Source organism: Pantoea sp. JV6 (assembly GCF_025910055.1).
Lineage (GTDB): Bacteria > Pseudomonadota > Gammaproteobacteria > Enterobacterales > Enterobacteriaceae > Pantoea > Pantoea agglomerans.
This window is the reverse complement of record NZ_JAPCIM010000002.1, coordinates 345,349-573,849: the sequence shown is the minus strand read 5'-3', so window position 1 is coordinate 573,849 and position 228,501 is coordinate 345,349. Positions and strand designations below refer to the sequence as shown.

The window sequence follows — 228,501 nt, the reverse complement described above, 5'->3', positions numbered from 1 at the left end:
TGCAGGTTATAGTCAGGTTTAACCTGATCAAGCTGCAGCCTGATTTCACCCTGTGTCAGGTTGTTGAGTACATCAGAAAAATGATGCTCCATCTGGACCAGCCAATCTTCTTCAGGGCTTACTCTTTCCGCGCCCAGCAGAAAGCTGGCAAGCGCGTAAAACCCTTCATCAAGATGAATGCCGCTGAATTTAATGATGTTAAGACACATCAGATTCAGCAGTTTCTTTTGCTGATCGAGATCTTTAGCTTTATTGCCATAAGGTTGTTGCCTGATGCTCTCCCCGAACAGCATCGCGTCAGGTGAGGCTAATAATTGCCGGGTCGCCTCCGGACAGGAGAGCGCCAACGTTTTTTGCTGTTCATATTTAAAGGTGTTCGCCGCTCGGGGATAGGTCGCACAGGTGTTGCTCAGTGCGGCAGCACCCAGCCGGGAATGCACTTTGCACAGGCGATTTTCATCCATAAATGCACAGTTGCCAGAAGCATTAAGCTTCATAGTTCCCCAACTGGCAAAGCTTTTGCGGGTGGTGGTGATGTTTTCAACTGCCAGCGTTTTGATTTCAATCAGCGAGGATTTTAAATAGCGATTGACCGTGGGCTTATCCAGGTGGATATCCCAGCCCTTACAGCAGTGATCGCGACACTCACTGCCAATACATTTGAAGGCGCTGACAAAGAGCGGTTCCACGACAGTAATATTTTTCATTATTTACCTGCTCAACAAAGGCATTTAAAAAAGAGTCTTACTGTGAGGATAAAGGAACGAGGGGAGATTGATTGGCAGAGAAACAGGGCAAAAACAGGCTAATCGCAGGCATAAAAAAACCCCGCCGAAGCGGGGTTTGTCTTTTAAAAGTTGGGTGATTAGCCCTGCAGCAGAGACAGAACCTGCTGTGGAACCTGGTTAGCTTTAGCCAACACTGAGTTACCAGCCTGCTGTACGATCTGCGCTTTAGACATGTTTGAAACTTCAGTTGCGTAGTCAGCATCCTGAATACGAGACTGTGCTGCAGACAGGTTAGTGGTGGTGTTGTTCAGGTTAGTCACGGCTGAGTTCAGACGGTTCTGAATCGCACCCAGTGAAGAACGGAACTTATCAACGCTGGCAATCGCTTCGTCCAGCTTTTTCAGTGGATCAGAAGTTGAACCCGAGGTCACGTTAGACAGGCTCATGTTAGCCGTATCCAGTGTGAACGCAGCGGTATCGCCACCAGCAGTCGTTACTGCAGCCTTCGCATCAACTGCAACGTAGAAGTCCTGGTTTGCACCGTTAGCAATGTCAAAACCGTTCGCTTTCAGGCTGTTGGTTTCTGCATCGCTGGCTGATTTCACGTTAACTTTAGCGAACAGGTTGCCGTTGTCATCTTTATACACTTTATCTGCAGTAACAGTGACGTTAGCGGCTGCAACACCCAGGCGAGTCGCCAGGCTATCAGCTGTGCCTTCAGCAACAGTGGCTTTAGATACGTTACTGGTAGAACCGTAAACGCTCTGGAAGTCAGCAGCTGCAGCAGCAGTAGGTGTACCCTGTGGACCATTCACGTTGAAAGTGTTCAGTTTCAGCGTAGAAGAGTCAATTTTCTTCAGGTCGATGGTGATAGTTTCGCCATCGTTAGCGCCAACCTGAATTTTCATTGAGCCATCTTTAGCCAGCACGTTCACGCCGTTGAACTGAGTCTGACCTGATACGCGGTCGATTTCGCTCAGACGGGATTTGATTTCGTCCTGAATTGAAGATTTGTCAGAAGCTGAGTTGGTACCGCTTGAAGCCTGTACAGTCAGTTCACGAACACGCTGTAAGTTGTTGTTGATTTCTGACAGTGCGCCTTCAGTAGTCTGCGCAGCAGAGATACCGTCGTTGGCGTTACGAGCAGCCTGAGTCAGGCCCTTGATGTTAGAGGTAAAACGGTTGGCAATTGCCTGACCAGCAGCGTCATCTTTCGCGCTGTTGATACGTAAACCAGAAGACAGACGCTCCATTGAAGTAGACAGAGCTGACTGGTTCTTGTTGATGTTGTTCTGAGTGATCAGCGAGAGGCTGTTGGTATTAATGACTTGGGCCATGATGAATTTTCCTGTTAATCAAGTCTTTCGGTTAAGGTGTGGGCTTCAACCCGCCGGCTTCAGCGCCGTCAAAGTTGTTATCGTCTGCCGTTTAACAACCTTTAGAATTTTTTTAGTACCAGGCGAATTTTTCTGCTTCAACCTGTCACGTTTTAAGTTATCGCCACCCGCCCGAACTTCTTTAGGCTTAATTCATTAATTTTCTAGCCGCTGAATTACCCTTCTCTATAGTGCTTATTTACCTCATTACCCTAAGGCAAATAACCTTAAACTTTCCTTATTCAAGGCCGATAACCCAGGTATCAATTTTCTGTCGACCTTATAAAGGAATTAATATGGCTAGTATAAGCAACCTCGGTGTGGGTTCCGGCCTGCCACTCAGTACCATGCTTGACAGTTTGACCACCGCTGAAAAAGCTTCACTCAAACCTATTTCTACTCAGCAGACAGCTTATACGGCCAAGCTCAGTGCTTACGCCACCCTGAAAAGTTCACTGACAACTTTCCAGGCTGCTAATACCAAGCTGAACAGTGCTGACCTGTTTACCGCTACGACTGCGGCCAGTAGCTCCACAGCGTTCAGCGCGACCACTTCTGGCAGCACCGTGGCCGGTAAATATGCCATTAACGTCACGCAGCTGGCACAGGCGCAGGTACTGACCTCAGGAGTACAGAGCAGCAACACCGCCGCGCTGGGCGACAGCTCCGTGGCCAGCCGCAGCATCGCAATTACCTTAAAAGATGGCACCAGCAAAAGCGTCACGCTCTCCAGCGATCAGACTTCGCTGACCGGCATGCGTGACGCCATCAACGGCGCCAATGCCGGCGTCACCGCCAGCATCATTAAGGTATCAGACGGCAGCTTCCGCCTCTCAATGAGCGCCAATAAAACCGGCAGCGACAATGCGGTGGCAACCATCGCCGTCACCGGTGACAGCACGCTACAGGGGATTGTGGGCTTTGACGCCAGCGCCAGCAGCAACGTGATGACCCAGAGCGTCGCTGCGCAGAATGCCAAACTGACGGTCAACAATGTTGCGATTGAAAACAGCAGCAATCAGATTAGCGATGCGCTGGAAGGGATTACCTTAAATCTGACCGCGCAGACGGTTGGCGATCAGACGCTGACGATTACCAAAGACACCTCAAAATCCTCCAGCGCCATCACTGCCTGGGTGGATGCCTACAATACGTTGCTGGATCAGTTTAATACCCTGACCAAATACACCAAAGTGGATACCAACAGCGATGCACAGGACTCCAGTAATGGTGCCCTGCTCGGTGACAGCACGTTACGGACGATTGAGACGCAGCTGAAAAGCATGCTCACCAATTCGCAGAGCACATCTACCTTTAAATCACTGAGTCAGATTGGTGTCACCACTGATCCCACCACCGGTTCATTAAAACTGGATTCAACCAAGCTGAGCAGCGCACTGGATAAAGATGCTGCGGGCGTGAAAGCGATGATCGTAGGTGACGGTAAAACCGGTATCGCCGCTAAAATCGACAGTAAACTGACTGACTGGCTGGCTACTAAAGGGATTATTCAGTCCGCCACCGATGGCGTGAGTAAAACACTGAATAGGTTAACCACCCTCTATAACACCACCAGCGATCGTATTGATGCCGATATCGCACGCTATAAAACGCAATTTACTCAGCTGGATATGGCCATCAGTAAACTCAACTCGACCAGCACCTATCTGACGCAGCAGTTCGACACGTCCGATTCGTCTAAAAAATAACAGGAGTGACCATGTACAGCGCTACAGGCACCAAAGCCTATGCAAAAATTGGCGTAGAAAGCGCCGTGATGAGCGCCAGCCAGCAGCAGCTGGTTGTGATGCTGTTCGACGGTGCACTGAGCGCGTTAATCCGCGCCCGCCTGTTTATGCAGGATGGCAATATTGCAGGCAAAGGCAACTCTATCTCCAAAGCGATCAATATTATCGAAGCCGGCCTGAAAGAGGGTCTGACTGAAAACCGTGGTGATGAGCTGGCCGATAATCTGCTGGATCTTTACAACTACATGACGCGTCGCCTGTTGCATGCCAACCTGAACAATGATGTTGCAGCGGTCGAGGAGGTCGAAGGCCTGCTGCGCAACATTGCTGACGCGTGGAAAGAAGTGGTTCAACCTAACCTGATTCAGGACGCCGTTTAATGACTACTGCACCGCATCTGATTACCGTTTACCAACAGTTACTCGATCTCAGCCAGGGAATGCTGCGTCATGCAGCACAAGGCGAATGGGATGAATTGATCAGCAGGGAGATGGAGTATGTCAGTGCGGTGCAGAACTTAGCCCAATCGACAGAAGCCGTGTCGCCGTCGGCACAGACTCAGGAGCAGTTACGTCCGGTGCTGCGACGTATTCTCGATAACGAATGTGAAGTGAAACGTCTGCTGCAGGCGCGGATGGATGAGCTGGCCTCACTGGTAGGTCAGAACAGTCGCCAGAAATCGGTGATGTCCGCTTATAGCAATCAAGGCGGCGTTGTTATGGTGCCGCACGAAACCCTCTCCTGATCCCCTGCTCTGTCACGCCGCCAGATTTATTTTTCTGCGCGGCGTCTCTTTTTTGCCGCTTACTCCATACTTGATTTTCATCATCCCCTGGAGTGTGGTACATGCAAAACCCAACGTTATTACAGTTTTTCCATTGGTATTACCCGGATGGCAGCAAACTGTGGCCGGAAGTCGCCGATCGTGCGGCCTGGCTCAGCGAAATAGGTATCACCATGGCGTGGTTGCCACCGTGCTACAAAGGGGATTCGGGGGGCTATTCTGTCGGTTACGACAGCTACGATCTGTTTGACGTGGGTGAATTTGATCAGAAAGGCAGCGTTGCCACCAAATATGGCGACAAACAGCAGTTACTGGCGGCAACAGAAGCCCTGCGTAGTCACAACGTTGGGGTGCTGCTGGATGTGGTGCTCAACCACAAAATGGGTGCCGACGAAAAAGAGGCGATCAGCGTTAACCGCGTCAATCCCGATAACCGCGATGAAATCTACGACGAAGTGGTCGAGTGCGAGGCCTGGACAAAATTCACTTTTCCGGCGCGCGCCGGGGAGTTTTCGAAGTTTGTCTGGGACCACAAATGCTTTAGCGGCGTAGACCACATCGAAAATCCGGACGAAAACGGCGTATTCAAAATCATCAATGACTACACCGCCGAAGGCTGGAACGACCAGGTTGATAACGAGCTGGGTAATTTCGACTATCTGATGGGCGCCAACATCGATTTCCGCAACAACGCGGTCAGGGAAGAGCTGAAATACTGGGCGCGCTGGGTGATGGAACAGGTGCCCTGCACCGGCTTTCGTCTGGATGCGGTAAAACATATCCCGGCCTGGTTCTACAAAGAGTGGATTGACCATATTCAGGAGGTTGCTGAGGAGCCGATGTTTATCGTCGCGGAATACTGGTCGTTTGAAACGGAGAAGCTGCAGGAGTATGTGCATCAGGTGGAAGGCAAAACCATGCTGTTTGATGCGCCACTGCACATGAACTTCCACCAGGCTTCAACCGCGGGCAGCGCCTACGACATGAGCCAGATCTTTGCTAACTCGCTGGTGGTTGCTGATCCGTGGCATGCCGTGACGATCGTGGCTAACCACGACACCCAACCGCTGCAGTCGCTGGAAGCGCCGGTAGAAGCCTGGTTTAAACCGCTGGCCTATGCGCTGATCCTGTTGCGTGAGCAGGGTGTGCCTACCATCTTCTATCCTGACCTGTTCGGCGCGACCTATGAAGATGAAGGCGGCGACGGCGAGAAGTACAAAATTGAGATGCCGGTGATCCCTGAACTGGAAGGATTAATCCGGGCGCGCCAGCAGTATGGCTGGGGTGTGCAGACCGACTATTTTGATCACCCAAACTGCGTGGCCTTCAGCCGCAGCGGCACCGAAACACAGCCAGGCTGTGTGGTGATCATGTCGAACGGCGATGCCGGTGAGAAAAGCGTGCCGATGGGTGAAGGTTTTGCCGGTAAGGTCTGGCGCGATCATCTGGGGAATCGGGAAGAGACCATTACTGCCGACGAGCACGGCACGGCGGTCTTTGTCTGTAACGGTGGCAGTGTCAGCGTCTGGGTGGTTGCAGAATAAGGTCGTTGCCGAAGAAATGACTCAAAACTAAACCCGCCCCGGCAGGCAGAAGCGTGAAGTGCGCTCTGCCCGTCGGGGCGGTTTTGTTATGGTCCGGCTGTTATGACTTCGCGTTGTTTTCTGTAATCGGTGTGCGCAGCAGTTGCGGTTCGATGTTCTGAATCACGGCGGCTTTCGGCTGTTTCGCCACCTCTTCCAGCGCCTGCTGACACTCAACGGTCGGACGCGCCACTTTACGCAGAGTCATCCTGTCATAGCTAAGCTCGCCATTCTCCACGACCAGCGGCATCACCCGCACCTGACGCGTGACGTTGACATAATCGCCGCTTAACCGGGTCAGTTTGCCCGGCTTCGCAATCACCCGCATCCACTGACGGCAGTCCAGCGTGCTGCCATCCGCATTGATGATCACACTGGCTATCGCCTTGTCGCTGATCAGGCTGCTCTGTGGACCGACGGTTTGCCAGGTTCCCTGCAGATCAGCGGGCGCCGGCGTTTGCACCGCATTTTCATAATCGTTGATTTGTGCACAGCCACTCAGTGCCAGCGCGGCAATCAGCATCCACTTTTTCATGTTTAATCCCTAAGATCCCATCAATGGCGGCTACGTTATAATTTTTCCACCGCGTTGCGCAAGGTATCTGGGTGTTCAAACACCACGCAGACCCTGATTGCGCCAGAATTTATCCCGCAGTGAGCTCCACGGTCAGGTTTTTGACCGGAAGTTCAGAGGCTGAACTGATGCAAACTCCGTCTTTTGTCACGCCTGACAAGCGGAAGACAACCCGCTACACTGACGCGCTGCAACAGACTTTCAGGAATATGAATATGAAAACGCCAGAAGCCTACTATGCCCAGGCGCGCGAGATGTTTTTTACCGCGCATCCCGACTTTCAGTCTGCACTTGATGAATTAACGGAGAGCGACGCCCGTGCAGCTAACCTGTCACTGCGACAGCTGCGCGAATGGCATGCCGAACGCATCTATGCGGCCTTTTTGCGGCAGAAGAATCTGGATGGAATGATCTTTTCTATTCAGCTCGCTGAGCCGGATAAAGCGGTGGCGGCTGAAGCTATCGAGACTTATCTCAAATCTCATGCTGAGTCGCTGGGGATGAGCTGGGAAGAGTTTTGCATCAAAAACGAGCTCTAATCAGGGCCGCGCTGAAGTTGTATATTGCAAACACCTCCAACCAGTTCCGGCACTGCAGATAAAATTGTACTAACCGGGGGAAAGTGTATAACTTCGGCGTGCGACTCAGGTCGTGATTGTCCTTTAACGAATAGTGCTGATGCACTGCCTCTGCAGGTGTTGTCTCAATTCCACCTCCAGAGGCGAATTTTTTTATCCGCCCCTACCCTTCACCTTCCGTCGCTTTACCCTTTACTTCAACATAACTCGCTACCGCCAGCAGACGATTAATATGCGTCAGCAGCAGATCCACATCAGACTGCAGAAACTCGGTCGAAGATTGCGAAGCGGTAACAATGGCATCCTGCACCGTTTCTGAAATAGTCAGCGAGTTGTCCTGTTTCGCCTGCACCAGCAGCGCCGCAACCAGCAGGGACTGCGCTTCAAGCTGCGCCGTCAACTCTTTTGCATCGACGTCCATCTTTGCCAGTTTTAGCAGAATATCAATTACCAGTTGTCGCATCGCGGACCTCCTAAAAGTAAGCCGCCATTATGTCGCGATGCGTGCGCATTTTGCTAGTCGAAGATTGAGGTTTATGCGAGATAAAAATTTACACGAAATCAGGCGCGCTGCCTTGCTACTGTTTTTATTTACAGTATTATATGTCAGCGATTTTGCCCTGAATGGATTGCCATCATGTTTGTTGAGTTGATTTATGACAAGCGCAACGTTGCCGGTTTACCGGGTGCTCGCGAGATGATTCGTGAGGAGCTGGAAAAGCGGGTGCATCGGGTGTTTCCTGACATTGAAGTTAAGGTCAAGCCGATGGAACGTAACGCGATTGATACTGATTTGAGTAAGAACGATAAAGCGACGGTTGCGCGAATTGTTGAAGAGATGTTCGACGAAGCGGAAATGTGGCTGGTGGCCGATTAATCCCTTAACGGCCACCACATAAGTTAGCGGGAGATGACTTAGCTCTCCTGCTCGCTGTGATTAACTTCAATCTCGATGTCCTGAATCGCGGCATCCAGATCTTCCAGCAGTTTACCCTGCTTATTAAGCAACGCATCGATTCGGTCGGCGTTGGTCTTGTCTTTATACTCACCGGCATCAAACGCTAACCATTGGCTGGAAAGGGTTTCGGTGTTGGTCTGAGCATAGTGACGCATCTCTTTTAGCTGAGAAGTCACGTCACGCAGATATTCAGTTTTGGTCTTGGTTTCTGTTGAATCGCTCATGCTAAATTTCCTTCTGGTCATTTATCCAAAGTGAGTAGGCTTAGCGGTTCATCAACCGGCCAATCAGCGGGCCTGCATTCAGGTACAAAATGTTGCCCGGATATTTAAAACTAGTCGATAATAGCGAAGCCGCATTAAGAATAATCGGAAGTTATGGTTTATGACCGGAATTCACGGCTGGCACCTCACTCTCAGTGACGACCTCTTTGACTTTTATGACCGTTTTGTCGGCTATGCGATCCGGTATTGCATCCAGCTTATGCTGTATTGCTGCAACCTGATCGGTCAGCAGCTCCACTCTGTCATCACGCCGCGCCGCAATTAAGCGGTAATCCGCCCGAATCTCCTCGACCCGCTTGTTTGCGGTGTTACTGACGTAGAGAAAAATGATCGTCATCAGGATGCAAATCATCGAACAGCTCAGCAATACGCAGCCGAGGATAACTTTGCGCCGGTAAGACATAGGTGCCTTAGTGCTATTAATCGTGGCCATCACTGCGATCCTCCAGAGTTGAGATAAGCCGATCAATCTCATTACGAAATTTATCGTTCTGATCGGTTTCGGTCATTGCCAGTAAAATCCCTACCGCATTCTTGATTAACCGAAGATCCGTTTCGAGTGTCGAGATACGCCGCAGATTCCTGTCGTGCCGTTCGCGTAATTCATCGTTCTCCTCCCGTATCAGCAGGTTGCTCTCTTTCAGCAACACCACCTGCTCTTTGTAGCTGGTAATAATTTCGCCGCCGGCTCGATTACTGGTTACGATTGACGCAATTCCCGCCAATAACGGTTTCCAGAACAGTGCTGCTGCCCCCCCACCCAGAACTAACGCACCCATACTGGTAATCAGACTACTTTCCATGCCACACCCCTTTGTACGGTAAGGTCTCTGGAACTTACTGCGTGCTGCTTAGCCACGTCCCCCGCATGAAATTTAAGATTGCTTAAATACCAGGCTTAAGTATACTTAAGTCACTCTCAACCAAAAAGTCAAGCTTATGAAAAACGAAACGCTGGGTGACCGCATCCGACTCCGACGTAAATCGCTGCAGTTAACGCAGAAGCAATTGGCGCAACAGGTAAAAGTGTCCCATGTGGCGATTTCGCAATGGGAAAAAGAGGAGACGCTGCCGCGCGGTGAGAACCTGCTGCGGCTCGCCGAAGCGCTGGGCTGCGCACCGGCTTTTCTGATAGATGGGGATGGTCCTGTTTTCAGCGAAAGCGCCTGGAGTGGTTTGCACCAGATCCCACTGCTTGCACAGCGCGACGTGCCGCGATGGCTGAGCGAGGCCGGTTCCGTCCGGCATGAACTGCTGATGCACAACGACATGGCGCTTTCACAGCAGAGCTTTGCCTTCCGGGTGGAAGAACAGGCGATGACGCCCGCGATTCTGCGGAATGATGTGGTGATCATCGATCCCACGCAGTCACCTCAGCCCGGCGATTGCGTGCTGGCATTGCAGCAACAGGTCGTGCTGCTACGCACCTGGCGTCAGCGCGGCAGTGAAAATGGCGTCATGCAGTTTGAACTGGCACCGGTCAATATCAATTTCCCTGAGCTGCAATCCAGCCGGGACAGCCTGAAGCTGATTGGTACGCTGGTGGAACTGCGACGCTATCGCCAGCCATAAAAAAACCCGCCGGGCGCGGGTTCACTTTTCATCGTACAACAGTGGCTGAGATTATCGCCGGGCAACTACAGGGCATCGGTCAGTTGATCTACCACCACTTTGCCCTGCAGATCGGTCTGCATAATGCGGTAATTGACGGGCCATGAGCGGCGGGTACTGAGTTTATCGAACAGGGTTACGCCGCCTTTTTTAACTCCCTGGCTATTTACAATAATCCATTCGGTGACCTCTTCCTGACCACGATTTTTCAGGCTCAGCGAGCGTTGTTCGATTAACTGATCTTCAGCTTCAATCTTTAAATAGTCTCTTAACATAATTTCTATCTCCTGGTAACGCAGGCCACTATATGCCTTTTGCTAATCCGTTCAATCGAATTTATTTATCGATCTGTTTATCGACGGGAATGTGACCTGCCGCAAGCGACATGACAGATTTGTCCATTACTGCATCAGGGATTCCCGGTTAGCATGAACCTGCTGTACACACCCAAACATCGAAAAATGACGTGTTCAGTATGAGAGAAACTCCGATTAGCCCGCCGCTGGCGGGCTTTTTTTTCTTCTTTAATCCGCTGCGCATGCGGGATGTCAGTGCTGGTCTAAACTTAAGAGACTGGAATAAAAGGAGAGAGTTATGTTTAAACACAATACGAATGAAGAACGTAAGAAAGAAGGTGATGTCAGCAAAAGCCTGCCCGAAGCCGCGCCAAACGCTGGTAATGCTTACGAGGAAGATGATCATCCCGCCACTGATGCGCCGAAAGATCATGGCGAAGTGCCGCGCAAAAATGATGACAGCCAGGATGACAAAAAAGATCCTTACAAGGCAAGCTGATGTGCGAGAGGCGCGCCCGCTGGGCGCGCTGCTAGCGTTAAGATTTAATGAGATCGGCAAGCTGGTGCTGATTTTCAACCAGCCAGGCTGGAAAATGTTCGGATGTTACCGGCACTATCTCCATCCTTCGCGGACGATTCCAGATATCAATATTGTTCTCAACGCAGCGCCGTATGTGATCCGGATTATTAAATTCGGGACAGTTACGTTCGGTATGAGAAATCGAAGACATTTTTTCACTGATGCGCTCATCGCTCATTACCCAGGAAAAATGCCATCCTGCGTTCTTAATGGTTTTCGTCCGGAAATTTAGCCACTTCCAGCGCAACCAGTTCTCGCGTATCGGTGTTCCACGACGCTTAACATTGCGAAGCAATTCCGGTTGTCCCATAAAAAAGTTTCGCAGCGTTTTACAGGTCACCATTTTTGCCAGGGTGGCACAGCGCGGTGTGCCGTCGTCATTTAAAACCCGGACATTAAATTTAAAATTGAAATATTGCTGATGCAGCGTCGTGCAAAGATGTTGATGACTGAATGCTTTTATCGCCTCGGGTCGGGGAATTTCATCGACGTCTGACACAATAACAATATCATCATCCTGCGCGCCGGCCAGCCCCTGCATAATCTGATTACGTGCAGTGGCTTCATTTTCCCAGGGATCTGTCTCTCCCGCATTAACCACAGAACTATTCGATTTAAAGGCTTCCTGATAAAATCTGGGCGCAATATCGTTAACAATATAAATAATTTTATCGCGGAAACGATCGAACTTCTCAATATCAAAATGAAGCTTTTCCCGGCGTTTTCCGGTAAAGGTATATCGCGATTCCACAATGACAAACCGGTCAACAACATGCTCAAGCGTGTTCAGACGCATCTCAAGCAAGATATCTTCATCGTAGTACAAAAAACAGTCATAAATCATAATATTCAGAGGCACTTAAGTAGTAAGGATTTTCATCAGGACACCTCAACATGCGTAACACAACAGAGGTATAACGCCTTTTGTTGAGGCCGATTTTTAATGAACCTGATGTGTGTGTAATGTACTGCGTAAAACTATCCATGTTTATAATAAACTGGCTAACAAAGGCTGCAGGCAATGATTTTCGGGCATCCACCTCAAAGCAGACTAACGATATGATGAGCAACCATTCAGAGTGATATTTACCTGACATTCACCTGACAACGGTTAACACCAGCAGACAGCATGAGTCACCTGATGCGGGCTACTGAGTTCCTGTCCGTTGCTTACATCATAATGCGTTGCGAAGAATGTTACATTTAGTCCGTAACGCCAGCAATATCAAGCGCAGATTTTTGATTAAAATGAGCGATACGATCAATATCCGGATATTATTGGTCAACAAAATAACTATGATGGTTTAGTTAATGAAGAAGATCATTATTGCCCTGAGCATAAGTCTGATGGGCGGATGCGTAGATATGGGACGGGTTGGATTACACCCGACAACAAAAACCGCTTATTTCAACGGTCATCCTTTTCAGGTTGAATCCTGCCTTAACGTAGCGGCACAGGATCAAAAACTCTATCTGGAGCAGGATGACCCCCTGCCGGATGGCACGAAGCGATATAACCTTGAACAGGATGATGAAACCGTGGCCTGGGTTGAAATTGCAAAGTTCAGCCATCATCAGACTAGTGCGACATTTTACTATGATCCAAAAGCATCAGATATCAGCACAGCAGTTTCAGGGATGATCGCGCGGTGCAAAACATCGAGTTAGAGGCATCGTCGCCATGTGCGTGATGCAGAATGGATGATCAGGAGTTGGCATACGTTGTCAGGCCAGCCAGAGCACAAGCGCTTGCCTGACAACCTTTCGCACTCTTCTACTCAAAGGCTTTTATCAGGCCCGCTTCCGGGCTATGCCATGTTCAGAAGTGGGCAGTCGAAGCTCAGCCTATTTAGCCGGTTCGCAATCATAGGCGCCTCGTATGCGGATCTGACTCTGGCTGGTGCGGACGATTTCAGCTCTTAACAGCCCTTTACCCTCACGGTTCGTCAGCTCCATATCCACCATCCCCGGCGCTTTGCTGTTTTTCACCAGCAGTTTGACCGTCGCGTTGTCGTAATCGCCCTTCTCTTTCGCAAAGGTGACTTTCTGCGTTTTAGCGCGTTCTCCATTCACCGAGAACCAGCCGCTCTTATCAGGTTTAAGAGAGAACGGCCCGCACTGCGTGGCAGCAAAAGCTGGAAGAGATAAGCTGATTAACGATGCGATAAGGATAAGTTTTTTTAGCATTGGGCTGGCGTCCTGCTGATAGGTGATGAGGGGTCGGGTCGTCTGCACCGAAGAGTGAGTTCCCTGCTGCACGGCTCGTAATAAAGAGCAGTATAGTCAATGACACCTGCATTATCGCCAACACAGGGTCATAGACTCAGCAAAGGGATCGGCCTTGATGCTGGCATCCCACTCCCTCATCGCCTCCACGCAGGCGTGCCTTGTTCAGCGGAATCAGCTCACTAAACCTGCATATTCATAATTTCACTTTGAATATTTAGCATAACAGGTTGATGTGCGTTGAGGCGTGGTTTTACAGAGACATACCGCAAGTCACAAACTGCCGTGGTGGTGGTATTGAGGTGATTTGCGGTATTTTTTTGTGCTACATGTGTGCTACGGCTAAATTATCGGCCTGCTTGGCTCATGCACGGACACGACCTCCGCCGTAACCTTCCCAAGCACGATAACCCCCTCAAGCCCTTCTCCGTCAATCGTCTCGCCGTCTGAGGTTATGATTCCCGTCCTGAACAGCCTGCCCAGCTGCGGGAACTCGCCTATCTGAAATGCAACCTTATCGCCATTTTCTGGCTTCACTGATTTGTCGGCCAGCACGAATCCGTCCGGCGTCTCGATCAGCATCATGTTGTTCCGGTACGGCATCAGGATGTCGTTCAGGTCGATGCGCTTTTCGATGTAGTCTGATGCTGGTGATGGAAAGCCCATAGCTACCTCACGTATCCCATGTTGCGGAGCGCCCAGGTCTTATTTTCGCTCTCCTCGGTAACCAGCTCGAAGAAGAAGTTCTGGTAACGCCGAATCTACCGGTTACACTCCTGCAGCGTCCACACGTAGTTTACGTCATCAAGACGCTTCTGGAACGCAGCAGTGGTGAGTATCTGCCTGCATCGGGGGTCCTTCGTTATCGCGCTCATGAACGCCGCCTGTATGTCACTCTCTCTCGCCATGATAAATCCTCCTTGATAAATACTGTATGAATAAGCAGTAATATCGATCGGTACTTTTGATCAAGGCGGACCAGTTCACAGATTTGTAAAGGGATTGAGGGGAAAGAAGTTTTTGATGGGCATCGGGCGCTGGCAGTGACTAATCTCAAATCAGACCCGCAGCCTGCTGAGACTGGCGCGGTACCATCCGCCCCGTCGCCGTGGCTTTTTTATGACTACCAGTCAGAGAGATTGGTTGGTACTATCTTGCCGCTTAACATTCACATCTGAGGCCAAATGGAAAAGCTGAGACCAAACAGCGATATTGAAATTCTGCGCGCTTTCGCAATCATCATGGTTCTGGTGCAGCATTACCCTTCGCTATATTTCTGGAGTGGTCACTCATTTTTTGCAAAGGTGAATACCTTTTTGCAATTCTGGTCTGGCGTAGATTTGTTTTTATGCATTTCAGGATTTGTTGTTAGTTGCTCACTAATCCCTTTAATTGATAAGTGCAAAGATCAGGGTATTAGCTCATCAGGAGTAATAAAGTCATTCTTTATTAAGCGGGCATTCCGTCTTTTTCCTACTTCTTTTTTATGGATAGCAATAATTCTATTCATGACATTCACCTATAATATATCTGGTGCATTCGGCTCCACAAAGTGGAATTTTTATCAGGCCCTAAGTATACTTACCTACACCTACAACTTGCTGAGCCATTACATGCTTGTTAATTCATTACCAACAAGCATGGGGCCATTTTGGTCACTTAATCTTGAAGAGCAATTTTACTTTATATTGCCATTTTTTATCATCTTCACCAAAAAAGAATTTAGAACACCATTATTGATTGTTATGATATCAATACAGTTTTTTATTCTTAGGCAGGATACTTACCTGATGAACTTCAGGATGGACTCTATTTCCTGGGGGGTTGTTCTTTCAATTTTTTACATGGATGGCAGGACATTGAGGTTTGAGCCTAAACTATTAAAGAGTAAAGCCTTTTCATTGTCTGTAACTGCGGTCGCGCTGTGCTATTTAATGTTTAGCATACCAGCACTTCACGAATGCCGATTTATGGTTGGAATGCTGGCTTTAGTAAGCGCTGTTCTTGTTTTTGTCGCTTCATTCAATAAAAAATATATCTATTGCCCTGAGCCACTAAGAAAGACACTTCTCTGGATTGGATCAAGATCATATGCAATATATGTAATACACATGCCTGTCATTTATTTTATCCAAGAAAGCACGATAAGATATTACATAGCAATTGGTCAGCCGCCCTCGAAGACATTATCATTGTGCTTCATTATGACCACTATGGCAATATTAATTACCGTGTTAGTCGTAGAGTTAAATTTTAGAATTATTGAAAAGCCACTTCGTAACTATGGAAGAAAAGTAGCTTCAAAATTTACAGACGAAAATAAAAACACTCTTAAGCCTTTTAGCTGATTATTTTAGTGAGAATTCAAATGCTAAAGTCAATACATTACACACGCGGATTTGCAGCTTTACTTGTGGTTCTGTTTCACTTTTCTTTTATGTATATTGGCAAGGCTGAGCCTTTTAATACGGCATTCCTGAACGGAGGCTTCGGCGTTGACCTTTTTTTTCTGATCAGCGGATTTATTATAACCTATGTCACTGCAAAGAAAGGTAACGTGGCTGGATTCTTTCTGAAGAGATTTTTTCGAATCTATCCGTTATTTCTCTTTATACTGGTAATCTCTTCAATATTCCTGATCCGATACAACGTCCACCCAATATGGACAATGATTAAGTCAGGCATATTTATTCTTCAGGACTATAACAGGCCAGCGCCAGAGTTCGATTTTAACTTTATCGGCCCAGCATGGACGCTTTCATACGAAATCTGGTTTTATTTTGTGTTCGGCATGGCAATGATGGCCAATCATAAGCATAGGGTTCTAGTAGCCTCAGCCATTTTGCTAGCTCAGGTGTTTCTGCTTCAGCTCACCTTCACTGGCTCAGTGTCGCTCAACTCTAGCTATGTTTCTTCCCTTGGGGATAGCTCCTATGCCGATCATGCCTTGAAGTTCTTTAGCACATCTCTTCATTTAGAGTTCCTGCTTGGCATGTGGCTTTGCGAAGCGTTCATGAGAGGATGGCTGAAATTAAGGTCAACCATATCCATTCCTATGATTATGCTATTGGCCTCCCTTTCTGGATGGCTTTACTTCTCAGAGGTGGTCTATGGATCTGGATTAACTAAATTCTATCTCATAGCGCTTCCATTATTTATTGCCATCATACTTTATGAATCTAACTTTATAATATTTAACTCAAGGGTTATATCTTTCTTCGGTGATATATCATTCTCAATATATATCACACACTTTTTTATAATGTATCTTCTTCTTGAGCATCCGCCGTTTTTTTGGGCGGAAGCTGGCAACCTGACCAAACTTATCACGTCTACGCTTTTAGCTATTGCATTTGCATACGTATTGCACAAGATGGTCGAGTTGCCGTTTATTAAAGTTGGAAGGAAGTTACAAGGAAATATGCTGCATTAAATTAAAATGCTGGCTTGTCTGGCCACGTAACATCGCTGGAGATATCAGCATTTATTCGACTCAGCAAGACGCGATACTTCTTCCATAATGGCAGCGCCTTTGTTTCATCATCGGTAGCCATCTCAAGGTCCACCGCATCCTGAAGGACGCTTATACGCTGACTTGCCTCGTTCATGAGAGTGGATTTCAGAGTAATGTTCATAGATGCAATTGCAGCGTCCTGGGCAGCCTTCTGTTCATCTGTAAGAGCAGGGGCTGTAAACTTCTTTGCATCATACGAATAGCCGATACTGACAGCCTCACCATCGGGAATCAGCACGGCTAAAACGTCATTTCCGAAGCTGACTTCTTCCTCGCCGTCCCACACAACCATATTGACCACTCTTTTATCTTGCACTAAAGCATAGTTAGCATTATGCGTACTCCTCAATAACAACGACGCCGACACCGCCTGCTCCGCCAGCACGGCCAATCTGTAAGTATCCCAGCTTTAGTTCCACACACTTTTTGAGATTTCCGGTTTCTCAGCCATCAGCCGGTATTCTTCCGGTGTCAGGTTATTCAGGGATTCATGGGGCCGCTCACTGTTGTATTCATTCAGCCAGCGCTCTGTGATTTCCCGTGCTTCGTTCAGCGTTCTGAACAGGTAAAAATCCAGTATTTCTGTCCGGTACGTCTTGTTAAACCTCTCAATAAACCCGTTCTGTGTCGGCTTACCCGGCTTGATAAATTCCAGCATCACACTATGGTCTTCAGCCCATTGCGCCAGAGCCAGTGATATCAGTTCGGGCCGTTATCCATCCGCATCTTCAGCGGATATCCGCGATTCGCCACTATCCTGTCCAGAACCCGCACCATTCGTTGCGCAGGAATATTCAGATCGATTTCTATCGCAAGGGCCTCGCGGTTAAAATCATCCACCACGTTGAAGGTCCGAAAACGCCGACCACAGAGCAGCGCGTCGTGCATAAAATCGATAGACCAGCCCTGATTGAGCGCTTCCGGCGTTGCCAGCGGAGCCGGATTGCGCACCGGAAGACGTTGCTTACCCTTGCGTCGAAAATTCAGTTTCAGCAGACAGTAAATCCGGTGTACGCGCTTGTGGTTCCAGACGTGCCCCTGCCTGCGCAGCAACTGAAACAGCTTCTTAAAGCCGTAGCGGGGATAGCGCTCTGCCAACCCGGTCAGCACCTGGATCACCGCTTCATCACGCCGGGTATCGGGCTGGTAACAATACACCGTCCTGCTCAGCGATAACGTCCTGCATGCCTGGCGTATGCTCATCGTAAACTGCGCGGTCAGATAGTTGACGAACTCACGCTTTATCGCTGGTTTTAAAGCTTTTTTTCGATGACATCTTTCAGTGCACGGCATTCAAGACTGAGATCGGCAAACATTTGTTTGAGACGGCGATTTTCGTCCTCAAGATCCTTCATCTTTTTGATATCAGAGGCTTCCATCCCGCCGTACTTTGCTTTCCAGTTGTAGTACGAGGCCTCAGATATTCCCGCTTCGCGGCAGACATCTTTGACGGTGCGTCAGGCTTCGACGGATTTCAGAACGGCGATGATTTGGTGCTCAGTGAATCGGGCTTTTCGCATGGTGATCTCCTCGAAGGATATAATCAGTATGTCGGAAGATCTCTAAAAGTGAATGGTCCGGTTAAGCGGGATACTTACAAATCGATGATGATTTGATTGATATAGCTCCAGAGCCACCGCCGCCATAGATTCCGTTTTCACCAGCAGTGGATGCCCCAGCCGCAACAGGATTTCCACCGCCACCAAGACTTGAAGCTCCACCTGCCCCAGAAACAATCGCGTTGCTACCGACAATACCCTGAAGGCCAGCAGATCCTCTTTGATTGAGGATATTCCCTGTAGTTGGTGCGGCGCTTGTACCACCGTTCGCGGTTACAGCGGTTAATGAGTCTGATGCTAGTGATCCGCCCCCGCCTCCAAATCCACCTGTCGCATTAATGTAGCTCCCAAATGTTGTAGTTCCGCCCTGACCGCCATTTCCACCCGCCCCCCCACCGGCAGCGCCCGCCGCCCCAGCGGTGCCGACATTAATTGATACCGGCAGAGTTAACGAAGAAATGTCTAGCATTGAGATGGCAGTATTACCCGCACCACCACCACCGCCGCATCTACGTGTGTTCGCGTCAGTTGCAGCAGAACCACCGCCGCCGCCGCCGCCGCCGCCAATTACTGTCACCTTAATTCTCTTTGTTCCTGCCGAAGGCGTATAAGTACCTGAAGCGGTAAAAACTCTGATTGCTGTTAACCTGCCCTGTGAAATTAAATTAAACGCAGTCTTAAGGTTAGCCAGAAGGGATGCTGTGTTGCCGTTGTCTAAAACGTCGACAGATGCGCTGCCCGCTGATAGCTGGCTGAACAGTGCAGGTGCAGGCGATTGGGTCAAAGGTCTGGATGATGCCAGGCATGGAAACGCGGATGGAGAAGATGGAATCTGACAAGGCTTTATACGCCTGCGATTCACCGCCAGCCTGTGATTGTTGTGAAACTGGCATATTTGCTCCAATAAAAAACCTGCCGAAGCGGGTTGATAAACAAGAGTTAGATTTACAATAAACCCATCTTTTCAGCTGCAACGATACTGTAAACATCGCCCCGCCCATTACAAGGAGCGGCAACACTAAGCATTCCGACATAGCCTTGACTACCTTGCTGCTGGCAAAGTTTGGTATGCATGATGGCCAGTTTCGCCGCATGCTCGAAATCAATAAAGTTTCCAAACGTCGCTTCGTCTAGAGCAACTGCTTTAGTTTTATTGGGTATGCGCCTATTTTTTAACACTGCTGAAAAATCATTGAGCGCTTTTGTTAAGTTTGAAATACATAAATTCGTATAGTCAGTGTTGTTATATGCGGACACTCGCCTGCATTCCTTTGCGTACTCTTCTAAAGCTATTTGAAAGCGTCTAAGGGTCAAATCATTGGATCCAACTTTTAAGTATACATTATCAGAGGTTTGCTTATTCGGATAACGGGTTACGAATCCTAAATTATTTAATGCAGTGCCAAATTTTCCTTGTACATTATTAAATTTTGAAATGTCCATATCCCCGATGGGAACCTCAGGATGAGACGCTTTGAATTGCGCTTCAATTTTATCTTCATTTGCCTCTCGAATGGCCTTTGTCTCTGCAGCCTTGCGCTTGTTATTTATTTGCTCTTCTTTTTTTTGAGCCAGCCATTTTTCCTGAGCCTTGAATCCACCAGGATCCCAAGCACATGCGGTTAGTAATAGTGGTAGCAGTACTGAAAAAAGTCTTATTGTTTTCACTTTTCATTCATCCTAAATATCTATTCATCGCAGTTGCAGCCAGGAGGTCAACTGCGCCACGCGCTTCGCACATCATGTCCATATACCACGCCTGTCCGCGTGTATCACCAGTGTACATAATGCCACGCACGATATAAACGCCATCGGTCGCAATACTTGCGGGCTGTTGCAGTGTTCCGTTGACGCTCAGATTCCCGTTATTTTCGGTCTCAAAAATCCGCCCACCCGACCGCTGTACTTCGTCGCTGGAGAGTGCTGATCGGTACACAGAAGCCTGGTCCAGCTCTATTAAACCACTCACCCGGATATTAGGGTTAATCAGGCATCGCACGTTAACGCCAGCGCCCATGGTCTGCTGTGGCATGCCGATATGTCCGGTGCGGCTGTTCAGTACGATCGCTTCATGGATGTACTTATCAGTGCTGACCATCTGCGCCTGACCATCAACAATCTGCCAGTTGGCATTGCACTGGTCAGCCACGTTATTCATCACGTCACGCGCCATGCCATACATCACACGCCCGCGAGGGAAAACGGTATCCGGCATCTGAGAGGTAATTCCCTGGGTGACGCTGAAGGGCTGGAAGCTCTGCATTGTGGCAGCGTGCAAATCTGCCACCGTCTAACCGGCTGCCAGCGTGGTGCTGACCTTCGCGGCAACAAATGCCTGATGACCGTCAATGGCCTGAATCAGGATATACGTGTCAGTGGGATTATCACGCCCGGTTATCCGACAGGAGTGGCTCCCAACAAGAACCACCTTCGAATCTGGTTCATGTATGAGGGGCAAAGACGGTGGGAGGCAATCGGCGTAGCCGATACACCCAAAAACAGGAAGATGGCTGGCGAGCTGCGTAGCGACATCGTTTACCGCATTAAGACAGGGACGTTTGATTACAGGAGTGAGTTTCCGGATTCACCACTATTTAAGAACCAGGCTGGCTCGTCAAAGGCGGTGCCTATCAGGGAAGTTGCGGATTTATGGCTGAAGCTCAAAAAGCCTGACTGGGCCAATAGCTCTTACATCACGACAGAGCGCCGCGTCAGGGTGACGCTGGATATCATCGGCAACGGAAAGGACATCCGGTCAGTCATGCAGAAAGATATTCTCAACCTGCGCATTGAGCTTCTGAATGGCAGTTACTTTACTGGCAGGAAGATGAATATAGAAAAGAAAGGGAGGACAGCGGCCACGGTTAACTCCAGCATGGCAGACCTGAAAGCTATCTTCGCCTTTGCTCATGGCAACGGGTATATAGAGGCAAACCCGATGACCGGCATCAAGCCGCTGAAGAAGTCAAATAAGCGGCCGGACCCGATAACGCGGGAAGAGTACCCTCGCCTCATCGCGGCATGCTCAACACGCCAGACGGCAAACATGTGGTCTCTTGCCATCCTGACAGGATTACGGCATGGCGAGATATGCGCGCTGGCCTGGGAGGATGTGGACCTTGAAGCGAAGAAGCTGACAGTCAGCCGTAACCTCACACCACAGGGCTTATTCACTCCACCGAAGACAGAAGCCGGAAACCGTGTCATATGCCTGATAGATGCAGCCGTTGATATTCTGCGTGACCAGCGAGAGTTGACGCGAATGTATCCACAGACCTCTTTCACTTTTCATACCAGGGAGTATGGCGAGCGAATTGAGGAGCAGAAAACTTTCGTGTTCAATCCCAGCGTGAACGCAGTGAATGGCCGATCGGGAGCATATTACTCAACAGAGTCACTCGGACAGATATGGACCGGCGCACTGAGGCGTGCAGGCCTGCGTCACCGGAAAGCATATCAGTCACGTCATACGTTCGCATGCTGGGCTCTTTCAGCAGGCGCAAACCCGAACTACGTTGCATCGCAAATGGGCCACTCCGATGCGCAGATGGTGTACCGGGTTTATGGCGCCTGGATGTCAGAGAACAATACTGACCAGCTATCACTCATCAACACGAAAATGAGCGATCCTGTTCTACATACGTGCTCCACTAAAGTGGCAGTACGATAAACCACAACCGCTTCAGACAGTTACCCGCCTAAACCTGCATATTCATAATTTCGCTATACGCCGACACCAGCTTGTTCCTGACCTGAATACCCATCTGCATTGAAATCGACGATTTCTGCAGATCGACCATCACATCATTAAGCGCAATACCGGGTTTCCCCATCTCAAAATCCTGCGCCTGGGTGCGGGCGGTGGTCTGCGTCTCGCTGATCTTATCCAGCGCCGCTTTCATAGTTGCACCGAAATCGATCTGATTAGGGGCTTCACTGCTGCGGTTGCTGGCCTGCAGTGAGGTCGCCTGTAGCTGCTGCAGTACGCCGTCTATTGCCTGAATGGACATGAACGATACCTTATTAAAGAGGATGACATTTTTGATGTGAGCAAAAGTTAGCACGTTGTCAATGAGACAAAGCCGCTAAATGACATCAAAAACCCTACCTTATCCAGCCATCGAATTTTGCTTATCACCTAATAATGCCTGGCATTGAAGTGGAAATTTTATCTACGCAGGTCAGGGAGTCTGTTTTGCCATCTCAACTTACCCGGTCAATTACGTCAGGCAGGAAACGGTCATGAATGCGAGTACAGCCGCCACAACAGAACAAGAAAAGAAAGGCTTCGGTGACCTGCTCGCTCGCCTGCGCGCAAATCCGCGTATTCCTTTAATCGTCGCTGCCGCCGCCGTTGTAGCGATAGTGATCGCGATGGTGCTCTGGGCAAAGCAGCCCAGCTATAGCGTCCTTTATAACAACCTTACAGATGAAGATGGCGGTGCCATCGTCACGCAGCTGACGCAGATGAACATCCCTTATCGCTTCGCCGAAAATGGCGGCGCGCTGATGGTGCCGGAAGCGAACGTGCATGAGCTGCGTCTGCGTCTGGCTCAGCAGGGTCTGCCGAAAGGCGGCTCGGTGGGTTTTGAGCTGCTGGATAAAGAGAAGTTCGGTATCAGCCAGTTCAGCGAGCAGGTTAACTACCAGCGCGCGCTGGAAGGCGAACTGGCTCGTACCATCGAATCACTCGGTCCGGTTAAAAGCGCCCGTGTTCATCTGGCGATGCCAAAACCCACCTTATTTGTGCGTGAGCAGAAAGCGCCATCCGCCTCTGTCACCTTAACCCTGCAGCCTGGCCGTGCGCTGGATGAAGGCCAGATTCAGGCCATCGCCCACATGGTCTCAAGCAGCGTCGCCGGTTTACCGCCGGGCAACGTCACCGTGGTCGATCAGACCGGTCGCCTGCTGACCCGCTCTGATTCCGCCGGTCGCGACCTGAATGATGCACAGCTCAAGTATGCCTCTGAAGTTGAAGCACGCTACCAGCAACGTATCGAAGCGATCCTGAATCCGATTCTCGGTCAGGGCAATGTGCATGCGCAGGTTACCGCGCAGATTAACTTCGACACCGCCGAGCAGACCGACGAGAAATATCAGCCTAACGCTAACCCGTCGAACTCAGCGATTCGTTCGCGTCAGACCAGCACAAGCGACCAGTCAGGCAGCCCTTATCCGGGCGGCGTGCCGGGCGCGCTCTCTAACCAGCCTGCGCCAGCAAACACTGCGCCGGTGACGACGCCGAACAACACTGCTGCCAATGGCCAGAACGCCAATGGTCAGAATGCTAACGGTCAGAACAACGCGGCGAATAACGCTAACCAGACCACCAGCACCGCAGCAGCCAGTGCCGGACCGACCAACTCGCGTCGTGACGACACGGTGAACTACGAGCTGGATCGCACCATTCGTCATACCAAGGTCAACGTTGGCGACGTACAGCGCCTGTCGGTTGCGGTCGTGGTGAACTTCCGTGCAGATGATAAAGGCAAAGCAGTTGCGCTGAACGAACAGCAGTTGAAGCAGATTGAAGATCTGACCCGCGAAGCGATGGGCTACTCCCAGAACCGTGGCGACAGCATCAACGTGGTGAACTCGCAGTTCAACACCACTGAACCGGTGACCACCGATCTGCCCTTCTGGCAACAGCAGTCGTTCTTTGATCAGCTGATGAACGCCGGTAAGTGGCTGTTGATTGCCCTGGTCGCTTTCATCCTCTACCGCAAACTGGTTCGTCCGCATCTGGTTCGCAAACAGGCTGCAGAGAAAGCCGCCGCAGAAGCCGTTGCTGCCCGTGCGACTGAGCAACCGGAAGAGGAAGCCTTTAATGTGCAGCTCAGCAAAGATGAGCTGGATCAGGAACGTAAGTCTAACAACCGCATGAGCGCAGAAGTGCTGAGTCAACGCATCCGCGACATGTCAGAAAACGATCCGCGCGTTGTAGCGCTGGTAATTCGCGAATGGATGAGTAAAGAGCTATGAGTCTGACCGGAACCGAAAAAAGCGCCATCCTGATGATGACTATTGGCGAAGAGCGCGCCGCGGAAGTTTTCAAACACCTGAACCAGCGTGAGGTCCAGCACCTGAGCGGCGCGATGGCCAACATGCGTCAGGTGTCACATAAGCAACTGACTGAAGTGCTGCGTGAGTTCGAAGCGGATGCTGAGCAGTTCGCGGCGCTGAGCCTGAACTCCAACGAATACCTGCGTTCGGTGCTGACCCGTGCGCTGGGCGAAGAGCGCGCCTCCAGCCTGCTGGAGGACATTCTCGAAACGCGCGAAACCACCAGCGGCATGGAAACGCTCAACTTTATGGAGCCGCAGGCCGCTGCCGACCTTATTCGCGACGAGCATCCACAGATCATCGCTACCATCCTGGTCCACCTCAAGCGTGCCCAGGCCGCCGATATTGTGGCGCTGTTCGACGAACGTCTGCGTCACGACGTGATGCTGCGTATCGCCACGTTCGGTGGTGTCCAGCCAGCCGCGCTGGCCGAACTGACCGAAGTGCTGAACGGCCTTCTGGATGGCACCAACCTCAAGCGTGCGAAGATGGGCGGCGTGAGAACCGCAGCCGAGATCATCAACCTGATGAAAACGCAGCAGGAAGAGGCGGTTATCGAAGCCGTACGCGACTTCGATGGCGAACTGGCGCAGAAAATTATCGACGAGATGTTCCTGTTCGAAAACCTGGTGGCAGTGGACGACCGCAGCATCCAGCGTCTGTTGCAGGAAGTGGAGTCCGAGCAGCTGCTGGTTGCACTGAAAGGTGCCGAACAGCCACTGCGCGAGAAGTTCCTCAAAAACATGTCAGCCCGTGCGGCCGACATCCTGCGCGACGATCTGGCCAACCGTGGTCCGGTGCGTATGTCCGCAGTGGAAAACGAACAGAAAGCGATCCTGCTGGTGGTACGCCGCCTGGCCGAGTCAGGCGAGATGGTGATTGGTGGTGGCGAGGAAACTTATGTCTGATGCATTTTCTGCGCGCCCCTGGCAGCTGTGGCAGCCCACGGATTTAGGCCGTTTCGATGAGCCTGCTGAACCGGAGCTGCAGCCAGAAATTTACGAAGCTGAAGATGGCGTTGATGAGCAGCAACAGCAGCTCGAACGCCTGCAGCAGCAGATGCGTAAAGAGGCACAGGGTCAGGGTTACAACGAAGGCTATCAGCAGGGTGTGACCGAAGGCCAGAAAGCCGGTTACGACGCTGGTTTTCAGCAGGGTCTGGCCGATGCCCAGCAGCAGCAGGCGCCACTTCAGGCGCGTATGCAGCAGCTGGTAACCGAGTTCCAGAACACGCTGGAATCGCTGGACAGCGTGATTGCGGCCCGTCTGATGCAGCTGGCGCTGGAAGCGGCACGTTCGGTGATTGGTCAGGCGACCACGGTGGATGGCACCGCCCTGCTGCGCCAGATTCAGGGTTTACTGCAGCAGGAACCGATGTTCAGCGGCAAACCGCAACTGCGTGTTCACCCGGATGACTTACAACGTATTGAGCAGACCCTTGGTCCGACGCTGGATCTGCACGGCTGGCGGCTGATCGCTGACAGCACCCTGCATCCTGGCGGCTGCAAACTCAGCGCCGAAGATGGCGACCTGGATGCCAGCGTCGCAACGCGCTGGCAGGAACTCTGCCGTCTTGCCGCACCGGGAGAACTGTAATGACCACTCGTCTGAATCGCTGGCTCGGCTCGCTCGACGCCTTTGAGAAACGCATCGCCCAGGTGCAGCCGGTGCGCCGTTATGGCCGTCTGACCCGCGCCACCGGCCTGGTGCTGGAAGCGACCGGCTTACAGCTGCCGCTGGGTGCGACCTGCGTAATCGAACGCAACGATGGCAAAACCATCAGTGAAATCGAAAGCGAAGTGGTGGGATTCAACGGTCAGAAGCTGCTGATGATGCCACTGGAAGAAGTGGACGGCATTTTACCGGGTGCGCGGGTCTATGCGCGCCAGAACGGAGAGAACCCGCAGGCGGGCAAACAGATGATGCTGGGCCCGGAACTGCTGGGCCGCGTACTTGATGGCAGCGGGCGACCGCTGGACGGCCTGCCGTCTCCGGATACCGGCTATCGCGCGCCGCTGAACACCCCGCCGTTTAACCCGCTGCAGCGTACGCCGATCACCGACGTGCTGGATACCGGCGTGCGAGCGATCAACGCCCTGCTGACGGTCGGTCGCGGACAGCGTATGGGCCTGTTCGCCGGTTCGGGCGTGGGTAAAAGCGTGCTGCTTGGCATGATGGCGCGTTACACCAAAGCGGACGTCATCGTAGTCGGTCTGATTGGCGAACGTGGCCGCGAAGTCAAAGATTTTATCGAGAACATTCTCGGCGCTGAAGGCCGCGCCCGTTCGGTGGTGATCGCCGCCCCGGCCGATGTTTCGCCGCTGCTGCGTATGCAGGGTGCCGCTTACGCCACTCGTATCGCAGAAGACTTTCGCGACCGCGGCCAGCATGTGTTGCTGATTATGGATTCCCTGACCCGCTACGCTATGGCGCAGCGTGAGATCGCGCTGGCGATTGGTGAGCCGCCGGCCACCAAAGGCTATCCGCCTTCCGTATTCGCCAAACTGCCTGCCCTGGTTGAGCGTGCCGGTAACGGCATCGACGGCGGTGGCTCGATCACCGCCTTCTATACCGTCCTGACCGAAGGCGACGATCAGCAGGACCCGATCGCCGACTCCGCGCGCGCCATTCTCGACGGCCACATTGTGCTGTCGCGTCGGCTGGGCGAAGCGGGTCACTATCCGGCCATTGATATAGAAGCCTCGATCAGCCGTGCGATGACCTCGCTGATCGATGAGAACCACTATGCGCGAGTGCGCCAGTTTAAGCAGTTGCTCTCCAGCTTCCAGCGTAACCGCGATCTGGTCAGCGTCGGTGCTTATGCCGCGGGCAGTGATCCGATGCTTGATAAAGCGATCACGCTCTATCCGCAGATGGAAGCCTTCCTGCAACAGGGCATCTTTGAGCGCAGTGATTACGACGACGCCAGCCTGCATCTGCATGCGCTGTTTGGCTAGTCACACGAATTAACGCGAGGTAACGGCAATGAAAACTGCAAATGCCATCGATACGCTGCGCGACTTAGCGGAGCAGGATCTCGAACGCGCTGCCATCTATTTAGGCGATATGCGTCGCGGCCAGCACGCCGCGAACGAGCAGCTGACGATGCTGCTCGACTATCAGGACGAATATCGCAACAAGCTCAACGATGACATGTCGTCGGGCATCGCCAGCACCCGCTGGACCAACTACCACCAGTTTATTCAGACGCTGGAAAAAGCGATTGAGCAGCACCGCAACCAGCTTAATAACTGGAATCAGCGGCTGGAACAGGCGCTGATCAACTGGCGTGACAAACAGCAACGGCTGAACGCCTATCAGACGCTGATTACGCGCGCAGCGGAAAATGCATTACGACAGGAAAACCGTCTCGATCAGAAACGGATGGACGAATTTGCCCAACGGGCCGCATCGAGGAGAGGTGAATGATTACGCTGCCAAACATTGCTATGAAAGCGACGGTAAAAACCGACGCAGAACCCTCAGTCTCAACTGACCTTGTTGCGGGTGCCGATGCCCTGCCGCAGGACTTTCTGACCGCACTGGGAAACCAGTTACTCGGCCTGGCTAAACAGCAGGGAAAAGCGGCGCAATCCGCTGACGTTAAAGCAGAAACTGCCGATGACGCCCGCCCGAAGGCCCCGCTGAATGCCCTGATGGCAGCACTGGAAAATCCTGCTGCGCTGACCGCTCTGTTTAAGCCGGAAAATATTAAAGGTGGGTCAAAATCAGCCGATGATAAAGACAAGCCGGACGTTGCACCCTTAAGCGTCAGCGATATGCAGAATATGCAGGCACTGTTCGCCATGTTACCGGGTGTAGCGGCTGTTACAGCCACCACGTCGACCCCGGTCAGCAGTGAAGCGGGCGAGATGATCGCCCAGACCGATACCGGCCGGAAAAGCCAGAGCTCGCTGACGCAACTGCTGAACAGCGCGCAGCAGAGCCACACACCGGGTGAAGATGAGAAGTCTGATGCCAGAAGCGACGTACAGAGCAAACCTGCCGTCACCACTGCCGCCAGCCAGAGTAACAACGCGGCGCAGGGTGCGACCAGCAGCGGCCTGACGCTCGACAGCAGTTTCCAGCAGGCGCTGAGCAACATGGTTAAGCAGGACGATCAGGCTGCGATTAAAGCCAGCGCCAGCGATAACGCGATCAATGCTACGCCAATCGCCACCGCCAGCAGCCTGCCTGCGCCGGTGACCGCCTCCGCGACCACCAGCACACCGTCAACGCCGATGCTGAACTCACAGCTGGGCAGCGACGAGTGGCAGCAGGCGCTGAGTCAGCAGATTGTGATGTTCAGTCGCAATGGCCAGCAGAACGCGGAGTTGCGTTTACATCCGGAAGACCTTGGCGCTATCCAGATCAGCCTGAAACTGGATAACGACCAGGCACAAATTAATCTGGTTTCCAGCCATAGCCACGTCAGAGCAGCACTGGAAGCCGCGATACCGCAGCTGCGCAGCGCGCTGGCAGAGAGCGGTATCAACCTGGGCGAGAGTCAGGTGAGCAGTGACAGTTCCGCGCAGGGCCAGCAATTCCAGCAGCAGCAGGAGGCGCGCCGCGATGGACAGCATGGCCGCTTCTCCCTCACCCAGGACAGTGACACCGACATTACGCCGATCGCCGTTCCCGCCGCCCTTCAGGCTCGCGTTAACGGCAACAGCGCCGTCGACACTTTCGCCTGACAGCGGCAAACGCTGAAGGTAAGCGTAAAACCCGCGTCTTTTCTACCCATTGGTTTGACTTAAGACGCGGATAATCTGTCTCGTGAGCCGAGAGGCTTGCCCATAATTCACAGGAAGTAACTGCACCATGTCTGATAACGCGAAAGCAAAAAAAGGCAGCAAACGTAAACTCTTAATACCAGTGCTGCTCATTTTGACGCTGGCCGCTTGCAGCGTGGCAGGCTATGCAGTCTGGCGAATGATGAATAAACATGAGGGCGATAAGCCTGAGGTGGCGAAAGTTGAACCGCCTCCCGCTCCGGTCTTTTTTGCACTTGATACATTTACGGTTAACCTGGTCAATCCCGACAACGATCCCGACCGCGTGCTTTACGTAGGCTTTACCCTGCGTCTGGCCGATGAGGATACCCGGCGTCGGATGAACGACTATCTGCCTGAGGTGCGCAGCCGTTTGCTGCTGCTGCTCTCGCGTCAGAGCGCTGCGGCGCTGGCGACAGAGCAAGGAAAGCAGGCGCTTGTTGAACAAGTCAAACAGGCGCTGACACCCCCGCTGGTAAAAGGTCAACCTCCGCAGGCTGTAAACGATGTGCTGTTTACTGCCTTCATTTTGAGGTGAATCAATGGGCGATAGCATTCTCTCCCAGGCTGAAATTGACGCCCTTTTAAACGGCGACAGCGGCAGTGCGGAAGAAGAAAAGAAACAAAACGGACCGGAAGGCGATATTCGTCCTTACGATCCGAACACCCAGCGCCGTGTGGTTCGCGAGCGTTTGCAGGCGCTGGAGATTATTAATGAGCGTTTTGCCCGTAGTTTCCGTATGGCGCTGTTTAACCTGCTGCGCCGTAGCCCGGATATCAGCGTCGGGGCGATCAAGATTCAGCCGTATCACGAGTTTGCCCGCAATCTGCCGGTGCCAACCAACCTGAACCTGATCCACCTGAAGCCGCTGCGCGGCACCGCGCTGGTGGTGTTCTCACCGAGCCTGGTGTTTATCGCTGTCGACAACCTGTTTGGTGGCGACGGACGTTTTCCGACCAAAGTCGAAGGCCGTGAGTTTACCCATACCGAGCAGCGCGTTATTCGCCGCATGCTGAAGCTGGCGCTGGATGGTTACAGCGACGCATGGAAGGCCATTTATCCACTGGACGTCGAGTATGTACGTTCAGAGATGCAGGTAAAGTTCACCAACATCACCACTTCACCGAACGACATCGTGGTTAACACGCCGTTCCAGGTGGAGATTGGTAACCTGGTGGGTGAGTTTAATATCTGTATCCCGTTTTCAATGATTGAACCGCTGCGCGAGCTGCTGGTGAATCCACCGCTCGAAAACTCACGTCAGGAAGATAACCACTGGCGCGACAACCTGGTCAAACAGGTGCAGCACTCTGAGCTGGAACTGATCGCTCACTTTGCCGAAACCTCACTGCGTCTGTCACGGATTTTGCAGTTGAAACCCGGTGATGTGCTGCCGATTGAGAAGCCGGAACGCATTATCGCCCATGTCGATAGCGTCCCGGTCTTAACCAGCCAATATGGCACGATGAATGGTCAGTACGCGCTCCGTGTCGAACACCTGATTAACCCGATTTTGAATTCGCTGAACGAGGAACAGCCCCATGACTGACAGTAATAAACCGTCTGACGATATCTCTGCGGACGATCTGTGGGCTGAAGCGATGAATGAGCAGGTCGGCAGCGCCAGTGCGCCGCAGACCGACGAAGTCTTTAAATCATTCGACAGCGGCAACGTCGCTGGATCGCTGCAGGATATCGATCTGATTATGGATATCCCGGTGAAACTCACCGTGGAACTGGGTCGCACCAAAATGACCATCAAAGAGCTGCTGCGTCTGGCGCAGGGTTCAGTGGTGGCACTGGATGGCCTGGCGGGTGAGCCGCTGGATATCCTGATCAACGGTTACCTGATTGCTCAGGGTGAAGTGGTGGTGGTGAACGACAAATATGGCGTGCGCATCACTGACATCATCACCCCATCTGAACGTATGCGTCGTCTGAGTCGCTAAAGAGTCACATTATGAATAGCCAGAATCAAACGCTGCAACCGGCTGCACCGCACGCTCAGGCGATCTCGACCGGCTCCATGCTGGCCCAGGTCAGCAGCGTGTTAGCCGTGATTATCTTATTGATTCTGGCCTGCGCCTGGCTGGCACGCCGTGTCGGCTTCGCGCCGAAAAAGGTCAGCGGCCAGGAGCTTAAACTTACAGCCAGCGTCTCAGTGGGCCAGCGCGAGCGGGTGGTGATTGTCGATACCGCTGATGCGCGTCTGGTGCTGGGCGTCACCGCACAGCAGATTACCCATCTGCATACTTTGCCGCCGGGTGAACCGGTCTCTGTGACGCCGGTTAACAGTGCGCCACAGGATTTTCGTCAGCTGTTACAGAACATGGTTAAACGTCCCGGAAAACCACAATGATGCGTCGACTGCTTCCTTTATTGCCACTGTTGTTACTGGCACCGGTTGCCCATGCCCAGTTGCCGGGTCTGGTGAGTCACTCGCTGCCGAATGGCGGTCAGAGCTGGTCACTGCCGGTACAGACGCTGGTCTTTATCACTGCGCTGACCTTTATTCCGGCCGTGCTGCTGATGATGACCAGCTTCACCCGTATCATCATTGTGTTTGGTTTGCTGCGTAACGCCCTGGGCACGCCCTCTGCGCCGCCTAACCAGGTGCTGCTCGGACTGTCGCTGTTTCTGACCTTCTTTATTATGGCGCCGACCTTCGACAAGATTTATCAGGATGCTTATCTGCCGTTCAGCCAGGACAAGATCAGCATGGAAGTGGCGATTGATAAAGGTGCCCAGCCGCTGCGCGAGTTTATGCTGCGTCAGACCCGTGAAGCGGATTTAGCCCTGTTTGCCCGTCTGGCGAATACCGCCCCGATTGCCGGTCCTGAAGCGGTGCCAATGCGTATTCTGCTGCCCGCCTATGTTACCAGCGAGCTGAAGACGGCTTTCCAGATTGGCTTTACCGTCTTTATCCCGTTCCTGATCATCGACCTGGTGGTTGCCAGCGTGCTGATGGCGCTGGGGATGATGATGGTCCCGCCAGCGTCCATCGCGCTGCCATTTAAACTGATGCTGTTTGTTCTGGTCGATGGCTGGCAACTGCTGGTCGGTTCACTGGCGCAAAGCTTCTACTCCTGATCCCCCTTTTCTTACCGGAGCAACACATGACACCCGAATCAGTAATGGTAATGGGACAGGAAGCGATGCGTGTCGCCCTGATGCTGGCCGCCCCGCTGCTGCTGGCCGCACTGGTCAGCGGTTTGCTGATCAGCCTGATCCAGGCCGCGACCCAGGTCAACGAACAGACCTTATCCTTTATTCCTAAGATTCTGGCGGTTGCCACCACCGGTATCATTGCCGGCCCGTGGATGCTGAATCTGCTGCTGGACTATATCCGCACCGTCTTTACCAACCTGCCTTACATCATCGGCTGATGATTACTCTCGACAGCAGCCAGCTGGTTCAATGGGTCAGCCAGTTCTTCTGGCCTCTGGTGCGCATCATGGCGCTATTCGCCACCGCACCGATCCTCAATGAACGATCCGTCAGCAAACGTGTCAAAATCGGTCTGGCGGTGATGATCACCTGGCTGCTGATGCCGCTGTTACCTGCGGTCAATGTCACCCTGTTTTCCCCTGAAGGCTTCCTGCTGCTGATTCAGCAGATGCTGATTGGTATTGCACTCGGCTTCACCATGCAGTTCGCTTTTGCTGCCGTGCGCCTTGCCGGGGAAGTGATTGGTCTGCAGATGGGCATCTCGTTCGCCACCTTTTTCGATCCTGGCAGCCGTCTTAACATGCCGGTGCTGGCCCGTTTTCTCGACATGCTGGCGATGTTGCTGTTCCTGACCTTTAACGGACACCTGTGGCTGATCTCGCTGCTGGCGGACAGTTTTCATACGCTGCCGATTGGCGGTCAGCCGCTAAATGCCAATGCGTTTATGGCGCTGGTGAAATCTGGCGGATTAATTTTCCTTAATGGCATGATGTTAGCGCTGCCCTTAATCGTTTTGTTACTCATGGTAAATCTGGTACTGGGTTTGTTAAACCGTGTTTCACCACAGTTATCAATCTTCGCAATTGGCTTCCCGATTACCTTATCAGTCGGAATTTTAACCATCAGCTTGCTGATGCCTCTGCTAGCCCCGTTCTGTGAGCATTTGTTCGGTGAAGTATTTGATTTACTCGCCGTGTTCCTGACAGAACTATCCCGTCCCTGAACATTAAGTTTCTAACTATCTTTGCATAACGATACTTAAGTATCGCAAAACCATCCGTGCATTTTCCGAACCATGTTTTCCAGAATGCAACTAAGGAAATTCTGATAAACGTGCGGAGAGTCTGAAAATAATTCTTATTAAACCGGGCTTCGCGTATTTTAGTGGGGTGGTTCACAGGAGCGGTCAGACTGTGAATGTGCAGGCAAAATCGACAAGACACTGAATTTACAAGAAAAAAATCTTTAAGTGATTTTTCTTGTTAAAAAATGTTTTTTCCGGCATTGTCAACGCACGCTGAGACATCACACTTTCGTAAAACAAATGTTTTTGAGAATTGTCCTATCAGAAAACTCCGCGTTTTCAAGGATAGTGACCTGGCTCCCAAAAAAATGAGTCTTACTTAACCTCCGACATTTCACTGGCATTCCCCGCCATGGCCGGAGAATGTGTGACGTCATGGCAGCACAAATTTTTTGCAGAACGGGTCAGGGATGAAGACTTTTACGGGCGTTTGCCTGTTGCCAAACTGCACGAGCAGAATAAAAAAGTACCTAAGAAATCTCTCTCGTACCGCAACGCGTATTCATCGTTGATTTAAACGGATAACAAATTGGTGAGGGTCGCTATTATGCCAACTATTATTATGGATTCCTGCAACTACACACGCCTGGGATTATCAGACTACATGTCTTTAAAAGGAGTTAAGAAGAAGAATATCTCTTCTGTCTCCGATATTGAGCAACTACAGCAAAAATGTGAGCAATTAAACCCTGGTGTCGTCTTTATTAATGAAGATTGCTTCATTCATGAATCCGATTCCAGTGAACGTATCCGCAGCATTATTACGCAGCATCCTGATACGCTGTTCTTTATATTCATGGCGATTAGCAACATCCATTTTGAGGAATACCTCTACGTTCGTAAGAACCTGATTATTACATCAAAATCGATGAAAACTTCTACCCTGGACTCCTTACTCAGCACCTATTTGCAGAAGAAGCTTAACCAGTCTGCGCGTATCTCTTCGGGCATGGATGTACATCCATTAACGCTGAGCCAGACTGAGTCAAACATGCTGAAGATGTGGATGTCAGGTCATGATACCATCCAGATCTCAGATAAAATGCAAATTAAGGCCAAAACGGTATCGTCACACAAAGGTAATATTAAACGCAAAATCAAAACCCATAATAAGCAGGTGATTTATCATGTGGTGCGTTTAACGGATAATGTGACTTCAGGTATTTACGTTAATATCCGCTGATCATAACAGCTGAAGAACCGGCCTCTCTGGCCGGTTTTTTTTTGCCCGGAATTGCGATCCAGGTCTCACTCTTACTGCTAAGCCTTTACGCTCTTTTGCCGATGTTATGCCTTATAACAACAGCCTCAAGAGAGCAAGGATATGAACACTGCACGAGATAATAATGGACAGAAAAGCGCAGGCATCTGGCAGAATCTCCGCCTGGTGCCGCTGTTTAGCCTGATCTTCGGCGGCATTTTGCTGCTGTTCGCACTCTGTATTGGTGTCGCCAGTTACTTTCTGATTTCCGGCAATCACTCCCTCGATGATGCCACGGACGAAATCCAGGTTCGTATGGGCCTCTCTAACAGTTCAAACCACCTGCGTACTGCGCGCCTGACCATTATTCAGGCCGGTGCCGCCGCGCGTATTGGTGAAATGGACGAGTTTCGCGCCAATATTGCCGCCGCCGAAAAACGGATCCAGCAGGCAAAAGCTGGCTTCGCGATTTATCAGGCACGTGAAGTTAAGACGCCCGCGGATATGGAACTGGATGCCACGCTGCAGGCTCGCTTCAACGATTACATTACCAAAGGCCTGATACCGATGATTGAATCCGGTAAACAGGGCAGCTTTGAGGGCATCATCGCTCAGGAGACCGATGTAACCCGCAAGCTGGATGACGACTATAACGCGGTGTTGCTGAAGGCGATCAAGATCCGAACTGATCGCGCCAATGCCATTACCGCCCAGGCCGATCAACAGTCGCGCATCGGCTTTATCTCCATGGCCGTGGCATTCAGTGCCGCCCTGGTGCTGGTGCTGTTGACCTTTGTCTTCCTGCGCCGCGTGGTAATTAGTCCGCTGCGTCAGTCGGTGCTGCGTATCGAACGCATTGCGCAGGGTGATCTGACCTCCGCTCCCCTGCCCCATGGCCGCAGCGAGATTGGTACGCTCATCCATAACCTGCAACTGATGCAGCAGGCGCTGGTGACCACCGTTGGTACGGTGCGTGAAGGCGCCGTCGCGATTTACCAGGGCTCCAGCGAAATCTCAGCCGGTAACACCGATCTCTCTTCACGCACCGAGCAGCAGGCTGCGGCACTGGAGCAGACCGCAGCCAGCATGGAACAGCTTACCGCTACGGTGAAGCAGAACGCCGAGAATGCGCATCACGCCAGCCAGCTGGCCGCGGATGCCTCGGGCAAAGCGCGCAGCGGTGGCGAGCTGGTGAACAGCGTCGTGAAAACCATGACCAATATTTCCGGCAGCTCGAAAAAAATCGCTGAGATCACCAACGTCATTAACAGTATTGCGTTTCAGACCAACATCCTGGCGCTGAATGCGGCGGTAGAAGCGGCGCGTGCCGGTGAGCAGGGTCGTGGCTTTGCGGTGGTGGCCAGCGAAGTGCGTAATCTGGCCCAGCGCAGTGCACAGGCGGCGAAAGAGATTGAATCGCTGATTGCTGAGTCCGTCACGCTGATCAATGACGGTTCGCATCAGGTTGGCGCAGCCGGTAGCACCATGGGTGAGATTGTCGAAGCCGTACGTCGCGTTACCGATATTATGTCGGAGATTGCGGCGGCGTCAGACGAGCAGAGCCGCGGTATTCAGCAGGTGAGCCAGGCGGTCACCGAAATGGATAACGTCACCCAGCAGAACGCCTCGCTGGTGGAAGAAGCCTCCGCTGCAGCGGCCTCGCTGGAAGATCAGGCGGGTAAACTGACGCAGGCGGTCGCGGCATTCCGCCTGCAGGACACGCCTGCAACCACAGGTGTGGCTGCACGCGTCTCTTCACCCTTAAAGACACCGGCTCTGGCACCCCGTCCGGCGCTGGCAGGCGGCAGCGATAACTGGGAAACCTTCTGAGGTTATAGCGGTTAACCGTCAGCGGCTGATGTCAGCCGCGTAATCTCCGACAGCAAAAAGCCGCCTTTCCGGCAAACGGAAAGGCGGCTTTTTTATTGCGCGTCAGGCTCAGGCTTCGTGGTAAGGCTCCACGAAAATGCCATCCGGCTGGTGGGTCTCGTTAAAAAACCAGATGCCCAGCGGATAATCTTCCAGCGCCACCAGGAACATGGTGCCTTCATTAAACGGCTCCATAGCCAGAATGGTGCCAACACGACGCGGGCCGCCATCGGTTTTGACGCTGACGCGGTCATTTACCTTCATTTCGGTTCTCCAGATTATTGACTGAGTACAGTCTAAACGAAGAACCGTGGTGATGCAGCGCGTTAGCGACGGGCAATGACCCAGACGGCGTGGATGATACCGGGGATATAACCACAGAGTGTCAGCAGGATATTCAGCCAGAAGGCGCCGCCAAAACCGACCTGCATAAACACGCCCAGTGGTGGCAGCAGAATAGCGATAATAATTCGTAAGATGTCCATAACCATTCCTTTAGGTATTGATAAAAATCAGCTTTATCGCTAACTATAGCTGATTCTGCTCTGTTTAGTCGAAAAGTCAGGTAAATCTGAGTAAGGAGAAACTTTTGCAATTCCTTAACATTTCACCGCAAGACTTCTTACGCGTCAGACCTTTAAACTCTTCTCACTGCACCACCCCATAGGTGCAGCCAACCTGAAAGTAACAAGGATTTTGCCCGCGCAGCGCGGGCTTTTTTTTTGCCTGCGATCTCTTCGCTCCCGCCTTTCTGCCCTGCGTTCTATACTGATTACTCTGTTTGCTCTCAGGAGTCAGAAAATGACAGACGAAAAACAGCACGGCGATGCTCAGCCATCCGATCTGCAGATTGATGTCGAAGGTTTACTGGCGGCGATTCAGGCCAGAACGTCGGGAGAGGTACGGGAGTATATGGAGCAGGATCAGACGCCACGGCTGGAAGTAGAAGGCCGGGTTTTCCACTCCTATAGCGAACTGGCGGAGGCGTTTGAAATTGATATTTGTGATTATCGCGCCTATGAAGCGAACCGCTGAAATCGATTTCAAAAAAAACCCGGCGGGAAGGCCGGGTAAAAATTCAATTCGTTACACCAGGGAATTCTTAACACCCCTGCAGATTACCCTTTCCCGACTCCGAAACAAGCATCAGATATGCACGTTTCTGCAACCGATCGGGTAATTATGGAGCGACTGTTACCAAAAACACCGCGCCCGCCAGTCACTTAGCCCTGCACACTTCTTGCATACCCACTTTTACTGCGGTTTCGTTTTAAGAATTATCCTGGATTTCCAGCCAGCGTGGCAGGAAAAAAAGTGTGAGCCATATTCAACTATAATATTGAAAAATCGCCGCTTTAGCCGCGAATGTGATGAAAGGAGCCTGTTAATGCCCGATCTCCACCAGCCGTTAATGATAATTACCGATCTGGATGGTTCGTTACTCGACCATCATACCTATCGCTGGGATGCGGCCACCGAATGGCTTACCACGCTAAAGCAGTACGCTGTTCCGCTGGTGATCTGTTCCAGTAAAACGGCAGCCGAGATTATTCCGCTGCAAAAAAGGCTTGGCATCAGCGGTTCACCGTTTATTGCTGAAAACGGTGCCGTGGTGCAAACGCATGATCAGCAGCGTATTCGCCTGCCCGATAACACCCTGACCTATGACGCTATCTGCCAGCGGCTGGCTTCCTTGAAAACAGCGTACCGTTTTACCGGCTTTCATGACTTCTCTGATCCGGAAGTGGCCGCAATGACCGGCCTGAGTGAGGCGGATGCAGAACTGTCGCGTCAGCGCGATGCGTCAGAAGTGATTGTCTGGCGCGACAGTGACGAGGCGTTTGACCAGTTCCATGACGCACTGCGTGCAGAGGGCCTGGCGCTGACCCAGGGCGGGCGTTTCTGGCATGTGATGCCTGCGGGCAGCGGCAAAGGCGAAGCCCTGCGCTGGCTGCTGGCGCATTCACCCGGTGAGGCACGCGTGACCATCGGACTGGGTGACGGCCCTAACGATGCGCCGATGCTGGATGCGGTTGATTATGCGGTCGTAATTAAGGGCTACAGTAAAACACCGGTGACACTCAGCCGATCCGATCAGCAGCAGATCTATCACACAGCTCACCATGGCCCTGAGGGCTGGCGTGAAGGACTGGACTATTTTTTGACTCAACCTCAATGAGCTGCCCACGGGCATTAAAAGGATGATGCGATGAGTGACTTTTATCAGAATGGCGTAATCACCAACTTTCACAACCTCACCCACCGTAGCGTGGAGTCGCTGGAAAAAGAGATGGTACGCTTTGCCCGCAAACGCAAAATGGGGCTGATCCTGCCATCGCTGTTTTCCGAACTTGAAGGCCCGGCGCTGACGAAAATCGTCGATGAGCTGGCTAAAGTGCCCTATCTGGATGAAATTGTGATTGGGCTGGATCGCGCCGACCGCGACCAGTTCCTGTTTGCCCGCGAGTTTTTCTCCCGTCTGCCGCAACGGCATCGCATTCTGTGGAACGATGGCCCGCGTCTGAAGGCGATTGATGCCGAGCTGGATAAAGAGGGTCTGTCACCCACTAATCCCGGCAAAGGTCGCAACGTCTGGTTCTGCACCGGCTATACGCTCGCGTCAGACCGTACCAGCTGTGTCGCGCTGCATGACTGCGATATCGTCACCTATGAGCGTGGAATGCTGGCACGCCTGCTCTACCCGGTGGCGAACCCGGCGTTTCAGTATGAATTCTGTAAGGGGTTCTACGCGCGCGTCGCGGATGGCAAGCTTAATGGCCGCGTGGGACGTCTGCTGGTGGGTCCGCTGCTGCGATCGCTGCAGAAAGTTTATGGCCATTCAGAATATCTGGAATATCTGTCGAGCTTCCGCTATCCGCTCTCCGGGGAGTTCGCCATGCGGACGCATGTGCTGAACGGGATTAAAATTCCCGGCGACTGGGGGCTGGAGATTGGCGTGCTGTCGGAGATTTACCGTAATTACACCACCCGCCAGTCGTGCCAGGTTGAGATCGCCGATAACTACGATCACAAGCATCAGCCGCTGGCTGAAGATGACGGCACCGGCGGCCTGAAGCGCATGAGCAGCGATATCGTCCAGTCACTGCTGCGTAAGCTCGCCACCATGGGTGTGCCGCTGACCAGCGACTCGTTCCGGGTGCTGAAGGCAACCTATTATCGTAATGCGCTGGATATGATGGAGACCTATAACCACGAGGCGGCGATGAACGGGCTGAAATTTGATCAGCATGTGGAAGAAGCAGCGGTAGAGATGTTTACCCAGTCGATTCTGGAAGCGGGTCAGGCGTTTATTGAGCGTCCTAACGATAAGCCGTTTATACCGAGCTGGAGTCGCGTCCAGTCAGCCTTCCCGAATGTGCTGCAGCGGATCTATCAGGCGGTTGAAGAAGATAACGACGGTAACGTCTGAAAACAGGGCGGCACAGGGAGTGTGCCGGGCCAGAAAAAGCAGAAACCGGGCCTGGCGGGTCGCAGAGCCCACAGGCCTGATGCTGTCAGCCCGCCAGTTGCTGCGCGGGATTCAGAGCGCAGAGTTCATCGCTGCGAAAGGCTTCGCTGCGCACGGCATAGCCATCATACCAGCGGCACTCAACCATGCCACTCGCGTAGCCGGTCACCACCATCGTCTGCCCCTCTTCCTTATGCTGCACTTCTTCACTGATTGCGAAAACCATGATGCGCTCCTTTTATTAACCTGAGTGTTATTAACCTGAGTGATTATTTTCTTTATAGCAGGCGAATAACGTTCCTGCCTGTTAAGGCACGCAAAAAAAGGGCAAATTCGGAATTAATCAGCTGGATATGCGGAAAATAAAAAAAGCGGATAAAAAAACTTATCCGCTTTGATGAAGTATTGACGCTGACGTCAGATTTTACAGCCTTCGCAATCGGCTTCGTCGCCGAGATCATCCGGCACTTCGCTGGCTTTTTTCTCTGCTTTCGCTTCAGCCTGCTCCAGTTGTGCGTCGATATCAAATTCAAACATGTCGTCGTTCATCGTCATTCTCCTGACCGTAAATCACAGTGCGCTTTATACCGATTTTCCGCGCACTCTGGCAATAAGGTTGACCACTAACAGCACGATCGACCCAATGATAAAGCCGAGCACCAGGTTGGCGCCGTTGCTGAGCAGCATGGCGATCCAGCCGCTGAAGCCACTGCTGACTTCCTCGATCAGATGATGCAGTGGTGCGATGCCGTGCACCACAATACCGCCGCCGACCAGGAACATGGCGATGGTACCGACCACCGAGAGGATCTTCATCAGCCAGGGCGCGGCAGTCAGCAGCACGCTACCCAAGCCCTGCGCAAGGCGTGACGGTTTTTCACGCAGCCAGAATCCAAAGTCATCAATTTTGACGATGGCCGCCACGATGCCGTAAACGCCCACCGTAACCAGAATAGCGATGCCCGCCAGGATAATTACCTGGTTGAGCAGCGGCGATTCCGACACGATGCCTAAGGTAATCGCAACAATTTCGGCTGACAGAATGAAATCGGTGCGCACCGCGCCTTTGATCTTCTTCTTCTCAAACTCTGCCGCATTCTGATTCGCCAGCGAATCGAGTCGCTGCTGACGCGCTTCCGGTGATTTGCTCTGCTTGTCATGCTGCAGACTGTGCATTACCTTCTCCACGCCTTCGTAGCAGAGATAGGCACCGCCAATCATCAGCAGCGGCGTAATCAGCCAGGGCGCAAACGCGGAGATAATCAGCGCCAGTGGCACCAGGATCAGTTTATTAAGAAACGATCCTTTGGCAACGCCCCATACTACCGGCAGCTCACGGTTGGCTTTCACGCCGCTGACCTGCTGAGCATTCAGCGACAGATCGTCGCCCAGTACGCCAGCGGTTTTTTTCGCCGCCACTTTCCCCATGACGGAAATATCGTCCAGAAGTGTTGCAATATCATCAAGTAAAGTCAGTAAACTGGTTCCCGCCAAAATCTTATCCTTAGTCTGGTTCGTTATGTTGACAACATGGGCAGCGCTCAATTTCCGTAACGGTCATCTCGGCGATGCCCTCACAATCCCACTCTACCCGCACCGTCTCGCCTGCTGCTCCTTCAGCATGCAGATATTTGCTGACCGGGCTTTCGGTCATGCCGGTGATCTCCTCCGTGGCGACAAGCCTGTCGCCGCAGTAAACCCGCGCGGTCGCTTTGGTATTCACCATCCGCTCGTCACGAATCTGGTAAAGGCGTTTTACCGTCAGTTTTATGCTGCTCATTTCAGGCTCCTGGCCACGGAGAAAGCGCAGATCTAACCAATTATGTCTGTGATTAGCAATCGGCGTTGTAATGATGAATGCCCTGATGGTCGACTTCGGCACTCTCCGGCATCGCCAGCAGCCACTCCTCCAGCCGTTCCAGCAGGTCCTGATCCGTCAGGCGCAGTTTGCCACGTAGCGCACACTCCCAGATGATCAGCACTTTCCAGCCGCTCTCCTGCAGCTGGCGCACATAACGCCGATCACGTTCAACGTTGCTGTTGATTTTGCCGGTCCAGAATTCTGTGCGCGTCGCTGGCAGTTTAAACAGATAGCAGTGATGACGATGCCAGAAGCAGCCATGAACAAAAATAATTGCCTGATGTTCTGTCAGAACGAAATCGGGCCGTCCCGGCAGGTTTTTATCCTGCACGCGAAAGCTGAACCCCCGATCTTTCAGCAGCAGCGCAATACGTTGCTCAATGGCCGTATCCTGAGCGCGAATGGCACGCATATTTTTGCTGCGTATTTCGCTGGAGTGAACATCAGCCATAACCTCTCCTTTTTTGCTGGTACTTCAACTTTAGCCTGCGCCACGAAAAGCGAAAGCCGCCGCCCGATGACTTCACACAGTGTGCCGCAAAAACAGAACATTCCGGGGGGCTGACACAGGGCACATCCAGGCAATTTCCTCACAGCGTCTGGAGTGATAGCATAGGCATCTTACTGTTAAGGAAAAACGCATGCATCCCGCCGCCCTCGCTGAACCACTCTCTGCTGCACTTTCATCTGCTGATGCGTCTGAACTCTTTCAGCAGGTGCTGGCAATCTATTCGGTTCGTGATCTCACGGCCCGCCTGCAGCAGGCAGGATTTTCCTGCTGGACGCCGGCACTCCTGAACCGGATTCGTCAGGGTAAAACCGCCCTGCCACCGCTGTGTGAGGCGGAACTGTCGCTGTTACAGGGGCTGCTGCCATCCCGTCCCGCCCATTATGATAATCCTGAATTTCGTTTTATCGATCTCTTTGCCGGTATTGGCGGCATTCGTAAGGGATTCGAGGCGATCGGCGGCAAGTGCGTGTTTACCAGTGAATGGAATAAAGAGGCGGTCCGCACTTACAAAGCCAACCACTACAGCGATCCGCTGGAGCATCACTTCAATACCGATATCCGTCAGGTCACCCAGCCGGAAGGTCTGACTGACGATGAAGCGATATACCGCGCGATTGATGCGGCAATCCCCGATCATCAGGTGCTGCTGGCCGGTTTTCCCTGCCAGCCCTTTTCGCTGGCGGGCGTCAGCAAGAAAAATGCGCTGGGTCGTGCACATGGCTTTGAGTGTCAGGTACAGGGCACGCTGTTTTTCGATGTGGCCCGTATCCTGGCTGCCAAGAAGCCGCCGTTCTTTGTGCTGGAGAATGTGAAAAACCTCAAGAGTCACGACAAGGGCCGCACCTTCGCCATTATCATGGAGACGCTGGATGAGCTGGGGTATGACGTTGCGGATGCGGGAGCCAGCAGCCCGGATGCCAAAGTGATCGATGCGCGTCACTTCCTGCCGCAGCATCGCGAACGCATTGTGCTGGTGGGTATTCGCCGTGATCTGAAAAAGCAGGATTTTACACTGCGCGATATCCGCCGTTTCTACCCGGCGCAGGTACCCAGCCTGCAGAGCCTGCTGGAGAGCGCGCCGGACGACAAATATATCCTGTCACCGGTCCTGTGGCGCTACCTCTACCAGTATGCGAAAAAACATAAAGCCAAAGGCAATGGCTTTGGCTTTGGCCTCAACGATCCGCGTAATCCTGACTGCTGCGTGCGTACGCTGTCAGCACGTTACTACAAAGATGGCTCAGAGATTCTGATCGATCGCGGCTGGGACAGTGCGCTGGGCGAAGCGGAGTTTCAGGATGCCGATAACATGGCGCGTCGGCCACGCCGCCTTTCCCCGCGCGAGTGCGCCCGTTTGATGGGCTTTGATGTGCCAGGACGCGAGCCGTTCCGCATTCCGGTTTCGGATACCCAGGCTTATAAGCAGTTTGGTAACTCGGTGGTAGTGCCGGTGTTTGCAGCGGTGGCTCAGCTGTTACTGCCACATATCCGTCAGCTGAAGTCGTAATCACCGTGAAATGAAAAAAAACGTCTGGCGACGGGTTTCAGGTTCCTGTAAAACCTGGCCAGATTAGCGGTGAGATCGAGCTTGCTCAGGGAACAGGGTCAGATCGGAAAGACGCAAAAACTGTCATCCATGACCGCTCGGCCCGCGTAATTACGCACCTCATCCCTGAGGTGCGCCCGTAGCCGGGCCAACGCTTTGCGTTGTTCAAAAACGCTCCCGGCGTTTTTGTCCCTGCCGCGGGACGCTTTCCTTATCTGACCCTGTTCCCTGCGCGCTGAGGTATTGAGTTGCGGCCAGATTTAGCCGGTTTCAGCAAACCCTGAAAAGTAAAAACCCGTCTGGCGACGGGTTTCTGTTTTATTTCTTCTTCTTGCTCTGCTTCTTCAGCAGCAGCCGAATCTGCTTCAGCTCTGTTGCACTTAGTGCATCGGTCTTCACGTCAGCGGCACTGGATCCCTCAGTCCCCTCTTCAGTGATGTCCTGATTATCAATCGCCGGATGTGGATGCGTTTCCAGACTGGCCTGCAAACGTTGCACAATCTCCTGGCTCATCGAAATCTGATTTTCCAGCGCCAGCTGTTTAATCGTTTCTTTCAGCTCAGGATCAATTTTAATTGTTAAATTAACAGTTTCAGTCATCGGGCAGCTCCTTTTTGTTATTGCTACAAGCTACCGGATGACCGTTTCGATTAACATACTGTCATAAAAATTTAATATTCGGTTTGCAAAGGTGTGAAGTCCCGCAGCACACCCTCATCCATTCCCACCAGATTGCCCTGCAGCTCGGCATAAAGCTTAGCCATATAGCGTACCAGGAAATCTGCGTTATGCTCAGCCAGCATGCGGCCGGTTTCAGTGTGCATGGTTTCCGGCAGACGCAGCAGCTTCTTCTGGAAATGATCCAGCGTCCACTTAACATCATTCAGCTCGCGATCTTTACCCAGCGGGTCCTGGCTGTCGAACAACGGCCGATTCAGCGCACCGGCGGTGTAGAAGACCCGCGCCAGCCCGATCGCGCCCAGCGACTCCAGCCGGTCAGCATCCTGTACAATTTTAGCTTCCAGCGTCTGAGGCGGTATGCCGGCGCTGAAACTGTGGGTTTTAACGGCATGCATCACGGCATCAATCTTTTCAGCCGGGAAATCGAGAAAGTCCTGCTGCAGAATGCGCTGGGTTTCCGTCGCGGCATAGGTAGAGGCGAGGTGACGTTCCGGATGGTTCTTCGGCAGGTTCACCACATCGTGAAAATAGCAGGCGGTCAGCACCACCAGCGGATCAGCGGGCGTGCCGTTCATGATTCGCTGTGCGCTCATCCAGACACGCCGCAGATGGGCGATATCGTGCGCGCCGTCGTCGTGGATCCAGTTCGCCTGAAACCAGCTTTCATAGCGAGATTGCCAGAGTGTGAGTGACATAATCTATCTCCCTGTAGTGATCGACAGCAGTTTTTCTGTCGCGATCAGTGCGCAAACGGCAAGCCATCATAGCGACTGGCTAATGACACTTTTTTTACAGTGCAGTTGAAAAGAGCAGCGCTGCCAGCGATTCCGGGCAGAAAAATGAGATCTGGATCATCTGTATAGCATCTCTGTTACACAATAACCGCAATTTCGGCTGTTTTCAGTCTTTCCTCAGTGAATTGCTGCTAAGAAAATTAGTTTAACAGGCGTAATGTTTGGTTCGATCTTAACCAACTTCCTGCCTCATGCTCAGCGTTTTTTTGTCACGCGATTAAGTGTAAAACTGCACGTTATGACAGGTGAAAAAGTCTGAAAAGGTTCCTATTTTTACGGTTATAACGTACTGTATCCGGGCTATTCGTCGCTTTTTGCCAGTTGCGTGATAAGCTTTGGTGCGCTTTTTGCATTTTGCTGGTTTTTAACTACTAAAGTGACAATTATACAGTGACAGTCAGCCGACAAATTATTAAGCAAAATGATTTAAAGCTTTTATGATAACTCTCAGATGTGAAGCAAATGGACTTTTACAGCAGTAACCGGGTTCTACTAATAAAAAGAGGTAATCCATGAAAGAACGGCCGATTCTTTTTTCCGAACAGCGTGTTCGTGCCCTGTTGGTTGGCCAGCAAACGCAAACCCGGCGCATTATGAAAACTCAGGCTTTCGGTCCGGGACAGGATCATCACGAGGGCGTACACGCTTTCGATGTGAGTGCTAATCATCTGCATGGTTATAAAATGATGTCGATGACGGACATCAGCTATCAGTGTCCTTACGGTAAACCGGGTGACGTGCTCTGGGTGCGTGAAACCTGGCGTGGCCCGATGGTACCCGAGCAGTATCTGGCCGATTATGAACGCGATCCGACGCCCTTCCGCCAGCCAGAATATTGCCAGTATCGTGCAGACAGCAACGAGCTGGGCCAGCATGCACTGAGCACGCCGGAAGCGGAACAGTTTGGCTGGCAAACCGCCATTCATATGCCGCGCTGGGCCAGCCGCATCAATCTGGAAATTACCGGCGTGCGCGCCGAGAAAATTCAGGACATCAGTGAAGATGACATTATGGCGGAAGGTGTGCAGACCGATTCGCACTTCCTCAACAACTTCTTCACCATGAACGTCAATTCTGAATCGCCCAAAGAGGCGTACCGTAAAGCCTGGGAAAAACAGTATGGTGCGACCAGCTGGGAAGTGAATCCCTGGGTGTGGGTGATTGAGTTTCATCGTATTGAGCGCAACTGACGCCCCGGCCCCACGCTTTGCGGGCTGAATCACAGACAACGACCGTGCTAACGGGTTGAATAGACGGCCCTTAGCCCTGTCGCCAGATGCACAGTGCCAGCATGGTGTTTTCGATGCTGGCATTTTTATGTCTGGCGCGTCAGGATAGCGAAATAGTCCGGTTCTGTGCGGGAGTTGCGATGTTTAAATGGCCCTGGAAAACGCATAACGACGCCACCCTGGCCGCGCTGCCATGGCAGCATGGGCTGGCGCAGCCGATATTCAGCCAGCTGGATGAGGCTGAACAGCAGGCGCTGGTTGAGCTGGCGCAGCGCTTTCTGCAGCAGAAAAAGCTGGTGCCGCTCGACGGTGTTCAGCTGGATGAATTGCGCAGTGTGCGGATCGCCCTGCTGTTCTGCCTGCCGGTGCTGAAACTGGGTCTGGAGTGGCTGGACGGTTTCCACGATGTGTTGATCTATCCCGAGCCGTTCGAGGTGGACGATCAGTGGCAGGATGACGATGGGCTGGTTCACAGCGCGCCTGCGGTTCACGCCGGACAGAGCTGGACGCAGGGGCCGGTCGTACTCAACTGGCTCGATATTCAGGACTCGTTCGATCTCTCCGGCTTTAATCTGGTGATCCACGAAGTTGCGCACAAGCTGGATGCCCGCGGCAGCGGTTACACCAGCGGTATTCCGGTCATGTCGCTGCGTGACGTCGCACTCTGGGAGAAGGATTTGCGTGCCGCGATGGCGGAGATTGAGAGTGAAGTTGAACTGGTGGGTGAACAGGCCGCCACGATAGATCCCTACGCCGCCAGCGATCCGGCTGAGTGCTTCGCCGTGCTCTCTGAATATTTCTTTACGGCTCCGGTTCTGCTGGCCGAACGCTTTCCCGCCATGTATCAGCATCTGCGCCAGTTTTACCAGCAGGATCCCCTGGCCAGAATCGCCGCTGACACTGCGCAAACTGCTTAAATCACGATCGCTTTGCGTTAAAGCTAGCCAGTTGAATGATAATGTATTTTTTGCTGTTGACACCTTCGGGCGACGCCGTTAATATTCGCCTCGTTCACACGATTCCTCTGTAGTTCAGTCGGTAGAACGGCGGACTGTTAATCCGTATGTCACTGGTTCGAGTCCAGTCAGAGGAGCCAGATTAGAAAAACCCGCTCAGGGAAACCTGAGCGGGTTTTTTGCTTTTCAGCGATCCCAGTTTTCTCTTCCTGTCTGACTGTTCATCTCAGCTCGTCTGCGGCTGCTATTACCGAGACCACCGTTAAGTCTGGATCAACGCATGCTGTATGGCGCAACCCTGTCATGGTGTTATGACGAGCTGGCTTTAAATAAAAAACCAGCCGGGCAATATTTGCGCCAGCTGGCTCATACTAATGACGAATTATCACTCAGGAATGGTCAGTACCTGACCCGGTGCAATTTTATCCGGGCTGCTGAGAAGGTTTTTATTCGCCTCAAAGATTTTCATGTATTGGGATGCATCATTGTAAAACTGCCTGGCGATGGCGCTGAGCGTGTCGCCTGATTTAACCGTATATGTACGATTACTCCCTGCGGCGGTGACAGACTTATCTTCAACATTTTTATCCACAGCATGTAACAACTCATCGCCTATATTTTTAATATTATCCAGAATGCTCATATTTACTCCCCTATCGTTTCTGATACGTTTAGTTTAATAAAGAAAACAGGATTGCCAGACAAACACTACGCGGCGTACGATACACCCGCTTTTAATTCATGGGTTAAACCACTGCTAAACGTTGCTGTAAATAATATAAAAACAGAGGATGTTAATGATGGGTATATTGTCATGGGTTGTATTTGGATTACTTGCCGGCATTATCGCCAGATGTATTATGCCAGGCAAAGAACATATGGGCATTTTCATGACCATTATTCTGGGTATTATCGGTGCGCTGATTGGCGGTGTCGTCAGTACCGCTCTGGGTTTTGGCAAGGTTGATGGCTTCAATATTTACAGCATTGCTATTGCCACCGTGGGTTCAATTATTGTGCTGTTTGTCATTCATAAAATCAGAGCGTGTAAACAGTCTTAATAGATTAAGTTAAAGGGGATAACAGAATGAGTTTACTGGAAACAGTACTGGCCATGTGCGGCCTGAATAATCAGACCAGTCAGGAAGTGAAAGGTGTGCTGGAGTGGGTTGAGCAGCAAGGCGGTTTACATACTATCGTGAGTCATCTGCAGAGCGGCGAGTACAGTGAGGTGGTTAACTCCTGGCTGGGTGATGAGCAGAACGTGGCGCTGAGCAGCGACCTGGTGCAGAAGATGATTAACTCTGAGGCGATTGAGCAGCTGGCTGCGCGGATGGGCATCAACACCAGCGATGCACTGAATCTGCTGGCGAAATATCTGCCGCAGCTGGTGGATAAAGCGTCAACGGCGGGCGTCGTGGATAAAAAAGCTGATCTTACCGGACTGGTGAGTCAGTTAATGCACTAAGCATGATGCTAGTGAAAGATAAAAGCCTGCTACTTAAGTATTGGGCTTTTATCTTTTGTGTTTGGGAGAATTGAATAAAGTTGTTAAACACATAGACTAAAAAAATTCCTGCCGTAATATGAAGCAAAATCCTAAGAATTAATTTTTTTTATAAACCTACGCTGTAAATGAATATCGCACGCGGCAAGCATTTGCAGGAAATGGGGGTGGATTGTATACTTAATAAAGACGAACTCATTATCAAAAGCAACTGGGTGTAAGGAGCAGTTATCATCCGCGCAGCATAATTAAAAGTTATGACTGTCTAGAAAACTGTAATTATAATAACAAGAGGAGAGCATTAGTGACTACAATTAAAAAATCCCGACGCAAGGGCCGGGATCTCTTGTGATGCGAAAAATTACCATTTACAACCTGTTTTTTAATCAATTTCACTAATTAACCTATTGAAAAATCTTACCCAGAGCGAGAAAGCATTATTGTAACACCTTATATTTTAGGCCTATATTTATACTCTTAAGCATATCAGAAACCTGCTTCAGGAAATAAAAAGCCTGTTCTGGAAGATCATATTTAAAATACACCTCAATTATTTTTACCGACTTTCCTTTTGATTCAGGAAAAGCATCATATAATTCACCACTCTCGATAAAGGCCACATAGGAATTTATTTTTTCCTGTAGTGTGTATAAATGCTCTTCAATTGGCTCACCCCATACAAGATGGTCTGAAATTGCCAAGCTTACGGTATCCTGGCTATCGTTCGGTATACCAATAGAGTCAATCGTTTTTACATCTTGTATAGACATATTTAATCCTGATTTTTTATCCGGTCTAATAATTTCAACTTTTGTAGGTGGTATTTGAGATCCACCTTCAAAACTGGACTTACCTGCTCATACCACGGTAATATTACTTAATGGCATAGCGACATTTTTTTTAGATTAGTCGTTGATGAAAAGTGGCGTTGATCAAGGTAAGTGCTTACAGGGAACATCCATTATGCTTTTAAATCGCCACCTGAGGTTTCTTTTCTCCATACAGATACAATAACCACCATTTCATACCCTGACTTTTCTTAACCTCTGGAGCACATAGCGCATTACTCTCAATATCAATAGGAAGAAGGTGGCGAAAATTTCCAATCGCGAGGCACATCACCAGTATTGCACCGAACTTCAAGCGTGATAACGGGCATTTAGCGAGATGACTGATACAAATTTCAAGCCCTTCAGATCGGAGCTCATTCCACATTAAGATAAATTAATCTCCTCACTTCATCTCTTAATTTATCTTCGCTAAACTCATAATCTTCACGATCATCATGTGGATTATACAAATCAGCCAAGCAAAATATACTCGATAAATTTTCACTTGTTTTAAATTCATAGTTAAGCATGTTTTTATTATCACGCTCTAAGCGCCAAAGCTCAATATAAGCTTCTGAAAACACATCCGCCGACAATCTTCCATCGACAAACGCCTTAGAAAAATCCATTAGCAAACAACTCATCGTAACACTCTGTTTTTCATGAAATCATCGTATTACGGCGTTCCCGACTACACTTTAAATCCTGTGATAAACTCACCGGATTTATCAATAATAACAGCATTGTTCGTTGTCGGATTAAATTACAATTTCGAATATTTCACAAAGCCATAAGTACCTTTTTCAAAAGTAGCTATATCATCCATATGATTTTTAATGGCTATTTCGAAATGTTTAATTGTTTCTGGATTTTTCTTCGCCGTAACAATGTCAAAATAAATGGCATGCTTGAAATTTTTATCTCACTGCTTTGCACTAAAAGTTACACTTTCAGAAATAATACCAGTGCTTACATGCGGTATTTTCTTACCCGGCAACATAGTTCCGGCAAGCATTCCGCCAGTGGCTTCCAGCGCCAGCTGGTTCCCCAGTGACACCTGCCTAAAAGTAGCAGCAACCGCAGACCCGGTATCTGCAAGTGCATTGATAATGCCGTTGGCGATAGAAGAGGTTATCCCTTCCCCCAGCTTTTCCCAAACTTTTCTCTTCAGACATTCAGCTGCCTGTTTCACTGTTGCGCGCGCCTGGTCACCCCTTCGCGCACTATTCTCAACTTACCTTCTTTTTAGACTAGATAAAAACAAAATACCAATACCTAAAACCAAACCAATAACGGCACCTCTTTGTATGGAATCGAATAAATTTTCTCGCCATTCAAAGGAAAAGCTTCCATTCCTTATCATAAAAACAGATGCCACACCTAACCTAACTAAAAATAAAGTTAATGTGGTTATAAGAAAGAAATAAAATATTAACTTTATGGCTAATGCTATATTTTTCATTATTTATTCTCCAACTGTTTTTGAAGTTCAGAGCCAGCGACCTCTGAAGCTCCGGAACCAATCACAGCTCCAGCCAAACCAGCTGCTTTTTCTGAAATTAAAGGTAGGTATTTATTTCCAACCTCTACTGCTTTGCCTCCTGCAGCCCCAACCCCCGTACCAAAAGCAGCGCCAGCTACAATTGGAAGTGCCTCTTTTCCTTGCAACTTAGCCCCTGCATAAGCACCTGTAATACCTGCTACTTCAGTGAACCAGAACCCCTTACCCTGAGTGAGTCCGCTGATACCTGTAGCAATAAGTGCATCAGTGGCACTGAAGGGGTCGCCGCTCTGTAGCTGATTCAAAATATTTGCAGAACCACCTATAGCACCTGCACCGATAATACTTCCGGCCGTTGCACCAGATGGTAACAGAACAGGTGCAACAACAGCAGTAGCTCCAGCTCCCCGCGCTGTTAATAAGCCTGTTGCCGGGTTCTGTCCGGCAGGTAAATCTCCCGAAACCAGTTTATCAGAGGCATACTTAATTTCTTCTGGTGTTGCCGGATTCAGGACCTTACCAGTCTCATCTGTAAGATTAGTGTTATTTTTCAGGGATCCTTGTGCTTGATTATTACTCCAGAAACCACTACCAAATCCACTTAAACCTGACAGCTCATTATTCTCAACCGCATTTTTACCCGCAATCCCGCCGCTCGTCGCCGCAGCACTGCTGTTGCCCGCCATTCCGCCCGCCAGTCCTGCCGCCAGCGTGCCGAGCAGGCTCAGCTGCTCGCGGTCTTCCTGCCCCAGAGCTGCTATCTTCTCCGGGGTATCTGCGCCCCAGTATTTCTCTGCGATATAGCGTGTGGCCAGCTCGCCGCTGAAGGCACCTGCCGCACCCGCTGCCGCACTGCCGCCCGACATCTGCGATGATACTGCACCCCACACGGCATGGGCCATGGCATTGGTTGCCACATCAACGTTGCCGGAAGCGTCGGTCGTTTCCTTCTTAATCAGCTGAGCTGCCCACGGATTAAGGCCGCCTGCGACCGCCTGGCCTGCATTGCCGGTCCCCGAAACCGCATGCGCCATGGTATTGGTCTGCTCTTTGCCGTCGACTAATATGCTGGTTGCGTCTTTAGTTTTATTGGCGTTATACGGCGCCATCCCACCCAGTGCACCAATTTATTTTCGCATAATATTATTGTCAGTTACGCGCAAACATACCGTTGGAAAGGAAATATCTAAAAAATTAAAAATTCCTAAAGTGGTTTGAGTTTAAATATACCTCACCCCATAAGAGGTATATTTAACCTGAAAAGAACATAGGATAATTTATATTTAAGAATATTTAATTTCGAAAAAAATTATAAACTGAGAGTAGTGCAAAAAAAATAAAATTTAATATACTTTCAATCAATAAATTTAACACATATTGAAATAATAAAAAGCCGGCATTATGCCGGCATTAAAGATAAGAAATGCTTAGTATAATAAAATTTTGCATTCTGACAGCGGGACTGATCGGCCATCAGAAATAACAAAATTATCGCCATCAATATTGGCCAATAGCAACCCAAGCCCTTTTGCACCTGCTTTAATATCCTTTTCCCACCCTTCAATATTACCATGGTATTCAATAGCATGAAAGAGCGGGCCTTCTACTGGAGTTATACTACAGCCAGCCTCGTTGACTCCACCCTCAGTTGCATTAGGAGGATCAGTAAAACAGGTGATATTCTTAAATTGCTTCCTAAATTTATTTTTTCCATCATCAGAGAAATAAACCGTTTTCCTGGTGGTTGCACCATCTGTTCCAGGAATGACCCGAGAGTCAGAAGCTTCTAACTTTGAGCCTAAAGCCTTCTCCAGTTCTTTTACAAATCTAGTCAACACACCACCTCATCATTTAACTGGAGTAATTATAAATTTAAATTTATTAACACCAGCATCAGCATCAGCAAACAATTTTGAATAATGGTCGGCTAACTCTGGGCTATTAGTATGATAAATAACTCCACCCTCGAAAGCAGCCGAATACTTCCTGGCTTGATCTAACATTTTAGTCTGCTCAGCAACTGACCAAGGCTTTGAACCCACTGAGCTTGTTGGGTTTCGAAGCGAGTTGCCCCAATCCTCTACAAACTTAGCTTCAACAGCATTCCGTTGCCCGTTGATAATAGTTACATTATCAGCCACACCGTTAACACGCTCCCACTGATAATAGTTGTGTACTGACGCTCTGTGTAAGGTACATTACCATATTTCTCTCTAAGGCCACTTTCGTAGCTTTGCGCTTTATCAATTGCTCTTGTGCCACTAACAGCTATAGGACTAGTTGTAATATAAGGCTCTACGACTTTTGCATCCTTACCTGACTCACTGGATGTTCCGGCCTTTCCTGTTGTTGCGGGCAAGTCTTTGATAGCAACAGGCAATATAACCTTACCCCCAACCGACCTGATACTGCCCTCATCATCTACAATTCCAGCTTGTACGGGTTTGATAGAAATTATTTTAGCCGGGCGATTACCATGTTCCCGCTGCAACTCCTCTTCATCATTTCCTAGTGTATTGTTCTCAACAGTATTCTTCCCGGCAACCGCGCCCTGAATCCCACCTTCAACAGAACCAGAAGTCACTCCCGCGGACAGTTGCGCAGCCAGCTGGCCGAGCGCGCTGACAACCTGCTTTTGTTCCTGCGTCAGTTCGCTGGCCTGCTTGCCGGGATACATTGAGCTGAGGATAGCTCTGGCCATCAGCTCGCCACCCGCAGCACCGGCTGCACCCGCTGTTGCGTTGTTGCCGGCCAGCTGCGCCAGTACGGCACCCGCGACCGCATGCGCCATGGTGTTAGCCAGGACGTTAGTCTGCTCCTGTCCGTCGACAACTTTGCTGGTAGCTTGCTTAATTTTATTGGCGATGTAAGGCGCCATTCCACCTGCTGCGGCTGCACTGAGGTTACTTGCGCCAAGGCCACCCAGCACACCCGTCACGGCTGCGATAGAATAGCTGCCGATTAGGCCTGATTTTTTTCCTCGCGCTGAAGCACTTCAGGAAGAAGGGATAAGTGAAATACTGCTCGGAAAAAATAATCCGTTTTACAGAGGTGCCTCGCAGTTTATTATCTCGCTTTCAGCGAGTTTATGCAGCAGAAGGTGTATATTTAAACAGGTTAAATCAGAACAGGAAGCGCTTAACGAGAAATTTTTAGCGCGACTGAAGCGGGCGGCAACCCGCAGCAGCCGCTGACCACAACTAACTATACGGGAGTTAATTATGGCTGACATGCATCATAAGTCAGGAACCCGCACGGTCACAACCGCCGCGCATTATTACAAAGTCGGATACCGGCCTAACAGGGGGCAGCCGAACCCCCTGCCCCAGCTCACCATCAAGGGCCGCTGGCTGGAGCCGTTGGGCTTTACCACCGGGCAGAAGATCGAGGTGATCCCGGAGGCGGGGCAGCTGATTATCCGGCTGGCTGGGAAGTGATCTGCTGGTAAAAAGATCCCGGTGCGAACCGGGATCTTGACCTAGCCTTTGCAGCGACTTAGGGCTAATCGCAGACCGGCACCGATTTCGTCTGGGGAACTGTCTACAGGAAGAACCACATAATCAGATTCGTTGATCCTGGCACCGCTCCAGGCTTCCAGCTTTTCATGGTAGCTGGGACGAATAGTAATCTGATTATTTACCAGATGAATACCACATTTTTTCATATTTTTAAACAATGCTCGTTTAGTTTTATAGCCATATTTTTCCATCAACTTAGCTATCCAGATTGCATATTTTTCTTTGCCTTTTTCAAGATCAAAAAATTCTACACGATCAGCAAGTTCGGTTAATGTTCGGCTATCAAACAATGCTTGTAAGATCTCCTCTCCCAAAGTTTTATCATCTATATCAAGTGGTAATAGACGAGATGGGAACAAGGGATCTCTTCTCGTCATACCTAATCCTGAGTAAGTCTCAATATTCAAAAACTCATTGGTAACAAAAGCATTAGCCCAATAATCTTGATCTTTATTAAATTCCATCATTTCACCTGAGTTACCGTCACTTTGACGCCCTGGGATTTACCATATTCGATGGCGCGGTTTATTTCTGTCCATTGGGTTTTAGTGGAATTTTGAATTGATAGATAAGCTGATGCTCTTTGGATCAGTTTGTGTCTCGCTACCCAGCAATGTTATTTTGAGAATATTCATCACTATTTACCTTTGATCAATTTATTGTATTCCGCCTTGCTTATATCGCCACGAGCAAAAAATTCGCGTAAAAGTTTTGGAGATGCTTCGGTACCGGGTATAGGATAACCGTGCCAACCTGACCTGCCTCCAGTATTATATACAACCGTCATTAGTAATGTCGGTTTGTTTACCTTCACATTTTCCATTTTGCTACCGTGCTGCAAACTCTGATGGTGTCTGATAATTCAGTGCTTAATGTGGACGGCACTCGTTATAGTGCTGCCGCCAGTCATTAATGATTTTCCTGGCGTGAACAATATCGCTGAACCAGTGCTCATTCAGACATTCATCGCGAAACCGTCCGTTAAAACTCTCAATAAATCCAATCTGCGTTGGCTTACCCGGCTGGATTAAGCGCAACTCAACACCATGCTCAAAGGCCCATTTATCCAGTGCGCGGCAGGTGAACTCCGGCCCCTGGTCAGTTCTTATCGTCGCCGGATAGCCGCGAAACAGCGCAATACTGTCCAGAATACGCGTGACCTGCACGCCTGAGATCCCAAAGGCAACAGTGACAGTCAGGCATTCCCTTGTGAAGTCATTGACGCAGGTAAGGCACTTGTTCTAGCGACCGGTGGCCAGTGCATCCATGACGAAATCCATTGACCAGGTCAGATTGGAGGCATCCGGGCGAAGCAGCGGAAGCCGCTCATTCGCCAACTCTTACGGCGTCGCCTGCGCTTTACACCCAGGCCGTTAAGGTGATAAATGCGGTATACCCGCTTGTAGTTGACGTGAAGGCCCTCCTGGCGCAATAACTGCCAGATGCGCCGGTAACCAAACCGCCTTCGTTCGGGCGCCAGTTCAGTGATACGCCCTGATAAATGGGCATCAGCCGCCGGACGCTGAGCGTCATAGCGGCAGGCCGACAGGGACGAACCTGTGAGTCTGCAGGCACGACGTTGCGACAGACCGGTCGCATCACACATCAACACCACGACTTCGCGCTTCTGGTCTGTCGTCAGTACTTTCGACCCAGAGCCACCTGAAGCGCCTCCTTATCCAGCATGGCCTCGGCGAGCAGCTTCCTGAGTCTGGCGTTCTCTTCCTCAAGTGACTTCAGGCGCTTAACCTCAGGCACCTCCATGCCGCCATACTTCTTACGTCAGGTGTAAAATGTGGCGTCGGAAATGGCGTGCTTACGGCAGAGCTCACGGGCAGAAACCCCGGCTTCGGCCTCGCGGAGAATACTGATGATCTGTTCCTCGGAAAAACGCGTCTTCATGGGGATGTACTCATGTGGCTTATGAATACATTACTAACATCGCGGTGTGTTAATCAACGGGGAGCAGGTCAGGCGTATTGAGCAGGTAAACCATAGGTCGTCAGGATGGGTGTAAAAGGGATGCAACTTAACTGCAGAAAGGATGCAAAAAGAGTGCAATCAGAGCGTCACAGAAACTGCAATACCGGCGCAAGAGTGCGCCGGATCTCAGCCAAAGCAAAACACCCGATGATTAAGACTCTGGCAAAATCGAATATACTGCTTTGAAAATATGGGCTCCATCATCAACGGCTGACGATGCTTCATATATTGCTTCGCTCGCTGTCATAAGCGAATTTTCTCCACCAGCTAAGGACAGCGCCGATACAGCACGAGCTTGACTAAACAACTGAAGACCTTCTAGATTTAAGCTTTGCCCTTCATCTAGGTTGTCTTGCAAGTCAAAATACTTCTCATCTAACTTTGCAGCTAAATCATCTAGCCCAGAAACCTGATCGGTTGTGAGTCTATTACCAGACAGTAGTTGCCTAAGAGACTCGACAACAATAGGCACATCTACTGGACAAGCCTGAAAAGCAAGTTCGCAAGCCACTTTTACAGCAACTCTTCGTTGCTCCTCACTGACCAACTTAAGTTTTTCTACAAGTCCTTTCTCAACCATTTCTAAACGCATAATCATTTTTTAGCCTTTGGCAGTGGTTTTAATGGCGTTGACACATTGGCCCCTGTCGGCTCAATTACGTTCTGACATGATGCACAGACAGGACGTGTCGCACCGATATCAACAACTTTCAATCCGTTAGCGTTGGCATAGCTGACTATATCCGCTTCTGCGTGGCCAGTTCCAACAACTACTTTTTCGCCTTCTTGCAAACTCACTCCAGGACGAAGATAGCCACGAGGTTCACTTGTACTAACCAGAACAGAGCGAACACCATTGGCATCCTCTACTACCGCAACACCCATAGTTATTCGGCCTTGAGAATTCGCAGGTATTTGTGACTGAATTTCACTTACACGGCTTTGGATAAGGTTAGATGGGTTATCGTAGGCAAGACCACGCCCCAGAGACGTACCTGCGCCTTTTGGACCTCCAGGAATAATACCGCCCATTCCCTTCACATTGCCATCATCATCCACCACTCCAATTCTTTTCGGAGTGAAAGAAATAATTTTTACAGGGCGATTGCCGTGTTCCAACTTGAATTCATCATCATCATCATCACTTCCCAGCGTATTATTCTCAACCGCATTCTTACCGGCAACCGCGCCCTGAATCCCACCTTCAACAGAACCAGAAGTCACTCCCGCGGACAGTTGCGCAGCCAGCTGGCCGAGCGCGCTGACAACCTGCTTTTGTTCCTGCGTCAGTTCGCTGGCCTGCTTGCCGGGATACATTGAGCTGAGGATAGCTCTGGCCATCAGCTCGCCACCCGCAGCACCGGCTGCACCCGCTGTTGCGTTGTTGCCCGCCAGCTGCGCCAGTACGGCACCCGCAACCGCGTGCGCCATGGTGTTAGCCAGGACGTTAGTCTGCTCCTGTCCGTCGACAACTTTGCTGGTAGCTTGCTTAATTTTATTGGCGATGTAAGGCGCCATTCCACCTGCTGCAGCAGCACCGAGGTTACTTGCGCCAAGGCCACCCAGCACACCAGTTACCGCTGCTGCTGCCATGGAATAGCTGCCACCAGTGCCCCACTTTTCTGCCACGGCCTTATAGCCCGCATCATTTACAATGAGATTGTTTAATTCTGCTTTGGAATAACTGGCATATTGCGGGTTTGCTTTCAGCAACCTTTCTCTGGTTTCATCTTCAGCAGCCTGCATTTTGTAGCTGCTGACATCGCCTGCTACACGCTGACCCAGCTCCTGCATTCCCTGTGCAAACTCAAGCTTGCGTGCGACCTTATCCTTGTCGAATATCTTGTCGATATGGCCGTTGGCGTTGTCGGTATCTCTGCTCAGGTCTGCGAGGTTCTGTGTCTGAGCCTGACCGTTACGTACCGTGATGGTACCGTCCGCCACGGCTGAACGGGTGGTGCCAGATGCACTGCCATGGGTATTAGCAGAGGTTGGTATCGCACCGCCTGACATTTTATTATCTTCGTTACCTCCACCCATGCTGATGGATGAGCTACTGGCTTTGTAAGAAGCGTGGTTGTCGATGTCAGACCAGCCCAGCGTACCGGTGGAGAGCGCATTGTTCGCGGACTGCGCCGTTGAGGCGATCACCGCGCCATTCAGCTGGGTGTGGTTGCCAACATAGATGTCATAGCCACCATTCCCTGCAAACAGGCCGCTCTGATCGCCGACGCTGGCATACTCACTGTTCACTTTGCTCTGGCTCAGACTGAGGCCAGCGGAGCCGGTCATGCTGCCGAACGTGAAGCTGAAGCCGCCGCTGGCGCTCTGCTGCTTGCTTTGATAATCATCGGTATCCTGCAGGCTGGTCATCGTCAGATCGTGGCCTACATCGGCAACAATCCGGTTACCCAGAGCCTGCGCGCCAGACAGCACGGTGTCGTTGCCGCTGCTCAGGGTGAGGTCATTGCTGGCGTTCACCCGGCTGTTAACGTAATCGGTGGTTTTGCCGTTCTCCTTGCCGCTGGCCATAAAGCCACTGGCCTGTATGCCAATACCTGTTTCATTACCTATCGCGACATGAACGCCGCCACTCCAGCCGGAAGCTTTATTGCTGCTCTTCTGTTCGGTGTTGTTGGTTGCCGCCGAGAGGTTGAGATCGTGCGCCGCAGCAAGCGTGACATTTTTGCCGGTAATGCCGCTGCCAGCGAGCGTAATATCACCGCTGCTGCCGTTGGCACCGGTCGCCACCACGGCAATGTTGCCGCCGCCGTTGAGTGAACTACCTTTAACGGCATTGGCGTTATATTCCGATGAGGATTTACTTTTACTCGCGCCGACACTGAGCTCAATTTTAATCCCCGCTTGGTTCATGTTGCCGTTGGCCAGCGCCTGGCCAGACTGCATGGTTTTTGCGCCCGACATCGCCCAGCCACTTTCCAGAGCTTTTACCGCACCCAGTGCTTTGAGGCGATCGTCGCCCGCCTCGCTGGCGGATTTTGCCTGTTCCCCAAGGCTTAATAGGGCATCGGTAATCGGGCTGGTAAGCTGCAGAGTTAAGCCGCTTTTCTTCTGCTCATATACCTGACGACGACTGACAAGATCGTTGCCAGGATCGATATCCACGGAGCCACCGACCACGCTGATGTCTTTTTTAGCGATGACATCAGAGCCGCCGATATGGGCATTATTACCGGCAATCAGCGTGACGCTACCGCCGGTGCTGCCTACGGCGCTGGCGCTCTGGCTTTGGGTGGTGCCGTCGCGATTGAGCTGCTGGCGAGTGGAAGCGCTACCGAAGGTCACGCCAATACTTCCGCCACTCATCATGCCGCTCTTTTTGGTTTCTTTCAGGCTGTAGCTATGCTGCTCTTCAGTGGCCGCAGTGATAGCAAGATCACGTCCTGCCTTCAGCGCAACGTTGTTATCGCCTACCACGCTGGAACCCGTTACAGCCACATCACGTCCGGCAACGATCGCGACATTGTTACCACTTAACGCCGAAGACTGTTCAGTTGTTGCTGAGTTCTCATGAACTGTGTGCGTGGTTTTTTTAGAGAACAACTTTTTCTTAACTTTTGTATCTTCGTCGTAGTGATAATCGCTTTCGGTCGCCGTTGTGATAGCCACGTCTCGTCCTGCCTGAATAGCAAGATCGCCTCGTGCATCTACTCTCGCCGCTTCCGCGACCATGTCCCGTCCCGCTTTAACCGTCGTACTCCCGCCACTGGCAATTTCAGTGCCCTGCTGGCGTACCGACTCATTGATCTCAACCTTCTTACCGGATTTGTAGCTATTACCAGAACCGGTTTCAGCCGCCAGCAGATTGACGTCGCGTCCCGCCTGTAAGGTCACGTCTTTGTCTGCGGCGATGCCTGCCGCCTGGCTATTGAGATCGCGTCCGGCCTGAAGTGCTAAATCGCCGCCACTGGTCAGCGTCGTGCGATCCAGACCGGTTGAATGGGTTTCACGTTTGCCCTTCACATCATTCTGGCTGGTCGTCGCGCTGTTGAGATTAAGATCGTTACCGGCTGCCAGCGCCGCGTTTTTACCTGCGCTGATGTTGCTGGCGGTAACAGTCAGATCGTGGCCCGCCTGCATCGCCATATTGCCGCCTGCGACGATCTGGCTGCCGACTGTGGTGACGGTGGTTGTGCTGGTTGGGTCAACTTTTTGCCAGCGGTTTCCGAAGCCGGATTGCGCGCTGCCAGTGACGTTCTGGTTCCCGGTGATAGCAATATCATTCCAGGCGTTCAGCAGCAGATCGCCACCCGCTTTGAGGTTAGCGCCGGTGACGGTAATATCGTTGCCCGCCTTAAGGCTCAGAGAATCCAGTGACGTGATGCTCGCCGTTGGCCCGCTCAGGGTTTCGGTATAGGATTTCTTCGCACCCTTACCGTTGCCTGCATCCAGATGCCAGAGCTGTGAAGTAGTCAGGTTGTTGATGTCACCGTTAACACTCTCCAGTGCCACCTTTTTACCGCTGATAGTCGCGCTGACGTTGTTGATATCATTCAGTGCGCTAAGCTGCAGATCGCCACCAGCATGAAGCAGACCGGCGTTGAGGTTACTGAGCGTGTTCTGACTGTCGATAGTCAGATCGTTTTTGGCCATCACGCTACTACCGGTATTGGTGATGTTCCCGCCTTTCAGCGTCACGTTGTTACCGGCAATTACGCTGCCATCGCGCATCTCCACATCTTTTGTCGACAGATAGAGCTTCGGCACCATCACCGTTTCACCGTTGATGGTGGTGGCTTCCCACCAGACCATACTCTTGTCTAAAGAGGCGAGTTGCCCGGCAGAGAGTGAGACACCAAACTCCAGTCCCAGCGACTGCTGCGCCGCCGCAGCGTTGTCCATCAGATAGCGCATCTGGGCGAGATCGGATCCCAGGCCATTGATGTAGCGATTACCGGTCTGATTCAGTACCGCATTGCTGACGTAACGGGTATCAAACGCCGCATCACCGAGAAAACGATAATCATAATCTGGCTTCAGGTTAAGGCGACTCAGCATGTATGAGGAACCGAGGAAGGCGTTCTCGTCTGTGTATTGAGGGCGCGTTTCCTGTAATGGCGTGGTGGCAGGCTGTTTGCCCAGTTTTGCATTCAGCTCGCCAAACAGGCTCTGATCCAGCTGGCCCAGGCCATTGAGTTTGGGGTTAACGGTAATCAGATAGCGGCTATTGGTGTTCGACGCAACAAAGTAGCCGTTTTCGCCAGAGGGTAATGGATAGGCGCTGATATCAACCTCAGCGGCCTTATAGTTATGCAGCGACGCAGGACCCTGAGCAGCGTTCGTCAGGTTAATGGCTTTACCCAGCGCTGCGTTGTTTTTACCCGCAGTTGCATATTGCGTCAGCGATGCGCTGCCCTGTGATGCGGTCTCCAGCGCACCTGCGCCATTCACCTGCTGTAACGCATTCTGGAGCTGATCGCGCCATTGCGGCGTATTGATTGCGGCTTTGTCGGCAGTTGCCAGTGGCTGATGAGACTGCGCGCCTGCGGTGCCTGCAGCGGTTAAGCCGCGTAAAGCGGGGGCCGAAAGGGTATTACCGTTCCAGCCGGCATTCGCTGTGGTGTTAGTGTTGCTGATATCGCCGCTGAAGTTAGCAGAGACATTGCCTCCGGCCTGGATAACGGCGCGGTAGATTTGAACGGGCCCAACGTCTTCATAACTGGGCTGGCCTGTAAGTACATACTTAACCTGAGTGCCAGTAGTATTTTGTCGAAAACAACACCGCTGAGATTTGGGATCGAAAAATGCAAGGTCGATATTTTTAGTAAAATTCCCACCAATATTTCCCGAGTATTTATAAGTTGTATACTCATTCTGCTGACCGTCCTGGAAAGACTGATTATTTAGTTGATTACCAGATAAAACGATATCGCCATTAGCGAGAATATCGCTGGCAAGATTTTCTAACTTTTGAGCTGAAATTTGCAACCCGCGAGCTGATGCAATCCGGCCAGCACCATCATTTGCATTAACATGATTGAATATGGTGTTAGTTAAATATTTTTTAAGGGCACCCTTAGCATTAGGTGCGAGATAATAATGATCATCATCGGAACCATTCCCCTTACCCGGGCTGCCTCCTGACCTAACATGTTTGGTATAGAAGCCAAGCTCATCAGCCTTTAAGGATCCCAGTGTGATATAAACAGTATCCTTACCTAACCATGAAGGTAAATCTGGACTCTTTTGAATTGATGTTGAGGTGCTCAACCCATCCCTTGTATTCAGCAAATGCCCCGTATTAATCGTGATATCACCGTTCTGCGTTTCAATGGTGCCGGAGTTATTAATCACCTCGCCGTTGGCGTTCCCTGCCGCGTCGCCCTGAAGCCACATACTGCCGCCTGCCAGCATATTGGCACGCTGGTTGCGGATGCTGTTGGCAAAAAGAGAGAGATTGCCGGCCGCATAGAGCAGCGCGTTATTGACGATGCTGCCCGGTGCGCTGAGGGTCAGATTGCCCAACGTACCCGTAAAACCATCAACAGTGATATCGCTGCGGCTGGCTAAGTTAATATTCCCGCCGCCCTGCAGACTGCCATTCCCGTTCATGGCGATACGATTGCCGCTTAACGCACTGTCACCCGAACCGGTAGTGAGCTGACCATTATTAGTGAGATCGCCGCCTGCACTCAGCGTCAGCGCCCCACCCTGCATCGTGCCCTGGTTGTCTATCGCGCCATTACTGCTGACGGAGAGTCGCCCGCCCGCAGCCAGCACATCGCGACCGGTAAAACCATTCGCGATCTCCAGTGTGGCATCACCCAGCGCCACAACCTGACCGGTCTGATCAAAGCCATTGCTGTGAACCAGCAAATTGCCGCCACTGAACAGGCGACCACTGCTTTGCTGATTGACCTGAGCGCCCATCACACTCAGCCGGTTGTTACCCAGCAGCGTGCCGCTGTTGTTTACCTGCTGATAATTGACCTCAAGGTTACCGCCCTGGGCCGTGCCCTGGTTGCTGAAGCCATTGCCGGTCAGCGCACCCTGGCCGTCGGCCAGCAGCGTACCGTTGTTGCTGGCATTAGTCGCATTGAGGATGAGTTGAGATGCCTGTAACCAGCCGTTGTTATTCAGCTGCGGCGTATTCAATGTCTGCGCGCCACCCGAGAGCCACCGGCCATCGTTTTGCGTTAAACCGGTTATTGTCGCGACACCGTTGCCATTGCCCTGAATCAGGCCATAGTTGAACAGTTCAGGCCCGGTCAGCGTCAGGGCGTTTTGCGTGATCATGGCGCCATTGCCGCCGTTGGTGATGCGTCCACCGGCATTGACCAGCAGGCTGTTGTCACCCTGTAAGCGCCCATTGTTCTCAACCGCACCACTGGTGATCTGCAGGTCGCCGCCCTGCACGCGTCCGGCATTATTGAGTGAGGATGACTGAAGCGTCAGCCTGCCTGCGCTGAGCAGCGTTTTATCCTGCTGCTGAGTCAGTGCACCGTTAAGGCCAACAGTCAGCGCCTCCACACCGGTCACTGAGCCGTTATTGTTTAACGTGTCGCCCCGTAGCGTCAGGTTCCTGGCAATCCATTCACCCTGATTGGTCAGCGTCAGTGCCTGCAGTGCCGCAGTGCCATTCGCTGAGATCTTACTGCCAGCGCCCGCATCAAGGCGATCCGCCAGAATCAGTTGCAGCGCATCCGCACTCTGGATCGCGCCATTATTGGTCAGTTGCCGGGCATTCAGCAGGATCTGCTGTCCCTGCCAGCTTCCGTTATTCACAACGTCCCCGCCGTTGATGTTCAGCGTGCCCTGCGTCAGCAGCGATCCGCCCTGATTATTGAGCAGCTGACGTGATGGCGCGGCCAGCGCCCTGAGCAGCATTCGCCCGGCCACCTGTGGCGCAGCGGCAAACGTCAATGCCTGCAGACCAATCAGGCTGCCCTGATTAATGACGCTGGCGGGTGAAATGGTCAGGGTTTTGCCCTGCACCGATCCGCTGTTATTCAGCGCGGCACCGTTCAGCACCATCGCCCCTTCGCTAAGCAGTGAGCCGCTGTTGTTCAGCATGTTCGCCGTAACCTGTGCGGTGTTCTGACTCATCAATGAGCCGCTGTTATGCAGTTCATTGCTGATGCTGGCGTTCAGATCTTTGCTGCCCAGCAGCGATCCCTGATGCAGCCAGTTGTCAGCGTTAACCGTTGCCTGCTCGCCCTGCAGCGTTCCCTGGGTGTTGAGCTGACCCGCGGTCAGCGTCAGTGTTCCGCCGCTCAGCGTTTTGCCACCGGCAGATTGCGTGATGTTATCGGCCTGAGCAGTCAGCGCCGTGTTGCCCTGTAACAGACCATCGTTGTTCAGGCTGGTGCCCTGCACCCCCAGGCGGTCCGCCATTATTTTGCCGCTGTTGCGCAGCGTGGTGGCATTCAGGTCGCTATTGCCCTGGCTGACCAGCATGCCGCTGTTGATTAGATCGGTGGCGATATTACCGCGCAAGGCGCTGATGCCATTGAGGCTGCCGCGATTGTCGAGAGAATCCAGCGTGACGTCGAGCTGCTGGCCCTGCCAGCTGCCATCATTGAACGTGCTGCCGCCCGTGACGATCAGTCGATCGCCGCTCAGCAGTTGCCCATTGTTGTGGTTGAGGGTCTGAGCAAATCCGAGATCCAGTAGCGTGTCGCCCTGAAGCAGCCCGCTGTTTTCCAGCGTATTACCGCTGGCGCTGAGTTGCTGTGCCGCAATCTGGCCGCTGTTACTGAGCGTTTGTGCCTGCAGGTCGGCCTGCTGGCCAGTCACGATCTGTCCCGTGCTGCTGTTATTCAGCGTATCGGCAATCTGAAGGTCGAGGTCATCGCTCAGCAGGCGTCCGCTGTTGTTGAGACGGTTGCCGTTGACTGAAAGCTTACCGTTAACCTGCAGCAGCCCGTCGTTATCCAGTTGATCTAACGTCAGCGTCAGCGGTCCTCCGGCGATTAACTGGCCGCCATGGAGGTTGTGGAGTTGCTGATGATCCAGCGTTAAGGTGCTGTTGCCCTGCAGCAGACCGGCGTTACTGAGCACTGGCGCATGCAGGCTGAGGTTATCTGCCGCCAGTGTGCCTTTGTTATCGATCTCCCCAGCCTGTAAATTCATCTGCTGCTGGCTGATCAGACTTCCGCTGTTATCCAGCACACCCCCGACCTGGGCTGTCAGTGCCTTTCCGGCGCGAACAGTGCCACTGTTCTGCAACGCCTTCGCATTTAACGCCATCTGATCGGCCTGCATTGCGCCGCGGTTATTCAGTGAAGTGATGTTGCCGTTCAGGGTGCCGTCACTCAGCAACTGTCCGCCCTGCTGATTATCCAGCTGGTCGCCTTCCAGGGTAATCTGCTGATTACCCTGAATCAGGCCACTGTTAATCATGTCACCACGCAGCATCAGCGCCTGGGCAATCAGCCAGCCGCTGTTGTCAGTGTGATTCGCTTTTAGCGCGATGCCCTGTTGTCCCAGAATCTTGCCGCTATTGACCAGCGTGTCGCTTTGCAGGTCGGCGTCGGCTTCACTGAGGGCATTGCCGCTGTTCTGCCAGCGGTCAGCATTCAGTGTCAGCTGTTTGCCCTGCATCAGTCCGCTGTTGTCCAGCGTCTGCTGTTGCACATTCAGCTGGCCTGCGCTGAGCAGCGTGCCGCTGTTGGTTAACCCGCTGCCCTGCAACGATACTGCCTTGTCGCCCTGGAGTGTTCCGCTGTTATTGATCTGGCTGACATCGCTATTCAGCGTTGCGGCGGCGATGATGCCCTGATTAGTCAGTACATCGCCGTGCAGCTGGAGTGGGTCACTGGCCAGCAGTTTGCCACCCAGCTGATTATCCAGATGCCCGTACCGGGCGCTGAGGCTGGCAGCGTTGATTTCCCCGCTGTTGTTCAGCTGGTCGCCGCTGACAACCAATGTTTTGCCGCTGGTGATCAATCCGCTGTTATTAAGCTGTGGCAAATCGAGCGCAAAATCGTTGTCGGAGCTGATCGTCCCCGCAGCAAGGTTATCCAGCTGTCCGGCATGTAAAGAGAGCTGATAAGAGCCCTGAAGCAGGCCGCCGTTACTGATTTGCCCGGCGGTCAGCGTCAGATTGGGTGCGGTTAACGAGCCCATGTTACGCAGTTGTGCACTGTTCAGGATGAGTGCGTTCTGACTGCTGATGGCCCCCTGATTTTCCAGCCTGCCACGAGCGGTCAGTTGCGCGTCACCGCCTGCAGTGATGGAGCCGCTTTGTTGCAGCGTATCGCTGTTAATCACGGCATCACCATGGCTCACCATCTCGCCACTGTTATTCAGGGTCGGGGCATCGATTTGCAGACGCTGACTGACCAGATTGCCGCTGTTGCTGAAGGTATCCGCAACACTGAACAGTGCGTTGCCCTGTGCGGAGAAGATCCCGTCCTGATTCAGCCGATTAGCCGTGATCGTGGCATCACCCGTACTGATCAGCTTGCCGCTGTTATCAAGAGTGCCGCTTTGAATGTTCAGGCTGCTGCCACTGATTTCATCGCGGTTAGTCAGCTGTCCGCTCACAGCCAAAGTATTTTTACCCTGAGCCAGCAGCTTACCGTTCTGTTGCAGAGTGTTAGTGCGAACCTGCACGTCACCATTACTGGCCAGGCTGCCACGGTTAGTGATCTGCGCGGCCTGAATATCGAGTGTTTTTGCGGCGGCGAGCTGACCGGCATTGTCCAGCTGAGAGGTGGCAGAGAGCTGCAGCGTGTCTACCGCACTACCGCTGCTGCTGTTATCAATACTCAGGTTAGCACCGCTGAGACGCACATTCTGGCCTGCCTTCACGCTGCTGCCTTTGAGCGTGATATTGCCCTGACTGTTGAGGTCCAGCGAGGCGTCGCTGCCCAGCGAGGCCGCGTTTAAGGCAATATCCTGCTGCGCTGTCAGCGCGACGTTGCCCCCGGCTTTATGTTCGCCCTGCAGGGCGATGCTGCTGCCTCTGGCAGTCAGGGTGCCGCTGGTCAGGCTGTTGTTGATGCTTAACCGACCCTGCGCATCCAGCACCATATCGCCCTGACGGGCATTAAGATTGCCGAGATTGACGCCAACGCCGTTTTCGCTGGAGACCAGATGGATGCGGTTTGCGTACATACCGCCCAGCGCGCCGGTATCTACAGCAACCGATGGCGCAGCACCTTCGCCCGCGATGGGTGTCACGCTGCCATCAGCACCGACCCGGTTTGCGCCCAGCGTCACATTAAGATCTTTGGCATGGATGCCTGCGTTGATTTCGGTTGCGCGCGCGATGATTGAGACAGCATCAGCCTGGCTGCCATCCAGTCCTTTACCCTCAATACTGATTGCGCCTTTCGTCACTTCCAGCGATTGCAGATTGCCCTGCGCATTAAGCTGCGGTTTACCGGTAGTCAGCGTAACGTTGGGCGTATTGATAAAGCCGCAGCCGTTACAGGTAATGCCATAAGGGTTTGCGACCATCACGTTGGCCGCTTTACCCGCTACCTCGGTATAGCCCTGTAGCTGTGAACGGTTAGCACCCACCACCTCATTGATAATGGCCCGGGCTTCCTGCCCTGCTTTGAGATTCGGATTGTTCTGTATAAGTCCACCCAGCTGGGTCTGCGTCAACCGGCCGGTTGCGTTGTTCAGGATCAGCCCTTCCTGGCCCACGTTGTAATTCTGGTACTGGTTATGCGACAGGCCCGCCGCATTCGGCGTCGCGATATTAATGACCGGCACGCCATTCCCGGCAGCATCGACGTTGGTACTTGGTGTGACGGGCGCTATCGCCGCAGAAAAGGCGGGCAGCAGTGGCTGAAACGCGATCAGCGAGCAGATGAGATAGCTCAGCAGACGACGCGGCAGTGAAAGCTTTAATTGATCATCCATAATCGGGGCCTTTGTTTAAAAAACGAGTCCAACACGCGCGTAAACGCTGAGGCGATCGGGCGCAAGATAATTGGGGTAGCTGACAGGGATACCCAGCGACAGCTGAGTGGAGACATGCGCGTTACGGGTGCCAAGTCCCAGCGAACTGCCCCACAGCGTGCCTGCTGCGTAGCGATCCTGTTTGTCGCTCTGGAGCCACCCGCCGTCCAGCGCCAGGGTGGTGCTGACCTCGCCGATTGCAGGCAGGGTAAACAGCGAGTAATTCAGTTCGTTACGCAGATAGCCGCCAACATCGCCGGAAAGGTATTGCTCCTTGTAGCCGCGAACCGAGTTCTCGCCACCAATCGTCAGGCGTTCGCTGCCATAAAGGCGATCCGGCGACCACTGAGCGTAAAAACTGCTGAGCCACCACATTTTCTGAGTGACTGGCCGCTGAAAGCTGCTGCTGACGCTCCATTTGCGGAATTCAGCTTTCGGAAAATCGTCGCTTTTACCCTTGTCGCTTTCCGCATCAAACCACGCCATCCCGCGGCTCAGCATCGGGTTCAGGGTGGCCACCCCACCTGCAATTTTTTGCGTATGGTTAAAACCGATCTGCAGACTGGTCAGTTTGCGGCTACTGCTTTCAAGCAGGGTCTCATTCAGCCAGTTATGGCTGACGTAATGGTTCAGACCAAGCTGAAGGCCGGTTTTGATTTGCCCGTTGCGGAACAGCACCCACGATCCGCTGAGGCGGTTAGAGATGTTGTCGCCGAAGCTATACCAGTCGAAACTATTGGCGCTAAAGCGGCTGTGATAGTTGCTCCAGCTATAGCTGTAATCCAGCAGCCCATAGCCATAAGGTACGCTGACACCCGCCTGGAAATTTTGCGCATCACGCCAGTCGCTGAAAGCGCTGCTGCGACCACCGCTGACAAACCAGCGATCGGCAACACCCAGCAGGTCGTTACCCACCAGCGAGCCGGAAAGCTGACCGACGCCGGTGCTTCGCTGGCCACTATTGTCCATATTCAGCCCCAGCGTCAGAGGAAACTCGGGGGTGCTGATCAGGTTAACAATGGAATAGCCCGGCTGAGTCGAGGGAATGATTTCAATCTGAACCGGCGAAGTACGAAGCCGGTTTATCTGCTCCATACCCTGTTCAATGTCGCGTAAATTTAAAATACGACCTGCACGGGTCGGAAACGCCATGTTCAGCTGACGTGCACTGGCACCCTGCAAATGAATCGCCTCAAGCTTTCCTTCCAGTACGGTGATATTTAACGTCCCGTGGGAAAGATTCTGTTCTGTCAGGAAGGCCCGGCTGGTGATATATCCACGCTGGACATACCACTCTGAAATAGCGCGTACCAGCTGATTAATACGGTCCAGACTCAGGCACTGATTGATATAGGGAGCGACAAGTCTCTTCTGTGTATCAGGCGTGATTAAGCTCGCCTGTTGCAGTGAAATCTGGTTGATTTCAAAACAGGGGCCGCTGGCTGGCGCCGATTCAGTTTTTTGCAGCTCAACCTGATGCGCCTGTGTTAATGCATCACGCTGCTGCTGATCCTGCTGCAACCGCTGCTGCTGCTGGTTTTGAATAACGTCAAGATCGCCCGGCGTGACCGGTGCAGCCATGACATTGCTGATAAACAAACTGGCTCCGAAAACCAGCCACTTCCCTGTTTCAGGCATTTTCATCGAAGGATTAACAACGCTTATTGTAAGTTTTATGTAAGCACAGGCGTGCAGATTACCACCTTAACAATCGGAAGTTCCTTATTGACTTAAAATAATGATGTGGTTTTACAAAAAGTAAAATTAGCGGTGATAAAACGTTTTCTAAGCCAAATTTGTAATGACTTAGCCACTTTCTTTGTGCAGAGCTCATTTATGAGTGTTAAGGGAATGGATGTAACGGCGTGCACTGATGAATATAGATCCGCGCCGGATTACTCATTCATATAACGGCGCTGGGGTATTAAGTGGGATAAAAAATAATGATATTACTGCTTTTCGTGGTGAAGCCTGCTGGCTGAAATGACTCGGGCACTACAGATGCAAAAAGGCCCGCAACGTAGCGGGCCTTAACCAGACAATATACAACAACCATTATTTTTCATGGTAGCGATGCACTGCCGGATAATATTCCAGTCCATACAGCTGGCTCAGCGGCAGCAGCAGTTCCACGTTAATATCATGCACACGTTCACTCGCCACAGGGCCGCTCAGCAGCTGTTCAAACCAGGCTATCAGTTTCTGTTTCATTTCAGGCTCTCCGCATCAGTTGATGTTCTGAGTTAACCCGCTTACACGCCCAATCTGAAGCAAAAATTTCTGCGCTGCTTATGCCGGAAATGGCATAAGCAGCCCCCATCTGTTTAGCCAGTGCCAGACACCGGCTGCTCAAAACGGTTACTGCGTTATCAACGTCACCCAGTTCGCGCCTTTACCAGCCGGGGCTTCAGCAACCCGTTTGAGTTCGCCGCTGGCGGGATCGATGGCGTAACTGCCAATCACCGCGCTCTTCTCCCCGCTGACGATCAGCCATTTACCCTGCGCATCAATCGCAATACTGCGCGGCTGTTTTTCAACCGGCCAGCTGCCGATAAGTGTTAACTCACCCGACTGTTTATCAACCCGGTAGCCGCTGACGGTGCCGGAGGTGCGCTCGGTCACATAGATAAATTGTCCGTCCGGGATGATTTTAATGTCTGCTGCCCAGATGCGCGGCGTGGGATCGCTGTAGCCCGCCGGGCGCTGCTCGCCATGCTGCAGGTTATATTTCTTCGCCACCGCATTCGGCCAGGTTTTCAGCTCCGTCAGCGACCCATCCGTCGCGCGACGGAACTGCGTAATGGTGCCGCTCATCTCCGCGAGGTTATAGAGAAAACGATTGTCGGGCGATATCACCGAATGTCGTGCGCCGCTGTTCTTCTCGCCCTGAACAAATCCGGTTCCCAGCGGCGTTATCGCGCCGTTATCCGCAAAGGCATATTGCAGCACGCGATCCGCGCCAAGGTTGCCGACGTAGAGGGAATGATTGCTGACGTCGGTGATCACCGAGTGGGCATGCGGCCCGGTTTTCACCTCGCCCGTGACCTGGGGTGTCACAACTCCTTTGTCATCAATCCGGTTGCTGGTGACGATATCGCTGTCATAGGAGGCAGCCAGCAGATAGCGCCCACTTTTGTCGGTGGTGATCCACGGAAAGCTGGCTGCAACCGGCGTCACCGCCAGTTTCTGCAAGTCACCGTGCGGACCCGAGACGCGCCAGCTGATGATCGAATAAGGCGGACTCCGCAGCGCACCATAGAGCCGTTTACCATCCGGGCTGGCCGCCAGCGGCATAATCTTTTTACCGGCAGGCGTATCGCCACGCCATTGCAGGCTGCCATTCGCCTCGCTGAGCTGATAGCGGGAAACGGTGCCGGATTCGGCATTGGAGACATAGACAAAGGTTGTCGCCCATAACGGGGCGCTACACAGCAGCGGCAGGAGTGCCAGCGCCGTTTTCAGACGGATCATAGGGTCACCTTGATAAGTAGTGTCTGCATCATTGCGCAGCAGGCATTACGCTAACCCTGTCTGAGAAGACTGGCTTTGTGCAACTGTCTGAAATTCGGTTCGAAAGTCTGGAGATGTGACGGAGATGTTATTTTTAATGGTGCTGAAAGAGGTATGACGCCTTTCCCCACGGCGGGGGAAAGGCGTTAACAACGCGCTAACCGGTTTTCGCGATCATTTTTCGATAGCGGTTGAGCCACTTGCCGCTGTTAAGTCGCCACCAGAAGAAGATGCCACGCACCGTCCAGTCGAGGAACATCCCCAGCCAGACGCCGGTGACGCCCATCCCCAGCATAATGCCGAGCACGTAACCGACCACCACGCGGGCGCACCACATGCTGAACATCGAAACATACATGGTGTAACGCGCGTCGCGTGCGCCCTTGAGGCCGGCGGGCAGCACCCAGGATGCGGCCCACAGTGGCATAAACAGCGCGTTGAGCCAGAGCAGATGCTTCGTCACATCAATGACCTCCGGATCGCTGGTATAGAACCGCGCCAGCAACCCGGCCAGTGGCACCGTCAGCAGCGCTATCGCGCTCAGACACAACGTCGCCAGCCAGAAGACATGCCGCACCTGACGCTCTGCCTGAAACACCTGATTTCTGCCCAGACGGGTGCCGGTAATAATGGTGGATGCAGAACCCAGCGCATTGCCCGGCAGGTTAATCAGCGACGCAACCGAGAACGCGATAAAGTTACCCGCAATCTCACTGGTGCCCATTCCTGCAACAAACACCTGTGTCAGCAGTTTGCCGCCGTTGAACAGCACCGACTCGATACTGGCAGGCACGCCTATACCTAAAACTTCCATCAGAATGCTGCTGTTCCAGCGCCGGAAATAGCTCGACAGCGTGATTTTCAGTGAGGCGTTAAAGCCGATCATCAGCACGTAAATCACCGCGATCGCCCCGATATAGCGGGTGATGGTCAGTCCGAGCCCGGCACCGATAAACCCTAAACCGTCCCACGAGAAGCAGCCATAAATCAGCACGCTACTGATGATGATGTTGAGGATGTTCATGCCGCCGTTAATCAGCATCGGAATCTTGGTATTACCTGCACCGCGCAGCGCCCCGCTGCCAATCAGGGTGATGGCGGCGGCCGGATAGCTCCAGGCGGAAGTCTGCAGATAGCTAAGCGCCAGCGCTTTGACTTTCGGATCGGCGGCACCGGCAATCGCATCGACGATCAGATGGCCCCAGAACTCAATGGCGATCACCAGCACAAAGGCGAGTATCGTCATCATGGCCAGCGACTGACGCGTGGCGGCGCGGGCGCGCTTGCCGTTGCGTTTTGCCAGGCTGAACGCCACCACCACCGTGGTACCGAGATCGATGGCAGCAAAGAACGAGATGATCACCATGTTGAAGCTGTCGGCCAGGCCGACGCCCGCCATCGCCTCTTTACCCAGCCAGCTGACCAGGAAGGTGCTCAGTACGCCCATCAATAGCACACAGGCGTTCTCGAAAAAGATAGGCACTGCTAATGGCGATATCTCACGCCAGTAGAGCGTGCGATACGAACGGCGTTTCGGGTACCACGCCGTGCGCTTGATCGCCTGCATCACTGCTACGCCGGGATTTTGCAAAGGATTACCAAATCAGAAGAGACTGGACAGGAGTTCTAATGATGATAGTGGGCAGGTAAATATGCAAAGTCTTTCCGGTGCAAATTAATCATGGTTACAAACTTTTTAATGCCGCCACGGCACAATCTGCCTCACTGCCCCGCCCGCTGTAGCAAACCTGATTATTTCCCTGACGTTATGATCGGTTGGCCATGCTTTGCTGCTGGCGGTTTTTCCGCCATCTCCTCATCGGTAACGCATTCAAACGTGGCGAACCACCCCTTCTGATAGTAAAGATTTTCTTACTGTTTTTCAGTGCAGCAGATCTTCACTTAAAACAGCACTGCTCAGAATTCCCGCTTCGCTGGCGCAAAAAAACGGCGATCACAGATTCTTCAACAATCTCCGCAACAAACCCGCTAAGCTTGGGGCAAATTGCGGAAAAAAATGGAAGGAGAAACCATGCCGACACTACGGAAAAACCTGACCAGCCAGCAGGCGCTGGATGAACTCGAACGCCTGTACGATGGCGCCGTTGATGCGCTACGTGAGGCGATTAAAGCCTTTACCGAAAACGGCACGCTGCCCGATGCCGCCGCTCGGGCGCAGGGACTATTTGTTTATCCGGAGCTGCGCATCACCTGGCGCGGCGACGGTCCGCAGCAGAACCGCACGCGTGCCTGGGGACGCTTCACCCACACCGGCAGTTACAGCACCACCATCACCCGCCCGGCATTGCTGCGCCACTATATTTCGGAACAGCTTCAGATGCTGGAGAAGGAGTATCAGCTGGAGATCGACGTGGGGCCCTCCAGCCAGGAGATCCCCTACCCTTACGTGATCGACGGTTCCGACCTGTCACTGGATCGCACCATGAGCGCCGGTATTGCGCGCCACTTCCCGACCACCGAGCTGTCACAGATTGGTGATGAGACAGCCGATGGCCTGTTCCATGCCGATGCAAAATCCCCTCTGTCGCACTTCGACGCGCTGCGAACCGACTTCTCGCTGGCCCGCCTGCGCCACTACACTGGCACCAGCGTAGAGCACTTCCAGCCGTTTGTGCTGTTCACCAACTACACCCGTTATGTTGATGAGTTTGTGCGCTGGGCGATCGAGCAGGTGCGCGATCCCAGTACCCCTTACGACAGCCTGGCCTGCGCGGGCGATGTGGTGCTGACCGCCGACACCGCTGACAGTGAATCGATGCTCTCGGATCTGGCGTGGAAGAAGCACCAGATGCCCGCCTGGCATCTCACCTCGCCGAATCGTCGCGGTATTACGCTGATTAATATTGGTGTTGGCCCGTCGAATGCCAAAACCATCTGCGATCATCTGGCGGTGATGCGTCCACATGCGTGGCTGATGATTGGTCACTGTGGCGGTCTGCGCGAGAGCCAGCGGATTGGTGATTATGTGCTGGCCCATGCCTATCTGCGCGACGATCACGTGCTGGACAGCGTGCTGCCGCCTGATATCCCGGTACCCAGCATTGCCGAAGTGCAGCGCGCGCTGTATGACGCCACCAAATCAGTGAGCGGCATGCCAGGCGAAGAGGTGAAGCAGCGGTTGCGTACCGGCACCGTGGTGACCACGGACGACCGCAACTGGGAACTGCGCTACTCCGCTTCGGCACTGCGCTTTAACCTGAGCCGTGCGGTGGCGGTCGATATGGAAAGCGCCACTATTGCCGCACAGGGTTATCGTTTCCGGGTGCCATATGGCACGCTGCTGTGCGTTTCAGACAAGCCGCTGCACGGTGAGATTAAGCTGCCCGGTCAGGCGAACCGTTTCTATGAAGGGGCAATTTCGGAGCATCTGCAGATTGGTATTCACGCTGTTGAGTTGCTGCGCGCCGAGGGCGACAAGCTGCATTCGCGTAAGTTGCGTACCTTTAATGAGCCGCCTTTCAGGTAAGCGTTTAACCGCCTGATGCGGAGAATAAGGCCGGTACTGCTGACAGGCAGTACCGGCCTCTTGCTTTGGAATTTAACCAACGCGCATGTCAGCGCCGGGACAATTTATACTTTAAAGGTCTCTACAATCAGCCTGAGAGACTGCGCTTGCTCAGAGAGTGACTGAGAAGCACTTGATGATTCTTCTACCAGAGCAGAGTTATTTTGCGTCACCCCATCCATCTGACTGACTGCAATACTCACCTGAGAAATCCCCTGCATCTGTTCAGCCGACGACAGCGCAATAGCATCCATGGATTCAGCCAGTTCATCCACTAAATGCACGACTTTGAGAATACTCAAACCCGTATCACTGGCAACAGTGACGCCGCATTCAACCTGTCCGACAGCCTGCTCTATTAACGCTTTAATATCTTTTGCGGCAGTCGCACTACGTTGTGCAAGCGTTCTGACTTCAGACGCGACCACAGCGAAGCCCCTTCCCGTCTCTCCCGCTCGTGCCGCTTCAACGGCTGCGTTCAGGGCAAGAATATTAGTCTGGAATGCGATGCTTTCGATGACGGCGGTGATATCTCTGACTTTAGACGCGCTTTTTGAAATATCACTCATCGTATCTGACATTCGTTTGACGTCCGTTTCCCCTCGTTTTGCAATCGAGGCGGTATCTCTCGCTGAGTTGGCTGTGTCCCTGGCAGTTTTGCTGTTATTTTGTACCGTAGCGGTGAGCTGTTCCATACTCGCAGCCGTTTCCTGCAAGGCAGCGGCCTGCTGTTCAGTGCGGGATGCAAGCTCATTGTTTCCTTCAGAAATCTCATTCGCAGAAAGGGCGACTGAAGAAGAGCCTGATTTAATTTCTGAAACGATATCCCGTAACCGAACCTGCATGCTGTTTAAAGAGGCCATGAGACTGAGAGTGTCATTTTTCTTCAAGCTAACCGGTGTGGTCAGATCCCCATTAGTGATCGCATTAGCAAGTTTCCGCGCTGTACTCGGTTCATCGCCAAGCTCGCTCATGAGTTTACGAATAAGATAGATGCTGGTGCCCGTGCCGAACAAAATAGCCGCAACTAAAAGCGTCACCAGGATGATGTAGGCTCTTTCGGTATTTTTCGCGTTTTGAATAACTGAGTCATCCGACTGCTTTGCCAGGATTTCACTCATCAGGGTAAGACCTTCAAGCAGCGGAACCTGTGCGGGCCTGACTTTTTCCAACAGATACTTAACGGTGATATCACTGTTTTTAGCCAGTGCCAGCGGAACGGTGTTACTGAAGGCATCCAGAGCATTTTTCTCGCTGTCACTGATCTTCGCAAAGGCTTTATATTCTTCCGTATCGCCAGACTGGCTGATCATCGTATTCAGTTGATCCCTGCTGGCTGCAAATTTAGCCTTCAGTTTAACCAGACGATCAGACTGCTCCTGGATAAGAGCCTGATCTGAAAAGAGTGATAAATTCCTGACGGTTATCGCCATATCGCGCTGCGCCAGGGTAAGTTCATTGATTAATTTTGTTTTTTTCATATCACCCTGAACAACTGACTCAAGCGTGCTTTTAGCCTGATATAAAGAGTGAATAGCGACAACGATACATATGGAGAAAAAGATGATTAACGTGCCAAATCCGGAACCGAGGCGCGTAGAGATTTTCATTAACATTCCTTGAAGGGGGGCGGCGATATAGATCTATCGGCATCTCTTTTTTTAACTTCAATGAATATTTATCACATAAATAATATTAACCAGAATTAATGGCACCGCTGCAAAGCATCACAAAAACTCATAAATTTGTCAGGCTTTGATGCTTTCCAGTTCAACCAGAAATCGTTTTTTGTTCGTTATAAACAATCAGAAACCTTATGCTTACCGTTGTCTTAACTTATTACTGCGTTACGCTACACTGGTTTGCATCTCATAAAAATTTCATTTAACCCTTGCAGGCGCGGCTTTTAAGGCTGCTACAACCTGGATGCTTTTCGCATGCAAAAAACACCGAAATAAAAATCAGGAATACATAAATTATAATTATAAATAACGTCAGGAACTTCTGTAGATCACTTTAAACGCGGGCCGGTTCTGTGACGTCTCGCAGGATATGAATGCTTTATTAGTACGATGAATATGGCAGAACAGACCGGCATAAGGATGCTTCAGCCCGGCCGTAGCAATCCAGCCTTCAGGCAGAAAACGCGCTGAGTGCGTTGATGAGCGTGCCCGTCTGCACGATAGCCCTGGTCTGATATGCATCACGAATAAACTCTCCATCATCAGCCCTTGATACGAACGGATAGCCCGGGCAATCGCAGAGAGAAATAGATTTGCCTGACTCGCGCATCAGCTGCAGTAACAGATGAAATTAAAAGCCGTAACATAACTGAAGCATATTGCAGACGAAATATAAAAACATACACAGCAACAAAAAACATCATTATTGAGCTTGTCACTCCATAATTGCTGTGCAATATAAATAACAGCAGACTGTAGAAGCTATTTCTTAAAATTAGTGCCACATTCTGGCAATGCATTCCCGCCTTTCACATAAAAATTAAATAAAGGACGCATAAAGAAACTCCAAAACGTAGGAAGACTGACAAGAATTATTTGAGGAAAATTAACATACCTTTGGCAGCGCAGATAATAAATTTAATTACTCACTTAAAGAGGATTCATTGTGAAAGTTAAAAATATGACTGTGTTAGCGAGTATGGTTTTATTCTACTCCGCTCAGGGTATGGCCAGACAATTTGATATCAGTGCAGCAAACATTGACGTCAATACCTCTAAATCTTCCTTCATTCTTACTGGTGCGGGAGGTGCCGGCGGCGCAGGTGGCGCGGGGGGTGCAGGAGGAGCGTTAGGCGGGCAAGGTGGTGCCGGAGGTGTTGGCGGCGCCGGAGGTGCTGGCGGAAGTGATGGTAATGGCGCCGCTAACGCCAGCCAGAATGGTAATAATTCCAATAATGATAACGGCAGTAAAAACGGCAACGGTTCTGATCAGGGTAATAACAGTAATAACGGCACCGGGAATGCTAACGGGAGTGGTGACGGTAACGGAAATGATGCAGGCAACGGCGGTGGTAATGGAGGAGGTGATGGTGGCGGTGATGGTGATGGCGGTGGTGATGGCGGCGGTGATGGCGGCGGAGACTGATAGTCTGGCATCCATTAACTAAAAAGCTCCTGTTTGTAACCGTTATAGCAGGAGCATTATCACTTTAGCACAGGAACAGCACATGAAACTTACCAGAAGTTACCCATTATTTTTAGCCACCGTACTAACAGTGGCATGTCCGTTTTACTCCCTGGCTCAGACTGCCAGCGACATGAATACTTCATCCTCAAATACCTCCCTCCAGCCCTCAGCAGGTAAAGACGGACAACAAGGCAATGGTGAAAACGGAGGCGCGGGAGGCAAAGGAGGCGTTCCGGGAGAAGGTACTAACGGAGGAAAAGGAGGTAATGGCGGCAATGGCGGCAATAGTGGCAATAGTGGGAGTGCCGATAATCCCGATACATCAAGTAAAAGCGGTGCGGGCGGCGCAGGTGGTGCAGGCGGTGCGGGTGGCGCAGGCGGTGCGGGCGGTGCAGGCGGTGCAGGCGGTGCGGGCGGTGCAGGCGGTGCGGGTGGTGCGGGTGGTGCGGGTGGTAACGGAGGGACCGGTGGAGAAAGTTTTCTGAAAAGGATTTTCAAATGAAAACAATCCCTTTGTTAGCTTCGCTAATCATCATTCCGTATGCGCATGCTGAGTACAAAACGGATATGTTGAGTTCACACCATAATGTCATTCTCATTGATGCTGCTGCAGGTTCTGATGGCGGACCGGGTCAGAACGGCGGTGCCGGGGCCAATGGCGGTCCGGGTGAAAATGGAGGACGAGGGGGAAACGGAGGTATCGGCGGAAATGGAGGGCCAGGAGGAAATGGTGGTGCCGGAGCCAATGGCGGTGATGGCGGAAATGGCGGCCTGGGAGGAAACGGTGGAAATGGCGGGAACGGAGGTGCTGGACAGAATGGCCAGGCCGGAGGCAATGGCGGGAATGGAGGAAGCGGCAGTATGGGGGGAGATGGCGGAAACGGTGGAAATGGAGGGGATGGCAGCAATGGTAGTGCTGGTGGCGCAGGGGGGAACGGAGGGAATGGTGGCAGCACGGGAGGTGACGGCGGTGCGGGAGGTAACGGTGGTGACGGGGGAGATGGCGGCGACTAAATTTAACCACGCCTTAATATCTCTTCTCTCCTGGCAGCCGGCTTATTAAACAGGCCAGAACAGCAATTATCACGGGTTTATTCACAGCTAAAACAGGCATTTTAATAACTCTGATTTAGCGTAAGAAAACTTTCCGTCAGCTCCGTCAGCTCAACATTAAAATCAGCTTACCTGAACTAACTAAAACGCTCAGAGATCCTTTCAACGCTGAGTATGTGTGAAACCCCTCTTGTTTTGCCATCAGGGAAAGTCAGCTTAGAGCTGGCGTACAGTGGAGCCCCGGATTTTTGATAGCCATGATGTGAGAAATAATGGAATTAAATACACCGCTGAAATGGAGTAACGAGTAACAACAAACGCCACAAGTGAAATGCTTTTATAATTTAAACGCACAAACGAGAACAGCCGCGAATAACGACAACTCCGCCATATGCTCTCTATTGCAATGTTTAGCAGTGTATCAGACACCGCCAACCCCATAGCCCGACAGACGATACCCGCTCAGTGTTAACGTGCTGCTAAGTGATCTGAAACTCCCGAACGCCTGGCGGGCGTAACCCTCTCAGCGCTAACGCGCGGCTAAGTGAACTAAGACGCCCCATCGCCTTGCAGGCGAAACCGCTCAGTGCAAGCCCGCGGCAAAGCGAAACCTTATGTATCTTTCCCCGCTTTCAGCGGCCTGAGCCCAGCCAGTCCGGGTGACAAACCCACCGGCAGGGGTTTGCCAGAGGCGTCCGGAGCGCTGAGGAACAACCGGAAGCCGGGAGCCGACAGGACGTCGGCGAAAGGACGGCATGAGCCAGGGATGGCGAGTCCGGACGGTCCGTCGGCCGCAGGGCGTGACGAAGGTACCCCGCACAGCGGGGCGCGCAGGCAGCCGGACGCCGGGATTGTTAAGGGGCGGGCGTCCGCCCCTTAACGCGTCCGCCTGCACGGGCAACCTGAAACTCCTCATCGCCTGGCGGGCGTAACCCTCTCAGCGCTAACGCGCGGCTAAGTGATCTAAAACGTTCCATCGCCTGGCAGGCGAAACCCGCTCAGTGTCAGCCTGCTACAAAGCGAAACCTTATGAATCTTTCCCCGCTTTCAGTAACTTGAGCCCCGCCCATCCGGGTAACAAACCCACCGGCAGGGGTTTGCCAGAGGCGTCCGCAGCGCTGAGGAACAACCAGAGGCAAGGATGAGCCGACAGGACGTCGGCGAAAGGACGGCACGAGCCAGGGATGGCGAGTCCGGACGGTCCGTCGGCCGCAGGGCGTGACGAAGGCACCCCGCACAGCGGGGCGCGCAGGCAGCCGGACGCCGGGATTGTTAAGGGGCGGGCGTCCGCCCCTTGACCCGTCCGCCTGCACGGGCAACCTGAAACTCCCGAACGCCTGGCGGGCGAAACCCGCTCAGTGCTTACGCGCGGCTAAGTGATCTGAAACGCTCCATCGCCCAGGCGGGCGTAACCTGCTCATAGCAAGCCCGCTGCCAGGCGAAACTTACTCAGTGTGCCAGCCCGCAGCCAGGCGAAACCCGCTCATAGCCAGCCTGCTGCACAGCGAAATCCGCCCGCTGCTAAGCGACCTTCCCTGCCGCCAGGCAACAACTAAGCACTCAACCATCCCAGCTTAATCACAAACAGAATCGACAGGATCACCAGCGCCGCATTCACCTCTTTCGCGCGTCCGCTCAACAGCTTCACCAGCGTCCAGGTAATAAAACCAAACGCGATACCGTTGGCGATCGAATAGGTCAGCGGCATGGTCAGCGCGGTCACGGTGACTGGCGCGGCGGTGGTGATATCTTTCCAGTCAATCTCTGCCAGACCCGATGCCATCAGCACCGCCACAAAGAGCAACGCAGGCGCGGTGGCATAAACCGGAACACTGGAGGCCAGCGGCGAGAAAAACAGGGCCAGCAGGAACAGCACGGCGACCACAATCGCGGTCAGGCCGGTACGGCCACCGGCACTCACGCCCGCCGCCGATTCCACATAACTGGTAGTGGTCGAGGTGCCGAGCAGCGAACCAAACAGCGCAGCCGCACTGTCAGCAATCAGCGCACGGCCCATCTTCGGCACGTTACCCTGCTCATCCGCCAGACCGGCGCGTTTGGTCACACCCAGCAGCGTGCCCGTGTTATCAAACACATCAACAAACAGGAAGGCAAAAATCACGCTGATCAGGCCGACGTTAAACGCGCCGGCAATATCCAGCTGCATAAAGGTCGGTGCAATCGACGGCGGTGCAGAGAAGACCCCGGCAAAGGGCGACAGACCAATGCCCATGGAGATAAAGGTCACCAGCAGAATACCGATCAGCACTGCGCCCGTCACCCGACGCGCTTCCAGTACCACGATAACCACAAAGCCGAGCATCGCCAGCAGCGGACCCGGTTTAGTCAGATCGCCAATGCCCACCAGCGTCGCCGGGTTATCGACCACAATGCCCGCCCCTTCCAGCGCAATCAGCGCCAGAAAAAGCCCGATACCGGCACCAATCCCGGCGCGCAGCGGCAGCGGAATACTGGCAATAATCCATTCACGAATCTTAAATAGCGACATCGCGAAGAAAATCACCGCCGAGAGAAACACCGCACCCAGCGCAATCTGCCACGTGTAGCCCATGTGCAGCACAACGGTGTAGGTGAAGAAGGCGTTCAGTCCCATACCCGGCGCCAGCGCAATCGGATAGTTGGCGATCAGCCCCATCAGCACGCAGCCAATCGCCGCCGCCAGACAGGTGGCAACAAATACCGCGCCCTTGTCCATGCCGGTCGCGCCCAGAATGCTTGGGTTCACAAACAGAATATAAGCCATCGCCAGGAAGGTGGTGATCCCGGCGATAATCTCAGTACGAACCGTCGTGTTATGCGCTTTGAGTTTGAATAGTTTTTCTAACATCATCATCTCTCGATACAGGAGACATCAGTCTCACTTGCCAAAGGGGTTTGCATGCTGATTATTCTGTTTCCGGGACACTGATGCTGGCCGCTGCATACTTGCGTGCCAGAATCGCCTGAAATCCCTGACTTACCCACTGCCCAAAGCAATTGCCATGCCATCTACCGACGCAATCGATTACCTGGCAGAGCCGGGTACGGCTAAGAGAATTCCGAACCAAAACGAGGCGCGATTATGGTGCAATGCACCGATGCCGCGCAATCGTTTTCCTGCGGCAAACGGCGAGCCCCGAAAAACTCTGCGCCAGCGCACGCTTCCGCACTCTCACAGGCGAAGCTGGTCACGTTTCAGCACGCTGCCTCAGCAAGCTTTTCTGGCCTGTGTAGACTCCTGAATTAACTCTTTCGTAACATTGAGGCCGCGCAATGAAGCCAGCAATTTTGGTGGTGGATGATGATCCTGCAGTCTGCGACGTCTTGCAGGATGCGTTAAGTGAACATCTGTTAACGGCCTACCGCTGTCATCAGGGACGCGAGGCGCTATCGATGCTAAGCGAACACCCGGAAATCTCGCTGGTGATGCTGGATATGATGCTGCCCGATACCAACGGGCTACTGGTGTTGCAGCAGCTTCAGCGTCAGCGACCCGAAGTGCTGGTGATTATGCTGACCGGTATGGGTTCTGAAGCGGAGATGGTGGTGGGCCTTGAGATGGGCGCAGATGATTACATCGCCAAACCCTTTAATCCACGCGTGGTAGTAGCGAGAACCCGGGCGGCCCTGCGTCGCAGCGGACGCATTGCCCAGGCCGACCCTGAACAGGAGGGCTGGCGTTTTGGCGGCTGGCAACTGGATGATGGCCGCTGCCAGCTGTTTAATCCGCAGCGCGAGCTGGTGCCGCTGACCCAGGGGGAATATAGCCTGTTACGCGCGCTGGTTCGCCACGCCCGAAAAGTGCTTACCCGCGATCAGTTGCTGGAGCTGACCCATAGCGAAAGTCTCGACGTGTTTGATCGCACCATCGACGTGCTGATCATGCGGTTGCGCCGTAAAATCGAAATCAATCCGCACCAGCCCAACCTGATCCGCACCATTCGCGGACTGGGTTATGTCTTTTCGGCCGATGTGGTGAAACCCGATTCAACAACGCGTGCCAGTCAGATTGCCTGATTACGCCTGCCGCGCTCAGGATAGCCAGTGCGCGTAATCGTTGCACAGCAGCCAGCGCGGCGCTTCATCTTCCTCCAGTGGGTTGAAACGAGCCAGCGGCGTCAGAAACACATTGTCGTTTTCATCATCGTTGGGCATCGACACCTCGCCCACCAGCACGTCGCCGAAGCCACTTTCCCCCCAGAAACTGTGCCAGATGCCCGCCTCCAGCGTCACGCTTTCACCCGGTGAGAGCCGCAGCTGTGAACCGGCGGCATGGGTCTGGCGCAGGCCATCCAGCGACACCGCCACCAGCGAGTCAGCCAGCCCGTCACCGTCGCGGTTATGCAGTTCGACAATCAGATTCCCGCCGCCGCGATTAATGATGTCTTCCATCTTGTGCGGATGGTAGTGCATGGGCGTCTGCTGCCCTTCCCGCACGTGCATTATTTTCTCGGCGTAGGGTTTATGCCACGGCTGCCCGCCTGGTGAACCGTTGCGCAGAGTAAACAGCGTCAGCCCGGTCTGCAGAAAATCAGCTGCGCCAAAACTGGTGAGATCCCAGCCCAGCCGCAACGCCAGAATCTCCTGCGCGACCTCACGATCCTGAGCCCGCCACTGGCTCACATCGAAATCGGCCCACGGCGGCAGATGCACATCCTGCTGTCGGAAAAACTCGCGCGTATGTTGCAGGTAATAATTAACCTCTGAACGTTGCATGGTGGCCTCCTGAGAGCGGCACCCTAAAGGTGCCGCACTAAAGCTTATTTCACCGTCCAGCCCTGATAGCTGCCGATATTATTACGATCGATCAGTTTCACCGGGATCAGCACCGGCTTATCTGGTGCCGGTTTGCCCTGCAGAATGTCATAACCAATCTCGACCGCTTTGGCGGCCATGACCTGTGGATCCTGCGCAGGCGTCGCGACGAACAGTGAATTCTTGCGCTTGAGCGCCTCTTCACCGTCCGGCGAGCCATCAACGCCAACGATAAAGAACTCACTGCGCTGCGCCTGTTTCGCCGCTAAGTCTGCGCCAATCGCTGTCGGGTCATTGATGGCAAACACCGCATCAATTTTTGGATTGGCAGAAAGCAGACCGGTCATGACTTCCAGTCCGCCTTCACGACTGCCTTTGGCGTTCTGGTTGTAAGAGAGCAGCTTGATGTCAGGATGGGTTTTCAGTTCGGTCATGCAGCCTTCAACGCGGTTCTGCACCGCAGAGACCGGTGGTCCGTTGATGATCACCACGTTACCTTTGTTCTTCAGGCGGTCAGCAATATATTTACAGGCCATCGCGCCCGCCTCGGTGTTATCGGAGGTGATGGTCGCATTCGCGCCATCGGCCGCCACGTCGACCGCCACCACTACGATACCGGCATCACGCGCCCGCTTCACCGCCGGAGCGATCCCTTTGGAGTCGGCGGCGTTGAGAATAATCATGTCGACTTTGGCCGCAATAAAGTTATCAATCTGGCCCACCTGCTGACCGAGATCGTAGCCGCTGGAGACCAGCGTCACATTCACCTTATCGCCCGCCAGCTGACGCGCCTTCATCTCTGCGCCTTTGGTGATCTGCACGAAGAAGGGGTTTGCCAGATCGCCGACCGTTACGCCGATAGATTTGAGTTCTTTTGCCTGAGCCAGGCCGGTACTGAACAGCGTCGCCGCCAGCAGCCCGGTTACAATCGGATTAAAACGCATAGACCTTCTCCTGCTGTTTTCAAGGTGCCAACCACTTAATGGCGTTTTTTAGATGGCGGAGGTGTAATGGCACATCCGCCCTTTTAAGACTCAACTCACATGATGACGGGTACGGTATTTGTCGATCAGCACCGCGATGATGATGACCGCGCCCTTGATCACCAGCTGCCAGAAATAGGAGACCCCCATCAGCGTCATGCCGTTATTCAGCGTGGCGATAATCAGTGCGCCAATCAGGGTGCCGGTGATGGTGCCGATGCCGCCGACAAAGCTGGTGCCGCCGAGGATCACCGCCGCAATCGCATCCAGCTCATAGCCAACCCCAAGGTTGCCGTTGGCGCTGTAAAGCCGCGAGGCACTCATCAGACCGCCCAGCCCCGACAGCAGGCCGCTCATGCCGTAGACAAACAGCAGCACCATTCCGACCTTGATACCGGTGAGACGCGCCGCCTGGATATTGCCGCCGACCGCGTAGATATGTACGCCCAGCGTGGTGCGGCGCAGGATGAACCAGCAGATGGCGATCACCGCAAAGGCAATCACAATCAGCCACGGCACCGGCCCGAGATAGCCGTTGCCGATCCACTCAAAGTTAATATCGGAATTGATTACTGTGGTGCCATCCGCCAGCAGGTAAGCGGCTCCGCGCAGCGCGGTGTAGGTGCCAAGCGTGACGATAAAGGGCGGCAATCCGGCCCAGGCGACCAGGATGCCGTTGAACAGCCCCATCACCAGGCCTGCGCCCAGCGCCATCGGAATGGTCATGGAAGCCAGCATTGGATCCAGTGATGCTACCAGCGCCACCACCGCGGTGGTCCCCAGCATTGACCCCACCGACAGGTCGATGCCGCCGGTGAGGATCACAAAGGTCATGCCCGCCGCCAGCACGATGTTAATCGACGCCTGACGGGTGATGTTGAGCAGGTTTGCTTCAGTAAAGAAGTTCGGCGTGACAAAACCAAATACCGCCACGATCAGGATCAGAATCGGCAGGATACCCACCGTTTGCAGCAGATCGCCCATCAGGGCGCGTTTCAGCGTCGGTGCTTTGGTGCGGGCCAGTTGTGTCATGGTGGTCTCCTTAGATTTCGCCTGCTGACGCGCTATGCGCACCGGTTGCCAGCGTCATAATATTTTCCTGACTGATGTGGCTGCCCTCCAGCTCACCGACGATGGTGCCTTCGTGCATCACGTAAACGCGGTCGCTCATCCCGACCACTTCCGGCAGTTCGCTGGAGATCATCAGAATCGCCACACCCTGCCGCGCCATCTCCTGCATCATGCGGTAGATCTCGCTTTTCGCCCCGACATCGACGCCGCGCGTCGGTTCATCGAGGATCAGGATGCGGGGGCCAATCGCCACCCAGCGCGAAATCAGCAGCTTCTGCTGGTTACCGCCCGACAGACCGCCCGCCCGGACCTGAGCGTGAGGAACGCGAATATTGAGTGAAGCGATCGCCTCACTGGCGATGGTCTGCCCTTTGCGGCGGTTCAGCATCCCGTAACTGGCGTCACGTTCCAGCGTCGCCATCACGATGTTCTCCTGCGCCGCCATCTCCAGAAACAGTCCCTGCTCTTTGCGGTTTTCGGTGAGGAAACCGATGCCGCGTGCAATTGCATCGCGCGGTGAATGGATGGTGACCTTCTCGCCATCGATCCAGATCTCGCCCTCTTTCGGCTTGTGCACGCCAAAAATCAGCTGTGCCAGTTCGCTGCGGCCTGCGCCCACCAGCCCGGCCAGCCCGACAATCTCTCCGGCCCGCACTTCAAGACTGCTGGGATGCACTTTGCCGCCGTCGGTAAGGTGATTAACCGCCAGCCGGATATCACCCAGCGGGATAGCACGGTCTTTGTTAAACAGGTCGCTGAGCGGCCGTCCGACCATCATCCGCACCAGTTCGCTGGCGTTGAGCTGGTCACGGGTCAGGCTGCCCACATACTCCCCGTCGCGCAGCACACTGACGCGATCGGACAGCTCATACACCTCCGCCATGCGGTGGCTGATATAGATGATCGCCATGCCTTCGCTGCGCAGCCGTTTGATCAGCGCGAACAGCTGTTCGGTTTCGCGGTTGGAGAGCGCGGCGGTCGGCTCATCCATCACCAGAATGCGGCTGTTGCGCTGCAGCGCGCGGGCGATCTCCACCTGCTGCTGCTCGGCGATGCTCAGACGGCTGACCAGATCCCAGGCGCTGAACTGCGCGCCGAGCCGGTCAATGACCCGCTGCGCCTCTTCGGCCATCTGCCGCCGCCTGACCAGCCCGGCGGGCGCGATTTCGCTGCCGAGAAAAATGTTCTCCGCCACCGTCAGGTTGGGTGCCAGGTTGATCTCCTGATAAATCAGGGTGATCCCGGCGGCCAGTGCCTCTTTCGGCCCTTTCAGCGCCCAGGGCTTGCCTTCAATTAAAATTTCCCCGCTGCTGGCGGTATAGGCACCGGCCAGAATCTTCATCAGTGTGCTTTTACCCGCGCCGTTCTCCCCCATCAGCGCGTGGACCTCACCGGGGTAAACCGTGAGATCGACGCCCTTCAGGGCATAAAAGCTGCCGAAGCGCCGGGTAATTCCCCGCATTTCCAGTATCGGTGTGGCTGTCATCGCCTCGCTCCTGCGGACTGTGGATAGCCGTCAGTAAAGCAACGTCAGATAAACGGAAAATGTCAGCGCCCGTTCATATTTGTCATAAACGCCCGCCTGCACGCTCCTATACTCGGCCCATCGTTGCAGTGATTAAGAGGTCGTGGGATGCAGCGCACTTATCCGTGGCAGGCCGGGGCACGTGGACGCCTGTTGCTGTTCAATCTGCTGGTGGTATCAGTCACGCTGATGGTCAGTGTGGTGGCGATCTTGGGCTTTCGTCATGCCGGGGCGATTCAGGAGCAGGCACAGGCGCAGACCCTGGCCGACATGAACGGCAGCCTGGCGCTGGCGCGGGATACCGCCAACGTGGCGACAGCGGCAGTGCGGCTGTCACAGGTGGTGGGCGCGCTGGAGTACCAGAGCGAATCACAGCGGCTGCAGCAGAATCAGCAGGCGTTGCAGCAGTCGCTGAGCCTGCTGGCCAGTGCGCCGCTGGCGGCACGTCAGCCGGAGCGCATCGCCCGGATCCGCGCCCGCAGCCTGATGCTGGAACAGACGATTAACAGCCTGCTGCTGACCGGTCACCAGCGTCATCTGCAGCGCAACAACATGCTGAGCGACCTGTGGCAGACACAGATTCTGCTCAGCCATATCGACCAGCTGGTACAGCGGGAACAGCGGACGCTACCGGATGCCGCGCTGCGGGAGCAAACCGAACGGCTGATCACCATCGCGATCCGCACACCCTCGCCCATCGCCGTCATCGAACAGCTCCAGCAGGTGATGGCGCAGTGGCGCAACGTGCCGCTGACGGGCGTGACCGGCGAAAACGTGCAGCGACTGCTGGCTACCCAGCAGCGCCTGCTGCCGCTGGCAGAGGCGCTGGAGCAGAGCGACCTGGCGATCGCCTATGCCACCTACCGGATTAAAGCGCTGGTGGCGATGCTGAATGAAGATATCAGCGCCTCGGTGCAGCAGGTGGCGTTACAGAGTGAGGCGCGCACCCTGGCGACCCACCGTGAGCTGGATTCCATCATCGGCTTTATCGCGCTGTTTGCGCTGCTGGCGCTGGCAATTACCGGCTATGCCGGTATCTACATCTACCGCAATCTCGGGTCGAGCCTGACGGCGATTGCCGGGGCCATGACGCGGCTGGCGCAGGGCGAGCAGAACGTCAGCGTGCCAGGGCTGCAACGTCGCGACGAGCTGGGCGAGCTGGCGCGGGCGTTTAACGTCTTTGCCCGTAACACCGCCTCACTGGCTCACACCTCACGGCTGCTGAAAGAGAAGAGTAATCAGCTGGAATCCACCTTTCTGGCGATGCGCGACGGCTTTGCGCTGTTTGATAACAACGGTCAGCTGGTGGTGTGGAACGCCCAGTATGCGGAGCTGCTCGGCATCGCGCCGCATGAACTGCATCGCGGCGTTCCCTGGCAGCAACTGCTGGCGCCGCTGGCGGTGGATCTGCACGATCCCGGTGAACCGCAGGAGATCCGGCTGGCCGATGGTCGTACGCTGGAGCTGCGCTTCAGCCCAATCCCGCGGCGCGGCATGGTCAATACCGTGCTGGACCGGACCTCGCGTAAAACGCTGGAGGAGGCGCTGCAGCACAGCCAGAAGATGAAGGCGGTCGGCCAGCTGACCGGCGGACTGGCGCACGACTTTAACAATCTGCTGGCGGTGATTATCGGCAGTCTGGCGCTGACCGAAGGCCAGCTGACGCCAGGCCCGCTGGCCAGCCGGATTGAGCGGGCGCGGCAGGCGGCCGATCGCGCTGCCCAGCTGACCCAGCGGCTGCTGGCGTTCTCACGCAAGCAGGCACTCTATCCCCGTGCGGTGTCGGTGGTGACGCTGGTGGATAACCTGCAGGGGCTGCTGCAGCACTCGCTGCTGCCCGGTCAGCAGCTGATTATTGATGCGCAGCGTCCCGGCTGGCCCGCCTGGATTGATGCCAGCCAGCTGGAAAATGCGCTGATGAATCTGGTGGTGAATGCCCGCGATGCGATGCATCAGCAAAGCGGTGAAATCCGGCTGCGCATCTGGAATCAGCGCCGTCTGGAGGGCGATGAAAAGCGTGACAGGGTCACAATCGAGGTGATAGACCACGGCTGCGGCATGTCGGCCGGGGTTCGTGAGCAGGTGTTTGAGCCTTTTTTCACTACCAAGGCTACCGGCAGCGGCAGCGGGCTGGGCCTGTCGATGGTTTATGGTTTTGTACGGCAGTCAGGCGGCCAGATCGAACTGGAAACCGCGCCAGGCCAGGGCACCACGGTGCGGCTGCTGTTGCCACGTGCGCCGGAAGCCGCCGTCGCCGCAGTGATCGCCCCGCCATCGCCTGTGCACATTGAGACGGACATTGCGGCGGCCAGTAACCGGCTGGTGCTGGTGCTGGATGATGAACCGGCGGTGCGCCAGACACTCTGTGAGCATCTGCATCAACTGGGTTATCTGACGCTGGAGTGTGGTGACGGTGAAGAGGCGCTGGCGCTGCTGCGCCAGACACCCGATATCGACCTGCTGATCAGCGACCTGATGCTGCCCGGCGAGATTAACGGTGCGGAGGTGATCCGCCAGGCGCAGCAGAACTGGCCGCAGCTGGCGACGCTGCTCATCAGCGGTCAGGACCTGCGCCATCAGCCGGTGACGCTGCCGCTGTGCGAACGGCTGGCGAAGCCCTGGCAGCAGGCACAGCTGGTGCAGGCGTTACAGCGCGCCTGGCAGCGCAGCGAACGGCTTAATCGCGCGCAGCAGGCTGCCACAACGGTACCGGCTTCCCACTGATGTAGCGCTTGCGCAGGCGGCTGGAGATCACATCCATCACCATCACTACCACCACCAGAATCAGCGTCAGGAACATCACCACATCCCAGTTCCACAGGCGCATATTCTCAGCGTAAACCAGACCGACGCCCCCGGCGCCGACAAAGCCCAGCACCGCCGCTGAGCGGGTATTGGACTCTATCTGGTAAAGGCTCAGCGCCAGAAACTGCGGGAATGACTGGGTGAAGATGCCGAAGCGGTGTTTCTGCAGGCTGTTGGCGCCGACGGCGCCCAGTCCGCGACCCGGTGAACGCTCCACTGCTTCGTGCCCTTCGGCGTAGAGTTTGCCGAGCAGACCGACATCCTGCAGGATAATCGCCAGCACCCCGGCCAGCGGCCCCATGCCGACCGCCCGGACGAAGATCAGCCCCCAGATCGCCATGTCGATGCCGCGCAACACGTCAAACAGACGGCGCATCAGAAACGCCAGCGGTTTCGCGGTTCGGCTGTGCATCACGTTGCGCGCCGCCAGAAACGACAGCGGCAGCGCCAGCAGCGAGGCAGTCAGCGTGCCGGCAAAGACAATCCCTAAGGTGATGCCGACCTGCGACAGATAGTAGCCAAACGGCCAGTTCAGGAAGTCGTGCCAGACAAACATCCGCAGGAAATAGCGCCCCAGCTGCTGGCAGCCCATCAGCAAACGCGACCACTCCAGACCAAACACCGAAAAGAAAAAGAGGTAATAGAGCAGCACCGCCAGTGTCATCAGCGCCAGGCGACGCAGATAGCGCGGCTGTGCGGCGAAGAGTTCACGATGCTGCTGCTTCATTAGCGCGATATCGGGAACGGTGCTTATCATGTCCTGTCTCCTGTCACACGGCGACGAAGCTGGCCGGAGAGCGTATCCAGCAGCGACACCACAATCAGGATCAGCAGCAGCGTAATACTGACCTGATCGTAGCGGTCCAGTTTGATGTTGGTCATCAGCTCCTGGCCGATGCCGCCCGCGCCGACCAGCCCAAGGATGGTTGAGGAGCGGAAGTTAATCTCCAGCCGCATAAAGCTGTAGGAGAGAAAGACCGGCTTAACCTGTGGCCAGAAAGCGAAACGCATCCGCTGCAGCTTGCTGGCTCCGCAGGCGGCCAGGCCGCGCACCGGCTTATCCGACGCCGACTCAATCGCCTCGTAAAACAGCTTGGTCAGGCTGCCCACGGTGTGCAGCGCCAGCGCCAGAAAACCGGGGATCGCCCCGATGCCAAACGCCATCACAAACATCACCGCCCACGCCAGCTCCGGCATGGTGCGCAGGAAGGCGACAAAGGCGCGAATCGTCATCCGCACGCTGACCGGCGTCTGAGTGTTGTCGGCGGCGAAAAAGGCCAGCACCGCGGCCAGTGCCACCGCCACCAGCGTCGAAGCCAGCGCCAGTTGTAGTGTTTCCCAGATCAGCGGCAGCTGGATCGGCAGGCGATAGCCCCAGTAAGCCAGCGAGCCTTCGGTTTTGCCGTCGGCAAACAGCAGCGGCAGATGCAGCACCGGCAGGATTTCGTGCAGGTAGTCAAAGAAGTGCGGCAGCGACTGCCAGACGGTAAGCAGATTAAATTCTGCCACCCTGCCCGCCGCCAGGTAGAGTGCCACCAGCAGCAGTGACCAGAGCAGCGTGTCTCGTTTCTGCTGGCGGCGGATGCGTTGGTAGTAGTGTTCGAATTCGGTCAAAGGGGATCTCCGGCGCTAAAGCAGCGGGACGCAGGCGAGTTTGCCGCGTCCCGCTTTCCCCGCCTGAGCGGAGAAGGTAAGGAGTGGCTGGATTTAGCCGCGGCTGCCTTTCATCAGGTCGCGCTTCATATCGATGATGTTCTGATAATCGGCGACCGTCGCCTGACCGATATGCTGCTCGCCGCCCACCGCTTTCACGAAGCAGGCGTGATCTTCCTTATCCAGCTTTTTAATTGCCGACACCACTTTCGCTTTAAAGTCAGCGGGCAGCTTGTTGCTGACCAGCACCGGACCGTTGGGGATCAGCGGTGACTGCCAGATAATGCGGATCTGCTTCATCAGATCAGGATGGTCCATGCGGATCAGACGGCCAAACGCGCCAGAGGTATAGCCGCTGTTGTAGTCACCGACCAGTGAGGTCCAGGTCACTGCGCCATCAAACTGGTTGTTCAGCACGCCCAGAATGTCCTGCTCATGGCCGCCGGAGAAGGTGACGCTGGAGAAGGTGTTGTTATATTTGTCATCCACTGAGCCGCCGAACATCTTCTTAAACGCCTGGTTCGGCATCAGGAAGCCGGACGTCGAGTCGGGATCGGCCATACCGAAAGATTTCCCTTTCAGGTCTTCCAGTTTTTTGTAGGGGCTGTCCGCTTTGACGATCACCACCGAGTGGTAGCCGCGTGACTGATCTTTGTCATCCACCACAATGCCAACCACATCCACCGCTTTCGGGTCCTGAATGTAGACCGACGCAAACGAGGCTGGCGACATGCTCAGCACCATATCGATCTTGCCACCCAGCAGACCCTGAATCACGCCAGAGTAGTCGGAGGCGTTGCGCATCTGGGTATCCACACCCAGCTCTTTATCAAAGAAGGTCTTCACACACTGATTATCGCCAATCTGCTGGGTGGCGTTCTGACCGCCCAGAATCCCCAGATTAAGCTGTTTCGGCGCATCCGCTGCGCTGACACCAAACGCCATTACACTGGTCAGGAGTGCTAAAGAAGTCAGTTTCATTCGGGGTTGTTCTCTTGCTGTGGAAGTTAATGGATTTGGTTAAGTTCATCGCCGTACAGCTGGTGCAGCAGGCTGTCGGTCAGTCCTGAAGGATGGCCGTCAAACAGCACCACGCCGCGCTGAATGCCAATCACCCGGGTGCAGTAGCTTTTCACCAGCTCAATCGAGTGCAGGTTGACCATCACGCTGATGCCCTGCTCGCTGACCTGACGCAGCACATCCATGATGCGCTTGGTATTTTTGGGATCGAGTGACGCCACCGGCTCATCGGCCAGCAGGATTTTGGGGTTCTGCATCAGGGCACGGCAGATCGCCACACGCTGCATCTGCCCGCCAGAGAGGTTTTCCGCCCGCTGCAGCGCCTGCGGCAGCATGTTCATCCACTGCAGCAGTTCGATGGCGTGCGCCCGGTCATTGTCGGAGAAGATTTTAAAGAAAGATTTCAGCGTACCGGTCTGGCTCAGACGGCCCAGCAGCACGTTGGTCAGCACGTCGAGGCGTGGCACCAGACAGAAATCCTGAAAGATCATGCCGCACTGGCTGCGCCATTCGCGCAGCTGGCGGCTGTTGAGCGTAACCACGTTACGATCCGCTTCGCCATGATGCAGACTGATAATCGCGCCGGAAGTCGCTTCAATCGTGCCGTTGAGCATGTGCAGCAGGGTCGATTTACCCGCGCCAGAGCGGCCAATCACCGCCACCAGCTCACCGGCGTGCAGGTCGAAACTGACCTGATCCAGCACCTGAGTGTCGCCGTAGGCTTTGCTCAGTTTCTGCACCGACAACACTTTTTGTCCGCTGAGGCTGGCCGGTGGCAGGTCGTTGTCGACCACCGTTTTCAGAAGTGCCTGTGCCATGGTTTCTCCGTCATCGCTGATTGCGTTCTGCGGGTTATTAAGGCGTGACGCGATGAACACGAGATGACAGTCAGATGATCAAACCGTGACAGGCCAGTGCGCGCCGCACAGCAATGTCTGGCCGTCACGGGCAGCCAGCACGCCGTCCGGTAACGGGTTCTCAGCTAACCAGTTATCCATCTCATGACTGAGATGGGTGAGCCAGGTCTGACGCGGCTGGAGCATCTCTGCCAGCGCCAGCGCCTGGGTCACATCATTATGGTTACGCGGTTCTGCTTGCGGCGGATCGTTGCAGTCAATCACCAGTTGATCCAGCGGCTGACCGTGCAGGAAGTCGGCGGTGTCGGGTGGCAACCCGCAGGTATCACACAGCCAGGCGAGCCGGGTGCCGTGCCAGTCGAACAGATAGCCATGCGTCAGCTTCGAGTGCTGCAACGGCAGCGGCGTAACCTGCAGTTCACCAAAGGCGTGTGCTACAAACGGCGTTAAGGCGGGACGGAAATCGAGCAGGCCAGGATGTTTATAGAGATCGTCACAGCCTCGCGGATCGGGTGGACCCCAGACCGGAATCGGCGCGCCCACTCCCCAGCGCAGTGCAAAAAGCCCCTGCACATGATCCATGTGGTAGTGAGTCAGCAGAATGCGTGTCAGTGTGCCGGGCGGGAAGCGCGACGCCAGCAGCGGCAGACCGGCATCCAGCAGGATGCGCTCGCGACCAAACTCAATCAGCGCGCTGCAGGGTGCACGCGCGTAGCCGCTGTTGAGCTGCGCACGCTGACAGGCGCGACAGTCGCAGCCCGGCAGCGGTGCGGCAGTGACCCCGCCAGTACCCAGAAAAGTGAGTTTCATTGATGCGCCTTTGGTAGCGGATGTCGATGCCGGACTGTCACCGCCGGTGCCAGGATAAGAGAGTTTCATTGATGCGCCTCCAGTATCTGACGCAGCAGGCACACGGTATCCGCCAGCGCGCCGTCGTTGTTGAGGATAAGGCAGCCATCGGGCTGCGGCTGTGCGGCGCGCGCCAGCCGCCGGGCGATCTCCGCCTCATCTTCCCGTCCGCGCTGGCGCAGCCGCGCTGCCAGCACGGCGGGTGTGACCTGCAGACAGACCGGCAGCAGCTGCGTGCCGAAACGGGCCTGCGCCTGCGCCAGATGCAGCCGCGAACCGTTCACCACCACATTCTGCCCGCGCAGCAGCCACTGCTCCGTCTCACAGCCAATGCCATAGCTGAAACCGTGCGCCTGCCAGCTCACCGCGAACAGTCCCAGCGCGGCGCGGCGGGCAAACTCCGCCTCGGTCAGCGCCACATGGTTTTCACCGCCCGCATCGGCGGCGCGGGTAATGTAGCGATGGGCGATCAGCAGCCGTGGCGGAGGTGCCGCTCGCAGCGCATCCAGCAGGCTGTCTTTACCCGAGCCCGAGGGACCGGTGAGCCAGATCAGCCGCGCCATCAGTACACCTGCCGGCCTTTGCTCCAGACATGCCGCACGTGCGGGTAGCCGTGTGCGGTGTGCGCCAGCACCAGATCGGCGCGGCAGCCTTCGGCGATTACCCCGCGATCTTCGAGCCCTAAGGCGCGCGCCGGGTTACAGGTGACCAGCGCGATCGCCTGCGCCATGCCGAGGCTGTTGCGCTCATCATCTGCCAGCCGGAACGCTGCATCCAGCAGGCTCGCCGGATAGTAATCGGAGGAGAGAATATTCAGCAGGCCGTGTGACGCCAGCTCCCAGGCGGCGACGTTGCCGGAGTGCGAGCCGCCGCGCACGATGTTAGGCGCGCCCATCAGCACCTGCATATTGCGATAACGCGAGGCACGTGCCGCCTCCAGCGTGGTCGGAAACTCCGCGATGCGGCTGCCCGCGGCGTGAGACTCTTCAACGTGCGCCGCGGTGGCATCATCGTGGCTGGCAATGGCGATGCCATGTTCCCGGCAGAGTCCGGCAATCGCCTGACGGTTGGGCTGTGACCATTCTGCTGCCAGGGTGAGCTGGTCATGCTCGAACTGATCCATCTCCGTGTCGTTGAGCTGATATTTGCCCTGATAATATTCGCGATACTTCGTCAGGGACGCGTACTGACGCTGTCCCGGTGAATGGTCCATCAGCGACACCAGCGCCAGCTCCGGCGTGCCCATCAGCGCTTCAAACAGCGGCGCAGTGGTGGGATGCGGCAGTTCACAGCGCAGATGCAGCAAATGCTCGGCCCGGTTCAGTCCTTTGCGGTTGCTGTCGCGGATGGCGTCGATCATCTTGCTGAGGTTATCCAGCCGGTGCCCGCCGTCGCGCACATCCCCGACGCCAATCGCATCCAGCACCGTGGTAATTCCGCTGGAAACCATCAGCGCATCGTGGCTGCTCATCGCCGAGTGTGCCGGCCAGTCCACTTTCGGACGCGGCGTGAAAAACTTATCGAGGTTATCGGTGTGCAGCTCCACCAGACCCGGCAGCAGCCAGGCGCCCTCGCCATCCAGCGCGCCCGGCTGCTGGCTGGTGGTTTCGCTGAAGCTGCTGATGCGCTCGTCGCGAAACTCCAGCGATCCGGTTACCACTTCGTTTTCCAGCACCAGTCTGACGTTATTGATGATCATGCCTGCGCTCCTGTCTCGATTGGGTGCATCAGGTGCAGCCGGTCCGCTACCCGCTCGCGCACCGCCCGATCGTGAAAAATACCGACGATGGCGGCACCACGGGCGCGCGCCTGTTCAATTAGGCTCACCACCGCCTCGCTGTTGACACTGTCGAGCGAGGCGGTGGGTTCATCCAGCAGCAGCACCGGATAGTCGGCGATAAAGCCGCGAGCGATATTGACGCGCTGCTGCTCTCCGCCAGAGAAAGTGGACGGGGCCAGCGACCAGAGACGCTGCGGCACGTTGAGCCGGGTCAGCAGTTCGGCGGCACGTGCTTCACATAAGGCGCGCTCGACGCCGCGCTCCAGCAGCGGCTGCATCACAATCTCCAGCGTCGGCACGCGCGGGATCACCCGCAGAAACTGGCTGACCCAGCCCAGCGTGTCGCGGCGCAGGGCGATAATCTGGCGCGCCGATGCCTGCGCCATGTCGATCCACTCGCCCTGATGCGCGACCCGGATATGGCCGCTGTCGGGCTGATAGTTGCCGTAAAGCGCGCGCAGCAGTGTGGATTTACCGCTGCCGGAGTGACCGTGCAGCACCACGCATTCGCCCTCGCCTGCCGTCAGGCTGGCGTTGTGCAGCACCGGCAGCGCCGCGCCGTTCTGGTTATGCAGCACAAAGGTTTTACACAAATTCTCTACCCGCAGGCGCGGAGTGATAGTTGTCATTTAATTGAGCACCGAAGAGACCAGCAGTTGAGTGTAAGGATGATGAGGATCGTCCAGCACGCGGTCAGTCAGACCGCTCTCCACCACCCGCCCCTGCTTCATCACCAGCAGGCGATGCGCCAGCAGTCGCGCCACGCCGAGATCGTGGGTGACAATCACCACCGCCAGATTCAGTTCGCGTACCAGCGTCCGCAGCAGATCCAGCAGTCGCGCCTGCACCGACACATCCAGTCCGCCGGTAGGCTCATCCATAAACATCAGCTGCGGCTGCGTCACCAGGTTCCGGGCGATCTGCAGCCGTTGCTGCATGCCGCCGGAAAAGGTGGTGGGCAAATCGTCGATGCGACCGGCATCAATCTCCACCGCCTGCAGCCAGCGGCTCGCTTCGGCGCGGATATCGCCATAGTGGCGCTGTCCGGTCGCCATCAGCCGTTCGCCGATGTTGCCGCCCGCGCTGACCTGCGAACGCAGCCCGTCCATGGGATGCTGATGCACCACGCCCCATTCGGTGCGCAGCAGGCGACGGCGATCGCTTTCACTCATCTGATAGAGGTCGCGGTTCTGATAAAGAATGCTGCCCTGCTGCGGCGTCAGACGCGCTGACAGGCTCTGCAGCAGCGTGGTTTTACCGGAGCCGGACTCGCCGACAATGCCCAGCACTTCACCGGGATAGAGATCAAAACTGACCTGCTCAAACCCTTTGCCCGGCGCATAAAGGTGGGTGAGCTGGTTCACCGCAAGCAGCGGCTGTTCACTGTGCATGTTGCTGTTCCTGCTGCTGATGGCAAAAGTCGGTGTCGGAGCAGACAAACATCCGCGTTCCCTGATCGTCCATTACCACCTCATCGAGATAGCTGTGGCGCGAGCCGCACAGCGCGCAGGGTTCATCCCACTGCTGCACGGTGAACGGATGATCGTCGAAGTCCAGGCTTTCCACACGGGTGTAAGGCGGTAAGGCGTAGATGCGCTTTTCACGCCCGGCACCAAACAGCTGCAGCGCGGGCATCATGTGCATCTTCGGGTTGTCGAATTTGGGAATGGGCGAAGGATCCATCACGTAGCGATCGTTGACCCGGACCGGATAGGCGTAAGTCGTCGCGATGTGGCCGTAGCGGGCAATATCTTCATACAGCTTCACCTGCATGATGCCGTACTCCTCCAGCGCATGCATGGTGCGGGTTTCGGTTTCGCGCGGCTCGATAAAGCGCAGCGGCTCCGGAATCGGCACCTGGAAAATCAGGATCTGATCCTCCTCCAGCGGCGTTTCCGGGATGCGGTGCCGGGTCTGGATCAGGGTGGCATCGGCGGTGCGCTCGGTGGTGGCAGCATTGCTGACTCGCTTAAAGAACTGACGGATCGACACCGCATTGGTGGTGTCATCTGCGCCCTGATCGATCACCTTCAGCACATCCTGATCGCCAATCACGCTGGCGGTGATCTGGATGCCGCCGGTGCCCCAGCCGTAGGGCATCGGCATCTCACGTCCGGCGAACGGCACCTGATAGCCGGGGATCGCCACCGCTTTCAGGATGGCGCGGCGGATGGTGCGTTTGGTCTGCTCGTCGAGATAGCCGTTGTTATAGCCGGTGAGTTCAGCCATGGGTGCGCTCCTGATAATCGTGCTGCAGCTGTTTCAGCAGTTCCAGTTCCGCCTGGAAATCGACGTAGTGCGGCAGCTTGAGATGCGAGACAAAGCCTGCGGCTTCCACGTTATCGGCGTGCGACAGCACAAACTCTTCGTCCTGCGCCGGGCTGGTAACACGCTCATGCTGTTCGCGGCTTTGCAGCGCCCGGTCCACCAGCGCCATCGCCATCGCTTTGCGTTCGGCGCGGCCAAACACCAGCCCATAACCCCGGGTAAAGTGCGGCGCCGTGTCGTCGCTGTGGGCAACGCCGTTGACCATTTCACACTCCGTCAGCAGCAGCTCACCAATCTCGAGATCAAAACCCAGCTCTTCGGGACAGATACTGACGCTGAGAGTGCCGGTGCGAATCTCGCCGGCAAACGGATGGGTGCGCCCATAGCCGCGCTGTGTCGAATAGCCGAGCGCCAGCAGAAAGCCTTCGTCGCCACGCACCAGCTGTTGCAGGCGCGCGGCGCGTGAGGCGGGAAAGCTCATCGGCTCGCGGGTGATATCGACAGGCTCGCTGCCGTCATCCATCTCAGCGGCGGCCAGCCCTTCATCGCTCATCATGCTGAACATGTGCGGGCACTGGTCAGGCACCGAACGATCGTCACGCGGCGCGGCAGGCGTTTCGCCATTGGCCAGCAGGGTGAAGTCGAGCAGACGGTGGCTGTAGTCGTAAGTTGGTCCCAGCACCTGGCCGCCAGGCAGATCTTTATAGACCGCCGAGATGCGGCGTTCGATGCGCATCGCACCGGTCGCCAGTGGCGTGCTCTCCGCCAGGCGTGGCAGCGTGGTGCGATAGGCGCGCAACAGAAAGATCGCCTCGACCAGATCGCCGCTGGCCTGCTTAATCGCCAGCGCCGCCAGCTCAGGATCGTAAATTCCTCCCTCGGTCATCACCCGATCCACCGCCAGTCCCAGCTGCTGCGCCACCTGATCGCAGCCGAGTTCGGCTACCGCTCTATCGCCGCGCCGCAGATCGGCCTGCAACTGGTGGGCGTTCGCAATGGCTTTTTCGCCCCCTTTCACCGCGACATACATCAGCACACCTCCACAACGGTGGTGCGCGGCACGGCCATGATCGCTTCGCCACAGGTGAAGATCAGGTCCACGCCCTGTGGAAACGGATGCGGACGAGTGCGCAGATATTCCAGCACGCTTTCGGGCAGCTGTGGCGCGATGGCGCGGGTTTCCCGCAGGCCAGGGCCGGAGAGGCGCAGCGTCAGGCCGCCATTCAGCGACGGCACTTCGATAATCAGCGTGGTGCTTTTTTCTGGTGAAATGTTGTCACCGGCCGCGAACTGCGTCGGGTCGGGCTGCGCCGCCGCATGGCTCAGGGCAAAAGGCGCATCCTGCTGCGTGGTGATCGGCGCACCGGTATGGAAGCGCAGATTGTTGCGCAGCTGTTCGTTGTCGATTTCCGCATCCAGCCAGACCGGGCTTTCCTGATCGACCAGCGTCAGCAGCAGCGCCGTGGCCGCCGGTGACAGTGCGCCCCAGCCCTGTTGCAGCGGCAGCGAGACCATCACGCCCGGTTCGCTCATCGCTTTCAGAATACGGCGAAACGCGCGCTGCGCATCCGCCACCGGATGGTTAAAACTTGCCAGTAAAGTCATCAGTTATCTCCGCGAACCAGCGTAAAGAAATCCACTTTGCTGCTGGCGATTTCACGGGCGCGCAGCTGTCGCTGCTCATCGCGCCACGCCGCCAGCGGGGTAATAATCTTCTCTTCCAGCAGTTGCCGGGTTTCCGGCTGCTGTAAAAGCGCATCCAGCAGGGCACAGCGTTCGGCATGGGCTTTGTCGCGCCCTAACAGGTAGCTGTAACCCAGAGTGCCGTCGCTGAGCTGCACCACCGCACGCGTCACCGTGGCATCGCCCATCACAAAGCGTTTGCCGGTGGCACCCATCCGCGCCTGCAACCGCGTCAGCCCGATCTCTGCCGGACGGATCAGGGTAAAGGCGGGCTGGAGGTTAAGCGCCTGCCAGTGCGTCTCAAGCAAGGCGGCGCTGCTGTGCGCCAGCACCGACAGCCAGCGCTGGCGATCCGTTTGCTGTTCCATTAGTGCTCCAGAGTCAGTTCAATCATGTCGCCGCGCGTCAGGCTGACGGAGTATTCCGCCACCGCGCCATCACTGGTTTTGTTCAGGGTCCGCACGCAGAGCAGCGGCGAATGCAGCGCGATGTCGAGCTGCCGACACTCTTTGGCCTGCGCCCGGCGGGTGCTGATGCGGGTCTGGGTGCGCACCAGCTGCTTGCCGGTGTGCTCCACTAAGAAGTCGTGTAGCGACCCGCTGTTAAATTGCTGAAGCTGTGGCCACCAGCTGAGGTCGGCGAGGAAATGGTTGATCAGGCAGAGCGGCACGCCGTTGGCGCGTCGCAGGGTGCGCAGATGAATGACGTTGTCGCCCTCTTTCACGCCCAGCGCATTGGCAACGTCGTTGCTGGCCGGACGCAGCACCGCCAGCAGCCGTTCGCTGGTGGGATGACTGCCCTGCTCAAGCAGGTTCTGGCTGAATCGCGCCTGGGCATGCAGCGGATAGTCATAAGGGCGCATCAAAACCAGGATGCCGACGCCGTGACGGCGCTGCAGCAGCCCTTTGTGCACCAGCTCATCCACCGCCCGACGCAGCGTGTGGCGATTCACCTCATAGTGATCGGCCAGCTGTTGCTCGGAAGGAAGATAGTCGCCGCAGCGGTAGCGCTCTTTCAGCGCCTGCTCCAGTTGTGCGGCAACAGCCTGATAGACAGTGGTCGGATGTCTGGATAACTCCATCACGATGAAATCCTCACGGGTTACAGAGTGGGAACGCAGTGAAAAGACGCTGCGGGATGGTGTTAGCTTGAGGGGATCAGATGACAGAACCGTGACGCGGGGGTGAAGGAGAGGTGAATGTGGTGGCTGGAAAATGAGGAGTGCTTGTCAGGGTGCGTGACTGGCAGGAAACCGCCGGGCATGGGGTAATAGCCCCCGCTTAAGCGATCATTTCCTCTGCCGGGCCGGGAGTCAATCAATCAGAAGAACGTCATTCCCTGATAAGGCTGAGCAAGGCAGGCTCTGATACGGCTCTCAAGATCGCCATCGTGGATTTCAAGCTTGTGGCCATCGGGGTCCAGAAAGTAGAAGGAGTTCCCCTCGCTTTTATTGCGCTTCCATTCTGTCACACCCGCCGCTCTCAATCGCTCAACGAACGCATCAAATTCGTCACCAGCAATAGTGAATGCATAGTGTGTGTAATCATTTCCAGCAGAGACAGTATCCACAGAGAGACAGAGCCAGAGTTCACCCAGCGAAAGATAAGCGCCGTGATCCCATGCCGCTTTGGGGATGAATCCCAGGGTCTCCGTATAAAAATTCAGGCTACTGGCCAGGTTGCTAACTGCGAGGGTGAGGTGATTGAGTCCGGTCAGCATGTAAAACTCTTTATCAGAATGCAGAAAAATTTAATTTACAGGAATCAGATTTCTTTGCACACAAAGAGAATTAACAGCCGTTTGTATATCAGCCGAATCTCTGCCGGACCCACCCCGGAAAGAGGAAACTGGAGCGGGCAATACAGCCGGGACCGGCGCGCGATGAGCAGATAATGAAGACCGGGCTTGCACGAAAGGAACGACGGGTTTCATGGTGTACACTGGAACGAACTAACGTTGCGCTTAAGGAGAGAATATGTACGGACCGGATCCCACCAATCCCCATCCAATGGAAGGTTTCCCACAGGTTTGTTTTATCAAAAATACGGTGAAAAACCCCAACATCATAATCGGGGATTTTACTTATTATGATGATCCTGAAGACTCAGAAAACTTCGAGCGCAATGTCCTTTATCACTTCCCCTTTATTGGTGACAAACTGATCATGGGTAAATTCTGCGCGATAGCCAGAGGCGTTCAGTTCATCATGAACGGGGCAAACCATAACATGGCGGGTTTCTCCACTTTTCCGTTTTACATTTTCGGAAACGGATGGGAAACAGCCCAGCCTCAGGCCGGCGATCTGCCCTATAAAGGCGATACGGTGATTGGTAATGATGTATGGATGGGTTATCAGGCGCTGATTATGCCAGGCGTTAAAATTGGCAACGGCGCGATCATTTCGTCACGTTCTGTTGTGACGTCGGATGTCCCGGCCTATTCGATTGTGGGTGGCAACCCGGCCAGAGTTATCAGGCAGCGTTTTACCGATGAAACCATATCCCGACTAGAGAAGCTGGCCTGGTGGGACTGGCCGGTAGAAAAGATTACCCAAAACTTACCGGCAATTATCTCCGCAGACCTTGAAGCACTGCCAGATGAATAGCCGGGCAGAAGTGGAATAAACGCTGTCCGCTGCTGACATAGGGCGGCGATCATCCGACACGGGTTCGCATAATTTCGCGCAGATTGATGTATCAATGTGTCTGCTTTACCACTGGAGCGCGGGTTAAAACAGGAGTCGTTATGCTCTACATCTTAAGTGGCCTTCCGGGTTGCGGCAAAAGCACTATCGCTAAAATGCTATCTGAAAAATTGAAAGCGGTGTATTTACGCGTAGATACGATCGAACAGGCTCTGCGTAATAGTTCAGCAACTTTCAGGGATATTGGCCCTGAAGGCTATTTCATCCTTTATGAGCTTGCGCGGGACAATCTCAGACTGGGATTACCTGTTATCACTGACTCGGTGAATGACCTTAACCTGGTACGTGATAGTTTTCGTGATATCGCACTATCATCAGGTGTTCCCTTTCTGGAAATTGAAATCCTCTGTTCAGATCCCGAACAGCATCGTGCTCGTGTAGAGAACAGAATCTCAGATATCCCTGGCTTAAAAGTGCCTGACTGGCAAGCCGTTGTGGATCGTGTTTATGAACCGTGGAGCAGAGAACATCTGAAGCTGGATACGGCGGAATTTTCGCCTGCTGAGTGCGTTGATATCATCCTCCAGACAAGCATTTAGCCCTGACCGCGTTTAGCCCGCACCCTTAACGGCAATAAATGTTTTAACCTGAGGCTGCATGTTGCCCTACCCTCAGGGATTAAAACCGGTAAAACAGAAGTAGCCACGCTATTCCCTCAGCTTATGCGGCAATATCAGCACGTTCTGGAGAGGATTAATGAGGTAACCAGGGTCAGGTACTCAATGAGAGAAAACGGACGTAATTCCTGAACAGTTGATCATGTCCCAAAGGCTTTTTCAAAAACTGAAAAAGAGTAGAAGTCGCAGATAATTGAATCAAAAAGCATCCCGGCTGGCAAAATTCTGATGCCCTTTTGATGGTATTCCATCATTCCCTCTCAAATTAACATTGTAATTTTCCACTATTTTTTAAGTTAATCTGAATATTCAAAACCTTAAAAAATAAATAAACCATCTGATTCAACATCATAATTTTAAATTGTCATTTTATTTTTACTGAAGCCTGCCTTCTTAAATTTATGCGCGATTTTTGCACTGCCGTTGGTTAATAACCGTGAGTAATCTCTGGCTGCTCCAGGCCGATAATCGTAAGACATCTTACCTGGAGCTTTACTGCCATGCTGAAAAATACACGTCTCACCACGATCCTGACGTTATCCGGACTGTTTCTGTTTTTTGTCTTTCTTGCTTCTTCATTGCTGAGTGTGATCTATCTGAATCGCAGTGCGGAATCTCTCAAAAATCTCAACCATGAAGTTTCTGCAACCCTTGGCGTCGCTGACACGACGAACTGGATACGTGCCGCTCGCACCACACTGCTGGCCGCTGTTCCTTATGCTGACGGCAGCAATCCAGAGGCGTTTAATGCCGCGCTGGCCCAGGCCAGATTTTACTATGATGGCGGCTTGCGCTTTATGCAGGCCTATCAGGCTGCACCAAAAATGGCCGGTGAAGCGGAACTGTCACGGGAGCTGGCCGCACGCTACAACGATTACACTCAGCAAGGCGTTGGTGCCCTTTTCACCGCGCTGCAGAAAAGGGATGTACCCGCTTTTCTGATGCTTGCTGGTACAAAAGTCGTGGCACTTGATGAGGCTTACCGCGTTCCGCTGGACAAGGTTATTGCCATACATAAACAGTCAGCCGTAAACATCACCCAACAGGCCGATACCGATACGCACATTGCTTATGTTGCTGCGGGTGTGTCGGTCATACTCTTTATCCTGGCTTCAGTCATTGTGGCGGTGGTACTGAAAAATGTGCTGATCAAGCCCCTGCGTCGTGCTGGCGAAGTAACGGCAGCCATTGGTGCCGGCGATCTGACATCGGAGTTCCACAATCTCCGCAACGATGAAATGGGCAGGCTTCTGCAGGGGCTTGAAAATATGCAGCTTGGCCTGAAAACGATGGTCAGTGAAATCGTCAATGGCGTAAGCGAAGTGGCTCGCGTTACCACGCAGATAAGCGACGGCAACCACAGTCTTTCCAGCCGCACGGAGCAACAGGCGGCAGCGCTCGAAGAGACCGCGGCGAGCATGGAGGAGCTCTCGTCTACTGTCTCACTCAACGCCGGTAATGCCTCAGTCGCCAGCGACGCGGCCTCTGCGGCTTCCGGAACCGCTTCGGAATGCGGCGCGGCAATGCGGGAAGTGGTGCGCACGATGGCAGACATCAAAACCAGCGCAATGGCCATCAGTGAAATTACCTCCGTAATAAACAGCATTGCCTTTCAGACAAACATTCTGGCACTGAACGCAGCGGTAGAAGCAGCACGTGCAGGCGACCAGGGTCGCGGTTTTGCTGTGGTTGCTAACGAAGTTCGCACGCTTGCACAACGCAGCACACAGTCTGCGCGGGAAATTGAAAAGCTGATTGCTGAATCCAATCTGAACGTCGGTCTGGGTGAGCAGAAAGTGGCTCAGGTTTCGCTGACAACAGAAAAAATTATCAGCGATGTGACCGGCGTGACCTCGCTGCTGGGAGAGATTGCAGCAGCGTCTTCTGAACAGAGTAAGGGAATAAATCAGATCGGCACGGCTGTAACCGAAATGGACAGTGTGACTCAACAGAACGCCACGCTGGTTCAGGCTTCTGCTGCTGCTACGGGTGTACTGGAGGAACAGGTTAAATCGTTAAGTGCGATTACCAGCCGGTTCAGGTTGCAGACTGGTGCGGTCGTGACAGACTTACGCTCCCCGGCCATACCGTCTGTTCAGGTAAAAGAAAAAGTTTCAAGCGATCCGTGGGTGAGCTTTTAACTGAGTCAGGCTGATGTCTGCAGCTTCTTCTGCAGACATCGGGTTTACCAGAAGATGGCCAAAACAATTATGTCCGCTTCAGACACCATGCGGACAAAGACACCATCGCCTGCCCTGAAAGAACAACGGAGCAACAGCTATCAGGATGCACACACCCACGCAGACTGCCGCTCCCAGCTTGCCCCTACTCAGCCACCCCTTTCCCCACCTTCTCACCCCCACTATCCGTCAGTGACGCTCTCACCTGCGGCAGGCTTTCCGGGTAATTCTGCTGAATAAACTCAATCATCTTCTCACGCACGTAACAGCGTAAATCAAAGGCGATCGGGGAGTTCTGCGCGGTCATCAGCATCCTGATGGTCATGGTTTTCTCGGTGGTGTCGGTCACCTGTAGCACAGACGTTTCCTGATCCCAAAGCTTGGTTTCGCTCAGCACCTTTTCAAAATGCTTGCGCAGCGGCTCCAGCGGCATGGAGTAATCCACGTAAAGGAACACCGAGCCTAAGATCTGGGCGTTATTGCGCGTCCAGTTCTGAAACGGGTTTTCGGTAAAGTAGGTGATCGGCAACACCAGCCGACGCAAATCCCAGATGCGCACCACCACATAGGTCAGGTTGATCTCCTCAATCCAGCCCCACTCTTTTTCTACCACTACCGCATCATCAATTTTAATAGGCTGGGTAAAGGCGATCTGAATACCGGCGAACAGATTGACCAGCGACTTTTGCAGCGCAAAACCAATAATGATACCGGCAACACCCGCACCGGCCAGAATGGTGGTGCCGAATTTCCGGACGCCAGGGAAGCTGAGCAGAATCAGCGAAACACAGAACAGAACCAGGATGACAATAACCACTTTTTTGACATAGATAATCTGCGTGCGAATTTTGCGCGCACGAAGGTTATTCGAAATATTAATGTCATAGCGGATATAAAGCATATCCTGCGCCACGTTGGTCAGCCGGATTAAGACCGAGCAAAATGACATAATAATAAAGACATTGATGATATTGGTAATTAAAGAGAGAGATTCCGGTTGAAAATCGATGTAATTAACGCCGACATTAATCATTAATAACGGAATAAAAAAGAACATCGAGCCGCTAAGATGCTTCTCAAGGGATTTAAACAGTTTTCTGTCACGAATCTGCCAGTAGCGGATGAACCGGAGCAGGATAAGGCGGGCCAGAAATCCCAGCACAAAAGAGAGCGAGACGAGTAATACAACAGGCACCCATGACGGGAAACCAGATAACTCACCGAATAACAATGGCATTATTTTCCCTTATAGTAAGCTGACAACCTCAGGCTGTCAGATAAGTGACAAACTCAGTAACCGTTGTCTTCACGGCTATCCGTTCGTAACACAATCAGCGCACATGAGTATGAACCATAGCGGCGAAGTTAACAGGAAATGCACGGTGATGCGTCCAGAGAGGCTGTCGCGCGCCAGCCTTATGGCTACTGATACAGAGGCCGAATGTTGGCCCTCATGTCACCGTCCAGCCAGCTAACCCCATTAAAATATCTGATACAACACGGCCACTTTTTCACTCCCCATTATTTAGGCTGCCCTGGCCATCCGGCAACAAAAACGTTGCCAGAATCACTAAGCGTAACGCTTTGCGTGGACGTTTTTTTGCAATCTGCTAATTTTTAAGCTGTTCCCCTGCTGCTGAGAAAAACAACAATATGATTAACACCCTTAAACTTTCCTCTGATTTTCGTCGCAGTTTCCTGCGTGAAGTCCTGGTGCCGCTGGTCGCTATCTTATTGCTGACGTTTGTAGGTGCAGGCGCTGCGCTCTTTGTTGGTACCTCACTCACCAATACGGAGGCCCGCCATCAGCAGCAACGGATGATTGAAGCCTCTTTTTCACAGAGTCTGAATGAGCATCTGCGCCAGCTGCATAGCCTGTCGCGCTGGGGACCCTTTGAGCAGCATCTGGCGGAGGGCAACAGCAGCAGGTGGCTGGATGAGAACATTGGGCTGTGGCTGTATGAGATGTTCGGCCATCAGCTGATTCTGGTGCTGGACCAGCAAAATCAGATTGTCAGAGTCTGGCGCGAAGGCCAGCCGGTCTCCGCCCCTGAAAATGACCCGCTGATTGGTGAGGTGCTGCAAAGCCCACTGGTCAACGATCCGGCGCGCCACGATAACGCGGATTATGCCCGTGTGACAAACCGTGCCGCCGCGCTGGCTGTAGGTAACATCCAGCGGGAGAGCAATGCCCTGCCGCGTTTCCGGCTGGTGAGCCTGAAATTTCTTGATGACGGCTATCTGACGGGCCTGGCGGAACGCAATCAGCTGCAGGGGCTGCACTTCTCCGACGGCACGCCACAGCCGGGAATCGGTGCGCGCTATCTGCTGATCGCGCAGGCGGGTGAGGCGGTTGGCTATCTGAACTGGATCCCCTCCCGTCCCGGTGCGCAGATGCTGCGCACCATCGGGCCATCTACCGGGCTGGCGGTACTGGCGATATCCCTGCTGTGCCTTTATATGGTGCGGCGACTCTGGAACTCGTCGGTGAACCTCTCGCAATCCATGCTCAGGCTCGGCGCGTCGGAGGCTCAGGCACAGCATCTGGCGTTTCATGATGTGCTGACCGGCCTGCCAAACCGCGCACTGGTCGAAGACCGCTTAACCCAGGCGCTGGCCCTGGCGACGCGCCACGATCAACGCGTGGCGCTGCTGCTCATCGATCTCGACCGCTTTAAAACCATCAACGATACCCACGGTCATCACGCCGGAGATGAACTGATCATCGCGGTCGCACAGCGCCTGAGCCGTATTGTGCGGGCCAGCGATACGGTAGGACGCATCGGCGGTGATGAATTTATCGTGGTGATGCCAGATGTCGATAATATCGGCCAGGTGCATAGCCTGGCGCAGCGCATTATCGATGAACTGAGTGAGCCTTTTACGCTGTTTGGCAGCGATGTCTGGAGTGGTGCCAGTATCGGACTGGCGCTGGCACCCAAAGATGGGGTTGACCGGCTGGAGCTGATGCGCAAAGCGGATATTGCGCTGTATGAGGCCAAAAGCGGCGGGCGCGGCACGTATCGTCAGTTTGAACGGGCGATGGATGAGTCGGTGCGGACCCGACAGACTATCGCTGCCGACCTGCGTACGGCGCTGCATACCCATCAGGGGCTGGAGGTGTGGTATCAGCCGCTGATGGATATTGGCGGTCAGCAGATGGTGGGCATCGAAGCGCTGTTGCGCTGGCACCATCCGACCCGCGGCCTGATTGCGCCCGCTGAATTTATCGCGATTGCCGAAGAGACCGGCCTGATTATTCCGCTGGGCGAATGGGTGCTGGCTGAAGCCTGCGTCACTCAGCAACGTTTTCCCGAGCTGCTGGTGGCGGTCAACGTCTCGCCGGTGCAGTTCCGCTCTACCGGCTTTGTTGAGCGGGTGATGGCGATTGTCAGCCAGAACGGCGGCGATCCGAAGCGCCTGGAACTGGAGATCACCGAAGGGGTGTTAATCGAAGATGAACGTGAAGCACGCGCCATTATTGTGGAGCTGCGTGACGCGGGCTTCCGGATTGCGCTGGATGACTTTGGCACCGGTTACTCCAGCCTGAACTATCTCAGCAACTTTCCGGTGGATAAAATCAAAATCGATCGCTCATTCACCCAGTCGCTGGGCGTAGCGGAAAATTCAGTGGCGATTGTTGAATCGGTGGTGAAACTGGGTCATGCCATGGGTCTGATGGTGACAGCAGAAGGCGTCGAGACGCCAGGGCAGATGTCTGCGCTGGCAGATGCGGGCTGTAATCAGCTGCAGGGCTATCTGTTCAGTCAGGCGGTGCCCGCCGATCAGCTCGCAGCACTGATGAAAACGATTGCGCCAGACAACGCGCAGCACGAGTGATCGCTGATGTGGAAAGCCTGAGCGCAGCTCTGTGCTCAGGCTTTCCGGCTGCGTGATGCATCTGAGATCAGAAGATCAACATCACCCTTCACCCGTTGTTGCGGGAAATTAAACCCCCAGGCTATCCAGCAGCGCGGCAGAATGGGCGACCGCGCCAAAGATGCCACCCTGCATATGGATCATGCTCAGCGCCGCCTCATGATGACGCAGCTCGGTCGCAGCGCAGCAATCGGACAGCACCAGGCACTCAAAGCCGCGATCGTTGGCTTCGCGCAGCGTGGTGTGGACGCAGACGTCGGTGGTAATGCCGGTGAGGATCAGATTACGGATGCCGCGACTGCGCAATATCAGCTCCAGATCGGTGGCATAAAACGATCCCTTACCCGGCTTATCAATCACCACTTCACCCGGCAGCGGTGCCAGCTCCGGGATAATCTCCCAGCCCGGTTCACCGCGCACCAGAATACGGCCGCACGGTCCCTCATCCCCAATCCCGGCGTTCATTCGCCGCGAGCGCCAGCGTTTGTTGGCGGGCAAATCACTGAGATCGGGCCGGTGTCCTTCGCGGGTATGAATAACCGGAAACTGCCGGGCGCGCATCGCCGCCAGCACCTGCTGCAACGGTGCGATGGGCGCGCGGGTCAGACTCACGTCATAGCCCATGCTGTCGACATAACCGCCCACGCCACAGAAGTCGGTCTGCATATCAATCACGATCAGCGCGGTGTCAGCCGGCGTAAAAGTGCCGTCAAACGGCCAGGCGTAGGGGGTTGAATTAACGCTGTAGTCGGGCATTGCTGTTCTCCATTACCGGGCGCGGCATGCGCATTTTGCTGATCACGCTGTAGCTGATGGCGGCGGTCACCAGACCAATAACCGCTTCACCAAATTGAGGGAAAGCGACGTGGGCGATCACCGCACAGAGGCTGCCAATCGCCCAGGCGGCAAACGCATTACCACGAAAACGCTGCGCCGGACGCTGTTCGCTGATGCGCGCCATAAAAATTAAATCCACGATCATCACCGCACCAAACGGCGGCACCACAATGCCGAGCAGGCTGAGCCACTCCAGGAAGTAAGACCAGACGCCCGCCAGCGCCAGCACGCCGCCAATGGCACCCAGGATCAGCGTCCAGAGCCGCATTTTACTGCTGAACAGATGACTGAAGCCCACCGCCCCGTTATAGAGGCAGTGTGTGCAGACCGATCCGAGATTGATAAAGACAAACAGGCAGGCCACTACCGACAAAAAGGCGCTGTGCCCCATCAGCATCGGCAGGAAGTTACCGCCATTGGTCAGCGGATCAACCGCGGCACCCACGGCCACAATCACCACACCGAACAGGTAAGAGATGACGTTAGCGACCGGGAAGGCAGAAAACGCGGCGATCACCGCCGAACGGCCATTCTTTGACCAGCGGGTAAAGTCAGCGGTCATGGTGCCGGAGTCAGCAAAACCGGCCACCACCATGGTGACGGCGGTGCCCATGCTCATTGCACCGGCTGCGCTGGCGCTGCCCTTCCACTGCGTCACCACGGAGAAGTCGTGCTGTTTACTAATCAGCCACAGCGCCACCATTCCCAGCACCACAAACAGCGGCGCGGCGATCATCCCCAGTACCGACAACGCCCGCACGCCCAGGAACGTGATGCCGGTATAGAGGATCATGGCAAAGGCCGTCACCGCCAGCACATTCCAGCCAAAGGTCTGATTAATGACCGTGCCGGTAAGGCCGGTCTGGAAGGCATACCAGCCGATCACCACCGTCGAGAGAAAACCCGAGACCAGGATGTAGCCTTTGCTGCCAAAGGTGCGTCTGGCCTGCAGGGCAAAGTTCATTCCGCTGTTACCGGCGTACCAGCTCAGCGCGCCGACATAGGCGAACAGCACCAGGTTTCCCAGCAGAATGGCGATCAGCGCGGGCCAGAACCCCAGATGCCAGGTGATGATGCCGCCAAACAGCGCATTGGTGAGGATCATCGGAAATCCAAACCAGACGGCCGAGACGGAGCGGGTAGAATGACGGTGCGACAGCGGTACCGGCTCATGTTCAAACTCCTGCTCCAGCGCAGGCGTAGTAGATGTTTTCATTGGGCGATTCCGGGTTGAAGGTGATTCCACGGCTGAATGCGCTCGAAAGCGGCACTGGCAGCCAGCACTAAGGCATCATCAAGATGACGTCCGACAATCTGCAGACCGACGGGCAAGCCGCTGGCGGTAAAACCGGCAGGCACGGACGCGGCGGGCTGACCGGTGAAGTTGAAGGGGTAGCAGAACGAGAGCCAGTGATCGCTGCGGACCATACGGCCATCAATGATCTCCGGTCCCTGCATCCCCAGCGGAAACGGCGGCACCGCCAGCGTCGGGGTAATCAGCAGGTCAAAGCGCTGCATAAAGCGCCACAGGCTGTTGCTGACCGCTTTTCGGGTGGTGATGGCATCGGTGAAGTTTTCCGCCCGCCATTCGCGCTGCAGCATGGCGACCAGATGCGGCGACATCTCGCTGCCCTGCTCCGCCAGCATCCGGCGCATACCGGTGAGATCGCTCTCCATCGCCACCAGCGCGCCAAAGGCCGCCGACGGATCAGGGAAGCCCGGATCGGCCAGTTCCAGTTCAGCACCGATTTCAGCGGCAAAACGCTGCACCGCCGCGCTGACCACTGCCCGCACTTCCGGGTCAACGGCCACATAGCCAAAATCCGCGCTGAAGGCGATGCGCAGTTTGCCTGGCAGATGGAGTGGCGCACCCAGCCAGTCGACATCGCTGCAGGGAATCGAGTGGCGATCGCGCATATCTGGTCCGGCCATCAGTGACATCATCAACGCGGCATCGCGCACGCTGCGCGTCATCGGACCGATGTGCTCCAGTGACTCCCAGCTCGACACGCCGGGGTAGCGTTCATCACGACAGCCGGGCCAGAGCGGCACCCGGCCCATCGACGCCTTGAAGCCGAAAATACCGCAGTGCGCCGCCGGAATGCGTACCGACCCGCCGCCGTCGCTGCCCAGTGCAATCGGGCAGAGCCGCGCCGCCACCGCCGCACCCGAACCAGCGCTGGACCCTCCTGGCGTCATGCTCAAATCCCAGGGATTCCGTGGCGACGGAAACAGCGGATTGTGCCCGACCCCGCTGTAGCCAAACTCCGGTGCGGTGGTTTTGCCAAGCAGAATGGCGTCGGCGGCCAGCAACCGTTCCACCGTAATGTCATCATCTTCCGGCACGAAATCTTTGTACGCCACCGAACCGGAGGTGGTTCTGACGTTTGCGGTGCAGATTAAATCCTTCACCGCCAGCGGTACGCCCGCCAGCGCGCCCAGTGTTTCTCCGCGTGCCCGTCGGGCATCCACGGCTCTGGCCTGTGCCAGCGCCAGTTCAGGCGTCGGAGTACAAAAAGCCTGTATCGCCGGTTCCCGCTGTTCCATCCGTGCCAGCGCCGCCACGGTCAGCTCGCACGCCGACACGTCCCCGCTGCGAATCAGAGCGGCCATCGTGGTGGCATCTTCGTCTAATAAGGAGTCAAACATGGGTTACCTCGCCAAAAGTGTACCTGTCAGCTAGTGCATGAAGCGTGCCAGTTAGCGGTGAATCAACCGGTCTGAGGTGGGGATGCCAGATGGAATACGGGCTGGGATACAAGATCGAATTCTTATGATGCCAGGTGGAGGCGACTGTTTATTTTTCCAGCACGATGATGGCGCAGGGCTGCGCGATAAGGGGGCGTGTGGTTCCTGAGCTCGTTTCATGCCAAAGCTCAGTCAATCGCTGGATGGTTTTTGATCAGTAAATGTAGAGAATTCTCGCTACATGCGATATATTGGCGATATTCGATATTTGTATTTTGCCAGCAGGAGTAAAATCATGATCAGGTCTGATAAAACCACTGGCTTCGACGTTATTCCAGTGCCGGCAGGCAGCATTTCCTCTTCCCGGTCTCAGGGTGGGCAAGCAGAGATCACAGTCTCAGTCCCGCACTGCCATGATGAGCCAGCGCAATACTATGTGGTAAAACGGCCAGTCTCTGTGGATGAAGCCGCCTTTAAAATCGCACTGGATGCCGCATTCCGGGCCGTATCGGGCGTAAGTCAGCTCGCCAGTCACGGTAAGTCGCCTTTCAGCGCTGTCGACATGGCGACAGCAGAACAGACCAGACAGCCTGTCACGATTAATAACACCGCAAAGCTGGAACAACTCAGGAAGCATATTCTGGACGACAGCGAGTGGTTGCCTGCGCAGGAAGTTTCACGCCGTGCCGGGAGCAGCGCCACTGTGAAAAATCCAAGCGGATTACCTAACCGGTGGAAGCGAACCGGAAAGATTTTTGCCCTTTCCTTTGAAGGCAGGGATCTCTATCCGGCCTATGGGCTGGACGTTGGCGGGCAGCCATTGCCGCTGATGAAAAAAATCATCGCGCTGTTTGGAGAATCAAAAACGCCATGGACCCTGGCCGTCTGGTTTGGCACGCCAAATAGCTGGCTTGGTAATGAAAAGCCTAAAAATCTCATGACGTTCGAACCGGAAAAAGTACTGGAGGCGGCACAGCGGGCAAAGGAAGGTCCGGTTCATGGCTAAAAAGATCAAAACACCCTGCAAAGATGATGATTTATCGGCCTCTCTGGTCACCTGGCCGAAAGGTAAAACTATTGACCGCATTCACTGGTCGCAGTATGGCGCCGCGGAGTTCAATCCAGGAAAAGGCGTGGGACGTTTCAGCCCAATCACTGACCATGCGGGTCGCATCATCCCGACGCTTTATGGCGGTAAAACGCTGTCGGTTGCTCTAATGGAGACGGTATTACACGATCTCCCTACGCCTTGTGAAAATGCGCCCGTTGACCTCACAGTTCTGAATAAGCTGTCCCACAGTCAGCTCACCCCTAAAGTAGAGATTAAGCTGGTGGACCTCAATCCACGCTTTATGAAAAGACATGGCATTACGCAAGGTGAGCTGCTGGGTTCAACTGCTGATCACTACCCTGAAACCCAGCAATGGGCAGAGCAAATACATCATTCTAATCCGGATGCACAGGGGATTCAGTGGTCTTCCAGGCAGCATGGCGATAAGGCGTTAATGCTTTTTGGCGATCGTATCTGTGCTGAAGATTTGGACATTACGCTTAACGCTCAACCTGCTTCGGAGTCAGCAGATGTCGAACATGAACTCAGCGCACTGGCGAATGAGATGGCGCTGATTCTGCTCACTGGATTTTAGCGTAATGCCCTGAAATGCTATGTCCGGAATTTTAATACCCTCTCAACCAGGCAAAACACGCGTAGTTGGCATTAAAGGATCGGCCGTGCTCAATCGGTTTTTCAGTTCGCCTGCAGAAATAGCATTCATGCCCTGTCACCTCTACTCCGGAAAATCTGTCTCCACTGACGTCTGTTTCCACGCTTCGATCTCAGCCAGCCGCTCTTTAAGCTTGCTGGTTACGGCATCATGGCCCCAGGCACCCATCACCAGATGGCGTGGCGGGTTATCATGCTCAGTGATGGCGATCATTGCCGTGGCGGCCCGCGCCGGATCGCCCTTCTGCGTGCCGCTGTACTCGGCGGTGGCTTTCATACGCGCGGCTGCAGTCTCTGCATAGTCTGGCAGCGTGCTCGGCGTCTGATGCAGTGAGCGTCCGGCCCAGTCGGTGCGGAACGGACCTGGCTCGACACAGGTGACGCGAATGCCCAGCGGTCCCGCTTCCAGCGCCAGCGAATCTGACCAGCCTTCCACCGCATGTTTGCTGGCAGAGTAGTAGCCTGAGCTGGCAAAGCCAATTAAGCCTGCCACCGAGGTAATGTTGATGACGTGGCCGCTGCGCGCCTTTCTCATCGCGGGCAGCACGGCGCGGGTCAGGGCAAACAGGCCAAAGACGTTGGCATCAAACTGCGCGCGGATTTCGCTTTCCACACCCTCTTCCACCGAGCTCTGATAGCCGTAACCGGCGTTGTTTACCAGCACATCAATGGTGCCGAACCTGTCGAGTGCCGTTTTGACGGCCTGGTCGATGCTCGCCTGGTGGGTCACATCCAGCGCTACTGCCAGCGCGTTGTCGTGTCCCTCAACCAGATCGGCAATGGAAGATGTATCACGTGCCGTCACGACGACCTTAAAACCACGCGCGATGGTCTGCTGCGCCAGTTCACGACCAAATCCGGTCGAACATCCCGATATTAACCAGACAGGGCTGGAGTGAGCAGTCATGGTAAGACTCCCGTTGATGATGAAGTGACTGGAGACCCGGACGCGAGTGCATCCGGGATTTAAGGTTAGCGAGGCGCGACCGCCCCACTTAGCCCTTAATGCTTTTTATTGAACAGTTGGCTGGCGGTGTCGCTGATGATCTGTGCCGCACCGCGATCGCCTTTCACCATTGACGCCATAAAGGCTTTCGCCTGTTTAAAGGTGATGTGCGGCGGTAACGGGGCAACTTCCGGATCGGTTTTCACCTCCAGCAATACCGGGCGATCGGCGCTGAGCGCACGCTGCCAGGCCGCCGCCAGATCGTCAGGATTATCGACAAAAATACCGACCATCCCAAGCGACTGCGCAAACTCGGCATACTTCACGTCCGGCAGTTGCTGCGAGGCGTCAAAGCGGGGATTGCCCTCCATGACCCGCTGCTCCCAGGTGACCTGATTGAGATCCTGGTTGTTGAACACGCAGACGATCAGGCGCGGATCGGCCCACTGCTGCCAGTATTTCTGGATGGTGATCAGCTCCGCCATATTGTTCATCTGCATGGCGCCGTCACCCACCAGCGCCACCACAGGTTTGTCGGGATGGGCAAATTTTGCGGCAATCGCATAAGGCACCGCCGCGCCCATACAGGCCAGGCCACCGGAGAGCGAGGCGCGCTGACCCTGCTTAACCCGATAGTCGCGGGCGAACCAGTTGGCACAGGAACCGGAGTCCGAGGTGACAATGGCGTTATCCGGCAGTTGTGGCGACATCTCCCACACCACCCGCTGCGGGTTGACCGGATTAGCGGGTGCCATGGCGCGCTCTTCCATCAGCGTCCACCAGTCGCGTACCTGAAGCGCAATATCTTCCTGCCAGCTGCGATCCTTTTTATGCTCCAGCAGCGGCAGCAGGGCGCGCAGGGTTTCAGCCGCATCGCCATGCAAATTCACTTCGCTGGGATAGCGCAGGCCGAGCATGGCGGGATCGATGTCTATCTGCACCGCACGCGCCTTGCCCTCTTCCGGCAGGAACTCTGTCCACGGGAAGCCGCTGCCGATCATCAGCAGGGTGTCGCAGTTCTGCATTAAATCGGATGAGGGCTTCGTGCCCAGCAGGCCAATCGAACCGGTCACAAACGGCGCATCGTCCGGCAGCACATCTTTGCCCAGCAGCGCTTTTGCCACGCCCGCACCCAGCACATTGGCGACCTGTACCACCTCGACGGCGGCGTTACGTGCGCCTGCGCCAATCAGAATCGCCACTTTTTTGCCGGCGTTCAGCACCTCAGCGGCGCGTTGCAGATCCGCTTCATAAGGGATCACTTTGGGACGCTGATAGCCGCTGCCGGAATGGGTAAAACCGTGCAGATGCTGCGGCGGCTGCCACTCTTCATCCTGAATATCTTTAGGGATGATGATCACCGCCACGCCGTTTTGCGCTTTGGCGATGCGCACGCCCCGGTCGAGCAGATGGCGCACCTGGGTCGAAGTCGAGGCTTCCTGAACGAAGTTGGCAACGTCCGAGAAGATGCGATCCAGGTTCATCTCCTGCTGATAACTGGAGCCGCGCGCGGTCGCTTCCGCCTGTCCGGCAATCGCCAGCACCGGAGCATGATCCATTTTGGCGTCATAGAGTCCGGTCAGCAGATGGGTCGCGCCGGGCCCGCCGGTAGAGAGGCAGACGCCCAGCTCACCGGTGAATTTGGCGTGTCCGGCCGCCATAAAGGCCGCCATCTCTTCGTGGCGTACCTGAATAAATTCGATGCCGTCGCCTTTGGCGTTAGCACGCTGAATGGCACCCAGCACCCCGTTGATGCCATCGCCCGGATAGCCGTAGATGCGTGTGACGCCCCACTCTTTCAGGCGCTGGACAAAAAAATCACTGGTTTTCATGCTCATCGTCGCGTTTCCCCTTGTAGTCCATGCAGACTTAAAGCGTAGTAGACGATGGGCAATCGCCGTTAATTGTTCGCCATTGCCGGGTATCTCTGACGCAAATCACTGAATATTTGTGCCATATCCGCCGTTTCGCCTATCTCTGCCACTGCCCGGAATACCTGGGTTTTCAGGAAGTGACGCCAGCTCACCGGCGCGCTTGCCAGAAAGGCGGTCAGTAACTGATAACGCTGTGGCGTCCAGAGCGATTCGAAGCGACTCCGTGCTTCGCCGTGCTCAAAATGGTGCGAAGCCTGCTGCGGCATTGTGGCGCGCAGGCGCTCCGTTGCTGCCCGATCCACGTGGTGATCAACTACCACCACGCCATACTGCGTCCTGGCTGCCGCGACGCTGAGATAACCACAGCGCACATCCTGCATCACCGCATCGGCATCGCGCTGTGTTGGCAGGCCATAACCGCCCGCGCCGGGTCCGCGCACTTCGACCACGTCACCCGGCAGGCAGTGGATCACATCAGTGTTACCGTGATTGATGACCTCACCGTCGCGCCGGGTACGGAAGTAAGAGAGCGCCCCACTCTGGCCGCCGACGACACCCGCCGAGGCAAACACCGATCGGTTACGGTTGCGCGCGGTAATGGTGGTATTGGGCGAGAAAACCTCAAATGCCATTTCGGTGGCTAAACCGCCGCGATAGCGACCGGCTCCGGCGCTGTCCTGGGCCAGTCCGTAGCGATGAAAGCGGATTGGCACTTCCGCTTCGTTGATCTCAATCGGGGTGTTTTTCAGAAAGGCTGAAAGACCGCCGGAGCCGTCAGGCCCATCGTGACGCGGCGTGCCACCCGCGCCGCCGCCCACCGGACCCAGCGAGGCGACCACGCTGCGATTCTGCGTCTGGGTACGGATGTTCATGATTGAGTTGCCGCCCGGTGAATTCGCGGGCAAACGCTCCGGCATCGCCAGCGAGAAGACGCCGATAGTGGCAATCTGCGACAGTGCACAGGTCAGCGAGCGCATCCCTACCGCTGCGGGCGCTTCACAGTTCATGACCGTTCCAGGCGGCAGGATTGCCCGGGTGGGTCGCAGCGTACCGGCGTTAAGCAGCAGTGAACGGTCCAGCGTAGAGAGCACATAGGTAACACCCACCAGCGCCAGCGGATGCCGCTCACGTCCGCCAGTCGGCATATTCAGCGACGAGGCCAGCTGCGGATCGCTGCCGGTGTAGTCCAGCTCCAGCTGATCGCCCTGCACCCGCAGAGTAATGGCGATACGGCAGGGATAACCGCCCTCGCCATCTTCATCGGCGTAGTCGGCATAGAAGTATTCCCCGTCGGGAATGGTTTTGATAATGCTGCGCGCCTGCGCTTCGGCGTAATCGAGAATGCCCTCAATGCCCTGCAAAAAGTCGGCGATGCCAAAGCGGGCAATAATGTCGTGGATTTTACGCTCGCCGACGTTCACCGACGCCAGCTGGGCTTTGAAATCGCCCCAGTTCTGATCCGGCACCCGCACATTGAGCCGCATGATACTGGCGACCTCTTCGTTGAGCTGACCCTGCCGCATGATCTTCAGCGGCGGGATGCGAATCCCCTCCTGCACGATATCGGTCAGCGAGCGCGACAGCGAGGCAGGCACCGCGCCGCCGACGTCGGTGTTATGAATGTGGCCCACCACGAAGCAGACAATTTCACCCTGGTGGAACACCGGTTTCCAGATATGGATATCGGGCGAGTGGGTCGCCACGTTGCCGGCGTAAGCGTCGTTGGTAATGCAGATGTCGCCGTCAGCGTACTCTTCAATCAGTGCCAGCACCGGCGCATAGTCGATGCCGCTGTACCAGGGCGCGCCGAAGCTGCGCGGCGAGGCAAACGCCAGGCCGCTGCGGCTGACAATCTGGCAGGAGAAATCTTCCGTCTCTTTAACAAAGGTGGAGTGCGCCGTGCGCATCAGGGTAAAGGCCATCGCATCGGCAGCGGCGGCGCAGTAGTTCGCCAGGATCTGTAAGTTACGTCCATCAATCGCCATGTTATGCCTCGTTCGCCGTGATCAGCAGATTACCGAATGAATCGACCGTGACGCCCATGCCGGGCGGCACGCAGGTGGTGCAGTCATCCTGGGCGATGATGACCGGGCCACTGAGCTGATGGCCGGCACGCAGCACCGAACGCAGCACTAAATCAACCTGATGCCAGCCGCCGTCGATCCACGCCCTGGTCTGTTTCAGTACCGGCACCGGTTCCGTGGCCGGAGCCAGTGGGTTAATCACCGGTTTCGGCGTCGGTGAGGCAATCACCAGCCTCAGGTTGATCAACTGCACCGGCGCCTGCGGGTCACAGTGACCAAACAGCTGCTGGTGCTGGCGATCAAAGGCGTCATGCAGCGCAGTGAAATCCGCCTGCGCCAGCCAGTTCGCCTCCAGCGGTACGTCGATCTCAAACGACTGACCGCGATAGCGCATATCCGCGCTGAACTGCAGGCTGTAAGGCATGTCGCTGCCGTGCTCCTGTGCCAGCCAGCCACAGGCGCGCTGCTGTAATGCTTCGGCTTCACTGGCCAGGGTGTCGGCCAGGGCGGGCGTCAGATCGCCGTAGAGTGTGCGGATAAAGTCGTTACGAATGTCCGCCACCAGCCCGCCCAGCGCGGACAGCACGCCCGGCGTCGGCGGCACAATCACCCCTTTCATATTCAGTTCGCGGGCCAGAAAGCAGCCCATCATCGGACCCGCTCCGCCAAAGGCGAGGAACCAGAATTCACGCGGATCGAGACCAAAGCGCGACAGCAGCCCGCTGGTGTCGCTGTACATGCTGGAGATCGCCAGCTGGATGGCGGTTTCTGCCGTTTCCTGCACCGTGACGCCAAGCGCATCCGCCAGCGGCTGCCAGGCCGCACAGGCGGCGTCCACATCAACAGTGACGGCGTTATAACCCAGCGCGCCATGGCCCATCATGCCGCAGGCGGCGAACGCATCGGTGGCAGTGGGTTGCGTGCCGCCGCGCTGGAAGCAGACCGGGCCAGGCAGCGATCCGGCACTGTCCGGGCCCATCTGCAGCACGCCCTGACCATCGATCCACGCCAGCGAGCCGCCGCCCTGACCCACCGAAGTGACGGCGACAGAAGGAATAAAGATCGGGAAATCCCCGATGATTTCGCCGTTGCCCTGTGCCACTTTGCCGTCGATGATCACCGCCACGTCGGCGCTGGTGCCACCGATATCCAGGCTGAGGATTTTGTCAAAACCACAGGCGCTGGCGAGATAGCTGGCACCAATCACCCCGGATGCGGTGCCGGAGAGCACCATCTGCACGCATTCGCGTTTCGCCTGATCGACGCCCATCACCCCGCCGTTGGATTTGGTGATGCGCGGCGGCGGCCTGACGCCGAGCCGTTGCAGCGCCTGCTCAAAGGATTCCAGGTAGTGGATCACCATCGGCTGCACGTAGGCATTAATGGTGGCGGTAATGGTGCGTTCATATTCACGGATGATCGGCCAGATGTCAGCGGAACAGGAGGTCAGCAGCTCGGGTGCCACCTCGTCGATAATCGCCTTCACCGCCGCTTCATTGTGCCGGTTGCGATAGCTGTGCAGCAGCGACACCACAATGCCCTGACAGCCTGCCGCGCGTGCCTGAGCGATTGCGTCGAGCACGCTCTGGCGATCAGGCGCGTGCAGCACGTTGCCGTGCGCGTCACTGCGTTCACGGATGGCAAACACCCGATCGCGGGTGATCAGCGGAGCAGGACGCCGGGAGAAAAGGTCGTGGATATGCGGGATTTTAAGCCGGGCCAGCTCCAGGACATCGCAGAAGCCCTCCGTGGCGAACAGCGCCAGCCGCACGCCGCGCCGCTGGATCACCGCGTTAATGCCTACCGTGGTGCCGTGGGTGAAGTAACCAATCTCAGCGGGATCAATGCCCTGATGCTGCTGAAACTGCGCCAGTCCGGTAACGATTTCGCTGCCTGGCTGATCCGGTCGCGACAGGACTTTCAGGGTGTGAATCTGGTTCGTTTGCTGATCGAGCACGGCGAAATCGGTAAAGGATCCACCAATATCCACGCCAACGCGGTATCGCATATCGGGGTAACTCCAGTGTCAGGAAGGGGGAAATTCCATCAGTGCCTCGGGATGTTGCACCACACGCCAGCCGAGCCGCTGATAGACTTGATGGGCATCCTGGGTTGAGAGCATCCAGCGATGCACCGTTTGCAGCTCCGGGTGTTCACGGACGCAGGTTGCCAGCCAACTGCCCAGCCCGTGACCGCGCCAGTTTTCATCAATCATTACGTCGCACAGCCAGCCAAACCGGGTGTAGTCAGTAATCAGTCGGGCAAAGCCAATCTGTCTCTGCTGGTGATAGAGGCCAAACGGCAGTGAACCGGCAATCGCCCGCACGGTTTTGGCCAGCGGCTGGCCTTTGGCCCAGTAGGACTTCTCCGCCAGCTGGATGTGGATCCACGCCAGGTCGAGCTGATGGCGGCTGGTGGAGACAGTGAACGCCTCGCGCTGCCACTGCTGGTCAGCAATCTGTAATGAGTCCATGACAACTCCTTGTATCGGTTGAAAACAGTGTAAAAGGGTTCGCCCAACGGTTGAGGCTGTAGCGCGCTACAGAACCGGCTGTTGCGACTGAATTTTGCCTCATGAAGAAATTTTATGCTGAGGGAGCGTCTGGCACATTAACGGGAGAAGTGAAGCGGATGGGGGAACATAAGTGCGGCTGGTGTGAATCGCGAAAGAGCAGACAGATACAAGACAGGTGACGGCCCTCTCTCCACCGGTAAACATGGCGAGGGCGACGCCTGGCCGCCCGTTACACGCCGAACTCCACCGAATTGTGCTTGCCGATCAGCGATCGCAACGGCACGCTGCTTTTCATGATCGGGGATTTGATCACGATATAGCTGAAGTATTTATCGATGCCGATCTGAGCGTCGAGCATCTTCTCAATCACTTCCTGGTAATGTTCAATGCTGCGGGTAATAAAGCGCAGCAAATAGTCATAGCCGCCAGTGATCAGATGGCACTCCATCAGCTCATCGACGTCGCGCATCGCACTTTCAAATTTCATAAAGTCTTCGCGGCGATGGCCTGACAGGGTGACTTCGGTAAAGACCGTCACCGAATCGGTAATGCGGGTGAGATTAATGTGCGCTTCATAACCGGTGATAAAACCGGCCTGTTCCAGACGTTTGACCCGTTGCAGACAGGGACTGGGCGAAAGGCCTACGGCGTCGGCGAGGTTAACGTTGCTGATACGGCCATCTTTCTGGAGTTGCACCAGGATGTTGATGTCGATGCGGTCGAGTTTCATTAAGCCGTTCATAGCACCCCCCTCATTGTCAGAGCCTGTCCCGCCAGGCGTCATTGTTGCAGGCAGTCTGGAGACGGACAGCGCGGAACAACCGGCGCGTACATGGCGTACGTGAGGATTGTAAGCACTGACCAGGTTCAGACTGACAAATGAAATAGCCTGATGGGATAGACGCTTAATTAAATGTGCAGAACCTCCCGAAGGTATATCACGCTTTACCGTAAACGCGCCAGCGCTTCGCAGTGGTTATACCAGCGGGAGATTTTCAAATTACTTTAACAATATCAATGAGGAATCGCACTTTATCCCAACCGGCCTGTGGCGCGGGCCAGCGCAATATCGAAGATATGCAGCGCCTCTTCCAGCTGTGAGTCGGTAGTGACCAGCGGCGCCAGGAAACGGATGGTGTTGCGATGCAGGCCGCATTTGATCAGCAGCAATCCTTCCTGACAGGCGCTGTCGAGGATCTTCTGGGTTAAGGCCGCATCCGGGCGACCGGTTTCGAAATCGAGGATCTCCACCGCCTGCATAAAGCCCACGCCGCGGACGTCACCGATGCAGGCATATTTATCCGCCAGTTGCCGCAGTCGTGCATTGAGTTGCTCACCAAGCTGGCAGGAGCGCTGCAACAGGTTTTCCTGCTCAAACAGATCCAGAACCGCCAGCGCCGCCGCACAGGCCAGTGCGTTGCCGCCATAAGTACCGCCTAACCCGCCAGGCGTCGGTGCATCCATGATCTCTGCACGCCCCACCACGCCGGAAATCGGCAGACCGCCGCCAAGGCTTTTCGCCAGCGTGACTAAATCGGGTTTAATACCCAGTTGCTGGAAGGCGAACATCGTGCCGGTACGCCCGAAGCCGGACTGGATTTCATCACAAATCAGCAGAATACCGTGCTGGCTGGTGATGCGACGCAGCGCCTGCATAAATGCCGGGCCAGCGGGCAGGAAGCCGCCGTCACCCTGAACCGGCTCAATGATAATCGCCGCGACCCGCTCCGGCAGGATCTGCACCGCAAACAGTTGATCCAGCGCTTTCAGGCAGTCCGCTTCAGTAATACCGTGCAGCGGGTTCGGGAAGGGCAGACGGTAAATATCGCCGGGGAACGGGCCAAAATTCTGTTTGTAAGGCGCGGACATGCCGGTCAGGGTGATACCCAGCAGGGTGCGGCCATGAAACGCACCATCAAAAGCGATAATGCCAGAGCGCTGGGTGTGTGAGCGGGCAATCTTCACCGCATTTTCCACCGCTTCGGCGCCGCTGGTAAAGAAGACGCTTTTGTACGCCTCATCGCCGCCCACCAGTTTGTTCAGCCGCTGCGCCAGCTCGATGTAGCCCGGATAGGCCACCACCTGAAAACAGGCGTGAGACACCAGGCCGAGCTGGCGGGTCACCGCATTGACCACCGCCGGGTGATTGTGGCCGACATTCAGCACCCCGATGCCGCCGACAAAGTCGAGATAGCGATTGCCCTCCACGTCCCACACTTCACTGCCTCTGGCGCGTTCGATCACCAGCGGATGGGCGGTAACTACGCCGCGCGGCACATTCTGCTCGCGTGCATCCAGTAACAGGCTGTTATCGGAGTATGCTTGCTGCTCTGCCATGACATTCTGCATTTTAAACCCTCATCCACGTAACGTTCGGTTGGCTCAAGTATCGCAACCCGCTGGTTTGTCACGCTGCCGTAATTCCCCAGACAGCGGCATTTCCTGTCAAAATCCTGCGGCATTCAGCAGGGAAATTTCTCTGCCAGCGCCTGACGAATCAGCGTGACAAAAACGTTAACGCCATGCGGGATCAGCGCATCGTTGAAGTCGTATGCAGCATGATGCAGCGGCTTGCAGGGTGCCGATCCCAGCCACAGATAGGCACCGGGCCGCGCCTGCAGCATAAAAGCAAAATCTTCTGAGGTAAGTGCGGGCTGGGGCGCGGCCTCAGCCTTAATGCCCGCCTGCGTCAGCGCCTGCAGGCAAAACTGCGCTTCAGCATTACTGTTCAGGGTCGCCGGGTAGTAGCGCAGATAGCTGACCTCTGCGTGCAAACCGTGGGCGGCGGTGATGTGCTCCGCCATCTGACGCAGTCGTGCTTCAATCGTCGCCTGCGCTGCAGGGCTGAAAGTGCGCACCGTGCCGGTGATGTTCGCCTCCGCCGGGATCATGTTGTGCGAAAAGCCGCCCTGCATCCGGGTGACGGTGAGCAGCGCCGTTTCGCACGGATCCAGGGCGCGTGAGACCAGAGTATTCAGCTGCACCACCAGCTCGCTGGTCGCCAGCAGAGTATCGCGCGTCAGATGCGGCTGCGCGGCATGACCGCCTCCGCCCAGTACCCGGATATCAAAACGGTCAGCCGCTGCCATGATCGCGCCAGGGCGGGTCTGTACCTGGCCGAGCGGCAGTTCCGGCCAGTTGTGGATGGCGTAGACCGCCTCACAGGGAAAACGGCTGAAGAGGCCATCGTCAATCATCGCCTTTGCGCCCGCCAGCCCCTCTTCGGCGGGCTGGAAGATAAAGCAGACACTGCCATCAAAGCTGACGTCGCGCGCCAGTTTTTCTGCGGCTCCCAGCAGCATCACGGTGTGACCGTCGTGGCCGCAGGCGTGGCTCACCTGCTCTGCGCGGCTTTGCCAGTCGGTGCCGCTCTGATCCTGCATTGGCAGCGCATCCATATCAGCCCGCAGGCCGATCATGCGTTCACTGCTGCCCTTTTTCAGTATCCCGACCACGCCGGTTTTACCGATGCCGCGATGCACTTCAATGCCCAGCTGTTGCAGAAAGTTCGCCACGATGTCGCTGGTGCGCTGCTCCTGAAAGCCCAGTTCCGGGTGCGCATGCAGGTCGCGGCGCAATGCCACCAGATGTTCCATCTTAATATCCTCGCAAACGATCAATCTCACCGTGCAGCGGCTCGCCACGCTGATGGCGCCGCAGGTTTTCCAGCAGTGCCGCAATGGCGCTCTCATTCTGCGTCTGGCTGGCGATGTGGGGTGTGAGCCAGATGGCGGGATGGTGCCAGAAGGGATGACCCGGCGGTAACGGCTCCGGGTTGGTCACATCGATCACGGCGGCACGGAGCTGACCGCTCTCCAGCGCCTGCAGCAGATCGTCCTGATTCAGCTGGGGGCCGCGCCCGGCCTGCACCAGCGCCGCGCCCTGTGGTAGCTGATTAAACAGGGTTCGGTTAAGCAAACCCTGTGTGGTGTCAGTCAGCGGCAGCAGGCAGACCAGAATCTCGCTGTGCGCCAGAAACGCCCCGAGCTGATCGTCACCGTGCCAGCAGCGGACGCCGGGAATCTGGCGCGGTGTGCGGCTCCAGCCAGCGCAGTCAAAGCCCAGCGCCACAAGCTGTTGCAATGCGGCCTGGCCCAGTTCGCCCAGCCCCATGACGCCTACCCGACGCTGCGCGGCAGGTAATACCGCGTGTGTCAGCCACTGCTGCTGGCGTTGCTGATGAAAATAGCGCGGCATGTCGCGATGCAGGCCGAGCACCGCGAAGGTGACATACTCCACCATGCCCTGGGTCAGGCCTGGCTCGATCATCCTGATCACCGGCAGGTCGGGCGGCAGCGCGCCAAGGTCAAACTGATCGGCCCCGGCACCCACGGAGAACAGCAGTTTCAGCCGGGGGAAGAGCGCGGTGATGTCAGCCGGTGGCTGCCAGGCAACCAGCGCCTCAACCTGCTCTGGCTCGCCGGTCTCAGGCCAGATATGCAGCTGAATGTCAGGCGCATGCGCTGCCAGCCAGCGCTGCCAGATCCGGCCACGTTCCGGCTCCGATTTATAGACGATATGCATCAGGCCATCGCCTGCGTCATCAGTCCAAATGCCTGCATACCCTGCGGCGTCCAGGGCGTGCCGCGCACCATAGTCGTAGGCGCATCGACCTGAGGGATACCGAGGCTCTGTAGCCAGGCGGCCATCGGCAGCGCGGCATCGGTGTCAATGCGCAGGAATTCCCCCTGCAGCGGCTGCATCAGCGTGGCGACCAGCGCCTGCGCGACTGAAAAATCTGCCGCGATCACCGGGCCAATCGCCCAGCCGTGACCAAAGCGGCGCAGGCTGGCGAAGCCCTGAATTTGCTGATGATCATCCTGCAACAGCACCGTCTGGCAGTCGCGCAGCAGGTGGTCGAACAGTGCCGGACGATGCATGCCGTGCGCCTGCTGATCCAGCGGCACCAGTGTGGCGTGGTCGGCCAGTGTTGCCGGACGCAGCTGCAGTCCCGCCGGGATCACGACGTCTGGAAGGATGGTCACTGCGCGGGTCTGGTGCTGGCGAATCTCACCGCAACTGACAAACCCGAGTTTTTCATACAAACCTTTGCCCATTTCGGTGGCGTGCAGACGCACATTACAGTCGGGTAATTTTTCCAGTTGCGCCAGCATCAGCTGTTTGCCAAGGCCACGCCCCTGCTGCTGGTTATCGACGATCACCAGCCCCAGCGTGGCGGCGCGCTCGCCCCAGCGCCAGAGCACCGCGCTCGCAATCAGCTTGCCCTGCTCTTCAATCACCGTGCCCTCGCCCAGCTGCAGCGCCAGCGCCCAGTCTTCACGTCGGTGGGGCCATTTCAGTGCCTGCGTTAAGGTGAAACAGGGGTCGATATCGTCCGGCGTCATTGCGCGTATTTTCAGGCTCATTGCAGGTCTCCTTACATCATTCCTGGCGTTTCAAGTCCGCTGCCGTCAACCAGACGGCTGTAGCGATAAGGGGTGGGATCAACGACTGGCGTGGCTTCGGTCGCCAGATCGGCTGCCAGTCGTCCGGCACCTGGTCCGATACCGAAGCCGTGGGCGCTGTAGCCCGCCGATAGCACCAGCCCCGGCAATTTCGCCACGGTGGAGATCACCGGAATCGCGTCCGGGGTGCTGTCAATCATGCCGCCCCACGACTGTGCCAGTCGCAGGTTCGCCAGCGCCGGATATTCACGCCGCATCGCCGCCAGTCCCTCTTCCACGATCGTTGCATCGGCTGCCGGATCGAGAATGCGCATGCGCTCAAACGGCGACTCGCGGTCAAATGCCCAGCCACCCATCGCTTCCGGGCCATTAAAGAACGGCGACAGGCCAAGATTCAGGGTGAGATTCTTGCGGCGACTTTTAAAGGTCGGATAGAACTGGCGGGCATAGCGCAGCCCCTGCGCGCCAGGTTCCAGACGCCCGCGACCAGAGACTGAGACGGTGTAACTGCCGTCCATTTGTGGCCGACAGGCAAATCCCGGTGTGTAGAGTGGCATGGCAATCGCCTGCTCAATGGGCTGCGTGCGGAAGGCGGTGCCAATCACGTTGCCCAGCGGCAGATCGATACCGTGACGACGGCAAAACATGGAGGTCCAGGCCCCGGCGGCACAGATCACCCGGCTGGTTTTGATCAGGCCGCGCTCGGTCCAGACGCCGCTGACCCGTCCGGCGGCGATATCCAGCCCGCGCACCGCGCATTGCTGAAACAGCAGCGCCCCTTTTTTCAGCGCGCCCGCCACCAGCCCGGGCGCGGCCAGCCGTGGTTCGGCGTGACCGTCGGTAGGCGCTGAGAGACCGCCCCGCCAGCTTGTGGTGCTGCCGGGCGTCATCGCTTTGGCCTGCTCCGCCGTGAGGATCGAACTGCGCACGCCATAGCCTTTTGCCATCTGGATCCACTTATCCCAGGCCGCGATGTCCGACTCTTCCTGCGTGGCGTAAACCAGCCCGCTGCGGCGGAAACCCAGCTCTTCGCCGGTTTCATCGTTAAGCTCACCCCAGCGTTGCAGCGCATAAATAATCAGCGGCAATTCACGTTCATCGCGGTTCTGCTGGCGACACCAGCCCCAGTTACGGCTCGACTGCTCCGCTCCTACCAGGCCTTTTTCGATTAGCACGACCTTCAGTCCCTGCTTCGCCAGCTCCCAGGTGGCGGCGGCTCCGGCGATACCGGCGCCAATCACCACTACATCGGCGGAATCGGGAAAATTCGCACTGTCCTGTACATAACGAATCGGTGCAGGCATAACAAGACTACCTCTGTTGTCAGTATCTGGTCTGGCACAGGGCGATATCACCGCTGTGCCTTGACCCGTGCCGCCCGCGCATTACATCAGTGCTGTGCAGGCGGATTAATCAGGGTGCCCGTTGCTTCAGGCAACTCACTCTGCTTTTAAAATCTCTTCATGCTCATCCAGCCAGCCCTGACGCAGCTCCGGCACCGCGCGTTTCAGCCGCTCGAAATACAATTCGCTGGTCGGCTTGTCGTAGTCGCTGCGCGCCAGCTGGGTGACGATGCGACCGCTCTTCATCACCACGATTTCATCACACACCGCGCGTACCGCATGCATGTCGTGGCTGATGAAGATCACCGAGAGTCCCAGTTCGCGCCGCAGTTCGCTGATTAAGTCGAGGACGGCGGCGGCAACCACCGTATCCAGCGCCGAGGTCACTTCATCACACAGAATCAGATCCGGCTCAGCCGCCAGCGCGCGCGCCAGATTGACGCGCTGCTTCTGCCCGCCGGAGAGCGCCCAGGGACGCCGCCACAGCACGCTGCGCGGGAGCTGCACCAGATCCAGCAGCTGATAAAGCCGCTGCTGTCGGGCCGCACCGCTCAGACCGTGAAACAGCGTCAACGGACGCGACAGGATGCGTTCAACGCTGTGGGCCGGGTTCAGCGCGGTGTCTGCCATCTGGAACACATACTGAATGCGGCGCAGCTCATTGTCAGGCCGTTTTTGCATATCGCCCGAGATGTAGTGGCCGTTAAACAGAATATGGCCGTGGCTTGGAGCGTTGAGTCCGGCTATGGCATGCGCCAGAGTGGTTTTGCCTGAGCCTGACTCACCGATGATGCCAATCGCCTGCCCTTTCCACAGCCTGAGATTGATATCCTCCAGAATGCGTATTTTCGGGTAGCCATCGCTGCCGCGCGGACCATAACCTGCGCTGAGGTCGCGCACCTCAAGCAGCGGCTGAATATCGGCGGCAACCGGGCACCAGTTGCTGGGCCGCTCTTTCTGCCGCGCCGCCTCCATCAGTAAGCGGGTGTACTCCGCCTGCGGTGCGCCGATCAGATGCGCGGTGCTGCCATACTCCGCCATTTTGCCGCGCAGTAGCACCAGTATCCGGTCTGCCATCTGCGCCACCACGGCTAAATCGTGACTGACGTAAATCGCCGTGACGCCGCGCTGCACCACCACGCGGCGAAACGCCTTCAGCACTTCCACCTGCGTGGTCACATCCAGCGCGGTAGTAGGTTCATCAAGGATTACCACGTCAGGATCGCCAATCAGCGCCATCGCCGTCATCAGACGCTGTAACTGACCGCCCGACACCTGGTGCGGGAAGCGGTCGCCAATGGTCTCGGGGTTGGGCAGCGCCAGTTCGCGGAACAGCTCAATCGCTTTGGCTTTTGCCGCTTTGCGGGTCAGGGTGCCGTGGATAACCACCGGCTCAATCACCTGGTCGAGGATCTTCATGCCCGGATTAAACGACGCTGCCGCGCTCTGGGCGATATAGGCGACTTTGTTGCCACGGAAAGCGCGCAACTGCCCCGGCGTCAGGCTGTTAACGTCGGTGCCGGCAACGTGAATGTTGCCGTCGGCGATGCGGCAGCCGCTGCGGGCGTAACCCATCAGCGCCATCGCGATAGTGGTTTTACCTGAGCCGGATTCGCCAATCAGCGCCAGCACTTCGCCCTTCTGCACGGTAAAGTGAATGTCGGAAACCAGGTCGATCTCTTCGCCGCGATCGGTCTGCGCAGTGACGCGCAGTTTATCCACCGAAATCACCGGCATGGCGGTATGTGGTGTCACGTTCATGCTCCCTCCTTCGCCAGCGTCATCGGACGCATCGCCTGCAGGCTGTCAATAAACAGGTTGGCGCCAATGGTCAGGCTGGCAATCGCCAGCGCGGGCATCAGCACCGCAGGCGAGCCGTCAAACAGCCCCTGCATATTTTCACGCACCAGCGTGCCCCAGTCGGCGTAGGGCGGCTGAACACCCAGACCGAGGAAGCTCAGGCCGCTCAGCAGCAGCACGATGTAGACAAAGCGCAGACCAAAGTCAGTCAGCATCGGGTGCACCATATTGGGCAGGATATCGTGAATGGCGATATACCAGCGGCTTTCGCCCCGCAGCCGTGACGCCCGGACGTAGTCCATGCTGCGCAGCGAGCTGGCCATGGCAAACGCGATACGAAATGCGCCCGGCCAGTAGGTGAAGACCGCCGTGAGGATCAGCATTGGCAGTGAGGAGCCAAATACCGCGACTATCATCAGGGACAGCACTTTACCCGGCAGTACCAGCAGCGCGTCGTTGACGCGGCCCAGTACCTCCTCCAGCCAGCGCCCCGCCACCGCTGCCAGCAGCGCCAGCAGCGTGCCGATCAGGCTGGCCAGCAGCGCCGCACTCAGCGCCAGACCGATAGAGAACTTCGCGCCATAGAGAATGCGGCTCAGCATGTCGCGCCCAAGGTAGTCGGTGCCCAGCAGGTTATCGGACGTCAGGCCGCCCATCAGCGGGCCGCCGCCGATGTCATCAATGCTGTGCGGGGCCAGCGGGGTGCCGAATACTGCCATCAGCAGCCAGAACAGCGACATTATCAGACCCAGCCGTCCCGACCAGGAAAGCGACTGTAAGAAACGCCAGGGCAACGAGAGAATATTCATGCGCTTCTCCATTTCGGGTTAAAGGCGATAGTCAGAATGTCTGCCGCCAGCAGCAGGACCAGGTAGCAGGCGGCGAACAGCATCACGCAGAGCTGCACCACCGGCAGGTCGCGGTTACTGACCGCATCCACCAGCTGGCTGGCGAGACCGGGATAGCTGAAGATAGTTTCGATGATGATCACCCCGCCAAACAGATAGGAGAGGCTGAGTGAAATGGCATTGGCGATGGGGCCGACCGCGTTAGGCAGTGCGTGACGCAGCACCGCTCTCAGCGGTGAAACCCCTTTCAGCAGCGCCATCTCCAGATAAGGACTGTCGAGCTGGTTGATAATGGCTGCCCGCGTCATACGCGCCATCTGCGCCACCAGCACGCAGCAGAGGGTCAGCACCGGCAGCGCATAGGCTTTGAGGTAACTCAGCAGGTCGCTATCCGGGCTGCCAAACGACATCGCCGAGACCCAGTGCAGCTTGACGGCAAAAATCAGCACCGCCACCGTCGCCACCAGAAACTCCGGCACGGCAACCGTCGCCATGGTGCCGATGACCAGCGCCCGATCGAGCCGGGAACCGCGATTCATCGCCGCAATAATGCCGATAATCAGCGCCAGCGGCACGCAGATCAGCGTGGTGATACCCGCCAGTTCAAAGGTGGCGGGAATGCGCTGCGCCACCAGCTGCGAGACCGGCAAATGGCTGGCAAACGAGGTGCCAAAGTCGCCCTGCACCATGCCTGTCAGCCAGTGGAAGTAGCGCATCAGCAAAGGCTGATCGAGACCCAGCTGCTGCCGTAACGCCGCCACCGTTTCCGGCGTGGCGTTCTGGCCGAGGATCATCTGCGCTGCGTCGCCCGGCAGCAGGCTGGTGATGAAAAACACCACCGCCGAGACGATAAGCAAAGTCAGGATGCCGGCACCAATTCGCCGGGCAATCAGGAACAGCATGTATCGGTTCATCGGCGTACTCCTTCCTCAAATAACGTATCAGGCGCTCAGCCACGCAAATTCATGGAAGCGATAGCCCATCATCATGCCCGACGGCCAGGCCTCCACCCCTTTGACCTTTTTGTTGTAGCCATCCGTGGAGCTGATAAAGGTCGGGATAAGGGTGCCGCAGTGGTCATAAATCAGCGTCTGCATATCGCCATACATCTGCTTGCGTTTCGCCTGATCGCGCTCACCGCGTGCCGCGACCACCAGTTGATCAAACTGAGGATTTTTCCAGCCCGATTCGTTATTCGGTGCGGTAGAGAGATAAAACTGTGAGAAGAGCATATCGAGCGTCGGACGCGGGTTTATCGAGCCATATCCCACCGGATCTTTCATCCAGTGCGAAGACCAGTAACCGTCATACGGCACACGTCGCACTTTGATGTTCAGCCCTGCCCCGCGCGCCATCTGCTGGATCATCTGACCGCCTTCATTTGCCCCTTCGATATTCGGCGTGGTGATAATCTCCACCGTGGAGCCGGCCATGCCCGCTTTTTTGATGTGGAACTTCGCTTTTTCAATGTCCAGCGCACGCGGTTTGAGATCGGCGTTATAGAGCGGATGCCACGGCGGCACCGGGGTGTCATTACTGACGTCGCCGTAACCCTGCAGCACCGTTTTCACCAGCATTTCACGTGGTTGCAGATATTTCATCGCCAGCACGAAATCTTCGTTGTTACCCGGCTTTACATCGGTGCGGATAATCAGGTTGGTGTACATGCCCGATTTACTCTCCAGCACGCCAAATTCGCTGCTGGCTTTGATGCGCTTGCAGTCGGCAGCGGTCAGCGTGGAGACCATCTGCAGATCGCCCGACATCAGGGCATTAACGCGCGCTGCGCCGTCGGTGACGCCAATCAGCTCTACCTCATCCAGATGTGGCAGACCAGGCTTGTAGTAGTTGGGATTTTTGGTGCCGATGGTGCGCACACCCGGCATAAAGGCTTTGCAGACAAACGGACCAGTGCCGATGCCTTTGCTGAAATCTTTGGTGCCGTCCGGCACGATCAGAAACGGCGGCGTCGCCAGCATATAAGGGACGTCGAAGTTGGCGCTGCTCAGCTCCAGCTGCACCTCATTATCATTGACCGCGCTGAAGGTTTTGAACTGATCGGCCAGCTTAAAGGCGATAGAGGCGATGGCCGGATCTTTGTGACGGCTGAGCGAGTAGATGACATCTTTGGCGGTCAGCGGTTTGCCATCATGGAAAGTGACCCCCTTACGCAGTTTGATATGCCAGGTAATGCCGTCGCTGGATTCCAGCGATTCGGCCAGCGCCGGTTGCGCCATCAGGTTTTTATCCAGCTCGGTCAGGCCGCTGTAGAACATGAACTGGCGGGTGTAATCCGCACTGTTGTTACTTTTGGCCGGATCCAGTGTATCGGTGGCCGAGGCATTCGACATCGCCGCCCGCAGTTTACCGCCCCTGACCGGCTTGTCGTCCGCCAGTGCGGCCCCTGAAAAAGTGATCAGGCCGCTGCTCATCACCGCACCGGCTGAGAGCATTTTCATCAGGCTGCGACGTGAAAGTGAGCCTTCGGTGATCATGCGCGTCAGTGCCGGATTTACCGCATCAGCGTCGTTATTATCAAATTTACTCATCTCTGTACCCTCAATAGTCAGGCGAACCGGGGATCATGTTCTGGCGGTGCTGATAACCTGGCGGTCAGCACCCGACGGGACGTTATGAAAGGCGATCCTTTGCTTTGTAATAGAGTCCTGCGAGCGGTAAAAACCATGGCTTGCCGTGATAGCCGGGCAACGCGGGCCATGTGTCGCGCTGCCAGGGATTTTCAGTGCGCTTTTCAGCCAGCAGACTGGCCATGACGCGTCCCATCCACACCGACATCTGGGTGCCGTGACCGCTGTAGCCCAGCGAATAGAAGAGGCCATCCTGTTCACCCGCGTGCGGCAGACGGTCGGCCGTCATATCAACCATACCGCCCCAGCAGTAATCCACCTGCGACTGGCCAAGCTGTGGCAGCATCTGCGTCATCGCCCGGCGCAGGATCTCACCGCTACGCGAGTCCGACGTCGGGTTGCTGACGGCAAACCGCGCCCGCCCGCCAAACACCAAACGGCGATCGGCCGTAGTACGGAAGTAGTTGCCGATATTCAGTGAAGTAACGTAGGTGCGATCGTTTGGCAGTACCTGGCGCAGCAGCGCCGTGTCGAGCGCCTCCGTCACCACGATAAAGCTGCCGACCGGCACAATGCGGCGCTGAAACCAGGGAAAAGGGCCGACGTTGGAGCAGCCGGTCGCCATCAGCACTTTGTCCGCCACAATGGTGCCCTGCGCGGTCTCTACCCGATGCTGATAACCCTTCAGGCGTGCTAACTTCGTTACTGCGTGGTGCGGGAAAATCTTCGCGCCGCTGCGGGCGGCGGCCTCAGCCAGCCCGACGCCGAACTTGCCCATGTGCATCTGACCGCCACGTTTCTGCAGCAGGCCGCCATGAAAGTCATCGCTGGCGATCTCGTCACGCACTGCCGTTTTGTCGAGCAGTTCGATCTCCGGGTCAACGGTGCGGCGCATCAGTTCATACGCTTCCTGCAGCCCGGCCACATGCGACGCTTTGCTGGCGAGCTTGAGTTTGCCGCACAGCCGGAAGTCGCAGTCGATCGCTTCATCCTGGATCAGTTGCTGGACATAGCTCACCGCCTCATCAAACGCCCGGTAGAAGCGGCTGGCCTGCTCCAGACCCTGGCTCGCCACCAGCGAGGCGAAGTTCTGCGCCACACCGGTGTTGCAGTGGCCGCCGTTGCGCGCCGAGGCCTGACTCATCACGTCGCCACTCTCCAGCAGCACAACGCTGATGCCGCTGCGCGCCAGATTCAGGGCCGCTGAGATGCCGGTGAAGCCACCGCCAATCACCACCACGTCCGCCTGTGCGGGCAGCGGTTCGCGTGCGGCACCGGTAAAGGCCGGAGCGGTGGCCTGCCAGAACGATTCCAGTTTCATGGGGTGTTCCTCAGAGTCCGACGACGCCAGGCAGGCCGCCGATATCGTTGATTTCGGTGTACTGGTAATAAGGATTCGCCGGTTCATGACCGCGATTAACCCAGACTTTGTTTTTGATGCCGAGATCGTGGGCAGTCATCAGGTCATAGCGAAAGCTGGAGGAGACGTGCAGGATCTCCTCCGGGCCGCAGCCGAGCTTATCCAGCATGTACTCGAAGCCCTTCATCTGTGGTTTGTAGGCCCCCGTCTCTTCTGCCGTGATAGCCATATAGATAGGTGCGCCCAGACGCGGTTCGTGATGCGGGATCAGGTCTTTCATCGAGTTGGTCAGCAGCACCAGCGGAAACTCCTTAGCCACCTTTGCCAGCCCGGCGGGCACGTCGGGATGCGGACCCCAGCTGGCGCAGTCGGTGTAGATAAAGTCGCTGTCGGCTTTGTCCCAGCGGACGCCCCACTTTTTGCAGGTGCGCTGCAGGGCATTACTCACCACGTCGTAGTAGGGTTTCCACGCGCCGAGCACCTCATCCAGCCGGTAGCTGGAAAAGTCGGTGGTAAAAGCGTGCATTGCGTCCGGGTCGACGCGGTCGCTGAAACAGCGCTGCGCGGCACCCGCCATATCGAAGCGAATCAGCGTGCCGTAACAGTCAAACGTGATGAATTTCGGTTTAAACAGTGCCATGTAACACCCTCGTCATTGTCAGTTGCGCTTAGAAATCGATGAGTACACTCTTCTGGCGCTGGCAGGCCTGAAACGCCTGGCGGCCTAAATCTTTGCCAATGCCGGAGCCGAGAAAGCCGCCGGTCGGAATGATGAAGTCGCCGGAGCGGCCATAGCGGTTGATCCAGACGGTGCCCGCGTCAATGGCGCGCATTGCCCGCAGCGCGCGCGGCAGACTCAGGGTGTGAACACCGGCGCAGAGGCCATAGGTGTCATGGGCGGCCATCGCCAGTCCCTGCTCTTCATCATCAAACGTCTGCACCGTCAGCACCGGACCAAAAATCTCCTGCTGGACCGCCGGGTTATCCTGCGCCACGTGACTCAGCAGCGTGGGCTGCCAGAACCAGCCGTCGTCGGTGTCGGCAAAACGCTCACCGCCCACCAGTACTTCTGCGCCCTGCGCTTTTGCCGCCTCAATAACCGAGCAGACTTTGTTGCCCTGTCGTTCGTCGATCAGCGGTGCGTAGCGGCTGCCTTCCTGCCAGGTGACGCCCGGTTTAACCTCCCGGCAGAGCTGAGCCAGCCGCTCAACCAGCGGATCGGCAATGTTGCGCTGCACAATAAGACGGGTGCCCGCCACACAGGCCTGACCGCCGTTGGCGGTGAAGCCGCGCAGAATACGCTGGGCCAGCACTTCAAGGTCACCCGCGTCATCAAACACCAGTTGCGGACTTTTGCCGCCCAGCTCCAGCGTCACCGGCTTCATGCCGTGCTGCGCGGCATCGCTCATAATGCGTTGACCGGTCAGCGTCGAGCCGGTAAACGAGACTTTGCGCACCAGCGGATGTTTTACCAGCGCGCTGCCGGTCACCGCGCCACTGCCCTGGACAATGTTCAGCACGCCGGCCGGCAAGCCCGCCTGAATGGCCAGTTCGGCCATGCGCACGGTAGAAAACGGGGTCAGTTCAGAGGGTTTAAGCACCACCGCATTGCCCGCCGCCAGCGCCGGTCCGCATTTCCACGACGCCATCGACAGCGGGAAATTCCACGGGGTAATCGCGGCGATAACGCCATAAGGTTCGGCAATTAGCATGCCCAAGCTGCTGTCGCGGGTGGGAAAGAGATCCCCGCTGTATTTGTCAGCGCATTCGGCATAGAAGCGAATCGCTTCGGCGGTAAAAGGAATTTCGTGCAGCACCACGTCATTGATCGGCCGGGTGGAGCCCAGCGCCTCCAGCTGTGCCAGCAGCGCGTCCTGCTCAATCAGATCGGCCCAGCGGCGCAGTACCCGTCCGCGTTCGCGCGGCGGACAACCGGACCAGCCGCTGCTTTTCAGCGCCTGATGCGCCACAGTCACGGCACGATCGACATCCTGCGGCGTGGCGTCCTGCAGCGTGGCATAGACCCTGCCATCCGAGGGACGTTTAACCTCAAAGGATGCGCCCTGGCTCTGGCAGTGCTGGCCGCCAATATAATGGCCAGCTGGAAGAGAAACTTTTTCCGGGTCGAAACTTAACATGGAAGAATTCCTTATTTGTTACACCCATCAGTTGCTGGTTTATTAGCGTTTAAAACTGCCGGTTTCTGCGCTGTTAATAAGCTAATGCAGAAAGTATGCCAGCCGGGCAAAAAATAAAAATGCGTTTAAAACAGTGCAAAAAAATTTTCTGCCGTATTGGCGGGAGATTTTTTGTGGAATTGCCGAACAATTAAACAGATGATTTACTTCACAAAATTTATGCGCCCTGCTGGTGCAACCTGCACGGAAATTGCACCAAAGCGGATATTTCGGGTCAGGCGGCTCATTCCGGTTCACATGACCCGCCGATTTAACGACCCGCTTCACATCCCTGATAAATTCTTTAATTTTTCAGAACAATTATTTGACGCCGGTAAGTTTTTACGGAGCCTCAGGCAAAAAAAAGCCAGCCGGATTATCCGGCTGGCTCTTTTCATTTTTAGTTACAGACTGCCAATGTGAAATGTTTTCTGTTCCAGATATTCATCAATTCCGTAGCGGGAACCCTCCCGGCCAATACCGGAGAGTTTCACGCCGCCAAACGGCGCGACCTCCAGGGAAATTGCGCCGGTATTAAAGCCGACCATGCCAAACTCCAGCGCCTCCGCTACCCGCCATGCGCGCCGGATGTTCTCGGTAAAGAAATAGGCACCCAGGCCGTAGGGCGTGTCATTTGCCATCGCGATCGCCTCCTCTTCATCATCGAAGATAAACAGCGGCGCGACCGGACCAAACGTCTCTTCATGGGCGATGCGCATGGTGGCGGTGACCTCACCGAGCACCGTGGGCTGCACAAAGGTCCCGTTGCCCTGGCTGATGCCGCCGGTCAGCAGCGTTGCTCCCTGGCTGAGCGCATCATCGATATGACCGTTCACTTTCTCTACCGCGCGGCTGTTGATCAAAGGACCAATAGTGCTGTCGGGCGCAAAACCATCCCCCACTTTCAGGGTGGCGACCGCCTCCAGCAACCGGGCGGTGAAACGCGGATAGATACTTCGCTGCACCAGGATGCGGTTAGCGCAGACGCAGGTTTGTCCTGCGTTGCGGAACTTGCTGAGCATGACCCCCGCGACGGCAATCTCAATATCGGCATCATCAAACACGATCAGCGGCGCGTTGCCACCCAGCTCCAGACTCAGGCGCTTGATGCTGTCGGCGCTCTGTTGCATCAGTAACTGTCCGATGCGGGTTGAACCGGTAAAGGAGATTTTACGTACCGTGCGGCTTTCAGTCAGCGTCGCGCCAATCTCCGTGGGCAGGCCGGTCAGCACCTGCAGCACGCCGGACGGGAAGCCGGCGCGCTCTGCCAGCACCGCCAGTGCCAGCGCCGACAGCGGCGTTAACTCGGAAGGCTTAACAATAATCGGGCATCCGGCGGCCAGCGCGGGCGCCACTTTGCGGGTGATCATCGCAATCGGGAAGTTCCACGGCGTGATCGCGGCGGCAACGCCTACCGGCTGTTTCAGCACCAGGATGCGCCGGTCCTCGCTGGGTGCGGGAATGGTGTCGCCATAGATGCGGCGTGCCTCTTCCGCGAACCATTTCACGAAGCTGGCTCCATAGAGCACTTCGCCTCTGGCTTCCGCCAGCGGTTTGCCCTGCTCGGCGGTCATGATAATCGCCAGGTCGTCAGCGTGTTCAATAATCAGTTGATGCCACTTTTCCAGCAGCGCGGCACGGCTGGCATTGGTGGTTTTGCCCCAGCTGATGCGCACTGTTTCCGCATAAGCTATCGCCTGCCCGGTTTCTGCCCGACCCAGTGCCGGAATCGTCGCCAGGGTTTCGCCCGTGGCGGGATCGGTAACCGGCAGCGTGGCGCCCTGATGCGCATCCTGCCAGCGTCCATTAAACAGCGCCTGCTGGCGCAGCAGATCGCTATCGTTAAGTTGTAGTCGCGACATATCATCCCCTTGTGGTCAGCTGATTCCACTTTATCGCGCCGGGTCAGCGCAGGATGTTGTTGTGCGGGGTGAGAAAGGTCGATAGAGGAGATTTTCGCGGTGATTTGAAATTTTATGCCGCGCGGAAACAGGCGCGCATCCGGGTGGATGCGCCGTGTGCTTAAATCTGGAAGTCGATAACCGGTTCGTCGTCATTGCTGTAGGAGAGCGCCTGACGCTTGATCTCTTCCAGCGACAGGTTGGCGTTGCAGAGTTCCAGGAACTGCCAGACGTAGTTGCGTTGCAGCTGGCCGCGCTTGAGGCCGAGCCATACGGTGCTGGCATCGAACAGATGGGTGGCATCGAGGCGTACCAGCTCTTCACTCTCTTCAGTTTCACACGCCTGATCGGCCAGTATCCCCACGCCTAAACCGAGTTTGACGTAGGTTTTCACCACATCGGAGTCCTGAGCACTGAGCACAATATCTGGTTTTAAACCGGCCGTCTGGAATGCACGGTCAACCCGCGAACGTCCGGTGATACCCTGCCGGTAGGTGATCAGCGGATAGCGGCTGAGCGTGCTCAGTGAAACCGGCTGGTTCTGCACCAGTTCATGCCCTTTCGGCACCAGTAAGGCGTGATGCCAGCTGAACCAGGGGAACGCCGCCAGGCTGCTATTGTTGACCAGTAATTCACTGGCGATGCCAATGTCCGCCTCACCCGCCAGCAGCATGGTGACAATTTCCTGCGGCGACCCCTGATTAAGTTCAAGCCGGACGTTGGGATAGAGCTGACGAAACGCTTTGATCACTTTCGGCAGGCTGTAGCGCGCCTGAGTATGGGTAGTGGCTATGGTCAGGATGCCGCTGGTTTCATTGGTAAAGACATCGGCCAGACGTCGCACTTTGCCCGCTTCATCCAGGATACGCTCAGCGATGGTCAGCAGCGCTTTGCCCGGCTCGGTCATCCCTAGCAGGCGCTTGCCGCGACGGATAAAGATCTCAACCCCGAGTTCATCTTCCAGGTCACGAATGTGCCGACTTACTCCCGACTGGGAGGTAAACAGCGTGTTAGCGACTTCCGTTAAGTTAAACTCACAGCGGGCCGCCTCGCGGATGATTTTAAGCTGCTGGAAATTCACGGTATTTACCTCCCTTTACATAATCTGATTATCTGATGGTAAGAACTATTATTGATAACCGGAAATACTAAAAAATTCGCATTTATGACTTTAGGGAATAACGGGGTGGGTTTTGGGGTGCAGAGAGGTTTGAGATGGGCGGCCGGACTTCAGAGTTTGACTGAAACCCGGCCTGGGGGAGAGGCTATTTTACAGAAGGCGATAGATTACGCATTCTGGCGCTCTCTGCTTTCATCTCTTCATAGCTTGCTTCCAGGATCCACAGACAGGTCGCACCCTGGTCAGTTGCCAGTAGCGCCAGACGGGTTTGTTGATAAAAATCCTCTATAAAGGCTGTAGGTTGCTCAGCCGGAACGCTGCAGACAATGTCTGTACCTGCCATATGGGGCCAGGATCTGGCGTCAATAACCCGGAGCGTCTCCAGCACGCCCGGGGTATTCTTCGCTAACGCCGAGGCAAGGGCATCCTCCATCCGGGTTGCCTGCTGAACATCAGCCGTAGCTGCCAGTTGGGGCACTTTTGCAAGCCAGGCTTGCTCTCCTGACGCGATGCCCTTCAGCGAATTTTCCCAGTCGGATGTATTCGCTCCAGCCCAGACCGCGAAGGGCAGAAGGCCAATCAATATCAGATATTTCATCGGACCACCTCCAGCGTCCCGCCTTCACGCAGCACGCGTCGCCGGGTTGCAAGTGACATAATGATGCAGCCTTCTGAGGCGAAGCCCGCTGGCTTATTGACTCTTTCGCCATGAATGCGAAATGCCGAACGGCCAAAAGACTCTCCGGAAGTCTGCACCAGAATAATGGTCAGGGGTCCTTTTGATGTGGAGTGCCCTGCAATTCTGTACGTTCCCTGAGGAAGGGGCCCCATCCCTCTTACATGCTGGCGATCGGGATTATTTTTGTTAGTCAGACTACCTGAGTAGCCGGCCTCAATAAATTCACTGTTGTGGTATAAGTGACCCGTGCTTTGCTCATATGTCCATGTCATCGTTATATTCCTTTATGCTGTCACTCGATTATTCCAGCTGTCCGAGTGGACGATATTTCCGTCTGCATATCGCCAGGTAATTTTTTCGTAAATCAGCTCTACAGTTTCCAGATGATCCCGCGCCTCACCATAGCGGGATTTAACGTCATACATCATCGGGCCCACACAGATAACGGTTACGCCTTCCATCAAAGTATTGAAATATTCCACCTCCTGCCCCGCGTCATTTATCCGGTAAAATCTTATTTCCGCTGAGCAAAGCTTTTGACCTGAGGTCACAGCCCTGTAAAGGCAGGGACTGGACTTATCGATCTCTTTATCAAAACTGTAAGAAGCGTGTTCGCGGACAGCGGTTGTTTTACCCGTCACGTTGTCTGTGGAGAGCATGACGCCGTGATTCAGGCCGAGGATTTCAATAGCGCCTTCACGACCTGCCACGTCGACTGATCCGACAATAATGTTGTTACCGTCATCTTTAAGCCAGAGATAAGCTGGAATAGCCATCGTTTTAAACTCCATTTTAAAAAGAGAAAGCCAGCCTGTTTTCTGCTGACAGGCCCACTGCTTTCACAGCCTGATTAAACTATCTTCCGGCAAACATCAGATCAATTTTCATACAGCGTGAAATCAACCTGATTGAAGTTTTATTGTTTCAGATATAGAGATCGCGGAATAACCCGGTATCAGAGAAAAAAAACGTGCCCAAAAGCTATTCAGAATAATTTAAAAGTCGCATCAGCAATTCTTCACGCCAACATGGATTTATCATTCGTGCTATGAAGTTCACATTGTGTCGAAATGGAAAGATAGAACCTCTTCCTGTCCAGCCAGTAAACAGCTCTGTGCAGCAAATAAATACAGAAATTACAGACGAAGGTTTACCAGAGGCGTCCGGAGCGCTGAGGAACAACCGCAGGCAAGGATGAGCCGACAGGACGTCGGCGAAAGGACGGCACGAGCCAGGGATGGCGAGTCCGGACGGTCCGTCGGCCGCAGGGCGTGACGAAGGTACCCCGCATAGCGGGGCGCGCAGGCAGCCGGACGCCGGGATTGTTAAGGGGCGGGCGTCCGCCCCTTGACGCGTCCGCCTGCACAGGCAACCTGAAACTCCTCATCGCCTGGCGGGCGAAACCCTCTCAGCGCTAACGCGCGGCTAAGTGACCTGAAACTCCCATACGCCTGGCGGGCGTAACCCGCTCAGTGCTAACGCGCGGCTAAGTGACCTGAAACTCCCATACGCCTGGCGGGCGTAACCCGCTCAGTGCAGCCCGCTGCAAAGCGAAACCGGCTGGTTGCCAGCCCGCTGCAAGCGCCCTCTTAACTCACTAACATCAACTCCCGCTCCTCACTCAGCGGCTTATTCAGCAGCGACAGCAGAATGTTCTTCACTGCCTGCGCTGAAGGTGACAGCGGCAACCGGGCGGAGACGTTCAGTGACAGCGGCAGACTCAATGACGGGCTGTTGATCCGTGACATCCAGGCATCGGTGGAACCCACCAGCGAACGGGCGGCGGACTCAGGTAATACGGTCACGCCCATGCCGCTGGAAATGGCTGCAGTCAGGGTTGAAATCGATTCGATCTCACCGATGATGCGTGCACTCAGACGACGCAGCGAAAAGGCCTCATCGACCCGCTTGCGTACTGCGCTGTAATCGCGCGGTAAAAACAGACTCATCTGCGCCACATCGGCCAGATCGACGCTGGCTCCCGGGTAATCGGTGGCGCCTACCAGAAAGAGATCCTCTTTCATCAGCGGCATGCTGGTGATCCCGGCAGTGGGCGCGCGATCGTACAGCACCGCCATATCCAGCTGACCGTTCATCACTTTCTCATTCAGCACGCTGCCGCTATTTTCGTGCAGGTAAACCAGCACTTCCGGAAATTGATCGCGAACGGTCTGCAACAGCGGCATGGTCAGCGATGAAGCCGCGGTGCCTGGGGCAAGCCCAATCGATACCTGCCCACTCAGCACCTGACCGGCGTTAATTACCGCAGTCTGGGCCTGCTCACACTGGCGCAGAATGGTGCGCGCATGACCATAGAGAATCTTACCCGCCTCAGTTGGCGTAACACCGCGCTTGGTACGAATCAGCAACTGCTGATCCAGTTCATTTTCCAGCGTCGCGACCTGCTGACTGAGTGCAGGCTGGGCGATGTGCAACACTTCTGCTGCCTGCGTCAGACTGCCGATATCGACGATTTTCACAAAGTACTTCAGTCGTCTTAAATTCATCTTGCCTCCGTCACTCACCCCGAATAGCGAAATGGGTCTGATCCCATCGCCCTGATAACAGAGATTTTGCAAGATGCAGGCCAGGTTTAAAAAATTCAGGCCATCAGGCAGACAGATTTTTCCTAACGGCCCGGAAAATAAGCGTTTCTGATTACCTCTTATGGGTTAATAAGGATCAGGAATAGCTGAGAAGAGAGAGTAAAGCCGTCAGGCGCACTGTGACAGTGCAGACGCTGCGAGTCAGACGTGCAGAAAAGTGATGACAGGTTGTACAGTTTGAGTGCAGTGGAAACGCATTGCACCTGATGAAGGCTTGCAGGGCCTGAACAGAGGAGTAAAAAACAGGGAGTGAATGTAACCGCTATCAGCAGGATTTCTTATCGCTGACGAATGCCGGATGATAAAAAGCAACCGTTACCCTCTCCCGCATCCGGAAGAAGGCAACGCCTGCTGATTAACGTTTTTTGCGGTTACGGTGCATGTCGATAGAGACCGCAGCCACAATAATCATCCCTTTGATGATGTCCTGAATGTACGCATCGACACCAACGAAGGTGAATCCGCTTTTAATCAGGCCAAGGATCACTGCGCCAATTAATGTTCCGGTGATACGGCCCACGCCACCCATCAGGCTGCTGCCACCGATAACGGCTGCGGCAATCGCATCCAGCTCGTACGACATCCCCATGCTCGACTGACCGCTGCTGACGCGCGCCGCCAGTACTACACCCGCCAGGCCAGAGAGCGCGCCTGCAATGGTGTAGACGATAATCAGATACTTATTAACGTTGATACCGGAGACTTTCGCCGAGGTCATGTTGCCGCCGATGGCGTAAACATATTTACCGTAGCGGGTATGCTTCAGGGCGATATGGAACAGCAGCGCCACCACCAGGAAAATCACTACCGGCATGGCACCCTGTCCGATTGAGGTGAAGCCATCGGAAAGGAAGCTGATCGGATTGCCCTGGGTGTAATACTGCGCCAGACCGCGTGCCGACACCATCATGCCCAGCGTAGCAATGAAGGGCGGAATACCGGTGCGGGTGATCAGCACACCATTGACCACACCCGCCAGCAAACCGACGCCGATACCGGCCGCGATAGGGATCACCGCAGGCATATTCACCAGCGACGGATACATTGGCGACAGGCTGTCAGAGGTCTGCGCCAGGCTCGCGGCCACCACTGCCGCCAGGGCGATAACGGATCCGGAGGAGAGATCGATACCGGTGGTGATGATGACCTGGGTCACGCCGACGGCGATAATCCCGATAATCGCCACCTGCAATACAATCAGGATCAGACGGTTGGTGTTGAGCAGGAAAGACTGGTCACGCACGTACCAGCCGAACATTTCAAAAATTAACGCAATCCCCACCATCACCACGAAAATGCCGGTATCTTTCGGCAATTTATGACGCAGGCTGGCAAAAAAAGAGGGTTGCTGCGGGGCTGCCGGGGTGGCAGTAGCTTTCATATTGCTCATAGTGGTCTCGCGCCTCACTCGGATGCCAACGACAGAATGGTTTCCTGATCGGCTTCTTCTTTATCGAGGATGCCGGTTATACGCCCGCCGTGCATGACCATTACCCGGTCGCTCATGCCAAGAATTTCCGGCAGTTCAGAGGAGACCATGATGATAGCCACGCCACGGTTGGCAAGTTCACTGATTAAGCGGTAAATCTCCGCTTTCGCGCCGACGTCAATGCCGCGCGTCGGTTCGTCCAGAATCAGAATCTTCGGTTGCGCCAGCAGCCAGCGGGCAATCAGGACTTTCTGCTGATTACCGCCGCTGAGGTTATTGATGATTTGATCCATGGTCGGCGTTTTGATGTTGAGACGACGGATTTGATCCATGCAGTCCTGCGCCATCTTCACATGGCTGACAAACCCGCTTTTGCCGCTGTACTCCGGCATGTTAACGATGCTCATGTTCTCCATTACCGATAGCACCAGAAACAGGCCGGACTTTTTACGGTCTTCGGTGAGGAACGCCATGCCCTTTTCAATCGCGGTTGAGGGTGAGTCGATTGTCACCGGCACGCCATCAATCAGGATCTCGCCGCTGTCGAAGCTCTCCATGCCGAACAGGCTCTCCATCACCTCGCTGCGACCCGCACCCACCAGTCCGGCGACGCCGAGGATCTCCCCCCGGCGCACACTGAAACTGACGTCGGTGAAACGATCTTTGCAGGTGAGATTGCGCACCGTCAGCACCTCTTCACCAATTGCGCTGTTGAATTTCGGGAACAGCTGGGTCAGTTCGCGTCCCACCATCTGGGTAATCAGCGACTGGCGGGTATATTTCGACGTCTGATCGCTGGCGATCCAACTGCCGTCACGGAAGATACTGACTTCGTCGGTGATGGTGAAAATTTCATCCATCTTATGGCTGATGTAGATGATCGCTTTGCCCTGCTCCCGCAGGTCACGAATGATGGTAAACAGATGCGCCACTTCGGTTTCTGTCAGCGCGGAGGTGGGCTCATCCATGATCACGATGTCTGAATCCCATGAAACTGCTTTGGCAATCTCAACCATCTGCTGCGACGCGATGCTCAGCTCGCCCACCATCCGATCGGCTTTCAGGCGGATATTCAGGCGGTTGAGCAGTTCCTGCGTCATCTGATTAAGCCGGGCGTGATCGACAAAGCCAAATCTCATCGGCTCGCGACCCAGCCAGATATTCTCGGCGACGGTCATGTAAGGCACCAGGTTGAGTTCCTGGTGGATCATTGAAATGCCGGAACGCAACGCGTCCATGGTGTCCTGAAACTGCACCGGCTCCCCTTTAATTTTGATGGTGCCCTGATCGGGACGATACATCCCGATCAGGCACTTCATTAAAGTGGATTTGCCCGCGCCATTTTCGCCCATCAAGGCATGTACCGTTCCCGGACGCACCCGCAACGAGACGTTGTCGAGGGCTTTAACGCCGGGGAAGAACTTGCTGATGCCTTCGGCTTCAAGCGCAAAAGCGTTCATACATCACCTCCGTACAGCTGGGTCGGGAACGACTATTTCAGGTTACGCTTGGTAAACTGTTCCATGTTTTCTTTAGTAATCAACTGGTAGGGGATATTGATGACTTTCTGAACTTTCTCGCCATTCACCAGTTTGATTGCCGTCTGCACCGCACCTTCACCCTGGCCCTGCGCATCCTGGAATACCGTGGCGACCATCTTGCCCTGCTTCAGCATCTGCAGCGCATCGGGTGTGCCATCGACGCCAGCGATCAGGATTTTGTCCGGATTTTTACCCAGTGCCTGCAGCGCACCGATCGCCATTTCATCGTTGTTAGAAGCGATGGCATTGATCTCATCACCGGCGGTCATCCAGTTACTGACTACGTCTACCGCATCGTTACGGGTAAATTTGGCGGTCTGTTTCTGAACAATTTTGATGCCAGGGAATTTAGCCGCAACCTCTTCCACACCTTTGGTACGGTCACGGGTCGCTTCATTCGCCAGGTCACCCATCAGGATGGCAACGTTGCCTTTGCCGTTCATCGCTTTAGCCAGCGCTTCCATCTGTAAGCGTCCGGCCAGTTCCGAATCGGACCCGACGTAGGCCATTTTGCCGGTCAGCTCAGCCTGTGGACGGCGGTTGACAAAGATCAGCGGGATACCCGCTTTGCTCGCCTGGTCCATAATCGGTTTCACCGCATTGGTATCGACCGGGTTGACGATCAGCGCATCAACACCCTGACCGATAAAGTTCTGAACCTGCTGCAGCTGCTGTGAAACGTCGCCTTTTGCATCCTCAACCTGCCCTTTAACGCCATCTTTCTGCATCTCTTTCTGCATAGAGGTACGCAGAATGGTGAGGAAGTTGTCATCAAACAGCGCCATGGAGACGCCAACTGAGATATCTTTTGCCATAACCGCGGCAGGTAACATGCAGGCTAACAGTGAGGCGACAATCGTTTTTTTAATGTTCATAGGGACCCTTCTTATTTGTTAACTTGCTCAGCGGCTGTGACCGCGAATGAAAAATATCTTTTACATTCACCCAGCCTGTCTGGCGTCTGTTTCGGGAAATTTGAGGTAAGACTTCAGGTTCTGACTATTTTTTTGATCGACCACTCCTTTTCACAATCACTTGATCTGCAAACAGTTAACTTCAAAATAGCGTTTCACTTTCAGACGATAATGACGACCGTGATGATAAGCAGTTTATTTATTCCATATAATCACGTTTTGAAATTTTTATCATAAAAGCACTGAAACGGTTGTTTTAACATCGGCAAACAACAAAACTTTGACATGCCTCTAACATCTGCGGAGAAATGCCCGCAAAGTGAGATCCTGTTGGCAGTTTGAAAATCCAGCAGAATCGGGTAAAAATCGCCAATCCGCTGCTTTTACGAGCATCTGAACGCAATTCGGTAAACAGGGCTTTGACAAGCGGGATCTGCGCCGCTAATATTCGCCCCGTTCAAGCGATTCCTCTGTAGTTCAGTCGGTAGAACGGCGGACTGTTAATCCGTATGTCACTGGTTCGAGTCCAGTCAGAGGAGCCAAATTTATGTTTTCATGCATCTTCACGAATCTTTATACGATTTAGATTCAACGAGTTAGTGTGAAAAGTCTTCCCGATGCATTTTCAGTTTTCCCTCCGCATCGGGAGAATTTGGTGGTCAGATTTGGGGTCATGTTGGTTCGATGACGCAGCGACCCCCAAATGTCTCTTAACGACTCAAAAATCCGCAACTTAAAATCATCTGCAAAACCCTTCAAAATTTCCGATTGCCATGGTCTGTACCTGTTGGTTAATCCAGGCGGTTCACGTCTCTGGTATCTCAAATATCGTATCAATGGTAAAGAATCCCGTCTCGGCTTAGGAACCTATCCTGATGTCTCTCTGGCTGACGCTCGTCAACAGAGTGATGGTATCCGTAAATTGCTGGCGCATAATATCAACCCAGCACAACAGCGCTCCGCTGAAAGAGCCACTGCGTTGCCAGAAGAAACCTTCAAGTCTGTTGCACTGAGCTGGCATAAAAGCAACCGTACATGGTCAGAGTGTAAGCACACCCGTTTTAGTTCCACGCACTTTTTGAGATTTCCGGATTTTCAGCCATCAGCCGGTATTCTTCCGGCGTCAGGTTGTTCAGGGATTCATGGGGACGTTCACTGTTGTATTCATTCAGCCAGCGATCCGTTATTTCCCGTACTTCATTCAGTGTTCTGAACAGATAAAAATCCAGTATTTCTGTCCGGTACGTCCGGTTAAACCGCTCGATGAAGGCATTCTGTGTTGGCTTTCCCGGTTTGATAAATTCCAGCATCACACCATGTTCTTCTGCCCATTGTGCCAGCGTCAACGAGACCAGCTCGGGGCCATTATCCATCCGCATCTTCAGCGGATAACCACGGTTTGCCACGATCCTGTCCAGCACTCTCACGACCCGCTGAGCCGGGATGTTCAGGTCAATTTCTATCGCCAGCGCTTCCCGGTTAAAATCATCCACCACATTGAAGGTCCGGAAGCGCCTGCCGCACACCAGCGCATCGTGCATAAAATCGATGGACCAGCTCTGGTAAAGAGACTCTGGTGTCGCCAGCGGAGCCGGATTACGCACCGGCAGGCGTTGTTTTCCCTTACGGCGAAAATTCAGTTTCAGCAGGCAGTAAATCCGGTGAACTCTTTTGTGGTTCCAGCTGTTCCCCTGCCTGCGTAGCACCTGAAAAAGCTTTTTAAATCCGTATCGCGGATAGCGCTCAGCCGCCACGGTCAGCGCCATAATCACCGGCTCATCACGTCGCGTATCCGGCTGATAACGAAATACCGTCCTGCTCAGCGACAACGTCCTGCATGCCTGGCGTATGCTCATCGTAAACTGCGTGGTCAGATAGTCGGCGAGCTCACGTTTTATCGCTGGTTTTAAAGCTTTTTTTCGATGACGTCTTTCAGCGCCCGGCATTCCAGACTCAGATCGGCAAACATCTGCTTCAGACGACGATTCTCGTCCTCAAGATCTTTCATCTTTTTGATATCAGAGGCTTCCATACCGCCGAACTTTGCTTTCCAGTTGTAGTACGAGGCCTCAGAGATCCCTGCCTCGCGGCAGACGTCTTTAACGGTGCGTCCGGCTTCGACGGACTTCAGAACGGCGATGATCTGGTGTTCGGTGAATCGTGCTTTACGCATGGCGATCTCCTCCGGGGACATAATCAGTATGCCGGAAGATCTCTAAAAGTGAATGGTGCGGATTACAGGGATACTTACACTCCGTTCAGGGGAGTGTTTATCATGCCGGAATTCTGTTTCTGGATGGAGCAGGATTTCGGGTCAGGGTCAGATAGCGTATTTGTTGCAAATCTCCCGGGTAAAAACCCCGCCTTTGGCCTCGCGGAGGATACTGATGATCTTTTCGTCGGTAAAACGTTTCTTCATTTGAATGTCGTCACATTGCTGATGAAGACATTACTAACATCGCGGTGTATTAATCAATAGGTGAGAAGGTCAGCTTAATTGTGATAGCGACAATATAGCGTCCCTTTCTTGTAGAGGGCAGTTATCTGTTATAAACTTAGTTTTATCTAATACATTAGATGCCAAGAAAAAAAGTAAGATAAGACAATGATACTTGTTATTTTTCACCCAAAGAGACGGGAGTTCGGCGACGGTGTTCATTCCAAATAATATAAAAATAATAGTGGAAGATGATAATGGAGAAACGCGTTTTTCTCAGGGTTATTCCGATTATCTTTCAAATCCTTCATCCGATATAAACATGTCACTTTATGGGTCAACTCTATTAGATGTTTTGGTAGAGGAGTCTTTAATAAATGAAAATTTGCAACTAAAGCATATTTTCACAGGAAATCCTCATGCTGACGCAACCAGACTAGTTGGCAGTATTGCTGAGGCATTGGTAGTTAAGACATGTAATAATAACACTGAAGTAAATAGAACACTGGGAAAAATAGCTCGTGGAGGAACAAGAAACAGTTCCACACTAGATAATTTTGTTGCTGTAGCAACTGGCTCACAGAACACAAAGAACTTGTATCCAAACTATTACAATCCATGTGATACTCAAAGAGATATTATATGGGTTAAAAAAGACGAAACACAAAATCAATTACTATGCTTATCACCAGCGCAGACATCAAACTCAGCAAAACCAGCAGGAATACAGGTTAAAGCTAGTCATGATGGGATTAATTACGTAGTAAACTCAATTACTGACTATCATTACCCCGTTTTGTACTTTGACTTAAACAATGACTTCGAAGCCGTAAAACAAGCTATACAACGCACACATCAATATGCAACCCTCATACATCCGAGCGATTTACAGCATGAGTTGAAGCATGTGTTGAAAGGTTTTTTTTACATTGTAGTGGATATTATTAATGGCAGTGTTCCAATCCGTAGGATAATAGATCACTGCAAGTACAACGGACTCACAGAAGTTTTATCAGGAATTGATGCATCAGATGTAAAAGGTGGAAGCAACTTAATACTCCCACCATCAGTTAATAGTAGAAGATAAGCTTGAATTTAAAATACTTGCAAAGCTTTTTTCATCTCTATCACTTATAAAGCTTTGCAATAAAACCCAGTCTACCCATGCTGACACAAGAGGTTTGAGGGCTAACCGAACGAAAATGTGCATTAAGAGATAAATAACCATTATAAAAAAGGCTTTGTTGAACAAATCGAACTTTTGGACGCACTCAGGATCAGATCGGCACATTCCTGATCCTGTAGCGGTATCTAGTGGGAAAAACAAGTTCAAAATGTCTAACTGGAATGCCTGCAACAAAGCACTTGTCAATCGGGACTATTGACAGTCTGGTTGGCTGAACTACCTTAAAATATTTGCCAAGTAATAATAATTTTCAAATCACAGTTACTTGATAAACATTAGCATTTACCGCTTCTATATTGTACTATACACTTTAACTCATCCGTTAGACTTTATGTATCCACCTAGAATTAAGATGGAAGAACACCTTTTCCCCCAGGAATTCCGCTCTTGATTTTTTGCATATATTCATTCATACAAAACACTATTCCATATCCAGTTTCATCTGCTGTCCCATTTGCGCAATATATACTAAACATTTTCAAAATAGTTGGTGTTTTATTGCTTAAAAGTGTCGGCAATGTAATTAGAGTTTGTCCCATAAAAATAATAGGCCGAACCACTTTATCTGCAAAAATATCATCCCATTCTTGTTGTGGACGATTTAAATTTGCTTGCTCAGCTAAATTATCTAACTGAGCTTTGAGTGCTACAATACCTTCACTCAGATTATTGTAATTCCCGTTCCACAGAGCATCGTGGTCCAATGCACTCTTAGCATTGATAACAACCATTCCTCTATCTGCAGAGCATTTAGGATCATCTATCTGTAAAGCACCTTCACGAATACGTTCAAAAATTGTCTGTCCTTGAATTGTAGAAATTGTCTTAATTGCTAACGCCCATCTTTGGGAGGTTTCCTCACTATTATCTTTTTTTAAAGTAAACATAACATCAGGATTGTCGCCTTTCGCATTTGTTGGTGAATCAAGTTGTACATCTGTCCCAACATGTACAGCTAGACATCCAATGTAAAGCTCTGCTATTTTTCTAGCTGTATCATCGGAAGGTCCACTAGCTACATTTTGTCCTAGTGAGGCGTAATCATATTTTTGTTCTCCAATAAGCCGAAGATGTGGTAAGAAAGTAGGAAAATCCTGTAACGGTTCAACCGTTAATACTTTTGCACCTAGATCATAAAGGCCAGCAGCACTGCGCAGGATATCAAGTTTACATTCTTCATCTTTAATTAAAATTGGGTTTTCCCAAATTTCAATCAACGCAGTTAGTGAAAGAAGTTCATTTTCCAATTTAGAGCTAACACCCGGATTAATTCCATGTTTCCGCAACATTTCAAGAAAACGGTCTCCAATATTATTTGCGAGACTAAACGGCACAATACTCATAAAGAATAATCCTTTTTGTAAATGCTATTATTGTTAAATAATTAATACGAACATAGAAATGTCAAGGTTCAAAGTGTATCCACTATATCAAACGTATCTCAATGAGACTAAAAGGTAATTTGTGTGACCCGCATAAAGATGAAAAAACGGCGGCCATCCATAAAACGCTGGACGAGTGCAGTGCAAAACATCCGGTCTTTTAGAAGATTGGGGTTGCTAGCGGCTACGCCGACGCTAGCAATTGGCCGCTGACTATCTACTAAATGTCGGCCATAACCAATCACACGCGATAAATCACGGACGAATAAATCCGTAGTCAGTCCAAAGATGGAATCTTCACTGACATCCCAAGGATTGAATTAATTTCTGCTTTGAAGTCGAATCCAAGCCAGTTTTGAACTGGCTCGCCAAATTCGTCGTGCTTCGCACCAAAGAGGCTCATTCGTCCCCCCTCCAGTATTCCAAATTGCAAGGTGCCACCTACTGTGTCATGTTTCCTAGCCCGCATTCTTGCTTCAAGTGCGACTCGTGGCTCCCTGCCTTTATGGTTGTCACTAGGACAGGCTAACAACCGATCAATGTCAGCACGGAGGCTATCTGTATCGTCTCCAATAACGGCCACCTCTCCACCCAGGAGATCGACCCGCTCAGCAATCTGGGAAAACTCCCCAATTGAATTGAATTTTGGATGAATCCAGTAACAATCGAGAGGAAGACTATTGAGCTTGTCGTCCGGCGGTAAACCGAATATGACGAACTCGCAGAAAGGCGCTCTATTGCTGGCATACCCAACGCTCGCATCACGCGTATAACGTTCAGATAAGTACCGAATCAGGTCAGCAACAGCGGCAAGGCCAGGGGTAAAAATTCTACGATCTTTTTCAGTCTGGGGATGAAGGTTAGGGAGCATCATTGCTGCTGCCGAATAGGTCATAAGCGCAGGGGTTACCGCGCCAGCATATACAATACCGACGTCGTAACAAATAACCGGGCCGCCTACAATAGAGCCAGGGAGAGTACCCCAAGCACCTACTTGTAACCGCAGGACCTTCATCGCTTGATCCGTGACTCTGCTTATGGATGTGTGCCCAGCAGAAGTGGTTTGCGCCGTAAGCAAAGAATCTGCAACTGCCCATACTTTCGATGAATCATGGTCGAACCAGACCACTGCATTTGTCATCTTGACTTTTCCTATCAGGTAGGCTTGCCGAGCCTTCCCATTTTGTTGGCTCTATGAGCTGATTCGTAAGTTGAAAAGCTAAAAGCTGAGACGCCAAGCCTTGCAGTGCCATCTGGCTTCAAAGTTCTACATAAGTGGGCCAGTCGATGGTTTCTTAATCCTACCCAGTTGGGAAAGGAAATCCAACTGCTCTCGCTACCTGTTATCTAGATTTTACCCCGATTTATGGCATTACCTGAATTTAAGTAGAGAAGCCTGCGCCCTGATACGCGGTGTCTACGAAATTCCAGGGCGCGGCTATGGCGACAACCCCACCGCACAGATACACACAGTATCCAATCTTGACTGGCGCTGACGAGTGCCACGGTCCGGAACGGTCAAACGCGCCCTCGTACGCCACCTGGTCAAAATCGTACGTGCCGATGTTGACCCGGTCCGTAACCCGTTTGGCCTAGTGCTCAACTGCTTCGACAGTGCCCCGAAACGTATCACAGCCCCCACACCTGAGCCACCGAGTCGTGGCGGTTTGGTTACACAGGGAGAAATCCCATGAAGCATCACCCTCTCCGTCTCATCTGGCTGGAGTTGTTGACCCTGATGGTGACTCCCGTTGCCCATGCCGTGGAGATACTGCGCTGGGAGCGACTTGAATCGCCACGGATAATATTCATAGCCAGCTTGTTGAGGACAACTATTGCACCAATCCACCAAGATTAGCCACAATATTACTGCGTTGCTACTTTCTCTAAAGGTGGTCATTCTGGTGGTCTTGACAGAGAGGGAATTCAGGTTTATCTTATTTATTAAACAGTTACTGGCAAAGGCGATCCCAGTCAGAGGAGCCAGAATTAGAAAAGCCCGCTCAGGGAAACCTGAGCGGGCTTTTTGCTTTTATGTTTTCGGTCACGGCGGCATAACATCCCCGTCTGAATGGCTTACACCTCAAACCCGTAGTGCGAGCCGTCCGGCAGTTCCACCACCAGCCGCAGCTTACCCCCTGCCGCATCGATATAGCGCTTGAGCGTGGAGAGCTTCAGATCGCGGCCCGGCTTTTCCATACCCGCCACGGTAGGCTGTGTAATGCCCAGCGCCTTTGCCATTTCGACCTGTGTTTTCTGCACTTTCTCACGCAGCTCGGCAAGGTGAATGTTGAGCAGGATATCCGTCGCCATCGCTTGTGCGTCGGCAACGACTTCCGGTTTTTCATCCGCAATAAGCTGTTCAAGCGTTCTGCCCATCTGGTTACTCCTCATCTTTAAAGCTATTCAGCCAGTGTGTAAATTCCCGATCGGCAACCGGAAGCATCTCCTGATAAAAACGCTTTTCATTGCCCATCTTATTTCCGGCACAAAGCACAATCGCCGTTCGGTTTGGGTCAAAAGCAAAGAAAGCCCTTATCGGATCGCCGCGACTCTGAATACGCAGCTCTTTCATGTTGATATAAACAGAGCCTTTTAGCGTATCCGCGTATGGCCTGGACAACCCCGGCCCCTTTTCGCGCAACACCATTAATGCTGCCAGTACGCAGGCGCGATCGCTCTCATTAAGCAAGGTAAACCAGCGATCAAACCTCTCCGTCGTTTTAATCATCCACACGGGATCTCCTTATTAATATAGGTCAAATACTATATAGGTGTAAAGCGATAATCGAGTGCGATACAGGGGGATTTCAGATGCCTGTGCTTTTAGTGCAAAGTGAGAGAAGCGTTCAGCCGGGTCAGTGATGAATCCACACAACCTTCATCGTTTTTCGAGCTGTACCGGATTGGTTATGGGGTGAGATGATGTGAGGCGTTGTTATCAATAAGAAAGCCCGCTCAGGCTTCCCTGAGCGGGCTTTCACTTTGTTCGCATCGCTTCCCTGCCAATGCAGAGTGACGCTTTTAGCGCGTGATTACGGCAGCGCGATACGGGCAATCTCGTCAGTGCCTTTGGTGGAGGAATCTTTGTTGAATTCCGCCTTAAGCGTGACATAGAGCGTGTTGTTGTCCGGGCCAATCAGCAGGCTGTTTGGGTTCTTGTCAAACGACCAGCTGTTTTTCACCGCGTAGGTGGTGGCATCCAGTTGCAGCACTTTCTTCGATTCGCGCTGGCTGATGTAAAGCTCATTGCGTTTAGCGTTGAACTTGATGCCCATCGCATCACCTTCGATACGCTTGATCACTTTGCCGGTGCGCTCATCAAAGATCAGCGTGGTTTTGCCTTTGGAGTCGTCAGTAACAAACAGGCGACCGGTAGCAGGATCTTCCGCCATGTTCAGGAACAGATACTCTTTGCCATCGCCTGCGGTCCAGCGCTTCTCGATTTTATGGCTACGTGGATTGATCACCAGAATTTCACCCGAGCCGTTAGCCGCATAAATGCGCTCAGTCAGCGGGGAATAGATGATACCTGTGACCCATTTCCCGGCGTTTTTAATCTCGGTTTTCAGCTTAAACGTTCGGGTATCCACGACGGAGATATAGCCCGGTTCGGCTACGCGACCGACATAAAGCTCGTTGCCGTGCCACAGGACTTCACGCGCACCCGCCGGATAGCCCTCTTTACTGATCTTGCCCGGGAACACCAGACGCTGCAGCACTTTGCCACTCTGGGCGTCCACTTTGGAGATCGCGCCATCCAGTGAGTTGGTGGTGTAGAACACCTGACCGTTTTCATCAATAGCGGTACCGAAGTTTTTCATGTCGGTATGCGTTTCGCCTTTGGTCGTCAGCGTGGCCGGATCGAGACGATAGATCATGCCGCCGTTCACATCCTTAAACGCCTGCGCGCTGGCGACAAACAACGCTTTTGACGCAGGGGAGTAAGCCATTTCGTACAGACCATCACCCAGAGCGCGTTGTGTCACTGCGGTATTAACCGGTTTTGGGGCTTCAGCGGCAGGCGCATCGGCTTTTTTAGCTGGTGCCTGACACGCTGTCAGGCTAAAGGCAGCGGCAACTGCCATGGCAACAGCGGCTTTGCGCGGGCTTAACGATTTCATGCTGAACTCCGTCAGGAAATAAAGAATGAGAATCATACGCATTAACAGCCAGTAATCAAATGACGACGCTGCTATCCAGACCTGTCCGGTCATTTTACCCGCGTTAAACCGCTTAACTGCCCCGTTAAATTCCACCTGAATGCCCTTTTTCTGCTTTCAAATCTGATAAACATCAGCAACTAAAAGGCTTTAAATTTTCCTATCACATTGAATTATAAATAATTAACATAAAGTTACACTTTCGATTGAATCCTTTGAAGAATATATAAAGCAAATGATTATCATTGGCGTTCTCATAACTGGCTGAGCGTCTTTCTCCAGAAGATGAGTGGATAAAAAATAACAACCAAAGACACAACGGTTTAACTCAATACCAATTTTTAATGGAAAATTTTATGGCTCGTAGTGGCAGGGAATCAGGTTTCAGAAACAGCTTTAGCGTCTCATTACTGACACTGGCGATACACACCCTCTTCCACCCCGCCCTGGCGGCGGAGGAGACATCGCAGGATATGGTGGTCAGCGCCACGCCTGACGAAACCAGTGACAGCGGTAAGCAGAATTACGCGGTGCAGACCACCCGCGCGGGCACCAAATTAATGCTGACACCGCGAGATGTGCCTCAGTCACTCAGCGTGGTGACGCAGCAGCGAATGCAGGATCAGGATCTGCAATCGGTTAATGATGTGCTGACCAGCGCCACCGGTATCTCCACCAATCTTATCGACAGTGAACGCTCCGAGTACTATTCACGCGGCTTCAAAGTCAGCAACTTCACTTTCGATGGCATTCCGACCTCGGTTAACGATAGCTGGAATTACGGCGATGCGGCGTCCGACACGGCAATCTATGACCGTATTGAAATCGTGCGCGGTGCGACCGGCCTGATGACCGGAGCGGGCAGCCCTTCGGCCTCGATCAATATGGTACGTAAACATGCTGACAGCAAAACCGCGACCGGCACGCTGAGTGCCAGCTATGGCAGCTGGAACAAGCAGCGCTACGTGGCGGATCTCTCTGCCCCGCTTAACAGCGATGGCAGCCTGCGCGGCCGTGTGGTGACCGGTTATACCGATCAGGAGAGCTGGCTGGATCGCTATCAAAAAACCAAAAAATTCATCTACGGCGTGATTGATGCAGACCTTACCGACAAGACGACGCTGTCACTGGGCTACGACTATGAAGATGACAACACCGGCAATCCAACCTGGGGTGGCCTGCCGATGTTTTACAGTAACAACGCCACGACACATTACGACCGCAGCCTGAATTCATCAGCTAACTGGGCGCGTTACAACACTAATTCGCGCAAAGTCTTTGCGGATATCGACCATAACTTCGATAACGGCTGGAATATTCATATCAACGGCACGCATGCTGAGAATACCTTCAGCGATAAGCTGCTCTATGTGATGGGCAATCCCGATCAGGAGAGCGGTGAAGGCACTACCGGTTATGGCAGTATGGATCGCGGCAAGCGTAAAATGGATTCAATCGATGGCTTTGCCAGCGGCCCGTTTGAACTACTGGGTCGTCATCACCTGTTGATGGCCGGGGCAAGCTACAGCCGCCAGCATAATGCCGCCTACAGTCAGGATGGATTCAGCGATGTGGAGGCGGGTGAAATCACTGCCGCCGATATGGGAATTTTCAATAATAGCTGGACCGGTAACGTAGCGGAGCCGGAGTGGCAGGGCTGGTATCTCAACGATGATGACACTGTTCGTCAGAAATCGGTCTATAGCGCTGCACGGCTGTCGCTGGCCGATCCGCTGTCGCTGATTATTGGCGCTCGCTATACCCAGTGGAGCACCCATGGCAGCAGCGGAGAGATGACTAAAAATAACACCACGCCTTATGCAGGGCTGGTGTATGACATTAATGACACATGGTCCGCCTATGGCAGCTACACCGCCATTTTCCTGCCGCAGACTTATCGCGACACTCACGGCAGTTACCTCTCACCGGTGACAGGTAAAAATTACGAGGCCGGTCTGAAATCCGCCTGGAACGATGGCCTGTTGACCGCCAGCGTGGCGATTTTCCGCATCGAGCAGGATAACGTCGGACAGGCGATTGATGGCGTTTATCTGAGCGGCAATGAGCAGGCCTATGACGCCGCCAAAGGTGCAGTGAGTAAGGGTGCCGAGTTCGAGCTGAATGGCGCGCTGACCGATAATCTGCAGCTGACCTTTGGCGCAACCCGCTATGTGGCACGCGATAAAAGTGGCCGGTTCAACAGCTATCAGCCGCAAACCTCATTCAAGCTTTTCACCCGTTATCAGTTAGCCGCGATCCCCGAGCTCACCGTTGGTGGCGGAATTAACTGGCAGAACCGGGTGTTTAAAGATGTGACCAATGCCAGCGGCGACAGCGTACGGGTATATCAGGGCAGCTACCCGCTGGCCTCGTTGTTTGCCCGCTATCAGGTGAATAAGCAGGTTGCCGTACAGGCCAACGTCGATAATCTCTTTGACCGTGAATATTACAGCTATATGAACAGCTACGTTTACGGTGAGCCACGTAACGTGAATATCAGCGTGTCTTATCAGTTCTGATAATGGTGAGCTGAGAGGCCAGACAGCCCGCGATTGCGGGCTGTCTGGTGGGCTGATTTAACGGGCATGATGCGTGTCAGGGCTGTCCTTCCATATTCCAGCGCGCTGATCCCATCACATCGAAAACATGCTGGTCGGTGAAAGCCGGAAATCTGGCGCGTTTTGCCGCCACTTTGAGCGCGTTGCAATAATCTTTATCGCCCCCTTTGATAATAAAATTATCCAGGGTGCCATCAATTTTGAAATCCAGATGGGCATTACAGCGTTTCCCCTTCCAGGCGTGCGGCTCTGATAGTGCAGCATCCAGCGCTTTTTTTATGCCAGATGCCTGCTGACCATAGATATCGTTGTCCCCGACTTTTCCTGAACGGTTATAGCTGCAGGTTTCGAGTGCGCTTTTTTTAATGCATTCGTGTGGAGTGAGAGGCGCACAACCGGCTAACAGGGCACAGCAGAAAATGGGAATGATCTTTTTCATGGATAAGTCCTTTTAGGTGAAAAGGGAACGGCGTCCTGCTCCCTGGTTATTCTGATATCAGGCTAAGCTAAACCCCTGCAAAGCGAATCAACACAGGGTTATTTTCCCGTTTTTTTTCGCCAGAAGAGAGAGAAAGCAATCGCTGTTAATACGCCAATCAGGGGCATCGTGGCCGCGCCCGCCAGAAAGTTGTGCTGGTCGATGCGTTTGTCCCTGCGGATATCCGCGAAGCGTGCGAGTGCCTGTTTTTCATCTGAGGCACGAACTTCCTCGAACTGTTTTTTATAACCCTGCTCTGTCAGATCGAAAGCTCGTGTTACGTCCGATCTTTCAAGTGCAACAGTGTATTTGCCTTTGGTATAGAACCTGTATTCTGACATTCAGCGATCTCACATCCCAGAGGATAGATTTGCACTATATCGGGTATGAATGGGTTTGCAGAACGCTTTTGGAAAATAGTGCGGCACAATACAGGCTCCAGCCTCCCTGCTGAGTTAACCGCATATCCTTTTCCAGCAAACTGCATGCAGTATTGCGGTAATATTTCCCGTGATGACCGTGGCTGTTAACTCTCTTCGGTTATCACTTTAAGCCCCAGATTCTCCCGCAGCGTAGCAAACTCATACTCATCGCGAAATAGTCCGCGACGGCGCAGTTCCGGGATCACCAGCTCCACAAACAGATCCAGTTGTTCAGGCATAATGGCTGGCATAATGTTAAAGCCGTCCGTCCCGCCCTGCTCCAGCCACTGCTGGAAGTCGTCGGCGATATCTTCAGCGGTACCGACAATCACGCGGTGTCCGCGTGAACCGGCGGCGACGGCGGCCAGCTCACGCAGCGTCAGATTCTCGCGCTTTGCCATATCGGTCATCAGCTTAACGCGGCTCTGATTACCTTCGCCCAGCGGAACTTCCGGTACCGGGCCATCCAGTGGATAGTGGCTGAGATCCATACTGAACCGCAGTGAGAGCTGACGAAGCCCGTTCTCAATATCCACCAGCGTATTCAGCTTTTTCCACAGCGCCTTCGCCTCCTCACGCGTGCGGCCAATAATCGGCATGACACCGGGCATGATCACGACATGATCCGGGTTACGCCCGGCGGCAATGACCTGCTCCTTTTGAGTGCGATAGAACGCTTGCGCTTCCTCCAGACTGGCGGAGGCGGTAAAGATCACTTCCGCTGTCTCAGCCGCCAGCTTCTGACCATCAGCAGAAGAACCTGCTTCGATAATCACCGGACGTCCCTGTGGCGAACGCGTGATGTTCAGGGGGCCTTGTACCTGAAAATGCTCGCCCTGATGGTTGATCGGTTTGATCTTCTCATCAACAAAATAGTCCCCGGTCGCTTTGTCGGGCTGTACTGCCCCCGCTTCCCAGCCCCGCCACAATTTGTCTGCCACCTCAAGGAACTCCCGCGCACGGGCATAGCGGGAAGCGTGGTCGGGCATATCGCTGCGGCTGAAGTTACGTGCAACGTCAGTGGAAAACGAGGTCACGACGTTCCACGCGGCCCGGCCACGGCTGATGTGATCCAGTGACGAGAAACTGCGCGCCAGCGTAAAGGGATCGCTGAAGGTGGTAGAGGCGGTTGCGGCCAGGCCAATACGTCTGGTGTGGACCGCCAGCGCCGCCAGCATCGTCAGCGGTTCAAGGCGTGCCATGGTCGACGGCAGACGATACATGCTGGTTGCCAGTGCATCACCCACAAAGAACAGGTCGAACTTACCCGCTTCGGCTTTTTTAGCCAGCGTGATCAGCCAGTCGATGTCAGTGGGATCGCCCAGCTGTTCCGTCAGACGCCAGCCGCTCACGTGCTGACCCACCGGTTGAACAAACAGGCCGAGCCGCAGGCGACGTGATGGAGTGAAATGATTCATGAACGATTCCTGGTCTGTAAGGTGAAAAGGCGCGCCGCAGCGCGCGCTTAAAAAAGGGTGTCCGTCGCCAGCAGCGCCTGTTCCAGCGCGCGGGCGGAGACGCTAAACGGCAGCCGTTCTGCGCAGGCCTGGGGGAATTTAATCTGCTGCGCGATGTTGCGCAGCGCGCTATGGCGATCGCCGCGTAACACCGGCAGCTTCAGCGGCATATCGTAGTGTCGCAGCAGCGCAAGGAGTTCCGCATCCGCGACGCCGTCATGTTCCATCAGCGACTGCACCAGCAGGCTGAAGCCGACTTTCTCACCGTGCAGCCAGTGATGCAGCTCCGGCAGGTGCGTCAGTCGATTGTGAATGGCGTGCGCAAAGCCCGGCGTCGGCAGCAGGTCGCGCACACTGTTCGCCAGCCCGGCGAGCACGATAGTGGCATCAATGACTCTGACCAGTTCAGGCGTGACCCGCTGCTGCTGGCAGGCCAGGATCGCGGCGTCTCCCTGCTGCCGGAAAGTGTCAAGCGCCTGCCGCGCGGTCATCACCTTAAGATCCAAAGCCAGATCATCAGGGTTGTGCTGCTGGTAAGGCCGGAATTCATAATATTTGGCCAGCGCATCCACAATACCCGCTTTCAGGTAGCGCACGTCGCTCCGGGCGATTACTTCACTGTCCACCAGCACCAGCTCCGGCATTTTCCCCAGCGGCTGGCTGCGCAGATGGCCGCCTTGCTCGTTATAGATGATGGCAATCGGTGACCAGGCCGCGCAGGTTGCCGCCTGGGTCGCAAAGTTAACCAGCGTGACCGCCGGCAACTGGCTGGCAGCGGCTTTAGCCGCATCCAGCACGCGTCCACCCCCAATCGCCAGCAGCAGTTCTGCGCCCTGCTGTTCGATATGATGTTTTAAGCTGGCGATGGCCTGTTCGGTACATTCGCCCTCTAAATAGTCGAGCTGCCAGCGGATGCCATTTTCTTCAAGACTCTGGCTTAATTCCGGATTAACCGCCTGCCACGCCTGAGGAGAGGTAAAAATACGAATATGGGTGGCATAGGGTTTAATAAACTGACCGGCGCGGATGCGCAGGCCCGCCTCATGCGCATAGGCTCGCGGAGATGTAATGGCTAACACAGCAGCATCCTGATTATATAAAATAGAAAAAGACTTTTATTACAATGAGTTAATAGTGTCTCATGGAATTTAATTTCTTTTCTGAATACTACGACAAATAACAATTTAAGCAATCAAAAACCGGCCATTTCATATTCACAAATCCGCATTAGGTTAGTTATTTTTCACACATAGCGACCCGGCTTTTACTGTTAATCTCTCATTCTGGCTGAATGAATTAACTGCCTGCCTGGCAGTTTTCCGGGAAATATTATGCAACTCGATTTTCGTCAGGTCAGAGAAGATGAGGTAGATGTTTATCTGGCACTGATGCATGCCGCCTATGCACCCGTTAAAGCACTGGGCATTAAATTTGATGCCGCCACGGCTGACCGCGCTACAGCATTACGCCATCTGCAGAATCATGGTGTGTATGCGCTCTACATGCGTAACCAGATGGTTTCATCAGTGACCGTTCGCTATCCCTGGGGGCCGCTGCCCGGCCCGTTTGGGCTGCCGCATATCGGCTGGTTTGGCGCGCATCCCGACTATCCCGGCCACCATTTTGGTCGCCAGGTTCAGGATCGGTTAGAGCAGGAAATCCTGATCGATCAGTTGCATGCCCCTGCGGTCTCGCTGGGCACCGCCACCCATCACCCCTGGCTGAAAGAGATGTATCTGAAACGTGGCTTCCAGCCGATGCATACCCGCGATCTCGGTAAAGGTCACATCACCCTCTATATGAAAAAAGTACTGGACCCGGCGGCACATGATGCCTGGCTGAGCCGCCAGACAGCAGCAGAAGGAAACCCGCTATGAGCAGCGATAATCCCGCATCACTGGGCGAACAGCCGATCGCGTTTCGCCACGAACTGCACCGTTTTCCGGAGCGACCGCAATGAACCTGAGCGCAATGCTGGCTGAACATATCCTTTATAGTCAGCCGGATGAGTCAGCGCACCAGCACGCGCGTGAAGGTGTGCGGGACTTCCTGGCGGTGAGCTGGCCGGTGTTACAGGGCAAGGTGCCAGATAGCGGCTTACCGGCACTGCGCACAATCTACCGCGACGGCAGCGTGCGCTCGCAGGCGCTGCTGCTGGGCTATGCCGGACATGCGCTGGACTACGATGATTTTCATGCCGATTTTCGCGGTCACCCCAGCGTAGTGATCCTGCCCGCCCTGCTCGCCTGGCAGCAATATCAGCCAAAGCGCCTGAACCGTTTTCTGGATGCTTACGTCACGGGTGTGGAAATGGCTGGTCGTCTGGGACTGGCTGTCAGCCAGCAACATTACGCGCTGGGCTATCACAACACGGCAACGCTGGGCACCCTGGCAGCGGCGGCGGCACTGGCGCGTTTGCTGGCGCTGGAAGGTGATGCAACCGCGACCCTGCTGGGGATCGCTGCCACACAGGCCAGTGGGCTACGCGCGCAGTTTGGTTCGGCGGTGAAACCACTGCACGCTGGTTTTGCCGCAGAACGTGCGGTGTCAGCGGCTCTGCTGACACTGGCCGGAATAGATGGCCGTCAGGCGGGTGTGATTGAGGCTTTTCTGGCAGCCAGCAGTTCTGGTCAGGCGCAGCCGGAGAAATTGCTGGAAAACTGGGGCCGCCCCTGGCGGATTAGCGCGCCCGGACTGGAGTTCAAACCTTTCCCAACCTGCGCAGGCACCCACAGCGCAGCGGAAGCCGCACAAATGCTGCGCCAGCAGTGGCTGGCAGCCGGCAAACCTCTTGATGCGCTGCTGAGCCAGATTGTCGATATCACCGTCGCCTTCCCGCCAGGCGGTGACATCGCCGCTTCCATATCCGTTCCGACGCACGGCATTGAAGCGCGTTTCAGCCTGGAATATGTGATTGCTGCGATGCTGATCTACGGCGATCTGCGTTTACAGGATTTCGCCGAAGGCGATCTCAATCATCAGATTATGCCGCTGGCCGCCCGCGTCCGTCGTACTCCCGATAACAGCGCGCCGCCCGATGCGATCAATCCCGCCCTGCGCTTCCATGACGTCACGCTGACGCTGAGTGATGGCACAAAGCTGCATCAGCGCCGCACGCGCCAGCAGTCACTGGCAGAGAGTGTGGATATAAACAGGAAACTGCAGCTGGCGCTGAAGGAGGCGTCGCCCGATCTGCTGGCAGCCAGCGAGCTGCGTTCAACGGCAGATTTGCAGGCGCTGGGGCGCGCAGTACTGAGCGCCCTGTAACCGACTCATAACGGGGGAATAAAGGCCTGCACCGGCGTGACTTCCCCGGCAAATTTACGTACCTGCACCACCGTAATCTGCCCGCTACATCCCTGTGCCAGAGATGACGTCCCGATATCCAGCGTCAGCACATTGGGATTACCGTGACGACAAAGCGGACGGGCGGCAGTGGCGTCGACCGGATCGTACCAGGCACCGGTTGGCAGCTGTACCACGCCAGGCATAACCGTGTCGGTGAGACGTGCGCTGGCGAGCACATGGCCCCGATCGTTATAAAGCTCAATGATGTCGCCATCCGCGATAGCCCGGGCTGCCGCATCCTCGCTGTTGAGGCTGCAGACTTCACGCCCGCCACGCTTGCCACTCTGACTGAAATCACCAAAATCGAGCTGACTGTGCAGCCGCGTCGCGGGCTGATTGGCAATCAGCCAGAATGGGTAGTCGGCGCTGGGTTTTTGCTGGGGTTCACGCCATACCGGATGGCCGGGACAGTTGTCATAACCAAAGCTGGCGATAGTGGCGGAGAAGATCTCAATTTTGCCGCCTGCGGTGGGCAGCGGTGCGGCGTCAGGGTCAGCGCGAAACGCATTGATCATCCGTCCACCATCCTTTACCTGCGGCAACGCCAGAATGCCCTGCTGCCAGAACTGATTGAAATCCGGTGTCTGCACCTGATGCGCCGCCAGTTTTTCCTGAAACTGATGGTAAAGATGCTGCAACCAGCCTCGCGCATCGCGCCCTTCGCTAAACGCTTCTTCCCGGCCAAGTTGCCGGGCCAGCTCACGGAAAATCGTGTAATCGTCCCTGGCTTCGGCGTAAGGCTGTGCCACTGGCTGCATGGCGATTAAATGGCGATCGGTCGGCGCACCGCCGATATCCTCACGCTCCAGGGTCATGGTGGCGGGCAGGACGATATCAGCATGACGCGCACTGGCGGTCCAGACGCTCTCATGCACGATGAACGTATCCAGCTGGCAAAACGCCTGACGCAGCCGGGCCAGATCCTGATGGTGGTGAAAAGGATTACCGCCCGCCCAGTAAGCCAGCCGGATATGAGGATAAGTAAGCTGACGGCCATTGTAGTCAAACCTGGTGCCAGGATTGAGCAGCATATCGGCAATACGGGCTACCGGAATAAAGCGGTCGATGCCATTTTTGCCCTGCGGCAGGGACGGAAAGCTGACCAGATTGTGATGTTTGCCATAATGGCCCAGCGCACCCAGTGCATAGGTATAGCCGCCGCCGGGCAGCCCGGGCTGTCCGAGTGCCGCCGCCAGCACCAGGCCAAGCCAGACCGGTTGTTCGCCATGCTCGGCGCGTTGTAAGGCATGGGCGACCGTAACCAGTACGCGCTTGCCGTGCAGCTGTCGGGCGAACTGCCTGATCAGGTCGCTGCTGACGCCACAGATCGCGGCCGCCCAGGGCGCGTCACGCACCACGCCATCCTCTTCACCCCGGATGTAGGCCACCATCTGAGGCCAGCCGACACAGTAGCGCGCCAAAAATGCCTCATCGGTTAACCCTTCGGTGATTAATACCGCCAGCAGGCCGAGTATAAACGCCGCATCCGTTCCGGGTCGCAGCGCCAGCCACTCACCCTGTGCTTCCTCTGGCAAATCGCTTTTCAGTGGGCTTACCGAGATAAAACGGGTGCCGCGCTGTGCCGCACGCTGCATAAAACCGCGCTCGGTATGCTCACTCAGGCCGCCGCTGGCCACCTGGGCATTTTTCAGCGCCAGCCCGCCAAACGCCAGCACCACCTCGCTGTGACCGGCAATCTCTTCCCAGCTCACGCCACGCCGGGCGACTTCATTCATGTCGCCCACAATATGCGGCAGCAAAACCGATGCCGCGCCGGAGCTGTAGCTGTTAACTGAGCGAACATAGCCGCCCAGCGTGGTGTTCAGGAAACGGTGCACCTGACTTTGGGCGTGATGGAAACGGCCTGCGCTTGACCAGCCGTAAGATCCGCCAAAAATCCCCGCCGGGCCGTAAGCCTCACCGACCCGCTTAAGCTCCTGTGCAACCCGATGACTGGCTTCCTCCCAGCTAACCGCGACATATTCATCTGCCCCACGACGCCGATCCGGGCCAGGCCCGTTTTCCAGCCAGCCACGCCGTATCATCGGCCGTGCGACGCGTGCCGGGTGATTAAGTGCATGACGGAAGTTTTGCAACAGCGGACTGGGGTCGGGATCGCCCCCGAACGGCTCAATAAGCAGTTGATCGCCGCTGCGCTCAGCGTGAAAAGTGCCCCAGTGGGCGCTGTGCATTACCGGTTTTTGCGTCATCCTGCTTCCTGGTTATCACAAAAGAAACGGTGCTCAGAGCACCGTTGCGATAAAGTTTCTGACGCGTCCGTTGTCCGGATCGTCGAGTACCTGCTGCGTCGGGCCAGCCGCTACAATTTTGCCGCTCTCCATAAAGACGATGTTATCGGCGACCTCGCGGGCAAATCCGATTTCATGGGTGACAACCACCATGGTGATACCGGAATGCGCCAGCTGTTTAATGACCTGCAGCACTTCACCCACCAGTTCCGGGTCAAGCGCCGAGGTCGGTTCATCAAACAGCATAACGCCAGGATCCATCGCCAGTGCGCGGGCAATCGCAACGCGCTGCTGCTGACCACCGGAAAGGTTTTGCGGCCACTCATCTTCGCGACCAGACAGCCCCACCTGTTTCAGCAGCGCCAGTGCTTTGCTGGTCGCCTGATGGCGGCTCTGCTTTTTCACCCGCATCGGCGCATCCGTGATGTTCTGCAACACGGTACGGTGCGGGAACAGGTTGAATTGCTGAAACACCATGCCGATTTCCGCCCGCTGGCGTGCAATGGCACTGCTGTTGAGTTCGTGCAGCGCCTGGCCTTTTTGTCGGTATCCCACAATCTGGCCGCCGATACGGATGGTGCCACCATCCAGCTTCTCAAGGTGATTAATGCAGCGCAGCAGCGTGGATTTACCGGAGCCGGATGGCCCCAGAATCACCGTGACCGACCCGGCAGGTATATCCAGGTTAACGTCGTCGAGGATGGTTACGCCAGAGAAGCGCTTAGTGACCTTGCGCAGTGCAATTGCTTCAGCCATTGCTCACACTCCTTTGGGTTTTCGGCAGCGAAAAGCGCGGCAACGACGGCCAGAGGCTGCGCTTTTCACGTCGCGTGACACCGCGGCCAAAATAACGCTCCACGTAATACTGGCCCACCGACAGCACTGAGGTCATCAGCAGATACCACAGGGTGGCGACCAGCAGCAGCGGGATCACTTCATAGGTGCGCTGATAGATAATCTGCGCCGAAAACAGCACATCCTGCAGAGAAATCACTGACACCACTGCCGTGGTTTTCAACTGGCCAATGATCTCGTTACCCGCTGGCGGCATAATGGCGCGCATCGCCTGCGGTAAAACGGTATGACGGAAAATCTGAGCCGGGCGATATCCAAGCGCTCGTGCCGCTTCAATCTGCCCATTACCCACGCTCTGGATACCCGCGCGCACAATTTCTGCGGCATAGGCGGACTGATGCATGACCAGCGCGATCACTGCCGCACTAAACGGGCTGACCAGCGCGTTGGATTGTGCACTCCAGATCTCACCTAAACCGGGAATCGACAACGCTATTCTGGGATAGAGCGCCGCGATGTTGTACCAGAGAAACAGCTGCACCAGCATCGGCACACCACGGAAAAACCAGGTGTAGGCCCAGCTCACCGCAACCAGAACCGGGTTTGATGAGAGACGCATCAGCGCCAGCACCGTGCCGAAGGCAAAGCCCAGCACCACTGAAATGGCGGTGAGCTGCAGCGTCATTAACACCCCCTGCAGAATGGAGGGCGCAGTGAAGTTTTCTGCGATGATCCCCCACTCAAAGCGCGGATTGTTAATCATCGAATGTGCCATCGCCACCACGCACAACAGCACCACCAGCGCACTCAGCCAGCGTCCGTAGTAGCGTTTACTGACGATTTTCAGATCGTCAGTGTGGTTCTGAATCTCACTCATTTAAAAATCTCTTCGTTGCGTCGGGCTTCGGTCACAGCACCAAATCCGATTCCCCAGTTATCGAGGATTTTCCGGTAGCTGCCATCTTTGATTAATGAGTTCAGCGCGGCCTGCACGGCAGGTTCAAGCGGAGAGGCTTTCGGGAAAGCGACAGAGACCGGTGCATCGTTAACGGTGATTTCGCCGCTCATGGTCAGCGGTTTGATTACCTTAACCTGCCACAGCAGCCCCTCATAGGGACCCAGGAACAGCGGTACGCGCCCGCTGACCACCGCCTGCACGCCAGCCGGACGATCCGGGAATATCGCTACCTTGATGGGCTGCTTACCTGCGGCCTCACAGGCTTTACTGGCTTCTTCCAGCCGCGTAACCTGGGTGGTACCGGAACCGGCGCCGACCTCTTTGCCGCAGACGTCACTGAGTGATTTAAACGGGGCGATACTGGCGTCTTTTCGGGAAATAATTCCCAGCAGGCTGGCGTTGTAGTAGCCGACAAAGTCGATCTGTTTCAGGCGGGTCGGTGTGGCATTTATGTTCGACAGCGCCACATCGTAACGTCCGGTTTTCAGACCGGGAATGATGTTGTCGAAGCCGCCCGTGTCGCGCCACTCTACCGCGATACCCAGACGTTCACCCACCGCATTCATGATGTCGATTTCGCGACCGGCCAGCGTCTTATTATCTTCTTTATAAAAGGTAGTTGGCGGCGTATTCGGGTTTGTTCCTGCCACAATGTAGCCACGCTTGAGGATATCCGCAGGAATCAGCGTTTTCAGCGCCGGATCGGCTTTAACATGTATGCTGCTGTCAGCAGGCACTGAGGGTTCTGCCGCAAAGCTGACGGATGCGTTGAGCACGAGTGTGAAAAGGGTCATTCTTTTTATCAATTTCACCGGAACCTTTCTCCTGATATTTAAAATGTTCCCCCAGAGGGAAAAGCGATCGTGACCTGTTGTCAGCGCTGAAAGAAAGCCAGATAAGCGGCGGGCTCCAGAGCTTTTATCATCCTCGTAACGTTCTGTTGTCATTCTCAGTGAAGACCGGCGGCGATCACAAATGCTAAAACCGGGAATATTTTGCTGGAATATGGCAATGGCGCGCGTTGCGAGGCTGTTGAACAGGCGCTGGCATCCTGTGACCGAAGAGATGAGCAGTTTGGTAAGGATTGGCGAGGCGAGAAAACGTCATACTGCGGTTAATTAATTGGCACAGCCAGGCTCTGATGATTAATAAAAATATAATTTCATTGATAAGTATTTATTGAAAAATCATCCCTCTGCGCCTGACCGATTCTTTTATCCGGGACTTATTTGATCAAAATCAATAACTATTTATTCAGGTAATGTAAAGACTGCAGCAGGCACGGGAATCATAATTTTAATCAACATTATCAATATATTACACGAAGTAAATCAAAGATTAGCAGGCAGATAGTTTCCCTTGAGAATAATGAAAGCCTCAATAATCAGATCATTGAGTAAGCATAAATAATATTAAAGATTAGTCTGGCGCTGACGATAAGAAGATTATCTTTGAATTATTTAACAGCCTCTTCTCTGCTTCTGATATCTCACTAAAGGTGAACCTTATGGGCCTTGCTCAACGCATCTCCGATATTAAAATTGGGAAAAAACTGGGCGTCGGTTTTATCGTCGTCATTGCTGCCTCCCTCGCCATTACTTTTATCGCTTTCGATTGTTTTCGCAGTATTAAAGACAACTCCGCCCGGCGCACGATTACCGTGGAGATGGTAAACACGTTAAGCAAGGCACGCCTTAACCGCACCCTCTACCAGTACACCAAAGATCCCAAATTTGCCACGCAGAACGTTCAGGCCCTGAAGGAGTTAGATGCCCTTTATAAACGGCTGGATGGATTTAAATGGGATGAGATGGGCCAGCAGAAAGTCGCGCTGATGGGGCAGTTACTTAACGATTATCAGAATCAGCGCCAGACATTCGTGACTGCTGCGCAGGCGACAAGCAGCGCCTTTGATGCCATTAAACCGGGTGCCCTGATTGCGCTTGCGCATCAGTTTGAATCACTCGATATGGCTCTGACACCCGATGCGGCGCTGCCGGTCATGCACCTGGCCGCAGCGCTGTTTGATGCGGCCAATGTTGAAAAAGCGTTTCTCGATAAGCCGTCTGAGGCCAGCAGAGAGGCGATTCTTGAAGAATACACCGCTATCAACACCCTGAGCGAGCAACTGGATATTTTCGCCCAGCCGAATATTAATGACGTAACGCGAAATGTGCTCAGCACTCTGACGCAGCAACGCCAGGCTTTAACGCGCTATGTCGATGCGACAGAGAAAGAAAAGAGCGAATCGGCGGGCCTGACCACCACCGCAGAGCGGCTCAATGCGGTGGTCTCCGATACCTTTGCCTATCAGTCCCAGCTATCCTCTGAATTTATCAAACAGGCGGAGTGGCGCATTGCTTTTGCCGCGCTGATTTGTGTGGTGCTGAGCCTGCTGATTGCCTGGCGGATCACCCGCAACATTACGCTGCCATTGAAAGAGACGCTGAACGCAGCGCAACGTATTGCCAGCGGTGATTTAACAACCTCATTGAAAACCACACGTGGTGATGAGTTAGGTCAGCTGATGCAGGCGGTAGATGCAATGAACATCAGCCTGCAGAATATCATCACCAACGTGCGTGATGGCGTCAGCAGCGTGGCGCGTGCCTCGGCGGAAATCGCGGCAGGTAATACCGATCTTTCATCCCGCACAGAACAGCAGTCTGCCGCAGTGGTTCAGACCGCGGCCAGCATGGAAGAGCTCTCTTCAACGGTGAAACAGAATGCGGAGAACGCTCACCATGCGAGTCAGCTGGCGACAGACGCGTCAGTGAATGCCGGACGCGGTGGCGAGATTATCCGTGACGTTATCGAAACCATGAACAACATCAGCCAGAGTTCGGGCAAAATCGGCGAGATCATTCACGTCATCAACAGCATCTCCTTCCAGACCAATATTCTGGCCCTTAACGCCGCCGTCGAAGCGGCACGAGCCGGAGAGCAGGGCCGCGGATTTGCGGTGGTTGCCGGTGAAGTCAGAAATCTGGCCCAGCGCAGTTCACTGGCCGCCAAAGAGATTGAAACGCTGATACGCGAGTCACTTGATCGGGTTCATGATGGTTCTGAATTTGTGGAACGCGCCGGTACCACCATGGATGACATCGTCCGCTCTGTCAGTCAGGTTAAAGACATTATGGGTGAGATTGCTGCCGCCTCTGACGAGCAAAACCGCGGCATTTCTCAGATCGCCACGGCAATGGCCGAGATGGATACCACGACGCAACAGAACGCCGCGCTGGTTGAAGAGTCCTCCGCCGCAGCCAGCTCACTGGAATCTCAGGCAGACGAACTGGAAAAAACAGTGGCCGTATTCCGTCTCTCTCCCGGACAGAGCAGTGTCAGCCGGGGCGCACCTGCCCTGTCACCGCGTTTAGTACCCGCTGCGCCCGTTAATGCATCCGCAGACTCAAGCTGGGAAAGCTTTTAACGGTTAGCGAAGCGTTAATTCTGTCTGACGTTAAATAGAGCCAGCCTTAATTGATTGAGGCTGGCTGAAATAACAGCCCTCTTCAGACAAATAAGTGATCTGATTAATCAGAAGATAATAAGCCGCAACGGTTAACGCGGGAATGACATGGTCAGGCGAGCATCCGGAAACTGAGGGAAGGTCATATTATCGGCCACGACAGCTGAAACAAGCTGGCTCGTGCCTGATGATTCCGGTTTATATCCCGGCTGGCTTTGAAATGAGGATAGAAAAGAATTGCGATCGGTCTGTACAGAAAGCGATGGAGAGAGAGTTGTCGTCCCTGACAGCTTCTCCGGCCGGTATACGCTTTCGCGCAACCGATGAGGTCGTCCGCTTCGTCGTTTTCCGGCCGGAGCCGGACTACGTCCATTGGCATCAGTTCCGTTACTGCTAGTTCAGCTCTTCGTTCAGGCTTGCAAGCGTCTGCAGGTACGGCACCTGCTGTTGAGCAATCGCCGGTGACTCAAAACTACTCAGCCAGCTTCTGGCTTCGGCGATTTTCGTCAGCCGATCCGCGTTGCTTTCAGATTTCGCCATATAACCCAGTTGGGTAAAGAGTGTTGCGATACTGATTTCTTTTTCACCCAGGGCAAGGCTTAGTGCCGCTTCGCCAATAATGACGTGGCCTTTCTCGTCGTTTTGAAATAACACAGAAAATCCTCCATTAGATACGAATTGATGACAACCTCACCAGAGACTGTAGTCGTAAAAGAGAGAACTGCCCGAATTTATCACTAAAAATTGCGCAACTTGCTGAACAAATGTTCTTAAGGTTTTTTTTCCGGATTGTTCTGTTTGTCTCTGCCGCCCTTCCTGTCAGACTTGCTTTTAAATTCACGATGGGATGTCACCATGAAACTTTCCATTCTCCTTACGCTGCTGGCTGCGACGGTCTGCTCCGTTTTTGCTGCCCATGGCAAATTTGAAACGCAGCAGGCTGGCCAGTCACTCTTCACGCAAAGCGGGGAAACGATCAGCGAAGAATAATGGCTGCGCGCGGCATCGTCAGTGACCGGCCAATCGGTTATGATCCGTTGCCACTTACCTGCCGGTTGCCCGATGTCTGCCATTATCGATACGTTTATCGCCCCGCCCTGCTTTGATGAGATAACCCTCCTCTTTCAGGACGACCATCTGCTGGTGATCAATAAACCCAGCGGTTTGCTGAGCCTGTCAGGCAAAAATCCGCAAAACCTCGATTCGGTGCATCATCGGCTGGTGAAGCTTTTTCCTGCCTGTACGCTGGTTCATCGGCTCGATTTTGGCACCTCCGGGCTGATGGTCGTCGCACGGAGCAAAGCGATTAACGCGGCACTCTGCCAGCAATTCAGCCAGCGCAGCGTGCGTAAAACTTATCAGGCGCTGCTGTGCGGGCACCTTGCCGATGACGAAGGCGTTATTGATGCCGCGATAGCGAAAGATCCGGCGCAGTTTCCCCGGATGGTGATTTGCCCGATCCAGGGGAAACCTGCGCGCTCATGCTACCGGGTCATAGAACGCGGTTATTATCAGGAAAAAAAGGGAAACGGATTGCCGATCACGCGGGTTGAACTGATGCCGGAAACCGGGCGCACCCATCAGCTGCGCATTCACTGTCAGCAGCTGGGGCACCCGATTCTGGGCTGTGATCTCTACGGCGGGCTTTTGCTGCCTGGCGCGGAGCAGGCAGAGAGACTGATGCTGCACGCCAGCGGATTGACGTTTGTTCATCCTGTCAGCGGCAGCACGCTGCAACTCTCTGCCGACAGCCCGTTCTGAATGCGTCAGCGCGCTGTTACCACATCAAATCATCGGGCACTTTGAAATCAGCATAAGGATCATCTTCGTCCTGTGCTTCTTCGCTTAATGCACTGTTTAATACGATGGCACTGGCATCACGCTGCGCAATTTTATCCGCTACGCTGGCCGGGATGATAGCGTACTGGCTCTCGCCATTATTGTCAGCCGCCAGGCGGGCAATGGCGAGACGCCCATTGATCAGCTGAGTCTGCGTCAGTTTATCCACCATAATCTTTTTGATCAGGTTATTGTCGGTGAAATTGAAGCTGATGTTGCCTCTTGCCACGTCAATTTTGTTCATTTCGATCAGCTGTTTGACCTGCGCTTTGTACTCTTTAGACAGCACAGCCAGCTTCTGCTGCTCGTTCAGCTGCTTATCCCGCTCAAGCTGCGCTTTTTTGTTATCTTCCACCGCCGCTCTGGCTTCGCGTGCCTGAACCCTGGATTTCTTCGCTGTCCGCTGAACCTTGTCCATTTTTTTGCTGGATACTAATCCCGCTTTCAGCATCTGCTCTTGCAAGGTGAGTTTTGTCATTGTCGTCTCTGAACCTGTGAAATAATGTCCGGGATTATACCTGTAATCGTCCGGGCTGTACCAGGTTGCCGCACCTGCCGCGCCCGCGATTGCGGGCAGCCTCTCAACACTGTGCTAACATCCCCCGGTCAAAATCACCTTATTGAGCACCATGTCAGAGCTAACAAAACGTAAAAATGACCCTGAAGGGCTGAAAAAACGCATCATCGCAGGCGCACTGAAAACCTTCGCGGAGTTTGGTATGCAGGGTGCCAGGCTGGAGCAGATTGCTGAGCATGCGCAAACCACTAAACGCATGGTGGTCTATCACTTTGGCAGTAAAGAGCAGCTTTATATCCACGTGCTGGAGCAGGTTTATCAGCAGATACGTCAGCACGAAACCGGCCTGAACCTGGCGGCGATGGAGCCGGAACTGGCCATGACCCGCCTGGTGGAAGCCAGTTTTGATTACCATGTCGAGCATCCCGATTTTATCCGGCTGGTCTGCAGTGAGAACCTGTTGCGCGGGCGCTACATTACCCAGTCGCCGCAGATTAAAGCCCTTAACCGCAGCGCGCTGGATCTGCTGGATGACATTCTGGCACGCGGTCAGCAACAGGGCGTGTTCACTGCCGATGTGCAGACCATCGATGTCCATCGCCTGATCAGCAGTATCTGCGTTCATCACGTCTCAAACCGCTACACCTTCAACGCCCTTTTCAGCCCGGACAACAGCGAAGCAGAGAGTATCCGCCGCAATCGTCAGCTGGCTGTAACCGCAACGTTACGCTATATCCGCAAATAATTGCCCGCAGGCCGGGCTGCGCTTAGCCATAGTCTACGCTTACTGATACTTGTCACTAAAATGCAATAATAAGGAATGCTGTTGTGAGCAGAGATGCACGCCTCTATCCGCTTCGCCAGACCCATGTTGAACCCGATGATGATGCGCTGTGGAACTGGGCGCAGAACGCGCAAATCGGCAGCCGTCACCAGGTTCAGCGTCCCGCCAGTGAAGCGGAATTACAGAGACTTATCCGGGAGTCACACGGCCAGATTCGGGTGATCGGCAGCAAGCTGTCGCCTGGTCGTATGCTGCATGTCAGTGATGACGATGTGCTGCTCGATCTCAGCGCCCTGAGCGGCCAGCTTGCCAGTGATGAACAGAGCGTGACCTTTGGTGGCGCGACCCCGCTTGAGCAGGTCTATCGCAGCCTGACCGAAATGAACCGCATGCTGGCTTCATCGCCAGGCGTGATTGCGATTCAGACACTGGCGGGCGCGATGGCGACCGGAACGCACGGCCAGGGATTGCAGCAGAGTTCGATTGCCGACGAAGCGCTGGCAATCAGAATGGTGCTGGCCGATGGCAGCGTGCGCGAATTTGTTCGTGGCGACGCTGACTTCCCGGCAGCGCAGGTCTCACTGGGCGCACTAGGCATTGTTACCGCGGTAACCCTGCGTACCCAACCGTTTAGCATCTTCACCTGCCACAAATATGCCGTCTCTGCCGATACCCTTGAAGAGGATCTGCTGCGCTGGAACAACGACTATCCGCTGAGCAAAGCCTGGTGGTTTGTCGATGACAACCTGATGCACGTCTGGAACGCCCATGAGGCGAGTGACGAAGAGCGTCAGCGCTACGAAGCGCAGGGTCGTCAGGTGGTGGAACATGAGGGCGACGTTGACGAAAGCCTCAACGACACTATCGACCAGACGCTGGCACATATGCACCGCGATACGCAGATTGAGGGCAAAGGGGGAAAACAGTTTCGCACCGTCACCCGTTTTCGTGATTTCACCGATGTTACCGGTGACATTTACCAGCTCTTCTGCCGCGGCATTGCGGTGCCGCAGATCAATGTGGAAATCGGCGTGCCGCTGGCAAAAACCCCGGCCATCATTCGCCGCATTAAGCAGTGGTATGCCGAGAACCGTCCGCATATGCACTACCCGATTATCCTGCGCTGCACCGGAGCATCATCGGCCTGGCTCAGTCCGGCCGCTGACCAGCCAACCTGCTTTTTCGGCTTCGTGGTCTATTACGCCGACGATGGCTCGCTGTCACAGGAAGGACTGCACTTCCTGACTGAAGTGGAAAAACTGCTGGCCGCAGAGGGCGGACGCCCGCACTGGGGCAAATATTACGATGAAGAACGTTACAACTGGCGTGAGATCTATCCGCAGTGGGACGCCTTCCGCGCCCTGCGCAGCCAGCTCGACCCAAATGGCCGACTGGGTAACGACTACATCACGCCACTTTTTGACTGATTGAGGAAAGCTATGTTTGCCTGGGTAACGCTGTTAACTCAACCCGATTATCTGGTGGGCGTGAAAGCGCTGCACCGTTCGCTGCAACAGAGCCAGAGCCAGTGGCCGCTGGTGGTGATGACCACGCCGGCGATTTCAGCGTCTGACTGTCAGATTTTGCAGGATGAGGGCTGTGTGATTAAACCGGTCGACCCCCTCTATCCGCGCGACGATCTGGATCAGCACTACGCATCGGCGCAGTTCGGCGAAGTCTGGACCAAGCTGCGCGCATGGCAGCTCACCGATTATGAGCGCGTCGTGTTTCTGGATGCCGATATGCTGGTCCTTCAAAACATGGATGAGCTTTTTACCCTGGATCTGGGCGATAACCCGCTCGCCGCCTGTCACGCCTGCCGCTGTAATCCCAACCAGATTGCCTCTTATCCGGCAGAGTGGCAGCCTGAGCAGTGCCACTATACCTGGCAGGCGCGCGGTGAAAAGGCGCCAGAGAGTGTGGATCTGTACCTGAACGGCGGTTTTCTGGTGCTGAAGCCCGATAATGCGATGTTCGACGCACTGGAAAAGCGTATTGCCGCCATTGATGATCTCAGTAACTATCCCTTCTCCGAGCAGGATCTGCTGAACGAAGTGTTTGCCGATCGCTGGAAGCCGCTCTCTTACATCTACAATGCCTTGAAAACGCTGCCGTTTCAGCATAGCGGTCTCTGGCACGATGATGAGGTGAAGAACCTGCACTATATTCTGGCAAAACCGTGGAAACGCGATCTCAGCCAGCCCGAGAGTCAGCGCGATCGCTTTTATGCGCTGGATAAATTGTGGTGGGAAAAAAGCGGTCTGATCTGATCGGCTATGGGCGGGAAGCCAACGTTTCCTGCCCTGCCCGCCTGGGTTAATCAACACATCGGCAATACCCTCTATCCCTCTGATTCTGCCCTATACCTCAATCCAGCGGCGTTGCACTGCTGAGTCAGCAATCGCTTCCAGTACCTTCTGAACCTGCAATCCCTCTGCAAAATCGGGCCACATGCGATCGCCCGCTGCGATGCCGTTGATCAGGTCGCGAATCTCCACCGTTTTCTGATCGTTAAAGCCGATGCCGTGTCCGGCAGAAACACAGAAATTTGCGTAGTCAGGGTGTGCTGGTCCGGTCAGGATAGTTTTAAATCCCTGACGCCCGGCCGGTTCGTCATGCAGATAAAGCTCCAGCTCCGCCATGCGCTCCTGGGTGTAGCGCAGTGTGCCTTTGGTGCCGGTGACAACGTAAGTCAGTCCCATCTTTGCACCACAGGCGATGCGTGAGGTTTCAATGACGCCGTGCGCACCGTTATGGAAGCGTAGCAGCGCGCTGGCCTGATCTTCGTTTTCGACCGGTAACTGCCGCGCAGGCTCTTTTGGGTCAGGCCTTGAGGCGATCACCGTCATCATGTCGCCGCTGACCTCAGCAATGTCACCAACCAGGTAGTGCGCCATATTAACGATATGCGCCGCCAGATCGCCAAGCGCACCGAGACCTGCCAGCGCTTTCTGACAGTGCCAGTCGAGCGGCGTTTCCGGTCTGGCGAGATAATCCTCGTTATGGGTGCCGTAGAAATGCACCACGTCGCCTATTTCACCATTGGCAATGATCTCTTTCGCCAGCTGGCTGGTTGGGTTTTTCATATAGTTGAAGCCCACCAGCGTTTTAACCCCTGCCGCATCGGCTGCCGCCACCATCTCCTGCGCATCCGCCACGCTTAACGACAGCGGCTTTTCTGAATAGACGTGTTTGCCGTGGCGTATCGCCTCCAGCGCCATCTCTTTATGCAGGAAGTTGGGGGCGCAAATATCCACGACATCAATCGCCGGGTCGCTGACCAGCGCGCGCCAGTCACCCGTCGAGCGCGCGAAACCAAAGGTCGCCGCCTGACGGGCGGCCAGCTCGGGGTTCACTTCAGCCAGCATCTCCCGCACGATTTCGCCTTTCAGCGCAAATACGGTGGGGGCTTGCGCATAAGCAATCGCGTGGCAGCGTCCGATATAGCCGCTGCCAATCATGCCGATTCTGACTTTGTTCATTTCAACTCCAGAGATTCAGTTCAGGGTTGAAATGGAATCTACGTTTCGTTTTTATTGCTGACAAAGCCAGAATCCATACTTTGTGACGCCCGTAAAAAACTATCCGGTTAAATCACGCGCCTGGCCGCCTGACAAGGGCTATACAGCGCCATAACACCTCATAAACACCTCAGTTTTACACGTGCCGTTTTGCCGGATGAGTCAGCCGCACAGGCCGCTCTTTCAGTGCTTCAAACGCCATAGTGGCGACTATTTCAGCAGTCGCGCTGATTTATGAAAAAGAGCTTTGACATGGCCCGGCGTGGCCGTTACTATGCGCCCCGTTCAAACGATTCCTCTGTAGTTCAGTCGGTAGAACGGCGGACTGTTAATCCGTATGTCACTGGTTCGAGTCCAGTCAGAGGAGCCAAATTTGAAAAGCCTGCTTAGGAAACTAAGCGGGCTTTTTGCATTTTATACTTCTTATAAAATTTCTGCGTCTTACTCAGTCTGTTTCCTCTTCAAATTCCCCGTTCTTTTCGTTAGTGCCTGATACTTAGACATTCGGTTCCGCCCTCACTTAAAGGTTCATTTCTGACCCCTACATCTCCTACTCTCTTTAACAAATGCATTAATAGTGACTTAAAGTGTCATAAATGACCTTTCATCAGCATATTTCGCATTCTGGCGGTAAGATGAGAAGATGCTGCCGTTAATAGGTTCAAAAATGACCCTATTAGCACTATAGTCGGACCATATCGTTTCAAAAAACGTACTGAGAATGCAGAAAAGGTCAAAAATGAACCTTGATGAGATTAAATCTTCGCTGATAAACCTTTCTGAGTCAGATCGGCGAAAGGTATTGGCGGGGTTCGCTTTGAGTAGAGAAGCCACAACAGAAGCGGACGAACCGGACACCCGATCGGTGCTGAGTGCTCTGACGTTTACGACACTGCCACAACTACTGGCCAATGAACTCAAACGACAAAACATCACCTATGAAGAGATGGCGATTCAGATTGGTGTATCACTCTCAACATTTAAACGACTGATTGCTAAACCATCTTCTGCAAAGGCAATAAATCTTCACGCCTTGCTTAAAGAACTGGGTATAAAAGTATGGCTCGAAAAATAGAGGTGTGGCTTTACAACACGCTGGCAGGAACGCTGAGTGAAGGGCAAAACGGTTATACTTTCTGCTACCTGCCCACTTATACTGGTTGTGCGATATCTCTCAGCATGCCGGTAAGACCTGAGCCCTATTTAAGTGAAGAGCTACATCCCTTCTTTAAAGGTTTAGCGCCGGAAGGCTGGTTGCGAAAACGCTATTCTGAAATTCAAAAAATTGATGATAAAGATCTGTTCGGCTTACTGATGGAAAATGGTAACGATTTGCTTGGGGCTGTCGTCTTTAAAGAGATAACATCATGAATTCAGAACGCTGCCTGATCACATTAAAACGGCTTAAAGAATCTGAGCTAAAAACCGGCTACTCAACAAAAGGCATCCGGCATCTGCTGGGTAGTCTGAATGTGGCTCTTAGCCTGCCGTTTACGCGCAGTCAGTTTATTCAGGAACTCCCTGAACGTCAGAAAGGCATGAGCATTTCAGGCTATCAACCCAAACTGTCGCTTCGCCTGGCAAAGGGAGAACTGGTGGTCGTCAGCAATGATGGCACCTATATCCTGAAACCCTCTCCGGAAGAATACCCACACCTGGCAGAAAACGAGCATGCCACTATGTGCGTTATGCAGCGTCTGAAATTTGACGTACCCCCGTTCGGGCTGATGCCATTCAGACACGATGAAAATCGGCCAGAAGAACTGGCGTTTGTCATTAAAAGGTATGACCGGACAGCGTCAGATAACGCGAGATTACATCAGGAACAGCTGGATGGCGCGATGGGTCTCGGCGATAAATATGGCAGGATTGATAATCATAAAGCCATCAGTTACGAGAAAGCCGCTAAATTCCTGAATACCAGAGTGAACAGCAGCTTAAAGAGTAAACGTGACCTCTTTTTGCGCATCGTGTATGCCTATGTGCTGGGAAACAATGATTTTCATCTGCGCAATATCGGGATTATCCTGCCTCCGCAGGGTTCACCCTGGCTGGCCCCGGTTTATGACTTTATCAGCGTTGTGCCCTACCCTGCAGCGTTTGGAGAGTATTTAGCTTTGCCCCTGCTGGAACGTGAAGAAAATGATGCAGGAAACGCACCGGGGATGAATTCAGAGTACGGAGAATATCTGGGTGCAGACTTTATCCTGCTTGCCCAGGGTATAGATATTAATCCGACACTGGCACGAAAATGGCTTTCCGAGGTGGTGAGTCATCATCAGCTTATTATTGATACTTATAATGAAAGTCATATGCCTGAATCGCAGCGGGAAGCCGTACTTGCCTACGTGGCCCGAAGAATCACGTTACTGGCAGTGACCGAAATTTAAATGATGCCATTAACCTGTTGTACCTGGGTTGTAAAAGGATAGTTAAGCGGTCGAATAACTCACCTGCTCTCATAAAAAAACCCGCTAATATCAGCGGGTTTCAGGTTTTACAACGTTAACAGCAATCAGAGTTCAAACCGATCCAGATTCATCACTTTGGTCCAGGCGGCAACAAAGTCTTTGACGAATTTTTCACGGGCGTCGCTGCTGGCGTAGACTTCCGCCGAAGCGCGTAACACCGCATTGGAGCCAAACACCAGATCGGCGCGCGTGGCGGTGAAACGGGTTTCGCCAGTGACGCGATCCCGTCCAATGAATTTCTCATTGGTCGAATCAGCGGCTTTCCACTCGGTGCGCATATCCAGCAGATTCACGAAGAAGTCTGTGTTCAGCGTCCCTGTGTGGTGCGTGAAGATGCCGTGCTGACTGCCATCAAAGTTAGCACCCAGCGCACGCATTCCGCCAACCAGCACCGTTAACTCCGGCACAGTCAGGGTCAGTTGCTGCGCTTTATCGATCAGCAGATTTTCGGTGGTGGTTTTGCCGAAGCCAGTACCGTAGTTACGGAAACCATCTGCACGCGGTTTCAGCAGATCGAATGACTCGATATCAGTCTGATCCTGACGCGCATCAACACGGCCCGGAGTAAATGGCACGTCAATTTCAACGCCAGCTGCTTTCGCCGCCTGCTCAACGCCGACCACACCCGCCAGCACAATCACATCTGCCAGTGAAGCCTTGTGCGCTTCACGCTGCACCGCTTCCAGCGTCGGCAGCACGCGTGCCGCGACGGCATTGACGTCCCACTCACGCTGCGGCAGCAACGCCAGGCGGGCACCGTTGGCACCACCACGTTTGTCGCCGCCACGGAAGGTTGATGCCGATGCCCAGGCAACCGAAACCAGCTCGCTGACGCTGAGGCCGGTTGCAGCGATTTTCTCTTTCAGCTGCGCGATATCCGCCACGGTTGGATGATAAACCGGTGCAGGCAGCGGATCCTGCCAGATCAGATCTTCCTGCGGGACTTCAGGTCCGATGTAGCGCGCTTTTGGCCCCATATCACGGTGAGTCAGTTTAAACCAGGCACGGGCAAAGGCTTCGTTGAACGCTTGCGGATCGTTGTGGAAACGACGCGAAATCTTTTCAAACTCCGGGTCAAATCGCAGCGTCAGATCGGTCACCAGCATGGTCGGCTTGTGTTTCTTCGCGGCGTCAAACGCATCCGGGATAATGTCCGGGGCATCAGCTGCCACGAACTGGATGGCACCCGCCGGGCTGCGCGTCTGAACCCACTCATATTTGAACAGGTTCTCGAAGAAGTAGTTACTCCACTGGGTTGGCGTCTGAGACCAGATTACTTCCAGACCAGAGGTAATCGCATCTGCGCCAACGCCCGTGCCATGGCTGTTGACCCAGCCCAGGCCCTGCGCCTCAATCGGTGCAGTTTCCGGATCGACACCGACGTGGCTGGCCGGTGCGGCACCGTGGGTTTTACCCAGCGTATGTCCACCGGCAATCAATGCCACGATCTCTTCGTCGTTCATGCCCATGTTGCCGAAAGTGGCGCGAATAGCCGGGGCCGCAGAGGCAGGATCGCCGCTGTGTTCCGGACCTTCCGGGTTCACGTAGATCAGACCCATTTCGGTAGCGCCCAGTGGCGATTGCGCCAGGGATTCCGGGTGACGGTGTTCCAGCCAGGCGGCTTCTTCGCCCCAGTTCACATCCATATCCGGTTCCCAGACATCTTCACGTCCGGCACCAAAGCCAAAGGTACGGAATCCGGAGTTTTCCAGCGCGACGTTGCCCGCCAGAATGTAGAGGTCGGCCCAGGAGATCTTCTGACCATATTTCTGTTTAACCGGCCACAGTAAGCGGCGCGCTTTATCCAGACTGACGTTGTCTGGCCAGGAGTTTAGGGGTGCGAAGCGTTGCTGACCACGACCTGAACCACCGCGTCCGTCCACGGAGCGATAGGTTCCGGCGCTGTGCCAGGCCATACGAATAAACAGGCCGATGTAGCTGCCCCAGTCAGCGGGCCACCAGGCTTGTGACTCGGTGAGCAACCCTTTGATGTCAGCTTTCAGCGCTGAGTAATCTAATTTGGCAAATTCTTTACGGTAATCGAAGGATTCATCAAGCGGGTTCGAACGGGATGAGTGCTGGTTCAGCAGGTCAACCCGGAGTTGATTAGGCCACCAGTCGCGGTTGGTTGTTCCGCCGCCCGGCGCCTGATTTTCCTGAGAAGGCTTACCGGCATGAAAAGGACATTTGCCCTCGGGCGCTTCGCGATCGGCTTCGACAATAGGCTTTGCATCTTTTGCATCTTCATCAATGGAATTGCTCATGGTCACACCTCTTTTTTGTATTTTCATCGCTACTCTATAGAGGATTTTCAGGATCGCACACCTGTCTCATCCTATCTGTTTGATAGCTTTTACCTTTTCATACACCTTCTTCAAAAGCTTAAAACAATGAATTGAAGGTCGCCGCCAGGCTGCAGAGAGCAGCGAAGCGGCAACCGTCACCCTGAGACTATTCCGACAGCGCCGGTTTCACAACTGCCGTTTTGCTGCCCGGCAGGCGGATGCGGAACCAGATAGCGTACATTGCGGGCAGGAAAACCAGCGTGATCAGGGTGCCGCCCAGCGTGCCACCAATCAGGGTATAGGCCAGCGTTCCCCAGAACACCGAGTGGGTCAGTGGAATAAACGCCAGAGAGAAGTTCAGAGAGAATAAAGCAGAAAAAGCGGGGAGTGATGACGCGCGTTTACAGAAGAATCACCGCAGGCGCTTTGTCATCTGCGCCTGCGGTGGATCTCACAGCGCCCTGCTCTTCAGGGCGCTCTGTCACTTAACGCCAGCCGAGTTCCGGGGCGACATACTTCAGGATCGCCTCAATCACATGGGCGTTGTAGGCGACACCAAGCTGGTTTGGCACGGTGAGCAGCAGGGTATCGGCTTCGGCAATCGCCTCATCCTGCGCAAGCTGCTTAATTAACGCCTCTGGCTCTGCGGCATAGCTGCGGCCAAAGATAGCGCGGGTTTTCTCATCGAGAAAGCCGACGGAATCCTGGTCGTTACCGCTGCGGCCAAAGTACGCGCGGTCCATATCATTCACCAGCGCAAAGATGCTGCGACTGACCGAGACGCGTGGCGCGTGCTGATGCCCCGCCGCTTTCCAGGCCTCACGGTAGGCGCGAATCTGTTTTGCCTGCTGAATGTGGAACGGCTCGCCGGTCTCATCATCTTTCAGGGTTGAACTTTGCAGGTTCATGCCCATTTTTGCCGCCCATTCTGCGGTGGCGTTGGAGCCGGATCCCCACCAGATGCGGTCGCGCAGGCCTTCAGAGAGCGGCTCAGGACGCAGCAGGCCTGGCGGATTGGGGAACATGGGCTGTGGATTTGGCTTAGCAAAACCTTCGCCGCGCAGCACCTCCAGAAACTCTTCGGTGTGACGACGGCCCATATCCGCATCGCTTTCTCCCGCTTTCGGTTCAAAGCCGAAGTAACGCCAGCCATCGATTACCTGCTCAGGTGAACCGCGGCTCAGACCCAGTTGCAGACGACCATTGGAGATCAGGTCTGCCGCGCTGGCGTCTTCCACCATGTAGAGTGGGTTTTCGTAGCGCATGTCGATGACACCGGTGCCGATCTCAATCGTTTTGGTGCGCGCTGCAACGGCAGCCAGCAGCGGAAACGGCGAGCTGAGCTGGCGGGCAAAATGGTGGACGCGGAAGTAAGCGCCATCTGCGCCCAGCTCTTCGGCGGCGACCGCTAAGTCGATTGATTGCAGTAACACATCCTGCGCGGTCCGGGTGGCGGACTGAGACGAAGGCGTCCAGTGACCAAAGGATAAGAAGCCAATATTTTTCATCTGTATTTCTCCTGACAGGCGTTAAACGCCCGTGGATGCAAGGCGATTTCTGATAGAGAAAGGTTACGCCCCCGGAGCCGCCACTGATAGTCAATATCTTTCAGCGCCATATTCAGGAATTTCGACATAGCTAAGCAGATTATCCACTTTGCCTTTGCCCGCCCTTTCTTTCACTGTTCAGATTCCCGCTTCCGCTGTCAGGTGAATCATGCACACCGGTTATCTCTCTCTACAACAGCGCGCCTGGCTTAAAGCGCGCGCACGCAGCTGGCTCTGGCGCAGCGAACTGCCGACCTGGCTGCTAATCGGTGTGATCTATGGCGGCTGGTTTGCGGTGATGCTGAACGCGCAGACGCTGGGACGGCTGCCCGCCACCCTGCTGCTGATCGTCTTCACTGGCTGGTATATGTCGCTGCAGCATGAGCTGATCCACGGCCATCCCACCCGCTGGCCGCGGGTGAATCAGCTATTTGGCACCCTGCCGCTGGCGGTCTGGTATCCCTACGGACTCTATCGCGATTCTCATCTGGCCCATCATCGCAATCACACCCTGACTGAGCCGGATGAGGATCCGGAAACCTACTACCTCTCCGCTGCTCGCTGGGCGAAGTTACCGCGCTGGCAGCAGCAGCTGATTCATCTGCGTAACACTTTTTTGGGACGGTTGCTGCTCGGCCCGCTGCTGGATGTGGCGGCGACCTTCGGCGGGATGTGGCAGGCACTGCGCCGCGGCGATCGGCCCGCGATAGCGATGTGGTTGCTTCACGGGACGCTGCTGGCACTACTGTTTTTCTGGATGGCGCGGCAGGGATTTTCGCCGCTCTGGTATCTGCTGGCGGTGAGTTATCCGGCGCTGGCGCTGACCAAAGTGCGCTCCTTCTATGAGCATCGTGCGGCGGACGATCCGCTGGCACGGTCGGTGAATAATGAAGCGGCGTGGCCGTGGCGCATGCTATTCCTGAATCTGAACTACCATTCAGTGCATCACGACCTCCCCGGCGTCCCCTGGTATGGCCTGCGTCGCCTCTATCTGCGCGATCGCGAGCATTACTACCAGCGCAATCACGGCTTTCGCGTGGCGGGCTATCGGGTCTGGCTGCGTCAGTTCTGGGTCAGACCGGTCGGGGTCAATGTCCATCCGGGACGATCAGCGGAGAAAACGCATGAATAACCTGCTCGCCTTGCCGATGTATGCGATTCACCCGCCCGCCACACGGGCACTGATGCAGGCTGTGGTTGCCCTGCTGACGCAGCACGGCATCGCTACGCAGCCGGTCTGGCCTGAGGATCTGCTGACACACTGGCAGGATAACCGATTGCTGCTGAGCCAGACCTGCGGCTATCCGCTGGTCAGCCAGCTTCCTGCGGTTCAGCTGGTCGGCACCTTTCACTATCAGGCCCCAGGCTGCACCGGCCGTGACTATCGCAGCTGGCTGGTGGCGCGGGACAAACAGGCGACGCTGGCCGATTTTAACGGCCAGCGGGCCGTAGCTAACAGCCTGGACTCTCACTCCGGCTATAACGCGCTGCGGTTTGTGGCTGCGCTTCAGGGCGTGAGATTTTCGCAGCTGCTGCTGAGCGGCGGGCATCGTCAGTCGCTGGCGGCGCTGCGCGATTCACAGGCGGATATCGCGGCTATCGACTGCGTCAGCTGGGCGCTGCTGGCGCGCTATGAGCCGGATGCGCTGCGCGGCCTGCATATCATCGGTGAAACGCCAGCCGCACCCGGATTGCCGTTGATTACGGCAGCCCCGACGTCAGTGGACCGGCTGGAGAGACTCCGCTCGGCGCTGCATCAGCTGGTGAACGATCCCACCTGGCGCACCGTCTGCGACGATAACCTGATCGGCGGGTTTAGCCCGGTGCAGCGAGACGATTATCAGGGCGTGCTGGCGTGGGAACAGCAGGCTGCCGCGCTGGGCGTCACCCGGCTGTAACACCCCCCTCTGTTTCGCCCTGCTGACCGGGCAGGGAAAATCTGATTTCTCTGCATCGTCCCCTCCCTGCCCGCGCTTTCCCGGCCTCTCATTTCATGCTCCCCGATGCGCTCTGACCCAGGCTAAGACTGGTAAGCCCGGTCACGGCGTTCTAAGGTAGAGGTTTTCAGCAGAGGGAGAGTGGGATGCGCATTCTGATGGCAGGCGCCGGCGCGACCGGTGGATATTTTGGTGCACGGCTGGCTCAGGCGGGCCAGGACGTGACTTTTCTGGTCCGTGAACGGCGTTATCAGCAGCTTCAGGCCAGCGGTCTGGTGTTGCAGACGCCACAGGGCACTGAAACGCTAAAACCGCAGCTGGCTCAGGCGAGCAGCCTGACGGGCCACTATGATCTGATTATCGTGACGGTGAAGAGCTTTGCCCTTGATCAGGTGATGGAGGATATTGCACCTGCAGTGGGTCCGGAAACGCTGATCATGCCGATTCTGAACGGATTGCGGCACATCGCGACGCTGCAACAGCGTTTCGGCGAAGATAAGGTGATTGGCGGCCTGTGCAAAATCAACGCGACGCTGGGTGACAATGGCGAAGTTATCCAGATGACGCCGCTGCATCAGCTCTATTATGGCGCGCTGGACGGTAACAACGATGCGCGACTGCAGCGGGTTGATGCGGCGCTGCGTGACTGTCAGGTCGATACCCGATTCAGCGATAACATCATGGATGAGCTGTGGGAGAAGTGGCTGCTGCTGAGCACACTCGGCGCGGTTTGCTGCCTGGCGCGCGGAAATACCCAACAGATACTCACCTCGCGCGGCGGCGAAGCGCTGTTACAGGGTATTTTCTCGGAGATTCTGTCAGTCATTACTGCCGAAGGCTATCAGACGCGTCCGGCGGCCACTGCCCGCATTCTTGAGCTGTTAAGCGATCCGGCCACCCCGATGACCTCCTCAATGTACCGCGATTTAACCCAGGGCTTTGATATCGAAGCCGATCAGGTGATAGGTGACCTGCTGCTGCGGGCGAAACGCCATAGTCTCGCCACGCCACTGCTTAACGCGGTGGATGTGAACCTTCAGGTCTATCTGCAGCAGCGTTAATGGCCCTGCCAGATACCGTGACCGGGTGCCGCAACGGACCCGGTTTTTGTGGTCGTGAAAGTGTGGTGTGCAGCAGCAGTGCGGCAGGAAAATTTGCTACACTCGTCGCTTCATCTTTTGGAGAGTTCAATGACTTCCCGCTCCGTGACCCTCGATGATGTCGCTCAACTTGCCGGCGTCTCATATCAAACCGTTTCACGTGTTTTAAACCGTTCTGAACAGGTGTCAGCCCGCACGCGGGAAAGGGTTGAGGCGGCGATGCTGCAGCTCAATTATGTGCCCAATCGTGTGGCGCAGCAGCTGGCCGGTAAGGCGACGCGCACGCTAGGTCTGGCCACCAGCGACCTGGCCCTGATGGCTCCTGCGCAGATCGCCTCGGCGATCCAGCAGCGCGCCGCCGGGGCGGGTTATCATCTGGTGATCGCCATGGACAGTGGTAACGATGCGGCAGCAACGGTGAATGAACTGCTGGCACAGCGGGTCGATGGACTGCTGATCAACCTGCCACTGGAGGCAGATGAGGCGCAACAGATCCAGTTGCTCTGCGGCAGCAAACCGGTGCTGTTTCTGGATGTCGAACCCCAGGCGGCGGTAGCGCAGTGTCAGTACCCGAATGAGTCTGGTGCACGTGCCGCCGTTGAACATCTGGTGGCGCTGGGTCATCGTCAGATTGGTTTGTTAAACGGGCCGCTGCGCTCGGTCTCGGCCCGTCAGCGTGAAAATGCATGGCGTAAGACGCTGGCCGATCATCAGCTGACACCGCACTGTTCTTTACGCGGCGACTGGAGCGCGCAGTCGGGTTACCAGGCGCTGCTGGCGCAGCTTCCCGACGATCTGCCGCAGGCGCTGCTGGTGGCGAACGATCAGATGGCGTTGGGTGCGATGCGGGCGCTGCATCAGTATGGCGTAGCCATTCCTGGCGAGATATCGGTGATTGGATATGATGACACCGCCGAGAGTGCGTGGTATCAGCCGCCGCTGACCACGGTGCGGCAGGATTTGCACTCTCTTGGCGCGCAGAGCGTCGAGCGGATGCTGGCCCGGCTTCAGGGAGCAGAGGCGTCAGACAACGCGCTGGAAACCACCCTGGTGATCCGGGAGACCACCGCCCCGCCTGCTGATGAGCGGATCAATTTAGTGGCGCTGTCACAGCAGTTACAGGTGATCGCCCGCAGGCTGGCGGGAAAATAACCCTGCGCTGACGCAGGCAATAAAAAACCCGCCCCACCGGAGTGGATGCGGGTTGGCATAGGACGTCTGGCGCTTGCGCGCTGCTGTCTGCCCTTACGCTTTCGGGTGTTCGCCCACGCCCATCGCTTTGATCTTTTTCGACAGCTCGCGACGCTCTTTAGACAGGTCGGCGTTTTTGATGATGTACTCATCCACGCGATCTTCATAATCCACACGCATGCTGGCGATGATTTCCTGAATAGCCTCAACGCTCATGCCGGGTTTGATATATTCGCTCAGGTTGTCGAGCAGCAGTACACGCTTCTGGTTGTCGCGAATTTTCTTCTCGTTGTCGACAATTTCACGCTGCAGTTTGTTTTTGCGGCGGAACATACGCACGAACTCCAGTACGTCCTGAAATGATTGCTTGGCATTTTCCATGATGGCACCTTTCTTTGAGCCTGCTGACGCAGGGAGAGAGTCAAAACGATCAGCTTAGCGGCTAGCCCGCCAGGTAAGCAATTTTCACAGCTAAATTCAGACTGGCTCTTATCTTAGCGCAAAGAAACCCTGTTTCACATTAAGTCATTGTCTGAGGTGATTATTTGCGCAGCGCCATCCGCATCAGGTCGGTCATCCGTTCCAGCTGTTTTGCCAGTTCCAGTGTCAGCCAGACGTAGCCGTAGATCGGCGTCTCCTCCAGACCTTCGCTGCCCGCTTCCGCGATCAGTCGCCGCAGTTCGCCACTGATTTCGGTCAGCTCGTGACTGTTAGCCACCACCTCTTCCGTTTCCCCTTCAATCGCCATGACCGACAGCGCCCGCAGCGTGTTCTCAGTCATCTGCTGGGTGCGGCGCAATGCAGGCGCGTTAAGCATAATCAGATGGCTCTCGCGCGATGCCCACCAGGCATTAATCTGCATCTCAATGGTGTAAACCATATTACGGTTGATGGTCTGGATCGCTTCAAGCACCGATTTTGGGATGCGCGTCTCTTTGCTTGACGGCTCCAGCAGCGCCCGCATTTTGATCACGCTGCTCAGCAATTTGCCCAGCGGCTTGTTCAGGCGTGGCTTTTCAACCAGGTTGGGTGAGAAACCGGCGTGATAGATTTTTGCCATTTCCGCCAGCGCGTCGGAGAGCTGAATGCGCCAGTGTGTATAGGCACGCTGCGCCCAGATAGCGGTAAACAGCAGCGCCATCAGCGAGCCCAGAATCACATCACCGCCGCGCCACAGTGCCATCGTGAAATCGCCGGTTGGTGCGCCCACGACCACGCTCAGCGTAATCCCGATCAACAGCGCCATGTAGGGATGTTTGCCCAGCGTCAGGTAGCCGCTGGTCATCATGATGATGCCGCACCAGGCCAGCATCATCGGCATCGAAATCAGCTCCAGCTTCAGGGCGATCAGACCGGATATTGACCCGGCGACCGTGCCGCTGATGCGCTGCAGTGCGCGCGGAAAGACATTCCCCCAGGTGGAGATGGGCCCCATCACCACCACCAGCGTAATCAGCGGCCAGGTGCCTTCAGGGATATCGGTCGCCCGCACAAAGATAAAGCAGAGCAAAAAGGCGATGGCAATACGCACACCGTGGACGGAGCGATAATGGCGATAAAACCAGAACTCCAGTTTTGATATGGGCTTATCGGGACGCAAAATGACTTTCCGGTTGCGGGAACATGGTGTGGCTATCTTAACGCTGAACGCGGCTCCGGCTTAGCGCGGGCCGGAAATTTAAAACAGTTTTGACGTTCGCTTACAATTATCAACATCCGCCTCACATACTTTCCCGGAAGTTAAAAACAACTTAATGCGATTTTTTAACCTTTATCGGCTCTCAGTAACACATTCAGGGCAGCCAGCGTGCAAGTAAAAACGGGCAGCCCGCAGGCTACCCGTTTTAGTGCTGACAATCGGCTAATCAGAACTTCTGCCTGAGATAATCCGTCAGGCGGGTAATGACGCCTGCAGGTTCAACCGCACTCAGCGCCACCAGCGGATAGTGGGCAATCTGCTGATCTTTATCCATCACCTGAATTTCACCAATGACTTCGTTGGCTTTCAGTGGGGCTTCCAGATCTTTGCGATCGATAACATACTTCGCCTTCACGTTCTGCACTTCACTGCGCGGCAGTGACAGATAAACATCTTCTGCGGTACCCACATCCACCTGATGAGGATTGCCATACCAGACGTTTTCGCTGCCAATCTTCTTACCGGCATGGAACAGCTGAACGGTATCAAAGGTGTTCTGTCCCCAGACCAGCAGTTTACGCGCCTGCTCTTCGCGGCCTTTCGGGCTTTTACCGCCCATGACGACGGCGATCAGGCGATGCTTGCCCACCACATTCGAGGCGATGATGTTAAAGCCCGCGGTCTCCGTGTGACCGGTTTTCAGCCCATCAACGTGGAGATTATTATCCCACAACAGGCCATTACGGTTGTTCTGGGTGATGCCGTTCCAGGTCAGGGTCTTCTCACTGTACATGGCATAAAAATCAGGCTCACCATCAATAATGGCGCGTGACAGTTTCGCCATATCCAGCGCGCTGGAGAACTGACCCGGCGCATCCAGACCATGAACCGTTTCAAAATGGGTATTCTGCAGGCCGAGCTTCTCAACGTAGTGATTCATCATGCCGACGAAGTTCGCTTCGCTGCCCGCCACATAATCAGCCAGGGCAACGCAGGCGTCATTACCGGAGTCGATGATGACGCCACGGCTTAAATCCCGGACGCTCAGCTTATCGCCTGGCTTCAGGAACATCAGCGAGGAGCCTTTGAACACCGGATTACCCGCCGCCCAGGCATCTTTTCCGACCGTAACCATGTCGTCACGGCTGATTTTCTTCTGGTCAATGGCGCGATCGACCACGTAACCGGTCATCAGTTTGGTCAGGCTGGCGGGATTACGGCGTTCATCGGGATTGCCAGCGGTCAGAACCTGTCCTGTAGTGGCATCCATCAGCACCCAGGAAGCCGCATCAATCGCCGGAGGCGTCACAGGAAAGGGAATCGCATCAGCCTGTGCCAGCGAGGCCCAAAAAACAGTAGCGGTAACGGTGAACAGCAGACGCCTTTTCAACACTTCATCCTTAATTGCACGGGAGAGAAAATTTCTAAAACGAAACGGAAACAGCCGCACGTTTTACGGCAAAAGCGTTGTGAAGGTTTGAATAAATTGAAAAAAAGTATGAACTGCGACGGGTATGGCTGATGCCTGCAGGAGGAAGATAACGGCTAATTGATGCAGGAATTGAGACTGAATATTTCAATATCATCCTGAAAAACGTTAAGGTCACCACGGTATCGCCCTGCCTTGCACCCAGCGGCATGAGCAGCACGCATCTGGAAACACCGGAATTACAGTATGCAGCAATAACCTGGAAATATGTCGAAGGGAATATTATCTATCGTGGCACTTGGGATGAGCGAGCTACAGCCTGAGAGGTAAAAAGTCCGCTTTACTCCTTGCCCCTGACCGCTCAGTCAGATACTACGCCCCCCGCTACCATCCGAAACTTCAGGCCAGTCGGATTATGGTTTACCATGTAGTGAGTGAAGCCTGAGCCTGCATGACCTTGCCCGGCAAAGGCACCGCTCTCGCACCAGCAGCCAGGCGCCGATGAAGAAAGGCATCCAGCGAACGGGAAGCCTGATGACTTTCTGTTCATCAGTTTAGTGAACGCAATGAACGGATATGAAATTTGAATAACGACCGCGTACAGCCCACTTTCCTCTTCCACGATTACGAGACCTTCGGCACCAGCCCTTCTCGTGACCGGCCAGCCCAGTTTGCCGGCCTGCGCACCGACAGTGAGTTTAATCCGGTCGGCGAACCCGAAGTGTTCTACTGCCGTCCGCCTGATGACTATCTGCCACAACCCGAAGCGGTGATGATCACCGGCATTACCCCGCAGATAGCGATGAGTCGCGGCGTGATCGAAGCTGAGTTCGCTGAACGCATCCACGCGTTGTTCACCACGGAGCAAACCTGTGTGGTGGGCTACAACAACGTGCGTTTCGATGATGAAGTGACGCGCAATATCTTCTATCGCAACTTTTACGATCCCTATGGCTGGGCCTGGCAAAACGGCAACTCACGCTGGGACCTGCTCGACGTGATGCGTGCCTGCTACGCGTTACGGCCAGAAGGGATCAACTGGCCGGAGAATGAAGAAGGTTTTCCCAGCTTCCGACTGGAGCATCTGACCAAAGCGAACGGCGTCTCCCATGAAAATGCGCACGATGCCATGTCCGACGTTTACGCCACGCTGGCGATGGCGAAGCTGGTGAAGGAGAAGCAGCCAAAACTGTTTGAGTTTTTGTTTACCCATCGTAACAAAAACAAGCTGATGAACCTGATTGATATCCCGCAGATGAAACCGCTGGTTCATGTCTCCGGTATGTTCGGTGCCGCGCGCGGTAACACCAGCTGGATCGTACCGCTGGCCTGGCATCCCGATAACCGCAATGCGCTGATCGTGGTGGATCTGGCGGGCGACATGTCACCACTGCTGCAACTGGATGCCGATACGCTGCGTGAGCATCTTTACACGCCGAAAAACGATCTCGGCGATCTGCCCGCGGTGCCGGTCAAACTGGTGCATATCAATAAGTGTCCGGTGCTGGCGCCTGCCAGTACGCTGCGGCCGGAAGATGCGGCCCGGCTGAATATTGATCGTCAGCACTGCCTGGCGAATCTGGCGCTGCTGCGTCAGCAGCCCGACGTGCGGGAAAAACTGGTTACGCTATTTGCCGAAGCGGAGCCGTTTACGCCGTCAGATGATGTGGACACGCAACTCTATGATGGCTTCTTCAGTGATGCCGATCGGGCGGGGATGAATATTATCCGCCAGACCGCGCCCGCGAATCTGCCTGCGCTGGACCTGAGCTTTGAGAGTGCACGGGTAGCGAAACTGCTGTTCCGCTACCGGGCGCGTAACTTCCCCGGCACGCTGGATGATGCCGAGCAGCAACGCTGGTTGCAGCACCGTCGTGACGTGCTTAATGCCGATCGGGTGCAGGCGTTTATGCAGGAACTGGAAGCTCTGGCGAATCTGCACGAAGCGGATGCAGAAAAAGTTGGGCAGCTTAAAGCGCTCTATCTCTATGCGCAGGAGTTGGTTTCCTGAAGCACTAAGAGTCTGACCCGGTATCGCCTGCCGGGTCAGACTTTCTGATGCGGCTTAATCAGAGCACGGTCCACGCCAGCCAGGTCAGCGCAAAGCCGCTCAGCCCCATTAGTGTTGTCAGCACCGTCCAGGTGCGTAAACCGTCGGCCACCGAAAGTCCCAGATAACGGGTCACCACCCAGAATCCAGCATCATTGACATGCGACAATCCCAGACCGCCAAAACAGGCCGCCAGGGTGACCAGTACCCGTTGCATATCCGTCACGCCGGTCACCGCCTGCGTCAGCAGCCCGCTGGTGGTCAGGATCGCCACCGTGGCGGAACCCTGTGATGCACGCAGCGCCAGCGACAGGATAAACGCCGCGGGCACCAGCGGCAGATGCAGCGTTTCAAGCGTGACCGCCAGCGCTTTACCCACGCCCGACTCCACCAGCACTTTGCCGAATGCACCACCGGCCCCGGCCACCAGAATCACGCTGGCTGAGGTGGGAATGGCCCGGCCGGTCAGATCTTCCAGCTTATCTTTGCTCCAGCCACGCCGTACGCCCAGCAGCCAGGCCGCCAGCCCTAAGGCAATCAGCAGGGCAATCGGCGGTGTGCCGATCACGGTCATCACACTACGCAGCAGACTCCCTTCAGCCAGCAGTGTGTGTGACAGAGTTCCCAGCACGATCAATACAATCGGGACCACAATCAGGCCGCTGATGGTGAGCGCACCGGGTGGTGCCGGTTCATTCTTCTTTTCCTGCCCTTCCGGCCTGGCCATCTGCAACTGTTCCAGCACCTCCACCGACAGAGGGTAGTGGCGACGGTTCATGAATTTCGCTACGTAGTAGCCGATGAACCCGACCGGCACGGAAATCGCGATTCCCAGTATCATCAGCCATCCCATGTCGGTGTGCAGGATCCCGGCCGCCGCCGCAGCGCCCGGATGGGTCGGCAATGCCACATGTACCGTCAGCATCACACCCGCCATCGGCAGGCCAAACTTCAGCGGCGAGACCCGCGCCACTTTGGTAAAGCCATAAATCAGCGGAATAACAATGATAAAACCGACTTCAAAAAATACCGGGATGCCAAGGATAAAGGCCGCCATGGTCAATGCCGCAACGGTACGCTTCAGCCCCAGCGTTTTACTGAAACGCTGCGCCAGCGACTCGGCACCGCCCGAGGCTTCAATAATCGCCCCAAGCATGGCACCAAGAACGATGATGATGGTGATGTGCCCGAGCAGCCCGCCCATCCCCGTGATAATCGTCTCCATGATTTTTTCAGCCGGAATGCCGGTGGCGATGGCCACCAGCAGACTGACAATTAACAGGGCGACAAAGGGATGAACTTTGGCTTTGATGACCAGCAGCAGCAGGATCACGATGCTGGCGGTCGCTATGGCTAACAGCAGTGCGGTGGACATAGTAAACCTCAGAAATTGTTATATTTTTTAGGTTATCGGCGTACAGAATAAACAGGTGCAGGGTCAGAAAAAGGACGAAAAAATCTCAACCGGTGCCGAAACACCGGTTTTTTTAGCCCGTTAAATCAGGTTTTTCTCGCCCAGGGCGCAAACCAGCCAAGGCCCGCAGTAGTGCTGCCGCGCGGGATATATTCGCAGCCCACCCAGCCGGAATAGCCGACCTCATCCAGCAGTGAGTAGAGATAGGGGTAGTTGATTTCACCCTCATCCGGTTCATGACGATCCGGTGCCGAAGCAATCTGCACGTGCCGATAGCGTCCGGCATAGTGGCGAATCAAATGGCTGAGGTTGCCATCCACCCGTTGCGCATGGAACAGGTCGAGCTGAGTGAAGACATTGGGTCGATCGATCTGTTCGACCATCTCCAGCGTCTGATACTGGCTGGCATAAAGATAGTTGGGTTTGGTGGTGGGATTAAGCGCCTCAATCAGCAGGATGATGCCGTGCGGCGCAAAGCGCTCAGCCGCATAACGCATATTGCTGATAAAGGTCTCAACGTAGCGCTGACGGTCAGCGTCGGGCGGCACCGTTGCCGCCATGATGTGCACCTGCGGACAGTTCAGCGCCAGCGCATAGCTCAGGGCGCGATCGATATCCGCCTTTGCTTCCGCTTCCCGTCCGGGGATGGCCGAAACGCCCCACTCACCCGCTGCGACGTTGCCGGGTGCGGTATTAAACAGCACCAGTTGCAGCTGGTTATCATCGAGCCACTGCTTGATCTGCGTGGCGGGATAGTCATAAGGAAACAGAAATTCGACGGCAGTGAAACCGGCTTCCGCCGCTGCAGCGAAGCGTTCAGCAAACGGCAATTCAGTAAATTGCGTCGAAAGGTTAGCAGCAAACTTCGGCATTATCGGCTCCTTAATTCTGCCACTTCGGCATCATTGAGATAACGGATCGGGCGGTCGCCCAGGGTAAAGATCAGCCGGGCGGTCTCCTCCAGCTCTTCAGTGTTGTCTGCCGCTTCCTGCAACGATTTCCCCACTACCACCGGGCCATGATTCGCCAGCAGGAAGGCACGGTAACGTGGAGCCAGCGCCGCGAGATCCTCGGCCAGTCGCCCATCACCCGGCTTGTAGTAAGGCACAACCGGCACATCACCGACACGCATCACCACATAGGGGGTAAACGGACGGATGCAGTTGTCCGTGTCCAGCCCCTGTAAACAGGAGAGCGCCGTCAGGTAGTGGCTATGCAGATGCACCACCGCCCTGCAGTCGGGATTATTCAGATAGAGCGCGCGGTGAAACGCAATCTCTTTGGAGGGTTTATCACCGGAGAGCCATTCGCCGTCAGGCGTGACTTTTGCCAGCCGGTCACCCTGTAATTCACCCAGGCATGAGCCGGTGGGTGTCGCCAGCAGATTGCCATCCTCCAGCAACATTGAAAGGTTGCCCGCCGAGCCGGTGGCATAGCCGCGCTGAAAAAACGATGCGCCAAGACGCACCATCTCGTCACGCGCCTGCTGTTCCGTTAAAGAGAAAGATTCAGACATCAGTAAACTCCGTTTGCGCGCGGCGGAAGAAATCTTCATCGCCAAAATTGCCCGATTTCAGTGCCAGAGAGAGCGGCTGATGAATGTCGCGCACCCAGGGCACGCCGGGCGAAATCGTCGGGCCGATATGAAAGGCCGTCACACCCAGGCTCTGCGCGACCACGCCGGAGGTTTCGCCACCCGCCACGATAAAGCGCTGCCATCCGCGCCGTTTCAGCTCGCGGGTCACCGCGGCAAACAGCTGCTCAACGGCTTCGCTGCTGCGCTGAGCACCATAACGCTGTTGAATCGCCTGCAAGTGTTGCGCGTCAGCGGTGGCAAACAGCAGGGGTGCCAGCGTCTGATCGCTGTTCGCTTCCACCCAGTCGCATAACTGCCGGGCATAAGCCCCGGCATCGTCCAGACAGCGTTCAGTCTCAACTTCGCAGGCCGGTGCCAGCTGGCGGTACGCGGCGACCTGACGATTGGTCATCTGTGAACAGGAACCGGAAAGCACCACGGCGCGATCGCCCTGCGGACGGCCTGCCTGCTCCGCTTTTGCATCACTTTCAGCCGTCGCCCACTGCCGTGCCAGACCGATGGCCAGCCCGGAACCGCCGGTGACCAGCCGCAGATCGCTCAGTGCTTCGCCCAGCGTCAACAGATGTTCCTGATGCAGGACGTCAGTTACGACGTAGTTGAGCCCCTGCGCCGCCAGCTGACCCAGCGCCTGCCGTACTGACTCAGCGCCCTGATCGACCTGTGCCGCAGCGATCAGACCGGCTTTGCCCCTCGCCTGTGATGTCATCAGCCGCAGCAGGTTGCTGTCGTGCATCGGTGTAACCGGGTGATGCCGCATACCAGACTCTGACAGCAGCTGATCGCCGACAAACAGGTAGCCCTGATAAACAGTGCGGCCATTCACCGGCAGCGCCGGACAGATCACCGTCTGCGTTTCACCCAGCGCCTGCAGCAGGGCGTCGGTTACCGGACCGATATTGCCCTGCGCGGTGCTGTCGAAGGTGGAACAATATTTGAAGTAGAAGCGCTCACAGCCTTGCTTCTGCAGCCATGCCAGCGCAGCCAGTGACTGAGCAACCGCCTGGTCTGCCGGACAGGAGCGGCTCTTCAGGCTGACCACAATCGCCTGCGCCTCTGTGATTTCCTCGCTGTCAGGAATGCCGTTGAACTGAATAGTGGTCAGCCCGTTCTGCACCAGAAAACTGGCGATGTCAGTCGCACCGGTAAAATCGTCCGCTATCACGCCAAGCCGCATCAGATTTTCTCCTCTGCCTGCGGCAGCGTGATGCCGCTGAAGATTTTAATCACTGCACTGTCATCTTCCCGGCCGTAACCGGCGTTGCTGGCTTCGGTGAACATATTGAGGGCAGTTGAGGCCAGCGGCAGCGGGAAGTGCAAGGCTTTCGCGGTATCGGCCACCAGGTTGAGATCTTTCACAAAGATATCGACCGCCGATTTCGGGCTATAATCGCCATCCACCACATGCCGCATGCGGTTTTCGAACATCCATGAATTGCCTGCGGCGTTGGTGACCACTTCATACATGGTTTCCAGCGGGATGCCGGCACGCGCCGCCAGCGCCATCGCTTCTGCCCCGACCGCGATGTGAACACCTGCCAGCAGCTGATGGATAATTTTGACGGTTGATCCGAGGCCGATCTCACTGCCCACGCGATACACTTTGGCTGCCACGGCATCCAGTACAGATTGCAGTTGCGTAAAGGCCGCTTCACTGCCGGACGCCATCACCGTCATCTTACCGCTGGCCGCTTTAGCGGCACCGCCGGAGACCGGTGCATCCAGCATCAGCAGCTGATATTGCGCCAGCTGTTGTTCAATCTGCTGCGCATCCCGGGCGGACAATGTGGATGAGACCATGACCACGGTGCCGGGACGCAGTTTTGCGGCCAGGCCCTCTTCACCAAACAGAATGGCGTTAACCTGCTGCGCATTTACCACCAGCAGCAAAACGGCATCAAGCTGGTCTGCAAAGGCGGATGCTGAAGGCTGCGCATCACGCGCGCCTGCCTGGCGTAAGTTCTCAAGCGCGGCGGGATTCAAATCGACACCCCAGGTATTGAGGCCGGCACGCAGGCAGGATTTCGCGGCACCCATGCCCATGGAACCTAACCCGATAACGCAGATATTTTCAGCTGGCACGATACGCCTCCACTGTTAATTTAAGTGATTATTTGTTTGTTACTGTTAATCCTGCCAGTTTACTGCCGGCAAAAATGTGTTACCGCTCACAAAAAAATATTCCCGATGTGAACCAGAACAATTTTTAACATTACCAGATTGGCAGCACCGGCACTGCCGCAGTGCCGTTACTGCCGCCGTTGCCGGGATTGCCGCTGTTATTATTTGTTCTGGTTAACCCGCAGATACTTTATAATGTGAAAAAATGGTAATCATCAGGGAGCCAATATGATTCCGGTTGAACGTCATCAACAGATTCTTGCGCTGGTGGCCGATCGTGGCGTGGTGAGCATTGCAGAACTCACTGAACGGCTGGGTGTGTCACACATGACAATACGCCGTGATGTGCAGAAACTGGAGGAACAAGGGGCCGTGCTGTCGGTATCCGGCGGCGTGCGCTCAGCCGACCGGCTGGCGGCTGAGCCGTCACATCTGACGAAAAGCGCCCTCTACAACGAGGAGAAGCGCGCCATTGGCCGCACCGCCGCCCGACAGATCCCCCGTAACAGCTGCATCTATCTGGATGCCGGAACCACGACGTTAGCCCTGGCAAGAGAAGTGGTGGATCGCGATGATTTACTGGTGGTGACCAATGATTTTATGGTGGCGAATCTGCTGATGGAGGCCAGTCAGTGCCGGGTTATTCACACGGGCGGCACCGTATGCCGGGAGAACCGCTCCTGTGTCGGGGAGTCGGCGGCACGCAGCCTGCGTCATCTGGCCATTGATATTGCCTTTATTTCCGCCTCCTGCTGGGGGCCGCGTGGCTTGTTTACGCCGGATGAAGATAAAGTGATGGTGAAGCAGGCGGTGAGTGAGGTGAGCAGTAAGCGGGTATTGCTGAGTGACAGTTCGAAGTACAACAGGATTGCGACGTTTCTGGCTTTACCGCTGGAGAGCTTTGATCGGGTAGTGACAGACACGCATCTGAGTGAGTCGGCGCGGGAGTTGTTAAGTGCGGGGAGCTGTGAACTGGTACTGGCTGGTTAAGCTGTCGCCGCCTTCCCTGAGACCGGGAAGGCGGCAACGTGAGCGTGATTAAACTTCTTCGCTGAACTGCGGCACCGGATTACGGAAGCTGCGGGTTACGAACGCCAGGTAGATAATCCCGATGGCGGCCCAGATCAGGCCCAGCTCCATAGAACTCTCTTCCAGATTCACCCACAGCGCTCCCACCGTCAGCGCGCCAAGCAGCGGCAGCAGCAGATACTGAACGTGATCTTTCAGCGTGCGGTTACGCTTCTCACGGACCCAGAACTGCGCAATCACCGACAGGTTAACGAAGGTAAACGCCACCAGCGCACCAAAGTTAATCAGCGCGGTTGCGGTCACCAGGTCGAAGTTAATCGCCATCAGCGCAATCGCACCCACCAGCAGCACGTTGAGCGACGGAGTACGCCATTTCGGATGGATGTAACCGAAGAAACGCTCCGGGAACACACCATCACGGCCCATCACATACATCAGACGCGAGACGCCAGCGTGCGCCGCCATACCGGATGCCAGCACCGTGACCACCGAGAAGATCAGGATGCCGACCTGCAACGCTTTACCGGCCACGAACAGCATGATTTCAGGCTGCGATGAGTCCGGATGCTGGAAGCGTGTGATGTCCGGGAAGTAGAGCTGCAGGAAGTAAGATGCCGCGATAAAGATCACACCACCAATCAGCGCGGTCAGGAAAATAGCGCGCGGAATGGTGCGTTCTGCATCTTTGGTCTCTTCGGACAGCGAACTGATGCCATCAAAGCCGAGGAACGAGAAACAGAGTATCGTCGCACCGGTAATCATCGGCACCACATGCGCATTCTCAGACCAGAATGGACGGCTGCTCACCAGCGTGCCGGAACCCACGCCGCTTGCCACACCGTAGATTACCATCGCGGTAATCCCGACCATGACAACCACCTGCAGCACCACAATCACACTGTTGAAGTTGGCGACGGTTTTGATGCCCTTGAGGTTAGAGAGCGTCATAAACCCGACCAGCAACACCACAAAAATCCACGACGGGATGCCCGGCACCAGCGATTCGAAATAGTTTTTAGCCAGCAGGATGTTGATCATCGGCATGAACAGGTAGTCCAGCAGTGATGACCAGCCGACCATAAAGCCGACGTGCGGACTGATCGCCTTCTGAGCGTAGGTATAAGCGGAGCCCGCAGAGGGGAAGCGGCGTACCAGCTTACCGTAACTCACGGCAGTGAACAGAATCGCAATCAGCGCGAAAGCATAAGCGGTGGCGACGTGACCTTCGGTCAGCCCGGAAACGATGCCAAAGGTATCGAACAGGGTCATAGGCTGCATGTAGGCTAAGCCCATCATGACGACCGGAAGTAACGTGAGTGTTTTTTTGAGTTGCGCACGCTGCGGTGCGGCGGAGGTATTAAGCGACATGCTTCAGTCCCCCATGTGCGACAACCTGGCTGGGCTGGGTCACAGGGCAACTGCGCATTAAGCGACAGGGAGTAAGGTTAGCGGTTAACGCGGCGCCGTAGTCATCACGAAAACGCGTACCAGCGTTGGCTGGCAGAGTGTAAAACATCCCCATCTTTGTCATCCTCAATCTCACGCTTATGCGTGTTTTCAGTGTTTATCTATCCGGGTGCGTGCCCGGCCTCGGTTAAGTCAGCAAAAAACGCTCTAATAAAACTGGATGCAAAAAAATAACCGGCGCGGTTAGCGTCGGTTATCATCTGATTTTGCAGGCCGCGTATTCTGCCCTAACCCGTGGCAGGAATACAAGCCATCGGGGCATCTTATGCAAAAAAAAGCGCGTCAGATGACAGGTAAAAAAACCTGTCAGGCATTTTTCAGCATCCAGTCAATCTCGGTAGACGTAATCAGCCGTTCAAACTGCATCAGTTCATGATGCTTACAGCTGTGCCAGACACTGGCAAAGCGTTCGCCCAGTAACTTCTGCAGCGGATAGCTGTTGTCAAACTCATACAGCGCATCGCTCTGGCGGATCGGCAGTGCCAGACCCTCGGCATGGTGACCGTTGCCGGTGACCGGATGGGGCAACGGCAACTGGGTATCCAGCCCATGCAGCATCCCGGCAAGAATAGCCGACACCACCAGGTAGGGATTAGCATCCGCGCCCGCAACCCGGTACTCAATACGATGATTGTCGATATCCCCGCACGGCACCCGCAGCGCAACGGTCCGGTTGTTATGGCCCCACGATGCCTGCAACGGCACATAGGCGTCCGGAACAAAACGGCGATAGGCATTCACATTGGGTGCCAGCAGCGCCATTGAGGCGGGCATCAGATCGATCATCCCAGCCAGCGCCCGTTTCATCAGCGGCGAATCACTGCCGTCATCGCAGGCGAAGGCGTTGTGATCGGCGGCATCCAGCATGCTGATATGCACATGCATGCCGCTGCCCGCATACTCCTCATAGGGCTTCGCCATAAACGTGGCGGTCATACCGTGGTTTTCTGCCACCTGACGAATCAGTCGCTTCAGCTGCACCGCATGGTCACAGGCCCGCAGCACGTCGCGGGTATGATGCAGGTTAATTTCAAACTGTCCGGGCGAGGCTTCCGCCAGCGCACCATCGGCCGGGATGCCCTGCTGACGGGCCAGATCGTCGATGTCACGCAGCACATCGGCGAAATGATCAAGGTTATCTACCGAGTAGACCTGGCTCTGCATATTGCGTTCATCACTGCCGGGCGAGCACGGCGGCTGGATAAAGCCTTCGGCATCGCGCTTTTTGTCCACCAGATAGAACTCCAGCTCTACCGCTACCACCGGAAACAGACCTCGGTTACGCAGCTGTTGCCACAGCCGGTTAAGGACATTTCGGGGTTCAACGTCAAAGGGAGTGCCATCTTGGTTGCACATTGTTAACAGCAGTTGCGCAATGTGCTGAGGGTCAGACGCGGAGGGAACTAAAGTACCGGTGACGGGCAGACAGAGATTATCGGGTTCGCCCAGTGACTGGCCGAGTCCCGCTTCTTCTACTGTGTTGCCGAGGATATCCATGGCAAACACCGAGGCGGGGAAATAACACCCTTTTTCCAGCTTAGGCAGCGCAGAGACCGGAATACGCTTGCCGCGGAACACACCATTTAAATCATTTAACAGGATGTCGACATACTGCGTGTCAGGATGGCGCTCCAGCCAGGTTTTCACCTCAAGCTGGAACGCGCTGGTTCGTTTCTCTTCACTGTGAAGCGTGAAGTCTTCCACTTCTACCAGGTTAGTCATGATCTCACCCGCCCCTATTAGGTTTGCGTAATGCTCAAAATAACAGCCACACCACTAACATAGCGCCAACATAAAAAGTGTGCAAATGTAACAAATCTGTTTGAAGAACAAACAGCAGATTGCTAGATTGAAAAAATATTGCACACTTAACCGCCAGACGTGCCCTTTCGGTAGATATTTCGAACAGCGATGCGAGGACGTGAGATGGGCATTATTTTTGACAAGCCGTTGATTGGCGTAGTGATGTGCCAGAAGGATCTGGGCGGCCATCCGAGCCAGACGGTTCACAATAAGTATACCGATGCGGTTGTCCTTGCGGGTGGCGTACCGCTGGCCCTGCCCCACAGTCTGATGAATGCGCCTCATCTATTAGAAAACGCTATGGCTGTTCTGGATGGCCTGCTGCTGACCGGCAGCCCCAGCAATATCGAACCCTGGCATTATGGCGAGGCGGGCGAAGAGCTGCATGCCGATCCGGGCCGTGACCATCTCGCCTTTCAGCTGATCACCTGGGCCACCAGCCACAAGATGCCGATGTTCGGGATCTGCCGTGGGCTGCAGGAGCTGGTGGTGGCGAATGGTGGCGCGCTGTGGCGAGAGCTCAGCGGGCAGCCGTCGTTTCAGCGTCACCATGAAGATGAGACGCTGCCGCTGGAGCAGCAGTATGCTCAGGCGCATCCAATCACTATTGAACCCGACGGCCTGCTGGCGACGCTGCTGGACAGCAACAGTCCGCTGGCGGTCAATTCACTGCATCATCAGGGGGTACGCGAACCGGGCCCGCAGTTGCGCGTTGAAGCGCGCGCGCCGGATGGCCTGATTGAGGCGGTGAGTCTGCGCCATCATCCCTTCGCCCTGGCGGTGCAGTGGCATCCCGAGTGGCAGCCGAAACACACAACGGGATCGCAGGCGCTCTTCAGCGGCTTTATTCAGGCCGCCATTCGTTATCACAAGGAAAAAGAAAATGAGTGATGCCACGCTGGCGCCGGGACGACGGCTGGCGCAGATCCGGCAGACACTGGGGCTGTCACAACGCCGTGTCGCCGAACTGGCCGGACTGACCCACAGCGCCATCAGCACCATTGAGCAGGATAAGGTCAGCCCGGCGGTCAGCACCCTGCAGAAGCTGCTGAAAGTTTATGGGCTCTCACTGTCAGAGTTCTTCTCGGAACCCAAACCGGATGCGGAACCTAAGGTCATTGTCCGCGCCAGCGACCTGCTGGAGATTGGCAGTCAGGGGGTTTCGCTGAAGCTTATCGACAATGGCCGTGCACAGCGCACGCTGGGCATGCTGCTGGAAACTTATCAACCGGGTGCCAGCACTGGCGAGAAGCTGCGTCATCCGGGCGAAGAGACCGGCACGCTGCTGGAAGGAGAGATTACGCTGGTCATCAACGGAGAGCACTATCATCTCTCCGCCGGAGAGAGCTACGTCATTGATACGGGCTTACCACACAGTTTCACCAACCGTGCTGAAATCCCCTGCCGCATTGTCAGTGCCCATACGCCAGCCAACTTTTAGGCGCATTCCGGAGGTTGTTATGAATTACGTGGAGAGTTATTACGCAGCGACCGCCAATCCGCATGCGCCCTGGCCGACATTACAGGAGAGCATTCAGTGTGACGTCTGCATTATTGGTGGCGGTTTCACCGGTCTTTCGGCGGCGCTGCATCTGACCGAGGTAGGCTATGACGTGGTCGTGCTGGAATCGGCGCGGGTCGGCTTTGGTGCCAGCGGGCGTAACGGCGGTCAGGTGGTGAACTCCTACAGCCGCGACGTGGATGTGATTGAACAGCGCTACGGTAAAGAGAGCGCCCGTATGCTGGGCAGCATGATGTTTGAAGGCGCTGAAATCATCCGCGATCGCATTAAGCGGTACGCGATCGACTGCGATTACCGGCCTGGCGGCGTTTTTGCGGCCCTGAATGCACGTCAGATGGCGCATCTGCGAAAACAGAAAGCGTTATGGCAGCAGTATGGGAATCATGATCTGGAACTACTGGATGAGCGAGCCATCCGCCGTGAAGTCGCCACCGAACGCTACGTTGGCGGGCTGCTGGATCGGCGCGGCGGCCATCTGCATCCGCTGAACCTGGCGCTGGGGGAAGCGGAGGCGATCCGTCGACATGGCGGACGCATCTATGAACAGTCCGCGGCGACCAGTGTGGTTTATGGCACACCAAACCGGGTAAAAACCGCCCAGGGCGAGGTCAGCGCGACCTTTGTGATCTTCGCCGGGAATGCCTATCTGGCCCCGCAGCTGGAACCGCGACTGAGCAGGAAAAGCATGCCGTGCGGATCGCAGATTGTGGCAACCGAACCGCTGTCAACCGACCAGGCGTTGTCGCTGATGCCGAACAACTACTGTGTGGAAGATTGTAACTATCTGCTGGATTACTTCCGTCTGACCGCGGATAACCGGCTGCTCTATGGCGGCGGCGTGGTTTATGGCGCACGGGAACCGGCCGATATTGAAGCGTTGATCCGGCCCAAGCTGCGCCGCACTTTCCCGCAGTTGCAGAACGTGAAGCTGGACTTCAGCTGGAGCGGCAATTTCCTCCTGACGCTGTCGCGCATGCCGCAGTTTGGCCGACTGGAGAAGAATGTCTATTTTATGCAAGGTGACAGCGGTCATGGCGTAACCAGTACGCATCTTTCCGGCAAGCTGATCAGCGAAGTGTTACGCGGCGACGCCGAGCGTTTTGATGCCTTCGCCCGCCTGCCTCACCTGCCGTTTCCCGGTGGGCGACGATTTAAGGTGCCGCTGACGGCGATGGGCGCAGTGTGGTATGCGTTGAGGGATCGGTTAGGGGTGTGAGGCTGAGGGCCAGACCTGGCTGTCTGGCCTGATGAAAACAGGTCTTTCAGCGGGGCACATTCTGCCCTGTTGTTTAAACTGTTATAGTATGTTGTAACTATGGAAAGAACGGAACGTTAACATATCAGAGCGGGAGCAATCAGCCCCCGCAACAGCGCCAGCCGTGTATCACTCCAGTGGCATTTTAATCGGGTCGTCATAGCGGTACTCAAAACCGAGCTCGCTACAGATGCGGGAACCATCAATCAGCTTGCCGCTATTCTTTTCCGCCTCGGGTGCGAACTGCGGCGGCTGCAGCCCAAGCTGGTGCGTGACCGCAGGATAGAAGGTGTCACGCGAGGGATGTTTCGAGGCACACAGATTATAGACCCGGCCCCCTTTGGGCGACTGCAGTAGCAGCGTGATCGCCTCAACCACATCATCCAGATGCACCAGATTCACGCCCTGCGAGCCATTGGCCACATCCTGCTTGCCGGCGAGGAAGCGCCCCGGATGGCGCTTTGGTCCGACCAGACCGGCCAGCCGCACGATATCTACGCTGGTGCCCGGCAGATCGTGCAGCCAGTTCTCCAGTTTAACCAGCGTCTTTCCGGCCACCGTTTCTGCGTCCAGCGGGCTGTTTTCCCGCTTAGCGCCGGCGCTGCTGCCATAGACTGAGGTGGAACTGGTAAAGATAATGCGCGGTACCTTATAAACCAGCGCGGTATCGACCACATTCTGCACCGCCTGCAGATAGGCTTCGCCCCCTTCCGCAGTGCGGCTGGCGGGCAGTGTAACGATCAGCGCATCGACGTTGAATAGCGGCTCAATATCGGCAGCATCACAGAGCAGTTCCGGCGTCAGTTCCAGCTGGAACGCATCAATGCCGCAGCGGCGTGCCGCGTCTACACCGTCTGGCGTGGTTTTGCTGCCGGTGACCTGCCAGCCTCGCGCCGTTAACGCCGTGGCCAGCGGCATACCCAACCAGCCCAGTCCCACAATCGCGACCTTCTTCATTTTGACTCCTGACGTGAAACATCAACCCTGACTTCACCGTAGTTTGCCCCCGGATTGCAAACCAGAACAACCTGTTTCAGCGCTTTCCGAACCGCCCGTTTAAAAAAGTGTTGCCAAGCGCAGCCATCTTCGCTAGGTTAAACCCCACAAATGAATACTCATTCATCGACGAGATTATTATGACACGCGTTCAGTTCAACCATCATCATCACCATCATCCTGACTAGTCTTTCAGGCGATTGGTGCTGGAAGACTTTCAAGATCTTCCAGTGGTGTGAACGCAAGAGAACCCCCGGAAGATCGTCTTCCGGGGGTTTTTTTATGGGCTGACGTAACCACACATTCAGGACCGAATTAAGAGGACAGGAACCATGTTAGATAACACCCGTTTACGCATAGCTATGCAGAAATCTGGCCGTTTAAGTGATGATTCACGCGAACTGCTGGCGCGCTGCGGCGTTAAAATCAACCTTCAGCAACAGCGCCTGATTGCGTTTGCGGAGAACATGCCGATCGACATCCTGCGTGTGCGCGATGACGATATTCCTGGCCTGGTGATGGATGGTGTGGTCGATTTAGGCATCATCGGCGAGAACGTACTGGAAGAAGAGCTGCTGTCGCGCCGTGCCCAGGGTGAAGATCCGCGCTACTTTACGCTGCGCCGCCTGGACTTCGGCGGTTGCCGTCTGTCACTGGCGATGGCGACAGATGCCGAGTACACCGGCCCGGAATGCCTGGATAAATCCCGTATCGCCACCTCCTATCCGCACCTGTTAAAACAATACCTCGACAAAAAAGGCGTCAGCTTTAAGACCTGTTTACTGAACGGTTCCGTAGAAGTGGCGACCCGTGCCGGTCTGGCTGATGCCATCTGCGACCTGGTCTCTACCGGTGCTACGCTGGAAGCCAATGGCCTGCGCGAAGTTGAAGTAATCTATCGTTCAAAAGCGGTGCTGATCCAGCGTGACGGCGAGATGCCTGCCGCGAAGCAGGAGCTGATCGACAAAATGATGACCCGTATTCAGGGCGTGATTAAAGCGCGTGAATCGAAGTACATCATGCTGCACGCGCCGAGTGAGCGTCTGGAAGAAGTGATCAGCCTGCTGCCTGGCGCAGAGCGCCCGACCGTGCTGCCGCTGGCAGGCGATGTCAGCCGCGTGGCGATGCACATGGTCAGCAGCGAAACCCTGTTCTGGGAAACCATGGAAAAACTGAAAGCGCTGGGTGCCAGTTCGATTCTGGTGCTGCCTATTGAGAAGATGATGGAGTAAGCCATGGCCTTTTCTACCCCGATTGAGTGGCAGCAGTGCACCCCCGAACAGCAGCAGGCGCTGCTGTTACGTCCTGCTATCGCCGCCTCTGAAAACGTGACGCTGACGGTGCGCGATGTGCTGGAGCAGGTAAAGCTGAACGGTAATGACGCCCTGCGCCAGTTCAGCGCCCGCTTCGACAAAGCGCAGGTGGATAACCTGCGTGTTACCGCGCAGCAAATCGCAGAAGCCAACTTACGTCTGAGTGACGAGCTGAAGCAGGCGATGGCCGTCGCGGTGGGCAATATCGAAACCTTCCACAACGCGCAGATCCTGCCGCCGGTGGATGTGGAAACCCAGCCAGGCGTACGCTGCCAGCAGATTACCCGCCCGGTGAAATCGGTCGGACTCTATATTCCTGGTGGTTCCGCCCCGCTCTTCTCCACCGTGCTGATGCTGGCGACCCCGGCCCGTATCGCTGGCTGTGGCCGCGTCGTGCTCTGTTCGCCGCCGCCGATTGCCGATGAGATCCTGTATGCCGCCCAGCTGTGCGGCGTAGAAGAGGTGTTCCAGGTGGGCGGCGCGCAGGCCATCGCCGCGATGGCCTTCGGCACCGAAACCGTGCCACGCGTGGATAAGATTTTTGGCCCGGGCAACGCCTGGGTGACAGAAGCGAAACGTCAGGTAAGTCAGCGACTCGATGGCGCGGCGATTGATATGCCAGCGGGTCCTTCTGAAGTGCTGGTGATTGCGGATGAAGGCGCCACGCCCGCGTTTGTCGCGTCTGATTTGCTTTCACAGGCAGAGCATGGTCCCGACTCGCAGGTGATTCTGCTGACGCCTTCATTAAAGCTGGCCGAGGCGGTCGCGGTCGCGGTTGAGCAGCAGCTGGCGCAGTTGCCGCGGGCTGCCACAGCGCGTCAGGCGCTGGAAAGCAGCCGCCTGATCGTGGCGCGTGACCTTGAGCAGTGTGTCGCGATCTCTAATCTCTACGGCCCGGAGCACCTGATTCTGCAAACGCGCCAGCCGCGCGATCTGGTGGAGTCGATCACCAGCGCCGGTTCGGTATTTTTAGGCGACTGGTCGCCGGAGTCCGCGGGCGATTACGCCTCTGGCACCAATCACGTGTTACCGACCTACGGTTACACCTCGACCTGTTCCAGCCTGGGCCTGGCCGATTTCCAGAAACGCATGACGGTGCAGGAGCTGACGCCGCAGGGCTTCCTGAACCTGGCCGCCACCATTGAAACCCTGGCCGCCGCCGAGCAGCTGGATGCCCATAAGAATGCCGTCACCCTGCGCGTTGCCGCACTGAAGGAGCAAGCATGAGTCAGGATATTGAGCAGCTGGCGCGCGCCAATGTGCGCGCCCTGACGCCCTATATGTCAGCGCGTCGTCTGGGTGGCAACGGAGATGTCTGGCTCAATGCCAACGAGTTTCCGCTGCCGGTGCCGTTTGAGCTGTCGCAGCAGACGCTGAACCGCTATCCGGAATGTCAGCCCAAAGTGGTGATTGAGCGCTACGCTGCTTATGCGGGCTTAACGCCGGAGCAGGTGCTGGTGAGCCGTGGCGCGGATGAAGCCATCGAACTGATCATGCGTGCCTTCTGTGAACCGGGTCAGGATGCGATTCTGTTCTGTCCACCGACCTATGGCATGTACAGCGTCAGCGCCGAAACCATCGGCATTGAATACCGCACCGTCCCGGCCCTGAGCGACTGGCAGCTGAACCTGCCTGCTATTGCAGAGCAGCTGGATGGCGTCAAAGTGGTTTACCTCTGCAGCCCGAACAACCCGACCGGCAACCTGATCAATCAGGACGACATCCGTCAGCTGCTGGCGATGACTGCCGGTAAAGCGCTGGTAGTCGCAGATGAAGCCTACATTGAGTTCTGCCCGCAGGCGACCCTGACCGGCTGGCTGAAGGATTATCCGCATCTGGTGATCCTGCGTACGCTTTCTAAAGCCTTTGCGCTGGCTGGCCTGCGTTGCGGCTTTGCGCTGGCGAATAAGCCGGTCATCGACCTGCTGATGAAGGTGATTGCGCCCTACCCGCTGGCGACACCGGTGGCCGATGTCGCCGGACAGGCGCTGAATGACCAGGGAATTGCGCTGATGCGTGAGCATGTGGCACAGCTGAATGAGAATCGTAGCTGGCTGCAGGCTGAACTGGCTCAGCTGGCCTGCGTTGAGCAGGTTTTCTCCAGTGAAACCAACTATGTGCTGGCGCGCTTTACCGATTCACCAAAAGTCTTCAAAACCTTATGGGATCAGGGCATTATCCTGCGTGATCAGAACAAAAATCCGGGCCTGTCGGGATGCCTGCGCATCTCCATCGGCACGCGTGAAGAGTGCGAACGAGTGATCGCCGCGCTGCAAGCCTTTTCTGTGGAGCAAGCATGAGCCAGAAGACCCTTTTTATTGACCGCGACGGTACGTTAATCTCTGAGCCGCCTGAAGATTATCAGGTGGACCGCATGGATAAGCTGGCGTTTGAGCCAGACGTTATTCCGGCGCTGCTGGCGCTGCAGGCCGCCGGTTATCGCCTGGTCATGATCACCAACCAGGATGGTCTTGGCACCCCGGGTTTCCCGCAGGCCGATTTCGATGGCCCTCATAATCTGATGATGCAGATCCTGACCTCGCAGGGCATTGCGTTTGACGATGTGCTGATCTGCCCGCACATGCCGGACGATCACTGCGACTGTCGCAAGCCGAAAACCCGAATGGTGGAAGCCTGGCTGGCCGAAGGCGCGCTGGATACCGCCAACAGCTACGTGATTGGCGATCGCCTGACCGACGTCCAGCTGGCGGAGAACATGGGCATCCAGCCTATCCGCTACGGCGCTGACGGCCAGAACTGGCAGACCATCCAGCAGCGTCTAACCCAGCGTGACCGCCATGCGCTGGTGCAGCGCAACACCAAAGAGACACAGGTGCGGGTAGAACTGTGGCTGGATCGCGAAGGCGGCAGCAAGATTAATACCGGCGTGGGTTTCTTCGACCACATGCTGGACCAGATCGCCGTACACGGCGGGTTCCGCATGAACATCGAAGTAAAAGGCGATCTCTATATTGACGATCACCACACGGTGGAAGATACCGGTCTGGCACTGGGCGAAGCGCTGCTGAAGGCGCTGGGCGACAAACGTGGCATTGGCCGTTTCGGTTTTGTGCTGCCGATGGATGAATGTCTGGCGCGCTGCGCGCTGGATATCTCCGGCCGTCCGCACATCGAGTTCAAAGCGGAGTTCAACTATCAGCGCGTGGGCGACCTCAGCACCGAGATGGTCGAGCACTTCTTCAGCTCGCTCTCCTACGCCATGATGAGCACTCTGCATCTTAAAACCAAAGGCAAGAATGACCATCACCGCGTCGAGAGCCTGTTTAAAGCCTTTGGCCGTACGCTGCGTCAGGCGATCCGCGTTGAGGGCAATACGCTGCCAAGCTCGAAGGGAGTGCTGTGATGAACGTGGTGATCATGGATACCGGTTGCGCCAACCTGTCGTCGGTGAAATGGGCGATTGAACGTCTGGGCTACACCCCGGAAGTGAGCCGCGATCCCGATGTGGTGCTGCGTGCCGATAAACTGTTTCTGCCCGGCGTAGGCACCGCGCAGGCGGCAATGAATCAGCTGGAAGAGCGTGACCTGATCGATCTGGTCAAAGCCTGTACCCAGCCGGTGCTGGGGATCTGCCTGGGTATGCAGCTGCTGGGTCGAGGCAGCGATGAAAACGGCGGCGTGCCGACGCTGGGGATTATCGATGAGCCGGTGTCGTTAATGGACACGCACGGCCTGCCGCTGCCACACATGGGCTGGAACCAGATTACCGCGCAGGCGGGCAATCATCTGTTCCGTGGCATCGACGAAGGCTGCTATTTCTACTTCGTCCACAGCTATGCCATGCCGGTCAACGCCAGCACCATCGCACAGTGTCACTACGGTGAAGCTTTCACCGCCGCGGTGCAGAAAGATAACTTCTTTGGCGTCCAGTTCCACCCGGAACGCTCGGGCAAAGCGGGCGCGCAGCTGCTGAAAAACTTCCTGGAGATGTAATGATTATCCCCGCGTTAGATTTAATTGACGGCAAAGTGGTTCGTCTGCATCAGGGCGATTATGGACAGCAGCGCGATTACGGCAGCGATCCGCTGCCGCGTCTGCAGGATTACGTTCGCCAGGGCGCGACCGTGCTGCATCTGGTGGATTTAACCGGCGCGAAAGATCCGGCGAAACGCCAGATCGCGCTGCTGAAAACCCTGCTGGATGGCGTTGATGTGACGGTGCAGGTCGGTGGCGGCATTCGCAGCCGTGACGATGTGCATGCACTGCTTGAAGCCGGAGCGAGTCGTGTGGTGGTCGGTTCCACCGCGGTGAAACAGCCTGAAGAGGTAAAACGGTGGTTTGCGGAATTTGGCGCAGAGGCGATTGTGCTCGCGTTAGATGTGCGCATTGATGCCAGTAACCGCAAAGAAGTGGCAATCAGTGGCTGGCAGGAAGCGGCGGGTGTCACGCTGGAAGAGGTGATTACCGACTTTCAGCAGGTGGGCCTGAAGCACGTGCTGTGCACCGACATTTCTCGCGACGGCACCCTGAGCGGCTCCAATGTTGCGCTCTATCAGGAAGTGACGGCGCGCTTTCCGACGATTGCTTTTCAGTCCTCGGGTGGCATTGGCGACCTCAATGATATCGCCGCCCTGCGCGGCAGCGGCGTTCAGGGCGTAATTGTCGGACGTGCGCTGCTGGAAGATAAATTCACTGTTTCGGAGGCGATCGCATGCTGGCAAAACGGATAATTCCCTGCCTGGACGTACGTGACGGCCAGGTGGTCAAAGGCGTACAGTTTCGCAATCACGAGATCATCGGCGACATCGTACCGCTGGCGCAGCGCTATGCCGCCGAAGGTGCCGACGAGCTGGTGTTCTATGATATCACCGCCTCATCCGATGGCCGGGTCGTCGACAAAAGCTGGGTATCGCGGGTTGCGGAAGTGATCGATATCCCGTTCTGCGTCGCGGGCGGCATTAAAACCCCGGAAGACGCAGCGCGCATTCTGGAGTTTGGCGCAGATAAGATTTCGATTAACTCGCCGGCGCTGGCCGACCCCACGCTGATCACCCGCCTCGCGGACCGTTTTGGCGTGCAGTGTATTGTGGTCGGGATCGATACCTGGTTTGATGAAGCCAGCGGTAAATATCAGGTGAATCAGTATACCGGCGACGAAGCGCGCACCCGCGTGACACAGTGGGAAACGCTGGAGTGGGTGCAGGAAGTGCAGAAGCTGGGCGCAGGCGAGATCGTGCTGAACATGATGAATCAGGATGGCGTGCGTAACGGCTATGACCTGGTGCAGCTGAAGAAAATGCGTGAAGTCTGCAAGGTCCCCCTGATCGCCTCTGGCGGCGCAGGCACCATGCAGCACTTCCTGCATGCGTTTACCGAAGCTAACGTGGATGGTGCTTTAGCCGCCTCGGTATTCCATAAGCAGATTATTAATATTGGTGAGCTGAAGAGCTTTCTGATCGACAACGGAGTGGAGATTCGCGCGTGCTAACTGAACAACAACAGGCCCTTCTCGACTGGGATAAAACACAGGGCATGATGCCGGTCATTGTCCAGCACTTCGTCTCAGGCGAAGTACTGATGCATGGCTACATGAACCCGGCCGCGCTGGAAAAAACGCTGGCAGAAAACAAGGTCACCTTTTTCTCCCGCACCAAAAATCGCTTGTGGACCAAAGGCGAAACCTCCGGCAATTTTTTGCAGGTCGTGAGCATCACGCCTGACTGCGACAATGACACCCTGTTAGTGCTGGCGGATCCTATTGGCCCGACCTGCCATCTGGGCACCACCAGTTGCTTCTCACCGGCGGTCCCTGAGTGGACGTTTCTCTATCAGCTTGAGCAGTTGCTGGCTTCGCGCAAAACCGCCGATCCTGAAAGCTCCTACACCGCACGACTCTACGCCAGCGGCACCAAACGCATCGCGCAGAAAGTGGGTGAAGAAGGCGTTGAAACCGCACTGGCCGCCACGGTCAACGATCGGGATGAACTCACCAACGAAGCTTCTGACCTGGTCTATCACCTGATGGTGCTGTTGCAGGATCAGGATCTCGACTTCCGCGCCGTGATCAACAACCTGCGTGACCGCCATAAGTAACTGTGCAATATGCTGCTCAGAATTTCGTTTTTTATGCGGATTCTGAGCAGTCTTCTGCTCATTCCTCACGTCCATCCGACACAATGACGGCAACTCAAACCTCAGGGAGAGAACCGTGACCACCCATGAGAAATTAATCGCCCTGCTCGACCAGCACCAGGCACGCTATCGCCTGATGGAGCATGAGGCGACCGGTAAATGTGAAGCGGTCGCGGCGATACGCGGCACCGAAATCGGCCAGGGTGCTAAAGCGCTGGTCTGTCATGTGAAAGGCAACGGCGTTAAACAGCATGTACTGGCGGTTTTACCTGCCGATCATCAGGCCGATCTGGGCAAAGTCGCGGCCGCGGTCGGAGGAAGACGCGCCTCACTCGCCAGTCCGGCGGAAACCGATCTGCTGACCGGCTGCGTATTCGGGGCGATTCCGCCGTTCAGCTTTCATCCCGACCTCAGACTGGTTGTTGACCCCGCGCTGTTTGAACGTTATCCGGAGATCGCGTTTAACGCTGGTCTGCTGGAACGTTCAGTGATCCTGAATACCGAAGATTATCGCGCGTTATGCGCGGCTGACGTGGTGAAGATTACGCAGTAATTGCCATCCCGGCAGCCCGGCGATACTCTGCGTAATCACTCATCACGACAGAATAAGAGCAAAATCATGAACATTTTCACTCAACGCCTGCGTCAGACGCTGGCTGTGGCCGTTATGGCAGGCTGCGCTTTTGGCGCGCAGGCAAAAATCGAACAGGTGCGTTTCGCGGTCGATCCGACCTATCCGCCCTTCGAATCGAAAACGCCACAGGGCAAGCTGGTCGGCTTTGATATTGATCTGGGCAATGCGCTTTGTACTCAGATGCAGGCAAAATGTGTCTGGGTTGAAAGCCAGTTTGACGGCATGATCCCGGCCCTTAAAGCGCGTAAATTTGATGCCATTCTGTCCGACATGGGCATTACCGAAGAGCGCCTGAAGCAGATTGATTTCACCGCGCCGCTCTATGACACCCACACCCAGCTGATTGCCCGTAAAGGTGCTGGCATACGGCCCACCGTTGAATCCCTGAAAGGAAAAACGGTCGGCGTAGAACAGGGAACGGTTCAGGAGCGCTATGCGCTGGCGAAATGGCAGCCTCACGGTGTGACCGTGGTGCCTTATGGCGATCAGGCACAGGTTGAAAGCGATCTGGTTTCAGGCCGACTGGATGCGGTATTCACCGATGCGGCACAGGCTGCCATCGGCTTCCTGAAGCATCCGCAGGGCAAAGATTTTGAACTGGCTGGCCCGATTATACAGGATCCGATCATCGGCCCCGGCACGGCGATTGGCCTGCGTAAAGGCGATACCGAGCTGAAAACCGCACTGGATAACGCCTTCGTCGAAATCAAAAAGAATGGCACCTTTGACCAGATTCAGAAGCGCTACTTCGCCACGGATATCTCTATCCAGCCTTAACCTCGCGGTCGCCCTTTTTCATCCTCACCGCGATCCGGCACTATACTCTAACTATTTCGGGACGGCGCGCTGTCGTCCTTTGCCGATTAAAGGACATTAACACGGTATGCATCAACAACATCATCCACTGTTAAGCGCCTCTTTAGGCACCCAGCGTGAAATCATCAGTTTCCATTTCGCGGAAGACAACGAGCGTCAGGTCTACATCCAGGCTGCGCTGCATGGCGACGAACTGCCCGGTATGGCGGTGGCGTGGTTTTTAAAGCAGCGACTACAGGCGCTGGAGTCCGCCGGTCAACTTAAAGCCGCCTTTACCCTGGTGCCGGTTGCCAATCCCCTGGCGCTGGGACAGCACTGGCATGGCACCCATCTGGGCCGATTCCATACGCTCTCTGGCCAGGACTTCAACCGCCGTTTCCCGTCACTGGGCGCAACCCTGGCGGCCGGGCTGGCTGAGAGTCTGACCCAAAGTGAAACGCAAAATAAGAGCCTGATCCGCGAGGCGATTGATCGTCACTATCGTGATACCGTGCCAAAAACCGAGCTGGATGCGCAACGCCACACGCTGATGCGGATGGCCAGTCAGGCCGATCTGATGATTGATCTGCACTGTGACTGGGAAGCCGTGCCTCACCTCTACACCACGCCGCACGCCTGGCCGGACATTGAGCCGCTGGCGCGCTGGTTAGGCAGTGAGGTGCAGCTGCTGGCGCAGATTTCTGGCGGTGAACCGTTTGATGAAGCCTGTTGTGAACCCTGGCTGACGCTGGCGGAACGGTTTGGCAAAGATTATCCGATGCCACGGGGATTGCTGCCAGTGACGCTGGAGTTGCGTGGCGTGCGTGATGTGTCGCCTGAACAGGCGGAGAAAGACGCGGAGGCGATTATTTCAGCGCTACAGGAAGGCGGTTATATCGGCTACAGCGAGCCTGCGATTTCCGTGGAAGTGGCGGCACCCGTGATCGGTGGCGACGAACTTGTCCCGGCGAGCGCGGGCGGAGACGATATCGTGGCTATCAATGACGGCCCGATTGGTTTAAACGTGCCAGATATCGCTGAAGCACCTGGAGAAGCTGGCGTCATCAAAGAGCGTCACAGCGAAGGATCGGCGGCGGCCTCCCCTGCCCTGAAAAATCCACCTACGCCGTTAGCGGGCTGTGAATATATTCATTCGCCGGTATCCGGACTGATCCTGCATCGTAAACCGCTGGGCGCAAAGATTCGGCCGGGAGAAGTGGTGGCGGAGATTGTTGACCCGATAACCGACCAGATTACGCCGCTGGTGACGGAACATGGCGGTATTCTCTATGCGAGACACTGGGCTAAGTTTGCGACGGCAGGCATGCTGGTTGTGAGGCTGGCAGGTGAGCGAGAGATTCGGAGCGGGGATTTGCTGGTAGGATAAAAAAAGGGCTTCCCGAGGGAAGCCCTTTTTAGTGATTAATCTAACCACTCGGTGTGGAACACACCGTCTTTATCAATGCGCTTATAGGTATGCGCACCGAAGTAGTCACGCTGCGCCTGAATCAGGTTAGCAGGCAGCACTTCTGAACGGTAGCTGTCGTAGTAAGCGATCGCCGCAGAGAAGGTTGGCGTCGGGATACCGTTCTGAATCGCGTAGGAAACCACATCACGCAGCGCCTGCTGATACTGATCAGCGATATCTTTGAAGTACGGTGCCAGCAACAGGTTAGCGATGCCTGCATCTTCTGCATATGCATCAGTAATCTTCTGCAGGAACTGGGCACGGATGATGCAGCCAGCGCGGAAGATCTTCGCGATTTCACCGTAATGCAGATCCCAGTTGTTCTCTTCTGACGCGGCACGCAGCTGTGAGAAGCCCTGAGCATAAGAAACGATTTTACCCAGATACAGAGCGCGACGAACTTTCTCAATGAACTCCGCTTTGTCACCGGTGAAGGCCTTCGCCTGTGGACCGCTCAGTACTTTAGAGGCTGCCACACGCTGGGTTTTCAGCGAGGAGAGGTAACGAGCGAACACAGACTCAGTGATCAGTGACAGAGGTTCGCCGAGATCCAGTGAGCTCTGGCTGGTCCATTTACCGGTGCCTTTGTTCGCTGCTTCATCCAGAATCACATCAACCAGGTATTTACCTTCTTCGTCTTTCTTGGTGAAGATATCTTTGGTGATATCGATCAGGTAGCTGCTCAGTTCGCCGTTGTTCCACTCAGTGAAGGTCTCAGCCAGCTCTTCGTTGTTAAGACCCAGCGCGCCTTTCAGCAGAGCGTAGGCTTCTGCGATCAGCTGCATATCGCCATACTCGATGCCGTTGTGAACCATCTTCACGTAGTGACCCGCGCCGTCCGGACCGATGTAAGCCACACAGGCTTCACCATCTTCTGCACGTGCAGCAATTTTATCCAGAATCGGTGCAACCAGTTCGTAGGCTTCTTTCTGACCGCCAGGCATGATAGATGGGCCTTTCAGTGCGCCCTCTTCACCACCGGAAACACCGGTACCGATGAAGTTGAAGCCCTGGTCAGAAAGCTCTTTGTTACGACGGATGGTATCTTTATAGAAGGTGTTACCGCCATCGATCAGGATGTCGCCTTTATCCAGGTGTGGAGTCAGGGAGGCGATTGTCTTATCGGTCGCTTCACCCGCCTGAACCATCAGCAGGATACGACGAGGTTTTTCCAGCGATTCGACAAACTCTTCAACGGTGTAAAAAGGAGCAAGTTTCTTGCCCTGGTTCTCGGCGATGACTTCATCAGTCTTTTCGCGTGAACGGTTAAAGATAGAAACAGTGTAACCGCGGCTCTCAATGTTAAGAGCCAAATTGCGGCCCATCACTGCCATACCTACAACGCCGATCTGTTGCTTGGACATTACATACTCCTGTCTGTGGTCACTTCACAAACACACAGGTTTGTGAACAAAAGTGGCAAACATGTTAACCCAGGTAAGCATCAAGCAGTTAGAGAATGATGCTATTAAGTATCACTAATAATTACAGGGACATGGATGCATGCCAACTGACAAACTAATACAAATAAGCATTGAGTTTTACAATGTGGCCTTTATTGTTCCAGTCGATAATATCGACACCCTTCAGCAATTTATCATCAAGCTTGAGTTCAAACTCAATGACTGATCTATTTTGCTCGGCCAGAACAGACAAAGCTTTGAACTCTAGCAGTTTAGTTTCACTAAAGAGTTGGACTAACATACTACGAATATTCTCCTGTCCAATTTTATGATTACCGGGATCAATAAGCGTAGCATTGCGGTCAAACATGTCTACAACATCATGTAATGACTTAGCATTGAATGCAGCAATATATTTCTCAGTCAGTTTTTTCACCGGCGGCAAAGGATTAACATGAGACATTTCAAATGCTTTAACTGCATGTGCATCATAGAAATTATGATAAACCGAATCAGCAAGAGGGCGCATTACAATCTTTTTGCCCTTAAGTACCATTTCATTTAAAGATGAAGAGAGATAAAAATTATTATCAATGGAATTATCTTTACGGATAAGTTCTTTAGCCGCTTCGATAAAATCTGAGCCTTTTTTGAAGTAATAAAGGCCAGCAATCGCATTACGACTTATCGCATTTTTTTCAGCAGTCTGAACAACAAATCCTTCATCGTTGGCTTTAGCAAAAGACCACTTAGGATGTACTGATTCAAAAGTAAGCACACCCGCATCAGCTTCAAGACTGCGGAAGTAATCCAGAACCTGTTGCAGGTCATCGTTAATGTAGTGATCGGCTGAGGAAATAATCAGTTCTTCGTCAAGGTTGATTTCATCAATCGCCATCATGCTGCTGCAAACCGCACCTTTGGTCATCCCCTGCAAAGGAATGATCACCGCGCTAGGCGAAATCAGTTCAATGATGTTGCCAAGAGCAAGCTTAGTTAGTTTATCAGCAGGAACGATGAAAAGACTTTTATGCTCTTCAGTCAGGGTGGCGAAAATATCCTGAGAATATTCAAGTAAGGTACGATTATTAATTTCAGTCAGAATCTTAGGGTAAATGAAGTCAGCACTCGTTTCGTAAAGACTGGCGCCACTCATTGGGATTATAATATTCAGCATGCCATTAACCCTCGTTCTCAACTAAGGAGATAAACCGTTTTATATTTGCATAATTAACATCATAAACGGTTTCAACTTCTAATACATGTGCACCGCTTGCTTTAGCTGCCTTGATTCCATTTTCATTATCTTCAACAATGACACAGTCAGCAGGCTTTAAACCCAGCATAGAGATGGCTTTATTATACATTTCAGGATCAGGTTTACCTTTAACAACATCCTGATTTGAAACGTAAAATTCAAGATATTGAGAAAGATGTGCTCGTTCCATCATAACTTCAATCGAGTTCTTGATTGAATTTGAAGCAACAGCCATTTTGTAGCCATCTTTTTTTAGCATAGAAAGCGCATATTCGTGATGGAACATTGGCTTACATTTGTTATTAACGATTTCCATTGTGTATTGCTGTTTCATTTCATTAATGAAACCATGGAGGTTGGTTGATAAACCCTTATCTTTGCTCAACATGATAAGCTTATCTTTAGTAGGCAAGCCATCGTAAGTCGTCAAATGCTCTTGTCTTGAAATCGTCAGCCCAAACAGGTCCAGTGCCGCATTCAATGCCTCGTAGTGCCAATCTTTGGCATCAATAAGAACACCGTCCATATCGAAAATAACAGCTTTAATATTAGTAGCCATTAAAAAACTCCATGCATTCTTCAGGGTAATCGGTGCAAATGATTAAATCAGATGAGGACAATAAATCATCACTAAATTTCTTGTATTTCGCCCAGCTTTCGAGATGATTTCTTTTATGCAGTTCGGGAGAAACAATGCAGACTTTCTTACCATCAGAAAGGATTTTTTTTACTAAATCCTCATCTACCAGATCTTTTGCAAAGCCGTCTAGCCAGACACCCTCTGCATTATCATAAAGTGCGTTGAGACTCTCAAACTCGCTATACCTGACAAAGGCTTTCAAACCAGATTTGAAATAACCCAGTGAATCTGGCAGAGCCATATCAAAAAAGAAGTAGTTACTGATTTGCATTGATTCAAGCGTCTGTTTAACTTTCTCCTGTAAGCCATCAGCTTTAACATTTAACGCCAGCGGCGGAGCAGATTTAGTATGCGTCTTGTATAATTCAAGCATCTGTTGAAAGGTTAAGCAGGATGCATCAGGAATATCATGACTAATTACGATTTCACCCATGTAGTCACGCAAGTCAGTTTCAGTACCAAGATCAAGCTGAAACGACCTGATGAAAGCTGATTCAGTGTTTTTTTCCTGTAAAGATTTCCAGTAGCCTCGATGTGAGATAACTATCATTTTTAACCTTCTTTACTTAATTAACTGGTTGTATATTTCTACAGCTTTACTGGTATCGCCTTGATAAATGAGCTGGCCTTTTTCCATAACAAGGCAGGCATCACAAATGCTTTCAACCTGATTAACATTATGGCTTACAAAGAAAATTGTTTTACCGCTCTCTTTGACTTGATTTATCTTATTAAGACATTTCGCCTGGAAATTCGCATCGCCAACGGCCAATGCTTCGTCAATTACCAGTATTTCTGAATCCAGATGTACGCCTATTGAGAAGGCAAGTCTGACATACATACCGGATGAATAATATTTCACCGGTTCGTAAATAAAATCTCTGACTTCAGCAAACTCAATGATACTTTCAATTTTAGTTTCAATTTCTTTGCGGCTCATGCCAAGGATTGAACCGCTTAAAAATATATTCTCGTACCCTGACAGCTCATGATGAAACCCTGCACCAACTTCAAGAAGGCAAGAAATTGATCCATCGACCGTTATTTTCCCAGAGCTTGGTGCAATAATTCTTGTCAGGAGTTTAAGAAGAGTAGACTTCCCTGCACCATTTCTTCCCAGCACACCGACTGCCTGTCCTGGTGTAATAGAAAATGAAACATCGTCTACAGCACGATATATTTTTCCCGGTTGAGTTCGTTTCTTTTGAAACGAAAATAGCTCTTTTAAAGTACTATGTTGGTAATTACCAACACTAAATTCGCGTGTAACAGATTCAAAGGTAATCATTCGTAATCCGCAATTAATCTATCATTTTTGATAAAGTAGTACACACCAAAGATGACTAAAACAATGGCAGTAATAAAACTGTATAATAAGGTTGTGACATCAATGCTATTACCACCCAGCAAAGCCCAGCGAGAAAGAGCTACAATACCGGTCATAGGATTAAAAGAATAATATTGATGAAATTCCTTTGGCACTATTGTAAGAGTATAGACTACAGGAGAAGCAAAGAATAATGCCTGAGTAGCCAAAGGTAGTACATGACGTAGGTCACGGAATCGTAGTTTTAAAATTGCCATAAAACAACCAACGCCACAGCCAAGCATAAGTGTGATAACTACGCATGGAATTAAAAAGAAGATGCGGGAAAAATCGAAATGCACCCCATAAAAAATAGCTAAAGGAATAAATACAACGAAAGCAATCACGAAATCGATAAAAGCAACAAAGACGCTTGCTATGCAAAGTGAAATTCTTGGAAAATACACCTTAGTTAAAAGATGCATATTGTTTATTATTGCATCACTTGCAGCCATCATACTTGTCGCAAATAAATTCCAGAAAAGAATTCCAGAAATCAAAACAGCCGCATAAGGAGCATTATATTCTGGTGTTGGTACTTTTACCAAAAGTCCGAACACAAAGAGATACAAAAGAATATTCACACCGGGATTAATAATTGCCCATAAAATCCCTAAACTAGTTTGTTTATAGCGAACATTGAAATCTCGTCTAATAAACTCTTTGATTAGGTTTTTTGAGTCTAATACTTCCGCTAAAGTCGTCCTGCTTTGCGGAGTAGATACAAAACCTTTCATTAACTTCCTCTCTTGACAAATAAACGATAAGCAACTTTACGAACATACGGTAGTTTAAGCAGCTGAGTTCTGAAAAAGAAATAAATCTTCATGACCGTTATTTGTAGCGCTCTAACATACCATATTAATGGACGTGAGCATTTTTCTTTGCTTATGTACTTTGAATAAAGATCTATCCAATCAAAAGATTGATAAAGGCTAGACCAGCCTTTATTGAAATAGACTTCTTTATGTTTACGCCAAACGAATCCCAGGCTAGCTGAGTCCAATGGCAAGAAGTTATTTATATAAAACCGCTCAGAACGCTCAACTTCACCCTTACCCCTTGAAAAATTGCCTGAGAATGTGAAGTTTTTAATTGAACGTTCTAAATTTTTGACCCATACGTACTGTTCTGGTACGAACTTCATATAGCATGCGTTCATCATACTTTTACAATGCTGAAAGATATTCTCATCCGCCAGGGGAATATCAAAAAAACGTTCAACATCTTTCGTTAATCCTGCTACTAAAATATCGCCAGGATGATACAAGAACGGTAGCTGGCTATAAGGGTTTCGGGCAAACAAATTACAATTAATTAAGTGACGACTAAAAACCGAATAATCATTCTGACGAATAACAGAATCTATATTAAGAAAGTTATTATTCAAAAAGTAATCGTTGAGATACAAGAGGATGTTATCATTGTATAAATACGAATCTGTCCTTATTTTTACCGAGTACTTTTTGGAAGAATGTCGAAGACCGCTAAGGCTTGATACAAGCATTCTGTTTACATTACTTACGACGTTCACACCATCAACATTTTTAGATATTGACCCGACATCTTCATTAAATATGAATTTAATGCCTGGATACGTGCTTCTCAGATTGTCTTCAATGACACCATCTGTCTTCCATGTTGATACGATGATCTCAGATTCTGGAAAACTTTTTAAAGTCAGATTTAGATTAAAAAGAAAGTCACTATCTAATTCACGTGAGGAATTTAAAATCCCCCCCTGAATGATGATGGAAATTTCACTCTGTGAGATCAGGTTATCAGGATGCATTGTCCACGTTACTTTGATTTCATGTCTTGATTTACTGTAGGGTTAATTCATACCATTCAATGTATTTTTTTAAACCATCTTCAAGACTTGTTTGAGGTGACCAGTTAAACTCTCGTTTAGCACGTGTAATATCCAGGGATATAGAATTAACAACTGATACAGCGCTTTTCACTTTAACAGTATCAACAACAATACCATGCCGATTGAAGTTATCGATAATATCAAGAATAGAATATTTCGAATCTGAACCGACATTGAAGATTCTCACATCGCCTTTATAGACTGCGGACTTTATAAAGCAGTCATGAAGATCATCGATATAAATATAATCACGTGAGGCTGAACCATCGCCATAAATTTTGACTGGAGTCTTCTTTTTATAAGAATCCATGATTGCGGGAATAAGCCCCTGCCCACCTTTGAATACCTGTCCAGGTCCGTAGGGGTTCGCAATTCGTAATACCCGATAATTCAACCCATAGTTACAATGATAAACCTGAAGATAAGATTCCTGAGCTAGTTTATTTGCCGCATAAATAGTTTTCGGCGAAAGAGCATGATCCTCACGACATTTTTCTCCACCGGTGTCTCCATAAATAGTTCCACCGGATGAAGCAAAAATAAAAGTAACCTTACTCGCTATGGATTTTATATCTTCAAGAAAACGGATAAAAGGCAGGAGATTAGTATTCACGCTTTCAATAGCACGACTCTGCGATTCTGCTGGAGAGATGCTATTGGCCAGATAATAGACAACAGGATCATTATCCTGAGCAATTTTGCTAACAAAATCATCGTGCTGACACAGCGTAGCATCAATAAAGTCAGGAGTAATACTCTCTACCTCATTGTTACGACTATAAAGAAACACTCGCTTAGTAAAACCAGTTCTGCCCAAATAATTCAACAGAGACTGGCCAATATAACCGCGCCAGCCAACGATATATAGATTACTTGATAGCATAATAAAATTTTCGACCTATTGTTACGAGGGTATGATGAAAAATAGGCGGAATGAACTTTAAAGAAATATCGAACACTTTACGCCCAACTCTTAGCAGGAAATTACGATAGCTAAAGAAGAGTGGATTGAAGTGATACATTCCTGTTTTGAAATAAATTTTTGAGAGCCTTATAAAAACACTCTCTTTTGTTTTGGAGGGAACGGCATTAAGATCACTTGCTTTGAAATTATAAGCATCTTCTTCTGGACCGTCTCTGAAAGGAGCCATTTTAAAAGTATAAGGCAGGACAGGAATCCATCCTTTTAAAAATTTCTTCCATTTCAGAGAAACATCCCAACTATTAATAACGAAAACGTGGGTTTTAAGCTTTTCAAGACTGTCTTCAGCAGACTCTTTTATAACACCCCCTCTCTTTTTTACAAAATTTGTAAAAAGGCGAGACTCCGGCCAGTAGTTATAAAAATCTTTCACATGGTTGTTTTTAACTAATTCTCTTATCAGAAGAATGTTATCCATATGTGTTTCTCTAAAGAAGTCCACAGGGTAGTAATCTCTTAATACCTTGTAGTCACCTGCAAGTAACATATCTGATGGATGATACCAGCGGTCTGCGCGGGTGTAACAGTTAGTCGTAATCAACTTACCATTAACATCCGATGAAAAGGTCTTTACCATTCTCATCAAAGAAGAAAAGTTTACTGTCTGGTCCATCCTGACTTTGATGACAAAAGAGTCTTTGTCAATAACATTTAATGCCGCATTAACCAGGTTTATCTGACGATTTATATTAAAAAAACCAGGGTTAAAAACATCATCACAGCCCAATACCTTAATGTTATCCCGAATATACAGATTTTTATTATTTAGAAGGTTTTGAACTTTCTCTGCATCTTTTTTATATGTCGATATGAAAACTTTCACATCACTCAGTTGTTTTTGAAGTGCATTTAAGTTTTTTTCTAAAAAATCCTCTTCAAGAGGACCATGAATAATCACAGAAATCTTATTAACCATTATATTTATATCTCAACAGGTCAAGTTCATACATTAAGTCAATGCCAATACCCTTTTCAACTCTGGATGAGTCTTCCCTGAAGAAAACGACATCTTTGCAAGAGAAAAGTATTTCTGCAATCAGTCTGGACGTTTTGACATGCTTACTGATAGAGATATCAGCGACATTGATGGTCATTTGTGAGAAAGCTTTTCTGGATTTATTGATATCCAGAACGGTTCCATAAGGATGATGGTAAGAAAAAGCAGAAATAATATTCTTTTCTGGGAAATAATTCTTTTCTACGATCGCATCGTCAAAATTGTCAGAAGGCAGAATAATCATATATTCTGCTGCATTC

216 protein-coding genes, 3 tRNA genes, 7 pseudogenes and 1 other annotated feature (2 of these 227 cut by a window edge) are annotated in these 228,501 nt (G+C 54.3%); of the genes and pseudogenes, 87 read left to right on the top strand and 139 right to left on the bottom strand.

All coding sequences use genetic code 11. The annotated features are described in order from the left end of the window. Together fliB and OK412_RS03280 are read right to left on the bottom strand one after the other, a co-directional pair. A protein-coding gene (fliB, locus tag OK412_RS03285) for a flagellin lysine-N-methylase (RefSeq protein WP_022625487.1) crosses the window boundary here: on the bottom strand, positions 1-707 show its 5' portion. The gene continues 496 nt to the left of window position 1, outside the view; only the first 707 of its 1,203 coding nucleotides appear in the window; the start codon lies at positions 705-707; the stop codon falls past the left edge of the window. 158 nt (positions 708-865) lie between these two features. Further along, positions 866-2,065 carry a FliC/FljB family flagellin gene (locus OK412_RS03280; RefSeq protein WP_022625486.1) on the bottom strand — a complete coding sequence of 400 codons (1,200 nt, stop codon included), beginning with the start codon at positions 2,063-2,065 and terminating at the stop codon, positions 866-868. 335 nt (positions 2,066-2,400) lie between these two features. Here OK412_RS03280 and fliD point away from each other — a divergent pair, with 335 nt between their 5' ends. The 4 genes from fliD (at position 2,401) to amyA (ending at position 6,180) form a co-directional block, all read left to right on the top strand. After that, positions 2,401-3,813, top strand: coding sequence for a flagellar filament capping protein FliD (gene fliD / locus OK412_RS03275; protein ID WP_264352681.1), 1,413 nt, complete (start codon positions 2,401-2,403; stop codon positions 3,811-3,813). An 11-nt stretch (positions 3,814-3,824) separates the two neighbouring features. Continuing rightward, positions 3,825-4,232, top strand: coding sequence for a flagellar export chaperone FliS (gene fliS / locus OK412_RS03270; protein ID WP_010247609.1), 408 nt, complete (start codon positions 3,825-3,827; stop codon positions 4,230-4,232). Continuing rightward, positions 4,232-4,597 carry a flagella biosynthesis regulatory protein FliT gene (gene fliT / locus OK412_RS03265; RefSeq protein ID WP_010247612.1) on the top strand — a complete coding sequence of 122 codons (366 nt, stop codon included), beginning with the start codon at positions 4,232-4,234 and terminating at the stop codon, positions 4,595-4,597. The genes fliS and fliT overlap by 1 nt, the downstream gene beginning before the upstream one ends. A gap of 101 nt (positions 4,598-4,698) precedes the next feature. After that, positions 4,699-6,180, top strand: coding sequence for an alpha-amylase (amyA, locus tag OK412_RS03260; RefSeq protein ID WP_264352680.1), 1,482 nt, complete (start codon positions 4,699-4,701; stop codon positions 6,178-6,180). Positions 6,181-6,280: 100 nt separating this feature from the next. Here amyA and yedD read toward each other — a convergent pair whose 3' ends face one another. Further along, on the bottom strand, positions 6,281-6,754 hold the full coding sequence (gene yedD / locus OK412_RS03255; protein ID WP_010247616.1) for a lipoprotein YedD: 474 nt from the start codon (positions 6,752-6,754) through the stop codon (positions 6,281-6,283). Between the two features lie 254 nt (positions 6,755-7,008). On the opposite strand from yedD, the gene OK412_RS03250 reads away from it, so the two are divergent. Continuing rightward, positions 7,009-7,332, top strand: a complete 324-nt coding sequence (locus OK412_RS03250) for a DUF6388 family protein (protein ID WP_008926858.1) — start codon at positions 7,009-7,011, stop codon at positions 7,330-7,332. A gap of 202 nt (positions 7,333-7,534) precedes the next feature. On the opposite strand, the gene iraP is transcribed toward OK412_RS03250, so the two are convergent. Continuing rightward, positions 7,535-7,834: an anti-adapter protein IraP gene (iraP, locus tag OK412_RS03245; RefSeq protein WP_010247621.1), complete on the bottom strand. Its 300-nt coding sequence runs from the start codon at positions 7,832-7,834 to the stop codon at positions 7,535-7,537. Between the two features lie 174 nt (positions 7,835-8,008). On the opposite strand from iraP, the gene OK412_RS03240 reads away from it, so the two are divergent. Continuing rightward, entirely contained in the window at positions 8,009-8,248 is a 240-nt protein-coding gene (locus tag OK412_RS03240; RefSeq protein WP_003854508.1) for a DinI-like family protein, read from the top strand. Between the two features lie 38 nt (positions 8,249-8,286). On the opposite strand, the gene OK412_RS03235 is transcribed toward OK412_RS03240, so the two are convergent. The 3 genes from OK412_RS03235 to OK412_RS03225 all read right to left on the bottom strand — a co-directional run bounded on the left by OK412_RS03235 (position 8,287) and on the right by OK412_RS03225 (position 9,416). Next, entirely contained in the window at positions 8,287-8,553 is a 267-nt protein-coding gene (locus tag OK412_RS03235; RefSeq protein WP_010670837.1) for a hypothetical protein, read from the bottom strand. Positions 8,554-8,704: 151 nt separating this feature from the next. Further along, positions 8,705-9,046 carry a hypothetical protein gene (locus tag OK412_RS03230; RefSeq protein ID WP_033787597.1) on the bottom strand — a complete coding sequence of 114 codons (342 nt, stop codon included), beginning with the start codon at positions 9,044-9,046 and terminating at the stop codon, positions 8,705-8,707. Further along, complete coding sequence (locus OK412_RS03225) at positions 9,033-9,416, bottom strand: hypothetical protein (RefSeq protein WP_010247627.1); 384 nt, start codon at positions 9,414-9,416, stop codon at positions 9,033-9,035. The genes OK412_RS03230 and OK412_RS03225 overlap by 14 nt, the downstream gene beginning before the upstream one ends. A 136-nt stretch (positions 9,417-9,552) precedes the next feature. On the opposite strand from OK412_RS03225, the gene OK412_RS03220 reads away from it, so the two are divergent. Next, positions 9,553-10,185, top strand: coding sequence for a helix-turn-helix domain-containing protein (locus OK412_RS03220; protein ID WP_022625481.1), 633 nt, complete (start codon positions 9,553-9,555; stop codon positions 10,183-10,185). Between the two features lie 65 nt (positions 10,186-10,250). On the opposite strand, the gene OK412_RS03215 is transcribed toward OK412_RS03220, so the two are convergent. Continuing rightward, positions 10,251-10,499, bottom strand: a complete 249-nt coding sequence (locus OK412_RS03215; RefSeq protein WP_010247633.1) for a hypothetical protein — start codon at positions 10,497-10,499, stop codon at positions 10,251-10,253. A gap of 319 nt (positions 10,500-10,818) precedes the next feature. Here OK412_RS03215 and OK412_RS03210 point away from each other — a divergent pair, with 319 nt between their 5' ends. Next, complete coding sequence (locus OK412_RS03210; RefSeq protein ID WP_010247636.1) at positions 10,819-11,019, top strand: hypothetical protein; 201 nt, start codon at positions 10,819-10,821, stop codon at positions 11,017-11,019. Positions 11,020-11,056: 37 nt separating this feature from the next. Here the strand turns inward: OK412_RS03210 and OK412_RS03205 are convergent, their stop codons facing one another. Then, positions 11,057-11,944, bottom strand: coding sequence for a benzoate transporter (locus tag OK412_RS03205; protein WP_264352679.1), 888 nt, complete (start codon positions 11,942-11,944; stop codon positions 11,057-11,059). A 467-nt stretch (positions 11,945-12,411) separates the two neighbouring features. Between OK412_RS03205 and OK412_RS03200 the strand changes: the two genes are divergently transcribed. Beyond that, entirely contained in the window at positions 12,412-12,768 is a 357-nt protein-coding gene (locus OK412_RS03200; protein WP_089414061.1) for a hypothetical protein, read from the top strand. Between the two features lie 177 nt (positions 12,769-12,945). Here the strand turns inward: OK412_RS03200 and OK412_RS03195 are convergent, their stop codons facing one another. Continuing rightward, on the bottom strand, positions 12,946-13,287 hold the full coding sequence (locus OK412_RS03195) for a hypothetical protein (RefSeq protein WP_031593409.1): 342 nt from the start codon (positions 13,285-13,287) through the stop codon (positions 12,946-12,948). 381 nt (positions 13,288-13,668) lie between these two features. Next, positions 13,669-13,992, bottom strand: a complete 324-nt coding sequence (locus tag OK412_RS03190) for a phage repressor protein (RefSeq protein ID WP_033787592.1) — start codon at positions 13,990-13,992, stop codon at positions 13,669-13,671. 518 nt (positions 13,993-14,510) lie between these two features. On the opposite strand from OK412_RS03190, the gene OK412_RS03185 reads away from it, so the two are divergent. Next, the gene (locus tag OK412_RS03185; protein ID WP_033787590.1) at positions 14,511-15,674 is read left to right on the top strand and encodes an acyltransferase family protein; all 1,164 of its coding nucleotides are present in this window, start codon (positions 14,511-14,513) and stop codon (positions 15,672-15,674) included. A gap of 20 nt (positions 15,675-15,694) precedes the next feature. Further along, on the top strand, positions 15,695-16,759 hold the full coding sequence (locus OK412_RS03180) for an acyltransferase family protein (protein WP_061703841.1): 1,065 nt from the start codon (positions 15,695-15,697) through the stop codon (positions 16,757-16,759). Position 16,760: 1 nt separating this feature from the next. On the opposite strand, the gene OK412_RS03175 is transcribed toward OK412_RS03180, so the two are convergent. From OK412_RS03175 to OK412_RS03155, 5 genes and pseudogenes are all read right to left on the bottom strand, one after another. Further along, a complete protein-coding gene (locus OK412_RS03175; protein WP_233600714.1) occupies positions 16,761-17,225 on the bottom strand; it encodes a tail fiber assembly protein in 465 nt (154 codons plus the stop codon). Positions 17,226-17,249: 24 nt separating this feature from the next. Then, positions 17,250-18,360, bottom strand: a pseudogene (locus tag OK412_RS03170) (IS3 family transposase). Between the two features lie 61 nt (positions 18,361-18,421). Continuing rightward, a complete protein-coding gene (locus tag OK412_RS03165; RefSeq protein WP_264352678.1) occupies positions 18,422-19,303 on the bottom strand; it encodes a hypothetical protein in 882 nt (293 codons plus the stop codon). A gap of 41 nt (positions 19,304-19,344) precedes the next feature. Further along, entirely contained in the window at positions 19,345-20,067 is a 723-nt protein-coding gene (locus tag OK412_RS03160) for a hypothetical protein (RefSeq protein WP_033788437.1), read from the bottom strand. A gap of 7 nt (positions 20,068-20,074) precedes the next feature. Then, a pseudogene (locus OK412_RS03155) lies at positions 20,075-20,797 on the bottom strand (hypothetical protein); the annotation flags it as partial. Between OK412_RS03155 and OK412_RS03150 the strand changes: the two are divergent. Further along, positions 20,738-22,069 carry a tyrosine-type recombinase/integrase gene (locus OK412_RS03150; protein ID WP_264352677.1) on the top strand — a complete coding sequence of 444 codons (1,332 nt, stop codon included), beginning with the start codon at positions 20,738-20,740 and terminating at the stop codon, positions 22,067-22,069. The pseudogene OK412_RS03155 and the gene OK412_RS03150 overlap by 60 nt on opposite strands. 28 nt (positions 22,070-22,097) lie before the next feature. On the opposite strand, the gene fliE is transcribed toward OK412_RS03150, so the two are convergent. Beyond that, positions 22,098-22,409 carry a flagellar hook-basal body complex protein FliE gene (gene fliE, locus OK412_RS03145; protein ID WP_003854485.1) on the bottom strand — a complete coding sequence of 104 codons (312 nt, stop codon included), beginning with the start codon at positions 22,407-22,409 and terminating at the stop codon, positions 22,098-22,100. A 232-nt stretch (positions 22,410-22,641) separates the two neighbouring features. Between fliE and fliF the strand changes: the two genes are divergently transcribed. From fliF to OK412_RS03070, 15 genes are all read left to right on the top strand, one after another. Further along, positions 22,642-24,381, top strand: coding sequence for a flagellar basal-body MS-ring/collar protein FliF (fliF, locus tag OK412_RS03140; RefSeq protein ID WP_263054084.1), 1,740 nt, complete (start codon positions 22,642-22,644; stop codon positions 24,379-24,381). After that, complete coding sequence (gene fliG, locus OK412_RS03135; protein WP_003854483.1) at positions 24,378-25,370, top strand: flagellar motor switch protein FliG; 993 nt, start codon at positions 24,378-24,380, stop codon at positions 25,368-25,370. The genes fliF and fliG overlap by 4 nt, the downstream gene beginning before the upstream one ends. Further along, on the top strand, positions 25,363-26,058 hold the full coding sequence (fliH, locus tag OK412_RS03130; RefSeq protein WP_010247652.1) for a flagellar assembly protein FliH: 696 nt from the start codon (positions 25,363-25,365) through the stop codon (positions 26,056-26,058). Before fliG ends, fliH begins: the two co-directional genes overlap by 8 nt. Beyond that, positions 26,058-27,419, top strand: a complete 1,362-nt coding sequence (gene fliI, locus OK412_RS03125; protein ID WP_010247655.1) for a flagellar protein export ATPase FliI — start codon at positions 26,058-26,060, stop codon at positions 27,417-27,419. The genes fliH and fliI overlap by 1 nt, the downstream gene beginning before the upstream one ends. Positions 27,420-27,447: 28 nt before the next feature. Further along, entirely contained in the window at positions 27,448-27,891 is a 444-nt protein-coding gene (gene fliJ / locus OK412_RS03120; protein ID WP_003854478.1) for a flagellar export protein FliJ, read from the top strand. After that, positions 27,888-29,156 carry a flagellar hook-length control protein FliK gene (locus tag OK412_RS03115; protein WP_264352676.1) on the top strand — a complete coding sequence of 423 codons (1,269 nt, stop codon included), beginning with the start codon at positions 27,888-27,890 and terminating at the stop codon, positions 29,154-29,156. The genes fliJ and OK412_RS03115 overlap by 4 nt, the downstream gene beginning before the upstream one ends. 127 nt (positions 29,157-29,283) lie before the next feature. Continuing rightward, positions 29,284-29,772, top strand: a complete 489-nt coding sequence (gene fliL, locus OK412_RS03110) for a flagellar basal body-associated protein FliL (protein WP_033778945.1) — start codon at positions 29,284-29,286, stop codon at positions 29,770-29,772. Positions 29,773-29,776: 4 nt separating this feature from the next. Next, on the top strand, positions 29,777-30,784 hold the full coding sequence (gene fliM / locus OK412_RS03105) for a flagellar motor switch protein FliM (protein WP_003854473.1): 1,008 nt from the start codon (positions 29,777-29,779) through the stop codon (positions 30,782-30,784). Continuing rightward, on the top strand, positions 30,777-31,184 hold the full coding sequence (gene fliN / locus OK412_RS03100) for a flagellar motor switch protein FliN (RefSeq protein WP_033788434.1): 408 nt from the start codon (positions 30,777-30,779) through the stop codon (positions 31,182-31,184). The genes fliM and fliN overlap by 8 nt, the downstream gene beginning before the upstream one ends. Before the next feature lie 11 nt (positions 31,185-31,195). Beyond that, positions 31,196-31,594, top strand: coding sequence for a flagellar biosynthetic protein FliO (gene fliO, locus OK412_RS03095; RefSeq protein WP_264352675.1), 399 nt, complete (start codon positions 31,196-31,198; stop codon positions 31,592-31,594). After that, on the top strand, positions 31,594-32,325 hold the full coding sequence (gene fliP / locus OK412_RS03090; protein WP_010247675.1) for a flagellar type III secretion system pore protein FliP: 732 nt from the start codon (positions 31,594-31,596) through the stop codon (positions 32,323-32,325). The genes fliO and fliP overlap by 1 nt, the downstream gene beginning before the upstream one ends. A 26-nt stretch (positions 32,326-32,351) precedes the next feature. After that, positions 32,352-32,621, top strand: a complete 270-nt coding sequence (gene fliQ, locus OK412_RS03085; RefSeq protein ID WP_003854466.1) for a flagellar biosynthesis protein FliQ — start codon at positions 32,352-32,354, stop codon at positions 32,619-32,621. Beyond that, positions 32,621-33,406 carry a flagellar biosynthetic protein FliR gene (fliR, locus tag OK412_RS03080; protein ID WP_010247683.1) on the top strand — a complete coding sequence of 262 codons (786 nt, stop codon included), beginning with the start codon at positions 32,621-32,623 and terminating at the stop codon, positions 33,404-33,406. Before fliQ ends, fliR begins: the two co-directional genes overlap by 1 nt. A gap of 628 nt (positions 33,407-34,034) precedes the next feature. Continuing rightward, the gene (gene rcsA / locus OK412_RS03075) at positions 34,035-34,670 is read left to right on the top strand and encodes a transcriptional regulator RcsA (protein ID WP_010247685.1); all 636 of its coding nucleotides are present in this window, start codon (positions 34,035-34,037) and stop codon (positions 34,668-34,670) included. A gap of 141 nt (positions 34,671-34,811) precedes the next feature. Then, entirely contained in the window at positions 34,812-36,518 is a 1,707-nt protein-coding gene (locus tag OK412_RS03070) for a methyl-accepting chemotaxis protein (protein WP_033778944.1), read from the top strand. Positions 36,519-36,626: 108 nt separating this feature from the next. Here OK412_RS03070 and dsrB read toward each other — a convergent pair whose 3' ends face one another. After that, positions 36,627-36,821, bottom strand: coding sequence for a protein DsrB (gene dsrB / locus OK412_RS03065; protein WP_010670857.1), 195 nt, complete (start codon positions 36,819-36,821; stop codon positions 36,627-36,629). A gap of 62 nt (positions 36,822-36,883) precedes the next feature. Then, positions 36,884-37,042: a YqaE/Pmp3 family membrane protein gene (locus OK412_RS03060; protein ID WP_010247691.1), complete on the bottom strand. Its 159-nt coding sequence runs from the start codon at positions 37,040-37,042 to the stop codon at positions 36,884-36,886. A gap of 316 nt (positions 37,043-37,358) precedes the next feature. On the opposite strand from OK412_RS03060, the gene OK412_RS03055 reads away from it, so the two are divergent. The 3 genes from OK412_RS03055 (at position 37,359) to OK412_RS03045 (ending at position 39,987) form a co-directional block, all read left to right on the top strand. Then, on the top strand, positions 37,359-37,592 hold the full coding sequence (locus OK412_RS03055) for a DUF2525 domain-containing protein (RefSeq protein WP_010247694.1): 234 nt from the start codon (positions 37,359-37,361) through the stop codon (positions 37,590-37,592). Between the two features lie 352 nt (positions 37,593-37,944). Beyond that, a complete protein-coding gene (locus OK412_RS03050) occupies positions 37,945-38,736 on the top strand; it encodes a mannosyl-3-phosphoglycerate phosphatase-related protein (RefSeq protein WP_264352674.1) in 792 nt (263 codons plus the stop codon). A gap of 30 nt (positions 38,737-38,766) precedes the next feature. Beyond that, positions 38,767-39,987: a glycosyl transferase gene (locus OK412_RS03045; protein ID WP_264352673.1), complete on the top strand. Its 1,221-nt coding sequence runs from the start codon at positions 38,767-38,769 to the stop codon at positions 39,985-39,987. An 85-nt stretch (positions 39,988-40,072) separates the two neighbouring features. Here OK412_RS03045 and OK412_RS03040 read toward each other — a convergent pair whose 3' ends face one another. From OK412_RS03040 to OK412_RS03020, 5 genes are all read right to left on the bottom strand, one after another. Further along, the gene (locus OK412_RS03040; RefSeq protein WP_010247703.1) at positions 40,073-40,252 is read right to left on the bottom strand and encodes a YodC family protein; all 180 of its coding nucleotides are present in this window, start codon (positions 40,250-40,252) and stop codon (positions 40,073-40,075) included. A gap of 191 nt (positions 40,253-40,443) precedes the next feature. After that, the gene (locus OK412_RS03035; RefSeq protein ID WP_003854444.1) at positions 40,444-40,575 is read right to left on the bottom strand and encodes a hypothetical protein; all 132 of its coding nucleotides are present in this window, start codon (positions 40,573-40,575) and stop codon (positions 40,444-40,446) included. Between the two features lie 33 nt (positions 40,576-40,608). Beyond that, positions 40,609-41,520 carry a DUF808 domain-containing protein gene (locus OK412_RS03030; protein WP_033758176.1) on the bottom strand — a complete coding sequence of 304 codons (912 nt, stop codon included), beginning with the start codon at positions 41,518-41,520 and terminating at the stop codon, positions 40,609-40,611. 10 nt (positions 41,521-41,530) lie between these two features. Then, positions 41,531-41,806, bottom strand: a complete 276-nt coding sequence (locus OK412_RS03025) for a hypothetical protein (protein WP_010247711.1) — start codon at positions 41,804-41,806, stop codon at positions 41,531-41,533. Between the two features lie 52 nt (positions 41,807-41,858). Beyond that, positions 41,859-42,338, bottom strand: a complete 480-nt coding sequence (locus tag OK412_RS03020) for a very short patch repair endonuclease (RefSeq protein ID WP_010247714.1) — start codon at positions 42,336-42,338, stop codon at positions 41,859-41,861. Positions 42,339-42,528: 190 nt separating this feature from the next. On the opposite strand from OK412_RS03020, the gene dcm reads away from it, so the two are divergent. Continuing rightward, a complete protein-coding gene (dcm, locus tag OK412_RS03015; RefSeq protein WP_010247715.1) occupies positions 42,529-43,905 on the top strand; it encodes a DNA (cytosine-5-)-methyltransferase in 1,377 nt (458 codons plus the stop codon). Between the two features lie 357 nt (positions 43,906-44,262). Here the strand turns inward: dcm and OK412_RS03010 are convergent, their stop codons facing one another. Further along, positions 44,263-44,544, bottom strand: a complete 282-nt coding sequence (locus tag OK412_RS03010; protein ID WP_010247717.1) for an Arc family DNA-binding protein — start codon at positions 44,542-44,544, stop codon at positions 44,263-44,265. Between the two features lie 71 nt (positions 44,545-44,615). Next, on the bottom strand, positions 44,616-45,320 hold the full coding sequence (locus OK412_RS03005; RefSeq protein ID WP_010670862.1) for a phosphohydrolase: 705 nt from the start codon (positions 45,318-45,320) through the stop codon (positions 44,616-44,618). Positions 45,321-45,931: 611 nt separating this feature from the next. Between OK412_RS03005 and OK412_RS03000 the strand changes: the two genes are divergently transcribed. The 3 genes from OK412_RS03000 to OK412_RS02990 all read left to right on the top strand — a co-directional run bounded on the left by OK412_RS03000 (position 45,932) and on the right by OK412_RS02990 (position 47,744). Next, entirely contained in the window at positions 45,932-46,609 is a 678-nt protein-coding gene (locus OK412_RS03000; RefSeq protein WP_010247721.1) for a hypothetical protein, read from the top strand. 179 nt (positions 46,610-46,788) lie between these two features. Next, a complete protein-coding gene (mtfA, locus tag OK412_RS02995) occupies positions 46,789-47,565 on the top strand; it encodes a DgsA anti-repressor MtfA (protein WP_171820333.1) in 777 nt (258 codons plus the stop codon). 103 nt (positions 47,566-47,668) lie between these two features. Further along, positions 47,669-47,744: transfer RNA gene (locus OK412_RS02990), tRNA-Asn, on the top strand. A gap of 245 nt (positions 47,745-47,989) precedes the next feature. On the opposite strand, the gene OK412_RS02985 is transcribed toward OK412_RS02990, so the two are convergent. Further along, positions 47,990-48,247 (bottom strand): LysM peptidoglycan-binding domain-containing protein, encoded by a 258-nt coding sequence (locus tag OK412_RS02985; RefSeq protein WP_187511814.1) that lies wholly within the window; start codon positions 48,245-48,247, stop codon positions 47,990-47,992. Between the two features lie 157 nt (positions 48,248-48,404). On the opposite strand from OK412_RS02985, the gene OK412_RS02980 reads away from it, so the two are divergent. Both OK412_RS02980 and OK412_RS02975 read left to right on the top strand, forming a co-directional pair. Next, positions 48,405-48,665, top strand: a complete 261-nt coding sequence (locus OK412_RS02980; protein ID WP_010247728.1) for a GlsB/YeaQ/YmgE family stress response membrane protein — start codon at positions 48,405-48,407, stop codon at positions 48,663-48,665. A 26-nt stretch (positions 48,666-48,691) separates the two neighbouring features. Continuing rightward, positions 48,692-49,072: a YidB family protein gene (locus OK412_RS02975; protein ID WP_010247730.1), complete on the top strand. Its 381-nt coding sequence runs from the start codon at positions 48,692-48,694 to the stop codon at positions 49,070-49,072. A gap of 476 nt (positions 49,073-49,548) precedes the next feature. Here the strand turns inward: OK412_RS02975 and OK412_RS02970 are convergent, their stop codons facing one another. The 8 genes from OK412_RS02970 to OK412_RS02935 all read right to left on the bottom strand — a co-directional run bounded on the left by OK412_RS02970 (position 49,549) and on the right by OK412_RS02935 (position 54,320). Next, positions 49,549-49,881 (bottom strand): DUF6572 domain-containing protein, encoded by a 333-nt coding sequence (locus tag OK412_RS02970; RefSeq protein ID WP_050680076.1) that lies wholly within the window; start codon positions 49,879-49,881, stop codon positions 49,549-49,551. A gap of 434 nt (positions 49,882-50,315) precedes the next feature. After that, a complete protein-coding gene (locus OK412_RS02965; protein WP_064691434.1) occupies positions 50,316-50,585 on the bottom strand; it encodes a colicin immunity domain-containing protein in 270 nt (89 codons plus the stop codon). A gap of 278 nt (positions 50,586-50,863) precedes the next feature. After that, positions 50,864-51,133, bottom strand: a complete 270-nt coding sequence (locus OK412_RS02960; RefSeq protein WP_050680079.1) for a hypothetical protein — start codon at positions 51,131-51,133, stop codon at positions 50,864-50,866. Positions 51,134-51,175: 42 nt separating this feature from the next. Further along, positions 51,176-51,403 (bottom strand): hypothetical protein, encoded by a 228-nt coding sequence (locus tag OK412_RS02955; protein ID WP_156323622.1) that lies wholly within the window; start codon positions 51,401-51,403, stop codon positions 51,176-51,178. After that, on the bottom strand, positions 51,403-52,551 hold the full coding sequence (locus tag OK412_RS02950; protein ID WP_264352672.1) for a VENN motif pre-toxin domain-containing protein: 1,149 nt from the start codon (positions 52,549-52,551) through the stop codon (positions 51,403-51,405). The genes OK412_RS02955 and OK412_RS02950 overlap by 1 nt, the downstream gene beginning before the upstream one ends. Positions 52,552-52,869: 318 nt before the next feature. Then, positions 52,870-53,277: a hypothetical protein gene (locus tag OK412_RS02945; RefSeq protein WP_264352671.1), complete on the bottom strand. Its 408-nt coding sequence runs from the start codon at positions 53,275-53,277 to the stop codon at positions 52,870-52,872. 12 nt (positions 53,278-53,289) lie between these two features. Next, entirely contained in the window at positions 53,290-53,583 is a 294-nt protein-coding gene (locus OK412_RS02940; RefSeq protein WP_264352670.1) for a hypothetical protein, read from the bottom strand. Beyond that, a complete protein-coding gene (locus OK412_RS02935) occupies positions 53,568-54,320 on the bottom strand; it encodes a VENN motif pre-toxin domain-containing protein (protein ID WP_264352669.1) in 753 nt (250 codons plus the stop codon). The genes OK412_RS02940 and OK412_RS02935 overlap by 16 nt, the downstream gene beginning before the upstream one ends. Before the next feature lie 343 nt (positions 54,321-54,663). Here OK412_RS02935 and OK412_RS02930 point away from each other — a divergent pair, with 343 nt between their 5' ends. Beyond that, entirely contained in the window at positions 54,664-54,879 is a 216-nt protein-coding gene (locus OK412_RS02930; protein ID WP_069026488.1) for a SymE family type I addiction module toxin, read from the top strand. A gap of 41 nt (positions 54,880-54,920) precedes the next feature. On the opposite strand, the gene OK412_RS02925 is transcribed toward OK412_RS02930, so the two are convergent. The 9 genes and pseudogenes from OK412_RS02925 to OK412_RS02890 form a co-directional block, all read right to left on the bottom strand. Further along, complete coding sequence (locus OK412_RS02925; protein ID WP_264352668.1) at positions 54,921-55,424, bottom strand: contact-dependent growth inhibition system immunity protein; 504 nt, start codon at positions 55,422-55,424, stop codon at positions 54,921-54,923. After that, positions 55,424-55,552, bottom strand: coding sequence for a hypothetical protein (locus OK412_RS23495; protein WP_370513268.1), 129 nt, complete (start codon positions 55,550-55,552; stop codon positions 55,424-55,426). The genes OK412_RS02925 and OK412_RS23495 overlap by 1 nt, the downstream gene beginning before the upstream one ends. Before the next feature lie 235 nt (positions 55,553-55,787). Next, positions 55,788-56,862: pseudogene (locus tag OK412_RS02920) on the bottom strand (IS3 family transposase). Positions 56,863-57,094: 232 nt separating this feature from the next. Beyond that, a complete protein-coding gene (locus tag OK412_RS02915) occupies positions 57,095-57,541 on the bottom strand; it encodes a hypothetical protein (RefSeq protein WP_264352667.1) in 447 nt (148 codons plus the stop codon). After that, positions 57,538-68,781, bottom strand: a complete 11,244-nt coding sequence (locus tag OK412_RS02910; protein WP_264352666.1) for a hemagglutinin repeat-containing protein — start codon at positions 68,779-68,781, stop codon at positions 57,538-57,540. The genes OK412_RS02915 and OK412_RS02910 overlap by 4 nt, the downstream gene beginning before the upstream one ends. A gap of 15 nt (positions 68,782-68,796) precedes the next feature. Continuing rightward, on the bottom strand, positions 68,797-70,464 hold the full coding sequence (locus OK412_RS02905) for a ShlB/FhaC/HecB family hemolysin secretion/activation protein (protein WP_264352665.1): 1,668 nt from the start codon (positions 70,462-70,464) through the stop codon (positions 68,797-68,799). Positions 70,465-70,875: 411 nt separating this feature from the next. After that, positions 70,876-71,031 carry a hypothetical protein gene (locus OK412_RS02900; protein ID WP_010670871.1) on the bottom strand — a complete coding sequence of 52 codons (156 nt, stop codon included), beginning with the start codon at positions 71,029-71,031 and terminating at the stop codon, positions 70,876-70,878. A gap of 147 nt (positions 71,032-71,178) precedes the next feature. Then, complete coding sequence (locus OK412_RS02895; RefSeq protein WP_033778932.1) at positions 71,179-72,291, bottom strand: lactonase family protein; 1,113 nt, start codon at positions 72,289-72,291, stop codon at positions 71,179-71,181. 196 nt (positions 72,292-72,487) lie between these two features. Then, positions 72,488-73,897, bottom strand: a complete 1,410-nt coding sequence (locus tag OK412_RS02890) for an EmmdR/YeeO family multidrug/toxin efflux MATE transporter (RefSeq protein ID WP_010247740.1) — start codon at positions 73,895-73,897, stop codon at positions 72,488-72,490. A 465-nt stretch (positions 73,898-74,362) separates the two neighbouring features. On the opposite strand from OK412_RS02890, the gene OK412_RS02885 reads away from it, so the two are divergent. After that, a complete protein-coding gene (locus OK412_RS02885) occupies positions 74,363-75,817 on the top strand; it encodes an AMP nucleosidase (RefSeq protein ID WP_031591057.1) in 1,455 nt (484 codons plus the stop codon). A gap of 104 nt (positions 75,818-75,921) precedes the next feature. Here OK412_RS02885 and OK412_RS02880 read toward each other — a convergent pair whose 3' ends face one another. Both OK412_RS02880 and OK412_RS02875 read right to left on the bottom strand, forming a co-directional pair. Continuing rightward, a complete protein-coding gene (locus tag OK412_RS02880) occupies positions 75,922-77,466 on the bottom strand; it encodes a methyl-accepting chemotaxis protein (RefSeq protein ID WP_033772080.1) in 1,545 nt (514 codons plus the stop codon). 1,201 nt (positions 77,467-78,667) lie between these two features. After that, entirely contained in the window at positions 78,668-78,979 is a 312-nt protein-coding gene (locus OK412_RS02875) for a hypothetical protein (RefSeq protein ID WP_264352664.1), read from the bottom strand. 293 nt (positions 78,980-79,272) lie between these two features. Between OK412_RS02875 and OK412_RS02870 the strand changes: the two genes are divergently transcribed. Next, a complete protein-coding gene (locus OK412_RS02870; protein ID WP_264352663.1) occupies positions 79,273-79,491 on the top strand; it encodes a hypothetical protein in 219 nt (72 codons plus the stop codon). A gap of 224 nt (positions 79,492-79,715) precedes the next feature. Beyond that, positions 79,716-80,069 (top strand): hypothetical protein, encoded by a 354-nt coding sequence (locus OK412_RS02865; protein WP_264352662.1) that lies wholly within the window; start codon positions 79,716-79,718, stop codon positions 80,067-80,069. A gap of 1,542 nt (positions 80,070-81,611) precedes the next feature. Here OK412_RS02865 and OK412_RS02860 read toward each other — a convergent pair. Then, on the bottom strand, positions 81,612-82,910 hold the full coding sequence (locus tag OK412_RS02860; RefSeq protein ID WP_212685931.1) for an NCS2 family permease: 1,299 nt from the start codon (positions 82,908-82,910) through the stop codon (positions 81,612-81,614). A gap of 422 nt (positions 82,911-83,332) precedes the next feature. Between OK412_RS02860 and OK412_RS02855 the strand changes: the two genes are divergently transcribed. Continuing rightward, complete coding sequence (locus OK412_RS02855) at positions 83,333-84,076, top strand: response regulator (protein ID WP_264352661.1); 744 nt, start codon at positions 83,333-83,335, stop codon at positions 84,074-84,076. Positions 84,077-84,091: 15 nt separating this feature from the next. Here OK412_RS02855 and OK412_RS02850 read toward each other — a convergent pair whose 3' ends face one another. The 4 genes from OK412_RS02850 to OK412_RS02835 all read right to left on the bottom strand — a co-directional run bounded on the left by OK412_RS02850 (position 84,092) and on the right by OK412_RS02835 (position 88,354). Beyond that, positions 84,092-84,775 carry a D-lyxose/D-mannose family sugar isomerase gene (locus tag OK412_RS02850; protein ID WP_045140228.1) on the bottom strand — a complete coding sequence of 228 codons (684 nt, stop codon included), beginning with the start codon at positions 84,773-84,775 and terminating at the stop codon, positions 84,092-84,094. 44 nt (positions 84,776-84,819) lie between these two features. Further along, positions 84,820-85,758, bottom strand: coding sequence for an ABC transporter substrate-binding protein (locus OK412_RS02845; RefSeq protein WP_010247755.1), 939 nt, complete (start codon positions 85,756-85,758; stop codon positions 84,820-84,822). A 90-nt stretch (positions 85,759-85,848) separates the two neighbouring features. Continuing rightward, a complete protein-coding gene (locus OK412_RS02840) occupies positions 85,849-86,829 on the bottom strand; it encodes an ABC transporter permease subunit (protein WP_010670880.1) in 981 nt (326 codons plus the stop codon). 10 nt (positions 86,830-86,839) lie between these two features. Next, positions 86,840-88,354 carry a sugar ABC transporter ATP-binding protein gene (locus OK412_RS02835; protein WP_264352660.1) on the bottom strand — a complete coding sequence of 505 codons (1,515 nt, stop codon included), beginning with the start codon at positions 88,352-88,354 and terminating at the stop codon, positions 86,840-86,842. A 147-nt stretch (positions 88,355-88,501) separates the two neighbouring features. Between OK412_RS02835 and OK412_RS02830 the strand changes: the two genes are divergently transcribed. Then, positions 88,502-91,117 carry an ATP-binding protein gene (locus OK412_RS02830; RefSeq protein WP_033778925.1) on the top strand — a complete coding sequence of 872 codons (2,616 nt, stop codon included), beginning with the start codon at positions 88,502-88,504 and terminating at the stop codon, positions 91,115-91,117. Here OK412_RS02830 and phnE (OK412_RS02825) read toward each other — a convergent pair. The 15 genes from phnE (OK412_RS02825) to fos all read right to left on the bottom strand — a co-directional run bounded on the left by phnE (OK412_RS02825) (position 91,071) and on the right by fos (position 103,027). Then, a complete protein-coding gene (phnE, locus tag OK412_RS02825; RefSeq protein ID WP_010247767.1) occupies positions 91,071-91,955 on the bottom strand; it encodes a phosphonate ABC transporter, permease protein PhnE in 885 nt (294 codons plus the stop codon). The genes OK412_RS02830 and phnE (OK412_RS02825) overlap by 47 nt on opposite strands. Next, on the bottom strand, positions 91,952-92,812 hold the full coding sequence (gene phnE, locus OK412_RS02820; protein ID WP_010670882.1) for a phosphonate ABC transporter, permease protein PhnE: 861 nt from the start codon (positions 92,810-92,812) through the stop codon (positions 91,952-91,954). Before phnE (OK412_RS02820) ends, phnE (OK412_RS02825) begins: the two co-directional genes overlap by 4 nt. Before the next feature lie 93 nt (positions 92,813-92,905). Further along, positions 92,906-93,832, bottom strand: coding sequence for a phosphonate ABC transporter substrate-binding protein (phnD, locus tag OK412_RS02815; RefSeq protein ID WP_010247773.1), 927 nt, complete (start codon positions 93,830-93,832; stop codon positions 92,906-92,908). 26 nt (positions 93,833-93,858) lie between these two features. Next, positions 93,859-94,689 (bottom strand): phosphonate ABC transporter ATP-binding protein, encoded by an 831-nt coding sequence (phnC, locus tag OK412_RS02810; protein WP_010247776.1) that lies wholly within the window; start codon positions 94,687-94,689, stop codon positions 93,859-93,861. A 78-nt stretch (positions 94,690-94,767) separates the two neighbouring features. Beyond that, complete coding sequence (gene phnP / locus OK412_RS02805) at positions 94,768-95,538, bottom strand: phosphonate metabolism protein PhnP (RefSeq protein WP_264352715.1); 771 nt, start codon at positions 95,536-95,538, stop codon at positions 94,768-94,770. A gap of 65 nt (positions 95,539-95,603) precedes the next feature. Continuing rightward, on the bottom strand, positions 95,604-96,140 hold the full coding sequence (phnN, locus tag OK412_RS02800) for a ribose 1,5-bisphosphokinase (protein WP_010247782.1): 537 nt from the start codon (positions 96,138-96,140) through the stop codon (positions 95,604-95,606). Continuing rightward, a complete protein-coding gene (phnM, locus tag OK412_RS02795; RefSeq protein ID WP_264352659.1) occupies positions 96,140-97,276 on the bottom strand; it encodes an alpha-D-ribose 1-methylphosphonate 5-triphosphate diphosphatase in 1,137 nt (378 codons plus the stop codon). Before phnM ends, phnN begins: the two co-directional genes overlap by 1 nt. Further along, on the bottom strand, positions 97,273-97,986 hold the full coding sequence (gene phnL / locus OK412_RS02790; protein ID WP_033772090.1) for a phosphonate C-P lyase system protein PhnL: 714 nt from the start codon (positions 97,984-97,986) through the stop codon (positions 97,273-97,275). Before phnL ends, phnM begins: the two co-directional genes overlap by 4 nt. Beyond that, positions 97,987-98,748 (bottom strand): phosphonate C-P lyase system protein PhnK, encoded by a 762-nt coding sequence (gene phnK / locus OK412_RS02785; RefSeq protein WP_033767653.1) that lies wholly within the window; start codon positions 98,746-98,748, stop codon positions 97,987-97,989. It lies immediately after the preceding gene. Beyond that, positions 98,738-99,586 carry an alpha-D-ribose 1-methylphosphonate 5-phosphate C-P-lyase PhnJ gene (locus OK412_RS02780; protein ID WP_010247794.1) on the bottom strand — a complete coding sequence of 283 codons (849 nt, stop codon included), beginning with the start codon at positions 99,584-99,586 and terminating at the stop codon, positions 98,738-98,740. Before OK412_RS02780 ends, phnK begins: the two co-directional genes overlap by 11 nt. Then, positions 99,579-100,655, bottom strand: a complete 1,077-nt coding sequence (locus OK412_RS02775; RefSeq protein ID WP_022624939.1) for a carbon-phosphorus lyase complex subunit PhnI — start codon at positions 100,653-100,655, stop codon at positions 99,579-99,581. Before OK412_RS02775 ends, OK412_RS02780 begins: the two co-directional genes overlap by 8 nt. Next, the gene (gene phnH / locus OK412_RS02770; RefSeq protein ID WP_022624940.1) at positions 100,655-101,230 is read right to left on the bottom strand and encodes a phosphonate C-P lyase system protein PhnH; all 576 of its coding nucleotides are present in this window, start codon (positions 101,228-101,230) and stop codon (positions 100,655-100,657) included. Before phnH ends, OK412_RS02775 begins: the two co-directional genes overlap by 1 nt. Beyond that, complete coding sequence (phnG, locus tag OK412_RS02765) at positions 101,230-101,676, bottom strand: phosphonate C-P lyase system protein PhnG (protein WP_010247802.1); 447 nt, start codon at positions 101,674-101,676, stop codon at positions 101,230-101,232. Before phnG ends, phnH begins: the two co-directional genes overlap by 1 nt. After that, positions 101,676-102,389: a phosphonate metabolism transcriptional regulator PhnF gene (gene phnF / locus OK412_RS02760; protein ID WP_010247805.1), complete on the bottom strand. Its 714-nt coding sequence runs from the start codon at positions 102,387-102,389 to the stop codon at positions 101,676-101,678. Before phnF ends, phnG begins: the two co-directional genes overlap by 1 nt. 239 nt (positions 102,390-102,628) lie before the next feature. Beyond that, on the bottom strand, positions 102,629-103,027 hold the full coding sequence (fos, locus tag OK412_RS02755) for a fosfomycin resistance glutathione transferase (RefSeq protein WP_033772097.1): 399 nt from the start codon (positions 103,025-103,027) through the stop codon (positions 102,629-102,631). A 256-nt stretch (positions 103,028-103,283) separates the two neighbouring features. On the opposite strand from fos, the gene OK412_RS02750 reads away from it, so the two are divergent. The 3 genes from OK412_RS02750 (at position 103,284) to OK412_RS02740 (ending at position 106,770) form a co-directional block, all read left to right on the top strand. After that, complete coding sequence (locus tag OK412_RS02750) at positions 103,284-103,913, top strand: Vat family streptogramin A O-acetyltransferase (protein WP_124890071.1); 630 nt, start codon at positions 103,284-103,286, stop codon at positions 103,911-103,913. A 140-nt stretch (positions 103,914-104,053) separates the two neighbouring features. Then, complete coding sequence (locus OK412_RS02745) at positions 104,054-104,551, top strand: AAA family ATPase (protein WP_250488472.1); 498 nt, start codon at positions 104,054-104,056, stop codon at positions 104,549-104,551. Positions 104,552-105,129: 578 nt separating this feature from the next. Next, positions 105,130-106,770, top strand: a complete 1,641-nt coding sequence (locus tag OK412_RS02740; RefSeq protein WP_163640121.1) for a methyl-accepting chemotaxis protein — start codon at positions 105,130-105,132, stop codon at positions 106,768-106,770. A gap of 184 nt (positions 106,771-106,954) precedes the next feature. Here the strand turns inward: OK412_RS02740 and OK412_RS02735 are convergent, their stop codons facing one another. Next, positions 106,955-108,046, bottom strand: a complete 1,092-nt coding sequence (locus OK412_RS02735) for a mechanosensitive ion channel family protein (protein WP_124890073.1) — start codon at positions 108,044-108,046, stop codon at positions 106,955-106,957. Positions 108,047-108,462: 416 nt separating this feature from the next. Between OK412_RS02735 and OK412_RS02730 the strand changes: the two genes are divergently transcribed. Then, complete coding sequence (locus tag OK412_RS02730; protein WP_264352658.1) at positions 108,463-110,649, top strand: putative bifunctional diguanylate cyclase/phosphodiesterase; 2,187 nt, start codon at positions 108,463-108,465, stop codon at positions 110,647-110,649. A gap of 108 nt (positions 110,650-110,757) precedes the next feature. Here OK412_RS02730 and OK412_RS02725 read toward each other — a convergent pair whose 3' ends face one another. The 3 genes from OK412_RS02725 to OK412_RS02715 are packed head-to-tail and all read right to left on the bottom strand — an operon-like array spanning position 110,758 to position 114,174. Beyond that, positions 110,758-111,444, bottom strand: coding sequence for a cysteine hydrolase family protein (locus OK412_RS02725; protein ID WP_062757917.1), 687 nt, complete (start codon positions 111,442-111,444; stop codon positions 110,758-110,760). Continuing rightward, the gene (locus tag OK412_RS02720; protein WP_264352657.1) at positions 111,425-112,741 is read right to left on the bottom strand and encodes a purine-cytosine permease family protein; all 1,317 of its coding nucleotides are present in this window, start codon (positions 112,739-112,741) and stop codon (positions 111,425-111,427) included. Before OK412_RS02720 ends, OK412_RS02725 begins: the two co-directional genes overlap by 20 nt. Continuing rightward, positions 112,738-114,174, bottom strand: a complete 1,437-nt coding sequence (locus OK412_RS02715) for an amidase (RefSeq protein WP_264352656.1) — start codon at positions 114,172-114,174, stop codon at positions 112,738-112,740. Before OK412_RS02715 ends, OK412_RS02720 begins: the two co-directional genes overlap by 4 nt. A gap of 280 nt (positions 114,175-114,454) precedes the next feature. Between OK412_RS02715 and OK412_RS02710 the strand changes: the two genes are divergently transcribed. Beyond that, positions 114,455-115,219: a hypothetical protein gene (locus OK412_RS02710; protein WP_232526429.1), complete on the top strand. Its 765-nt coding sequence runs from the start codon at positions 114,455-114,457 to the stop codon at positions 115,217-115,219. Then, positions 115,212-115,859 (top strand): RES family NAD+ phosphorylase, encoded by a 648-nt coding sequence (locus tag OK412_RS02705; RefSeq protein WP_080694289.1) that lies wholly within the window; start codon positions 115,212-115,214, stop codon positions 115,857-115,859. The genes OK412_RS02710 and OK412_RS02705 overlap by 8 nt, the downstream gene beginning before the upstream one ends. 141 nt (positions 115,860-116,000) lie before the next feature. Here the strand turns inward: OK412_RS02705 and OK412_RS02700 are convergent, their stop codons facing one another. The 27 genes from OK412_RS02700 to OK412_RS02570 form a co-directional block, all read right to left on the bottom strand. Further along, the gene (locus OK412_RS02700; protein ID WP_060680509.1) at positions 116,001-116,843 is read right to left on the bottom strand and encodes an oxidoreductase; all 843 of its coding nucleotides are present in this window, start codon (positions 116,841-116,843) and stop codon (positions 116,001-116,003) included. 95 nt (positions 116,844-116,938) lie between these two features. Beyond that, on the bottom strand, positions 116,939-118,720 hold the full coding sequence (locus tag OK412_RS02695; protein WP_010670901.1) for a thiamine pyrophosphate-requiring protein: 1,782 nt from the start codon (positions 118,718-118,720) through the stop codon (positions 116,939-116,941). Positions 118,721-118,782: 62 nt separating this feature from the next. Then, positions 118,783-120,741 carry a hydantoinase B/oxoprolinase family protein gene (locus OK412_RS02690; protein WP_264352655.1) on the bottom strand — a complete coding sequence of 653 codons (1,959 nt, stop codon included), beginning with the start codon at positions 120,739-120,741 and terminating at the stop codon, positions 118,783-118,785. A 1-nt stretch (position 120,742) separates the two neighbouring features. After that, on the bottom strand, positions 120,743-122,788 hold the full coding sequence (locus OK412_RS02685) for a hydantoinase/oxoprolinase family protein (protein ID WP_022624956.1): 2,046 nt from the start codon (positions 122,786-122,788) through the stop codon (positions 120,743-120,745). A gap of 18 nt (positions 122,789-122,806) precedes the next feature. Beyond that, positions 122,807-123,253 (bottom strand): GNAT family N-acetyltransferase, encoded by a 447-nt coding sequence (locus tag OK412_RS02680; protein WP_022624957.1) that lies wholly within the window; start codon positions 123,251-123,253, stop codon positions 122,807-122,809. Between the two features lie 271 nt (positions 123,254-123,524). After that, positions 123,525-124,037: an Lrp/AsnC family transcriptional regulator gene (locus OK412_RS02675; RefSeq protein ID WP_010247853.1), complete on the bottom strand. Its 513-nt coding sequence runs from the start codon at positions 124,035-124,037 to the stop codon at positions 123,525-123,527. 290 nt (positions 124,038-124,327) lie between these two features. After that, positions 124,328-125,644, bottom strand: a complete 1,317-nt coding sequence (gene gabT / locus OK412_RS02670; protein WP_010670905.1) for a 4-aminobutyrate--2-oxoglutarate transaminase — start codon at positions 125,642-125,644, stop codon at positions 124,328-124,330. 113 nt (positions 125,645-125,757) lie between these two features. Then, the gene (locus OK412_RS02665; protein WP_033767683.1) at positions 125,758-126,891 is read right to left on the bottom strand and encodes a M20 aminoacylase family protein; all 1,134 of its coding nucleotides are present in this window, start codon (positions 126,889-126,891) and stop codon (positions 125,758-125,760) included. Between the two features lies 1 nt (position 126,892). Continuing rightward, entirely contained in the window at positions 126,893-127,819 is a 927-nt protein-coding gene (locus tag OK412_RS02660; protein WP_264352654.1) for a 2-hydroxyacid dehydrogenase, read from the bottom strand. After that, positions 127,819-128,661, bottom strand: coding sequence for a GNAT family N-acetyltransferase (locus tag OK412_RS02655; protein ID WP_264352653.1), 843 nt, complete (start codon positions 128,659-128,661; stop codon positions 127,819-127,821). The genes OK412_RS02660 and OK412_RS02655 overlap by 1 nt, the downstream gene beginning before the upstream one ends. Positions 128,662-128,672: 11 nt before the next feature. After that, a complete protein-coding gene (locus OK412_RS02650) occupies positions 128,673-130,004 on the bottom strand; it encodes an NAD(P)/FAD-dependent oxidoreductase (RefSeq protein WP_010247869.1) in 1,332 nt (443 codons plus the stop codon). 135 nt (positions 130,005-130,139) lie between these two features. Beyond that, positions 130,140-131,804 (bottom strand): ABC transporter ATP-binding protein, encoded by a 1,665-nt coding sequence (locus OK412_RS02645; RefSeq protein WP_033788375.1) that lies wholly within the window; start codon positions 131,802-131,804, stop codon positions 130,140-130,142. Then, a complete protein-coding gene (locus tag OK412_RS02640; RefSeq protein ID WP_010247873.1) occupies positions 131,801-132,652 on the bottom strand; it encodes an ABC transporter permease in 852 nt (283 codons plus the stop codon). The genes OK412_RS02645 and OK412_RS02640 overlap by 4 nt, the downstream gene beginning before the upstream one ends. Continuing rightward, complete coding sequence (locus OK412_RS02635; RefSeq protein WP_010247875.1) at positions 132,649-133,605, bottom strand: ABC transporter permease; 957 nt, start codon at positions 133,603-133,605, stop codon at positions 132,649-132,651. Before OK412_RS02635 ends, OK412_RS02640 begins: the two co-directional genes overlap by 4 nt. Before the next feature lie 27 nt (positions 133,606-133,632). Then, a complete protein-coding gene (locus OK412_RS02630; protein ID WP_010247876.1) occupies positions 133,633-135,240 on the bottom strand; it encodes an ABC transporter substrate-binding protein in 1,608 nt (535 codons plus the stop codon). Positions 135,241-135,322: 82 nt separating this feature from the next. After that, a complete protein-coding gene (locus tag OK412_RS02625) occupies positions 135,323-136,600 on the bottom strand; it encodes an NAD(P)/FAD-dependent oxidoreductase (protein ID WP_182500170.1) in 1,278 nt (425 codons plus the stop codon). Positions 136,601-136,610: 10 nt separating this feature from the next. Then, positions 136,611-137,279, bottom strand: coding sequence for a haloacid dehalogenase type II (locus OK412_RS02620; RefSeq protein WP_010247881.1), 669 nt, complete (start codon positions 137,277-137,279; stop codon positions 136,611-136,613). 28 nt (positions 137,280-137,307) lie between these two features. Continuing rightward, positions 137,308-138,777, bottom strand: coding sequence for an aldehyde dehydrogenase family protein (locus tag OK412_RS02615; protein WP_163763051.1), 1,470 nt, complete (start codon positions 138,775-138,777; stop codon positions 137,308-137,310). 443 nt (positions 138,778-139,220) lie between these two features. After that, on the bottom strand, positions 139,221-140,678 hold the full coding sequence (locus tag OK412_RS02610; protein WP_033758293.1) for an NAD-dependent succinate-semialdehyde dehydrogenase: 1,458 nt from the start codon (positions 140,676-140,678) through the stop codon (positions 139,221-139,223). Between the two features lie 160 nt (positions 140,679-140,838). Continuing rightward, positions 140,839-141,798, bottom strand: a complete 960-nt coding sequence (gene cbl / locus OK412_RS02605; protein ID WP_010247887.1) for an HTH-type transcriptional regulator Cbl — start codon at positions 141,796-141,798, stop codon at positions 140,839-140,841. A gap of 184 nt (positions 141,799-141,982) precedes the next feature. After that, positions 141,983-142,435, bottom strand: a complete 453-nt coding sequence (locus OK412_RS02600) for a hypothetical protein (protein WP_010670915.1) — start codon at positions 142,433-142,435, stop codon at positions 141,983-141,985. After that, the gene (locus OK412_RS02595) at positions 142,432-142,788 is read right to left on the bottom strand and encodes a tlde1 domain-containing protein (RefSeq protein ID WP_010247892.1); all 357 of its coding nucleotides are present in this window, start codon (positions 142,786-142,788) and stop codon (positions 142,432-142,434) included. Before OK412_RS02595 ends, OK412_RS02600 begins: the two co-directional genes overlap by 4 nt. 12 nt (positions 142,789-142,800) lie before the next feature. Further along, entirely contained in the window at positions 142,801-143,292 is a 492-nt protein-coding gene (tssD, locus tag OK412_RS02590; protein ID WP_182500173.1) for a type VI secretion system tube protein TssD, read from the bottom strand. A gap of 813 nt (positions 143,293-144,105) precedes the next feature. Then, positions 144,106-145,023 carry a nitrogen assimilation transcriptional regulator NAC gene (gene nac / locus OK412_RS02585; protein ID WP_010247899.1) on the bottom strand — a complete coding sequence of 306 codons (918 nt, stop codon included), beginning with the start codon at positions 145,021-145,023 and terminating at the stop codon, positions 144,106-144,108. Positions 145,024-145,477: 454 nt separating this feature from the next. Next, a complete protein-coding gene (locus OK412_RS02580; protein WP_170933484.1) occupies positions 145,478-146,503 on the bottom strand; it encodes an ABC transporter permease in 1,026 nt (341 codons plus the stop codon). Positions 146,504-146,526: 23 nt separating this feature from the next. Next, positions 146,527-148,011, bottom strand: a complete 1,485-nt coding sequence (locus OK412_RS02575) for a sugar ABC transporter ATP-binding protein (RefSeq protein WP_010247905.1) — start codon at positions 148,009-148,011, stop codon at positions 146,527-146,529. A gap of 32 nt (positions 148,012-148,043) precedes the next feature. Continuing rightward, positions 148,044-148,967: a sugar ABC transporter substrate-binding protein gene (locus OK412_RS02570; RefSeq protein WP_010247907.1), complete on the bottom strand. Its 924-nt coding sequence runs from the start codon at positions 148,965-148,967 to the stop codon at positions 148,044-148,046. Positions 148,968-149,472: 505 nt separating this feature from the next. Here OK412_RS02570 and OK412_RS02565 point away from each other — a divergent pair. Both OK412_RS02565 and OK412_RS02560 read left to right on the top strand, forming a co-directional pair. Next, positions 149,473-149,548, top strand: a tRNA-Asn gene (locus OK412_RS02565). 161 nt (positions 149,549-149,709) lie between these two features. Continuing rightward, positions 149,710-150,051, top strand: a pseudogene (locus tag OK412_RS02560) (Arm DNA-binding domain-containing protein); the annotation flags it as partial. Between the two features lie 16 nt (positions 150,052-150,067). Here OK412_RS02560 and OK412_RS02555 read toward each other — a convergent pair. Beyond that, positions 150,068-151,179, bottom strand: a protein-coding gene (locus OK412_RS02555) for an IS3 family transposase (RefSeq protein WP_264352652.1) whose coding sequence is annotated in 2 segments (ribosomal slippage) — positions 150,068-150,918 and positions 150,918-151,179 — 1,113 coding nt in all. Because the reading frame shifts where the segments join, the coding sequence is not laid out codon by codon here. A 478-nt stretch (positions 151,180-151,657) separates the two neighbouring features. Between OK412_RS02555 and OK412_RS02550 the strand changes: the two genes are divergently transcribed. Continuing rightward, a complete protein-coding gene (locus OK412_RS02550) occupies positions 151,658-152,530 on the top strand; it encodes a hypothetical protein (protein ID WP_264352651.1) in 873 nt (290 codons plus the stop codon). A 446-nt stretch (positions 152,531-152,976) separates the two neighbouring features. Here OK412_RS02550 and OK412_RS02545 read toward each other — a convergent pair whose 3' ends face one another. Next, a complete protein-coding gene (locus tag OK412_RS02545) occupies positions 152,977-153,972 on the bottom strand; it encodes a hypothetical protein (protein WP_264352650.1) in 996 nt (331 codons plus the stop codon). 125 nt (positions 153,973-154,097) lie between these two features. Between OK412_RS02545 and OK412_RS02540 the strand changes: the two are divergent. Then, positions 154,098-154,172, top strand: a pseudogene (locus OK412_RS02540) (hypothetical protein); the annotation flags it as partial. 116 nt (positions 154,173-154,288) lie between these two features. Here the strand turns inward: OK412_RS02540 and OK412_RS02535 are convergent. Next, positions 154,289-155,152, bottom strand: a complete 864-nt coding sequence (locus OK412_RS02535) for a hypothetical protein (RefSeq protein ID WP_264352649.1) — start codon at positions 155,150-155,152, stop codon at positions 154,289-154,291. 358 nt (positions 155,153-155,510) lie between these two features. Here OK412_RS02535 and OK412_RS02530 point away from each other — a divergent pair, with 358 nt between their 5' ends. Beyond that, the gene (locus tag OK412_RS02530; protein WP_264352648.1) at positions 155,511-155,705 is read left to right on the top strand and encodes a TIGR03746 family integrating conjugative element protein; all 195 of its coding nucleotides are present in this window, start codon (positions 155,511-155,513) and stop codon (positions 155,703-155,705) included. A 382-nt stretch (positions 155,706-156,087) separates the two neighbouring features. Here the strand turns inward: OK412_RS02530 and OK412_RS02525 are convergent, their stop codons facing one another. The 3 genes from OK412_RS02525 to OK412_RS02515 form a co-directional block, all read right to left on the bottom strand. Continuing rightward, positions 156,088-156,390 carry a helix-turn-helix domain-containing protein gene (locus OK412_RS02525; protein WP_010247918.1) on the bottom strand — a complete coding sequence of 101 codons (303 nt, stop codon included), beginning with the start codon at positions 156,388-156,390 and terminating at the stop codon, positions 156,088-156,090. Positions 156,391-156,394: 4 nt separating this feature from the next. Further along, positions 156,395-156,748 carry a type II toxin-antitoxin system RelE/ParE family toxin gene (locus OK412_RS02520; protein ID WP_033772148.1) on the bottom strand — a complete coding sequence of 118 codons (354 nt, stop codon included), beginning with the start codon at positions 156,746-156,748 and terminating at the stop codon, positions 156,395-156,397. Positions 156,749-157,046: 298 nt separating this feature from the next. Then, the gene (locus OK412_RS02515; protein ID WP_029519393.1) at positions 157,047-158,135 is read right to left on the bottom strand and encodes a YncE family protein; all 1,089 of its coding nucleotides are present in this window, start codon (positions 158,133-158,135) and stop codon (positions 157,047-157,049) included. 395 nt (positions 158,136-158,530) lie between these two features. Between OK412_RS02515 and fhuE the strand changes: the two genes are divergently transcribed. Beyond that, positions 158,531-160,693 (top strand): ferric-rhodotorulic acid/ferric-coprogen receptor FhuE, encoded by a 2,163-nt coding sequence (gene fhuE, locus OK412_RS02510; RefSeq protein ID WP_264352647.1) that lies wholly within the window; start codon positions 158,531-158,533, stop codon positions 160,691-160,693. A 76-nt stretch (positions 160,694-160,769) separates the two neighbouring features. Here the strand turns inward: fhuE and OK412_RS02505 are convergent, their stop codons facing one another. The 4 genes from OK412_RS02505 to OK412_RS02490 form a co-directional block, all read right to left on the bottom strand. Next, on the bottom strand, positions 160,770-161,171 hold the full coding sequence (locus tag OK412_RS02505; RefSeq protein WP_010247930.1) for a cell envelope integrity TolA C-terminal domain-containing protein: 402 nt from the start codon (positions 161,169-161,171) through the stop codon (positions 160,770-160,772). A 98-nt stretch (positions 161,172-161,269) separates the two neighbouring features. Then, positions 161,270-161,551 carry a hypothetical protein gene (locus OK412_RS02500; protein WP_010247933.1) on the bottom strand — a complete coding sequence of 94 codons (282 nt, stop codon included), beginning with the start codon at positions 161,549-161,551 and terminating at the stop codon, positions 161,270-161,272. A 185-nt stretch (positions 161,552-161,736) separates the two neighbouring features. Further along, positions 161,737-163,050 (bottom strand): LLM class flavin-dependent oxidoreductase, encoded by a 1,314-nt coding sequence (locus tag OK412_RS02495; protein WP_264352646.1) that lies wholly within the window; start codon positions 163,048-163,050, stop codon positions 161,737-161,739. A gap of 47 nt (positions 163,051-163,097) precedes the next feature. Further along, positions 163,098-164,168: an iron-containing alcohol dehydrogenase family protein gene (locus OK412_RS02490; protein WP_264352645.1), complete on the bottom strand. Its 1,071-nt coding sequence runs from the start codon at positions 164,166-164,168 to the stop codon at positions 163,098-163,100. A gap of 252 nt (positions 164,169-164,420) precedes the next feature. Between OK412_RS02490 and OK412_RS02485 the strand changes: the two genes are divergently transcribed. Further along, positions 164,421-164,966: an N-acetyltransferase gene (locus tag OK412_RS02485; protein ID WP_022624974.1), complete on the top strand. Its 546-nt coding sequence runs from the start codon at positions 164,421-164,423 to the stop codon at positions 164,964-164,966. A 79-nt stretch (positions 164,967-165,045) separates the two neighbouring features. Then, on the top strand, positions 165,046-166,356 hold the full coding sequence (locus OK412_RS02480; RefSeq protein WP_264352644.1) for an MmgE/PrpD family protein: 1,311 nt from the start codon (positions 165,046-165,048) through the stop codon (positions 166,354-166,356). A 5-nt stretch (positions 166,357-166,361) separates the two neighbouring features. Here OK412_RS02480 and OK412_RS02475 read toward each other — a convergent pair whose 3' ends face one another. Genes OK412_RS02475 through OK412_RS02460 form a run of 4 tightly spaced genes read right to left on the bottom strand, consistent with a single transcriptional unit; the run spans position 166,362 to position 171,233 of the window. Next, positions 166,362-168,647, bottom strand: coding sequence for a molybdopterin-dependent oxidoreductase (locus OK412_RS02475; protein ID WP_264352643.1), 2,286 nt, complete (start codon positions 168,645-168,647; stop codon positions 166,362-166,364). A gap of 33 nt (positions 168,648-168,680) precedes the next feature. Further along, the gene (locus tag OK412_RS02470; RefSeq protein ID WP_264352642.1) at positions 168,681-169,442 is read right to left on the bottom strand and encodes an amino acid ABC transporter ATP-binding protein; all 762 of its coding nucleotides are present in this window, start codon (positions 169,440-169,442) and stop codon (positions 168,681-168,683) included. After that, entirely contained in the window at positions 169,435-170,358 is a 924-nt protein-coding gene (locus tag OK412_RS02465) for an amino acid ABC transporter permease (RefSeq protein ID WP_010247951.1), read from the bottom strand. The genes OK412_RS02470 and OK412_RS02465 overlap by 8 nt, the downstream gene beginning before the upstream one ends. Next, positions 170,355-171,233 (bottom strand): ABC transporter substrate-binding protein, encoded by an 879-nt coding sequence (locus OK412_RS02460; RefSeq protein WP_010247954.1) that lies wholly within the window; start codon positions 171,231-171,233, stop codon positions 170,355-170,357. Before OK412_RS02460 ends, OK412_RS02465 begins: the two co-directional genes overlap by 4 nt. Before the next feature lie 713 nt (positions 171,234-171,946). Here OK412_RS02460 and OK412_RS02455 point away from each other — a divergent pair. Next, positions 171,947-173,869 carry a methyl-accepting chemotaxis protein gene (locus OK412_RS02455; protein ID WP_045140258.1) on the top strand — a complete coding sequence of 641 codons (1,923 nt, stop codon included), beginning with the start codon at positions 171,947-171,949 and terminating at the stop codon, positions 173,867-173,869. 432 nt (positions 173,870-174,301) lie between these two features. Here OK412_RS02455 and OK412_RS02450 read toward each other — a convergent pair whose 3' ends face one another. Further along, positions 174,302-174,562 (bottom strand): hypothetical protein, encoded by a 261-nt coding sequence (locus OK412_RS02450; protein ID WP_010247965.1) that lies wholly within the window; start codon positions 174,560-174,562, stop codon positions 174,302-174,304. Positions 174,563-174,678: 116 nt separating this feature from the next. After that, positions 174,679-174,981, bottom strand: coding sequence for a hypothetical protein (locus tag OK412_RS02445; RefSeq protein ID WP_264352641.1), 303 nt, complete (start codon positions 174,979-174,981; stop codon positions 174,679-174,681). Here OK412_RS02445 and OK412_RS02440 point away from each other — a divergent pair. Next, positions 174,971-175,669: an RluA family pseudouridine synthase gene (locus tag OK412_RS02440; protein ID WP_264352640.1), complete on the top strand. Its 699-nt coding sequence runs from the start codon at positions 174,971-174,973 to the stop codon at positions 175,667-175,669. The two genes, OK412_RS02445 and OK412_RS02440, sit on opposite strands and share 11 nt — an antisense overlap. Positions 175,670-175,685: 16 nt before the next feature. Here OK412_RS02440 and OK412_RS02435 read toward each other — a convergent pair whose 3' ends face one another. After that, positions 175,686-176,225, bottom strand: a complete 540-nt coding sequence (locus OK412_RS02435) for a DUF2058 domain-containing protein (protein ID WP_010247968.1) — start codon at positions 176,223-176,225, stop codon at positions 175,686-175,688. Between the two features lie 151 nt (positions 176,226-176,376). Between OK412_RS02435 and OK412_RS02430 the strand changes: the two genes are divergently transcribed. The 3 genes from OK412_RS02430 to OK412_RS02420 all read left to right on the top strand — a co-directional run bounded on the left by OK412_RS02430 (position 176,377) and on the right by OK412_RS02420 (position 179,318). Further along, positions 176,377-177,009, top strand: coding sequence for a TetR family transcriptional regulator (locus OK412_RS02430; RefSeq protein ID WP_010247970.1), 633 nt, complete (start codon positions 176,377-176,379; stop codon positions 177,007-177,009). A gap of 83 nt (positions 177,010-177,092) precedes the next feature. Next, the gene (locus OK412_RS02425) at positions 177,093-178,475 is read left to right on the top strand and encodes a D-arabinono-1,4-lactone oxidase (protein ID WP_264352639.1); all 1,383 of its coding nucleotides are present in this window, start codon (positions 177,093-177,095) and stop codon (positions 178,473-178,475) included. Positions 178,476-178,487: 12 nt separating this feature from the next. Continuing rightward, entirely contained in the window at positions 178,488-179,318 is an 831-nt protein-coding gene (locus OK412_RS02420) for a glycosyltransferase family 8 protein (RefSeq protein WP_061901304.1), read from the top strand. A 90-nt stretch (positions 179,319-179,408) separates the two neighbouring features. On the opposite strand, the gene OK412_RS02415 is transcribed toward OK412_RS02420, so the two are convergent. Further along, positions 179,409-180,530, bottom strand: coding sequence for a Gfo/Idh/MocA family protein (locus OK412_RS02415; RefSeq protein ID WP_061901303.1), 1,122 nt, complete (start codon positions 180,528-180,530; stop codon positions 179,409-179,411). Between the two features lie 333 nt (positions 180,531-180,863). Between OK412_RS02415 and OK412_RS02410 the strand changes: the two genes are divergently transcribed. The 4 genes from OK412_RS02410 to OK412_RS02395 all read left to right on the top strand — a co-directional run bounded on the left by OK412_RS02410 (position 180,864) and on the right by OK412_RS02395 (position 182,959). Next, positions 180,864-180,939 (top strand) — tRNA-Asn (locus tag OK412_RS02410). 369 nt (positions 180,940-181,308) lie between these two features. Next, positions 181,309-181,644 carry an XRE family transcriptional regulator gene (locus OK412_RS02405; protein WP_050680122.1) on the top strand — a complete coding sequence of 112 codons (336 nt, stop codon included), beginning with the start codon at positions 181,309-181,311 and terminating at the stop codon, positions 181,642-181,644. Next, complete coding sequence (locus tag OK412_RS02400) at positions 181,629-181,940, top strand: HipA N-terminal domain-containing protein (RefSeq protein WP_264352638.1); 312 nt, start codon at positions 181,629-181,631, stop codon at positions 181,938-181,940. Before OK412_RS02405 ends, OK412_RS02400 begins: the two co-directional genes overlap by 16 nt. Further along, on the top strand, positions 181,937-182,959 hold the full coding sequence (locus OK412_RS02395; protein ID WP_264352637.1) for a type II toxin-antitoxin system HipA family toxin: 1,023 nt from the start codon (positions 181,937-181,939) through the stop codon (positions 182,957-182,959). The genes OK412_RS02400 and OK412_RS02395 overlap by 4 nt, the downstream gene beginning before the upstream one ends. A 125-nt stretch (positions 182,960-183,084) precedes the next feature. On the opposite strand, the gene katG is transcribed toward OK412_RS02395, so the two are convergent. From katG to OK412_RS02380, 3 genes and pseudogenes are all read right to left on the bottom strand, one after another. Then, positions 183,085-185,304 (bottom strand): catalase/peroxidase HPI, encoded by a 2,220-nt coding sequence (gene katG, locus OK412_RS02390; RefSeq protein WP_033772171.1) that lies wholly within the window; start codon positions 185,302-185,304, stop codon positions 183,085-183,087. 187 nt (positions 185,305-185,491) lie between these two features. Continuing rightward, positions 185,492-185,674: pseudogene (locus tag OK412_RS02385) on the bottom strand (hypothetical protein); the annotation flags it as partial. Positions 185,675-185,810: 136 nt separating this feature from the next. Beyond that, a complete protein-coding gene (locus OK412_RS02380) occupies positions 185,811-186,833 on the bottom strand; it encodes an LLM class flavin-dependent oxidoreductase (protein WP_010247994.1) in 1,023 nt (340 codons plus the stop codon). Positions 186,834-187,041: 208 nt separating this feature from the next. Between OK412_RS02380 and OK412_RS02375 the strand changes: the two genes are divergently transcribed. From OK412_RS02375 to OK412_RS02360, 4 genes are all read left to right on the top strand, one after another. After that, a complete protein-coding gene (locus OK412_RS02375; protein ID WP_062757979.1) occupies positions 187,042-188,004 on the top strand; it encodes a fatty acid desaturase in 963 nt (320 codons plus the stop codon). Beyond that, positions 187,997-188,770: a phosphate/phosphite/phosphonate ABC transporter substrate-binding protein gene (locus OK412_RS02370; RefSeq protein ID WP_264352636.1), complete on the top strand. Its 774-nt coding sequence runs from the start codon at positions 187,997-187,999 to the stop codon at positions 188,768-188,770. Before OK412_RS02375 ends, OK412_RS02370 begins: the two co-directional genes overlap by 8 nt. A gap of 185 nt (positions 188,771-188,955) precedes the next feature. Then, on the top strand, positions 188,956-189,870 hold the full coding sequence (locus tag OK412_RS02365; RefSeq protein ID WP_250488452.1) for a ketopantoate reductase family protein: 915 nt from the start codon (positions 188,956-188,958) through the stop codon (positions 189,868-189,870). Between the two features lie 129 nt (positions 189,871-189,999). Then, positions 190,000-191,061: a LacI family DNA-binding transcriptional regulator gene (locus tag OK412_RS02360; protein WP_010248005.1), complete on the top strand. Its 1,062-nt coding sequence runs from the start codon at positions 190,000-190,002 to the stop codon at positions 191,059-191,061. 93 nt (positions 191,062-191,154) lie between these two features. Here OK412_RS02360 and tmaR read toward each other — a convergent pair whose 3' ends face one another. The 3 genes from tmaR to dacD all read right to left on the bottom strand — a co-directional run bounded on the left by tmaR (position 191,155) and on the right by dacD (position 194,129). Then, a complete protein-coding gene (gene tmaR, locus OK412_RS02355) occupies positions 191,155-191,481 on the bottom strand; it encodes a PTS system regulator TmaR (RefSeq protein WP_004571340.1) in 327 nt (108 codons plus the stop codon). A gap of 160 nt (positions 191,482-191,641) precedes the next feature. Continuing rightward, positions 191,642-192,700 carry an FUSC family protein gene (locus tag OK412_RS02350; RefSeq protein WP_264352635.1) on the bottom strand — a complete coding sequence of 353 codons (1,059 nt, stop codon included), beginning with the start codon at positions 192,698-192,700 and terminating at the stop codon, positions 191,642-191,644. 265 nt (positions 192,701-192,965) lie between these two features. Further along, positions 192,966-194,129, bottom strand: a complete 1,164-nt coding sequence (gene dacD, locus OK412_RS02345) for a serine-type D-Ala-D-Ala carboxypeptidase DacD (RefSeq protein ID WP_022624996.1) — start codon at positions 194,127-194,129, stop codon at positions 192,966-192,968. A 152-nt stretch (positions 194,130-194,281) separates the two neighbouring features. Here dacD and OK412_RS02340 point away from each other — a divergent pair. Both OK412_RS02340 and sbcB read left to right on the top strand, forming a co-directional pair. Then, a pseudogene (locus tag OK412_RS02340) lies at positions 194,282-194,491 on the top strand (type VI secretion system tube protein Hcp); the annotation flags it as partial. A 260-nt stretch (positions 194,492-194,751) separates the two neighbouring features. Beyond that, the gene (sbcB, locus tag OK412_RS02335) at positions 194,752-196,179 is read left to right on the top strand and encodes an exodeoxyribonuclease I (RefSeq protein ID WP_179256778.1); all 1,428 of its coding nucleotides are present in this window, start codon (positions 194,752-194,754) and stop codon (positions 196,177-196,179) included. Positions 196,180-196,237: 58 nt separating this feature from the next. Here sbcB and OK412_RS02330 read toward each other — a convergent pair whose 3' ends face one another. From OK412_RS02330 to ltnD, 5 genes are all read right to left on the bottom strand, one after another. After that, on the bottom strand, positions 196,238-197,593 hold the full coding sequence (locus tag OK412_RS02330) for a GntP family transporter (RefSeq protein ID WP_050680127.1): 1,356 nt from the start codon (positions 197,591-197,593) through the stop codon (positions 196,238-196,240). A gap of 125 nt (positions 197,594-197,718) precedes the next feature. Beyond that, positions 197,719-198,504: an HPr family phosphocarrier protein gene (locus tag OK412_RS02325; protein WP_039389460.1), complete on the bottom strand. Its 786-nt coding sequence runs from the start codon at positions 198,502-198,504 to the stop codon at positions 197,719-197,721. Beyond that, entirely contained in the window at positions 198,504-199,148 is a 645-nt protein-coding gene (locus OK412_RS02320) for an aldolase (protein ID WP_022625000.1), read from the bottom strand. Before OK412_RS02320 ends, OK412_RS02325 begins: the two co-directional genes overlap by 1 nt. Then, complete coding sequence (gene otnK / locus OK412_RS02315) at positions 199,141-200,403, bottom strand: 3-oxo-tetronate kinase (protein WP_022625001.1); 1,263 nt, start codon at positions 200,401-200,403, stop codon at positions 199,141-199,143. Before otnK ends, OK412_RS02320 begins: the two co-directional genes overlap by 8 nt. Beyond that, entirely contained in the window at positions 200,403-201,308 is a 906-nt protein-coding gene (ltnD, locus tag OK412_RS02310; RefSeq protein ID WP_264352634.1) for an L-threonate dehydrogenase, read from the bottom strand. The genes otnK and ltnD overlap by 1 nt, the downstream gene beginning before the upstream one ends. 267 nt (positions 201,309-201,575) lie before the next feature. Here ltnD and ygbI point away from each other — a divergent pair, with 267 nt between their 5' ends. Further along, complete coding sequence (gene ygbI, locus OK412_RS02305) at positions 201,576-202,337, top strand: DNA-binding transcriptional repressor YgbI (RefSeq protein ID WP_033758363.1); 762 nt, start codon at positions 201,576-201,578, stop codon at positions 202,335-202,337. Between the two features lie 48 nt (positions 202,338-202,385). Here ygbI and OK412_RS02300 read toward each other — a convergent pair whose 3' ends face one another. Both OK412_RS02300 and OK412_RS02295 read right to left on the bottom strand, forming a co-directional pair. Continuing rightward, on the bottom strand, positions 202,386-203,744 hold the full coding sequence (locus OK412_RS02300; protein WP_010248042.1) for an APC family permease: 1,359 nt from the start codon (positions 203,742-203,744) through the stop codon (positions 202,386-202,388). A 405-nt stretch (positions 203,745-204,149) separates the two neighbouring features. Continuing rightward, on the bottom strand, positions 204,150-205,565 hold the full coding sequence (locus tag OK412_RS02295; RefSeq protein ID WP_010670953.1) for a glutamine synthetase family protein: 1,416 nt from the start codon (positions 205,563-205,565) through the stop codon (positions 204,150-204,152). 204 nt (positions 205,566-205,769) lie between these two features. On the opposite strand from OK412_RS02295, the gene puuD reads away from it, so the two are divergent. Genes puuD through OK412_RS02280 form a run of 3 tightly spaced genes read left to right on the top strand, consistent with a single transcriptional unit; the run spans position 205,770 to position 208,384 of the window. Next, positions 205,770-206,537: a gamma-glutamyl-gamma-aminobutyrate hydrolase gene (gene puuD, locus OK412_RS02290; RefSeq protein WP_132500064.1), complete on the top strand. Its 768-nt coding sequence runs from the start codon at positions 205,770-205,772 to the stop codon at positions 206,535-206,537. Then, positions 206,530-207,087 (top strand): HTH-type transcriptional regulator PuuR, encoded by a 558-nt coding sequence (puuR, locus tag OK412_RS02285; protein ID WP_010670955.1) that lies wholly within the window; start codon positions 206,530-206,532, stop codon positions 207,085-207,087. Before puuD ends, puuR begins: the two co-directional genes overlap by 8 nt. Positions 207,088-207,106: 19 nt before the next feature. Beyond that, on the top strand, positions 207,107-208,384 hold the full coding sequence (locus OK412_RS02280) for an NAD(P)/FAD-dependent oxidoreductase (RefSeq protein ID WP_264352633.1): 1,278 nt from the start codon (positions 207,107-207,109) through the stop codon (positions 208,382-208,384). A 168-nt stretch (positions 208,385-208,552) separates the two neighbouring features. Here OK412_RS02280 and OK412_RS02275 read toward each other — a convergent pair whose 3' ends face one another. Next, positions 208,553-209,380 carry an SDR family oxidoreductase gene (locus tag OK412_RS02275; protein ID WP_264352632.1) on the bottom strand — a complete coding sequence of 276 codons (828 nt, stop codon included), beginning with the start codon at positions 209,378-209,380 and terminating at the stop codon, positions 208,553-208,555. Positions 209,381-209,559: 179 nt separating this feature from the next. Between OK412_RS02275 and hisL the strand changes: the two genes are divergently transcribed. The 12 genes from hisL to OK412_RS02215 all read left to right on the top strand — a co-directional run bounded on the left by hisL (position 209,560) and on the right by OK412_RS02215 (position 219,641). Further along, positions 209,560-209,607, top strand: coding sequence for a his operon leader peptide (gene hisL, locus OK412_RS02270; protein ID WP_100396937.1), 48 nt, complete (start codon positions 209,560-209,562; stop codon positions 209,605-209,607). Next, positions 209,583-209,703, top strand: a sequence feature (His leader region). (Overlaps the previous gene by 25 nt.) A gap of 48 nt (positions 209,704-209,751) precedes the next feature. Beyond that, complete coding sequence (gene hisG / locus OK412_RS02265) at positions 209,752-210,651, top strand: ATP phosphoribosyltransferase (RefSeq protein WP_004571317.1); 900 nt, start codon at positions 209,752-209,754, stop codon at positions 210,649-210,651. Positions 210,652-210,654: 3 nt separating this feature from the next. Beyond that, positions 210,655-211,959 carry a histidinol dehydrogenase gene (gene hisD, locus OK412_RS02260; RefSeq protein ID WP_264352631.1) on the top strand — a complete coding sequence of 435 codons (1,305 nt, stop codon included), beginning with the start codon at positions 210,655-210,657 and terminating at the stop codon, positions 211,957-211,959. Continuing rightward, positions 211,956-213,032, top strand: a complete 1,077-nt coding sequence (gene hisC, locus OK412_RS02255) for a histidinol-phosphate transaminase (protein WP_264352630.1) — start codon at positions 211,956-211,958, stop codon at positions 213,030-213,032. The genes hisD and hisC overlap by 4 nt, the downstream gene beginning before the upstream one ends. Then, on the top strand, positions 213,029-214,096 hold the full coding sequence (gene hisB, locus OK412_RS02250; RefSeq protein WP_010670960.1) for a bifunctional histidinol-phosphatase/imidazoleglycerol-phosphate dehydratase HisB: 1,068 nt from the start codon (positions 213,029-213,031) through the stop codon (positions 214,094-214,096). The genes hisC and hisB overlap by 4 nt, the downstream gene beginning before the upstream one ends. Next, positions 214,096-214,686, top strand: coding sequence for an imidazole glycerol phosphate synthase subunit HisH (gene hisH / locus OK412_RS02245; protein WP_008926061.1), 591 nt, complete (start codon positions 214,096-214,098; stop codon positions 214,684-214,686). Before hisB ends, hisH begins: the two co-directional genes overlap by 1 nt. Beyond that, positions 214,686-215,423 (top strand): 1-(5-phosphoribosyl)-5-[(5-phosphoribosylamino)methylideneamino]imidazole-4-carboxamide isomerase, encoded by a 738-nt coding sequence (gene hisA, locus OK412_RS02240; RefSeq protein WP_031591331.1) that lies wholly within the window; start codon positions 214,686-214,688, stop codon positions 215,421-215,423. Before hisH ends, hisA begins: the two co-directional genes overlap by 1 nt. After that, positions 215,405-216,181 carry an imidazole glycerol phosphate synthase subunit HisF gene (gene hisF, locus OK412_RS02235; protein ID WP_124890113.1) on the top strand — a complete coding sequence of 259 codons (777 nt, stop codon included), beginning with the start codon at positions 215,405-215,407 and terminating at the stop codon, positions 216,179-216,181. Before hisA ends, hisF begins: the two co-directional genes overlap by 19 nt. After that, positions 216,175-216,786: a bifunctional phosphoribosyl-AMP cyclohydrolase/phosphoribosyl-ATP diphosphatase HisIE gene (gene hisIE, locus OK412_RS02230; protein WP_033767786.1), complete on the top strand. Its 612-nt coding sequence runs from the start codon at positions 216,175-216,177 to the stop codon at positions 216,784-216,786. The genes hisF and hisIE overlap by 7 nt, the downstream gene beginning before the upstream one ends. A gap of 115 nt (positions 216,787-216,901) precedes the next feature. After that, positions 216,902-217,378: a YbaK/prolyl-tRNA synthetase associated domain-containing protein gene (locus tag OK412_RS02225; protein ID WP_022625009.1), complete on the top strand. Its 477-nt coding sequence runs from the start codon at positions 216,902-216,904 to the stop codon at positions 217,376-217,378. Positions 217,379-217,444: 66 nt separating this feature from the next. Beyond that, positions 217,445-218,236, top strand: a complete 792-nt coding sequence (locus OK412_RS02220; protein ID WP_033767790.1) for an ABC transporter substrate-binding protein — start codon at positions 217,445-217,447, stop codon at positions 218,234-218,236. A gap of 106 nt (positions 218,237-218,342) precedes the next feature. Next, positions 218,343-219,641 carry a succinylglutamate desuccinylase/aspartoacylase family protein gene (locus OK412_RS02215; protein WP_033758378.1) on the top strand — a complete coding sequence of 433 codons (1,299 nt, stop codon included), beginning with the start codon at positions 218,343-218,345 and terminating at the stop codon, positions 219,639-219,641. Positions 219,642-219,676: 35 nt separating this feature from the next. Here the strand turns inward: OK412_RS02215 and gndA are convergent, their stop codons facing one another. The 10 genes from gndA to OK412_RS02165 form a co-directional block, all read right to left on the bottom strand. Further along, positions 219,677-221,086, bottom strand: a complete 1,410-nt coding sequence (gene gndA, locus OK412_RS02210; protein WP_010248093.1) for an NADP-dependent phosphogluconate dehydrogenase — start codon at positions 221,084-221,086, stop codon at positions 219,677-219,679. Positions 221,087-221,240: 154 nt separating this feature from the next. Beyond that, the gene (locus tag OK412_RS02205; RefSeq protein ID WP_033788289.1) at positions 221,241-222,302 is read right to left on the bottom strand and encodes a nuclear transport factor 2 family protein; all 1,062 of its coding nucleotides are present in this window, start codon (positions 222,300-222,302) and stop codon (positions 221,241-221,243) included. Positions 222,303-222,306: 4 nt separating this feature from the next. Further along, the gene (locus OK412_RS02200; protein ID WP_033758382.1) at positions 222,307-222,942 is read right to left on the bottom strand and encodes an HAD family hydrolase; all 636 of its coding nucleotides are present in this window, start codon (positions 222,940-222,942) and stop codon (positions 222,307-222,309) included. After that, complete coding sequence (locus OK412_RS02195) at positions 222,932-223,573, bottom strand: hypothetical protein (RefSeq protein ID WP_033758384.1); 642 nt, start codon at positions 223,571-223,573, stop codon at positions 222,932-222,934. The genes OK412_RS02200 and OK412_RS02195 overlap by 11 nt, the downstream gene beginning before the upstream one ends. Positions 223,574-223,585: 12 nt before the next feature. Then, on the bottom strand, positions 223,586-224,311 hold the full coding sequence (locus OK412_RS02190; protein ID WP_033758386.1) for an ABC transporter ATP-binding protein: 726 nt from the start codon (positions 224,309-224,311) through the stop codon (positions 223,586-223,588). After that, entirely contained in the window at positions 224,308-225,126 is an 819-nt protein-coding gene (locus OK412_RS02185; RefSeq protein ID WP_033788284.1) for an ABC transporter permease, read from the bottom strand. The genes OK412_RS02190 and OK412_RS02185 overlap by 4 nt, the downstream gene beginning before the upstream one ends. Next, a complete protein-coding gene (locus OK412_RS02180; protein ID WP_033788281.1) occupies positions 225,126-226,181 on the bottom strand; it encodes a WavE lipopolysaccharide synthesis family protein in 1,056 nt (351 codons plus the stop codon). The genes OK412_RS02185 and OK412_RS02180 overlap by 1 nt, the downstream gene beginning before the upstream one ends. A gap of 31 nt (positions 226,182-226,212) precedes the next feature. After that, entirely contained in the window at positions 226,213-227,145 is a 933-nt protein-coding gene (locus OK412_RS02175) for an NAD-dependent epimerase/dehydratase family protein (protein ID WP_071998048.1), read from the bottom strand. Continuing rightward, positions 227,132-228,160: a hypothetical protein gene (locus OK412_RS02170; RefSeq protein ID WP_154210371.1), complete on the bottom strand. Its 1,029-nt coding sequence runs from the start codon at positions 228,158-228,160 to the stop codon at positions 227,132-227,134. Before OK412_RS02170 ends, OK412_RS02175 begins: the two co-directional genes overlap by 14 nt. Next, on the bottom strand, positions 228,153-228,501 hold the 3' portion of the coding sequence (locus OK412_RS02165; protein WP_033758396.1) for a glycosyltransferase family 4 protein. The gene runs 1,295 nt beyond the window's last position; only the last 349 of its 1,644 coding nucleotides appear in the window; its start codon lies beyond the right edge, outside the window; the stop codon is at positions 228,153-228,155. Before OK412_RS02165 ends, OK412_RS02170 begins: the two co-directional genes overlap by 8 nt.

What these genes read in the sequence shown, in the direction of transcription:
- OK412_RS02325 (WP_039389460.1), bottom strand. Translation starts at nt 198,504, where the DNA reads ATGCCGAAGTTTGCTGCTAACCTTTCGACGCAATTTACTGAATTGCCG.
- OK412_RS02170 (WP_154210371.1), bottom strand. Translation starts at nt 228,160, where the DNA reads ATGGTTAATAAGATTTCTGTGATTATTCATGGTCCTCTTGAAGAGGAT.
- hisD (WP_264352631.1), top strand. Translation starts at nt 210,655, where the DNA reads ATGGCCTTTTCTACCCCGATTGAGTGGCAGCAGTGCACCCCCGAACAG.
- ygbI (WP_033758363.1), top strand. Translation starts at nt 201,576, where the DNA reads ATGATTCCGGTTGAACGTCATCAACAGATTCTTGCGCTGGTGGCCGAT.
- OK412_RS02195 (WP_033758384.1), bottom strand. Translation starts at nt 223,573, where the DNA reads ATGATAGTTATCTCACATCGAGGCTACTGGAAATCTTTACAGGAAAAA.
- OK412_RS03225 (WP_010247627.1), bottom strand. Translation starts at nt 9,416, where the DNA reads ATGGAAAGTAGTCTGATTACCAGTATGGGTGCGTTAGTTCTGGGTGGG.
- OK412_RS02475 (WP_264352643.1), bottom strand. Translation starts at nt 168,647, where the DNA reads ATGACGCAAAAACCGGTAATGCACAGCGCCCACTGGGGCACTTTTCAC.
- OK412_RS02500 (WP_010247933.1), bottom strand. Translation starts at nt 161,551, where the DNA reads ATGTCAGAATACAGGTTCTATACCAAAGGCAAATACACTGTTGCACTT.
- yedD (WP_010247616.1), bottom strand. Translation starts at nt 6,754, where the DNA reads ATGAAAAAGTGGATGCTGATTGCCGCGCTGGCACTGAGTGGCTGTGCA.
- phnC (WP_010247776.1), bottom strand. Translation starts at nt 94,689, where the DNA reads ATGGCACAGGCACTTCTGAAAACGGTGGTCGACAACGACCTGCCACCG.
- fos (WP_033772097.1), bottom strand. Translation starts at nt 103,027, where the DNA reads ATGCTGACCGGACTCAATCACCTCACCCTCGCAGTTAGCAACCTGGCC.
- OK412_RS02445 (WP_264352641.1), bottom strand. Translation starts at nt 174,981, where the DNA reads ATGGCAGACATCGGGCAACCGGCAGGTAAGTGGCAACGGATCATAACC.
- OK412_RS02640 (WP_010247873.1), bottom strand. Translation starts at nt 132,652, where the DNA reads ATGAATATTCTCTCGTTGCCCTGGCGTTTCTTACAGTCGCTTTCCTGG.
- fliE (WP_003854485.1), bottom strand. Translation starts at nt 22,409, where the DNA reads ATGTCCATTCAGGCAATAGACGGCGTACTGCAGCAGCTACAGGCGACC.
- OK412_RS02630 (WP_010247876.1), bottom strand. Translation starts at nt 135,240, where the DNA reads ATGAGTAAATTTGATAATAACGACGCTGATGCGGTAAATCCGGCACTG.
- fliJ (WP_003854478.1), top strand. Translation starts at nt 27,448, where the DNA reads ATGAAAACTGCAAATGCCATCGATACGCTGCGCGACTTAGCGGAGCAG.
- OK412_RS03020 (WP_010247714.1), bottom strand. Translation starts at nt 42,338, where the DNA reads ATGGCTGATGTTCACTCCAGCGAAATACGCAGCAAAAATATGCGTGCC.
- hisG (WP_004571317.1), top strand. Translation starts at nt 209,752, where the DNA reads ATGTTAGATAACACCCGTTTACGCATAGCTATGCAGAAATCTGGCCGT.
- fliS (WP_010247609.1), top strand. Translation starts at nt 3,825, where the DNA reads ATGTACAGCGCTACAGGCACCAAAGCCTATGCAAAAATTGGCGTAGAA.
- fliF (WP_263054084.1), top strand. Translation starts at nt 22,642, where the DNA reads ATGAATGCGAGTACAGCCGCCACAACAGAACAAGAAAAGAAAGGCTTC.
- OK412_RS02175 (WP_071998048.1), bottom strand. Translation starts at nt 227,145, where the DNA reads ATGCTATCAAGTAATCTATATATCGTTGGCTGGCGCGGTTATATTGGC.
- fliM (WP_003854473.1), top strand. Translation starts at nt 29,777, where the DNA reads ATGGGCGATAGCATTCTCTCCCAGGCTGAAATTGACGCCCTTTTAAAC.
- OK412_RS02470 (WP_264352642.1), bottom strand. Translation starts at nt 169,442, where the DNA reads ATGGCTGAAGCAATTGCACTGCGCAAGGTCACTAAGCGCTTCTCTGGC.
- OK412_RS02685 (WP_022624956.1), bottom strand. Translation starts at nt 122,788, where the DNA reads ATGCGATACCGCGTTGGCGTGGATATTGGTGGATCCTTTACCGATTTC.
- OK412_RS03005 (WP_010670862.1), bottom strand. Translation starts at nt 45,320, where the DNA reads ATGTCACTCACACTCTGGCAATCTCGCTATGAAAGCTGGTTTCAGGCG.
- OK412_RS02515 (WP_029519393.1), bottom strand. Translation starts at nt 158,135, where the DNA reads ATGAAATCGTTAAGCCCGCGCAAAGCCGCTGTTGCCATGGCAGTTGCC.
- OK412_RS02870 (WP_264352663.1), top strand. Translation starts at nt 79,273, where the DNA reads ATGGCGGCAATGGCGGCAATAGTGGCAATAGTGGGAGTGCCGATAATC.
- OK412_RS03040 (WP_010247703.1), bottom strand. Translation starts at nt 40,252, where the DNA reads ATGGTTTTCGCAATCAGTGAAGAAGTGCAGCATAAGGAAGAGGGGCAG.
- OK412_RS02700 (WP_060680509.1), bottom strand. Translation starts at nt 116,843, where the DNA reads ATGACTGCTCACTCCAGCCCTGTCTGGTTAATATCGGGATGTTCGACC.
- mtfA (WP_171820333.1), top strand. Translation starts at nt 46,789, where the DNA reads ATGTTTAAATGGCCCTGGAAAACGCATAACGACGCCACCCTGGCCGCG.
- hisC (WP_264352630.1), top strand. Translation starts at nt 211,956, where the DNA reads ATGAGTCAGGATATTGAGCAGCTGGCGCGCGCCAATGTGCGCGCCCTG.
- phnP (WP_264352715.1), bottom strand. Translation starts at nt 95,538, where the DNA reads ATGAAACTCACTTTTCTGGGTACTGGCGGGGTCACTGCCGCACCGCTG.
- OK412_RS02780 (WP_010247794.1), bottom strand. Translation starts at nt 99,586, where the DNA reads ATGGCTGAACTCACCGGCTATAACAACGGCTATCTCGACGAGCAGACC.
- OK412_RS02835 (WP_264352660.1), bottom strand. Translation starts at nt 88,354, where the DNA reads ATGACAGCCACACCGATACTGGAAATGCGGGGAATTACCCGGCGCTTC.
- OK412_RS02440 (WP_264352640.1), top strand. Translation starts at nt 174,971, where the DNA reads ATGTCTGCCATTATCGATACGTTTATCGCCCCGCCCTGCTTTGATGAG.
- dcm (WP_010247715.1), top strand. Translation starts at nt 42,529, where the DNA reads ATGCATCCCGCCGCCCTCGCTGAACCACTCTCTGCTGCACTTTCATCT.
- OK412_RS02365 (WP_250488452.1), top strand. Translation starts at nt 188,956, where the DNA reads ATGCGCATTCTGATGGCAGGCGCCGGCGCGACCGGTGGATATTTTGGT.
- OK412_RS02485 (WP_022624974.1), top strand. Translation starts at nt 164,421, where the DNA reads ATGCAACTCGATTTTCGTCAGGTCAGAGAAGATGAGGTAGATGTTTAT.
- OK412_RS02180 (WP_033788281.1), bottom strand. Translation starts at nt 226,181, where the DNA reads ATGCATCCTGATAACCTGATCTCACAGAGTGAAATTTCCATCATCATT.
- phnE (WP_010247767.1), bottom strand. Translation starts at nt 91,955, where the DNA reads ATGATAAGCACCGTTCCCGATATCGCGCTAATGAAGCAGCAGCATCGT.
- OK412_RS02975 (WP_010247730.1), top strand. Translation starts at nt 48,692, where the DNA reads ATGAGTTTACTGGAAACAGTACTGGCCATGTGCGGCCTGAATAATCAG.
- OK412_RS02395 (WP_264352637.1), top strand. Translation starts at nt 181,937, where the DNA reads ATGAATTCAGAACGCTGCCTGATCACATTAAAACGGCTTAAAGAATCT.
- OK412_RS02185 (WP_033788284.1), bottom strand. Translation starts at nt 225,126, where the DNA reads ATGAAAGGTTTTGTATCTACTCCGCAAAGCAGGACGACTTTAGCGGAA.
- OK412_RS02740 (WP_163640121.1), top strand. Translation starts at nt 105,130, where the DNA reads ATGCTGAAAAATACACGTCTCACCACGATCCTGACGTTATCCGGACTG.
- OK412_RS02915 (WP_264352667.1), bottom strand. Translation starts at nt 57,541, where the DNA reads ATGATTATGCGTTTAGAAATGGTTGAGAAAGGACTTGTAGAAAAACTT.
- OK412_RS03235 (WP_010670837.1), bottom strand. Translation starts at nt 8,553, where the DNA reads ATGAGCGATTCAACAGAAACCAAGACCAAAACTGAATATCTGCGTGAC.
- OK412_RS02295 (WP_010670953.1), bottom strand. Translation starts at nt 205,565, where the DNA reads ATGACTAACCTGGTAGAAGTGGAAGACTTCACGCTTCACAGTGAAGAG.
- OK412_RS02705 (WP_080694289.1), top strand. Translation starts at nt 115,212, where the DNA reads ATGGCTAAAAAGATCAAAACACCCTGCAAAGATGATGATTTATCGGCC.
- OK412_RS02775 (WP_022624939.1), bottom strand. Translation starts at nt 100,655, where the DNA reads ATGTATGTCGCGGTGAAAGGGGGCGAAAAAGCCATTGCGAACGCCCAC.
- OK412_RS02715 (WP_264352656.1), bottom strand. Translation starts at nt 114,174, where the DNA reads ATGTTTGACTCCTTATTAGACGAAGATGCCACCACGATGGCCGCTCTG.
- OK412_RS02600 (WP_010670915.1), bottom strand. Translation starts at nt 142,435, where the DNA reads ATGAAATATCTGATATTGATTGGCCTTCTGCCCTTCGCGGTCTGGGCT.
- OK412_RS02480 (WP_264352644.1), top strand. Translation starts at nt 165,046, where the DNA reads ATGAACCTGAGCGCAATGCTGGCTGAACATATCCTTTATAGTCAGCCG.
- OK412_RS02575 (WP_010247905.1), bottom strand. Translation starts at nt 148,011, where the DNA reads ATGAACGCTTTTGCGCTTGAAGCCGAAGGCATCAGCAAGTTCTTCCCC.
- OK412_RS02900 (WP_010670871.1), bottom strand. Translation starts at nt 71,031, where the DNA reads ATGAAACAGAAACTGATAGCCTGGTTTGAACAGCTGCTGAGCGGCCCT.
- phnM (WP_264352659.1), bottom strand. Translation starts at nt 97,276, where the DNA reads ATGATCATCAATAACGTCAGACTGGTGCTGGAAAACGAAGTGGTAACC.
- hisA (WP_031591331.1), top strand. Translation starts at nt 214,686, where the DNA reads ATGATTATCCCCGCGTTAGATTTAATTGACGGCAAAGTGGTTCGTCTG.
- OK412_RS03200 (WP_089414061.1), top strand. Translation starts at nt 12,412, where the DNA reads ATGAAGAAGATCATTATTGCCCTGAGCATAAGTCTGATGGGCGGATGC.
- fliO (WP_264352675.1), top strand. Translation starts at nt 31,196, where the DNA reads ATGAATAGCCAGAATCAAACGCTGCAACCGGCTGCACCGCACGCTCAG.
- OK412_RS02465 (WP_010247951.1), bottom strand. Translation starts at nt 170,358, where the DNA reads ATGAGTGAGATTCAGAACCACACTGACGATCTGAAAATCGTCAGTAAA.
- OK412_RS03190 (WP_033787592.1), bottom strand. Translation starts at nt 13,992, where the DNA reads ATGGGCTTTCCATCACCAGCATCAGACTACATCGAAAAGCGCATCGAC.
- OK412_RS02275 (WP_264352632.1), bottom strand. Translation starts at nt 209,380, where the DNA reads ATGAAGAAGGTCGCGATTGTGGGACTGGGCTGGTTGGGTATGCCGCTG.
- OK412_RS02370 (WP_264352636.1), top strand. Translation starts at nt 187,997, where the DNA reads ATGAATAACCTGCTCGCCTTGCCGATGTATGCGATTCACCCGCCCGCC.
- OK412_RS03070 (WP_033778944.1), top strand. Translation starts at nt 34,812, where the DNA reads ATGAACACTGCACGAGATAATAATGGACAGAAAAGCGCAGGCATCTGG.
- fliR (WP_010247683.1), top strand. Translation starts at nt 32,621, where the DNA reads ATGATTACTCTCGACAGCAGCCAGCTGGTTCAATGGGTCAGCCAGTTC.
- phnK (WP_033767653.1), bottom strand. Translation starts at nt 98,748, where the DNA reads ATGCACAGTGAACAGCCGCTGCTTGCGGTGAACCAGCTCACCCACCTT.
- OK412_RS02665 (WP_033767683.1), bottom strand. Translation starts at nt 126,891, where the DNA reads ATGGAACATCTGGTGGCATTGCGCCGCGACCTGCATGCGCACCCGGAA.
- puuR (WP_010670955.1), top strand. Translation starts at nt 206,530, where the DNA reads ATGAGTGATGCCACGCTGGCGCCGGGACGACGGCTGGCGCAGATCCGG.
- fliI (WP_010247655.1), top strand. Translation starts at nt 26,058, where the DNA reads ATGACCACTCGTCTGAATCGCTGGCTCGGCTCGCTCGACGCCTTTGAG.
- OK412_RS02320 (WP_022625000.1), bottom strand. Translation starts at nt 199,148, where the DNA reads ATGTCTGAATCTTTCTCTTTAACGGAACAGCAGGCGCGTGACGAGATG.
- OK412_RS02300 (WP_010248042.1), bottom strand. Translation starts at nt 203,744, where the DNA reads ATGTCGCTTAATACCTCCGCCGCACCGCAGCGTGCGCAACTCAAAAAA.
- rcsA (WP_010247685.1), top strand. Translation starts at nt 34,035, where the DNA reads ATGCCAACTATTATTATGGATTCCTGCAACTACACACGCCTGGGATTA.
- OK412_RS03250 (WP_008926858.1), top strand. Translation starts at nt 7,009, where the DNA reads ATGAAAACGCCAGAAGCCTACTATGCCCAGGCGCGCGAGATGTTTTTT.
- OK412_RS03215 (WP_010247633.1), bottom strand. Translation starts at nt 10,499, where the DNA reads ATGTTAAGAGACTATTTAAAGATTGAAGCTGAAGATCAGTTAATCGAA.
- OK412_RS02980 (WP_010247728.1), top strand. Translation starts at nt 48,405, where the DNA reads ATGGGTATATTGTCATGGGTTGTATTTGGATTACTTGCCGGCATTATC.
- fliD (WP_264352681.1), top strand. Translation starts at nt 2,401, where the DNA reads ATGGCTAGTATAAGCAACCTCGGTGTGGGTTCCGGCCTGCCACTCAGT.
- OK412_RS02735 (WP_124890073.1), bottom strand. Translation starts at nt 108,046, where the DNA reads ATGCCATTGTTATTCGGTGAGTTATCTGGTTTCCCGTCATGGGTGCCT.
- OK412_RS02535 (WP_264352649.1), bottom strand. Translation starts at nt 155,152, where the DNA reads ATGACAAATGCAGTGGTCTGGTTCGACCATGATTCATCGAAAGTATGG.
- fliH (WP_010247652.1), top strand. Translation starts at nt 25,363, where the DNA reads ATGTCTGATGCATTTTCTGCGCGCCCCTGGCAGCTGTGGCAGCCCACG.
- iraP (WP_010247621.1), bottom strand. Translation starts at nt 7,834, where the DNA reads ATGCGACAACTGGTAATTGATATTCTGCTAAAACTGGCAAAGATGGAC.
- OK412_RS02460 (WP_010247954.1), bottom strand. Translation starts at nt 171,233, where the DNA reads ATGACCCTTTTCACACTCGTGCTCAACGCATCCGTCAGCTTTGCGGCA.
- OK412_RS02970 (WP_050680076.1), bottom strand. Translation starts at nt 49,881, where the DNA reads ATGTCTATACAAGATGTAAAAACGATTGACTCTATTGGTATACCGAAC.
- OK412_RS03195 (WP_031593409.1), bottom strand. Translation starts at nt 13,287, where the DNA reads ATGCTAAAAAAACTTATCCTTATCGCATCGTTAATCAGCTTATCTCTT.
- OK412_RS02190 (WP_033758386.1), bottom strand. Translation starts at nt 224,311, where the DNA reads ATGATTACCTTTGAATCTGTTACACGCGAATTTAGTGTTGGTAATTAC.
- OK412_RS02330 (WP_050680127.1), bottom strand. Translation starts at nt 197,593, where the DNA reads ATGTCCACCGCACTGCTGTTAGCCATAGCGACCGCCAGCATCGTGATC.
- phnL (WP_033772090.1), bottom strand. Translation starts at nt 97,986, where the DNA reads ATGACAACTATCACTCCGCGCCTGCGGGTAGAGAATTTGTGTAAAACC.
- OK412_RS02415 (WP_061901303.1), bottom strand. Translation starts at nt 180,530, where the DNA reads ATGAACAAAGTCAGAATCGGCATGATTGGCAGCGGCTATATCGGACGC.
- OK412_RS02400 (WP_264352638.1), top strand. Translation starts at nt 181,629, where the DNA reads ATGGCTCGAAAAATAGAGGTGTGGCTTTACAACACGCTGGCAGGAACG.
- OK412_RS02860 (WP_212685931.1), bottom strand. Translation starts at nt 82,910, where the DNA reads ATGATGTTAGAAAAACTATTCAAACTCAAAGCGCATAACACGACGGTT.
- gabT (WP_010670905.1), bottom strand. Translation starts at nt 125,644, where the DNA reads ATGCAGAATGTCATGGCAGAGCAGCAAGCATACTCCGATAACAGCCTG.
- OK412_RS03000 (WP_010247721.1), top strand. Translation starts at nt 45,932, where the DNA reads ATGAAAGAACGGCCGATTCTTTTTTCCGAACAGCGTGTTCGTGCCCTG.
- fliN (WP_033788434.1), top strand. Translation starts at nt 30,777, where the DNA reads ATGACTGACAGTAATAAACCGTCTGACGATATCTCTGCGGACGATCTG.
- OK412_RS02935 (WP_264352669.1), bottom strand. Translation starts at nt 54,320, where the DNA reads ATGGCGCCTTACATCGCCAATAAAATTAAGCAAGCTACCAGCAAAGTT.
- OK412_RS02875 (WP_264352664.1), bottom strand. Translation starts at nt 78,979, where the DNA reads ATGGATGCCAGACTATCAGTCTCCGCCGCCATCACCGCCGCCATCACC.
- OK412_RS02205 (WP_033788289.1), bottom strand. Translation starts at nt 222,302, where the DNA reads ATGCTGAATATTATAATCCCAATGAGTGGCGCCAGTCTTTACGAAACG.
- OK412_RS02955 (WP_156323622.1), bottom strand. Translation starts at nt 51,403, where the DNA reads ATGAAAAATATAGCATTAGCCATAAAGTTAATATTTTATTTCTTTCTT.
- OK412_RS02830 (WP_033778925.1), top strand. Translation starts at nt 88,502, where the DNA reads ATGCAGCGCACTTATCCGTGGCAGGCCGGGGCACGTGGACGCCTGTTG.
- OK412_RS02965 (WP_064691434.1), bottom strand. Translation starts at nt 50,585, where the DNA reads ATGAGTTGTTTGCTAATGGATTTTTCTAAGGCGTTTGTCGATGGAAGA.
- OK412_RS02850 (WP_045140228.1), bottom strand. Translation starts at nt 84,775, where the DNA reads ATGCAACGTTCAGAGGTTAATTATTACCTGCAACATACGCGCGAGTTT.
- hisH (WP_008926061.1), top strand. Translation starts at nt 214,096, where the DNA reads ATGAACGTGGTGATCATGGATACCGGTTGCGCCAACCTGTCGTCGGTG.
- OK412_RS02690 (WP_264352655.1), bottom strand. Translation starts at nt 120,741, where the DNA reads ATGGCGATTGATGGACGTAACTTACAGATCCTGGCGAACTACTGCGCC.
- OK412_RS02680 (WP_022624957.1), bottom strand. Translation starts at nt 123,253, where the DNA reads ATGGACTCATTACAGATTGCTGACCAGCAGTGGCAGCGCGAGGCGTTC.
- OK412_RS02455 (WP_045140258.1), top strand. Translation starts at nt 171,947, where the DNA reads ATGGGCCTTGCTCAACGCATCTCCGATATTAAAATTGGGAAAAAACTG.
- fliP (WP_010247675.1), top strand. Translation starts at nt 31,594, where the DNA reads ATGCGTCGACTGCTTCCTTTATTGCCACTGTTGTTACTGGCACCGGTT.
- OK412_RS02880 (WP_033772080.1), bottom strand. Translation starts at nt 77,466, where the DNA reads ATGAAAATCTCTACGCGCCTCGGTTCCGGATTTGGCACGTTAATCATC.
- OK412_RS02495 (WP_264352646.1), bottom strand. Translation starts at nt 163,050, where the DNA reads ATGAATCATTTCACTCCATCACGTCGCCTGCGGCTCGGCCTGTTTGTT.
- OK412_RS02375 (WP_062757979.1), top strand. Translation starts at nt 187,042, where the DNA reads ATGCACACCGGTTATCTCTCTCTACAACAGCGCGCCTGGCTTAAAGCG.
- OK412_RS02950 (WP_264352672.1), bottom strand. Translation starts at nt 52,551, where the DNA reads ATGGCGCCGTATAACGCCAATAAAACTAAAGACGCAACCAGCATATTA.
- OK412_RS02710 (WP_232526429.1), top strand. Translation starts at nt 114,455, where the DNA reads ATGCGATATATTGGCGATATTCGATATTTGTATTTTGCCAGCAGGAGT.
- OK412_RS03210 (WP_010247636.1), top strand. Translation starts at nt 10,819, where the DNA reads ATGTTTAAACACAATACGAATGAAGAACGTAAGAAAGAAGGTGATGTC.
- OK412_RS02625 (WP_182500170.1), bottom strand. Translation starts at nt 136,600, where the DNA reads ATGAAACTGGAATCGTTCTGGCAGGCCACCGCTCCGGCCTTTACCGGT.
- phnF (WP_010247805.1), bottom strand. Translation starts at nt 102,389, where the DNA reads ATGGAGTTATCCAGACATCCGACCACTGTCTATCAGGCTGTTGCCGCA.
- OK412_RS02645 (WP_033788375.1), bottom strand. Translation starts at nt 131,804, where the DNA reads ATGAACGTGACACCACATACCGCCATGCCGGTGATTTCGGTGGATAAA.
- OK412_RS03220 (WP_022625481.1), top strand. Translation starts at nt 9,553, where the DNA reads ATGAAAAACGAAACGCTGGGTGACCGCATCCGACTCCGACGTAAATCG.
- phnH (WP_022624940.1), bottom strand. Translation starts at nt 101,230, where the DNA reads ATGACTTTACTGGCAAGTTTTAACCATCCGGTGGCGGATGCGCAGCGC.
- OK412_RS02720 (WP_264352657.1), bottom strand. Translation starts at nt 112,741, where the DNA reads ATGAAAACATCTACTACGCCTGCGCTGGAGCAGGAGTTTGAACATGAG.
- OK412_RS02380 (WP_010247994.1), bottom strand. Translation starts at nt 186,833, where the DNA reads ATGAAAAATATTGGCTTCTTATCCTTTGGTCACTGGACGCCTTCGTCT.
- OK412_RS02890 (WP_010247740.1), bottom strand. Translation starts at nt 73,897, where the DNA reads ATGCAGGCGATCAAGCGCACGGCGTGGTACCCGAAACGCCGTTCGTAT.
- OK412_RS02730 (WP_264352658.1), top strand. Translation starts at nt 108,463, where the DNA reads ATGATTAACACCCTTAAACTTTCCTCTGATTTTCGTCGCAGTTTCCTG.
- fliG (WP_003854483.1), top strand. Translation starts at nt 24,378, where the DNA reads ATGAGTCTGACCGGAACCGAAAAAAGCGCCATCCTGATGATGACTATT.
- OK412_RS02635 (WP_010247875.1), bottom strand. Translation starts at nt 133,605, where the DNA reads ATGAACCGATACATGCTGTTCCTGATTGCCCGGCGAATTGGTGCCGGC.
- OK412_RS02420 (WP_061901304.1), top strand. Translation starts at nt 178,488, where the DNA reads ATGTTTGCCTGGGTAACGCTGTTAACTCAACCCGATTATCTGGTGGGC.
- OK412_RS02610 (WP_033758293.1), bottom strand. Translation starts at nt 140,678, where the DNA reads ATGTCGCGACTACAACTTAACGATAGCGATCTGCTGCGCCAGCAGGCG.
- OK412_RS02725 (WP_062757917.1), bottom strand. Translation starts at nt 111,444, where the DNA reads ATGCCCGACTACAGCGTTAATTCAACCCCCTACGCCTGGCCGTTTGAC.
- dsrB (WP_010670857.1), bottom strand. Translation starts at nt 36,821, where the DNA reads ATGAAGGTAAATGACCGCGTCAGCGTCAAAACCGATGGCGGCCCGCGT.
- OK412_RS02925 (WP_264352668.1), bottom strand. Translation starts at nt 55,424, where the DNA reads ATGGAATTTAATAAAGATCAAGATTATTGGGCTAATGCTTTTGTTACC.
- hisF (WP_124890113.1), top strand. Translation starts at nt 215,405, where the DNA reads ATGCTGGCAAAACGGATAATTCCCTGCCTGGACGTACGTGACGGCCAG.
- OK412_RS02840 (WP_010670880.1), bottom strand. Translation starts at nt 86,829, where the DNA reads ATGACACAACTGGCCCGCACCAAAGCACCGACGCTGAAACGCGCCCTG.
- tssD (WP_182500173.1), bottom strand. Translation starts at nt 143,292, where the DNA reads ATGGCTATTCCAGCTTATCTCTGGCTTAAAGATGACGGTAACAACATT.
- amyA (WP_264352680.1), top strand. Translation starts at nt 4,699, where the DNA reads ATGCAAAACCCAACGTTATTACAGTTTTTCCATTGGTATTACCCGGAT.
- OK412_RS02905 (WP_264352665.1), bottom strand. Translation starts at nt 70,464, where the DNA reads ATGAAAATGCCTGAAACAGGGAAGTGGCTGGTTTTCGGAGCCAGTTTG.
- OK412_RS02280 (WP_264352633.1), top strand. Translation starts at nt 207,107, where the DNA reads ATGAATTACGTGGAGAGTTATTACGCAGCGACCGCCAATCCGCATGCG.
- OK412_RS03055 (WP_010247694.1), top strand. Translation starts at nt 37,359, where the DNA reads ATGACAGACGAAAAACAGCACGGCGATGCTCAGCCATCCGATCTGCAG.
- OK412_RS03240 (WP_003854508.1), top strand. Translation starts at nt 8,009, where the DNA reads ATGTTTGTTGAGTTGATTTATGACAAGCGCAACGTTGCCGGTTTACCG.
- OK412_RS02865 (WP_264352662.1), top strand. Translation starts at nt 79,716, where the DNA reads ATGGAGGGCCAGGAGGAAATGGTGGTGCCGGAGCCAATGGCGGTGATG.
- OK412_RS02595 (WP_010247892.1), bottom strand. Translation starts at nt 142,788, where the DNA reads ATGACATGGACATATGAGCAAAGCACGGGTCACTTATACCACAACAGT.
- OK412_RS02570 (WP_010247907.1), bottom strand. Translation starts at nt 148,967, where the DNA reads ATGAACATTAAAAAAACGATTGTCGCCTCACTGTTAGCCTGCATGTTA.
- gndA (WP_010248093.1), bottom strand. Translation starts at nt 221,086, where the DNA reads ATGTCCAAGCAACAGATCGGCGTTGTAGGTATGGCAGTGATGGGCCGC.
- OK412_RS02360 (WP_010248005.1), top strand. Translation starts at nt 190,000, where the DNA reads ATGACTTCCCGCTCCGTGACCCTCGATGATGTCGCTCAACTTGCCGGC.
- OK412_RS02580 (WP_170933484.1), bottom strand. Translation starts at nt 146,503, where the DNA reads ATGAAAGCTACTGCCACCCCGGCAGCCCCGCAGCAACCCTCTTTTTTT.
- OK412_RS03230 (WP_033787597.1), bottom strand. Translation starts at nt 9,046, where the DNA reads ATGGCCACGATTAATAGCACTAAGGCACCTATGTCTTACCGGCGCAAA.
- nac (WP_010247899.1), bottom strand. Translation starts at nt 145,023, where the DNA reads ATGAATTTAAGACGACTGAAGTACTTTGTGAAAATCGTCGATATCGGC.
- OK412_RS02545 (WP_264352650.1), bottom strand. Translation starts at nt 153,972, where the DNA reads ATGAGTATTGTGCCGTTTAGTCTCGCAAATAATATTGGAGACCGTTTT.
- phnN (WP_010247782.1), bottom strand. Translation starts at nt 96,140, where the DNA reads ATGGCGCGGCTGATCTGGCTCACCGGTCCCTCGGGCTCGGGTAAAGAC.
- phnG (WP_010247802.1), bottom strand. Translation starts at nt 101,676, where the DNA reads ATGGAACAGCAAACGGATCGCCAGCGCTGGCTGTCGGTGCTGGCGCAC.
- otnK (WP_022625001.1), bottom strand. Translation starts at nt 200,403, where the DNA reads ATGCGGCTTGGCGTGATAGCGGACGATTTTACCGGTGCGACTGACATC.
- OK412_RS03205 (WP_264352679.1), bottom strand. Translation starts at nt 11,944, where the DNA reads ATGATTTATGACTGTTTTTTGTACTACGATGAAGATATCTTGCTTGAG.
- OK412_RS02615 (WP_163763051.1), bottom strand. Translation starts at nt 138,777, where the DNA reads ATGTTAAGTTTCGACCCGGAAAAAGTTTCTCTTCCAGCTGGCCATTAT.
- OK412_RS02220 (WP_033767790.1), top strand. Translation starts at nt 217,445, where the DNA reads ATGAACATTTTCACTCAACGCCTGCGTCAGACGCTGGCTGTGGCCGTT.
- OK412_RS02435 (WP_010247968.1), bottom strand. Translation starts at nt 176,225, where the DNA reads ATGACAAAACTCACCTTGCAAGAGCAGATGCTGAAAGCGGGATTAGTA.
- OK412_RS02885 (WP_031591057.1), top strand. Translation starts at nt 74,363, where the DNA reads ATGCCGACACTACGGAAAAACCTGACCAGCCAGCAGGCGCTGGATGAA.
- OK412_RS02745 (WP_250488472.1), top strand. Translation starts at nt 104,054, where the DNA reads ATGCTCTACATCTTAAGTGGCCTTCCGGGTTGCGGCAAAAGCACTATC.
- OK412_RS02620 (WP_010247881.1), bottom strand. Translation starts at nt 137,279, where the DNA reads ATGGCACTGTTTAAACCGAAATTCATCACGTTTGACTGTTACGGCACG.
- OK412_RS02695 (WP_010670901.1), bottom strand. Translation starts at nt 118,720, where the DNA reads ATGAGCATGAAAACCAGTGATTTTTTTGTCCAGCGCCTGAAAGAGTGG.
- OK412_RS02985 (WP_187511814.1), bottom strand. Translation starts at nt 48,247, where the DNA reads ATGAGCATTCTGGATAATATTAAAAATATAGGCGATGAGTTGTTACAT.
- fliQ (WP_003854466.1), top strand. Translation starts at nt 32,352, where the DNA reads ATGACACCCGAATCAGTAATGGTAATGGGACAGGAAGCGATGCGTGTC.
- hisB (WP_010670960.1), top strand. Translation starts at nt 213,029, where the DNA reads ATGAGCCAGAAGACCCTTTTTATTGACCGCGACGGTACGTTAATCTCT.
- OK412_RS03180 (WP_061703841.1), top strand. Translation starts at nt 15,695, where the DNA reads ATGCTAAAGTCAATACATTACACACGCGGATTTGCAGCTTTACTTGTG.
- phnD (WP_010247773.1), bottom strand. Translation starts at nt 93,832, where the DNA reads ATGAAACTGACTTCTTTAGCACTCCTGACCAGTGTAATGGCGTTTGGT.
- OK412_RS03010 (WP_010247717.1), bottom strand. Translation starts at nt 44,544, where the DNA reads ATGACTGAAACTGTTAATTTAACAATTAAAATTGATCCTGAGCTGAAA.
- OK412_RS02525 (WP_010247918.1), bottom strand. Translation starts at nt 156,390, where the DNA reads ATGGGCAGAACGCTTGAACAGCTTATTGCGGATGAAAAACCGGAAGTC.
- OK412_RS03045 (WP_264352673.1), top strand. Translation starts at nt 38,767, where the DNA reads ATGAGTGACTTTTATCAGAATGGCGTAATCACCAACTTTCACAACCTC.
- OK412_RS02505 (WP_010247930.1), bottom strand. Translation starts at nt 161,171, where the DNA reads ATGAAAAAGATCATTCCCATTTTCTGCTGTGCCCTGTTAGCCGGTTGT.
- OK412_RS02750 (WP_124890071.1), top strand. Translation starts at nt 103,284, where the DNA reads ATGTACGGACCGGATCCCACCAATCCCCATCCAATGGAAGGTTTCCCA.
- OK412_RS02930 (WP_069026488.1), top strand. Translation starts at nt 54,664, where the DNA reads ATGGCTGACATGCATCATAAGTCAGGAACCCGCACGGTCACAACCGCC.
- OK412_RS02910 (WP_264352666.1), bottom strand. Translation starts at nt 68,781, where the DNA reads ATGGATGATCAATTAAAGCTTTCACTGCCGCGTCGTCTGCTGAGCTAT.
- OK412_RS02675 (WP_010247853.1), bottom strand. Translation starts at nt 124,037, where the DNA reads ATGAACGGCTTAATGAAACTCGACCGCATCGACATCAACATCCTGGTG.
- OK412_RS02405 (WP_050680122.1), top strand. Translation starts at nt 181,309, where the DNA reads ATGAACCTTGATGAGATTAAATCTTCGCTGATAAACCTTTCTGAGTCA.
- fhuE (WP_264352647.1), top strand. Translation starts at nt 158,531, where the DNA reads ATGGCTCGTAGTGGCAGGGAATCAGGTTTCAGAAACAGCTTTAGCGTC.
- OK412_RS03035 (WP_003854444.1), bottom strand. Translation starts at nt 40,575, where the DNA reads ATGAACGACGACATGTTTGAATTTGATATCGACGCACAACTGGAGCAG.
- OK412_RS03150 (WP_264352677.1), top strand. Translation starts at nt 20,738, where the DNA reads ATGACCGTCAATGGCCTGAATCAGGATATACGTGTCAGTGGGATTATC.
- OK412_RS02660 (WP_264352654.1), bottom strand. Translation starts at nt 127,819, where the DNA reads ATGCATATCGTCTATAAATCGGAGCCGGAACGTGGCCGGATCTGGCAG.
- OK412_RS02650 (WP_010247869.1), bottom strand. Translation starts at nt 130,004, where the DNA reads ATGCCTGCACCGATTCGTTATGTACAGGACAGTGCGAATTTTCCCGAT.
- tmaR (WP_004571340.1), bottom strand. Translation starts at nt 191,481, where the DNA reads ATGGAAAATGCCAAGCAATCATTTCAGGACGTACTGGAGTTCGTGCGT.
- OK412_RS03115 (WP_264352676.1), top strand. Translation starts at nt 27,888, where the DNA reads ATGATTACGCTGCCAAACATTGCTATGAAAGCGACGGTAAAAACCGAC.
- OK412_RS03025 (WP_010247711.1), bottom strand. Translation starts at nt 41,806, where the DNA reads ATGAGCAGCATAAAACTGACGGTAAAACGCCTTTACCAGATTCGTGAC.
- OK412_RS02895 (WP_033778932.1), bottom strand. Translation starts at nt 72,291, where the DNA reads ATGATCCGTCTGAAAACGGCGCTGGCACTCCTGCCGCTGCTGTGTAGC.
- katG (WP_033772171.1), bottom strand. Translation starts at nt 185,304, where the DNA reads ATGAGCAATTCCATTGATGAAGATGCAAAAGATGCAAAGCCTATTGTC.
- fliT (WP_010247612.1), top strand. Translation starts at nt 4,232, where the DNA reads ATGACTACTGCACCGCATCTGATTACCGTTTACCAACAGTTACTCGAT.
- OK412_RS03280 (WP_022625486.1), bottom strand. Translation starts at nt 2,065, where the DNA reads ATGGCCCAAGTCATTAATACCAACAGCCTCTCGCTGATCACTCAGAAC.
- OK412_RS03050 (WP_264352674.1), top strand. Translation starts at nt 37,945, where the DNA reads ATGCCCGATCTCCACCAGCCGTTAATGATAATTACCGATCTGGATGGT.
- fliL (WP_033778945.1), top strand. Translation starts at nt 29,284, where the DNA reads ATGTCTGATAACGCGAAAGCAAAAAAAGGCAGCAAACGTAAACTCTTA.
- OK412_RS02655 (WP_264352653.1), bottom strand. Translation starts at nt 128,661, where the DNA reads ATGAGCCTGAAAATACGCGCAATGACGCCGGACGATATCGACCCCTGT.
- OK412_RS02855 (WP_264352661.1), top strand. Translation starts at nt 83,333, where the DNA reads ATGAAGCCAGCAATTTTGGTGGTGGATGATGATCCTGCAGTCTGCGAC.
- OK412_RS03185 (WP_033787590.1), top strand. Translation starts at nt 14,511, where the DNA reads ATGGAAAAGCTGAGACCAAACAGCGATATTGAAATTCTGCGCGCTTTC.
- puuD (WP_132500064.1), top strand. Translation starts at nt 205,770, where the DNA reads ATGGGCATTATTTTTGACAAGCCGTTGATTGGCGTAGTGATGTGCCAG.
- OK412_RS03060 (WP_010247691.1), bottom strand. Translation starts at nt 37,042, where the DNA reads ATGGACATCTTACGAATTATTATCGCTATTCTGCTGCCACCACTGGGC.
- OK412_RS02200 (WP_033758382.1), bottom strand. Translation starts at nt 222,942, where the DNA reads ATGGCTACTAATATTAAAGCTGTTATTTTCGATATGGACGGTGTTCTT.
- OK412_RS02430 (WP_010247970.1), top strand. Translation starts at nt 176,377, where the DNA reads ATGTCAGAGCTAACAAAACGTAAAAATGACCCTGAAGGGCTGAAAAAA.
- OK412_RS02845 (WP_010247755.1), bottom strand. Translation starts at nt 85,758, where the DNA reads ATGCGTTTTAATCCGATTGTAACCGGGCTGCTGGCGGCGACGCTGTTC.
- OK412_RS02215 (WP_033758378.1), top strand. Translation starts at nt 218,343, where the DNA reads ATGCATCAACAACATCATCCACTGTTAAGCGCCTCTTTAGGCACCCAG.